This window comes from Streptomyces sp. NBC_01241, assembly GCF_041435435.1.
Taxonomy (GTDB): domain Bacteria; phylum Actinomycetota; class Actinomycetes; order Streptomycetales; family Streptomycetaceae; genus Streptomyces.
In genome coordinates, this window is sequence record NZ_CP108494.1 from 917,192 (window position 1) to 1,147,191 (window position 230,000).

Annotated in this window: 187 protein-coding genes and 22 pseudogenes (1 of these 209 cut by a window edge); 101 read left to right on the top strand and 108 right to left on the bottom strand. The window is 69.7% G+C overall.

What is annotated here, in order from left to right; all coding sequences use genetic code 11:
• Positions 1-4 precede the first annotated feature (4 nt).
• Entirely contained in the window at positions 5-538 is a 534-nt protein-coding gene (locus tag OG306_RS03600) for a CBS domain-containing protein (RefSeq protein WP_266744597.1), read from the bottom strand.
• A gap of 37 nt (positions 539-575) precedes the next feature.
• On the bottom strand, positions 576-2,531 hold the full coding sequence (gene ftsH, locus OG306_RS03605) for an ATP-dependent zinc metalloprotease FtsH (protein ID WP_371665118.1): 1,956 nt from the start codon (positions 2,529-2,531) through the stop codon (positions 576-578).
• A gap of 925 nt (positions 2,532-3,456) precedes the next feature.
• Here ftsH and OG306_RS03610 point away from each other — a divergent pair.
• The 3 genes and pseudogenes from OG306_RS03610 to OG306_RS03620 form a co-directional block, all read left to right on the top strand.
• Positions 3,457-3,831: pseudogene (locus tag OG306_RS03610) on the top strand (YncE family protein); the annotation flags it as partial.
• A gap of 391 nt (positions 3,832-4,222) precedes the next feature.
• A complete protein-coding gene (locus OG306_RS03615; RefSeq protein ID WP_266744599.1) occupies positions 4,223-5,281 on the top strand; it encodes a lysylphosphatidylglycerol synthase transmembrane domain-containing protein in 1,059 nt (352 codons plus the stop codon).
• A 186-nt stretch (positions 5,282-5,467) separates the two neighbouring features.
• Positions 5,468-5,599: pseudogene (locus OG306_RS03620) on the top strand (CBS domain-containing protein); the annotation flags it as partial.
• Between the two features lie 241 nt (positions 5,600-5,840).
• On the opposite strand, the gene OG306_RS03625 reads toward OG306_RS03620, so the two are convergent.
• The 3 genes and pseudogenes from OG306_RS03625 to OG306_RS03635 form a co-directional block, all read right to left on the bottom strand.
• Positions 5,841-8,540, bottom strand: a complete 2,700-nt coding sequence (locus tag OG306_RS03625) for a GNAT family N-acetyltransferase (RefSeq protein WP_371665119.1) — start codon at positions 8,538-8,540, stop codon at positions 5,841-5,843.
• 280 nt (positions 8,541-8,820) lie between these two features.
• Positions 8,821-9,051, bottom strand: coding sequence for a hypothetical protein (locus OG306_RS03630; protein WP_371665120.1), 231 nt, complete (start codon positions 9,049-9,051; stop codon positions 8,821-8,823).
• Positions 9,048-9,647, bottom strand: a pseudogene (locus OG306_RS03635) (IS5 family transposase). The gene OG306_RS03630 and the pseudogene OG306_RS03635 overlap by 4 nt, the downstream one beginning before the upstream one ends.
• A 122-nt stretch (positions 9,648-9,769) precedes the next feature.
• Between OG306_RS03635 and OG306_RS03640 the strand changes: the two are divergent.
• The 5 genes from OG306_RS03640 to OG306_RS03660 all read left to right on the top strand — a co-directional run bounded on the left by OG306_RS03640 (position 9,770) and on the right by OG306_RS03660 (position 17,591).
• The gene (locus OG306_RS03640) at positions 9,770-10,840 is read left to right on the top strand and encodes a tyrosine-type recombinase/integrase (RefSeq protein WP_266744604.1); all 1,071 of its coding nucleotides are present in this window, start codon (positions 9,770-9,772) and stop codon (positions 10,838-10,840) included.
• Complete coding sequence (locus OG306_RS03645) at positions 10,837-11,964, top strand: hypothetical protein (protein WP_266744605.1); 1,128 nt, start codon at positions 10,837-10,839, stop codon at positions 11,962-11,964. Before OG306_RS03640 ends, OG306_RS03645 begins: the two co-directional genes overlap by 4 nt.
• A gap of 63 nt (positions 11,965-12,027) precedes the next feature.
• A complete protein-coding gene (locus tag OG306_RS03650) occupies positions 12,028-13,638 on the top strand; it encodes a transposase (protein WP_371665121.1) in 1,611 nt (536 codons plus the stop codon).
• A gap of 591 nt (positions 13,639-14,229) precedes the next feature.
• Positions 14,230-16,050 (top strand): group II intron reverse transcriptase/maturase, encoded by a 1,821-nt coding sequence (gene ltrA / locus OG306_RS03655; RefSeq protein WP_371665122.1) that lies wholly within the window; start codon positions 14,230-14,232, stop codon positions 16,048-16,050.
• A 284-nt stretch (positions 16,051-16,334) separates the two neighbouring features.
• Positions 16,335-17,591 (top strand): tyrosine-type recombinase/integrase, encoded by a 1,257-nt coding sequence (locus OG306_RS03660; protein ID WP_266744607.1) that lies wholly within the window; start codon positions 16,335-16,337, stop codon positions 17,589-17,591.
• Here the strand turns inward: OG306_RS03660 and OG306_RS03665 are convergent.
• Both OG306_RS03665 and OG306_RS03670 read right to left on the bottom strand, forming a co-directional pair.
• Complete coding sequence (locus tag OG306_RS03665) at positions 17,567-17,728, bottom strand: transposase (protein ID WP_371665123.1); 162 nt, start codon at positions 17,726-17,728, stop codon at positions 17,567-17,569. The two genes, OG306_RS03660 and OG306_RS03665, sit on opposite strands and share 25 nt — an antisense overlap.
• 31 nt (positions 17,729-17,759) lie before the next feature.
• Positions 17,760-18,125 (bottom strand): IS3 family transposase, encoded by a 366-nt coding sequence (locus OG306_RS03670; protein ID WP_327259695.1) that lies wholly within the window; start codon positions 18,123-18,125, stop codon positions 17,760-17,762.
• 11 nt (positions 18,126-18,136) lie between these two features.
• Here OG306_RS03670 and OG306_RS03675 point away from each other — a divergent pair.
• Positions 18,137-18,904: pseudogene (locus OG306_RS03675) on the top strand (transposase); the annotation flags it as partial.
• Here OG306_RS03675 and OG306_RS03680 read toward each other — a convergent pair.
• Positions 18,841-19,998, bottom strand: coding sequence for an IS30 family transposase (locus tag OG306_RS03680; protein ID WP_432762221.1), 1,158 nt, complete (start codon positions 19,996-19,998; stop codon positions 18,841-18,843). The pseudogene OG306_RS03675 and the gene OG306_RS03680 overlap by 64 nt on opposite strands.
• Between OG306_RS03680 and OG306_RS03685 the strand changes: the two are divergent.
• Positions 19,997-20,698: pseudogene (locus OG306_RS03685) on the top strand (reverse transcriptase N-terminal domain-containing protein); the annotation flags it as partial. The gene OG306_RS03680 and the pseudogene OG306_RS03685 sit on opposite strands and share 2 nt — an antisense overlap.
• A gap of 528 nt (positions 20,699-21,226) precedes the next feature.
• Here the strand turns inward: OG306_RS03685 and OG306_RS03690 are convergent.
• Positions 21,227-22,348: pseudogene (locus OG306_RS03690) on the bottom strand (recombinase family protein); the annotation flags it as partial.
• A 132-nt stretch (positions 22,349-22,480) separates the two neighbouring features.
• Positions 22,481-22,828, bottom strand: coding sequence for a hypothetical protein (locus OG306_RS03695; RefSeq protein ID WP_266744339.1), 348 nt, complete (start codon positions 22,826-22,828; stop codon positions 22,481-22,483).
• A gap of 114 nt (positions 22,829-22,942) precedes the next feature.
• On the opposite strand from OG306_RS03695, the gene OG306_RS03700 reads away from it, so the two are divergent.
• Positions 22,943-23,986 (top strand): group II intron maturase-specific domain-containing protein, encoded by a 1,044-nt coding sequence (locus tag OG306_RS03700; protein WP_266744610.1) that lies wholly within the window; start codon positions 22,943-22,945, stop codon positions 23,984-23,986.
• A gap of 73 nt (positions 23,987-24,059) precedes the next feature.
• Positions 24,060-24,575, top strand: a pseudogene (locus tag OG306_RS03705) (IS30 family transposase); the annotation flags it as partial.
• 46 nt (positions 24,576-24,621) lie between these two features.
• On the opposite strand, the pseudogene OG306_RS03710 reads toward OG306_RS03705, so the two are convergent.
• Positions 24,622-25,745 (bottom strand): annotated as a pseudogene (locus OG306_RS03710) (IS630 family transposase).
• 100 nt (positions 25,746-25,845) lie between these two features.
• Between OG306_RS03710 and OG306_RS03715 the strand changes: the two are divergent.
• Both OG306_RS03715 and OG306_RS03720 read left to right on the top strand, forming a co-directional pair.
• Positions 25,846-27,108 (top strand): IS701 family transposase, encoded by a 1,263-nt coding sequence (locus OG306_RS03715; protein WP_371665068.1) that lies wholly within the window; start codon positions 25,846-25,848, stop codon positions 27,106-27,108.
• Positions 27,109-27,237: 129 nt separating this feature from the next.
• Entirely contained in the window at positions 27,238-27,498 is a 261-nt protein-coding gene (locus OG306_RS03720; protein WP_371666210.1) for an integrase core domain-containing protein, read from the top strand.
• 194 nt (positions 27,499-27,692) lie between these two features.
• Here OG306_RS03720 and OG306_RS03725 read toward each other — a convergent pair.
• A pseudogene (locus OG306_RS03725) lies at positions 27,693-28,203 on the bottom strand (DUF6233 domain-containing protein).
• Positions 28,204-28,420: 217 nt separating this feature from the next.
• On the opposite strand from OG306_RS03725, the pseudogene tpg reads away from it, so the two are divergent.
• Positions 28,421-28,771 (top strand): annotated as a pseudogene (tpg, locus tag OG306_RS40875) (telomere-protecting terminal protein Tpg); the annotation flags it as partial.
• A 216-nt stretch (positions 28,772-28,987) separates the two neighbouring features.
• Here the strand turns inward: tpg and OG306_RS03730 are convergent.
• Positions 28,988-29,971, bottom strand: a complete 984-nt coding sequence (locus tag OG306_RS03730; RefSeq protein ID WP_371666211.1) for an endonuclease/exonuclease/phosphatase family protein — start codon at positions 29,969-29,971, stop codon at positions 28,988-28,990.
• 477 nt (positions 29,972-30,448) lie between these two features.
• Positions 30,449-30,625: a hypothetical protein gene (locus tag OG306_RS03735; protein WP_266744613.1), complete on the bottom strand. Its 177-nt coding sequence runs from the start codon at positions 30,623-30,625 to the stop codon at positions 30,449-30,451.
• A 9-nt stretch (positions 30,626-30,634) separates the two neighbouring features.
• Between OG306_RS03735 and OG306_RS03740 the strand changes: the two genes are divergently transcribed.
• Together OG306_RS03740 and OG306_RS03745 are read left to right on the top strand one after the other, a co-directional pair.
• On the top strand, positions 30,635-30,802 hold the full coding sequence (locus OG306_RS03740; protein ID WP_266744614.1) for a hypothetical protein: 168 nt from the start codon (positions 30,635-30,637) through the stop codon (positions 30,800-30,802).
• A gap of 142 nt (positions 30,803-30,944) precedes the next feature.
• Positions 30,945-31,613 (top strand): TetR/AcrR family transcriptional regulator, encoded by a 669-nt coding sequence (locus OG306_RS03745; protein ID WP_371666212.1) that lies wholly within the window; start codon positions 30,945-30,947, stop codon positions 31,611-31,613.
• Here OG306_RS03745 and OG306_RS03750 read toward each other — a convergent pair.
• From OG306_RS03750 to OG306_RS03760, 3 genes are all read right to left on the bottom strand, one after another.
• Entirely contained in the window at positions 31,552-32,415 is an 864-nt protein-coding gene (locus OG306_RS03750) for a DUF3592 domain-containing protein (RefSeq protein ID WP_266744615.1), read from the bottom strand. The genes OG306_RS03745 and OG306_RS03750 overlap by 62 nt on opposite strands.
• A gap of 24 nt (positions 32,416-32,439) precedes the next feature.
• Positions 32,440-33,522, bottom strand: a complete 1,083-nt coding sequence (locus OG306_RS03755; RefSeq protein ID WP_266907372.1) for a hypothetical protein — start codon at positions 33,520-33,522, stop codon at positions 32,440-32,442.
• A gap of 414 nt (positions 33,523-33,936) precedes the next feature.
• Positions 33,937-34,899 carry a helix-turn-helix domain-containing protein gene (locus OG306_RS03760; protein ID WP_266744617.1) on the bottom strand — a complete coding sequence of 321 codons (963 nt, stop codon included), beginning with the start codon at positions 34,897-34,899 and terminating at the stop codon, positions 33,937-33,939.
• Between the two features lie 97 nt (positions 34,900-34,996).
• Between OG306_RS03760 and OG306_RS03765 the strand changes: the two genes are divergently transcribed.
• Positions 34,997-39,220 carry a S8 family serine peptidase gene (locus OG306_RS03765; RefSeq protein ID WP_371665124.1) on the top strand — a complete coding sequence of 1,408 codons (4,224 nt, stop codon included), beginning with the start codon at positions 34,997-34,999 and terminating at the stop codon, positions 39,218-39,220.
• Between the two features lie 121 nt (positions 39,221-39,341).
• Here OG306_RS03765 and OG306_RS40880 read toward each other — a convergent pair.
• Positions 39,342-39,449, bottom strand: a pseudogene (locus OG306_RS40880) (IS982 family transposase); the annotation flags it as partial.
• A 1,142-nt stretch (positions 39,450-40,591) separates the two neighbouring features.
• Here OG306_RS40880 and OG306_RS03775 point away from each other — a divergent pair.
• Positions 40,592-41,635, top strand: a complete 1,044-nt coding sequence (locus OG306_RS03775) for an alpha/beta fold hydrolase (protein ID WP_266752066.1) — start codon at positions 40,592-40,594, stop codon at positions 41,633-41,635.
• Between the two features lie 391 nt (positions 41,636-42,026).
• On the opposite strand, the gene OG306_RS03780 is transcribed toward OG306_RS03775, so the two are convergent.
• Complete coding sequence (locus tag OG306_RS03780) at positions 42,027-43,052, bottom strand: phosphotransferase (RefSeq protein WP_266744619.1); 1,026 nt, start codon at positions 43,050-43,052, stop codon at positions 42,027-42,029.
• A 482-nt stretch (positions 43,053-43,534) separates the two neighbouring features.
• Between OG306_RS03780 and OG306_RS03785 the strand changes: the two genes are divergently transcribed.
• Positions 43,535-44,920, top strand: coding sequence for an MFS transporter (locus tag OG306_RS03785; protein WP_266744620.1), 1,386 nt, complete (start codon positions 43,535-43,537; stop codon positions 44,918-44,920).
• A 65-nt stretch (positions 44,921-44,985) separates the two neighbouring features.
• Here the strand turns inward: OG306_RS03785 and OG306_RS03790 are convergent, their stop codons facing one another.
• From OG306_RS03790 to OG306_RS03805, 4 genes are all read right to left on the bottom strand, one after another.
• Positions 44,986-45,465, bottom strand: coding sequence for an NUDIX hydrolase (locus OG306_RS03790; protein WP_266744621.1), 480 nt, complete (start codon positions 45,463-45,465; stop codon positions 44,986-44,988).
• Positions 45,466-45,495: 30 nt separating this feature from the next.
• A complete protein-coding gene (gene lnt / locus OG306_RS03795; protein ID WP_266744622.1) occupies positions 45,496-47,097 on the bottom strand; it encodes an apolipoprotein N-acyltransferase in 1,602 nt (533 codons plus the stop codon).
• Between the two features lie 529 nt (positions 47,098-47,626).
• A complete protein-coding gene (locus tag OG306_RS03800; RefSeq protein WP_266744623.1) occupies positions 47,627-48,190 on the bottom strand; it encodes a hypothetical protein in 564 nt (187 codons plus the stop codon).
• Positions 48,191-48,250: 60 nt separating this feature from the next.
• Positions 48,251-49,036 carry a glutamate racemase gene (locus OG306_RS03805; protein ID WP_266744624.1) on the bottom strand — a complete coding sequence of 262 codons (786 nt, stop codon included), beginning with the start codon at positions 49,034-49,036 and terminating at the stop codon, positions 48,251-48,253.
• A 58-nt stretch (positions 49,037-49,094) separates the two neighbouring features.
• On the opposite strand from OG306_RS03805, the gene OG306_RS03810 reads away from it, so the two are divergent.
• The gene (locus OG306_RS03810; RefSeq protein ID WP_266744625.1) at positions 49,095-50,267 is read left to right on the top strand and encodes a glycosyltransferase; all 1,173 of its coding nucleotides are present in this window, start codon (positions 49,095-49,097) and stop codon (positions 50,265-50,267) included.
• 51 nt (positions 50,268-50,318) lie between these two features.
• Here the strand turns inward: OG306_RS03810 and OG306_RS03815 are convergent, their stop codons facing one another.
• Positions 50,319-51,644 carry a TerD family protein gene (locus OG306_RS03815; protein WP_266907370.1) on the bottom strand — a complete coding sequence of 442 codons (1,326 nt, stop codon included), beginning with the start codon at positions 51,642-51,644 and terminating at the stop codon, positions 50,319-50,321.
• A 194-nt stretch (positions 51,645-51,838) separates the two neighbouring features.
• Positions 51,839-52,681: an ABC transporter permease gene (locus tag OG306_RS03820; protein WP_371665125.1), complete on the bottom strand. Its 843-nt coding sequence runs from the start codon at positions 52,679-52,681 to the stop codon at positions 51,839-51,841.
• A gap of 485 nt (positions 52,682-53,166) precedes the next feature.
• Here OG306_RS03820 and OG306_RS03825 point away from each other — a divergent pair, with 485 nt between their 5' ends.
• From OG306_RS03825 to OG306_RS03845, 5 genes are all read left to right on the top strand, one after another.
• Positions 53,167-53,622, top strand: a complete 456-nt coding sequence (locus OG306_RS03825) for a pyridoxamine 5'-phosphate oxidase family protein (RefSeq protein ID WP_266744629.1) — start codon at positions 53,167-53,169, stop codon at positions 53,620-53,622.
• 48 nt (positions 53,623-53,670) lie between these two features.
• On the top strand, positions 53,671-56,730 hold the full coding sequence (locus OG306_RS03830) for an amino acid adenylation domain-containing protein (RefSeq protein ID WP_266744630.1): 3,060 nt from the start codon (positions 53,671-53,673) through the stop codon (positions 56,728-56,730).
• 28 nt (positions 56,731-56,758) lie between these two features.
• Complete coding sequence (locus OG306_RS03835; protein ID WP_266744631.1) at positions 56,759-57,976, top strand: cytochrome P450; 1,218 nt, start codon at positions 56,759-56,761, stop codon at positions 57,974-57,976.
• 38 nt (positions 57,977-58,014) lie between these two features.
• A complete protein-coding gene (locus tag OG306_RS03840) occupies positions 58,015-59,229 on the top strand; it encodes a cytochrome P450 (protein ID WP_327259489.1) in 1,215 nt (404 codons plus the stop codon).
• A 531-nt stretch (positions 59,230-59,760) separates the two neighbouring features.
• The gene (locus OG306_RS03845; protein ID WP_266744633.1) at positions 59,761-60,792 is read left to right on the top strand and encodes a 7-epi-alpha-eudesmol synthase; all 1,032 of its coding nucleotides are present in this window, start codon (positions 59,761-59,763) and stop codon (positions 60,790-60,792) included.
• A gap of 31 nt (positions 60,793-60,823) precedes the next feature.
• Here the strand turns inward: OG306_RS03845 and OG306_RS03850 are convergent, their stop codons facing one another.
• From OG306_RS03850 to OG306_RS03870, 5 genes are read right to left on the bottom strand one after another with little or no spacing between them, the layout of a single operon-like run.
• Positions 60,824-62,068: a cytochrome P450 gene (locus OG306_RS03850; protein WP_266744634.1), complete on the bottom strand. Its 1,245-nt coding sequence runs from the start codon at positions 62,066-62,068 to the stop codon at positions 60,824-60,826.
• Entirely contained in the window at positions 62,065-62,670 is a 606-nt protein-coding gene (locus OG306_RS03855; protein ID WP_266744635.1) for a GTP-binding protein, read from the bottom strand. The genes OG306_RS03850 and OG306_RS03855 overlap by 4 nt, the downstream gene beginning before the upstream one ends.
• Positions 62,651-63,022: a DUF742 domain-containing protein gene (locus OG306_RS03860; protein WP_266744636.1), complete on the bottom strand. Its 372-nt coding sequence runs from the start codon at positions 63,020-63,022 to the stop codon at positions 62,651-62,653. Before OG306_RS03860 ends, OG306_RS03855 begins: the two co-directional genes overlap by 20 nt.
• Positions 63,019-63,429, bottom strand: a complete 411-nt coding sequence (locus OG306_RS03865) for a roadblock/LC7 domain-containing protein (RefSeq protein ID WP_266744637.1) — start codon at positions 63,427-63,429, stop codon at positions 63,019-63,021. Before OG306_RS03865 ends, OG306_RS03860 begins: the two co-directional genes overlap by 4 nt.
• A gap of 5 nt (positions 63,430-63,434) precedes the next feature.
• Positions 63,435-65,138, bottom strand: coding sequence for an ATP-binding protein (locus tag OG306_RS03870; protein ID WP_266744638.1), 1,704 nt, complete (start codon positions 65,136-65,138; stop codon positions 63,435-63,437).
• Positions 65,139-65,905: 767 nt separating this feature from the next.
• Between OG306_RS03870 and OG306_RS03875 the strand changes: the two genes are divergently transcribed.
• Positions 65,906-66,370 carry a PaaI family thioesterase gene (locus OG306_RS03875; protein ID WP_371665128.1) on the top strand — a complete coding sequence of 155 codons (465 nt, stop codon included), beginning with the start codon at positions 65,906-65,908 and terminating at the stop codon, positions 66,368-66,370.
• A gap of 373 nt (positions 66,371-66,743) precedes the next feature.
• A complete protein-coding gene (locus tag OG306_RS03880) occupies positions 66,744-67,595 on the top strand; it encodes an NmrA/HSCARG family protein (protein WP_266744640.1) in 852 nt (283 codons plus the stop codon).
• Between the two features lie 362 nt (positions 67,596-67,957).
• On the opposite strand, the gene OG306_RS03885 is transcribed toward OG306_RS03880, so the two are convergent.
• Positions 67,958-68,941 (bottom strand): LuxR family transcriptional regulator, encoded by a 984-nt coding sequence (locus OG306_RS03885; protein ID WP_266744641.1) that lies wholly within the window; start codon positions 68,939-68,941, stop codon positions 67,958-67,960.
• A gap of 218 nt (positions 68,942-69,159) precedes the next feature.
• Here OG306_RS03885 and OG306_RS03890 point away from each other — a divergent pair, with 218 nt between their 5' ends.
• Positions 69,160-70,572 carry an aminopeptidase P family protein gene (locus tag OG306_RS03890; RefSeq protein WP_266907364.1) on the top strand — a complete coding sequence of 471 codons (1,413 nt, stop codon included), beginning with the start codon at positions 69,160-69,162 and terminating at the stop codon, positions 70,570-70,572.
• An 856-nt stretch (positions 70,573-71,428) separates the two neighbouring features.
• On the opposite strand, the gene OG306_RS03895 is transcribed toward OG306_RS03890, so the two are convergent.
• Genes OG306_RS03895 through OG306_RS03905 form a run of 3 tightly spaced genes read right to left on the bottom strand, consistent with a single transcriptional unit; the run spans position 71,429 to position 74,371 of the window.
• The gene (locus OG306_RS03895) at positions 71,429-72,763 is read right to left on the bottom strand and encodes a Dyp-type peroxidase (RefSeq protein ID WP_266907362.1); all 1,335 of its coding nucleotides are present in this window, start codon (positions 72,761-72,763) and stop codon (positions 71,429-71,431) included.
• Positions 72,764-72,782: 19 nt separating this feature from the next.
• A complete protein-coding gene (locus tag OG306_RS03900) occupies positions 72,783-73,796 on the bottom strand; it encodes a hypothetical protein (RefSeq protein ID WP_266907360.1) in 1,014 nt (337 codons plus the stop codon).
• Between the two features lie 44 nt (positions 73,797-73,840).
• Positions 73,841-74,371, bottom strand: coding sequence for a hypothetical protein (locus OG306_RS03905; protein ID WP_266744645.1), 531 nt, complete (start codon positions 74,369-74,371; stop codon positions 73,841-73,843).
• A gap of 317 nt (positions 74,372-74,688) precedes the next feature.
• Between OG306_RS03905 and OG306_RS03910 the strand changes: the two genes are divergently transcribed.
• The 6 genes from OG306_RS03910 (at position 74,689) to OG306_RS03935 (ending at position 81,788) form a co-directional block, all read left to right on the top strand.
• Positions 74,689-75,090, top strand: coding sequence for a DUF4440 domain-containing protein (locus OG306_RS03910; RefSeq protein ID WP_323184037.1), 402 nt, complete (start codon positions 74,689-74,691; stop codon positions 75,088-75,090).
• 448 nt (positions 75,091-75,538) lie between these two features.
• Positions 75,539-76,102 (top strand): SMI1/KNR4 family protein, encoded by a 564-nt coding sequence (locus OG306_RS03915; RefSeq protein WP_266907358.1) that lies wholly within the window; start codon positions 75,539-75,541, stop codon positions 76,100-76,102.
• Between the two features lie 525 nt (positions 76,103-76,627).
• A complete protein-coding gene (locus OG306_RS03920; RefSeq protein ID WP_371666213.1) occupies positions 76,628-78,907 on the top strand; it encodes a xanthine dehydrogenase family protein molybdopterin-binding subunit in 2,280 nt (759 codons plus the stop codon).
• A complete protein-coding gene (locus tag OG306_RS03925) occupies positions 78,904-79,836 on the top strand; it encodes an FAD binding domain-containing protein (RefSeq protein ID WP_266744649.1) in 933 nt (310 codons plus the stop codon). Before OG306_RS03920 ends, OG306_RS03925 begins: the two co-directional genes overlap by 4 nt.
• Entirely contained in the window at positions 79,833-80,315 is a 483-nt protein-coding gene (locus OG306_RS03930) for a (2Fe-2S)-binding protein (protein WP_266907356.1), read from the top strand. Before OG306_RS03925 ends, OG306_RS03930 begins: the two co-directional genes overlap by 4 nt.
• 306 nt (positions 80,316-80,621) lie before the next feature.
• The gene (locus tag OG306_RS03935; RefSeq protein ID WP_266907354.1) at positions 80,622-81,788 is read left to right on the top strand and encodes an FAD-dependent monooxygenase; all 1,167 of its coding nucleotides are present in this window, start codon (positions 80,622-80,624) and stop codon (positions 81,786-81,788) included.
• Positions 81,789-81,873: 85 nt separating this feature from the next.
• On the opposite strand, the pseudogene OG306_RS03940 reads toward OG306_RS03935, so the two are convergent.
• From OG306_RS03940 to OG306_RS03950, 3 genes and pseudogenes are all read right to left on the bottom strand, one after another.
• Positions 81,874-82,293: pseudogene (locus OG306_RS03940) on the bottom strand (transposase); the annotation flags it as partial.
• A 122-nt stretch (positions 82,294-82,415) separates the two neighbouring features.
• Complete coding sequence (locus OG306_RS03945; RefSeq protein WP_371665129.1) at positions 82,416-85,805, bottom strand: S8 family serine peptidase; 3,390 nt, start codon at positions 85,803-85,805, stop codon at positions 82,416-82,418.
• 280 nt (positions 85,806-86,085) lie between these two features.
• Positions 86,086-87,114 carry a helix-turn-helix domain-containing protein gene (locus tag OG306_RS03950; RefSeq protein ID WP_266907350.1) on the bottom strand — a complete coding sequence of 343 codons (1,029 nt, stop codon included), beginning with the start codon at positions 87,112-87,114 and terminating at the stop codon, positions 86,086-86,088.
• A gap of 262 nt (positions 87,115-87,376) precedes the next feature.
• Between OG306_RS03950 and OG306_RS03955 the strand changes: the two are divergent.
• The 6 genes and pseudogenes from OG306_RS03955 to OG306_RS03980 all read left to right on the top strand — a co-directional run.
• Positions 87,377-87,859: pseudogene (locus OG306_RS03955) on the top strand (SDR family oxidoreductase); the annotation flags it as partial.
• A gap of 278 nt (positions 87,860-88,137) precedes the next feature.
• Positions 88,138-89,766, top strand: coding sequence for a transposase (locus OG306_RS03960; protein ID WP_266744654.1), 1,629 nt, complete (start codon positions 88,138-88,140; stop codon positions 89,764-89,766).
• 34 nt (positions 89,767-89,800) lie between these two features.
• Positions 89,801-90,922 (top strand): IS630 family transposase, encoded by a 1,122-nt coding sequence (locus OG306_RS03965; RefSeq protein WP_266752985.1) that lies wholly within the window; start codon positions 89,801-89,803, stop codon positions 90,920-90,922.
• Between the two features lie 179 nt (positions 90,923-91,101).
• Positions 91,102-91,464 (top strand): AMP-binding enzyme, encoded by a 363-nt coding sequence (locus OG306_RS03970; RefSeq protein ID WP_371665130.1) that lies wholly within the window; start codon positions 91,102-91,104, stop codon positions 91,462-91,464.
• A 45-nt stretch (positions 91,465-91,509) separates the two neighbouring features.
• Positions 91,510-91,965 (top strand): MaoC family dehydratase, encoded by a 456-nt coding sequence (locus OG306_RS03975; protein ID WP_266744655.1) that lies wholly within the window; start codon positions 91,510-91,512, stop codon positions 91,963-91,965.
• 410 nt (positions 91,966-92,375) lie between these two features.
• Positions 92,376-94,010 (top strand): amidohydrolase, encoded by a 1,635-nt coding sequence (locus tag OG306_RS03980; RefSeq protein WP_266744656.1) that lies wholly within the window; start codon positions 92,376-92,378, stop codon positions 94,008-94,010.
• Here OG306_RS03980 and OG306_RS03985 read toward each other — a convergent pair.
• Entirely contained in the window at positions 93,977-95,077 is a 1,101-nt protein-coding gene (locus OG306_RS03985) for a LacI family DNA-binding transcriptional regulator (RefSeq protein ID WP_266744657.1), read from the bottom strand. The two genes, OG306_RS03980 and OG306_RS03985, sit on opposite strands and share 34 nt — an antisense overlap.
• A gap of 136 nt (positions 95,078-95,213) precedes the next feature.
• Here OG306_RS03985 and OG306_RS03990 point away from each other — a divergent pair, with 136 nt between their 5' ends.
• From OG306_RS03990 to OG306_RS04010, 5 genes are read left to right on the top strand one after another with little or no spacing between them, the layout of a single operon-like run.
• Positions 95,214-96,842: an ABC transporter substrate-binding protein gene (locus tag OG306_RS03990; protein WP_266744658.1), complete on the top strand. Its 1,629-nt coding sequence runs from the start codon at positions 95,214-95,216 to the stop codon at positions 96,840-96,842.
• Positions 96,842-97,795, top strand: coding sequence for an ABC transporter permease (locus OG306_RS03995; RefSeq protein ID WP_266744659.1), 954 nt, complete (start codon positions 96,842-96,844; stop codon positions 97,793-97,795). The genes OG306_RS03990 and OG306_RS03995 overlap by 1 nt, the downstream gene beginning before the upstream one ends.
• On the top strand, positions 97,792-98,679 hold the full coding sequence (locus OG306_RS04000; protein WP_266744660.1) for an ABC transporter permease: 888 nt from the start codon (positions 97,792-97,794) through the stop codon (positions 98,677-98,679). Before OG306_RS03995 ends, OG306_RS04000 begins: the two co-directional genes overlap by 4 nt.
• 5 nt (positions 98,680-98,684) lie before the next feature.
• Positions 98,685-99,665, top strand: coding sequence for an ABC transporter ATP-binding protein (locus OG306_RS04005; protein WP_266744661.1), 981 nt, complete (start codon positions 98,685-98,687; stop codon positions 99,663-99,665).
• Positions 99,662-100,474 carry an ABC transporter ATP-binding protein gene (locus tag OG306_RS04010; protein WP_266744662.1) on the top strand — a complete coding sequence of 271 codons (813 nt, stop codon included), beginning with the start codon at positions 99,662-99,664 and terminating at the stop codon, positions 100,472-100,474. The genes OG306_RS04005 and OG306_RS04010 overlap by 4 nt, the downstream gene beginning before the upstream one ends.
• Before the next feature lie 623 nt (positions 100,475-101,097).
• On the opposite strand, the gene OG306_RS04015 is transcribed toward OG306_RS04010, so the two are convergent.
• Together OG306_RS04015 and OG306_RS04020 are read right to left on the bottom strand one after the other, a co-directional pair.
• Positions 101,098-102,492, bottom strand: coding sequence for an NAD(P)/FAD-dependent oxidoreductase (locus tag OG306_RS04015; RefSeq protein ID WP_266744663.1), 1,395 nt, complete (start codon positions 102,490-102,492; stop codon positions 101,098-101,100).
• A 201-nt stretch (positions 102,493-102,693) separates the two neighbouring features.
• Positions 102,694-103,401: a TetR/AcrR family transcriptional regulator gene (locus tag OG306_RS04020; RefSeq protein WP_266744664.1), complete on the bottom strand. Its 708-nt coding sequence runs from the start codon at positions 103,399-103,401 to the stop codon at positions 102,694-102,696.
• Between the two features lie 173 nt (positions 103,402-103,574).
• Between OG306_RS04020 and OG306_RS04025 the strand changes: the two genes are divergently transcribed.
• Positions 103,575-105,023 (top strand): APC family permease, encoded by a 1,449-nt coding sequence (locus OG306_RS04025; protein WP_266744665.1) that lies wholly within the window; start codon positions 103,575-103,577, stop codon positions 105,021-105,023.
• A gap of 282 nt (positions 105,024-105,305) precedes the next feature.
• Positions 105,306-106,733 (top strand): amidase, encoded by a 1,428-nt coding sequence (locus tag OG306_RS04030; protein ID WP_266744666.1) that lies wholly within the window; start codon positions 105,306-105,308, stop codon positions 106,731-106,733.
• A 406-nt stretch (positions 106,734-107,139) separates the two neighbouring features.
• Here OG306_RS04030 and OG306_RS04035 read toward each other — a convergent pair whose 3' ends face one another.
• Positions 107,140-107,463 (bottom strand): helix-turn-helix domain-containing protein, encoded by a 324-nt coding sequence (locus OG306_RS04035; protein ID WP_266752067.1) that lies wholly within the window; start codon positions 107,461-107,463, stop codon positions 107,140-107,142.
• Positions 107,464-107,607: 144 nt separating this feature from the next.
• Here OG306_RS04035 and OG306_RS04040 point away from each other — a divergent pair, with 144 nt between their 5' ends.
• From OG306_RS04040 to OG306_RS04050, 3 genes are all read left to right on the top strand, one after another.
• Positions 107,608-108,084 carry a DUF6643 family protein gene (locus OG306_RS04040; RefSeq protein ID WP_266744667.1) on the top strand — a complete coding sequence of 159 codons (477 nt, stop codon included), beginning with the start codon at positions 107,608-107,610 and terminating at the stop codon, positions 108,082-108,084.
• A 326-nt stretch (positions 108,085-108,410) separates the two neighbouring features.
• On the top strand, positions 108,411-109,019 hold the full coding sequence (locus OG306_RS04045) for an Rv1733c family protein (RefSeq protein ID WP_266744668.1): 609 nt from the start codon (positions 108,411-108,413) through the stop codon (positions 109,017-109,019).
• 152 nt (positions 109,020-109,171) lie between these two features.
• Complete coding sequence (locus tag OG306_RS04050; protein WP_371665131.1) at positions 109,172-111,607, top strand: right-handed parallel beta-helix repeat-containing protein; 2,436 nt, start codon at positions 109,172-109,174, stop codon at positions 111,605-111,607.
• On the opposite strand, the gene OG306_RS04055 is transcribed toward OG306_RS04050, so the two are convergent.
• Positions 111,577-113,886, bottom strand: a complete 2,310-nt coding sequence (locus OG306_RS04055) for a hypothetical protein (protein ID WP_371666214.1) — start codon at positions 113,884-113,886, stop codon at positions 111,577-111,579. The genes OG306_RS04050 and OG306_RS04055 overlap by 31 nt on opposite strands.
• Before the next feature lie 275 nt (positions 113,887-114,161).
• Here OG306_RS04055 and OG306_RS04060 point away from each other — a divergent pair, with 275 nt between their 5' ends.
• From OG306_RS04060 to OG306_RS04070, 3 genes are all read left to right on the top strand, one after another.
• Positions 114,162-114,998 (top strand): DeoR/GlpR family DNA-binding transcription regulator, encoded by an 837-nt coding sequence (locus OG306_RS04060; RefSeq protein WP_266744670.1) that lies wholly within the window; start codon positions 114,162-114,164, stop codon positions 114,996-114,998.
• 98 nt (positions 114,999-115,096) lie between these two features.
• On the top strand, positions 115,097-115,549 hold the full coding sequence (locus tag OG306_RS04065; RefSeq protein WP_266744671.1) for an SRPBCC family protein: 453 nt from the start codon (positions 115,097-115,099) through the stop codon (positions 115,547-115,549).
• Between the two features lie 128 nt (positions 115,550-115,677).
• Positions 115,678-116,157, top strand: coding sequence for an SRPBCC family protein (locus OG306_RS04070; RefSeq protein WP_266744672.1), 480 nt, complete (start codon positions 115,678-115,680; stop codon positions 116,155-116,157).
• A gap of 37 nt (positions 116,158-116,194) precedes the next feature.
• Here the strand turns inward: OG306_RS04070 and OG306_RS04075 are convergent, their stop codons facing one another.
• The gene (locus OG306_RS04075) at positions 116,195-117,328 is read right to left on the bottom strand and encodes a PLP-dependent cysteine synthase family protein (RefSeq protein WP_266744673.1); all 1,134 of its coding nucleotides are present in this window, start codon (positions 117,326-117,328) and stop codon (positions 116,195-116,197) included.
• A gap of 206 nt (positions 117,329-117,534) precedes the next feature.
• Here OG306_RS04075 and OG306_RS04080 point away from each other — a divergent pair, with 206 nt between their 5' ends.
• Positions 117,535-117,852: a hypothetical protein gene (locus tag OG306_RS04080; RefSeq protein WP_266744674.1), complete on the top strand. Its 318-nt coding sequence runs from the start codon at positions 117,535-117,537 to the stop codon at positions 117,850-117,852.
• Between the two features lie 189 nt (positions 117,853-118,041).
• Entirely contained in the window at positions 118,042-118,566 is a 525-nt protein-coding gene (locus OG306_RS04085; RefSeq protein ID WP_266744675.1) for an ATP-binding protein, read from the top strand.
• A 76-nt stretch (positions 118,567-118,642) separates the two neighbouring features.
• Here OG306_RS04085 and OG306_RS04090 read toward each other — a convergent pair whose 3' ends face one another.
• From OG306_RS04090 to OG306_RS04100, 3 genes are read right to left on the bottom strand one after another with little or no spacing between them, the layout of a single operon-like run.
• The gene (locus tag OG306_RS04090; RefSeq protein WP_266744676.1) at positions 118,643-121,207 is read right to left on the bottom strand and encodes an ABC transporter permease; all 2,565 of its coding nucleotides are present in this window, start codon (positions 121,205-121,207) and stop codon (positions 118,643-118,645) included.
• Between the two features lie 4 nt (positions 121,208-121,211).
• Complete coding sequence (locus OG306_RS04095; protein ID WP_266744677.1) at positions 121,212-122,006, bottom strand: ABC transporter ATP-binding protein; 795 nt, start codon at positions 122,004-122,006, stop codon at positions 121,212-121,214.
• Complete coding sequence (locus OG306_RS04100; RefSeq protein WP_266744678.1) at positions 122,003-122,293, bottom strand: SHOCT domain-containing protein; 291 nt, start codon at positions 122,291-122,293, stop codon at positions 122,003-122,005. The genes OG306_RS04095 and OG306_RS04100 overlap by 4 nt, the downstream gene beginning before the upstream one ends.
• A gap of 550 nt (positions 122,294-122,843) precedes the next feature.
• On the opposite strand from OG306_RS04100, the gene OG306_RS04105 reads away from it, so the two are divergent.
• The 3 genes from OG306_RS04105 (at position 122,844) to OG306_RS04115 (ending at position 124,591) form a co-directional block, all read left to right on the top strand.
• Positions 122,844-123,350, top strand: a complete 507-nt coding sequence (locus OG306_RS04105) for a hypothetical protein (RefSeq protein ID WP_266744679.1) — start codon at positions 122,844-122,846, stop codon at positions 123,348-123,350.
• A gap of 2 nt (positions 123,351-123,352) precedes the next feature.
• Positions 123,353-123,727, top strand: coding sequence for a tail fiber domain-containing protein (locus OG306_RS04110; protein WP_266744680.1), 375 nt, complete (start codon positions 123,353-123,355; stop codon positions 123,725-123,727).
• A 165-nt stretch (positions 123,728-123,892) separates the two neighbouring features.
• Positions 123,893-124,591: a 2OG-Fe(II) oxygenase gene (locus tag OG306_RS04115; protein ID WP_266744681.1), complete on the top strand. Its 699-nt coding sequence runs from the start codon at positions 123,893-123,895 to the stop codon at positions 124,589-124,591.
• A 27-nt stretch (positions 124,592-124,618) separates the two neighbouring features.
• Here OG306_RS04115 and OG306_RS04120 read toward each other — a convergent pair whose 3' ends face one another.
• A complete protein-coding gene (locus tag OG306_RS04120) occupies positions 124,619-125,833 on the bottom strand; it encodes an ROK family protein (RefSeq protein WP_266744682.1) in 1,215 nt (404 codons plus the stop codon).
• Between the two features lie 121 nt (positions 125,834-125,954).
• Between OG306_RS04120 and OG306_RS04125 the strand changes: the two genes are divergently transcribed.
• Positions 125,955-127,166, top strand: a complete 1,212-nt coding sequence (locus OG306_RS04125) for an MFS transporter (protein WP_266744683.1) — start codon at positions 125,955-125,957, stop codon at positions 127,164-127,166.
• 155 nt (positions 127,167-127,321) lie between these two features.
• On the opposite strand, the pseudogene OG306_RS04130 reads toward OG306_RS04125, so the two are convergent.
• The 4 genes and pseudogenes from OG306_RS04130 to OG306_RS04145 form a co-directional block, all read right to left on the bottom strand.
• Positions 127,322-127,549 (bottom strand): annotated as a pseudogene (locus tag OG306_RS04130) (MarR family transcriptional regulator); the annotation flags it as partial.
• 227 nt (positions 127,550-127,776) lie between these two features.
• Positions 127,777-128,442, bottom strand: a complete 666-nt coding sequence (locus OG306_RS04135) for a response regulator (RefSeq protein WP_266744684.1) — start codon at positions 128,440-128,442, stop codon at positions 127,777-127,779.
• A complete protein-coding gene (locus OG306_RS04140; protein WP_266744685.1) occupies positions 128,439-129,680 on the bottom strand; it encodes a sensor histidine kinase in 1,242 nt (413 codons plus the stop codon). The genes OG306_RS04135 and OG306_RS04140 overlap by 4 nt, the downstream gene beginning before the upstream one ends.
• Positions 129,681-129,908: 228 nt before the next feature.
• Positions 129,909-130,616, bottom strand: a complete 708-nt coding sequence (locus tag OG306_RS04145; RefSeq protein ID WP_371665132.1) for a TetR/AcrR family transcriptional regulator — start codon at positions 130,614-130,616, stop codon at positions 129,909-129,911.
• Positions 130,617-130,744: 128 nt separating this feature from the next.
• Between OG306_RS04145 and OG306_RS04150 the strand changes: the two genes are divergently transcribed.
• On the top strand, positions 130,745-131,197 hold the full coding sequence (locus OG306_RS04150) for a nitroreductase family deazaflavin-dependent oxidoreductase (protein ID WP_266907345.1): 453 nt from the start codon (positions 130,745-130,747) through the stop codon (positions 131,195-131,197).
• Positions 131,198-131,351: 154 nt separating this feature from the next.
• Here the strand turns inward: OG306_RS04150 and OG306_RS04155 are convergent, their stop codons facing one another.
• Entirely contained in the window at positions 131,352-132,566 is a 1,215-nt protein-coding gene (locus OG306_RS04155) for a geranylgeranyl reductase family protein (RefSeq protein ID WP_323183788.1), read from the bottom strand.
• A gap of 183 nt (positions 132,567-132,749) precedes the next feature.
• Between OG306_RS04155 and OG306_RS04160 the strand changes: the two genes are divergently transcribed.
• Both OG306_RS04160 and OG306_RS04165 read left to right on the top strand, forming a co-directional pair.
• Positions 132,750-134,114: a dipeptidase gene (locus OG306_RS04160; protein ID WP_266744688.1), complete on the top strand. Its 1,365-nt coding sequence runs from the start codon at positions 132,750-132,752 to the stop codon at positions 134,112-134,114.
• Positions 134,115-134,354: 240 nt separating this feature from the next.
• The gene (locus OG306_RS04165) at positions 134,355-135,065 is read left to right on the top strand and encodes an MBL fold metallo-hydrolase (protein ID WP_266744689.1); all 711 of its coding nucleotides are present in this window, start codon (positions 134,355-134,357) and stop codon (positions 135,063-135,065) included.
• On the opposite strand, the gene OG306_RS04170 is transcribed toward OG306_RS04165, so the two are convergent.
• The 5 genes from OG306_RS04170 to OG306_RS04190 all read right to left on the bottom strand — a co-directional run bounded on the left by OG306_RS04170 (position 135,024) and on the right by OG306_RS04190 (position 140,558).
• A complete protein-coding gene (locus OG306_RS04170; RefSeq protein ID WP_266744690.1) occupies positions 135,024-136,061 on the bottom strand; it encodes an NUDIX hydrolase in 1,038 nt (345 codons plus the stop codon). The genes OG306_RS04165 and OG306_RS04170 overlap by 42 nt on opposite strands.
• A gap of 512 nt (positions 136,062-136,573) precedes the next feature.
• On the bottom strand, positions 136,574-137,167 hold the full coding sequence (locus tag OG306_RS04175) for a fasciclin domain-containing protein (RefSeq protein ID WP_266744691.1): 594 nt from the start codon (positions 137,165-137,167) through the stop codon (positions 136,574-136,576).
• A gap of 216 nt (positions 137,168-137,383) precedes the next feature.
• A complete protein-coding gene (locus OG306_RS04180; RefSeq protein WP_371665133.1) occupies positions 137,384-138,313 on the bottom strand; it encodes a carbohydrate ABC transporter permease in 930 nt (309 codons plus the stop codon).
• Complete coding sequence (locus tag OG306_RS04185) at positions 138,310-139,224, bottom strand: carbohydrate ABC transporter permease (RefSeq protein ID WP_266744692.1); 915 nt, start codon at positions 139,222-139,224, stop codon at positions 138,310-138,312. Before OG306_RS04185 ends, OG306_RS04180 begins: the two co-directional genes overlap by 4 nt.
• Before the next feature lie 44 nt (positions 139,225-139,268).
• Positions 139,269-140,558, bottom strand: coding sequence for an ABC transporter substrate-binding protein (locus OG306_RS04190; protein ID WP_266752071.1), 1,290 nt, complete (start codon positions 140,556-140,558; stop codon positions 139,269-139,271).
• A gap of 267 nt (positions 140,559-140,825) precedes the next feature.
• Here OG306_RS04190 and OG306_RS04195 point away from each other — a divergent pair, with 267 nt between their 5' ends.
• Entirely contained in the window at positions 140,826-142,862 is a 2,037-nt protein-coding gene (locus tag OG306_RS04195; protein WP_266744693.1) for an NPCBM/NEW2 domain-containing protein, read from the top strand.
• A gap of 120 nt (positions 142,863-142,982) precedes the next feature.
• Here OG306_RS04195 and OG306_RS04200 read toward each other — a convergent pair whose 3' ends face one another.
• Positions 142,983-143,939: an ROK family protein gene (locus OG306_RS04200; RefSeq protein ID WP_266744694.1), complete on the bottom strand. Its 957-nt coding sequence runs from the start codon at positions 143,937-143,939 to the stop codon at positions 142,983-142,985.
• Positions 143,940-144,120: 181 nt separating this feature from the next.
• Between OG306_RS04200 and OG306_RS04205 the strand changes: the two genes are divergently transcribed.
• Positions 144,121-145,149 (top strand): LacI family DNA-binding transcriptional regulator, encoded by a 1,029-nt coding sequence (locus tag OG306_RS04205; protein WP_266752072.1) that lies wholly within the window; start codon positions 144,121-144,123, stop codon positions 145,147-145,149.
• 13 nt (positions 145,150-145,162) lie between these two features.
• On the opposite strand, the pseudogene OG306_RS04210 reads toward OG306_RS04205, so the two are convergent.
• Positions 145,163-145,502 (bottom strand): annotated as a pseudogene (locus OG306_RS04210) (M20/M25/M40 family metallo-hydrolase); the annotation flags it as partial.
• Between the two features lie 42 nt (positions 145,503-145,544).
• Between OG306_RS04210 and OG306_RS04215 the strand changes: the two are divergent.
• A complete protein-coding gene (locus OG306_RS04215) occupies positions 145,545-146,387 on the top strand; it encodes an alpha/beta fold hydrolase (RefSeq protein WP_266744695.1) in 843 nt (280 codons plus the stop codon).
• Positions 146,388-146,451: 64 nt separating this feature from the next.
• Here the strand turns inward: OG306_RS04215 and OG306_RS04220 are convergent, their stop codons facing one another.
• From OG306_RS04220 to OG306_RS04245, 6 genes are all read right to left on the bottom strand, one after another.
• Positions 146,452-147,750, bottom strand: coding sequence for a DUF6986 family protein (locus OG306_RS04220; protein WP_266907337.1), 1,299 nt, complete (start codon positions 147,748-147,750; stop codon positions 146,452-146,454).
• Positions 147,751-147,925: 175 nt separating this feature from the next.
• On the bottom strand, positions 147,926-148,888 hold the full coding sequence (locus OG306_RS04225; RefSeq protein WP_266744697.1) for an electron transfer flavoprotein subunit alpha/FixB family protein: 963 nt from the start codon (positions 148,886-148,888) through the stop codon (positions 147,926-147,928).
• Positions 148,889-149,039: 151 nt separating this feature from the next.
• Positions 149,040-149,825 (bottom strand): electron transfer flavoprotein subunit beta/FixA family protein, encoded by a 786-nt coding sequence (locus OG306_RS04230; protein WP_266744698.1) that lies wholly within the window; start codon positions 149,823-149,825, stop codon positions 149,040-149,042.
• A 202-nt stretch (positions 149,826-150,027) separates the two neighbouring features.
• Positions 150,028-150,534: a flavin reductase family protein gene (locus OG306_RS04235; protein ID WP_266744699.1), complete on the bottom strand. Its 507-nt coding sequence runs from the start codon at positions 150,532-150,534 to the stop codon at positions 150,028-150,030.
• A 44-nt stretch (positions 150,535-150,578) separates the two neighbouring features.
• Positions 150,579-150,659, bottom strand: a complete 81-nt coding sequence (locus OG306_RS04240) for a putative leader peptide (protein ID WP_351449023.1) — start codon at positions 150,657-150,659, stop codon at positions 150,579-150,581.
• 73 nt (positions 150,660-150,732) lie between these two features.
• Positions 150,733-151,059 (bottom strand): TlpA family protein disulfide reductase, encoded by a 327-nt coding sequence (locus OG306_RS04245; RefSeq protein WP_266744700.1) that lies wholly within the window; start codon positions 151,057-151,059, stop codon positions 150,733-150,735.
• A gap of 218 nt (positions 151,060-151,277) precedes the next feature.
• On the opposite strand from OG306_RS04245, the gene OG306_RS04250 reads away from it, so the two are divergent.
• Positions 151,278-152,000 carry a lysophospholipid acyltransferase family protein gene (locus tag OG306_RS04250; protein WP_266744701.1) on the top strand — a complete coding sequence of 241 codons (723 nt, stop codon included), beginning with the start codon at positions 151,278-151,280 and terminating at the stop codon, positions 151,998-152,000.
• Positions 152,001-152,064: 64 nt separating this feature from the next.
• On the opposite strand, the gene OG306_RS04255 is transcribed toward OG306_RS04250, so the two are convergent.
• The 5 genes and pseudogenes from OG306_RS04255 to OG306_RS04275 form a co-directional block, all read right to left on the bottom strand.
• Positions 152,065-152,757, bottom strand: a complete 693-nt coding sequence (locus tag OG306_RS04255; protein WP_266752073.1) for a B3/B4 domain-containing protein — start codon at positions 152,755-152,757, stop codon at positions 152,065-152,067.
• A gap of 29 nt (positions 152,758-152,786) precedes the next feature.
• Positions 152,787-152,888 (bottom strand): annotated as a pseudogene (locus OG306_RS04260) (transglutaminase); the annotation flags it as partial.
• Between the two features lie 81 nt (positions 152,889-152,969).
• On the bottom strand, positions 152,970-154,049 hold the full coding sequence (locus tag OG306_RS04265) for a threonine aldolase family protein (RefSeq protein ID WP_266744702.1): 1,080 nt from the start codon (positions 154,047-154,049) through the stop codon (positions 152,970-152,972).
• Positions 154,028-154,795: an SDR family NAD(P)-dependent oxidoreductase gene (locus OG306_RS04270; protein ID WP_266752074.1), complete on the bottom strand. Its 768-nt coding sequence runs from the start codon at positions 154,793-154,795 to the stop codon at positions 154,028-154,030. The genes OG306_RS04265 and OG306_RS04270 overlap by 22 nt, the downstream gene beginning before the upstream one ends.
• A gap of 26 nt (positions 154,796-154,821) precedes the next feature.
• Complete coding sequence (locus OG306_RS04275; protein WP_266744703.1) at positions 154,822-156,219, bottom strand: DUF6421 family protein; 1,398 nt, start codon at positions 156,217-156,219, stop codon at positions 154,822-154,824.
• A gap of 269 nt (positions 156,220-156,488) precedes the next feature.
• Between OG306_RS04275 and OG306_RS04280 the strand changes: the two genes are divergently transcribed.
• Complete coding sequence (locus OG306_RS04280) at positions 156,489-157,172, top strand: glycerophosphodiester phosphodiesterase (RefSeq protein ID WP_266744704.1); 684 nt, start codon at positions 156,489-156,491, stop codon at positions 157,170-157,172.
• Between the two features lie 42 nt (positions 157,173-157,214).
• On the opposite strand, the gene OG306_RS04285 is transcribed toward OG306_RS04280, so the two are convergent.
• Positions 157,215-157,799, bottom strand: a complete 585-nt coding sequence (locus OG306_RS04285; protein ID WP_266744705.1) for a GNAT family N-acetyltransferase — start codon at positions 157,797-157,799, stop codon at positions 157,215-157,217.
• Between the two features lie 78 nt (positions 157,800-157,877).
• Here OG306_RS04285 and OG306_RS04290 point away from each other — a divergent pair, with 78 nt between their 5' ends.
• The 6 genes from OG306_RS04290 (at position 157,878) to OG306_RS04315 (ending at position 162,005) form a co-directional block, all read left to right on the top strand.
• Entirely contained in the window at positions 157,878-158,264 is a 387-nt protein-coding gene (locus OG306_RS04290; RefSeq protein ID WP_266744706.1) for a VOC family protein, read from the top strand.
• Positions 158,265-158,658: 394 nt separating this feature from the next.
• Positions 158,659-159,261, top strand: coding sequence for a DUF5134 domain-containing protein (locus OG306_RS04295; protein ID WP_266744707.1), 603 nt, complete (start codon positions 158,659-158,661; stop codon positions 159,259-159,261).
• Positions 159,262-159,367: 106 nt separating this feature from the next.
• Positions 159,368-160,303 (top strand): M56 family metallopeptidase, encoded by a 936-nt coding sequence (locus tag OG306_RS04300; RefSeq protein ID WP_266744708.1) that lies wholly within the window; start codon positions 159,368-159,370, stop codon positions 160,301-160,303.
• 33 nt (positions 160,304-160,336) lie between these two features.
• The gene (locus OG306_RS04305) at positions 160,337-161,035 is read left to right on the top strand and encodes a phosphatase PAP2 family protein (protein ID WP_266744709.1); all 699 of its coding nucleotides are present in this window, start codon (positions 160,337-160,339) and stop codon (positions 161,033-161,035) included.
• Between the two features lie 19 nt (positions 161,036-161,054).
• Positions 161,055-161,780: an HAD family hydrolase gene (locus OG306_RS04310; protein WP_266744710.1), complete on the top strand. Its 726-nt coding sequence runs from the start codon at positions 161,055-161,057 to the stop codon at positions 161,778-161,780.
• Between the two features lie 45 nt (positions 161,781-161,825).
• Complete coding sequence (locus OG306_RS04315) at positions 161,826-162,005, top strand: hypothetical protein (protein WP_266744711.1); 180 nt, start codon at positions 161,826-161,828, stop codon at positions 162,003-162,005.
• Positions 162,006-162,146: 141 nt separating this feature from the next.
• Here OG306_RS04315 and OG306_RS04320 read toward each other — a convergent pair whose 3' ends face one another.
• Positions 162,147-163,628 (bottom strand): LVIVD repeat-containing protein, encoded by a 1,482-nt coding sequence (locus OG306_RS04320; protein WP_266744712.1) that lies wholly within the window; start codon positions 163,626-163,628, stop codon positions 162,147-162,149.
• Positions 163,629-163,786: 158 nt separating this feature from the next.
• On the opposite strand from OG306_RS04320, the gene OG306_RS04325 reads away from it, so the two are divergent.
• Both OG306_RS04325 and OG306_RS04330 read left to right on the top strand, forming a co-directional pair.
• Positions 163,787-164,473: a DUF305 domain-containing protein gene (locus tag OG306_RS04325; RefSeq protein WP_266744713.1), complete on the top strand. Its 687-nt coding sequence runs from the start codon at positions 163,787-163,789 to the stop codon at positions 164,471-164,473.
• Between the two features lie 77 nt (positions 164,474-164,550).
• Positions 164,551-165,975, top strand: a complete 1,425-nt coding sequence (locus OG306_RS04330; protein WP_266744714.1) for an FAD-dependent oxidoreductase — start codon at positions 164,551-164,553, stop codon at positions 165,973-165,975.
• Between the two features lie 2 nt (positions 165,976-165,977).
• Here the strand turns inward: OG306_RS04330 and OG306_RS04335 are convergent.
• The 3 genes and pseudogenes from OG306_RS04335 to OG306_RS04345 all read right to left on the bottom strand — a co-directional run.
• Positions 165,978-166,200 (bottom strand): annotated as a pseudogene (locus OG306_RS04335) (transcriptional regulator); the annotation flags it as partial.
• A 29-nt stretch (positions 166,201-166,229) separates the two neighbouring features.
• Positions 166,230-166,646, bottom strand: a complete 417-nt coding sequence (locus OG306_RS04340; protein ID WP_266744715.1) for an acyl-CoA thioesterase — start codon at positions 166,644-166,646, stop codon at positions 166,230-166,232.
• A 163-nt stretch (positions 166,647-166,809) separates the two neighbouring features.
• Positions 166,810-166,926 (bottom strand): annotated as a pseudogene (locus OG306_RS04345) (NADH:flavin oxidoreductase/NADH oxidase); the annotation flags it as partial.
• A 179-nt stretch (positions 166,927-167,105) separates the two neighbouring features.
• Here OG306_RS04345 and OG306_RS04350 point away from each other — a divergent pair.
• The 5 genes and pseudogenes from OG306_RS04350 (at position 167,106) to OG306_RS04370 (ending at position 174,130) form a co-directional block, all read left to right on the top strand.
• The gene (locus OG306_RS04350) at positions 167,106-168,512 is read left to right on the top strand and encodes an IS1380 family transposase (protein ID WP_266744716.1); all 1,407 of its coding nucleotides are present in this window, start codon (positions 167,106-167,108) and stop codon (positions 168,510-168,512) included.
• 200 nt (positions 168,513-168,712) lie between these two features.
• Positions 168,713-169,906 (top strand): annotated as a pseudogene (locus tag OG306_RS04355) (IS4 family transposase); the annotation flags it as partial.
• Positions 169,907-170,193: 287 nt separating this feature from the next.
• Positions 170,194-171,448 (top strand): annotated as a pseudogene (locus OG306_RS04360) (IS4 family transposase).
• A 52-nt stretch (positions 171,449-171,500) separates the two neighbouring features.
• Positions 171,501-173,225, top strand: coding sequence for an IS1182 family transposase (locus OG306_RS04365; protein WP_266744717.1), 1,725 nt, complete (start codon positions 171,501-171,503; stop codon positions 173,223-173,225).
• Between the two features lie 428 nt (positions 173,226-173,653).
• On the top strand, positions 173,654-174,130 hold the full coding sequence (locus tag OG306_RS04370; RefSeq protein WP_266744718.1) for an NUDIX domain-containing protein: 477 nt from the start codon (positions 173,654-173,656) through the stop codon (positions 174,128-174,130).
• A gap of 425 nt (positions 174,131-174,555) precedes the next feature.
• Here the strand turns inward: OG306_RS04370 and OG306_RS04375 are convergent, their stop codons facing one another.
• The 10 genes and pseudogenes from OG306_RS04375 to OG306_RS04420 form a co-directional block, all read right to left on the bottom strand.
• Positions 174,556-175,062, bottom strand: a complete 507-nt coding sequence (locus OG306_RS04375) for an RICIN domain-containing protein (RefSeq protein WP_266744719.1) — start codon at positions 175,060-175,062, stop codon at positions 174,556-174,558.
• A 306-nt stretch (positions 175,063-175,368) separates the two neighbouring features.
• Positions 175,369-175,608 (bottom strand): annotated as a pseudogene (locus tag OG306_RS04380) (NADH:flavin oxidoreductase/NADH oxidase); the annotation flags it as partial.
• 67 nt (positions 175,609-175,675) lie between these two features.
• Entirely contained in the window at positions 175,676-176,056 is a 381-nt protein-coding gene (locus OG306_RS04385) for a hypothetical protein (RefSeq protein WP_266744720.1), read from the bottom strand.
• 20 nt (positions 176,057-176,076) lie between these two features.
• Positions 176,077-177,498, bottom strand: a complete 1,422-nt coding sequence (locus tag OG306_RS04390; RefSeq protein WP_266744721.1) for a transposase — start codon at positions 177,496-177,498, stop codon at positions 176,077-176,079.
• Positions 177,495-178,094 carry an IS607 family transposase gene (locus OG306_RS04395; RefSeq protein WP_371666215.1) on the bottom strand — a complete coding sequence of 200 codons (600 nt, stop codon included), beginning with the start codon at positions 178,092-178,094 and terminating at the stop codon, positions 177,495-177,497. Before OG306_RS04395 ends, OG306_RS04390 begins: the two co-directional genes overlap by 4 nt.
• Before the next feature lie 55 nt (positions 178,095-178,149).
• Positions 178,150-178,335: pseudogene (locus tag OG306_RS04400) on the bottom strand (hypothetical protein); the annotation flags it as partial.
• A 155-nt stretch (positions 178,336-178,490) separates the two neighbouring features.
• A complete protein-coding gene (locus tag OG306_RS04405; protein WP_266907323.1) occupies positions 178,491-180,905 on the bottom strand; it encodes a glycoside hydrolase family 3 N-terminal domain-containing protein in 2,415 nt (804 codons plus the stop codon).
• Between the two features lie 52 nt (positions 180,906-180,957).
• Positions 180,958-181,863 carry a carbohydrate ABC transporter permease gene (locus OG306_RS04410; RefSeq protein ID WP_266744724.1) on the bottom strand — a complete coding sequence of 302 codons (906 nt, stop codon included), beginning with the start codon at positions 181,861-181,863 and terminating at the stop codon, positions 180,958-180,960.
• A 4-nt stretch (positions 181,864-181,867) separates the two neighbouring features.
• Positions 181,868-182,800: a carbohydrate ABC transporter permease gene (locus OG306_RS04415; RefSeq protein ID WP_266907321.1), complete on the bottom strand. Its 933-nt coding sequence runs from the start codon at positions 182,798-182,800 to the stop codon at positions 181,868-181,870.
• A gap of 2 nt (positions 182,801-182,802) precedes the next feature.
• Positions 182,803-184,050: an extracellular solute-binding protein gene (locus OG306_RS04420; RefSeq protein WP_266744726.1), complete on the bottom strand. Its 1,248-nt coding sequence runs from the start codon at positions 184,048-184,050 to the stop codon at positions 182,803-182,805.
• A 336-nt stretch (positions 184,051-184,386) separates the two neighbouring features.
• Here OG306_RS04420 and OG306_RS04425 point away from each other — a divergent pair, with 336 nt between their 5' ends.
• Positions 184,387-185,322, top strand: coding sequence for a substrate-binding domain-containing protein (locus OG306_RS04425; protein ID WP_371666216.1), 936 nt, complete (start codon positions 184,387-184,389; stop codon positions 185,320-185,322).
• A gap of 73 nt (positions 185,323-185,395) precedes the next feature.
• Positions 185,396-185,941, top strand: a complete 546-nt coding sequence (locus OG306_RS04430) for a GNAT family N-acetyltransferase (RefSeq protein WP_266744728.1) — start codon at positions 185,396-185,398, stop codon at positions 185,939-185,941.
• On the opposite strand, the gene OG306_RS04435 is transcribed toward OG306_RS04430, so the two are convergent.
• Complete coding sequence (locus OG306_RS04435) at positions 185,929-186,645, bottom strand: cupin domain-containing protein (RefSeq protein ID WP_266744729.1); 717 nt, start codon at positions 186,643-186,645, stop codon at positions 185,929-185,931. The genes OG306_RS04430 and OG306_RS04435 overlap by 13 nt on opposite strands.
• A gap of 183 nt (positions 186,646-186,828) precedes the next feature.
• Here OG306_RS04435 and OG306_RS04440 point away from each other — a divergent pair, with 183 nt between their 5' ends.
• The gene (locus OG306_RS04440; RefSeq protein ID WP_266744730.1) at positions 186,829-187,917 is read left to right on the top strand and encodes a WD40/YVTN/BNR-like repeat-containing protein; all 1,089 of its coding nucleotides are present in this window, start codon (positions 186,829-186,831) and stop codon (positions 187,915-187,917) included.
• A 90-nt stretch (positions 187,918-188,007) separates the two neighbouring features.
• Here OG306_RS04440 and OG306_RS04445 read toward each other — a convergent pair whose 3' ends face one another.
• Positions 188,008-188,685 (bottom strand): uracil-DNA glycosylase, encoded by a 678-nt coding sequence (locus OG306_RS04445; RefSeq protein ID WP_266744731.1) that lies wholly within the window; start codon positions 188,683-188,685, stop codon positions 188,008-188,010.
• Positions 188,686-188,797: 112 nt separating this feature from the next.
• Here OG306_RS04445 and OG306_RS04450 point away from each other — a divergent pair, with 112 nt between their 5' ends.
• Together OG306_RS04450 and OG306_RS04455 are read left to right on the top strand one after the other, a co-directional pair.
• Positions 188,798-189,898 (top strand): N-acetylglucosamine kinase, encoded by a 1,101-nt coding sequence (locus OG306_RS04450; protein ID WP_266744732.1) that lies wholly within the window; start codon positions 188,798-188,800, stop codon positions 189,896-189,898.
• 119 nt (positions 189,899-190,017) lie between these two features.
• Positions 190,018-190,941, top strand: coding sequence for a sirohydrochlorin chelatase (locus OG306_RS04455; protein WP_266744733.1), 924 nt, complete (start codon positions 190,018-190,020; stop codon positions 190,939-190,941).
• Positions 190,942-191,089: 148 nt separating this feature from the next.
• Here the strand turns inward: OG306_RS04455 and OG306_RS04460 are convergent, their stop codons facing one another.
• The 4 genes from OG306_RS04460 to OG306_RS04475 form a co-directional block, all read right to left on the bottom strand.
• A complete protein-coding gene (locus OG306_RS04460) occupies positions 191,090-192,175 on the bottom strand; it encodes a lactonase family protein (RefSeq protein ID WP_327350005.1) in 1,086 nt (361 codons plus the stop codon).
• Between the two features lie 130 nt (positions 192,176-192,305).
• A complete protein-coding gene (locus tag OG306_RS04465) occupies positions 192,306-193,814 on the bottom strand; it encodes an FUSC family protein (protein ID WP_266752076.1) in 1,509 nt (502 codons plus the stop codon).
• A gap of 286 nt (positions 193,815-194,100) precedes the next feature.
• Positions 194,101-195,420: a sensor histidine kinase gene (locus OG306_RS04470; RefSeq protein WP_266744735.1), complete on the bottom strand. Its 1,320-nt coding sequence runs from the start codon at positions 195,418-195,420 to the stop codon at positions 194,101-194,103.
• A 39-nt stretch (positions 195,421-195,459) separates the two neighbouring features.
• A complete protein-coding gene (locus OG306_RS04475; RefSeq protein ID WP_266744736.1) occupies positions 195,460-196,623 on the bottom strand; it encodes an acyltransferase family protein in 1,164 nt (387 codons plus the stop codon).
• 295 nt (positions 196,624-196,918) lie between these two features.
• Between OG306_RS04475 and OG306_RS04480 the strand changes: the two genes are divergently transcribed.
• From OG306_RS04480 to OG306_RS04490, 3 genes are all read left to right on the top strand, one after another.
• The gene (locus tag OG306_RS04480) at positions 196,919-197,404 is read left to right on the top strand and encodes an Lrp/AsnC family transcriptional regulator (protein ID WP_266744737.1); all 486 of its coding nucleotides are present in this window, start codon (positions 196,919-196,921) and stop codon (positions 197,402-197,404) included.
• A gap of 345 nt (positions 197,405-197,749) precedes the next feature.
• Positions 197,750-198,970, top strand: a complete 1,221-nt coding sequence (locus OG306_RS04485) for a serine/threonine-protein kinase (RefSeq protein WP_266752077.1) — start codon at positions 197,750-197,752, stop codon at positions 198,968-198,970.
• Positions 198,971-199,610: 640 nt separating this feature from the next.
• Positions 199,611-200,948 carry a geranylgeranyl reductase family protein gene (locus OG306_RS04490; RefSeq protein WP_266744738.1) on the top strand — a complete coding sequence of 446 codons (1,338 nt, stop codon included), beginning with the start codon at positions 199,611-199,613 and terminating at the stop codon, positions 200,946-200,948.
• Positions 200,949-200,973: 25 nt separating this feature from the next.
• Here OG306_RS04490 and OG306_RS04495 read toward each other — a convergent pair whose 3' ends face one another.
• A complete protein-coding gene (locus OG306_RS04495; protein ID WP_266744739.1) occupies positions 200,974-201,786 on the bottom strand; it encodes a LysR family substrate-binding domain-containing protein in 813 nt (270 codons plus the stop codon).
• A gap of 58 nt (positions 201,787-201,844) precedes the next feature.
• Between OG306_RS04495 and OG306_RS04500 the strand changes: the two genes are divergently transcribed.
• Positions 201,845-202,234: a DUF5997 family protein gene (locus OG306_RS04500; protein ID WP_266744740.1), complete on the top strand. Its 390-nt coding sequence runs from the start codon at positions 201,845-201,847 to the stop codon at positions 202,232-202,234.
• A gap of 326 nt (positions 202,235-202,560) precedes the next feature.
• On the opposite strand, the gene OG306_RS04505 is transcribed toward OG306_RS04500, so the two are convergent.
• The 6 genes from OG306_RS04505 to OG306_RS04530 all read right to left on the bottom strand — a co-directional run bounded on the left by OG306_RS04505 (position 202,561) and on the right by OG306_RS04530 (position 209,567).
• Entirely contained in the window at positions 202,561-203,715 is a 1,155-nt protein-coding gene (locus OG306_RS04505) for a glycosyltransferase family 4 protein (protein WP_266744741.1), read from the bottom strand.
• Positions 203,716-203,731: 16 nt separating this feature from the next.
• Positions 203,732-203,965, bottom strand: coding sequence for a hypothetical protein (locus OG306_RS04510; protein WP_266744742.1), 234 nt, complete (start codon positions 203,963-203,965; stop codon positions 203,732-203,734).
• A 668-nt stretch (positions 203,966-204,633) separates the two neighbouring features.
• Positions 204,634-205,305: a response regulator gene (locus OG306_RS04515; RefSeq protein WP_266744743.1), complete on the bottom strand. Its 672-nt coding sequence runs from the start codon at positions 205,303-205,305 to the stop codon at positions 204,634-204,636.
• A 178-nt stretch (positions 205,306-205,483) separates the two neighbouring features.
• Positions 205,484-206,446 (bottom strand): alpha/beta hydrolase, encoded by a 963-nt coding sequence (locus OG306_RS04520; RefSeq protein WP_266744744.1) that lies wholly within the window; start codon positions 206,444-206,446, stop codon positions 205,484-205,486.
• Positions 206,447-206,653: 207 nt separating this feature from the next.
• A complete protein-coding gene (locus OG306_RS04525; protein WP_266744745.1) occupies positions 206,654-208,540 on the bottom strand; it encodes a transketolase in 1,887 nt (628 codons plus the stop codon).
• A gap of 256 nt (positions 208,541-208,796) precedes the next feature.
• Positions 208,797-209,567 (bottom strand): dienelactone hydrolase family protein, encoded by a 771-nt coding sequence (locus OG306_RS04530; protein ID WP_266744746.1) that lies wholly within the window; start codon positions 209,565-209,567, stop codon positions 208,797-208,799.
• Positions 209,568-209,842: 275 nt separating this feature from the next.
• Between OG306_RS04530 and OG306_RS04535 the strand changes: the two genes are divergently transcribed.
• Together OG306_RS04535 and OG306_RS04540 are read left to right on the top strand one after the other, a co-directional pair.
• Positions 209,843-210,241 (top strand): DUF6221 family protein, encoded by a 399-nt coding sequence (locus OG306_RS04535; protein WP_266744747.1) that lies wholly within the window; start codon positions 209,843-209,845, stop codon positions 210,239-210,241.
• 432 nt (positions 210,242-210,673) lie between these two features.
• The gene (locus tag OG306_RS04540; RefSeq protein ID WP_371665134.1) at positions 210,674-211,177 is read left to right on the top strand and encodes an inorganic diphosphatase; all 504 of its coding nucleotides are present in this window, start codon (positions 210,674-210,676) and stop codon (positions 211,175-211,177) included.
• Between the two features lie 153 nt (positions 211,178-211,330).
• On the opposite strand, the gene OG306_RS04545 is transcribed toward OG306_RS04540, so the two are convergent.
• A complete protein-coding gene (locus OG306_RS04545) occupies positions 211,331-212,245 on the bottom strand; it encodes an IS982 family transposase (RefSeq protein WP_266744749.1) in 915 nt (304 codons plus the stop codon).
• A gap of 70 nt (positions 212,246-212,315) precedes the next feature.
• Here OG306_RS04545 and OG306_RS04550 point away from each other — a divergent pair, with 70 nt between their 5' ends.
• Positions 212,316-212,705, top strand: a complete 390-nt coding sequence (locus tag OG306_RS04550; RefSeq protein ID WP_099506786.1) for a hypothetical protein — start codon at positions 212,316-212,318, stop codon at positions 212,703-212,705.
• 115 nt (positions 212,706-212,820) lie between these two features.
• On the opposite strand, the gene OG306_RS04555 is transcribed toward OG306_RS04550, so the two are convergent.
• Positions 212,821-213,363: a SixA phosphatase family protein gene (locus OG306_RS04555; protein WP_266744750.1), complete on the bottom strand. Its 543-nt coding sequence runs from the start codon at positions 213,361-213,363 to the stop codon at positions 212,821-212,823.
• Positions 213,364-213,780: 417 nt separating this feature from the next.
• On the opposite strand from OG306_RS04555, the gene crcB (OG306_RS04560) reads away from it, so the two are divergent.
• Genes crcB (OG306_RS04560) through crcB (OG306_RS04570) form a run of 3 tightly spaced genes read left to right on the top strand, consistent with a single transcriptional unit; the run spans position 213,781 to position 214,969 of the window.
• Positions 213,781-214,245 carry a fluoride efflux transporter CrcB gene (crcB, locus tag OG306_RS04560; protein WP_266744751.1) on the top strand — a complete coding sequence of 155 codons (465 nt, stop codon included), beginning with the start codon at positions 213,781-213,783 and terminating at the stop codon, positions 214,243-214,245.
• Entirely contained in the window at positions 214,242-214,598 is a 357-nt protein-coding gene (locus tag OG306_RS04565; protein ID WP_266744752.1) for a DUF190 domain-containing protein, read from the top strand. The genes crcB (OG306_RS04560) and OG306_RS04565 overlap by 4 nt, the downstream gene beginning before the upstream one ends.
• The gene (gene crcB / locus OG306_RS04570; protein WP_266744753.1) at positions 214,595-214,969 is read left to right on the top strand and encodes a fluoride efflux transporter CrcB; all 375 of its coding nucleotides are present in this window, start codon (positions 214,595-214,597) and stop codon (positions 214,967-214,969) included. The genes OG306_RS04565 and crcB (OG306_RS04570) overlap by 4 nt, the downstream gene beginning before the upstream one ends.
• A 385-nt stretch (positions 214,970-215,354) precedes the next feature.
• Here crcB (OG306_RS04570) and OG306_RS04575 read toward each other — a convergent pair whose 3' ends face one another.
• The 4 genes from OG306_RS04575 to OG306_RS04590 all read right to left on the bottom strand — a co-directional run bounded on the left by OG306_RS04575 (position 215,355) and on the right by OG306_RS04590 (position 219,296).
• Entirely contained in the window at positions 215,355-215,732 is a 378-nt protein-coding gene (locus tag OG306_RS04575; protein WP_266744754.1) for a zf-HC2 domain-containing protein, read from the bottom strand.
• A 147-nt stretch (positions 215,733-215,879) separates the two neighbouring features.
• Positions 215,880-216,575 carry a response regulator transcription factor gene (locus OG306_RS04580; protein WP_266744755.1) on the bottom strand — a complete coding sequence of 232 codons (696 nt, stop codon included), beginning with the start codon at positions 216,573-216,575 and terminating at the stop codon, positions 215,880-215,882.
• Positions 216,547-217,785, bottom strand: coding sequence for a sensor histidine kinase (locus tag OG306_RS04585; RefSeq protein WP_266744756.1), 1,239 nt, complete (start codon positions 217,783-217,785; stop codon positions 216,547-216,549). The genes OG306_RS04580 and OG306_RS04585 overlap by 29 nt, the downstream gene beginning before the upstream one ends.
• Before the next feature lie 401 nt (positions 217,786-218,186).
• Positions 218,187-219,296 carry an alpha/beta hydrolase gene (locus OG306_RS04590; RefSeq protein WP_266744757.1) on the bottom strand — a complete coding sequence of 370 codons (1,110 nt, stop codon included), beginning with the start codon at positions 219,294-219,296 and terminating at the stop codon, positions 218,187-218,189.
• Between the two features lie 304 nt (positions 219,297-219,600).
• Here OG306_RS04590 and OG306_RS04595 point away from each other — a divergent pair, with 304 nt between their 5' ends.
• Positions 219,601-220,581, top strand: coding sequence for an aldo/keto reductase (locus OG306_RS04595; protein WP_371665135.1), 981 nt, complete (start codon positions 219,601-219,603; stop codon positions 220,579-220,581).
• A gap of 224 nt (positions 220,582-220,805) precedes the next feature.
• On the opposite strand, the gene OG306_RS04600 is transcribed toward OG306_RS04595, so the two are convergent.
• Positions 220,806-222,263 (bottom strand): dihydrolipoyl dehydrogenase family protein, encoded by a 1,458-nt coding sequence (locus tag OG306_RS04600; protein ID WP_266744759.1) that lies wholly within the window; start codon positions 222,261-222,263, stop codon positions 220,806-220,808.
• Positions 222,264-222,624: 361 nt separating this feature from the next.
• On the opposite strand from OG306_RS04600, the gene OG306_RS04605 reads away from it, so the two are divergent.
• The 4 genes from OG306_RS04605 to OG306_RS04620 all read left to right on the top strand — a co-directional run bounded on the left by OG306_RS04605 (position 222,625) and on the right by OG306_RS04620 (position 226,465).
• Entirely contained in the window at positions 222,625-223,377 is a 753-nt protein-coding gene (locus OG306_RS04605; protein ID WP_266744760.1) for an SDR family NAD(P)-dependent oxidoreductase, read from the top strand.
• A 254-nt stretch (positions 223,378-223,631) separates the two neighbouring features.
• Positions 223,632-225,038 (top strand): PP2C family protein-serine/threonine phosphatase, encoded by a 1,407-nt coding sequence (locus OG306_RS04610; RefSeq protein ID WP_371665136.1) that lies wholly within the window; start codon positions 223,632-223,634, stop codon positions 225,036-225,038.
• A gap of 149 nt (positions 225,039-225,187) precedes the next feature.
• The gene (locus OG306_RS04615; RefSeq protein ID WP_266752079.1) at positions 225,188-225,514 is read left to right on the top strand and encodes a cupin domain-containing protein; all 327 of its coding nucleotides are present in this window, start codon (positions 225,188-225,190) and stop codon (positions 225,512-225,514) included.
• Positions 225,515-225,727: 213 nt separating this feature from the next.
• Positions 225,728-226,465 carry a class I SAM-dependent DNA methyltransferase gene (locus OG306_RS04620; protein ID WP_266744761.1) on the top strand — a complete coding sequence of 246 codons (738 nt, stop codon included), beginning with the start codon at positions 225,728-225,730 and terminating at the stop codon, positions 226,463-226,465.
• Between the two features lie 58 nt (positions 226,466-226,523).
• Here the strand turns inward: OG306_RS04620 and OG306_RS04625 are convergent, their stop codons facing one another.
• The 3 genes from OG306_RS04625 to OG306_RS04635 all read right to left on the bottom strand — a co-directional run.
• The gene (locus OG306_RS04625) at positions 226,524-228,128 is read right to left on the bottom strand and encodes a glycoside hydrolase family 13 protein (protein WP_266744762.1); all 1,605 of its coding nucleotides are present in this window, start codon (positions 228,126-228,128) and stop codon (positions 226,524-226,526) included.
• Between the two features lie 151 nt (positions 228,129-228,279).
• On the bottom strand, positions 228,280-229,155 hold the full coding sequence (locus OG306_RS04630; RefSeq protein ID WP_266744763.1) for a carbohydrate ABC transporter permease: 876 nt from the start codon (positions 229,153-229,155) through the stop codon (positions 228,280-228,282).
• Positions 229,156-229,173: 18 nt separating this feature from the next.
• Positions 229,174-230,000, bottom strand: partial view of a carbohydrate ABC transporter permease gene (locus tag OG306_RS04635; protein WP_266907307.1) — the 3' portion only. It continues 136 nt past the right edge of the window; only the last 827 of its 963 coding nucleotides appear in the window; its start codon lies off the right edge, out of view — the gene reads right to left on this strand; the stop codon is at positions 229,174-229,176.

A 230,000-nucleotide genomic window follows, 5' to 3' on the forward strand; every position in this document is an offset into this window, starting at 1 on the left:
GCGCTCAGGGAACCGCCGTTCCACGGTAGCCCCGCCGAGGCGGGAGCCCAGGCAACACCGTGCACGGGGCCCGCGGTTGTGTGTCGGCGGGTTCCTTCTGCACCGGACGACCGGCGAGGGCCGCGACGATGTCGGCTGCGGTGAGCACCCCGGCGAGACGCCCGTCTTCCTCCAGCACCGGCAGGGCGTCGGCTTCGGTACAGCTCATGAGGTCGGCTGCGTGGCGTACGGTCTGCTCGGCATGTACGAGCGCCGACCTATGGGCGGGCAGGAGGTCGCCCACACGCAGGCCGGACAGTGAGGCGGCCGGCGCCGCACAGGCGACCGCCACGTCGGCTCTGTCCAGCAGGCCGGCACAGCGGCCGTCCGGACGCACGACCGGAAGGTGCCGGGAGCCGGATCGCTCCAGCAACTCCCAGGCCACGAGGACGGTTTCGTCGACATCGATCGTGACCACAGCGGTGCGCATCACGACGGCGACCGTCCGCGCCAAGACCTCCTGCTCACCGTGGACCGCCCCCGGCTGCAGCTCCTCCATGGTCGCCTCCTTCTTGTTTGCGAGCGTCGCCGCGGCGTCACGGGGAGGGCGTCGGCTTCCCTTCCGCCGTGGGGTGGCGACCGTCCGGCGGCTGTTGCTGTTGGAGTACGTAGAGGACCACGGATCCGTCGACGGTCTCGCGGGTGGTGAGCAGACCGGCAAGGGTGTCCAGCGCCTCCCGGTGGTCGCGCAGCAGAACCACTGCGCGTTCCTCGGCCTGCCGCAGCAGGCGGGCGGTCTCCTCGTCGACGATGCGTTGGGTCTGCTCGGAATAGGGCCGGTGCAGTGTCTCTTCGGTGCTCTCGCCGCCGAGGTAGCGGGGAGCTCCGGAGCCGTATCCGATGGGGCCGAGGGCCGGGGACAGGCCGAACTCGCGGACCATCCGGGCGGCGAGCTGGGTGGCGCCGGCCAGGTCGTCGGCGGCGCCGGTCGAGCCCTCGCCGAAGACGACCAGTTCGGCCGCGCGGCCGCCGAGCCGGACGGTCAGCAGGTCGGTCAGATAGCTCTCGCTGTACAGGTGCCGTTCGGCCTCCGGGAGCTGCTCAGTGGCACCCAGCGAAGGCCCGGAGGGCAGGATGGTGACCTTGGCGACCGGGTCGGCGTGCTCGCACAGGGCCGCCATGAGCGCGTGTCCGGATTCGTGGACGGCCACGGAGTGCCGTTCCTCGGGCAGCAGGGCGTTGGTGGACTCCCGCCGCCCCAGCAGCAGCCGGTCGCGGGCGTCGCCGAGACCCTGGGCGTCGATGACGGCGCCCCCTGCCCGGACGGCGTTGATGGCGGCCTCGTTGACCAGATTGGCGAGGTCAGCGCCAGAGAAACCGGGCGTGGCCCGGGCGACGGTGTCCCAGTCGACGTCCGGTGCCAGGGTCTTGCCGCGGGCGTGGACGGCCAGGATGGCCGCCCGTTCGGCCTGGTTGGGCAGCGGCACGGTCACGTGCCGGTCGAAGCGGCCGGGGCGCAGCAGCGCCGGGTCGAGGGCCTCGGGCCGGTTGGTCGCGGCCAGGACGACGATGCCGCTGGTCTGGTCGAAGCCGTCCATCTCGGCGAGGAGTTGGTTGAGGGTCTGCTCGCGTTCGTCGTTGCCGCCCAGCCGGCCAGCCCCGCCGCGACGGCTGCCGACGGCGTCGATCTCGTCGATGAAGATGATCGAGGGGGCCCGTTTGCGCGCCTCAGCGAACAGGTCGCGCACCCGGGAGGCCCCGACACCGACGAACATCTCCACGAACGCCGAGCCGGTCACCGACAGGAACGGGACCTCCGCCTCACCGGCCACCGCGCGGGCGATGAGGGTCTTGCCGGTGCCCGGCGGGCCCACCATGATCACACCACGTGGTCCCTTGGCTCCCGCGACCGCGTAGCGCTCGGGGCTGCGCAGGAAGTCGACGATCTCGCTGATCTCCTGCTTGACGCCCCCGTAGCCCGCGACGTCCTCGAAGCGGGTGGTCGGCCGCTCGGTCTCGATGATCTTGGCGCGGGCCCGCCCGATGACACTGAGCCCCCCGCCCATGGTCCTTGCTGCCTGGCGGCCGGCCCACACGAACAGAGCGACGATGAACAGAAGCGGCAGGAACAGCACCAGCAGTGTCCCGAGGGGGCTGCCGCTGCTGCTCCGGGACGCGGTGATCTCCACGTTCTTGGACTGCAACTGCTGCTCCAGGCGGCTGTTGTCCAAAGCGGTGGGTATCCGCGTGGTGAATTTCTTACCGTCCTTGAGGGTTCCCTTGATGGCGCCCTTGTCGTCGATGTCGACCGTCTTCACCTGACCGACGCTCACCTTGCCGACGAACTCGCTGTACGACAGCGACGCACCCCCCTGGGGGGAGGGAGTCCGCATCAGCACCACGAGCAGCAAGACCAACGCGGCGACGGGCAGTAGCCAACGAGACCAGGAAGGCCCCGGCGAAGGCGCCGGCGGCTTGGGCGCCTCGCGTGGGGGCCCCGGTTTGGCCGAGCGCGACAGATACCGGCCTGACAGACGGACTGATGTGATCACCGGACGGCTCCCTTGGCGGAAGGACGAACCTCGGGCGAGACCGTTCCCGCAATTCGAAGAGGCGTGGATCGCAGGTGTGCGTCCCACTTCCAGGATCAACGCCTTCTCCGCCATCGGCAGGAGCGAACGCACCGAGTCAGGGCCTGGTCACGCGCGGTCCCGACCGGAGAAACCAGCAGACCAGGACCAGGAGTCCTCGCCTGTCCCACACAGCCCATGGGTGACAAGTCCAGAAAGTATTTTCAGGAGGTTGCCATGAAACGATCCGCCTCCAGCGGGCACCCGAGGTCCAGGTGGAGGTTTTCGGGCAGCTGCGGAGGCGACCGCGACCGGGTACGCGCGGGACAAGGTACGGGCCGTCCTCTGCCAGACGCGTACCGGTTCTGTTCACCCGGGTGAAACTGAGCTCGATCGTGGTGGTGAAGGTTCGGCGATGGCAGGTCGACCCGAGCGGGTGAGCATCGGGTCGACCCGAGCGGGGTGAGCATCGGGCCCAGGGTGCCGGCCTTGTCCTGGGCCATCACGCCATACGGGCCGACACCCCACTTCCCGCCCGTCCTCGTCGAGCCGGTGAGGGTGAAGTTCACGGCCTCGTTGGCGAGTTCGAGGTCACCGATGATGCCGTTGCTCCACCCACGGCAGAAGGAAGTACTGCCAGCACCCTTCGCCGGCGTCCTCCTCCGGGCAGACGTCCTCTCCCAGGACGTCGGCCCACAGTTCCAAAGCGAAACCGGAACGGCACGGGATCGAGCAGGAGTCGAAACCGATCGGCTTCCCGGCGTAGTCGTAGAACAGCGGGCTTCCGGTCGTGATCTCGATCAGCTCAGGTGACGCCTGGAAGAAGAGGAGTTCGATGTCATACCCGTTGAGGGTCGGGCAGCCCTTCTTGTAGCCGCACTGGCGGCCGTTCGCCGTCTACGTCGCCGACTTCGGTTCAGGGGATGTGTCGGTCATCAGCACCCGCACCAACACCGTCACCGCCACCATCGCCGTCGGCGACCATCCGATCGGCCTCTCGGTGACACCGGACAACCGCCGGGTGTACGTTTCCGACTTCTCCACCGGCACCGTGTCGGTGATCAGCACCCGCACCAACACCGTGACCGCCGGCGTCGCCGCCGGCCTCTTCCCGGTCGGTGTGGCAGCGTCCTGGGACAAACGCCACGTCTACGTCGCCAACGCCGGTGACGGCACGGTCTCCGTGATCGACGCCCGAACCGACCGGGTCACCGCCACCATCACCGTCGGCAGCAGCCCACACGGCGTGGGGATCCAGCAATCCCAGGGCTCCGTGGGATAGACCCCCGGTCCCGTCCGCGCGATCGTGGAGCACTGTCCTGGAAGCAACGCCGCCCGAGGGCGGCGCGAGCTTGGCGCCCCGGGCCGGCTCGGTCTCCTCGGCCGGGAAAAGCGGGCCGCTGGTTCCCCCGATCAGGCAACAGCGGACACGGCCGGGCAGGTGCGTCCTTTTCAAGGATTGAACGGCCCCGCCGACGGTCAATGATCAACAGTGGAGCTGCGGCCGGACACGACACGGCACCTTCCGACTGCACGTTCCGTCGGGTGAGTGGTCCGTCCCGGCGCTTCCTGCGGACAACTGCGCGCACGACGGGGCCGCCGTCGGGCCCGGTACAGGACGGTTCGCTCACGGCTCACCTCGTCGGGCGGTGTGGCGCCGTACGGTGGCCGACATGAACGGCGCGGACGAGAACGTCGAGCGCGGCGAAGGCTTCGTTGCCGCACCCTTCAGGGCGCCACGTCGGCTATGGTGGCTCGGCTCCGTCGCCCTGGTGGTAATCGCGGCGGTCGTCGCGGTGTACCGGCGGCACGACCTGGCTGCGGCCTCGCACCTGATCGCCGCAGTCCGGCTGCCCCGGCTGGTCTTCGTCGCCGGGTTCGAGGCAGCGTCTCTCGGTGCTCTGATCGCACTGCAGCAGTGGCTGCTGCGGATGGGCGGGGCACGCTTGCGCCTCAAGGTCGTCGGAACCATCGTGCTGGCGGCCAACGCTGTCGCCGGTGCACTGCCCGGCGGGGCGGCGTTCGCGGCCGCATGGATGTTCACGCAGTTGCGGCGCAGGGGTGTCGGGCAGGTACTCGCGGGAGCGGTGCTTGCCGTCTCGGGAGTGCTGTCGGTGGCCGCGCTCTTTGCGCTGCTGGCGACCGGTGCGCTGGCGATTGGCTCCGCGGGGCTCGGCGCGCTGCGGCCTGTGGTGCTCGGGCTCGTGGCGATCCTCAGCGTGATCGTGGGCGCTGTGGCTGGTCTCTCCCGTTTCCGGCCGGTACGTCGCCGGTTCTGGCGGTTCTGGCGGCGGCTCGGGGTACGTTCCCGGCAGCTGCGGAACATCGAGGACGACCTGCTTGCCCTCGTCCGGCACGTCCATGCCGTTCGACCGGGGCTGCGCCCATGGTTGCAGCCCTTCGCCCTCGCGCTGCTCAACTGGGTGTGCGACGCGGCCTGCCTCCTCGCCTGCGCGTGGGGGCTGGGCATCGGCATTCCTTGGCGCGGGATCCTCGTGGCATACACGCTCGCCCAGATGACGGGCAGCCTGCGGCTGACGCCGGGCGGTCTCGGTGTGGTGGAGGCCAGCCTGACAGCGCTGCTCGTGCTGTGCGGGCTGCGCACCGACCAGGCAATCGCGCTCACGCTGCTCTACCGGACGGCGAGCTACTGGGCGCTGCAACCCATCGGCTGGGCATGCTGGCTGGGTCTGACCTTCAGCTCGCGACGCGGACCACCGCGCCGGACCTGACCGGCACACCGGATGAGAGCGCCACTGGATCGATGGGGCGCCGTGAGAACCTCGTCCGCCCTGGTTCCCATGCGCCCGACCGGCCCTGCCGTCGCCTGGCGCGTGGTTCACCGGGGCACGGACCCGGGGAGCCACCGGCGAAGCGGTGCTCATCACACGGTCTCGGTCACTCCGTTCGGGCAGGAGCAGGTATTGCACGCCATGGAGGAGCACCGGATCCGGCGGCTGCCAGTCATCGACGAGCACCGGCTGGTCGGCATGATCACCGAAGCCGACCTCGCTCGGCATCTCCCGGAAGGCAGTTGGGGCACTTCGTAGGGTCCATTCTGCGCGACTCCTTGACCTTGACCATGCCGGATGTGCGCCGAGCGGCGTGATCGGAACACGCTGCTCGCCCCACCATTCCGCGTGCGCACTGCGTCGTCCTTCGCGATGCCCCGTGAAGACCGCGGTCCTGTCGCATTACCGTCCCAGCGGTCGGCACCGCCGACCACGCCGGTACCTGTACCAGGGCGTGGTCGGCGGTGCCGACATCGTCTCCTCTTCCGGGCAGCGCGGCTCACGGCAGCCTGCGCAGATAGGGATCCCAGGCCCGGCGCGGCAGCAGACGTATCCGTGCGTCGACGACGGTGATGCCGTCGGGCCGGGCGACGACCGGGTTGCATTCCGCCTCGGCGAGTTCGGGAAGATCGTCCGCCATGAGCGACAGGCGCGCCAACAGGTCTTCAAGACCGGCGAGATCGACAGGCCCGCCACCTCGGTATCCGGACAGGAGCGGAGCACAGCGCGGTGCGGTGATCAGTTCGTGGACATCGGTGTCGGTGAGCGGGGCGAGTCGCGCCGCGTGGTCGGCGAGCAACTCGCTCGTGGTGCCCCCGAGCCCGAAAAGAACGAGCGCGCCGAAGACCTCGTCTTGGACGACCCCGGCCAGCAGTTCGGTGCCCCGAGGGGCCATCGGCTGGACAAGGACGCCGGTCATGACTTCGCCGAGGCGGGCGCTCAGATCGCGGTGGGCTGCCCGTACCCGCTCCCCACCGTAAAGGTCGAGAAGCACGGCGCCCTGCTCGCTTTTGTGGACGAGTCCGGGCCACTGCGCCTTGAGCGCCACACCGCCGTCGGGGCCTGCGAGGCGTACGGCGGCGTCGACTGCCTCCTGCTCGGTGGCGGCACAGGCTTGCGGCAGCTGGGGAATTGCGTAGTGACCGAGCAGTTCCCCGGTCTGGCGCGCGTCCAGCCAGCCACCCTCCGGCGTCCTCGCGAGGCAGGCGTCGACAAGTGCGCGTGCTCCGCAGGTGTCGACACCCGTCGGCCGCGGCATGTTGCCGTGCGGCTTGGCGAGCCAATGCGCCCGTTCCACCGCGTAGGACAGGGCGCGGGCAGCCGACTGCGGTTCGCCGTAGGCGGGGACCGCATGCCCGTCCGTCGTGGGCAGCAACCGGACCCGCTCGGCCTGGTCGAGCAGGACCGCGACCACGGGACAGTTGGGACGGTGGTGCGGCACCGGGTCCGTCAGGGCACTGCTCAGTTCGTCGCCGACCGCTGTGGCCAATGCGGTGGGCACCAGGACCACCAGGACAGCGTCGACCGCACCGGAACGTGCGAGCCGCTCCACGCATTCGCTCAGTACCGGTGCGCTCACAGCGGGCGTGGTGTCCACTGGGTTGGCGGTACCCGCACCGTCCGGGAGCATGGCGAGCAGCGCACCGGCCAGGTCCACGGGGAGTTCGGGCACGGTCAGCCCGGCATCCACGCAGGCATCCGCGGTCAGCACACCGGTCCCGCCCGCGTTGGAGAGCACCGCGATGCGGCCGTCCGCAGGCAGCGGCTGGGTGTTCAGCAGGGCCGCGGTGTCCAGGAGTTCGCCAAGGGTCCGGGTGGCCGTCACACCGGCCTGGGTGAACAGCGCCCGCCGGGTGATGGTCGGGGTCGCCGCCGCCGCGGTGTGCGAGGCGGCCGCCCGGCGGCCGGCTGCGGAGCGCCCGGCGTCGACCGTCAGCAACGGCATCCGGCGGGCAACGCGGCGAGCGGTGCGGGAGAACACCCGGGGGTTGCCGAACGACTCCAAGTGCAGCAGGGCCAGGTCGGTCCTGCCGTCGCACTCCCACCACCGCAGCAGGTCGTTGCTGCTCACGTCGCGTTTGTCGCCGAGCGAGACGAAGCTGGAGATGCCGATGCCCAGGCGCGACAGTCCATCGAGGAGCGCGATGCCAACGCCGCCGGACTGCACGGCTATCCCCGCGGTGCCCGGTGTCGGCCTGCGAACGGCGAACGTCGCGTCCAGGTGGACGGACTCTTCCGTATTGGCAATGCCCAGGCAGTTGGGGCCGACCAGCCGCATTCCCCAGTGGCGGCAAGCCGTGGTCAGCTCCGCCGTCCGCCTCGCGCCGAGGCCCGATGTCACGACCACCAAGGCCCCTACCCCGGCCCTGCCGCACTGGGCGGCGGTCTCCGGTACGGCGGCGGCCGGAACGGCGAGAACCGCGAGGTCGGGTGGATGAGGGAGAGCACCGATGGAGGCGAAGGCAGGAATGCGCAGTACGGCGTGCGCGTGCGGGTTGACCGCGTACAACAGGCCCGGGAATCGGGCGTCGCGCAGGTTGCGCAGGATGGCCCGGCCGACCGATCCCGGCCGCGTTCCGGCGCCGATCACCGCCACGGAGCGGGGGCGCAGCAGCGGTCGCAGGCTTGCGGTGTCGGCGCTGCGGTCGCGGCTGTCGACAGCCGACAAGTACCGCTCGTCCGGGGCCAGGCCTATGACGCAGTGCACCGTGCCGCCGTCGAAGTGACGGGTGACGCACAGGCCGAGATCGGCGAAGACCTTGAGGACGAGGCGGTTGTCGGTGAGAGCGTCGGCGGTGAACGCGGTGACACCGTCCGCGCGGGCGGCGTGCACGAGATGCTCCAGCAGGAGGGTGCCCACGCCACGGTGATGGAAGTCGTCGGCGACCGCCATGGCGAACTCCGCCGAGGCGGGGTTGTCGGCGGTCTCGTACTCGGCCACGCCGACCAGCCGGTCGGCGAAGACTGCTACGAGGGTGCGGTGCCCAGCTGTGGGCGCTACGCAGAGCCGGTCGGCGGCCTGCGCACCGGAGAGCCTGCTCACTCCAAAGAACCGACTGCGCAGGTTGGCGACGGACATGTTGTCGTAGAGCCGCAGCACCCGCGCATGGTCGTCCGGCCGTGCCGGGCGTAGCCGCACCGTGCTCCCGTCGGCTAGCAGCGCGGAGACCTCGGGGGTGGCCGGGACGCCGGATGTCATAGCAGCACCTCTCACGGATCCGGAGGACAGCAATCCCACGATGAGACGCAGAGCGGCCTGGTCACAGGGGTCTTCCGGGGCTACACGGGGACCGACCGGCCCCCGTGTAGCTCATGTCGGTGCTCCGTGAGACTGCCGACGCTCGTCGTCGCGCGCTTCCCGGATCAGGCGGCAGCGTCACCCGCGCCTATCGGTCCTCGGCCGTTCGGGCCGCCCACGGTCCGCGCACCCATGACCGGGAGCCGTGATTGAGGTTCCCCCGACCTGCGGGAGGTGCTGATCAAGTGGTCAGGAGGGGTTGACGGGGTTTCAGGTTCGTTCGTTCGGTCGTTGCCTGGTTGGCGTAGTGCTTCTCCTCGAACTCGACGGGGTTGAGGTAGCCGAGTCGTTTCTGGATTCGGCGGGAGTTGTAGAAGCCGTCGATGTGCAGGTGGCGGATGCCGTCGTTGCGGGCAATGAAGCGGCTGGTGGAGCGGGGCTGGCTGGCCGAGGACAGGCCGGGCCGGTTCACGTTGCCCGCCCCGGTGCCCGCCGCTGCCGCGTAGCCGCCTCGCGCCGGGCGAGGCGCCGACTCATCACCATGATCATCGACCACAGGATCACGGCCTCGCTGCTGACAGGCTCTGTTTCGTAGTCGCGGGCCAGGCGCCGGCTCCGCATCAGCCAGGCGAACGACCTCTCGACGACCCAGCGGCGGGGCAGCACGCAAAAACCGCTGGTGTCGTCACTGCGTTTGACCACCTCAAGACGCAGGCCGAGTTCCTGGGAGGCTCAGTCGACGAGATGGCCGGTGTAGCCGCCGTCGGCCCAGACCAGCCGCAGTTCCCGGAAGCGTTTTGGCAGGTTGGGCAGCATCGTGCGGCCAGCGTCCCGGTCTGTCGTGGACGCGGGCGTGACCAGTACGTCCAGGAGCAGGCCGAGGCAGTCCGTGATGAGGTGCCGCTTGCGGCCGTTGATCTTCTTCCCGCCGTCGTAGCCCCGTGAGGCGTTCTTGACGGTGGCATCGGCCTTCACCGACTGCGAGTCCACGATGGTTGCTATCGGCTCCGTTTCCCTGTCCTCCGCCCGGCGGACACGCTCACGGAGCCGGTCATGCAGTTCCCGCACCAGGCCGCGGTCGCGCGAGCGGCGGAAGAACGCGTAGACACGGGCCCTATTAGTTACGTGGAATCACACGCCGCGGGATGCAACTCGTATCCTGCGGCGTCCCCACGTACTGAGGAGATCCGTTGGGCAGCGCGGTCGTGTTCGAGGAGAAGTGGCCGGTCCTTAGCCGGCACGAGAGGGCAGCCGAGTGGCTGCGAATATGGACGGATCTGGGGCGGGCACCCCGGACGATCGACGCGTACGCGCGGGGACTGGCTGAGTACCTGCTGGTCTGCGAGCGAGAGGGAATCGACCCGCTCGTCGCGAAGCGTCTGCACGTGGCGGCGTTCGTGAAGGAGCTGGCAACGCGGCCGAGCCGTCGGGGAGGCAATGTCGTCGTGCTGGACTCCGGGGCCGGCTTGGCGAACGCGACACTGCAGCAACGTTTGGTGCCGGTGCGGCTGTTCTACGACTACCTCATCGAGGAGGGTCTGCGAGAGTCCAACCCGGTCGGCCGCGGCCGCTACACCCCGGTCCGGAAGTTCGGCGGACACCAGCGAGGGCTGGTACCCCGGCTGACGAAACTGCCGTGGATCCCGAGCGAACAGCAGTGGCTAGACCTGCTGGACGTCGCGCGCGAGGAACCCGTACGCAACCGCGTCATGCTCGCTCTCGCCTACGACGCGGCCCTGCGGCGCGAGGAACTGTGCTCACTACGGACCGATGACCTCGACCCCGCCCACCGGACCCTGCGGATTCGGGCCGAGACGACGAAGACCCGGCGCGAGCGCGTCGTCCCCTACTCGGCGGCGACCGGGGTTCTGCTGTCCGGCTATCTCACGCATCGGGCCACGATCAGCCGGGCCCGCGGGCCGCTGTTCTTGTCCGAGTCGCGCCGCAACTACGGCCAGCCGCTGACCCTGTGGACCTGGTCGAAGGTGATTCGTCGCGTTGGTCTCGCCGCCGACCTGCCTCGGTTCTCGACTCACACCACGCGGCATCTGTGCTTGACCGACTTGGCCCGGATGGGCTGGGAACTGCACGCCATCGCCTCTTTTGCCGGGCATCGCAGCACCGAGTCGACGCTGACCTACATCCACCTCTCGGGCCGCGACCTGGCGGAGAAGCTGAACCGGGGCATGCAGCAGATCCATTCCTGGCGCGTCGACATGCTCACCCGTGCCGCCCGCGCCTCTGAGGCGGTCGCCGAGTGACCGCACAGTCGAGTACGACGGCGACACAGCCGACAAGCACTCCGACCTGGGCATCGTCCGTCGATCTTGCCCGCTACGACCGTCGCGGTCTGCTCACCGAGGCTGAGGCGGAAGCGCTGAGGACACTCAAAATCGATCAGATCCGGCGAGACGGCCTCAGCCTCGACGCTGTGGTGCTTCGGCCGGTGGCCCGGCTGGCGAGGCCGTTGGCGGACGCTCTCGCTGGTCTGCACTGGCCGCCGGACGACCGTCACCAGCGGCGGTTCGCGCGGGACGCAGCCGGACTGGTGCTGATCCGCTGCGGCGAGCTTCGCCGAGCCTTCTGGGGCTGGTCAGCGGACGACTGGGTGGACCTGATCAACGCCAGCGGCGCCGACTTCCGGCGCTCATGGGGTGGCCAGATCGGCCCCAACGCCCGGCCGTTCGTGATCGTCTATGCCTATCTGCTCGGCGAGTTCACCGCCTTCGACCGACTCGGTCGCTTCATGCGGCCGACCCTGGCCCGTCGGGTCTTCGGGGCCCATCTCGTCGACAATGCCGTCCAGCGGATCTGCAAGGTCCTGGCCGACTGGGGCTATCGCCGTGACGCCGACAAGCTGGCCGCGGTGATCTGCCAGATGCTGCTGCTGAACCGCAGCCCGCTACTGAAGGACCTGTCCACCGAAGCCCTGGCCGCACTGCGTGTTCACCCGGCGATGAGTGGGCAGTGGGGCAAGGACCTCTACGGCCTCCACCGGGCGGTCGCGGCACTCGGCCACGCGGACCCGCCACCGTCAGGGCATGAGGCAGGACCGGCCGCGATGGAGGGAGTCCCCGCCGCATGGGCGGCGTCGGTCGAGCATTGGTATGCGACATCGACGCTGACTCCGAGGATCTGCAGAGGCTACCGCAGCGTGCTCGCGAAGATCGGCCGCTGGCTGGCCTCCGAGCACCCCGAGATCACCGAGCCCAGCCAGTGGACCCGCCAGACGTGCGCGTCCTGGGTCGCGGCCGTGGACCGGATGGCTGTCGGCGACTTCTCGCAGTGGACCCACGGCATGCGCTCGCAGAACCGCCTGGGAAAACCGCTCACGCCGCAGACGAAGTCCGGCGACTCTGGTGCGCAATTCTCTGCGGCTGCTTGACCGGTAGGTGATGATCGTTCCTGCGGTCGTTACGTGTCGTCCGGCCGTGGAGGGTGGGTTGTGATGTCGTTGCGGCCGATGGGGCTGCCGCCGGTGCCGGAGCAGACGGTGCGGGTCGCGCGGGCGGCGTTCCCGCAGGGGAGTTTGGCGATCCGGGTGCGGGACCGGCTCGGGGAGGTCTTCACCGATGAGCCGTTCGCCGAGGCGTTCGGGGTGCGTGGGGCGCCGGGTCTGTCGCCGGGGATGCTGTCGCTGGTCACGGTGTTGCAGTTCGCGGAGAATTTGACTGATCGGCAGGCCGCGGCGATGGCGATACGGGCCATCGACTGGAAGTACGCCCTCGGCCTGGAGCTGACGGACACCGGCTTCGACCACAGTGTGCTGCCCCGGTTCCGGGCCCGCCTGGTCGGCAACGGCATGGAGCGTGTCGTCTTCGACCGGCTCCTTGAGTACTGCGTGGACGCCGGGCTGGTGGCCGCGGGAGGAAAGCAGCGCACCGATTCCACCCATGTGGTCAGCGCGGTACGGGACTTGAACCGGTTGGAGCTGGCCGGGGAGAGCGTGCGGGCTGCGCTGGAGGCGCTGTCGGTCGCGGCACCGGACTGGCTGGCCCGGGCCGTGGACGTGCCGGAGTTCGCCCACCGCTACGGACCTCGGGTCGACAGCTGGAAACTGCCCGGCTCCAAGGTCAAGCGCGACCAGTTGTCCCAGGTCTACGGACAGGACGCGTTGCGGCTGTGCCGGGCCGTCTGGTCGCCCGACGCGCCGGCCTGGCTGCGGGAGATCGGGGCCGTGGACATCATGCGCCAAGTCCTCGTGCAGACCTACACCGTCCGCACCAGCAGCCGGGGCAAGGAGGTGGTCAGCAAGCGGGAAGCCGACGAGGACGGTGTCCCGCCCGGCCATCTCCGCCTCGCCTCGCCCTACGACACCGACGCCCGCTGGTCCGCCAAGGGCGACGACCTGTTCTGGCTCGGCTACAAGGTCCATCTCACCGAGAGCTGCGACAACACTCCCCCCGAAGCCGAAGCCGAAGCCGAAGCCGAAGCCGAAGCCGAAGTCCGGGGACGGCCGAACCTGATCACGGATGTGACCACCACCCTGTCGACGGTGCCGGACGTGAAGGCCACCGCGCCGATCCAGCAACAACTCGCCGACCGCGGCCTGCCGCCCGCCGAGCACTACCTGGACTCCGGTTACCCCTCCGCCGAACTGATCGAGACCGCCCGCAGCCGCGGAACCGTCATGGTCACTCCCGTCCTCCTCGACCGATCCGCCCAGGCCAAGAGCCACGCCCGCTACGACAAGAGCGCCTTCCGGATCGACTGGAAAGCCCGACGGGTCCGCTGCCCCCAGGGCAACACCAGCACCGGATGGCACCCGGTGCGACAACGCGAACGAGACGCCATCGTCGTCGAGTTCGCTAAGACGGACTGCCAAGCATGCCCCGTCCGACCCGAGTGCACCTCGGCCCGGCGCGGCAACCGCATGCTCACCCTCTACCCCGAGCACCTGCACACCGTCCTCGCCGCCGCCCGCGCCGAACAGAAGACCAAGACCTGGAAGGACAAGTACGCCCTGCGGGCCGGAGTGGAAGGAACCATCAACCGTGCGACACGAGGGCGCACGATACGAGTGAACACACCGAGTGGAGGTTCGATGTTGAAGGTGTAGTTCCGGGCCAGTGTCCAGGGTCTGTCCCCACCCTGACGTGCGTTGCGGGTAACCGCGGGGTGCGGAGCTCAGGGGGTCAAGCCCAAGGGTGCCCGTGCCATCCGGGGACCACAGGCGAAGGGGAAGACTGGACGGGCGAACGACGAGTGAACCCCTGGTTGATGTCTCGTCAGGTATCAGCTCCGGATGATGGATCGCTCTGCCGGAGTCCAGGAACCGGCCGTTGAGAGGCGGCAAGCGGCGACTGTAAGAGGTGAGTTGCAGTCGTAGGACACCGCTGTTCCCGGGGCATAGGGGGCGCCCACCCCAGTCGGATCTCGTACGTGTGCAACGCGGAAACCCCGTCGGGGTCCGGGGCCGGTTATCCGGTGCCCGGTTGGCCGACCGCGAGGAGAGCTCAACTCCCCGGCGGGAACAGGAGGACCCAAGAAGCGAACGCCGGCGGCCGAAAGGCAGCGGGAAAGCGGGACACGATGACCGGCCCCTCCGCCGGTCGTCTCGTATAACCGGCCGGATACGGGCAGCTGCCCGGACCCGAAAGGGTGCTGACGTGGGTCTGGTGGGCCTGTGAAGTGACGATGACCGAAGGCGATGGAACCGAGGGACAAGTTGGACACCAAGGCGGTGAAGGAGGCCGGGATGGCAGATGCCGCTCCGGCTGTGATCGCGGTGGTGAACGGACCCGAGGACGATGTCACCGACTGGCTGTCGATCGACTGGCAGCGGGTGGATGACGACGTACGGCGGCTGCGGCAGAGGATCTTCACGGCGTCACAGGCAGGGGACCTGAAGAGGGTCCGCAATTTGCAGAAGCTGATGCTCCGTTCCCGCGCCAACGCACTGCATGCGGTGCGGCGGGTGACGGAGGTCAACGCTGGCCGCGAGACGGCGGGCGTCGACGGCAAGGTGGTGCTGACCGCGCCCGGCAAGGCCGAGGTGGCCGACTGGGTGCAGCACCGCTCCGAGTCGTGGACGGCCCGGCCCGTCAGACGGGTGTATGTGCCGAAGCCCGACGGGCGTCGGCGTCCGCTCGGCATTCCCGTGATCTTGGACCGCTGTCTTCAGGCTGTGGTCCTTGGTGCTCTGGAGCCCGAGTGGGAGGCACGGTTCGAGCCGAGGTCCTACGGATTCAGGCCCGGCCGTGGCTGTCATGACGCGATCGAGTCCATCTTTCTGACCTGCCGGGGCCCCAACCCTGGTCGGCCATGGGTACTTGACGCGGACCTGGCGGCGGCATTCGACCGGATCGACCATGATCACTTGCTCCGGCGGCTCGGCACGTTTCCCGCGCGGGAACTGGTCGCGCAGTGGCTGCGGGCCGGTGTGGTCGAGGACGGTCGGCTCACCGAGACCGGGGAGGGAACTCCCCAGGGCGGTGTGATCAGCCCCGCGCTGATGAACGTGGCTCTGCACGGAATGGAGGAGGCCGCCGGGGTGCGGTATCACGCGAGCGGCATCCACGCCGGGAGCGTGATGCGCAAGAGCCCCGTGCTGGTGAGGTACGCAGACGATCTGGTGGCGATGTGCCACAGCCGTGAGCAGGCCGAGGAGGTCAAGCAGCGGCTCGCCGCCTGGCTGGAACCCAGAGGGCTCGCCTTCAACGAGGACAAGACGCGCATCGTGCGCCTCACCGAGGGCTTCTGCTTCCTGGGCTTCCACGTCCGGCTGTATCGCAACCGGAAACTGCTGATCAAACCCAGCAAGGCGTCCGTGAAACGGATCCGGAAACGGCTCGCCGCCGAGATGTGGGACCTGCGCGGGTCCAATGCCGAGGCGGTGATCAGGACCCTCAACCCGATCATCCGGGGCTGGTCCGCCTACTTCCGGATCGGGGTGTCCAGCAGGGTCTTCAGCTCGCTGGACTTCTACGTGTGGCAGCTCGCCTACAAGTGGGCCAAGCACGAACACGCGAACAAGCCAAAGGACTGGATCGTGCACCGCTACTTCGGAGAGTTCAACCCCCGCCGGGGTGACCGGTGGGTCTTCGGAGACCGCGGCAGCGGACGGTTCCTCACCAAGTTCGCGTGGACGAAGATCGTCCGGCACCAGCTCGTCAAGTTCGGGGCGTCTCCGGATGACCCGGCACTGACCGAGTACTGGGCCCGGCGGCGGCGCAAGGACGTGATCCCGCTGATCGACAAGGCCGACTGGCACCTGCTCAACCGCCAGAACGGCCGCTGTCCGCTCTGCGGGGCTCTTCTGCTGCACGCTGACCATCCGCCGTCCAGCCCCATCGCGTGGGAGCAGTGGCTGCGGGCGACCCGCAAAGCGATCAGCCGCAAGGCGATCGTCATCACCGGGCCGGGCACACCGGACGCCCCACCCGCCCAACTCCTGCACGCCCACTGCCGACAACGGCTTGTCACCGCCACCGGCAAGGGGCCCAGCCTTCTGCCCGCCCGTGAGCCATAGGGCCTGCTTGAGCCGTGTGCGGGGCCAACCCGCCCGCACGGTTCTCAGGGGGCGGCGGCGCGGCAACGCGCCGCCGCTACCCGACAGGCACTCGACATCACCGGCATCCGCCGGGCCCGCTACCGCGGGCTGCCGAAAGTCCGCCTCCAGCACGCCTTCTCCGCCACCGCGATCAACGTCGTCCGCCTAGACGCCCACTGGACCGAGCATCCACTGGACCGCAGCCGCACCAGCAACCTCACCCGCCTCAGCTACCGACTCACAGCCTGACCACCCACCCGGAATTGCGCACCAGAGTCTCCGGCTACCTCAAAGTGCCCCGCGCGTTCTTCCGCGACCTGCACGAATGGGAGTTGATCCCGCGCAGGTTCGACCCGGCCCATGCCCTGAGAACCCCGCGAAGCGTTCGCGCCCTGATGGGGCCGGACCCGCGGGTGATCGCCGATGACATCTGGGCCAAGTTGCTCTGGGCGGGCCTGAACGTCGAGCTCGGCGATCTGCCGACTGCGGACGGCCGCACCTATCCGGTCGAACTGATCCGGGCCATCACCCTGACCTGGCTGTTCGCCGGTCAACGCAGTGACGAGATCGCACGGTTCCGGGTCGGCTGCATCCGCTGGCAACACGACGGCCTGCCCATTCCCGGCGACTCCGGCGAGATCCTTGCCCGCGACACCGTCTGCCTGCTGGACGTGCCCACTCACAAGACCGGCACCGCGTTCACCAAGCCCGTCGACCCGCTCCTTGGCCAGGCCATCGAGGCATGGCAGGCCGTCAGGCCGACCCAGCCGCAGATGCTCGACCGCAAGACCAATCAGTACGCCGACTTCCTGTTCGCCCACCGGGCCCGCCAGGTTGCCAAGCACTACATCAACACGGCGATCATCCCGATGCTCTGCCGCAAGGCCGGCGTCCCCGCCGCTGACGTCCGCGGCAACATCACCAGTCACCGGGCCCGGTCCACCATCGCCAGTCAGCTCTACAACGCCAAGGAGCCCATGACGCTCTTCGAGCTGCAGGAATGGCTCGGTCACCGGACTCCCGAGGCGACCGCGCACTACGCGAAGATCACCCCGAACACGCTGGCCAGGGCCTACAACGACGCCGGCTACTTCGCCAGGAACGTGCGCACCATCGAAGTCCTCGTCGACCGGGACGCGGTTGCCTCCGGCGCCGCCGCCAGCGGCGAGCCCTGGCAGTACTTCGACCTCGGCCACGGCTGGTGCACCTACACCTTCTTCGAGCAGTGCCAGCACCGCATGGCCTGCGCACGCTGCGACTTCTACACGCCGAAAGACTCGAGTAAGGGTCAGCTGCTGGAGGCGAAGGAGAATCTGCAGAAGATGCTGGCCAGCATTCCTCTGACGGACGACGAACGCGCCGCGGTCGACGACGGCCAGGCCGCCCTGGAACAGCTCCTGGAACGACTCTCCGACGTCCCCACTCCCTCCGGGCCGACACCTCGTCAGATCGGTGTTCCCGCTACTGCAACATTGCTGCCGATCATCGACGTCCGTCAGGGCAAGACGGGATCTTCTTGACAAACCTGATTCCACAGAAAGGGCGGGAAGTCCGCGGGCAGGTAACGCCACTTGATCCCGTTGTCGACCAGGTAGCGGACCGCGTCGAGTATCTGTCGGTGGCAGTAGCCCTCGGGTCGGCCGCCCCAGCTCTCCATTGAGGTTCCCCCGCTGGGCGGGAGTGGCTGACTAGCTGGTCAGGGCGGGTTGACGTGGTTTCAGGTTCACTTGTTCGGTCGCTGCCTGGTCGGCGTAGTGCTTTTCCTCGAACTCGATCGGGCTGAGGTAGCCGAGCCGTTTCTGGATGCGGCGGGGGTTGTAGAAGCCGTCGATGTACTCGAAGAGCGCGAGGTTCGCCTCGGCTCTGGTGGCGAAGACGCGGCCGCGGATGCACTCGGTCTTGACCAGCATCCACAGGTTCTCCGCCAGGGCGTTGTCGTACGAGTCCCCGACCGACCCTATGGATGCTTGGATTCCTGCTCTGACCAGGCGTGTTGTGAGTTTGATGGACGTATATTGCGCGGATTCAGCCGGTCGTCGCAACACCTTGATCATAGAGGTGTCCGATGGGACGACCGGTTGGGTGGACCACTGCGGTAACAGGGCGACCGGCGATGCGATCGCCGGGCACACCGCCGATCCGTCGGGATGTGGAGCGTGCTTTCTGGAAGAAGATCGCCGAGGGGCTGACCAGCGAGGACGCGGCGATCGCGTGCGGCGTGTCGGGCCCCGTGGGAAGTCGGTGGTTCCGGGAACGTGGCGGGATGCCGTCGATCCAGATTGGCCCGGTGTCGGGCAGATACCTCTCCTTCGAAGAGCGTGAAGAGATCGCTCTGCTGAAGGCTCAGGACGCTGGGGTCCGGGAGATCGCCCGCAGGCTGAGCCGGAACCCTTCGACGATCTCGCGAGAACTGCGGCGCAATGCCGCCACACGTGGTGGACAGCTCGCCTACCGGGCCTCAACCGCGCAGTGGAAGGCCGAACTGGCCGCACAGCGACCGAAATTGTCCAAGCTCGCCGACAACGAGCGGCTGCACGAGTACGTCCAGGACCGCCTCGCCGGAGAGATCCGCTACCAGGACGGCGCGCCGGCGCCGGGGCCCGCAGCACCGCGGTGGAATGGGCGGAATAAGCCGAGGCGTCACGACCGTCGTTGGGCCACATCATGGAGCCCGGAGCAGATCTCCAACCGACTGAGGGTCGACTTCGCCGATGATGAGTCCATGCGTATCTCGCACGAGGCGGGGCGGTTTCTAGCGGTGATTGCGAATCACGGAAACTGTGATGCTATGCCCCAGTCTTGCATGACCTCGGACGGAGTACGGTCTCCCAGGACCATTCGGGGGCGCTCGTTGAGCTGACGGGCCACGGCCGTCAGGTTGCGCAGGGAGTGGACCGTAAGGTCGGTGCCCTTGGGGAAGTACTGCCGCAGCAGCCCGTTGATGTTCTCGTTGGTGCCGCGCTGCCAGGGAGAATGAGGATCGCAGAAATAGATCCGGAAGCCGGAGAGGGCCTCTATCTCTTCATGGAGGACGAGCTCGCGCCCCTGGTCCCAGGTCAGGGTCCGCCGCAACGCTCGTGGCAGATCGGCGGTCTGCGAGACCAGGGCGTCGCGCATCGGCTGGGCCTTCCAGCCGTGCGGCAGGTGGATCAGGCGAACGAAGCGGGTCGTGCGGTCGACGAGGGTGCCTATAGCGGACCGCTGAGCGCGTCCGATGATGAGGTCTCCCTCCCAATCGCCGGGCGTTTCACGATCGTTGACCGTGGCGGGTCGGTCATGGACGAGCGTCATGTTCTTGATCTTGTTGGGTGAGACGACGCCACGGCGTTGCCGCTTGCGGCGGGTGCGTCCGGTGCGCAGTCGGCCCTCACGCTTGCCCAGAAGGCCAGCGAACAGGCCACGGTAGATCGTCTCCGGACAGGCCCGCATGCGAGGGTTGTTCGGGTGCTCGCGTGCGAGGTGTCGAGCAATCTGCTGCGGGGACCACTTCTCGTCGAGCTTCTCGCGCACTGCCGCGCGCAGGGGTCCGTGGTCGCGGAGTTTCTCTTCTTTGGGGCGTTGGCGACGCAGGAGCGCCTGGTTGTGTGCCCACCAGGGTTCGTACTCCCCGTTCTCCTTCCGGCCGCGTCCAATCTCCCGGTAGACCGTCGAAACGCTCTTGCCGATCTCGGCGGCGATGACGACCGGGCTCCGCCCGGCGCGCAGACCGTCGGCGATGGCGATCCGGTCGTCCTGGGTCAGGAAGCGTGGCGAGATGGGAGGGTCAGGAATGATCATGCTTCCAGCATCGATGAACCAGTTGGACCCGCAGCTCACCGATACGCCCACTTGGCGGGCGGCCGCTGCCCCCTTCAGGCCCTTGCGCCGCAGCTCGAAGTACCGCCGTCTGGCCGACGACGGCATGCGATTGGCTCCTCCACGAGGCATGCGAACCATCTCCCCTTGGATGTTCGCAACCACCGATCGAATTCAAGTACGGCGTCTGCGGCAGAGAATCTTCACGGCATCGCAGGCAGGGGATCTGAAGAAGGTCCGCAATTTGCAGAAGCTGATGCTCCGGTCCCGTGCGAACACGCTCCTGAGCGTGCGACGGGTCACGGAGATCAACGCTGGACGTGCGACGGCGGGAGTCGACGGAAAAGTCGTGTTGCTTTCCCAGTCCAAGGCCGAATTGGCCAAATGGGTCCAGCATCGCGCCCGACCGTGGATTCCCAAGCCCGTCAAGCGGGTGTTCATCCCCAAACCGGGGACCACGAAGAAGCGCGGACTCGGGATTCCCGTGATTGTTGACCGGTGCCTGCAAGCTGTGGCATTGGGAGCATTGGAGCCCGAGTGGGAAGCACGGTTCGAGCCGAAGTCGTACGGCTTCCGGCCCGGACGAGGCTGTCACGACGCGATCGGGGCCATCTACTCCACGCTCAACGGGAAGAACCCGCAGCGTGTGTGGGTGCTCGACGCAGACCTGACGGCGGCGTTCGACCGCATCGACCACGCCCGGCTCATGGCCGCTCTCGGTACCTTCCCCGCCCGGGGACTGGTCCGTCAGTGGCTGAAGGCCGGGGTCGTGGATCGCGGCCGGTTCGCCCCGACCGAGGAGGGAACTCCGCAAGGAGGGGTGATCACGCCCCCAACGCAATGGGTAACTCGGGCATGAGTCACCCTCCGTAGCGTCTTGATCTTGATGCTGGTCGTCGGCGGTGCGCTCACGCACGGGTATGCGGTGCCGGATGGTGATCTTCTCGGGGCCGACGAGGACGTCCTTGACGAGGAGCCTCAGGACGCGCTGGCGCTCGGGGACCTCGGCTGTCCCAGCGTTCTCGCGGAGCTGGGCGAGGAAGCCTTCGAGGTCGTCAGCGAGCTTGAGGTAGGCGTCGCGGTCGGCGAGCTGGGCTTCCAGCGCGTCGAGTTGGCCACGCAGGTTACTCTCCCGGGCCCGCAGGCCGGGCATCCGGGCCCGCAGTTCATCGATGGTGACGAGCTGTTCCTGGAACGCCTCGATCATGCGCGTGATCGCTGCGGTGGCCTTGGCCAGGGCCAGTTCGAGACGGCTGCGCTGGCGGGTGGCGGGGTCGGAGGTGCGGGCACGGTCCAGCCGCTTGTCGATCTCGGACCGGATCAGGTGCGGGTCGGCGATCATGCCGATGATGTGGTCCCAGACGACGGTGTCGAGGTAGTCGGCGCGGACGGGCTTGTTGGTGCAGACCCGGCCGCCCGCGTAGCGGTAGTCGTCGGAGCCCAGGCACCGGTAGTAGTAGATCTTCTTGCCGGAGGAAGTAGTGGTCGAGGTGCGGTAGTAGCCGTATCCGCAGCTCACACACGCCGACAGCCCCTGAAGCAGGGAGGGGACCTTGCTGTTGCGCGAAGCGAAGCGCTTGTTGTCGGCGAGCCGCTGGGCGGCGCGTTCGAAGGTGGCCGGGGTGACGAGCGCGGGAACGGGGATGGTGATCCACTCCTCGCGGGGGCGGTCGGCGGTCTTGACGGCGCGCGGAGTACTGCGGCCCTCCAGGCGGGCCCGGCGGTTCAGGCCCGGGGACTCGTGGAGGATCTGGGTCTTGCCGAAGGCTGCCTGCCCTTGGTAGGCGGGGTTTTTGAGCATGCCCCAGACCACGCTGCGGTCCCAGCGGGTCTTGCCGGTGCGGGTGGGAGTGCCGCTGTCGGTGAGCCAGCGGGTCAGGTCCGCGATGGAGACCCCGTCGTCGGTATAGCGGCGGAACAGCTCGACCACCAGCGCCGCCTCGGACTCGACGATCTCGTAGGTGGCCCCGCACTCGGGGGTCTTGCGCAGGTAGCGGTAGCCGAACGGGGCTCCGCCCAGCACGTTCACCGCCCCCGAGCGGGCCCGGTAGGTCTTCCCGCGCCGGTAGCGTTCCATCAGCTGGGCCTTCTCGTACTCGGCGAACATGCCCTGGAACTGGACCATCAGCTGGTCCTCGGGGCTGTCGCCGCGTGGGCCGCGGACGAACTCCACCCGGGTGCCTGCCCGGGCGAACTCCTCGACCAGCAGGGCCTGGTAAGCGAACTTGCGGGCGAGGCGGTCGGGCGCATAGCACAGCACCACATCCACGCCGACCTGGGCGACCAGGTCGCGCAACCGCTCCAGCGCGGGCCGCACCAGGGTCGCCCCGGAGTGCCCCTCGTCCTCGAACACCCACTCCTCGGGCAGCTCAAGACGCTGTTCTGCGACGTGCGCGCGCAGGGCCGCGGTCTGCGAGCTGATCGTCTGGTCCTTCTTCTGCCGGGCCGAGGACACCCGGGCGTAGATCGCCACGCTGGTCATCGCTCACTCCTGCCTGCTCCAGGCGATCCCGTATCCGGGCCCGCCGCTGCGGAACCAACGCCGCATAGGCCGCGGACAAGTCCGCCGCCGCATGACGGTCGAAGACCGCCTCCACCTCCACCGGCCGGCCGCTCACCTGCCCGGCCGCCCCTCCGGGGCACCCCGCTCAAGGAATTCGGCCAGGGCCTGGGCCACCACCGCGGAGATCGCCCGGTCGCTCTCGTGGGCACGGGCGCGGATCTGTCCTGCCAGCGATTCCGGCAGCTTGACAGTGAACACCACGCTCGACTCGGGGACTTCGAGATGTCCAGCGGCCATGGCCTGCTCCAGATACCGGCGTGCCTGACGCACCGACACCCCGTACCTACTCGCCAACGTGCGGGCGGCTGCGGCCACGGGCGCACCCGCCCCGACCAGATCCGCGGCGGCGTTGACCCGCCGGGCGTACTCGACGCTATCGACACGATCACCACGCACCATGTCACAAACCTACTACCCATTGTGACGCTCCTTACCCTCCGCGCGAGGAAGGAGTTCCAAGCGCCGGTAGCCGAGCGTCACCTCGAAGCAGAAGTTGCCCATTGCGTTGGGGGCGTGATTAGCCCGTTGCTCTTCAACGTGGCCCTGCACGGAATGGAGGAAGCCGCAGGGGTCCGCTATTACACCACCGGCAGAGATGCCGGGAGTGCGCAGAGCGGCAGCCCCGTGCTGGTGCGGTACGCAGATGATTTTGTCGCGATGTGCACCAGCCGTGAACAGGCCGAGCAGGTCAAGGAACGGCTGGCTACATGGCTGACGCCCAGGGGACTCGCCTTCCACGAGGACAAGACACGCATCGTCCATGCGGAGTGCGGATTCGACTTCCTGGGGTTCAACGTCCGCCGCTATCACGGCAAACTGCTGATCAAACCGAGCACAGCGGCTCAGAGACGGATACGGGAACGGCTCAGTACCGAAATGGTGGCCCTGCGAGGAGCTAACGCCGGTGCGGTACTCAAGAAGATCAACCCGATCGTGCGGGGTTGGTCGGCCTACTACCGGACGGTGGTGTCCAGCGAGATCTTCACGGCGCTGGACAATCACATGTGGAAGCTCGCTTACAAGTGGGCCAAGCACAGTCACCCGAACAAGTCGAAGCACTGGATATCCGACAAGTACTTCGGCCGGTTCAACAAGTCCAGGAACGACCGGTGGGTGTTCGGTGACCGCGACAGCGGCGCCTACCTGCTCAAGTTCTCCTGGACGAAGATAGTCCGGCACCAGTTGGTCAAGGGGAAGGCGCCCCCGGACGACCCAGCCCTGGAGTCATATTGGGCTCAGCGGCGACGCAAGGGAATTCTCCTGCCAGTCGACGCCATGACCGTGCGTCTCCTACAGGCACAGCACGGCCGTTGTTCGATCTGCGGAGGGCTCCTACTGCACGCTGACCACCCGCCACAAAGCCCAGGAGAATGGGAAGCGTGGCGGGTTGTCATCCGGAAGGCGATCTCCAAGCAATACATTGCCTTTCCGGACGGGAGCACGCCGGACGGTCAACGACTCCGTCTCCTCCACACCCATTGTCAGCGGCGGAATGGAGCCGCTGCGACAACGAGTCCAGTACTTTTGCCTGCCCGCGAGCCTCTGGGGCTTGCTTGAGCCGTGTGCGGTGAATAGCTGCTTGCACGGTTCTGAGGGGGCGGGGACCCAGTAATGCGTCCCCGCTACCCGACTCATCATCGGCCTGAACAGTTCCGCGATCGGCACCCTGGTGGAGCGCACCAGCAGATTCACGATGCTGCTGCACCTGCCGCCGACGCCCGGCCACGGCGGCCCGCGGACCAAGAACGGCCCGGCACTGGCCGGCCACGGAGCCGGGGCCGTACGTGAAGCCCTCGCGGAAGCGATCACGAACCTCCCCGCCCAGCTCCGCAAATCCCTTACCTGGGACCAGGGTTCAGAGCTGGCACAGCATGCCCAGCTCCGCATCGACACAGGTCTGGAGATCTACTTCGCCGACCCACATAGCCCTTGGCAGCGCGGAACGAACGAGAACACCAACGGCCTGCTACGGCAGTACTTCCCGAAGGGCACCGACCTCGGCAGACACACCCGCGAGGACCTCGCTGCCGTCGCCACCGCGCTCAACAGCAGACCCCGCAAGACCCTCCACTGGAGGACGCCATCCGAGACTCTCAACAATCACCTACTATCAACACATAACGGAAGTGTTGCGACGACTCCTTGAACCCAACCAGTACACCAGCGAGGCGTACAACAACCTGTGCGACAGGCTAGTGTCCTGCGCCGGAGATCCGTCGGCAGAAGCGGGCGAGGGAGTCGAGGATCTCCTCGGCCGTCTTGGTCCAGATGAACGGTGTTGGGTTTTCGTTCCACTCCTTGACCCACGCACGGATGTCGGCTTCCAGGGAACGCACGCTTTTGTGGGAGCCGCGGCGGATCTTCTGGTCCGGCGAGGAAGCCGAACCACCTCTCCACCTGATTGATCCAGGACGAACCGGTAGGGGTGAAGTGCAGTTGGAACCGGGGGTGTTTGGCCAGCCACGCCTTGATGGCGGGCGTCTTGTGGGTGCCGTAGTTATCGCAGATCAGGTGGACCTGGAGATGCCCGGGAACCTCCTTTTCGATCTTGATGAGAAACTTCTTGAACTCCGCTGCCCGGTGCCGACGGTGCAGCGAGGTGATGACTTCGCCGGTCGCGACGTCGAAGGCCGCGAAGAGGGTAGTCAGACCGTTACGGACGTAGTCGTGGGTGCGACGCTCGGGCATGCCCGGCATCATCGGCAGCACCGGCTGAGACCGGTCCAGCGCCTGGATCTGCGACTTCTCGTCCACCGACAGCACTACCGCCCCTTCGGGCGGATTGAAGTACAGCCCGACCACGTCGTAGACCTTCTCCACGAACAAGGGGTCCGTCGACAGTTTGAAGGTGTCCGTCAGATGAGGCTTGAGATGGAACTTCCGCCAGATTCGGCCCACGGTCGACTTCGACAGCCCACTGCGGTCGGCCATCGACTTGCGCGACCAGTGAGTGGCGTTCTTCGGCATCTCCTCCAACGTGCTGACCACGACGGCCTCCACCTGGTCGACGCTGATGGTGGGCGGCCGGCCCGGCCGGGGCTCGTCCACCAACCCGTCCAGCCGGGCGTGCCAGGAACCGCCGGCGCCACTTGCGGACCGTATCCGCCGCTACCCGAAGATCCCGCGCCACCACAACAATCGGCGGAACGTCAGGACCTGCACACGCCAGCACGATCCGCGCCCGTAACGCCACCGCCTGCGCAGACGTCGCCCGCCGGGCCCAACGCTCCAACACCGCACGCTCGTCAACAGACAACAACAACGGTTCCAGCTTCGGACCACGACGCGGTGCGGGCACACCCGCAGAAACACTCATACAGGAACTAACGATGGATCTCCGGCGCAGGACACTAGTAGGGCTTTGTTAGGTACCCCGAATGTTCGGCCAGGGGTAGGGTTGTGATCTTCTTTCAGGTGTGACACCTGAGGAGATGGAGACGGTCCGCCCGCGCTTGGAGGCGTTCGCGGCGGAGATGCTCGGTTCACTGGCGCGGCGGGACCAGCGGGCCAAGGGTGAGTTGTACCTGCGCGGGCTGATGCTGGACGGTAAGCGCAAGTCGATGCAGCCGATGGCCGAGCGTCTGGGTGTGGACCATCAGCAGCTCCAGCAGTTCGTCTCCTCTTCCACCTGGAACTGGGGCAAGGTCCGTGAGCGGCTGGCCCGTTGGGCTGCGGCTCACATCTCGCCCGAGGCGTACGCGATCGATGACGTGGGCTTCCCCAAGGACGGCTACGACTCGCCGGGGGTGGCGCGGATGTACTGCGGCGCGCTGGGCAAGCGCGGAAACTGCCAGGTCGGGGTCAGTGTCAACCTGGTGTCCGACCGTGCCTCCTCGGCGGTCGACTGGCGTCTGTTCCTGCCCGAGAGCTGGGACGACGCCAAGAACGCGGACGATGCGCTGCTGGCCGAGGCGATCCGCCGCCGCCGGACGAAGGCCGGCATCCCCGACAGCGAGCGGCACCGGGAGAAGTGGCGCCTGGCCCTGGACATGCTGGACGAGGTTCGCGGGGACTGGGAGCTGCCCGACCTGCCGGTGGTCGCCGACGCCGGCTACGGGGACGCGACAGGCTTTCGCGAGGGCCTGAGCGAACGTGGGCTGGCCTACGCGGTCGCGGTCAAGGGCAGCACCACCGCCTACCCGGGTGACGCCGTCCCCCGGCGCCCGCCCTACAGCGGCCAGGGCCGCCCGCCCGGCCCGGCGTACCCCGACCCCCACACCACCTTGCGCCAACTCGCCCTGGACGAAGGACGATCCACGCTACGGACGGTGACCTGGCGCCAGGGCAGCAAGACCACCAGGAACAACCCCCGCGCCGAGATGCGCTCACGATTCCTCGCACTGCGCGTCCGCCCGGCCAACCGCACGATCCGCCGCGCCGTGGACGGTTCCCTGCCCGAGTGCTGGCTGCTGGCCGAGTGGCCGCCCGGCGCCGCCGAGCCCACCGACTACTGGCTGTCCACCCTGCCCGCCGACACCCCACTGCGCGAGCTGGTCCGCATCTGCAAGATCCGCTGGCGCATCGAGCACGACTACCGCGAACTCAAGGACGGCCTGGGCCTGGACCACTTCGAGGGCCGCAACTTCCCCGGCTGGCACCGCCACACCACCCTCGCCTCCCTCGCCCAAGCCTTCTGCACCCTGCTCAGACTCGACCCAAAAGCCCCTGCGCCGGCCTGACCCTCTACGCGGTCCTCCGCGAACTCCAAGCCCTCCTGGCCACCTGGACCGGCGCCTGCTCCATATGCGGCCAACCCGCCCCGGCACCCGAACCACACCACCGCACCTAACAAAGCCCTACTAGGCGTGGTGCAGTCCATGGGGCGCGTGGGATCAGCCCTGGACAACGCCGCCGCCGAGTCGTTCAACTCGCTGATCAAGGTCGAGTACATCCACCGCAACCAGTTCGCCACCCGCGCCGAGGCCCGGCTGAAGATCGCCACCTGGATCACGGACTTCTACAACCCGCGCCGCCGCCACAGCGGGGCCGCCGGCCTACCGCCAATCGAGTTCGAACGCACCATCAGCGAAGCACGCGCCGAACACCATCAGAAGGACCAAGCCGCGTAAGGAAGGCCTGTACGTTTCCAGGGGATTGACACCGGGTGCGACAGCAGCCGCGGCGACGCCGGGCACGACTGACAGGCCCGCATGCGCACCATCACCGAGATGCAACCCAATATCACCGAGTGGTTCGACCGCGACGTGTGGACCGCCGCTGTCAACGACAGCGGCTTCACCGTCACCCGCCGCTGAACCGCAGCTCAACTCTCACCGAAGCCCTCGCCGTCGAAGCCCCGGTCGAAGCCCTTCAGAACCGGGTCCAGTTCAGCCGCCGCGGCGCACAGGGAGCACAGCCGGGTACCGGGGCGCTGCGCCGCATCCAGCGCGCGCTCCAGGGCCAGCACCGGCGCCTCGTCCGGGACCTCTTTGCAGTCGACGGCGTGCACGACGCCCCGGCCGGGCCCGTGGCCGCCAGCCTTCGCCAGCACCCAGCCGGACGGGCGGCGCGGCCCCAGTGTCTGTTCCACGACCGTGGGCGGCTCCAGGTACTCGGTGGGCACGTCGTCGTACGAGACGCCGTCCACGGGCCGTACGTGCTGCGACGCGCGCACCCAGACCCGGTACTCGGCAGGCTCCAGGCTGTCCCCGGGGCCTCCGGTACGTCGGGAGGCCGACCTCGTACAGCCATCCGTCGCGCAGCTGGCGCCGCGACCACAGGTGCGCGACGACTTCCCCGGCACCCGGATGGGCACCGGCTCGCGGTCGGAGCACGTCGTCATGACTCCCACCGTACGGACAGACGCCGACAGCACCCGTCGCCACCTGCGCGGGCTCCGGAATCTGTCCACAGGTGATCCGTGGTCTCTGGAGGCATGAGCGATCACGAGCAGCAGCAGCCGGCCCCGCGCCGCGGCAAAGTCCTGGAGGTCCTCGCGGGGCGAAGCGCAAGGTCTTCACCCGGCCCGCGCCGAAATCCGCGAAGGCTCGGGTGAAATTCCTCCTCACGCGGGCAAAGGGGTCCACCAAGGCCCTGGCGGAGCGCCTGGACGTCTCGACCCGCACCGTGCAGCACTACCGCGCCGGACAGCTGACGACGCCGCAGAAACGCCTCCAGGCAGCCCTGGTGGAGGAGACCGAATCCGAGTGGCAACCGCAGATCAGGGCACAGGCACGGGAGCAGGCGTCTACCTCCGGCGGCATGATGGTGCACGTCGTCGCCTACTTCGGGTTCACCGCCTCCGGGTCCTCGGACGACGGCCGCGAGCGGCACATCACCACCCCGATCTCACCCACCTACGCCGCTCAGATACTCCAGCTCCAGGAGGCCGGTGCGACGGAGGAGGACTTGCATCCGATCGTTGCCAAGGCCATCACCGAGTCCTATTTCACGGACTGGGGTCCAGCGCGATGGGCTGGTCGCGCATTTTACGGACGTCCAGTCGATAGATTTCGAGTTCTGACGCAGCCAAATTCAGGGCCGGCTATAAAACGTATTTGTGTGCCGAAGCACGCTAGTTGTCACATACGCAGGCTTGTTGTCACCGAGACCGTTCCTTCAGCCCCATGTGATCCGGGCGGCGACCGGCAGGTGGTCGCTGCCGGTGGCGGGCAAGGTGCGGATGTGGCCGACGGTCGCCGAGCGGGCCATGACCTGGTCGATCCGGGCCAGCGGGAAGGCGGCGGGGAAGCTGAAGGCGAAGCCCCGTTCTGCCACGTTCATCCGTGAGGTCAACGGGGCCAGCCCACGGTCATCGACCGTGCTGTTGAGGTCGCCCAGCAGGATCACCGTTTTCAGCTTCTCGGCGGCGATGGCCTTGCCCAGCAGGCCGGCGCTTTCGTCGCGCCAGGAGGATGCGAGGCCGCTCGCCCGGACGCGGACCGAGGGCAGGTGTGCGACGTACGCCGCGATCTCGCCATGCGGCGTGTGGACCACGGTCCCCAGCCCGCGACTCCAGGCCTCCGCGATCCCCTGGGGTTTAATGTCCAGCAGCCGGGCATCGGTGAGCGGATGCTTCGACCAGAGCCCGACGGTGCCCTGGACTGCGTGGTACGGGTAGTCCGCGGCGAGGGTCTTCTCGTAGACCGGCAGCGCCAGGGGCACCAGCTCCTCCAGCGCGATGAGATCGGGCTCGGCGTCAGCCAGGACGCGGGCCGTGCCCGCCGGGTCGGTGTTCTCGTCGCTGACGTTGTGCTGCACCACGACCAGATCGTGCGCGCCAGGCTCCGCCCCGGGCAGGAGCAGCCCGCCGAAGAGGTACGTCCAGGCCGCCACCGGCAGGAGCAAAGCCAACAGCGCGGTGGCCGAACGACGCAGCAGCGCCAGGCCAAGCAGCACCACGACCACCAGGCCGAGCCAAGGCAGGAACGCTTCCAGCAAACTGCCCAGGTGGCCCACGGAGTTGGGAACGGCCCGGTGGAACGCCAGCAGCCCTGCCGTCAGCACCGCAATCGCGGCAAGAACCCACTCTCGCGTCCAGGCCGGCCGGCCCCTCGCGTTCCCCTCCCACCGCCCCGCCCACCGGAGCGCTGCTGCCTTCATCGTCGACGTCGCACCGCTGTCCGCCCGCTCCACCATGGCTTCCCATCCGCTTGGCCTCGCCCCCCAAGACGAGCCATCAGGTGAATCAGTTTCTGTTTTCCGCAAGCGCGTGCCGCGTCCTCCGCCCACCCGGAGAAGACGAGCGCACCCCTCCCGCCGCACCGGCGTCACTTCGGCGACAGCAGCCGATGCTGACGGGACGGGTGGCCAAAGCCTCCGGCCCGCCGCTGACTGGCGCAGTGATCGCCGACCAGCCGGCTCACGGTCAGTGACATCAGCCGACTGGAAATGGGGCACGGATTTTCGTGCAGCTCAGCCGATCGGAACGGCGCCACAGCCGGTGACAACTCCCGTGCTGCCCGAGCCGATGGTGACAAGTATCCGGCTGATCCGGTGTCAACCACCATGCCTCGCGGTCGCAGAACGGCAGTTCGGCCGCTCTCGTTGGTGACAACCAGCATGCTTCGGCACACATATTCACGGGCCGCCGTACAGCGCCCTGGCGACGGCCCACTCCCGAATCCGCACCACGAATACGAGGCCGAAGATGACCGCGATCGTGCTGCACGACCTCGGTAGCCGCCGCGAGGCCCGCGCCTGGTTCGCCACACCGCCGCCCACGCCGCCGGTGAATCCGGCGACCGGCAGCTGCACGCATGGGTGATGGCCCGCGAGGCGATGGTGGGGCTGAACTACGGCTCCCCCAAGGCCGCGGCAGGCCTGGCCGAACAGGCCCGCCGCGTCGCCGGGACCTCGCCGACCGCCGCCGCGACCCTGGCGGCCGCCGTCGCACGGTGGCCGGAAAGCGGACGGGGTCCAGCAGGTTGGTGATCAGCCGCCACTGCTCGGTGCGGACGGTGCCATCGGCCAAGGTGACGATGAGGGTCGCCTCGATCACGCGCACCGGCAGTAGTACCCGCAGGACGCCGTAGCCGATGCGGGCAACGAACGCCGCGAGACGATCGCCCGAGCACTGTGGCGCGTAGTGGAACAACGCGGCATCGCGCACGCAAGCGTCCGCGAAGTAGCCCAGGAAGCGGGCATCTCCCACGGCGCGGTGCAGCACTACTTCGCCACCCGAGAAGAGATGTTGGTCTTCGCCATGGACTTCGCGTCCGAACAGACATCACTACGCGTCGCCGAAGGCGTCGGAGAACTCGGCAACCCACCACACCCCCGTGACATGCTCCGAGTGATGCTTACGGAGATGCTCCCTCTGCATCCCGACGCACGCGCGACGAGCCGGATGAGCGCCGCCTACGTCCTGGAGGCACTGCACAACGCGAACATCCATACACACGCACGCGACGGGTTGACTCACGGCCGCGACCTCATCGAGCAGATCGTCCGCCAGGCAATCACCGATGGTTACATCAGCCCCGACCGCGACCCGGCGACAGAGACCAACCTGCTCCTGACACTCACCGGCTTGACCCCGCTCATCGAACTGAGCGTGATCGAGCCTCAAGAGGCGGCGGGAGGTGCTCACCTGCATCATCGCTGTCAGTCGTCTTCGTCTTCGTCGGCGTCGGCGTCGGCGTCGGCGTCGGCGTCGGCGTCGGGGCCACGGAGTTCGGGCCTCAGAGCATCGAAACTCCCACCACGGCCGTCGCCACGAGCACGACGATCACCAGGACGTTGAACGCCACGTCCCGCTCCTCCGAGCGGTGTTCGGCCGCGCGGTCCAGCGTGTACTCGGCCGGGTCGGCGGACGTGTAGTGGACCGTGACGTCACGGCCGTACGCACCGGCGGGGTCCGGGAGGTTCGACGTACAGTGGGCCGTGACGGCCGTGCCCTCGCGGGTGGTGAACGACACGACCGGGGTGATGGTGGTCGAGGTGTGGCCGTCGTCCTGGTCGACGCTGACGTCCTTCAGGACCGCGACGACCCGTCCCTGCACGGTGTCCATCGCGGCCAGTCTCTCGACGCGGCGGTTCTTGGCGCGTACTGCCCCGGGCAGATGAACGGCGGCGAAGACCGCCCACGGCCCGCCGAAGCCGATCAGCGCCCACGGCCACCCCCAGCCGACCGCGGCGAGGACCACCAGCCCGACGTAGACCAGGAAGACCGCGAAACTTGGCCAGCCCAGCCCACGACTGGGCTCCTCCGGAGTGTTGGAGAACCGATAGGCGTGTGGTCTGCCTCGCGGGTGGCTGACCCCGATCTCCCGGCCCTCCCACGCGGAGTTGATCATCTCACCCCGCTCACCGTCGTTCGTCACGGTGACCTCCTGACCCGAGGCCGGGTCGCGGTAGGAGACGACCACCGATATCCCGCCCGTCCGGGACCCGCCGTGCCGGGGCTCCCGCACCCGATCGATCCGCCCTGTGAGCCGGACCGTCCGCTGCGCCTTGGTCACTCCGGCCAGCGACATGCCGTACCCGACCAGCGCCACCACACCCCACACAGCACACCACAGCACCAGAAACCCGTCCCACCCCATGCGCCCCTCCTCCTGCCGATCCGGTCAACTGCCGCTGCGCCGCAGCACTTTGCCCTGGTCGTCCGCCTCCAGCGTTCCCGTGCTCCCGCCGCCGGTGACCACGGCCCTGAGCGTGAGCGAGCCGGTGACGCCGTCGGCGGTGAGCTGCCAGCTCTGCGGGGACTCGACGCCGAGGGTGGTCCTGGCCTCCTCGACCAGGCCGGGGACGCGATCGTAGGGCAGGGACCTCGGGTCGAACCCGGCGGTCTTCACGCCGGTGGGGGAGAAAACGACCGCCAACAGGCGGTCCTGCACGACGACGGTGAGCGCCTGACGCTTGTCCGCGCCCTGCGTCAACGACTCGACGGCCTTGCGCAGTTCGCCCTCGTCGAGCATCGATTGGCCAGGACCGAGGGTGACCGTGCCCGTCGCCGACGTCACGGTGGTCGTGGACGACGAGGAGGAGACGGACGGCTCGGGGGCGCCGCTCTCGCCCTCGTGGGAGTCGAACAGGTCGGCACGGAACAGCAGGAGCACGGCGGCCGCGCCGAGCAGCAGCCCGAGGAGAGTGAGGAGCGCGCTGAAACAGCCCCCCGGGGTCTCCCTCTTCATGGCCGGACCAGGCACCGAGTCCACCTGGGCAACGGCCGCCCGCTCCTCCCACTCCGGCGTCGGCCGTTTCACGATCCGCGTCTTCCACGGTCGGTCCGGCGGATACTCCACCACCACGACCCCGCGCGGCCGGTATTCGGGCAGCTCGACGAGGTTGACGTCCTGCCGTATCTCGACACGGAACGCGGGCGCGTCGTCCGGCGCGACGGACAGCTCGAACCGCACCGGCACGTCGCTGGTCTCACCCCCGACGGCCTCCAGACTCTCGATCACCGCGAGCGCCGCGCGCGGCACGACGGCCGCCTCCCGGGCACGGCGCGGCAGCGTGGCGAGGAAGAAGAGAAGCCCGTAGACCGCGGGCAGGACCAGCCCCGTGACGATCAGCGGCGCCCTCTCGACGACACAGCCACCGATGAAGGCGGTCAGCGACGCCCCGATCACCCCGCCCGTCAGGAACCCCAGAGCGAGGTCGGCAGGCGTGTTGTGCGTGGGCGGCGCGCCCGCGGTGATCGTCATGTGGCCGATTGTGCACCTCATGGGTAACGGCCGACAGACCTGTGGGTGAGGGGTCCCACCGGTAACGCCGCTGAATCGAACGCTGAGGAACGATCACGGCTCGGCATCGCTTGACGGGCGCCAGCCGATGCAGCCGCCCACACTGCGCAGGCACCACGGAGAACACCCCAGCAGAAGGCCAGCGACCTCTTCGCCAGCGGATCAAGATCCGGGCCATTCCCGGACCATCTCCGCCTCACATGGCTCAGAAGCCGCCGTTTTGGCTGGCCGGCAGGCAATGCCCCGTATACCACCAGCAGACGAAGAATCTCCTGGTGTCGTACTCGCCGTAGAAGCTGGGGTTCTTCTGGACACCGAACGCGCGTCGAGACCACATCCACTCATGGTCGTCGCACCTGCTGCCGTCGTGCTGTCTCACAACCAGCCGCGGCGGGCCGCGATCACTCCGGCCTGGAAGCGGTTGGCGGCGCCGAGGAGGTCGTGCAGGCGGCTGATACGGCGGCGCATGGTGCGGACGGACCAGCCGAGCTGACGGGCTATCGCCTCGTCCTTGAGGCCACTGACCAGGAGGGTGAGGACGAGTCGGTCCTCCTCGCCGAGGGGGTCCTCGGCGGGGGCGTTGAGGGGCAGGGCCTGCTTCCAGCACATTTCCCAGTAGCCGGTGAGGGCATCGAGCAGGGTGGACGGGCGGATCACCGCGGCGCGAACGTCGTCGAGGTCGAGGGAGAGCGGCATCAGAGCGAGCTTGCGGTCGGCGATGGCGAGTTTGATGCCCAGGCCGGGCAGGACGCGGGCCTGTTCGCCGTGCCGGACCAGCTCGCGGATGTCGTCGAGGACGCCCGGCCATTCCAGGGCCTCGGGGGCGTAGACCGCGCGGTACCGTACACCGCGGCCGAGCGCCGTCGCCTCCACCGGGTTGGAGGTCGTCAGGGCGTACGGCGGCCGGTCCAGAGTCATCACGTCCTCGTGGGCCTCCTGTTGAAGGCGGACGAACCAGCGGCCGAGCGCCTCGCTGCCGGTGGTGATCTCCACCTCGTCCTCACAGGTCGCGCCGGTTCGCGCGGCGGCGAACAGCCGGGACAGCTCGTCGGCCACCGAACGGACCCGCTCCAGCTCATTACTTCTGGCCCGTACCAGCGCCTCGACGGCGGCGCCCGGCTCGATCGCGGCGTACCGGCGGCGGGTGCCGGCGAGCCGGCCGACCAGCCCGTGGTCGCGAAGCCGGTCCAGCGCCCTGGCAACGCGCTCGGACGAACAGTCGAGATCCGCGGTGAGTTCGGCAGGCGCCGCCGTCCGCCGGGTCAGAACGGCGCGGTAGACGCTCTCGTCGAACGGATCGATTCCTGCCGCCGTGAGTTGCGGTGTCTCGGGAGTCATGGACGGATGATGGCCCAGTTGTGCCAGCGGCAGCAATGGGCCACGGAGATCAGTTGTGCGACAAGTGCCTTCACCACTAGGACCTTTACGCATGGCAATGAAGTCACGAAGATCGCGTCATGCCGCCCTCGCCGCCGTTGTTCTCGCCGGCACGTTGGCGGCGACACCGGGTGCCGCCAACGCGTCCACGCCCGACCCGTCGCAACGAGTGCTCGTCGAACTGTCCGGGAACCCAGCGGTCACCGCCGCGCCCGGTGGATCGCTGCTGTCCGCCGAGGCCGCCCGCGGCGTCGGCGCCGCCCGCCGCGCCCTGGACGCGCGGCAGGAGACGTTCCTCGGCTCGGCGAGGAGCGCCGGGCTGCACCCTTCGGCGACCCGAAAACTGGGTCTGCTCATCGATGCCGTGGCAATGACGGTGCCCGCGTCCGAGGTGGGGCGACTGTACTCGCTGCCGGGCGTCACCGCCGTCCGCCCCGACACCCGGGTGCTGACGAAAACTGACGCGAGCGTCCCGCTGATCGGCGCACCCGGCGTCTGGCAGCGCAAGGACCCCACTGGAAGGCGCGTCACGGGCAGGGGGACCACTGTCGCGATCCTGGACAGCGGGGTGGACTACACCCACCCCGACCTGGGTGGCGGACTCGGCAAGGGCCACAAGGTCGTCGGCGGGCACGACTTCGTCAACCGCGACGAGGACCCGATGGACGACAACGGCCACGGCACCCACGTCGCCGGCATCATCGCAGGCAAGGCGGCTGAGAAGGGCGGCGTCACCGGCGTGGCGCCCGGCGCGAATCTGCTGGCCTACAAGGTGATGGACGCCGACGGCTCCGGGTACACGTCGGACATCATCGCCGGAATCGAGGCAGCCTCCGATCCGGCCAACCCGCACCGCGCCGATGTCATCAACATGAGCCTCGGCGGCCCCGGCGACGGCACCGACCCGCTGGGCCGCGCCGCGACCGCGGCCGTACGGGCCGGTGTGGTCGTGGTGGCCGCGGCGGGCAACGACGGACCGGGCGCAGGTACGGTCAACAGTCCCGGCACGGCCGACGGTGTGGTCTCGGTCGGCGCATCGACGAGCAATCTGCGGCTGCCCAGCGCCTATCTGGTCGGCGAGAAACCCGAGTTGATCCAGAGTTACCGCGGCATCCTGTCCGCGAACCCGCCGGAGGACCCGGTCACGGCGCCGCTCGTCGATGTCGGAGAGGGCACCGCCGAGGACTGGAAGCGGGTCGGCGACGTACGCGGAAAGATCGTACGCGCGCAGATGCTCGTCGCCGCCGACGCGCGGTACCTGACGGCGAGCGCCGTGGAGTGGGCGCAGGAGGCGGAGAAGCGCGGTGCGATCGCCGTGCTGGCCGGCCTGCCCTCCAACGACGGCCCGGTGTTCGTCGCCGGAGCACCGGGAGAGCTCACGCCGTCGGAGGTGAACCCTGAGCCGGGAGTGGCCCAGGTGCCGTCATCGCCCGCGCGGATCGACGCCTCCGGCGACTCGCTGCGCATGGACCGCCTGGTGGTCATGGGCATCGACTCGACCCAGTACCAGGAGCTGAGCACCCGGCTCGCCGCCGGGAAGGTCTCGGTGACGCTGCGGGGCACCGACACCACCGACCGGATCGCCTCGTTCTCCTCACGCGGTCCCTCCCAGGACTTCGGTCTGAAGCCCGATCTGGTCGCACCGGGCGTGGAGATCCGCTCCACCGTGCCCAAGTCGCTTTACGGGCCCGGCCAGTACCGCATGTCGGGCACGTCGATGGCGGCCCCGCACGTCGCCGGTGCCGCGGCCCTGCTCCGCCAGCTGCACCCCGACCGGACGCCCGCCGAGATCAAGGCCGAACTGATCGGCACCGCGAAGCCGCTGAGCGGCACCGGGCCCACGACGCAGGGCTCGGGCAGACTCGATGTGGCCGCGGCCGCCTCCGCCACGGTCAGCGCCTCACCGGCCTCGGTGTCGTTCGGGCTCGCCGATCTGTCCCGGCGTCACGTCGGCGGCACCGCGAAGGTGACGTTGCGGAACTCCGGCAAGCTGCCGGTTGCGACCTCGCTGCGGGCCGAGGGTCCGGCCACGGTCTCGGCGAAGCGGGTCACCGTACCGGCCGGGGGGACCGCGACCGTCACGGTCTCGCTGCGCGTCGCCCTGCCGGCCACCGACACCGAGATCAGCGGCCGTCTCACGGCGACCCCCGACCGGGGGCCGGCGATCAACGTGCCCTATCTGCTCGCCGTTCGGCATCTGGCCGTCCAGGCCGCACCCGACCCGAGCGACGGTCACTCGACCGTGCACATCGCCCCGCCGACCCGGCTGGTCGCACCGCCGGTCGTCACCGTCACCCCGCCTCGCGGCAAGGCCGTCGACGTCGCTTCCACACTCGATCCCGCCAGCGGCTACTACCGGGCCGAGGTGACCGGCAGCGTGGCCGGCACCTACCGGGTCTCGGTACACGGCACCGCCGGCACCGGGCAGCTGCTCACCGGCGCCGGCGCCTTCGAGGTCACCCCGGTCGACAGCCGCGGGGACCGCTGGGAGCCGGTCGGCCCCAACAGCGAGGCCGGTTCGGTCGTCCTCTCGCCGAGTCGGCCGAAGCAGGCCGTCCTCACCCAGTACCAGAAGGCGGCTCCCTGGCTGACCACCGACAACGGGGCCTCCTGGCGCCAGTTGGGCCGACTGCCCGTCGCGGACGGCACGGGTCCGCTCGTGGTGGACGCGAAGAATCCCGACCGCTGGTGGTACGCCGTGAACAGCGTTCACGACGGCAGCCGCCGGGGCGCCATCCTGCGCACCGATGACAACGGGCGGAACTGGCGCACGCTCGACGTCCCGGACACCCGCATCGTGGCGCTCGCCGCCGATGAACGGACCCGCACCCTGGTCGCGGTCACCTCGGACGCACTGCTGGTCAGCACGGACGCGGGCGACCACTGGACGACATACCCGACCGGTGTCACCGGCGCCGTCACCGCCGCCGCCGTCACCGGTGACACCCTCTATATGACGACGTATCACGGCGTCTGGGCCCGTTCCGGCATCGGCTCGGGCAACCCCGGCGAGGCACGCCTGCTCTTCGCCCCGTCCGGCGGGGGCGTCGGCGGGCTGGCCGCCGACTCCTCGGTCGTGGCGGTGTATGTCCCGGGCCGGGGAGTTGTCGGTTCCCGTGACAGCGGGGAGGCCTGGACCACCCTGCTGTCCATGACGGACGGAGGACTCCGCCTGACCATCTCGGGTGACGACCTGTACCTGAGCACGTTGTCCGGCAGCGGCCGTCTCAGCCGCGACCACGGTCGGACGTGGACCACGGTCGCCGCGCCGTCGCGCGCGGCGCTACCGGTGGACTACGACCGTTGGGCCGACGGTTCCGTCACCGTCTCCAGCGAGCAGGACGGTCTCTACCGGGGAGCCGCGGACGGCACCGGATATCGGCGGATCGGTGTCCAGGGACTGACGATCAACGATCTCGCTGTCAGTGACGGCCACCTGCTCGCCGCCACCGACAGCTCGGTCTACCGCACCGCCCTTCCCGTCGCGAGCCCGGAATGGGGCCAGTCGGGCGGCGAGGGCATGAGGGGCGTGACTGTCCCGCAACTTGCCGTGTCGGCCAAGGATCCGAAGGTGATCTGGAAGGTGCGGCGCACCGCGTTCGGCTCATTCACCGTCGAGCGCAGCGGCGACGGCGGCACCACCTGGGAGAAGAGGGGCAGTTCGGCGGAGGTGCCGACGGCGCTCCTGGTCCACCCCGCCGACCCGAACCGGGTCATGGTCAGCTTCCGAAGCCTTTTGGGCCAGGGGCTGTTCGCCACCAGTGACGGCGGCGCGACGTGGAAGAACCTCTACCACGAGCGCTCCTTCGACACCATCGCGGGCGACCCCGCAAATCCGCTGCGCCTGTGGCTCGGCAACGCCGCCGGTCTCTACCGGTCCGACGACGGTGGGGTGACCGTCACCAAAGTCACCGACGGCCCGGTGACCGCGATCGACCTCGACGGGCGGCGCCTGGTGATCGGCGGCGAGAGCGTCCGCGTCAGCACCGACGCCGGCCAGACCTTCCGCACCGCGGACACTGGCGCTCTGGCGATCCATGTCTCCGACCTGCTCCGGGTCAAGGACACGCTCTACGCGGCCACCACCAGGTCCGGAGCCAGCGGCCTCCTGCAAGGCGGCCGCGGCGTACTTCGCAGTACCGACCACGGTCTGAGCTGGCACAACATCTCAACCGGCCTGCAGAACACCGACACCACCAAACTGGCCGCGAGCCCCGATGCCCGCACGCTCTACGTCGGCACCGTCGACGGGGGCGTGCACCGTCTCAACCTGCGTCACTGATCGCTACGGACCGGGTGCCCGGACGGAACCTCCGTCCGGGCACCCGATCCACGCGTTGACGCGGCCGGTGGATCAGCGCAACGACCACGATGGCCGGGCCGCTCAGCGCGGGCGTGTCGGGCCATGTGACCTCGGAGGTGAAGCCGAGGGTGGCCTGCATCATCGCCAATGTGGCCAGTTCCTCGGCAAACTGCGGGGCGATCCCTGCGGCAGGCCTCCGCAGTGCGAGAGGTGCCGCGATCTGGTTCGTCCTGACCGCCTGCGGCGCCTTCCTGCTCAGGGCCCACATGCCGCTCGGCGTCGCCTGCACAGTCGCCTTCATGACCGTCATCCGGCTCTTCAGCGCCCAGGCCTTGGCGTATTCGGCCAGCTCCACCGTGTACGTGCCCCCGTTGTGTTTCCGCGGTCCTGCAAAAGGGCCGCTGGCCTCCGGGCCCGGCATGGCTGTGTCCCCCTGTCGAGCTCCCCCGGCAGGCCGCCGGCTCGGGCCGGGTCACCGGCATCGGCCGCACCGGCGCGGTCGGAGGCCCCTGGCTCGGCGGCGCCGTCATCGAGGGCGGCAACGCCGGACTCGGATTCACCGCCTTCGCCGTCACCACCGGGGTCGGGATCTGCCTGGTACCGATGGCGCGTCGCACCCAGCGCGGGCCCGCCACGCAGCAGGCCTCGGCACTGTCCGGTGCCATCGACTGACGCCCCGCCCCGCCCCACCTCGCGAGCGACGCGATCGGATGCGCCCTCGGAACCCCTGCCGACGCCGGGCGTTCCGCGGGCGCGTCCGTTCGACGCGGCGGGAACGCCTGGAAACCACGACGTCCGGGGCCGTTGACGAACCGGGTGCCATGGGATCGTTTCGGCTCTCGATACCCGGCTCGCACGGCCGTGCCACTTCCCTCCGAACCATCCGGAGCACTGGATCCTGCCTACCACCGATAACCGCGGCAGATTCCTCTGCTCCTTCACCGGGTTCGGCAACACTGCCGCCCTCAGCGCACCATTACCCGCTCCGAACCCGTGCCCACTCCGAAGGAATGCTGCCCCTGTCCGAAGAATTCATCTCCTTGGTGTTCGTGTGCCACCGATGGAACGTGAAACACGCAGGGAGTCCAATTTTGGCGGTCTGCACACGCCAAGACAGTGAGAATCGTGTCGGGTGCTCGAATCACTCCGACAGAGCAATGCATGATGCGCCGTCACTACGAGCGGGTGTTGGATGGCCGAGGAGAAGCACCAACGCCAGAGTGCGCCGATGAAGATCCCCCGGTGTACCTATCGGGCGAATGCGAATGCCGACTCACTCGCTGCCAGGCCATCCGCAGCCTGCCGGCGCTGCCTCAGCAAGGAGATTCGCCAGTGAAAATGCCCGGGCCCATGCACAGTCGTCGTCACTTCCTTGGTGCCTCTGTCGCGGCTGCGGCGGCCCAGTTCGGCATGCCCAGTGGCGCGCAAGCACAGTCCGAATCGGAAGGCCCTGAGGCTTATTCCGCCGTCGATCCTGTGACGCGTCCGCCCTTTGGTCCGGTGAAGCAGATCCATGCCGGAGATCTGAACGTGGGGTACGTCGAGGCCGGACCTGTGAGCGGGCAGGCGGTCATACTTCTGCACGGCTGGCCCTACGACATTCATAGCTACGTCGCGGTCACACCTTTGCTCGCAGCTAAGGGATACAGGGTGGTCGTCCCTTATCTGAGAGGCCATGGAACAACGCGATTTCTTTCAAGCAAAACGCCCAGGAACGCCCAACAGTCGGCGTTCGCTGTCGACATCATCGCCCTGATGGACGCTCTCGGGATCGATAGGACCATTCTCGCCGGTTACGACTGGGGCTCACGGACGGGCGATATCATAGCGGCTCTCTGGCCAGAGCGTTGCAAGGCGCTGATTTCCGCGACCGGTTATCTGATCACGAATGTCGAAGCCAACAAGAAACCATCGCTACCGAAGGATGAATGGGCATGGTGGTATCAGTACTACTTCGCTACCGAAAGGGGCGTTCTCGGCCTCGAGAAGTACCGAAACGATTTGGCCAAACTGGTGTGGCGGTTCAATTCCCCGACATGGAATTTCGACGAAGCGACCTTCGATCGCACGGCAGCGGCTTTCCGAAACCCGGATTACGTCAGTATCGTGATCGACAATTACCGCTGGCGGCTTGGTCTCGCAAAGGGTGAACGCCGGTACGACGCCATAGAAAAGCGCCTTGCCACGGCCCCGGTAATCGAGGTGCCGACAATCACCATGGACGGAGCGCACGATCCATTTACGCCTCCAGGGAACGGATCGACTTATCGCAAGAAGTTCACAGGAAAATACGCGCACCGGACCCTTAACACCGGACACAACCTTCCGCAGGAGGCCCCGCAGGCCTTCGCGGAGGCTGTCGTAGAAGTCGATGGATTCTCATCGCGTCGCTGAGCCCAACGCGTGAGTTCAGGTCTGGCAGGCACGTCTGCGGCTGGTCGCGGTCACGTGGAGTCGCAACCTCCCGGGGTCCCCCTTTCCTCGGACAGCGGCTCGTCAGGCCACGCTGTCTGCCGGATCGGCGAGCAGGACGCGGCCACCCTTGAGGGCTGCCGGCCAACAGGTGAGCGATGCGGGGGCCGTCGTATCCGGCATCCAGCACCACCAGAACCTCGTGATCGCCCTGCTGCCACTGACCTGCGGCGATCAGCCGGTCGACGCGCCCGGAGGAGGCCGCCAAGAATGCGAACTGGTTGATCCGCCACAGGACCGCCGAGCTGGAGGAATGCGCCAACCCAGAGTCGAACCGCGTCCGCAAGGGGCGCGTGCCCGAGTACCTACCGGGCTACGCGAAGCGTTCGTGGTCGGCCAACACCGCGTCGATCACACCGAGATGCATGGCGACTCGCCCGTCCCTGGGATCGGAGCACTGGGTCAACGTCAGCAGGGACTTCCACAGCGCCCAGCCCCTGGCCCTGGCCCAGGTGGCGTCATCCTGGCCGACTGTGTGCCGGAATACCTCGCGGCTCTCCTCGCGGAGCATCGTCCAGGCGATCACGAGATCGCAGGCAGGGTCTCCGATGCCCGAGGTGCCGAAGTCGATGACGGCCGACAGCTTGCCGTCGGTGACAAGCAGGTTGTTGCCGCCGATGTCGCCGTGGAACCACACCGGCGTTCCACACCATTGGGCCTCGAGTGCCGCTTGCCAGGTCTCGGTGGCCCTCACGGTGTCGATCCGGTCGCTCAGGGCGGTGATGCAGCGACGCGTCTCGTCGTCGTAGTGGGCGGGTGACGCGCCGCGATACCCGCTGTGCGCCCCGGCGAGAGGACCGGCCTTGGGGTCACAGCGCTGAAGGGCGAGGATGAACCCGGCGACATTGGTGGCGAACTGGGTCATGTCGTCGATGCGTTCGGGAGACGCCGTCTCGCCGGGCAGCCAGCCGCGCACGGACCAGGGGAAGGGGTACCCCGCGCCGGGGGCTCCCTTGGCCAGGACGGTGGGGACGGCCGCCGGCAGCGCGGGGGCCAGGCGAGGCAGCCAGTCGCATTCCTTGTCGACCGCAGGGGCGTAGCCGGCTGCGGTGGGCAGGCGGACCGTCATGTCGTCACCGAGGCGGTAGGTGCGGTTGTCCCAGCCGTCCACCGCCACCGGGACCACGGGCAGACGGCTCCACTGAGGGAACTGGGCGGCGATCAACCACTTCACCAGGGCAGCGTTGATTCCCGCGCGCCCGTCCGAACTCACGCCGTCCCCCCACAGGTCCCAACCCGGCGTTGTCTCCTGGATCTGCGCCGCGGTCAGGCCCTCATACCCTCCGTAGTCCCACTCCATCAGGTCGGGATCGGGCTGGACGCCGGTCAGGCCGGCCAACTGGGTTCATCCGGCCGCCTGTGTATGGGTCTCACGGTGCGGGGGGCCTGCCGGTGCGAGACCACGTGCCACCAACCATGGCCGGCTCCGCGGAAACCCGCCAGGCCTGACCGCGGTCGCGCGGAAGGGGAGAACACTACCCGTCCGATCCGCCCCGAATGCCGAAGTTCAACGCTGCGTAGTCAGCACCAAGTCAGCACGGGACAGGCGATCAGGGGTGCTGACATGCGGTTTCAGGTCAGCACCAAACCAGCACGGGAGTCAGCAGCAGGGCAATAAACCATGCCTAATGGCGCAATCCTGACAGGCGCCTGCCGGCCTTCAATACGGTCCTCGAAGCAGTCTCGACGTGCCTGTCGTAGTGGCCCCGCGCACACCCGGCCCGAGAACTATGGTGTCCCGCCACATGTGCCTCTGACCTGCCCATTCCTACGGTGTGGCGACACGAAACCGTCCCCGCCAACTGTCCGGAAGTGGTGTTCATGGCTGCCTCGGCATCCGCCCCGCCGACCACCCGCTCGCTCAAACGCATCGTCGCCGCAAGTCTCATCGGCACCACCATCGAGTGGTACGACTTCTTCCTGTACGGGTCAGCTGCCGCGCTGGTCTTCAACAAGCTGTTCTTCCCCGATTCCGAACCGCTCGTCGGCACTCTGCTCTCGTTCCTCACCTACGCAGTCGGTTTCGCCGCCCGGCCGCTCGGTGCTCTGGTGTTCGGCCACTACGGCGACCGGCTCGGCCGCAAGAAGCTGCTGGTGCTCAGTCTGCTGATGATGGGCGGAGCGACGTTCGCCATCGGGCTGTTGCCGACGCATGCCACGGTCGGGGCCGCCGCTCCCGTGCTGCTCACCGTCCTGCGCCTGGTGCAGGGCTTCGCCCTCGGTGGTGAGTGGGGTGGGGCCGTGCTGCTGGTGTCGGAGCACGGGGACGCCAAGCGGCGCGGGTTCTGGGCCTCCTGGCCGCAGACGGGGGCGCCGGCCGGGCAGTTGCTCGCCACCGGGGTGCTGTCCGCGCTCACCGCGCTGATGTCGGACTCGGCCTTCGGAGCGTGGGGCTGGCGCATACCGTTCCTGCTCTCCGGAGTCCTGGTGATCATCGGCTTGTGGATTCGTCTCTCTGTCGATGAATCACCGGTGTTCAAGGCCGCTCTGGCGCAGGCCGAGGAGCGCAAGGCGGCCGCCGCGGTCGCCGAGAAGATGCCGCTCGTCGCCGTGCTTCGGCACCACTGGCGCGATGTGCTGATCGCCATGGGCGCCCGGATGGCGGAGAACATCAGCTACTACGTCATCACGGCGTTCATCCTCGTGTACGCGACCACGGCAGCGGATCTGGACAAACAGACGGCCCTCAACGCGGTGCTCATCGCCTCGGCCATCCACTTCGCGGTCATTCCGGTGTGGGGCGCGCTGTCGGACCGGGTCGGGCGCCGGCCGGTCTACCTGGTCGGTGCGATCGGCGTGGGGCTGTGGATGTTCCCGTTCTTCGCGCTGATCGACACCCGGAGCTTCGGAAGTCTGCTGCTCGCCGTCACCGTCGGGCTCATCTTCCACGGTGCGATGTACGCGCCCCAGGCGGCCTTCTTCTCGGAGATGTTCGCGACCCGGATGCGGTACTCGGGCGCGTCGATCGGGGCGCAGTTCTCGTCCGTCGCGGCCGGTGCTCCGGCGCCGCTGATCGCCACCGCGCTGCTCGCGGACTTCGACAGCTCCGTGCCCATCTCGCTGTACGTCATCGCGGCGGCGCTCATCACCGTGGTGGCGGTGCTCTGCGCCAGGGAGACCAGGGACCGGGATCTCGCGGACATCGAGGGGACCGGCGCGAAGCCGGCCGCACCCGCGGTGGCGGCGGCCGACGCCCGTAGCGTCTGAGTCGTGAGCGCCGGGTGCGCGGACGGGGCCGGGGGTACCGGGCCCCGTCCGCGCACCGTGGTGTGTCAGTGCTGGACGGTGGGTTCGAACCAGGTGGGTTCGTCGGTCAGGGACTGCTTGATCCTGAAGAGGGAGAACTGGTTCAACGGCGGCAGCGCGTCCACCGGGAACCAGTCCACCTCCAGCGACTCGTCGTCGTTGACGCGGGCCTCGCCGCCGGTCGCCCGGCAGCGGAAGGTGACGTCCAGGTACTGGCACCGGTCACCGTTGGCGTACTGCACCGGTGCCAGGGCCTGGGTGAGGACCACCCGCTCCGCCACACAGCGCACGGCGGTCTCTTCGTACACCTCGCGCTCCGCCGTCATCGCCGGCTGCTCACCCGGCTCGCAGATGCCGCCGATGACCGACCACTTGCCGGTGTCGGAACGCCGTCCGAGAAGCACGCGACCCTCGTCGTCGAAGACCACGGCGGTAACCCCCGGCAGCAGGAGCAGCTGTTGGCCCGCGGTGGCGCGGATCTCGCGGATGAAATCAGGAGTACTCATGGGCCCGACCCTACGTGGCGCGCGAGTCGATCAGCGGTTGCGCCGGACCCGTACCGAACGGGCGGTGACCCAGCCCAGCCCCACCACGGCGAGCAGGGCGAGGACTCCCTCGGGGAGCGTGCCCATCCGGGTCGCGGGCGTGAGCGAGGACCTCAGCGGCACCTTGTCCACGAGCGCGTCCGGGGTGAACAGCTTCGTCTTCTGGACGACGGTCCCGTCCGGACGGATGACGGCGCTGACCCCGCTGGTGACGGGCACGACGACGGACCTGCTGTGCTCGACCGCCCGCACCCTGGACATGGCCAGCTGCTGGTAGGTCATCTCGCTGCGCCCGAAAGCGGCGTTGTTGCTGGGTACGGCGATCATCTGGCCGCCGTGCATGACCGTGTCCCGTACCGCGTCGTCGAACGCGGCCTCGTAACAGGTCACGAGCCCCACGTTCGTACCCGCCAGGCCGAAGACGCCGACCTTTTTTCCGGGTCCGAAGTCGCGCCGTACACGGTCCACGTCCGAGCTGAAGAGACGTGCGAAGGACCGCATCGGAATGTACTCGCCGAACGGCTGGACGTGGCGCTTGTCGTACGTCTCGCCGGGCCCCTTCTTCGGATCCCACTGGATGAGGGTGTTACGCAGCTTGCCGGTGTCGGGCTCGACCACCGCCCCGATCACGGTGGGTACGCCGATGGCCTTCACCGCGTCGTCGATGACGATGCGGGCGTCGGCGTTCCGGTACGGGTCCAGGTCGGAGGAGTTCTCCGGCCACAGGACGAAGTCGGGCTGCGGCACCTTGCCCGCCTTCACGTCCTGGGCGAGTTGCTCCGTGCGGCGCACGTGGTTGTCGAGGACGGCGCGGCGCTGGGAGTTGAAGTCGAGTCCGAGTCGCGGCACGTTGCCCTGGATCGCGGCGACGGTCGCGGTGCCGTCCTCGGGCGAGTCGTCCACGAGCGGCAGGGCGGCGAAGGCGGCGGCGACGGGGACCAGGACGGTCGCGGCCGCCGCGGCGACGGCGGCCCGGGGTACCTCGCCCGTGGTGCGGTAGGTACGGAACCGGCGTACCGCTTCACAGAGCCCGAAGCCGCACAGGACCACCGCGAAGGAGAGCAGCGGTGTGCCGCCCACGGCCGCGAGCGGCAGGAACACGCTGTCCGCCTGGCCGAAGGCGATCTTCCCCCAGGGAAAGCCGCCGAACGGCACCCTGGCCCGGATTCCCTCGTCGAGGGCCCAGACCGCGGCGGCCCACACCGGCCACCAGGCGAGCCGGGAGACGGCGGCGATCCCGATGCAGCCGACCGCGATGAACAGCGCTTCGGCCGTGGCGAGCGCCAGCCACGGGACCGGACCGACCTCCTCGCCCGTCCAGTACAGCAGCGGCAGCATGAAACCGAGCCCGGCGAGGAGGCCGAGGCCGAATCCGGCGCGCAGTCTGCGTTCGTGCAGCACCCAGCCGAGCAGGGCGAAACCGGGCAGAACCAGCCACCACAGGGGTCGCGGCGGGAAGCTCAGGTACAGCAGCACTCCCGCGATCACGGCGGCGGCGGGCCGTACGAGCCGCCGCACCGGCCGTCTCCCCCCTGACGCGGGGGCGGCTGCGGGCTGTTGCGGGTCGTCGACTGACGTGATGGTGGCGCTCACCCGGCGGAGTCTACGGTGGTCGGCTGTGTGCCGGGCAGCCCCTCGGGGGTGACGGGACCCTTCTTGCCGGATCGTTTCGCCGCTTTCCCGCACAGATACGGACCCCTGTCGTTACCGTGTCTGCCAGTCCCCGACGATGGACCGGATCCGGCCATGACGAACGGGACGGTCACAGGTCGGGGGCGCACGTGACGAGTGCACCAGCGGGACAGGACCGGGCGCGGGCACGCGGGAACGCTTCCGACGGGGCCGGGGCCGTGATCCTCGCCGCCTGCGCGATCTGGCGGCGCCGCGCTCACCTCGCTCGCGATGCTGGCCGGCGTCGGCAATGCCCTGAGCTTCACTCCGGTGACCGCAGGGGCGGGTCTCCTCGCAGGGCTCGCGTCGGCCCGGCGGCCCATCGGCTACGGCTCGGCGGGGCCGGACGATGAGGACGGGACGGACGGGACGCGCCGACCGGGCGATGGCCGTCAGGCACCTGGTCCCAACGGTGTTCCCGGGCCCCGGAGGCCACGGACCGAGTCGCGGATCAGGCTCCGGCCGGCGCACCGCTCGTCGACAGGTGCAGGCGTTCGCGGATGAACCGTACGCCCGTCTCCGCGTCGTCGACCGTGATGGTGAACGTCCGGCCGTCACCGAGCCGGAGCACCAGGCCCTCGCCCCTGCGGACCACCACGGCCGTGCCTTGCTCGGGGCGCCAGCGGTAGCCCCAGCCGCCCCACTGGCGCGGGTTGACCTGGGGTACGAACTCCGCGCCCACGACCTGGGTCAGCAGAATGCGGCGGCGCGGGAGGCCCATGTGTCCGCAGCGCACTTCGAGGGCGTCCCCGTCGACCCTGACGGCCACGTTCACGAAGGCGAGGGTGCCGAACAGCATGAGCAGTCCGGCGGCGACGCAGCCGATCACGGCCATCAGCAGCGGGGCGACTCCGGACGTCCAGTTGGAGGTGACGGCCAGCTGGACGCCGAGCGCCAGGCAGGCGGCGCCCACGGCGGCGAGCACCCACTGGGCCCGGTTGGTGGCCCTGCCGATCCATACGGCGGAGTGCGGGTCGGCTCCGGGGCGCCTCGGTTTTCGGGGGTGGTCCCTCATGTCAAGCAGCGTACTCAAGAACCCGCCCGCCGGGCATGGGTCCGGTGGCCCCGCGCCGGGTCAGCGGGCGGTGCTGACGGCCCCCAGCAGCCGCCCCTCGGCGTAGCCCAGAGCGGCTTCCGGCAGCTCGGCGGTGCGGCCGCCGAGGAGCACGGTGAGACTTCCGGCCGGTTCCGCCGACGGAGCGGGTGCCACGCCGATTCGGCGCAGCGCCTGGGCGGCGACGGCGCCGGCGGAACCGTGCAGCACGACGGGCGGCAGACCGGGCTGCCGCACGGCGGCGCGGATCCGTTCGGCGACCAGCTCGTAATGGGTGCAGCCCAGGACCACGGCCCGCACCTCGCGCGGGGTGCGCGCGGCGGCCGCGGCGATGGCCCGGTCGATCGCCGGCTCGTCCGCGTGCTCCACGGCGTCGGCGAGACCCGGGCACGGGACCTCGGTGACGGCGACGGAGCGGGCGAAGTCCCGGATGAGTCCGCGCTGGTACGGGCTGCCGGTGGTGGCGGGCGTGGCCCAGATCGCTACGGGGCCGCCACCCGCGACGGACGGCTTGATGGCGGGAACGGTGCCGATGACCGGCAGCGCGGGTTCCAGCTCGGCACGGAGCGTCGGCAGGGCGTGGACGGAGGCCGTGTTGCAGGCGACGATCAGTGCGTCGGGCCGGTGGTCGGCGGCCGCCCGGGCCACGTCCAGCGCGCGGGCGGTCACGTCCTCGGGGGTACGCGGCCCCCAGGGCATGCTGCCGGGGTCACAGGAGAGCACCAGATCGGCGTCGGGCCTCAGCCCGCGTACCGCGGCGGCGGCCGCGAGCAGGCCGATTCCGGAGTCCATGAGCGCGATCTTCACCCGGTCACCATAGTCGACCGCCCTTGCGGTTCCGTCACGGTGGGGCAGACTGCGGCGGATGAGTGCCATTGCCTGGATCGCCGTGGGTTCGCTGGCCGCATGGGTGTGGCTGCTGCTGGGACAAGGGTTCTTCTGGCGGACCGACCAGCGGCTGCCGCCCCGGGAGGCCCCGGAGCACTGGCCTTCCGTGGCGATCGTCGTGCCCGCACGTGACGAGGCCGACATGCTGCCGGTGAGTCTGCCGTCGCTGATGGCGCAGGACTATCCGGGGGTCGCGGAGATCTTCCTCGTGGACGACGGCAGCGCGGACGGCACCGGGGACGTCGCCCGTGCGCTGTCCGTACGGTACGGGGGCCTGCCGGTGACGGTGGCGTCGCCCGGTGAGCCGGAGCCGGGCTGGACGGGCAAGCTCTGGGCCGTACGGTACGGGATCTCGCTGGCCCGGGCCCGGGAGCCGGAGTATCTGCTGCTGACGGACGCCGATATCGCGCATGAGCCGGACAGTCTGCGGGAGCTGGTCGCCGCTGCCGTGCCGGGCGGGTTCGACCTGGTCTCGCAGATGGCCCGGCTGCGGGTGTCGAGCGTCTGGGAGCGGCTGGTCGTGCCGGCCTTCGTCTACTTCTTCTCGCAGCTCTATCCGTTCCGGTGGGTGAACCGGGCGGGGGCGCGGACGGCCGCGGCGGCGGGCGGATGTGTGCTGCTGCGGACCGCGGCGGCGGAGCGGGCGCGGGTGCCGGAGTCGATCCGGCAGGCGGTGATCGACGACGTCTCGCTGGCGCGGGCGGTGCAGCGCAGCGGCGGGCGGATCTGGCTGGGGCTCGCGGAGCGGGTGGACAGTGTGCGGCCGTATCCGTGCCTGGCGGATCTGTGGCGGATGGTGTCGCGAAGCGCGTACGCCCAGTTGCGGCACAGTGCGCTGCTGCTCCTGGGGACGGTGCTGGGGCTCGCACTGGTCTATCTCGCGCCGCCGCTCACGCTCGTCGCGGGGCTGCTGGGCGGTGCTCCGGTGGCGGCGTGGGCGGGCGGGCTGGCGTGGGCGGTGATGGCCGGAACGTACATACCGATGCTGGGCTACTACCGGCAGTCGCTGTGGCTGGCGCCGCTGCTGCCGTTCACCGCTGTGCTGTATCTGCTGATGACGGTCGATTCGGCTGTGCAGCACCACCGGGGGCGGGGCGCGGCCTGGAAGGGACGTACGTACGCCCGTCCCGAGGCCGCGCCGGACCGGTGAGCGGAGCCGGCGGGGGCCGATGGCAGCGGTGACGGCCGGACCCCCGGGGGGTCATTTACGGCCGGGTGTCCAGTTCATGCCCCACCCGTAGGCGTAGTCGATGGTGCGCTGCGGGCTCACTCCTCGCTCGGGTACGAGGTAGCGGGCCTCGCGCTGCACCGTGAGGTCTCCCCCGTTGTTGGTGAGCAGCGCGAGCGCGCAGACGGTGGACGGGACGGTGCATTCGTCGAGCGAGAAGTCGATCGGGGCGCCGTGCTGGGGCTGGAGGGTGACGGTGGCATGGAGATCGGCGAAACTCCGGGCGCCTTCGTAGATGGTGACGAAGATCAGGACGCGGCGGAGCTTGTCCTTCTGGTCGAGGTTGACGGTGAGGTTCTCGCCGGTGGCCACCGCGCCGGTACGGTCGTCGCCGTCGAGATGGATATAAGGGGGCTGCCGGAGCGCGCCGAACGCGTTCCCAAGTGCCTGTACGACTCCCTTGCGGCCGTCGGTGAGTTCGTAGAGGGCGCAGAGATCAAGGTCGAGGTCCGCGTGGTTGGCGACCGCTCTGCCGAGTTTGCTTCCCCAGCCCTTGAACTGTTTGCGCACTTCCCAGTTGAGGTTGACCCGGAGGGCTCCCGAAGTGCCGCCCTGTTTGGCGAGGGAGACCGATGGCGCCTCCTTGGTGAGAGTCACCTTGGAGAGCCGGACGGGCGGGGCGGCGGGAGGCACGGGAGGGGCCGGAGGTGATGCCGGAGGTGCGGGCGGAAACAGCGGTGCGGGCGGTGACGGATGGTCAACCCGCGTTACCTGGTGGGGCTGTTGAGGTGACGTCGGTTGGTGATACGGCTGGGGCCGCTGTGGTTCATCGACGGAAATACCGAAATCCGTCGCGAGACCTTCGAGGCCGGTGTCGTACCCCTGGCCGACGGCGCGGAATTTCCACGCGCCCTGGCGCCGGTAGAGCTCGCCGAGAATGAACGCGGTCTCGACCGTCGCGTCCGCGCTGTCGAAGCGGGCGATCTCCGAGCCGTCCGCCGCGTCCGCGATCCGTACGTACAGTCCCGCCACCTGCCCGAAGGTGCCCCCGTCCGCGGAGGCGGCGAGGACCACGCGGTCGATGGCCGGCTCGACGCGCGCCAGATCGACGGCGAGGCTGTCCGTCACCGTGTCACCGGCGGTTCGCTTGCCCTCGTGGCGTACCGCGCCGGACGCGTGGGAGGGCTGGTTGTAAAAAACGAAGTCGGTGTCGCCGCGCACCTTTCCCGACACGAGAAGGAGCGCCGAGCCATCCACGTCCGGCGAGCCCGGGGAGGTGCGCCACCCCATTTCGACCCGCACGGCGCGAGCCGTCACCGGAACATTGGCACCTTTTAGCATGGTCATGCTCGCCCCCATCGCGAGTCCGGCTGCCCGAAGGTTTTCTCCGCCAACCTAATCCCCCGCCCGCCACGGAGCACACAGCGGTGCGGTCACCATCCGGCGATCCGCCGGCAGCCCCCCCGGGAACTCGCCCTCCACACGATCCTGACGCCTCCCGGCGCCCTTTCGACCGGGCCCAAAAACCGCTTCCGTTCGCCTCCCTCAGCCGCTCAACCGGCCGCGACGCGGTACTTGCGCACCGACAGCCAGGAGAACAGCGCCAAAATCAGCAGCGACCAGAGTGTGGACGCCTCGACCGGATGCCGCATCGGCCAGGAGTGCCCGCCGTCGGCCCCGGGGTTGCCGAACAGTTTCCGGCAGGCCTGGACGGTCGCGCTGAACGGGTTCCAGTACGCGATCGCCTGCAGCCAGCCTGGCATGGTGTTCACCGGGACGAAGGCGTTGGAGAGGAAGGTGAGCGGGAAGAGCCAGATCAGGCCCGCCGAGGTGGCCGCCTCCGGGCTGCGCACCGACAGGCCGATCAGCGCCCCGATCCAGGAGAAGGCGTAGCCCAGCAGGAGCAGCAGCACGAAGGCGCCCAGCGCCTGGAGCACCCCGTGGTGCACCCGCCAGCCCACCAGCAGCGCCACCATCGCCAGCACCAGCAGGATGAAGGCGGTCTGCACCGCGTCGGCCAAGGTCCGCCCGGCGAGCACCGCTGAGCGCGCCATGGGCAACGAGCGGAAGCGGTCCACCAGGCCCTTGGTCACGTCCTCCGCGATGCCGGCCGAGGCTCCGGCCACTGCGAAGGTGACCGTCTGGGCGAAGATCCCAGCCATCAGGAACTCCCGGTAGCCGCCGCCCGGTACCCTGATCGCGCCGCCCATCACGTACGAGAAGAGCAGCACGAACATCACCGGCTGCATCAGCCCGAAGACCACGATCTCGGGAATCCGGGCCATACGGCGCAGGTTCCGCCGGGCGATCACCCAGGAATCGCGCGCCATCCGGACGACTCCGCCACGCGGGTGCGGAATTGCGTGTTCTGCTGCTCCGGTGGTGTCGGCTGCCATGGTCCTGCGTCCTTTCCGGGGTCGGCCTCCCCGGGTGGGCCGCCGCCCACCCACACCAGGATGGAGCGCACCTTCCGGCACCGCTCGGCAACGGCGAACTCGACCGCGGTGGGCATTTCGGTCCACAACTGCGGTGGGCCTTGCGGCGCCCGGGCCCGATGCGGTCCGAGGTGTCCCCTCCTGCCGAGGACGCGGGAGGCAGGAGGCGGGAATGCCCCGTGTTCGTTCGCCCGGGATGCGGACCGCCCGGGTCTGATGAAACTCTGGGAAAGGGCCCGACCGGCTTCCTGTTTCGGCTCAGCCGCCGGAATCCGCAGGCCGTCTGCAACGCCCGAGGATCACAAGAGCCCCCGGCCGCCCTCCGTCCGGCCGCCCTCCGGCCGGACGGACGTCACCCGATCGGCCCGCACTCCGGCACGCACGCTCACACTCCCGCACAGGACCAGCACCGTTCGCGCATTCTCTGCTTGATCGAGGTGGTACCCGTGGATCTCAGGATGTCGGTCGAAGACCGGGAAGAGTTCCTTGCCGGCCTCCACGTGGGAATCCTGGGGGTGGACGATCCACGCCACGGCGGTGGGCCGTTGCTGGTTCCGCTCTGGTACTCCTACCGGCCCGGTGAGCTGGTAGCGATCCAGACCGGGCGGAAGACGCTGAAAGCGCGCCTCATCCGCGACGCCGGGCGATTCAGCCTCTGCGTGCAGGACGAGTCGGCCCCGTACCGCTATGTGAGCGTGGAGGGGCCGGTGGTGGGCGTCGAGGATCCGCTGCCCCCGGCCGAGCACGAGGCGCTGGCCCACCGGTACCTGGACACGGACACCGCGTCGGCGTACCTGGCGGCCAATCACGAGCAGCTGGCCGACAACATCCTCATCCGCATGCGACCCCAGACATGGAGGACAGCCGACTTCTCCGCCTTTGCCGCGGAGTTCGAGACGTAGTCCTTCGGGCAGCAGGTGGTTCACGTGCACCAGAGACGGGATATCCCGATGGTCACTGACCCGATGACGCTTCCGGCGGCGGCAGGGAACACGGGGACGGTGGTGTATCCGCGCGATCACTGTCTGCATGAGCTGTTCGACGCCCAGGCGGGGCTCCGCCCGCGGGCGACCGCCTCCGTACAGCACGACCGCAGCATCAGCTACGGCGAGCTCAAGGCCCGCTCCGACGCGCTGGCCGCCCGGCTGCTCGATTCCGGGGTGCGCAACGGCGACGGGGTCGGTGTATGCGGGGGCCGGTCTCTGGAAGCGCTGGTCGCCTTTCTGGGCATCCTCAAGACCGGTGCGGCGTACGTCCCGCTCGACGACGCCTCACCGCCCGGGCGGCTGCAGGCGATGGCCGAGGACGCCGGGGTGCACACCGTGGTGACGCTGCCCGGCAGTGTCTGCCGCATCCGGCGGGTGCGTACCCGCATCAACCTGGGTGGGTCGGCGCCGACTGCGCCGGTCGCGGTCCCGCAGGCCGGGGTACACCCCGGGGACTGCGCCTATGTGATGTTCACCTCCGGCTCGACAGGCCGTCCCAAACCTGTGGCGATTCCGCACTGCGGCGTGATCCGGTTGGCCGCCTCCGACCTGGTGTGGCAGCGGCCGCGGCCCGGTGAGCGGGTGCTGCACGCGTACGGCCTCTCCTCGGACGCCTCCACGATCGAGATCTGGCCCTCGCTGCTCGCCGGTGCCTGCGTGGTGATCGCTGATCAGGAGGAGCTGCTGTCACCGGCCGCTCTGGAGTCCCGGCTGCTGTCCGAGCGGGTCAGTATCGCCTATCTGACCACGGGGGTGTTCCACCACATCGGGCGCACCAGACCGTCGGCACTGCGGTCCCTGCGGTTCGCCTCGGCCGGCGGCGAGGCGATGGATCCGGAGCTGGCCCGCGCGATACTGGTGGCCTGCCCGGACACCACCGTGGTCAACTTCTACGGTCCGACCGAGAACAGCGTGGTCTCCACCGCACACCTGGTGCACGATCTGCCTCCCGGGGCGACGGCGGTGCCGATCGGCCACCCACTGGAGAACTCCACCTGTTACGTGGTGCGCGCGGACGGCACGCTCGCGGACGTCGGTGAGGAAGGTGAACTCCTCGTCGGCGGAGACGGGCTCGCACTGGGGTACCTCGGCGACCCCGAGCTGACCGCCGAGCGCTTCGTCGACAACCTCTTCGAGCCCGGTACGCGGCTCTACCGCACCGGTGACCGGGTGGTCCGGCGCACGGACGGCGTACTGGAGTACCGGGCGCGGGTGGACCGGCAGATCAAGCTGCGCGGGCACCGCATCGAGCCGGACGAGATAGAGGCCCGGCTGCGGGCGAATGACGCAGTCGGCGAGGCCGTCGTCGAACTGGTGGGCGACAGCATGATCGGGTACGTGACACCGGCCCACCCCGGTCAGGCGCTGCCGGTGGACCGCATCCGCGGCGGTCTCGCGGCGTGGCTGCCCGCAGCCGCGGTGCCCGCGCGGCTGGTGGAGGTCGGACAGTTCCCGGTGACCGCGGGAGGCAAGGTCGACCGTCGCCGGCTGCGCAGGCTGGCGGCCACGAAGGCGGCCACCACCGCGGCACCGGAGGGGCGCCCGGGGCTCGGTCCGCAGGACTCACTGGCACAGGTGTGGCAGGTGGTGCTGGGTGTGCACCCGGCACCCGGTGACAGCTTCTTCGACATCGGCGGCGACTCCCTGCTGGCAGCCGAGGTCGTCACCCGCACGCTGGCCTCCTTCGACCTCGACGCCCGGCACGGCCGCACTCTGATCCACAGTCTGCTGCGCTCCCCCACCCTGGAGGACTTCACCGCCGCCGTCATCACCCTCACCGCTGTCAAGGACCAGCAGGCCGAAGGTGCTGCCGACGCCGGCACTGTGGATTTCCGTGCCGAGGCGCGGTTGGGCTTCGTCCTGCCGCAGCGGCGCGGACCGGAGCCGGACTGGCAGCACCCCCGGGAGGTGCTGCTGACCGGCGCTTCCGGCTTCGTCGGCGCCTTCCTGCTGGATCGGCTGCTGCGTCGTACGGGCGCCCGCGTGCACTGCCCGGTGCGCAGCCGCGACTGTGCGCACGCCCGGCAGAAGGTGATGCGGAACCTGGCCCGCTTCGGCCTCGCCACCGCGGAAGCTGCCGACCGCATCGTGTGCTTCCCCGCAGAACTCGGCGAGCCCGGCCTCGGCCTGGAACCAGGCCGCGCCGAGGAGCTCGCCGACGCCCTCGACCTGGTGATCCACTCGGCCGCGCAGGTCAACTTCCTCTACCCGTACGAGGCGATGCGCCGCGCCAACGTGGAGGGCACCAGGCAACTCATCCGGCTGGCAGCCGGGCGGGCCGTGCCCGTGCACTTCCTTTCCACCATCGCGGTGCTGGCCGGCTTCGGCATCGCCGGCGTACGGCACGTGGACGAGGACCTGCCGCTCGATCACGCCGACCAGCTCACGATGGGCTACGCCGAGAGCAAGTGGGTGGCCGAAGAGGTGCTGCGCGACGCCGCGGACCAGGGTCTGCCGGTGGCGGTCTACCGGCCGTACGAGATCACCGGTGACCGGCACACCGGCGCATGCAACACCGACACCGCGATCTGCTCGCTGTTCAAGACGATTACCGAGACCGGGCTGGCCCCCGACATCCCGCTGCCGCTGGACTTCGTCCCGGTGGACTTCCTCACCGACGCGGTGATGCACATCGCCACCGCGCACCGCACCACCCGCCGGACCTACCACATGACCAACCCCCGCCCGGCGAGCTTGCGCGACATGCTCGACCGGATGGACGCGGGCGGCCATCGGATCGACCGGCTCCCCTACGAGGAGTGGGTGGGCGAACTCGTCCGCCATGTGGCGCAGCACCCCACGAGCCCCACCGCCCCGTTCGTCTCCCTCTGCGTGGACCGCTGCAAGCAGGCGGACATGTCCGTCAAGGAGATGTACTTCGAGGGCACGTTCCCGACCGTGGGGCGTGCCAATGTCGAGCGTGACCTGGCCGCCACGGGCCTGCGCTGCCCGCCTGTCGACACGGAACTCCTGGACCGCTACCTGGAGTACTTCTACGCCACCGGCTACATCGAGCGCCCGTAGTCGGCGCAACCTCGGAAGAGGAGCGAGCATGACCCCACAGCCACCCAGCGCCCCCGGTCCCGAGGCGGATGTCCTGGACTTCCCGCTCCCACCGCCGGGCACCATGGGGCCCCCTGAGAAGTGCGCGCAGCTGCGCGCAAGCTGCCCCATGGCCAGGGTCAGGCTGCCGATGGACGCGACCGCCTGGTACGCCACCCGGCACGAGGACGTCCGGGAGCTGCTCGCGGACCCCCGGCTGATCAGGCCGACCATCAATGACTGGCCTTCCCGCCCCGGGCAGACCGCCGACGACGGGCCGCGCCTGGTCACGATCGCGGAAGTGGACGGCCCCCGGCACGCGGCCCTGCGCCGGGCCCTGGCCGAGCCGTTCAGCTCCCGGGCCGTGCGGGGCCACCTGCCGCGCATCCGGCAGTCGGCCGACCGGCTGCTGGAAGCGTTCCAGAAAGGCGGCAGACCCGGCGATCTGGTCGCCGGGTTCACCGCCCCCTTCCCCCTGCTCGTGCTGTGCGACCTGGTGGGCATCCCCTACGAGGACCGGGACTGGTTCCTTCCGGTGCTGGATGCGGCCCTCAGCGGGATGGTGACCGTGCAGGAGGGGCGCCGGGTCACCGACCTGCTGGACGAGTACGTGGCCGGACTGATCGCCCAGAAGCGAAACCGGCCCGGCGACGACGTCCTGACCCAACTGGTCCGCGACTGCGACGACGGAGCGCTGACCCATGACGAGGTGATGGCCTTCGGGCTGTCCATGCTGACCGTCGGCTTCGGCATCAGCAGCTTCTTCCTGGCCAACTCGGTGCACACCCTGCTGGACCGGCCGGAGCAGTGGGTCCGCCTGCGCGACAACCGGGAGTTGATGCCCGGCGCGGTGGAGGAGTTCCTGCGCTTCATGCCGGTGATGAACGGCACCCTGATCCTCCTGGCCACCGAGGACATCGGACTGCACGGGCAGACGATCCGCAAGGGCGACGCCGTCATCCCCGTGCCGGCCTCCGCCAACCGCGACGAGCGGGTCTTCGCCGACGCCGACCGGCTCGACCTGCGCCGGACCGGAAACAGCCATCTCGCCTTCGGCCGGGGGACCCACAACTGCCTCGGCACCCACCTGGCACGCGCCGAACTGACCGTGGGACTGCAGGCGTTGCTCGACCGCTTCCCCCGGCTGCACCCGGCCGAAGGACAGGAACCCCGTTGGGACGACGAATCCGTGACCAAGTCACCGCTGTCCCTCCCGGTCAACTGGTGAACCCGGCCACCCCGCACCCGACCAGGGGAGCACCGATCGTGAGCAGCACACCGCCAGAACCCGTCATCGACACGTCCACCATCGACATGCCCCTCCCGCCACCGGGCACCATGGGGCCGCCCACGCAGTACGGGTGGCTGCGCCGGGAGTGCCCGCTGGCCGAGGTCCGGCTGCCGATCGGCGCCACCGCCTGGTACGCCACCCGGTACGAGGACGTCCGGGACCTGGTCGCGGACCCCCGGCTGATCAGGCCGACCATCAACGACTGGCCGCCCCGGCCCGACCGGGCCGTCGACGACAAACCGGGCCTGATCACGATGATGGAACTGGAGGGGCCCCGGCACGCCGCCCTGCGCCGGGCCCTGGCCGAGCCGTTCAGCGTCCGCTCCATCCGGCGCCGGCTGCCGCACCTGAGGCAGTCGGCCGACCGGCTGCTGGAGGAGTTCGTCGGCGGTGGGCAACCCGGCGACCTGGTCGCCGGGTTCCTGGAGCCCTTTCCACTCCTGGCCATGTGCGATCTGGTGGGCATCCCCTACGAGGACCGCGCGTACTTCCTGCCCAGGGCGGATGCCGCCCTCGGGGCCATGGTCACCCTGGACGAGGGCCGCGAGGTCACCGCCCAACTGCGCGGCTACATCTCCTCGCTGCTCGACCACAAGCGACGAAAGCCCGCCGACGACATCCTCACCGGGCTGGTCCACGAGTGCGGGCACGAGGCCCTGGACGGGGAGAGCGTGGTGGACTTCGGGCTCTCCATGCTGGTCGCCGGCTACCGGACGAGCACCATGTTCCTGGCCGACGCCGTGGTGGCCCTGCTGACCGTGCCAGGTCAGTACGCCCGGCTGCGCGACGACCGCGGCCTCATGCCCGGCGCGGTGGATGAACTTCTGCGCTACATACCGGTCATGAACGGTGTCGTGGTCCTCCAGGCCGTCGAGGACTTGGAGTTGCACGACCAGAGGATCCACGCGGGCGACGCCGTGCTGCCCGTCCTCGCCGCGGCCAACCGCGACGAGCGGGTGTTCACTGACGCCGAACGGCTCGACCTGTGCCGCACGGACAACCCTCACCTCACCTTCGGCCGAGGAGCGCACAACTGCATCGGCGCACACCTGGCGCGGGCCCAGATGACCGTGTGCCTGGAGGCACTCCTCGACCGCTTCCCGGCCCTGCACGTGCCGCATGGACAGCCCCCCACCTGGGACGACGAATCCCCCAGCAAGTCACCCCTCACCCTCCCCGTCGGCTGGTGAGCAGCTCCTCGCCGAAGTCGTCCCCTGCCCGTCCGACGGATCGCGGTGGCGGTAATCTCCCTGGTCGAACGCTGCCCCTGTCACCGCCCTGCCGAGGCCATCGGCTTCACGGGCAGCGGCCTCATCCTTCCCGACGTCGGCTCTGCCCGGCCGCAGGACCTCCAGTACCTGTCCTTCGTACTGCCGTGCGTGATCGTTGTCTTGGAGGAGGCGGGTGGTGCTGTCGGTGTCAGGAGCGGCGGACCTCTTCGTATGAAACCGCGGCCTGCTCACTGGGCCGGTGGAGGCGATCGCGTCGGCGCGGGTGGCACTGACGTCTGTGGGCCGCAGAGCGTGCGCGGCGAAATGAGACGCGAGCGTCATCGAAGATCACGACTGGGCGCCGTGTAGATCATTTAGGGTGAGGCATCGTCGTAGCGTCCCCGGTTCAACTTTCACATGATAAAGCCCAGTTCGAGTGTGCGGGCGGTCCGCGTGGCCGTTCGTTCGCAGGGCGGGGGACTCTGCGCTCCGTCTCCCGAAAGGAAGCACATGCCTCAGCACGTCCGGTTCGACCTCCCCTTCAACACTCCCGTCAGCCCGCATCTGGAGTACGCCCGCGACCGCCATCTGCTCTGGGTGCGGGAGAGGGGGCTGGTGCGCAGCCAGGCCGGCTTCGAGGAGTACCAGTCCTGGGACCTCTCAGAGGCCGCGGCCCGCACCTACCCGCACGCCTCGGCGGACGACCTGGTTGTTCTGATGAATTGGTTCTCCCTGGCCTTTCTTTTCGACGACCAGTTCGATGCCGGCCGGGCGGACCGGGCGGACCGGATAGCGGAGGTGGCGCGGGAGCTGATCGCCACGCCACTGCGCCCGGCGGGCACCGCGCCACGGGTGGTCTGCCCCATCACCCTGGCCTGGGTGGAGGTCTGGGAATATCTGTCGAATGGGATGTCCCTGACATGGCAGGCACGGTTCGCCGCCTCCTGGGGGCGGTTCCTGGTGGCGCACTGTGAGGAGGTGGACCTCGCAGCCCGTGGGATGGCCGCGACGCTCGGACTGGACGCGTATGCCGACTTCCGGCGCCGCACCGTCGGCATCCATCACAGCATCGACGCGGGCGAGCGCAGCCGCGGCTTCGAAGTGCCGGCTGCGGCGATGGCTCATCCGCTGATGGAACGGATGCGGGATCTGGCCGCGGACACCATTGGGTTCATGAACGACATCCACTCCTTCGAGCGCGAGCGGCGTCGCGGGGACGGCCACAACCTCATCGCCGTCCTGCGCCGGGAGCGGGACTGCTCGTGGCAGGAGGCCGCTGACGAGGCGTACCGCATGACGACCGGCTGCCTCGACGAGTACCTCGGCCTTGAGGCCCGCGTCCCGCAGATGTGCGACGAACTGGGCCTCGACGCGGATGAGCGGGCCCGGGTGGGGATGGGCGTGGAAGGCGTCCGCCACTGGATCAACGGCAACTACGAATGGGCACTGACCACCGGCCGGTACGCCGCGGACAAGGACGGCCCGGTGGCCACCGCCGAGCTGGCCGGGCGGGGATCGGTGGACGACCTTCTGACCATGTGAGGCGAGCGCACCGCCCTGCCGGGCGGTGCGGTCAGACGGCGAATTCGACCGGCAGGCTGTCCAGCCGCGACTCCCAGGTGGAGGCCGTGGAGGTGAGTTCCGACGGCGACACCGCCAGGCGCAGCCCCGGCAGCCGGTGCAGCAGGACGTCGACCGCCGTCTCGATGATGGCCTGGCCCAGGTTCTGTCCGGGGCATTCGTGCGGGCCGGCGCTGAAGGCAAGGTGCGAGGCGTTGCCCTGGACCGAGATACCGGTGTCGGGGCGGATCTCGGGGTCGTGGTTGCCGGCCGCGAGGCCCAGCACGAGCAGATCGCCCTCTTTGACCGGGCAGCCGCCGAGTTCCAGGTCGGCGGTGGCGAACCGCCCCGGCAGCACCGCGAGCGGCGGGGAGTTCCACATCACCTCCTCCACGACCGCGGACAGGTTCAGCTGCCCGCTCACCAGACCGGACAGCCAGGAGGCGTCGGTGAGGACGAGCTGGAGCGCCCGGGCCAGCAGGTTACTGGTCGTGGTGTGGGCTGTAATCAGCACCAGGCGCAGGTGGTTGACGATCTCCTCCTCGTCGAGACCGGAGTGGTGCTCGATGAGGCCGGAAGCGAAGTCGGATCCGGGTTCCGTGCGTTTGCGCGCGGCGAGTTCGCCGAGGATGCCCATGATGCGCTCGTTGTGCGTGAGGGCGTCCGCGCCGCCCTTGATCACCTGCTTGCTTGACTCGGCGAGGCTGCGCCCTTCTCTCTCGGCGAGTCCGAAGACGCGGGTGAGGACGAGCATCGGCAGGTATTCGGCGAAGTCGGCCACCAGGTCGGCCCGGCCGGTGTCGGCGAACGCGTCGATCTGCTTGTTCGCGAAGTGCGTGATATGACGTCGGATACCCCGGCCGGCTACGGCGTACAGGTTGTCGGTCACCGCCCCGCGCAGCCGGCGGTGCGGTTCGCCGTCCTGCGAGACGCAGTCCGGGCGCCAGCCCACCATCTGCATCAGCGGGGACGTCGCGTCGATCCGGCCCTCCCTGAAGTCCCGCCAGATCCGCGAGTCACGGCTGAACTGCAGGGGGTTGTCCAGCACCCGCCGGTTCTCCCGGTAACCGAGCACCAGCCAGGCGGGGACGTCTCCCTCCAGCAGCACGGGCGCGACGGAGCCGTACTCCCCCCGCAGCCGTTTGTAGATGATGTGGGGATCGGTCGCCACCGCGGGGCCGTAGAGCCGGATGGCGTCCTCACCGTGGGCGACGGGGCATCCGCCGTCAACGGGTCCGGGCAGGGTCTGGTCGTTCATCGGAGCTCCAGGGCGGCGACCGAGCGGTCCTTCAGATGCCGAATCAGGGTGACGAGCACATCACGGCTGGCGGCCCGGTCGCGGGCGTCGAAGGAGACGACCGGCGTATGCGGGGGGATGTCCAGGGCGTCGCGGATCTCATCGACCGGGTAGTCACAGGAGTCAGGGAAGACATTGAGCGCGATGACGAAGGGAACCTTCTGCCGCTCCATCTCCTCGATCGCCCGGAAGCTGGAGGCCAGCCTCCGGGTGTCCACCAGGACGACCGCACCGAGCGCACCCTTGAACAGACCGTTCCACAGGAACCAGAACCGCTCCTGGCCGGGCGTACCGAACAGGTACAGCATCAGCGAGTCGTTGAGGCCGATCTTGCCGAAGTCCAGGCTGACGGTGGTCTGTGTCTTCTCGGCGACGCCGACGAGGTGGTCGACGTCGGCGCTGGCCTCGGTGAGAGTCTCCTCGGTGGTCAGCGGCTTGATATCGCTGACCGAGCGGACCATGGTGGTCTTGCCCGTGCCGAAGCCTCCGGCGATCATCACCTTCACCGAGCGGGTGCCCCCGGCACCCGACCGCCCGGGTTGGTCAAAGCCTTTGAAGTCCACTGAGTACCTCCTCAAGGAGCGCCAGGTCGGGCCCGCGCCCGGCGTCGTGTGCCGGGATGGGGTCACGGGCTTCGATACGGCCCGCCTGGAGCAGGTCGGACAGCAGCACCGCGAGAATGTTGAAGGGCAGATGGAGGTGGGCACCGAGTTCCGCCACCGCCAGCGGATCGCGGCATCGCCGAAGGATCTCCTCGTGCTCGTGCTGCATACCCGGTAGGGGGACAGCCCGTGAGACCACGAGGGTCGCCACGTCGAGAGTCGACGCCGAACCGCCCGGTCCGCTGCGCCCTCCGGTGAGGACGTAGTAGCGCTCAAGACCGGACGGGTCGGCCGGCCCGCGGAGAGCACTCATCCAGAGCGCTCCTCCAGGCGCGGCGTGGTGCCGAGGAGTTCACCCATTCTGCGGGCGAGGTCCCTCATCTGGTGACCGAGCAGGCCCTGGTCGAGGCCCTCGCGGGCCAGGACACCGAGATACGCCTCCATGCCCGCGCGGACCACGAAGAGGTGCCCGCCGTCCACTTCGATCATCGCCAGTCGCAGCTGCCCCGCGTGCTGCGGGAACTGCTCGGCAACCGGTTGGGCCAGGGCCTGCAGCCCGGCCACCACGGCGGCGAAGCGGTCCACGTCGTCGGGGTCTTCGGCGCCGTGGGCGGTGATGGCCTTGCCGTCGCTGGAGGCCACGAGGGCGAAGCGGATCTCCTGGATGCTCTCCACAAGGTCGCGCAGCGCCCAGCTCACGTCTGTTCCCTGGTGCGTCATGGGGACTAGTCGCTCTCTTCAGTACGGTGCTCGGTGGACGCTCCACCGGCGGTCGTGTCACGGTCGCCCGCGGCCTCGGGGGTCGGGGACGCGCAGGCCGACGGGCCGGGGTCGCGTCCAGCTGCGGCAAAGGCAGCGAGGCCGGCGAAGGAGGCGTCCGGCGGAACGGCGGAGACGGCAGCCCGGTCGGCGCGCTCGGACGGCGTCGATCCGGTAGCCGGCTCACCGCGTCGGCTCCGGCGCCGGGGCAGACCGCCCGGCGTGGTGTCCACGGCCTCATCGGCGGGGGCAGAGACGGCGACCGGTCCGTGCTCCGGGGCCGCCTGTGCGACGGCGGGCGGGGCGTCCCCGGCCGACGCGGTCTCCGGAGCGGTGACGGCGGGCGCGGGGGGCGAGGCGAGAGCCGGCAGCGGGCTGAAGTACTTGTGCGGTACGACGACCACGACGGAGGTGCCCAGCCACGGCGAGTCGGCGAAGGTGACGCGGATGCCGTAGCGGCGGGCGAGGATACCGACGACGCGCAGACCGATGTTCGCGTCCTCCGAAATACCGCCGAGGCCCGCGCCGGGCGCGGAGCCCGCGAGGGCGTGTTCGGCCTCGCTCTTCTTCTCCTCGCTCAGGCCCTTGCCGGAGTCCTGGATCTCGATACCGACGCCGTTGGGGACCTCCTTGCCGGAGACAACCACCGGCTCGGCGGGCGGCGAGTACCGCGCGGCATTGTCCAGCAGGTGGGCGAAGATCAGCGTCAGATGGTCCACCAGGCCGCCGTCGACACCCAGTTCGGGCAGATGGCGCACCTGGACGCGTTGAAAGTCCTTGATCCGGCCGATGCCGCCGCGCACCACACTCAGCAGACGCTGCGGATCCTGCCACTGCCGGCCCGGGCGGTCGGAGCCGCCGAGCACGCCGATGCTGGCGGCGAGGCAGTCGGCGGGGCCGATGGCCTGGTCGAGTTCCATCAGGCCCCCGGCGACGGCCGGCAGCCGGCCATGCTCGCCCTGCATGTCGTGCAGCCGGCCACGGAGCTTGCTGGTCAGGACGTGGATGCGGTTACCGACACCGATGACCGCCTGTTCGGCGGAGGTCGAGCGGTCGATCTCGGCCTCGATACCGATCAGCGCGGTCCTGATGACCTTGCCCAGTTCGGCCTGCAGGTCGGCACCGGCCTTCACGCGCTGCTCGACGGCCGGCAGAATGTCGTCGATGGCGTCGCCGGCGCGCAGCCGCCGCATCGCGTCGGGCAGTTGCTCCTCGCCGAGCCGGGACACCGCGGCCAGATAGTGGTCCACGCGCTCCTGCAAGGACTCGGCCTGCTCAGCGAACCGGGTCTCGAACGCCGTGGCCTGCTCCGCCAGCTGCGCCTCGTACGTCCGCGCCTGCTCGGCGAGCTGTCCCTCCTGGGCGGCGAGCTGGGTGACGAAATTCCGCTCCATGCCGGCCACATGCTGCTGCCACTGCTGAGAGTGCTCGGCCTGTGCGTTGCGGTGAGCCTCCTCGGCTCGGCTCAACTGCGCGCGGGTGCGCAGGAGAAGGCGTACGCACACGGTGCCGGCCGCCGTCACCGCAAATCCGGCGACGGCCGCGGTTATCCGCTCCGAGCTCATGAACGTGGCGGCTATCGTCCCGCCTCCCAGGCCCAGTGGCATCAGCCACCAGCTGTGCCAGGCGACAGGGGCCCGCGCAGCCGGAGGCGGAGTGGCGAGTTCCATCTGCATCCTTCGAAGCAAAACGATTGAACAGGGGAGTGCGCAAGGACCGCACTGATGACTACGCACCACGAGCCGATCGCTTACGATCGGTCAACTCGTGGGCACCACCGGGAGCTTATCGGTTACGAACCCTAAAAGATCAATTCCGCGAAGTTGCGGGACCGAGGATCCCGCTGCGCTCCGCCCTGGGCCTGGCGAGCAGCATCAGATGATCGCTCTCCAGCCACGACTCATAGCCCACATGCCCGCCGCCGGTCGCCGACCAGTACCAGCCGCACCAGTCGCCCTGATTCCGAAAGCGAACCGGCGTTCAGGCCGTACGCCTCGGAGCGCACCGGCCACAGCCCCACAAGGGCTGTGGCCGGGCTGTGGCGTTCTGCAACAGCCCGGCCACACCGGCTGCCGCTGGTGAGAGCGCGGACACCTCCCGCGTGCAGGTCATGCTCAAGGGGGCCGGGACCAGCGGCCCGAACCCGAAGGCGCTGTTGCAGTACTTCTGTTTCCGCAGTTCATTGATACCGCCCACGGCCGGCCGGTCGCCGCGCAGACCGGGCTGCTCAGCATGCCGCACCTGACCGCATGCTCCGTTGTCTGCCTTGCCGTCGGTGTCCTGGTCCGCGCAGTCCCGAAGACCCGGCCTCGGCCGCCCTGGCCGTCACCCGCATCAGCGGTGCCATGATGATCGTCATCGGCGCCTTCCGCTCGTGGAACGCCTGGCCGGCTGAGGAACTTGTCCCACTCCACCCGACACGGACTCGAAGGAGAGCATGTACGTGGAAGACCAGACGCAGCAGGAACAGGCAAGCCCCGCCGTGCAGAAGCGTGTCCAGGACAGCTTCGACCGCCAGGGCCTCATGGCCCACCTCGGCGCGCGCCTCGCACACATCGGCCCAGGCCGCGTGCACATCGTTCTTTTGGCCCGTCCAGAGGTGTCCCAGCAGCACGGCTACGTCCACGCGGGAGCGACCAGTGCCATCGCGGACAGCGCCGGCGGTTACGCGGCGCTCACGCTGTTCTCCGAGGACTCCGACGTCCTCACCGTCGAGTACAAGATCAACCTCCTCGCACCCGCCGTCGGCGACCATCTGGAGGCGGTCGGCACCGTCCTGAAACCCGGACGCACCCTGACTGTCTGCCAGTTGGAGGTGTACGGCGTCCGGGAAGGTGGCGAGCGCAAGCTCGTCGCCAACGGACAGCAAACGCTGATCCGCATCAGCAGGCCCGCCCAGTGAGCCCCCCGTCGTCTCTTGCGATCTTGTGCGGCCTCTTGGCGTAATCGCTGCCGTTCGAGAGCCTCGTTCTTCCTCCGCTGAGTCCGAGCAGTCGCAAACGCCGTCAGACCGCTGCCCAGCAGAGTGCACGGGCGTCACGTCCCCGACCGTGAAGATGCCGAACTGCATGGGTCTCTCATCTTTCCGGCAATCGTGTGCGGTGGGGAACGCTGGGCGCCGGCCGCACGGGCGTCATGACTGTGCGCGCACGGGATCGAGTCCTCCAGCGCCCGTCTCGGGCGAGTCTGCGTCATGCGCTGCTGTGTGTGACGGATGGTTACCGTCGGGGCCGGCTTCGGATCCGATGCCCCGCTGCAGAGAAGGGAGTTCATCCATGGCGCATGAGCAGATCCTGGTGCTTGCCGCGACGGGCGGGCAGGGCGGTGCCGTGACCGACGCGCTGCTCGCCCGCGGGGCCCGGATCAGGGCGCTGGTCCGCGACCCCGGCCGGAGTGCCGCGCGGCAACTGGCCGACCGGGGTGTGGAGGTGGTTGCGGGTTCCCTGAACGATCCCGGGTCGCTCGCCGCGGCCATGAAGGGGGTGGCCGGTGTCTTCGCGTTCACCACCCCCTTCGAGGCCGGTGTCGAGGCGGAGGTGGACCAGGGGCGGGCGATCCTCGCCGCAGCAGCGCAGGAGCACGTTCCACATCTCGTGTTCAGCTCGGTCGCCGGGGCCGACCAGGACAGCGGGGTACCGCATTTCGAGAGCAAGGCGCGCATCGAGGCGGAACTGGCCGCGGGCGATGTGCCGTACACAATCCTGGGGCCGACGTACTTCTTCGACAACGCGCTCGGCGGAGCGCGGCGCATCCTCGACGGCGTGCTCGATCTCCCGCTGCCGCCCGATCGGCCATTGCAGCAGCTCGCCCGGCCCGACCTCGGCGCGTTCGCCGCGGACGTGCTGCTCGACCCCGCTCCGTACATCGGACAGCGCATCGAGCTGGCCGGCGACGCACCCACTCCCACACAGATGGCGACCGCGCTCGGCGCGGCGCTGGGACGGGAGGTCCGCCACGAGTACGTCCCGCTGACGGCCATCGGCAATCCGGACATGCACGCGATGTGGACGTTTCTGAACGGCCCCGGCTACCGCGTCGACATCCCCGCCCTCCATGCCGCCCACCCGCAGATCCACTGGACCGGCTTCGCCGACTGGGCGCGCCGCACCTGGGCCACCGGGGGCTGAACCGGGCCGTCCGCAGACCGGCCGGCTCGCCGGGCCGCGCGCACGAGCATGCCCGGCGAGCCCCGCCGCCCCCGGGTCTCACGCATTCACGCGATGTGGCGAACATGCCCCACTGGCACGGTGTGTCCGGAAAGCGCACTGATCGAAGGGCGGAGATCATGTCGCCGCATTCATCCCTGCCGGAACCCGGGCCTTCGCGCACCCCTGCACCACGCGCGCGGTGCCCACCCCCCGACGCGTTCCGGCGAGAGCGCTGTGGCTGGAGGCGGTTCCCTCCTCATCTCGGATTCGACCGAGGCCTCGACAGCATCCGCCCGGAACGAGCGAGCCGCTCGTGTCCGATTCGCTCGGCAGCGTGCCGGTCACAGCCATCCGCAGCGCTGAGCCTGCAAAGCCAGCTGGAAACGGTTCTCGGCGCCCAGCTGAGCCATCAGGATCTGCAGGCGGCGAAACAGCGTGCGGCGACTGATTCCCATCTCACGGGCGATGACGTCGTCGCTCGCTCCACCCGCGAGGAGCCAGAGCACGCGGCGGTCGGCGGGCGGCACACCGCCTGGGCGGGTGGTGCGGCCGTGGAACGGCAGGGCGCTCTGCCAGGACTGCTCGAACAGCGCCACGAGCGCGGAGAGCAGGCCGCACGGCTGCACGACCAGCATGGAGTTGTGTACGTCGGCCTCTTTGATCGACAACGACACGAGCGCGTACGCCTCGTCGATGATCACGAGTTTGACCGGCACCGACGGCACCACTCTGGCCTGCTCGCCGGCCTTGATGCACGGTTCGATGGCCTCCTTCAGATGGCCCGGATGCTCCAGAGACTCCCGTGAGTACACGACCCGCTGCGTCACCCCGCGGGCGAGCGTGGCCAGCGCGTCGTCCGTGGCCCCGGACAACGGGAAATACGGTGGTGACTCGAACTGACGAATCTGATCGCGGGCGCTCGCCCAAGCATGACGAATCCTGGGGCCAATGGCGTCGCCGGTGACGACCTCGACGAGATTGTCGTTGTACGCGGCGAGCCGCTGTCGCCGGAACGACTCGAACGCGCCCCCGACGGTGATACGCGACTCCTCGAGTTCGGCTGCCCTATGCCGGGCGAGGATCTCCAGGCCCGCGGCGGGCGGAACCGGGGCCACCACGTCCCCGCCCCGCCCGGCGGCACTGGCCAGACCAGCGTCCACCAGCACGCCGTACGCCGTGTCGAGCTCCGCACCGTCCAGACCGGCCGTGGTTCCGATCGCACTCAACGGAGCGGGGGCCAGCTCCAGCAGCGCCAGATAGACCTGGCCCGCCGCCTGGTCGATGCCCAGAAGCCGAAGGGCCTCGCCGAGTTTCACGTTCGTCATACGCCAAATTATCGACGACTCCTCGCGTCGCTGTGGCCGATCTGTGCCAGTGGCGGTCCTCGGCACCAAAGGCGTGCGGTGCGGGTTACGGTCCGAGAGCCGCCGGCAACCGGCGGCAGCGAGGGCGTCCGGGTCGCACCGGGAGGGAGCCCGGCCCGTCCGCAGGGCTCCCCCTGCCCCTCGCCGGCGAGGAACCGACCCAGAAGAAGGTGTATGACGTGGCGAAAGCGCGAAAGAACGGTCTCTACACAGGGATCTCCGAGGAACTGTCCGCTCTGATGCGGACGGGATGGGCGGACACCGAACGGCAGGACCTGCTGCTCGGCGAGCAGGCTCCGTACGCGGCCCGCCGCCGCGCCGCGCTCTCCGCGCGCTTCCCCGGCGAACGCCTGGTGATCCCCTCGGGGAATCTCAAGGTCCGTTCCAACGACGACACCTACCCGTTCCGCCCGTACTCGGGCTACGTGCACATGACGGGAGACCAGGTCCGGGACGGCGCGCTCGTCCTCGAACCCCGTGCGGACGGCGGCCATGACGCCTACTGCTACCAGCTGCCGCGGGACAGCAGGGACAACGACGAGTTCTGGGTCGGCTACACGGCGGAGCTGTGGATGGGCCGGCGCCGCTCCCTCGCCGAGTCGGAGCTCGTACTCGGTCTGCCCTGCAGGGACGTCCGCACGGCGGCCGGTGACCTGGCCGCCGCCTCCGGTGCGCCGACCCGGATCGTCCGGGATCTCGACCCGTCCCTGGAGGCCGCCGTCACCACAGATGAGGAGCGCGACGCCGAACTGGAAGAGGCGCTCAGTGATCTCCGTCTCGTCAAGGACGACTGGGAGATCACCGAGCTCCGCAAGGCCGTGGACTCCACCGTGCGCGGATTCACCGATGTGATCGGTGAGCTCTCCCGGGCGGTCGCGTCGTCCGAGCGGTGGATCGAGGGCACGTTCTTCCGCCGCGCACGCCTCGAGGGCAACTCCGTCGGCTACGGCTCGATCTGCGCCGCGGGCGAGCACGCCACGATCATGCACTGGACGGACAACGACGGTCCGGTGCGTCCGGGGGACCTGCTCCTGCTCGACGCCGGTGTGGAGACGCACACCCTCTACACCGCCGACGTCACACGCACGCTTCCGATCAGCGGCACTTTTACGCCCCTGCAGCGCAAGGTGTACGACGCGGTGTACGAGGCCCAGGAGGCCGGCATGGCCGCCGTCAAGCCGGGTGCCGCGTACCATGACTTCCACGAGGCGTCCCAGCGCCACCTGGCGGCCCGGCTGGTCGAGTGGGGCTTCATCGAAGGCCCGGCCGATCGCGCGTACGAACTCGGCCTCCAGCGTCGCTTCACCATGGCGGGCACCGGTCACATGCTCGGTCTGGACGTCCATGACTGCGCGCAGGCCCGGCACGAGGAATACGTCGACGGCGTACTGGAGCCGGGCATGGTGCTCACCGTCGAGCCCGGTCTGTACTTCCAGCCGGATGACCTCACCGTGCCCGCCGAATGGCGCGGCATCGGCGTCCGGATCGAGGATGACCTGGTCGTGACCCAGGACGGCCACGAGAACCTGTCGGCGGGCCTGCCGCGGTCGGCGGACGAAGTCGAGGCGTGGATGGCCCGGTTCGCGGGCTGACAGCGTCGCGGCAGAAGCCGGACGGCCTGACCACGGGCGTGGTCAGGCCGTATCGTGGCCAAGTTCGTCGACCTTCCCATCGCCCAGGCCCAGGCCCAGGTCCAGGTCCAGGTCCAACAGGACGCATCCCTCAAGATCACCGTCCGTAATCATCCGTCTACGACGTCCAAGCCGACTACGGGATCGTTGGGCAGGTCGACCGGACATTCCGCGACGCCGCGAACAAGGTGATCGCCGCCGCTCAGGCCGACGGCAGCCTCTCAACGGCCCTGGCCGAATCGACGGACTCTGTTCCATGAAGAAAGGCGGGTGATCGCCATGGAATCCACGTTCCTCGGCTCTGGTACACCCTGGAGATCACCGCCGTCACCTTCGTGCTCAACATGATCCTCGCGGTACCGGTGGCCCGGGCCACATGTCGGAGGTCCGGCGGTGACCGCGGCCGCGCCGACGACAGAGGCAACTGGCTCACTAGCGCCGTAATGGCCTACAACCACGGAACAGCCGGCCGGCGACCGGGCACGCTCTTCGGAGGCATCACCTATACGCCGCGATCCCGCTCGTGTCCTGGAGCGGGGCAAACTCAGCATGCGCTACAACCGCTGTCAGCTCGAATCCGCACAGCGCTTTCCTGACGTTCCTCACTTGGAGCCGACGACGTGGAGCTGTTCGACCTCGTCGACGCACTGGCAGGGTCACCGGAGCTCCGGCTCGAGGTCGACTTCGAGGTCGGCGACCTGCTGTCTGTTCGACACCCCGGTGTGGGTCACCGAACCAATGCCCCACGTCGCCGACCGGGCGGACGACGACACTGCCGTCACCTCGGGGTGATGCCACGGCGCGCGCGACCACATTGTCAGTTCTGGGGTTCCCCGAGCCGGCGCAGGGCGCTCAGGCTCGGCAGGAAGCAGTACTCGCCGCCGCGGGTCACGACGAACCGCGGCAGTGGCGTGAGGCGCCGTCGCAACGGCCGCCGGGGAATCGTGAAGCCGGTGACTCCGTCGTGGGATCCGGTAACGGGGTCTTTGGTGTTGCCCGCGCCGAAGAAGACGCCGTCGTTCATCCATTCCGACTGGACGAACTCGAACTGCCGCCCGAGGTGCGCACCGATGAACGCGAACATCAGGCCGCGGTCGGCCCCGTCGTCCTCCAGAACTCCCTCGGGCAGCGGCGGACCGTAGGCGGCGCCGCGTCTGATCATGCGGTGCAGTCGCACTTCTCCCGCCACCGAGGCGTCGCGGGGGTTGGCCCGGCGGATGTGGCAGCCGCCGGGCGTGATGAATCCCGCCGGATCGTCGCGCTCGTACAGGAAGGTGTTGCGGCGGTGCGGGTCGGCACCGAGAGCGGGGTCGTCGTGTTGCGGGCTGAGCGCAAGGGGGGCTCCGCTGCGCCAGCGTCCCATGATCTTGGCCGCGAGCAGTTCCTCGTCTTCGGGAGAAGTGGCGTTGTCCCGCAGATAGCGCCGGAACGCGGCGACGTCCTGGTAGAGCTTTCGGAAGACCGCGTAGCTGCCGTTGCGCCCCAGGACCTCCGGCTGCGGGGTCTGGAGACCGCCGATCTCGTCCCGGTAGCCGAGCACGAACTCCCCGGCCTTCAGCGGCGACTCCAGCCGGTTCGACCCGGCGATGCCGCTTCCTTCGACGGCTGGATGGCTGACGCCGTCGCGGTAGCCGAAATGCTCGGTCTCGGTGGGCAGCGCGTAGCAGTCCTGCCGCCAGATCGCGGTCACACCGGAAAGGTGGTCGTACGCGGGCCGGGCCCGATCGAGGGCCTCCTCCAACTGCGGGGGGTCAGGCGCGACCGCCGTGAGCACCACATGGATGTCCGGCGTGCCCAGCGGCGCTTCCCAGTTCTCGGGGCTGCTGTCGCCGACATCGCCCAGCGTTTTGGCCCGGGCGGCCATCCCCTGCCGGAACTCCCAGGCGAACGTGTCCAGTGATGCGCGCGGCACACCCAGGGCCTCCAGACCGTGGCAGGAGACCGCGACACTGACCCAGGTGTCCCCCCGGGGGCTGACCGAGTCGGCGGCGGAGGTCACCACCGCGCTCGCGCGCCGCATCAGCTCCCGCCCGGCCGCCCGGTCATCGACGCGGAACACAAGGTAGGTCGCCGCGTAGGGAGTCGGCCGAGGGCTGAGGACCCCGCGCTGAATATCGTCGAGTTCCAACGCAACTTGCTCAGACCCGCTCACGGTTCGCCTCCCTGCGGTACTACTTCGAGACGAGGTTCCGCCAGAAGTTCCGCAGACTTTCGTCGCCGCCGAACAGCGAACTGAAGATCGTGGAGTCCGCCAGCAGCACATCGCCGGCCCGCTCACCGCTCGGAGGCATCCACAGGAACATGTTGAACTCGGTGTTGCCGGCCTCGATGAACGGGTGCGGCCTGGAGGTGTCTATCGGCTGCCGGGCCAGCACGCGTATGACATCCGGCTCTTCGGTCGTCACGGCGTAATGCGGAAGGTGCTGGTGGAAATTGAAGTTGGTCACCCCGTCCAGCCACCCTTTCGCGTCCAGGTCCCTCACCGTGGAGAGCGGGGCGATCTTATTCTTCTCCCGCACCGCGGGGCGCAGTCCGTAGCAGTTCTCGACCGGCACCGCGAGGCCCTGCATCAAGCCACGGACGTAGGCGGCGAATCGTTGCTGGCGGGGGACCAAGGGATCGCCGTGATGGTGGTACTCCACGTCCCGCACGGTCAAATCGTCCGATGCCCCGACGTCATGGTGAGGCCCCAGTACCAGACGGGCGTCCTCCCGGCCGAGGAAGGCCCGCAGTGCCTCAACCTCCTCGGGCCGGGCCTCCTGACCGGTGACCATGTGGTCCAGCCCGAACACGAAAAGAGTGTCGGTGTCGGCCAGTACGCGCTCGTCGAGCGGGGTCCGGAAACCGGCCTGGTCGATGCGCTGATACACCGGGACGGGGTGCCCGGTGACCTCCTCGACGAACTGTTGAAACGGCACCCAGGCCCAGAAGAACAATTCCAGTGAGCCGGCGATGCCCTGCTGGAACTGCAACGGGTCGGACCACTTCGGGTCCTCGTAGGCAGGCCACGCCGCCCGTCTGACCTCCGTCATCGTGGAGAACCGGTTGTCCAGTTCAGCCGGATTCCTGCCCGCCTCGGCCGGATAGCTCCACGAGACGTAGATGCTCACCCGTCGCCGACCAGGGGTGTATTCGCGCGGGTTGTGGTTCTGATTGTAGGTGCGCGCGGTCCTGACCTGGCTCATCTCGTCTCCGATCCGCAATGGGACAAGCACACGACAGCCCGCTCTCACTGCAGCTGGTCGAGCATCTCCGACAGTGCGTCCTTGATCCGCAGGGCCTTCTTGATCTCATCAGCGGACACGTACGGGTACTCCCCGTACTCGATGAAGCTCGGACAGTGGTGTTCGCGCACAAACCCGACGAACGCCTCAGGGTTGGTCCGCCAGTCCTCGGGAAACCCTTCGAGGTTCTCGAAGGCCGTGTTCACCCCCGCCTTGCCGAAAAGTGCGATGGCGTCCTCGGTGTACTTGTCGAAGTCGGTATCGAAGATCCCCTGATACATGAAGCGCGTATCGTCATCGAAAAGCACCCAGCGCAGATAGTGCAACTTCAGCGGCGCGAGGAGATAGGGGTCTTCCTCCAAAGCCTCGGCCAGAGTGTTGCCGTAGGCACGCATCGCGTCGGCCCTGCCCGGCTTGACCTTCGCAACGATGGTGAACCCGTAACACGCCGGAGTCTTCGGAAACACGGGACCGTATTTCCCCTGCTCGAGTTGGTCGATCTCAGGGATGACGGCCGCCTGTGGCTTGATCTCCATGTCCGCTCCTCCCGCCACGTGTCAGCCGGGAACAATCTCCCTAATTATCCCTCGCAGCAGGCCCATCCGCCTCGTGAGCAGCACTGTCGTGATCCCGGTCGCGCGCGGGCGGCACCGTCGACAGCCTGGCCGGGTCCGGGCAGGCTGTCGTTCGTCGCGGCATCGCTCACCGAGCGCATAGGGCTGCCCTGCCCCTGGGGCAGGACCAAGTACGTCGAGCTTGCCGACAGGCCGGCAATGGGCGACGATCAGGCGCGAGGCACTTCACCTGCGGAAGGGGATCCGTGTCCGACGTCAAGGCCGAGCTCGACCAGCTGATGCACTCTTTCCTCGGTGCGTTCACCAACACCGGCGGTAGCCGGCCGAACGTGGACGCTGTCCGTGAGGTGTTCATTCCACAAGGAATGATTATCAATAACGTCGGGGACGAGCCGGTGATCTACAACCTCGACGCGTTCGTCGAGCCCCGGGAGAAGATCCTCACCGATGGGACGCTGACGGAGTTCTCCGAATGGGAAGTTGCCGAGCGGACCGAGATTTTCGGGTCGATCGCACACCGATTCAGCGAGTACCGCAAGTCCGGTTTCCTCGATGGCGAGTGGTTCGAGGGATCCGGCCGCAAGACCACGCAGTTCGTCCGGACACCTGTCGGCTGGAGGATGAGCTCAATGGCCTGGGATGACCACGTCACCCTCGTCTCCGCCGCCCACGCCTCCTGAACACTCCAGCGACTGGCCCGGACCCCATAGGAATCGGCGTCGGCCTGACCCTCTACCAGGCCGTCCGCGAGATGCAGTTACTCCTCGCCGTCTGGCAGGCGCCTGCCCCACTCACCGCGACTTACCCACGGCATTATCAACCTGACCAAGCCCTACTGGCCACAGTCACCTGCGAGGAATGGCTCATTGAGCACGGGGAGGGCGCCGCCTCGGGATTCGCGGCGGCGCAACAGGGCGCGGACCCTTGTCGGTGGCGGTGCATACAGTCACACACATGACGCAGGAACCACAGCCCCCGAACCTCGCGCTCGACCTCGATGCGCTCAACGCGGCCTTCGGCGAGCAGCCCGACAGGCAGGCGGCATGACGTTTCATCCGTGCCTTCGCCCGCGACTGGAGCCACCGGCCCCTCACCGAGACCGACGGCTGCACCCCCGCCGATCTCGACGTGGCCCAAGCCCGGCTCGGCCTGCCCCTGCCCGCGGCGCTGCGCGAGGCCTACCAATTGCTCGGGCGACGCACGGACCTGACGGACAACCAGGACACGCTGCTTGCCCCGCAGGATCTCTCCCTCGATGAGGACCGCGGCGTGCTGGTCTTCCGTGTCGAGAACCAGTCCTGCGCCTACTGGGGGATACGCGTCACGGACCTCGACCAGGACGACCCGCCTGTTGTGGCCCGTCCCGCCCTCACCCGGCCCGCCACCGATGACTGGACCGCGTGGCTGGGCCGGGTCAGCGTCGAGTTCATCGAGATCGTCCTCTCGGAGGCCCTGTGCGCCGATGAAGACCTGATGGAATGGGAGGTCCTCGGCGACACCGGCCTGCCCGAGGACGTCGTCGGCGCCTTCCAACACCTGCCGTTCCCGGAATACCCGATCAGCCGGCAGACGGGCTCACGCTGGTACGCGCACGACGAAATCATCCTCCGTGACGATCGCCAGACCCTGTTGATCCGCGCCCGCACCGCGGCGGCCCTTGACCGCTTCGACGGGGAGGATGAGGAGGACTGACTGGGCCACCTGGGCCGAGCCCCAGCGCCTGCGCTGGGGGCTCAGTACCGTCGGGGGCTTTCGCTGATGACTGATGCTCCGCTTCCGGTGCCCGCCGCCCCACGTGGATAGGCCGCCGGTGAGCCAAACGGCGTGAAGAACAATGACGCGAAACAACTCAGTCCACGTATTCAGTGAAGACCGGGATGAACCGCTGCCCGCACGCCCGGCAGCGGTTCAGATTCACGATGAAGTGCGAATCGTCCTCCACATAGCTGTCGATCTCGTATCTCCAGCTCGATGTCGGGCTGCGCCCCGAGCAGCGGATGACTCGCCCGGCCGACCACTCAGCAGCCGTATTTCATGGGCAGTGCTTATGATCCCGAACGTGTGCAGACGCTGTTCTCGGGGTGCCACCCTTTCGAGTCAATGACACGCTGTTCCGTGGACGTGACCAGCCGGGAATGGGCGGAACCCGACTGTCGCTCAAAACACAAGCGCGGAGGTGCGGTCGTGGCATGGACGCGACGCGAGGATGAACGGCTGGTGACAGGGAAGGGCCGCTACGTCGCCGATATCGAAGTGCCGGGTTGTCTCGACGCTGTGTTCGTGAGAAGCAGAATTGGGCACGGTACTTTGCGGTCCGTGGATTGCGGTCCGGCCCGTGCGGTACCTGGCGTGGTGGGAGCCTGGGCCGCCACGGATCTCGCGGAAATGCCGCCGTGCGTGCACTCGGCCGCCGCCCTGCAGGACCTGCCTCCCGTGCCGCACACGGTGCTTGCCAAACTCTCCTCCGACGAGGCGGTGGCGGGTCGTGAGTGGCCGGCGCTGGTGAAGGAGCGGGTGCGATACGCGGGCGAGGCCCTTGCAGTAGTTCTGGGAGAAGACCGCTACCGGGCCGAGGACGGAGCAGCCGAGGTCACCTTCGAGATTGATCCGCTGCCCGCGATGGTGACCCCGTCCGCCGCGGCAGACGACTCGCTTCTTCTCTTCGACGGATTGAGTAACGTCGCCCTGCAGGGCGAGGCCGGAAAGCCCATCGAGGACGCGGTGTGGCGTGAGGCGGCAGCAGTGGTGGAGGGCCGGTACCGCCAGAGTCTCCTCATGCCCTCCCCCATGGAATGCCGGACGATTCTTGCTGTCCCCGAAGGTGACGACACGTTGACGGTGTGGTCCGGGCATCAGATGCCGCACCGGCTGCGCCGCGAACTGGCGGCGCTGTTGGGCTGGTCGCTCGACCGGGTGCGCGTGGTGGTCCCGGACACCGGGGGTGCGTTCGGCTCCAAGAGCGCGTCCTTCCCGGAGTTCGTCGTGGTTGCCTTCCTGGCTTCGAAGCTCAAGCGACCCGTCCGGTGGATCGAGGACCGCAAGGAATCCATGACGGCCGCGGCCCGGGGCCGAGGCCAGGACCAGCACGCCCGGCTGGCCTCGGACGCCGATGGACGACTGCTGGCCTACCAGTTGAACATCGACGCCGACGTCGGTGCGTATCCCCACCTCGGGGTCGGACTGCCGATGCAGACAGCCTGGATGGCAACTGGCCCGTACGCCACACCCGAGGTACATGCAACCGTGCGCTCGGTATTGACCAACACCATGGTGACCTACCCCTACCGTGGCGCCGGCCGTCCGGAGGCGGTGATCGCTCTGGAGCGGTCCATGGACACGCTGGCTCGAAAGCTGGGCATGGATCCGGCGGAACTACGACGCCGCAATTTCATTGCCCCCGAGAGCTTCCCGTACGACACGCCCAGCGGTCGGACATACGACAGCGGGAACTACGCCGCGGCGCTCGACCTGGCCCTGAAGACTGTCGACTACGACAGGTGGCGAGCCGAGCAGGCCAGGCGCAGGACCGACGCGACTGCCAAGCCACTGGGCATCGGCCTGTCGTGCTACGTGGAACGCTCCGGTGGCGAACCGGGCGGACTGCACGAGTTCGGCAGCATTGAGGCCAACCCGGACGGCACCATCACCGCCCGGTGCGGCGCTGCATCCAGCGGCCAGGGCCACGAAACGGTCTTCCCCGCCCTGGTGGCCAAGACCCTGGGCGTGGACGAAGAACGCGTCAGGCTGATCGAAGGAGACACCGGCGAGCAGCCCGAGGGCTTGGGATCGTTCGCCAGTCGAACGGCGCAGGTGGCCGGCGCACTGCTTCAGCATGTCTCCCATCTGCTCATCGGCGAGGCCCGGAAGAGGGCCGCGGGACTGTGGAAGGTACCGCTCGAGCAGGTGGAGTGGTCCGACGGTACCGTGCACGACACCCAGAACGGCTCCGCGGTCATGGACCTGTCCGAACTGGTCAAGGCCACCGGGACACTCAAGGTGAACGATCGGTTCGAGACGAAGACGGCGTTCCCGTTCGGCGCCCACGTGGCGGTGGCTGAGGTCGATCCGGAGCTGGGCACCGTGCAGCTGCTGCAGGTGGTGACAGTCGACGATTGCGGAGTGCAACTCAACCCCACGCTGGTGCGGGGGCAGGCCTTCGGGTCCTGCCTGCAGGGCATCGGCCAGGCCCTCTACGAGGCGATTCCCTACGACGACGACGGCGCTCCCATGCTGGGCAACGGTCTGTTGGACTACCTGCTGCCGACGTTCACCGAGGTGCCGCCCATCGAGGTCAGGGATACCTGCACCCCGAGCCCCGGCTCGCCGCTGGGCGCCAAGGGCGCCGGGGAGTCGGGCTGCATCGGAACTCCGGCCGCCGTCGTCAACGCCGTGATCGACGCGCTCCAGGTTGCTGAACCGGACCTGCTGCAAATGCCACTCACTCCTGACGTGGTGTGGCGGGCTGCGCGAGCCCCGAAACTGGAGGGGGCCCGATGAAGCCTGCAGCCTTCGACTATGCCGTGCCGCGCACGGTGCCCGAGGCCGTCGACGCACTCGGCAACAGCAGCGGAAAAGCACAGGTGCTCGCCGGCGGCCAGAGCCTGCTCCTGGAGATGCATCTGGAACGCATCACTCCCGACCTGGTCGTCGACATCAACCGGATCGCGGTGCTCGACGAGATGCGGGTGCACGACAAAAGAGTGCAGGTCGGTGCCCTGGTCCGGCACCGCGAATTCGAGTCCCCCGAAGCCGTGGCAGGCCCCCTCGGCACGTTGTTCTCGCTCGCGGTCGTCAACATCGCCCATCCCCCCATCCGCACGCGCGGAACCATGGTGGGCAGCTTCGCCTGGGCGCACCCCGCCTCGGAATGGTGCGCCATCGCCATGGCTATGGACGCCGACATCCAGATGGCGGGTCCGGGCGGTGCACGCGAAGTCGCCGCCCGCGACTACTTCCAGGGGCCGTACAAAACGGCCCGGCAACCGGGGGAACTGATCACCTCCGTGAGTTTCCCGCTGCTCAGCGAGGAAACCGGAGTCGGCTTCATCGAGCACCGGCGCACTCACTTCTGCTTCGCGCAGGTGGCCGTGTCGGCGACCCTTACCGTACGCGACGGCGTGATCGAAAAAGCCAGGATCGGACTGGCCAACTGCGCCGACCGGCCCCTGCGGGCACACGCCGCGGAACAAGCGTTGCATGGCGCCGAAATCGGCCCGCCCATGGACGGATACCGGGTGCCCACAGAGCACCCCTTCGCGCGCGCGGGCAAGATCGCGGCGGAGCAGGACGCCGCACCAGTGGCGGAGCCGTACGCCGACCTCGAGTACCGGAGGCATGCCATCTCGGTCGTGGTTGCCAGAACACTGTGCCAAGCAGCGAACGACCAGCGGTCGCGCGTCCGTCAACTCGAAGGAGACAGCCGATGAAGATCACCCTCCATGTCAACGGCGAGGATTTTCCCCTGGATGTGGAGCCGCGACGCATCCTCGCCGACGTGCTCCGAGAGGACTGTCGACTGACCGGCACGCATCTGGGCTGCGAGCACGGTGTCTGCGGGGCCTGCACCGTGCTGGTGGACGGCGAGGCGGTCCGCGCCTGTCTGATGTTCGCCGTGCAGTGCGACGGCAGATCTGTGCGTACCGTCGAAGGACTTGCAGGGCCGGACGGTGAGCCCAGTGCGCTGCAGCGGGCATTCTCCGCCGAGCACGCGCTGCAGTGCGGTTTCTGCACACCTGGGTTCCTCATGGCGGCTGCTGGGGCGCTGGAGGCGAACCCCGGCATCGGCAGCGATCCGGAAGCCGTAGACGACATTGTCAGGTCCAACGTGTGCCGGTGCACCGGCTACGAACCCATCCGACGCGCGATCATGCGCGCCGCGCAGGAACAGCAGCAGCCCGTGACCTGACAGGCGCGTACGCGCGTATACCTGCCTCGTGGGCGACGATTGAGGAGTTACTCGTGCATCCGATGCAGTCGCCCCGGCCCGAGTGGAAGAGTCACTACCTGGTCAACCTCATCAGCAACCCGGTGGAGATCACGACCACGGTGGCATCTCCCCGCCCGAGCGTCGCAGGATCGCATTCTGCGCGGGGGCGATTGCCCATTCGACATGGCGTAGCCCGACCCTGCGCGGTTCCTGCTCGACAGCGGCATCGAGCCGTCGAACGGCGATTTCCGAGCGATTGTGTGAGTGAAGCAGCGGAGGTACGCAATGGGCAAGAGCGACGCTTTCAAAGCGCTGATCATCGGTGGATCCGTCGGAGGTCTGGCGGCAGCGCATGAGCTGCGATCCATCGGTGCCGAGGTCGCTGTGTACGAGCGGTCCGTGGGCAGGACGCAGGCTCGCGGCGCCGGCATCGTGATGCAGCCGGAAGTAGAGGCGTTGCTGGCGAACCTGGGCCTGTCCGCGCGATCGGTGAGCGTCGAACTGCGCGAACGTCAGCAACTCCACATCCGCGGCAAGGCCGAACGCTACAGGGCCCCACAGCTGATGACGGCGTGGGACGCCCTCTACCGCGCGCTGCGGGAACCGCTCGACGATGTGTGCTACCGACTGGACAGTTCGCTCAGGCATGTACGAGTAGAAGGCCACGACGTAACGGCCGAGTTTCCCGACGGGCACGTGGCGCAGGGCAACTTTCTGGTCGGTGCCGATGGGATCGGGTCTGCTACGCGCAGACTTCTCGACGCCACATCCCGTCCCGCGTACGCGGGTTACGTGGCCTGGCGTGGTCTGGAACCCGAATCCGCTGTGCCGGAGGACCTGCTGGACCTTCTCTCCGGTCGATTCACGTTCTTCGAGTCGAGCGGTATGCAAATGTTGTGCTACTTGGTCCCGGGGGCCAACGGCGAGCTGGAAGAAGGATCACGGCGCGTCAACTGGGTATGGTATGTGAACCTCGCGGAGCACGACCTTCCGAGGCTCCTCGCAGGTCGCTCAGGCAGACAGTTCGAGCATTTTCTGCCGCCGGGTGAGCTGAGGCCGGAGGTCGTCGAAGAGGTCACCGAGCAGGCAGACGCCTCGCTTGCCCCGCAGTTCGCCGAACTCGTGCGTCTGTCGGACGTCTTCATGCAACCGGTATTCGATCTCCCTCCCGGCCGCATACTGGCCAACCACGCTGCCTTGGTCGGGGATGCTGCGGGCACGGTTCGGCCGCACACCGCCTCGGGGACGTCCAAGGCATTCGGCGATGCCGCCGGCCTCGCCGCCGCCATGGAAGGTTGGACGCCCCGGCACGGACTGCCGCTGCGGCGTCTGGAGGAGTGGGAGGCCCAACGGCTCTCACATTTGGTCAGGGTGTCGGAGATCGGGATCGAGTTGGCTACGAGGTCCTCCCTGGGGGTTCCCCAGGGCGACAAGTTCTTCGCCTCGGACTGACGGAGCTCTTGAGACGCTGGGGCCGGACGAGAGCAACATTTCGGTGGTGACTGACTGCAAAAAGGGCGCCGACAGCGGAGTCATCTCAGAGGAAGGCTTCGTGGATGTGGTCGCGTATCTCCCAACCGATCCGCAGGCGGCAAAACCAGTGCGGGTGGGCGAACACGCGCTCGACGATCCAGTGTTGGGTGCCGAGTCCGGAGCCGTGCTCGGTGCCCCGGCGGGCGATCAGCGGCTTCACGCCGAGATCCCGGACCAGACGGCGGTACTTGTCGTGGTCATAGCCGCGGTCGCCCAGCACCTCGTTCGGGCGGCGCCGCGGCCGGCCTCGCTTGCCCCGCAGCGGCGGCACTGCCTGAAGTAGTGGGATCAGATGGGTGACGTCGTTGCGGTTGCCGGCGGTCAGGGTGGCGGCGAGCGGGATGCCGGTAGCGTCAGTGATCAGGTGGTGCTTGCTGCCCGTCCTGCCCCGGTCAACGGGACTTCGTCCCGTCTTGGGGCCTCTTTATCGCCTCGTCACCTGGAGCACGGTCGCAGTAGGTACGCCCTGGTGATCACGGGTGAGGCAGCAGGTGGGTGGCCGAGCAGTCCCCCTGTTGCGGGAGACCGCCCGGCCGGACTGTGTGGCTACCGGACGTCGTAGGCGCGGGTGATGGTCTGGGTGACCGCGTTGCCGTTGGAGTCGGTGAGGGTGGCCTTCAGCATGACCTGCTTGCCGGCGGCGCCGGTGTGGTCGAGGACGGCCGTCCACTTGCCGTGCTGCTGCTCGGTCGGCGCCTGGGTCCAGGTGGCGCCGCCGTCGTAGGAGTAGGACAGCGAGACCGCTGTGAACGTGCCCGGCGTGTACCCGGCGTGGCCCTCGGCCGACAGGCCGACCTTGATTCCGCTCTGCGCGGGCAGCGTGTTCATGCCGTCCACCGGCAGGTCATACGCCGGGAAGAGGATCGGCAGGCCGCGGGAGTAGACGTCCGGCTCCAGGTGGGAGCGGAAGTTCCAGGTGGTTTTGACAGCGGTGGAGCGCAGCCAGTTCCGGTCCGAGGTGTCGATCTTCTCCAGGTTCTGGGTGAGCTCGTACGCGGAGTCCTCAGCCGGAACCTTGAACGCGGCGTACGGATAGGTGCTTCTGGCGATCTCCTCGCCGTTGCGCTTCAGCAACAGGTTTCCGAGGTCGCCGAACGATCCGCCGTAGGACCAGTGGTCGCCGGAGCCGTCGAGCCAGAGCGCGTTCTGGAATCCGATCAGGTCGCCCTGCCGCTCGGCGGTCAGCATCAGCTTGCCGTCGGCGTCGCGCGGCGCGGCCGGCCGCAGGGGACCGCCGTACCACTCCTCGGCACGCCGCTCTCCGGCCCGGTAGGTGCGCTCTTGGTCGTTCATGAACGCGGCAAACGGGAAGCTGGTCATCGCGCCGTGGTACCAGGCGTCGTCGCCGGTCGTGTAGTAGGCGGTGCGGGTACCGGGCACGTGGACGGAGCCGAACGGGCTCACGGGGACGTAGTTGCCGCTGCTACCGGTGGGGCGGATGAACATCGCGTCGATGTAGTCGGCCTCCTTGCCCATGGCGTTCCAGGTTTCGGTGACCTGGGCCAGCTTGGAGTCCTCGGGCTTGTAGACCTGGTCGGACTGCAGTGGACCCCGGGTCGGGAACGACAGGTTGTAGACGTAGGGCGAGCCGTCCTCGGAGCCGGTCGCGCGCCAGGTGGGCCGGAACTCGAAGGTGCCGTTCTCGGCACGTCCGTCGACGTCTGCGTAGAACTTCTGGATGGTGTTGCCGGCCATGAGCGATCCGGATATCTGCCAGGTGTCGTCCCACGTGCGGGCGTAGCTGAACGTGGTGTTGTTCACCGTCGAGGGCCGGTCGGTGTGCAGGCTCAGCTGGTGTGCCTTGCGAGCGTCGAGGACGACGGTGGTGTCATGGGTGATCCGCAGCTGCGGGCGCGCGAGGTAGCCGATGGATTCGGCTGCGTTGTTCGCGTCGTAGGTGGCCACGAAGCCGGCGAGGGCGTAGTCGCCCGGGCGCACGCTGTACGTCTGCTCGGTCGCGCCCTGGTTGCTGCGGCGCTCGCCCTTGTCGGTGTCGAGGCTGACCAGGTCCAGGGAGGAGGGGCCGGTCGCGGGCTTGCCGTTGCGGTCGATGACCTTGACCCGGAGGGTGACCGTTTCCGGCTGGACGTAGAGCGTGACCGGCACGGAGACGTGCGCATTGCTGCCGGTGGCCATGATGCGGCCGGTGACGGCACCGTACTGGGCGGCCTTGAGATGGGCGGTGGGGTCGATCCGCACCGGCACCTTGACGGTGGCCCCCGCGGGAACGGTCACCTTGCCCTGCTCCAGCTTGATGACGCCGGAGTTGACGTCGCTGCCGTCGTTGCCATGCACTTCGCTCACCTTGAGACTCAGGGCGAGGTCAGCGGCGCTGGTGTTGGTGAAGGGCACCTGCACGGTGGTGCGGTCCGAGGTGTCCTGCGGCCAGTTGTAACTGCCGCCCTGGACGGCGGGCGCGGAGAGCACCTTCTGGTGCACCGCCGCGGACACGTCGAGGACGCCGGCCCCGGTCTGGTCGGCGCCGGCGACCTTGCCGCCGGTGCGGGCGGAGGAGACCAGGGCGGCCTTGATCTGCTGCGCGGTCCAGTCCGGGTGGGCCTGGCGGACGATGGCCGCTGCGCCCGCGACGTGCGGGGTCGCCATGGAGGTGCCCGACATCGTCTGGTAGGCGTAGACGCCGCGTCCGCCCGCGTTGGCCGCCGAGATGTCGACGCCGGGGGCGGCGATCTCGGGCTTCAGGGTGTGGGTGACGGCCACCGGACCGCGGCTGGAGAACCACGCGGTGGTGTCGTCGCGGTCGACAGCGCCGACGGTCAGCACGCCGGGCGCGCAGCCGGGCGAGGAGACGGTCTCGATGCCCGAGCCGGCGTTGCCGGCAGCGACGACGAACAGCGTGTGCGTGTTCTGCGAGAGCTGCTTCGCGGCCTCGGCCAGCGGGTCGGTGCAGTCGCCGATCGCGGGGTTGCCCAGGCTCATGGAGACGACATCGGCCTGCTGGCCGACGGCCCACTGCATACCCGCGATGATCCAGGAGCTTTGACCGTAGCCGCTGTCGTTGAGGACCTTGCCGATGAGCAGGGAGGTCCCGGGGGCCACGCCCTTCTTGCGGCCGTCGCTGACCGCTCCGGAACCGCCGACCGTGGAGGCGGTGTGGGTGCCGTGACCTACCCGGTCGTCGGTGCTGCGGGAGTCCGTGAAGTTCTTGGCCGCGGCGACCCGGCTCACCAGGTCCGGGTGCTCGGCGTCCACGCCCGTGTCCAGCACGGCGACCTTGGTGCCCTGGCCGTCGTAGCCCTCGGCCCAGGCCTCCGGCGCGTGCACCTGCTTGGTGGACCGGTCCAGCGTGGCCTTGACCTTGCTGTCCAGCCACAGCTTCTTCAACGTGGAGGCAGAACGTGAGCGGGTGTTGGTGACGTCCTGCCAGAAGGTAGCGGCAGTGTCCTTGCCGGCCTTGAGCGCGACGCCGTCCACAGCCGGGAGACTCAGGCCCCGCTCGGCCCCACGAGGGGCCGCCGGCGCGCTGTCGGCAACGTTCACATGGTTCTGGTAAGTGGCGATGAGCGGCAGCGTGTCGGTGTGTGTGTCGTCGTATCCCTGGCGGATGAGCCCAGTGACGTTGAACAGCTGCTCGTCGACCTTGCCCTCGGCGATCGCCCGGGAGGCGTCCTCCGGGTAGACGTAGAGGTCCTTGCCCATCTGAAAGGTCTGCACAATCGGCTGTGTGCCGTCCTCGCGGGGCAGCACGGCCGCCGAGCTGCGGCCCGACGTGTCCGTGGTCACCAGCACCTTGTCGCCGGTGATGAGCGTGACCGCGACCTGCTTGCCGCCCGTTGCTGCGGCACCGCTGCCGATGATGGGCCTCTTTCCCGAGGCACCGTCAGGCGGCGTATCCGCCGCCCCGGAAGGCGCGACCGCAGTGACGGCCAGGACGGCGGCGGTCGCCGCGCCCAAGGTTATACGCGCTATGGGATGCATGAGTCTCCCTACTTGAACCGTGAACATGCCATGCTGCGGCTGCATCCTGGCAGACATACGGATCACGTAGGGTTGCTGCGCGTGACGGGTTTCCCACGTGGCGGAATTCCGTCACGCGGTCACATCAATGGGTTCGTCAGCTCGGTGGCTCTTCGGGTCGATAGGGACTCGGTCGGTACCCGCCGGCGGTGAAGCTGGACCCCGCCGGGAGTTGGCGGCCCTCCTCGCAGGGGGACCACCAACAGATGGAAGGTCCTCGGCTCTCAGGCCGAAGAGGAGGTCAAAGCCAGCCCGCACGTGCAGCGTGCCATCCGAGTTGCAGGCGCGACTCCACTCCGGCAAGGTCCATCAGGCGGCGTATCCGGCGCTCCACGGTGCGTATGGAAAGTCCGAGTTGCGATGCCGTCCGCCGGTCGGAGATCCCTGCCAGCAGCAGGGCGAGGACCTCCAGTTCCTCCTCGGTCGGCTGCTCATCGGCTGCCGACTTCTCGTGCACGCCCGTGGTGCTGGTATACATCGGCCGGGCCTGGGCCCATTCCTTCTCGAAGAGATGGACCAGGGCCGTCAGCAGGCCGCTGTGGTGCACCACGATTGCGCTCGGCTCACCGCCGGAGTCCGCCATGTCCAGTGGCACCATGGCGCGCTCCCGGTCCGACACAACCATCTTCAGCGGCAGCGAATCGACCAGGCGAAGCTCGATGCCTGCCGTGACGGCCGCCCGCACGTCCCGCACGACGTCGTGACTGTCGAGGTAGTTCTTGGCAGCCACGACCCGGAAGTCGACCCCGCGGTCCAGCGCGGAACTCTCCGACGTGTCGGTATCCTCGCGCGGCACCGCGATGGGCTCGCCGACGAGGAAGACGAGCAACTCCCGCTGGGCGCCGCGCTGCAGTTGGTGGAACCGGTGTGCGACCTGCTCCACGCCGACGACCACCTCCACGACACCGCCCGCGGTGTGTGCGGCGGTAGTGCGGTACTGCTCGGTCAGCATCGAGAACGCGGTCTCGGCCTGGTGCAGTGCGTTGCGCTGCTCGACGAGGAGCGGGGCCAGGGCCACCGAGGGCGGTGTGAGCCGGTAGTGGGCAGGCTGGAGGCCGGCCTCGCGATCGGCCGAGTCGGGTGCCTCACTCCCGGCCTCGGTGGCGACGGCCACCAGGCCGCGCGCCGCCAGGTCAAGGAGGATCCGCACGCTCTCGGCCTTCTCGAGTCCGGTCTGCCGGGCGAGGTCCTGCGCGGAGGCTGTCGGGCGGGCCAGAAGTGCTGTGTAGATGGCCTCTTCGGCCGGACCCAATCCCAGCGCCTGCAGCATCCGGCTCCTCCTCGGACAGCCACCGTGTCCGGCCCTGGCGCAGCTCGCGTGCACCGAGTGGATTCTTCTCAGCCGAACCCTATCCCTCTGTCAGGTTGCCGCCATTGGCTGTTTACCTGGTCGGCACCCGGCCAGGATTCCGGTCTCCCGGGCCGGTCTGCTCGAAAGTCGACGTGCGCGAGGTCTTGATGCCGCTCCTCGCCCGCGAACCCCACTGGCACCGACCGCCCCGGACCCCTACTGATCACCGACAAGGCGGGCCGGCTCCCCCGCGGGTCAGCGCGGCAACTTCGGGCAGACCAACTATGCGGCTGCCAAAGCCGGAATCGCTGCCATGGTGCGCACCTGGGCGCTGGAGCTGGCGCGCGCCGGTATCACCGCCAACGCGGTCATACCGGTCGCCGCCACCGCGATGACGAAGACCATTCCGGCCTTCGCCCCGCACATCGAGGCGCTGGAGGTGGAGGGCACCGCGTTCCCCGACACCCTGCGCAAGGGCGAGGGATTCGGCACCCCCGAGGACGTGGCCGGCCTCATCGCCTTTCTCGCTTCGGACGCCTCGGCAGGCATCACCGGTCAGTGCATCGGCGTCGGCGGCGACAAGCTCGCTCTCTGGTCGCACCCGCAGGAGGTCACCGGGGCCTACACGGACGGTGGCTGGAGCGCGGACGCTGTCGCGGCGGCTTGGCCGAGCGTTTTCGCCCGGTCCGAGCAGACCTACGGCATCCCGGCGCCGCGGCTGTGACCGGCACCGCGGCCGCGAACGGCACCAGTGGGCCGGACCCGGCCGAACTCACCGCTATCGACATGCACGTCCACGCCGAGGTGTCCACGCGGGGCACGACCTCACTCTCTACCGAACTCGACAGCGCCGCCGGCGCGTACTTCAAGGCGGAGCACCGCGTCCTGTCGGCGGGTTCACCGAGTGGGAACGGAAGTTCTGGGGTCGAATGGGTGACCTTGGCGTCTGCTGCTCGTTGGGCTGGGTAGTGGTTGTCCGGTCTCGTGGGAGGGGGTGTTGTGGTGGGTGGTGTGCGGGAGTTGGCGGCATCCTTCGTGGTGCCCGGGCCGTGCGGGGTGGCGGTCCGGGACCGTCTCAAGCACCTCACGCCCCAGGACGAGATAGTCCTACGCGCGGTCGGTGAGCATCAGGGCCGTCTGGCTTCCCGTGATCTCAGGACCCGCTGTGCGGATGGTCTGGAGCACAGCGCGGACACCTGGGCGTCGCGTAAGCGGGACCTGACCGCGCAGTCGTCGTCGCGGATCGCGGGTGCGATCACCAAGGCCACGCACGATCAGTGGGCACTGGCCCGCCGTTGCCAGGCAGCGCACATCCAGACGCTGGAAGCCGGGATCAGGACGCTGCGGCACCGCCTGTCCCTCCCCATCGGCGCGAGGGGCACCAAGCGGGCAGCCGGCGGCTACCGCTCCCGGAGTGAGTGGTTTGGCAAGTCCCGACGCCTCGCCGCACTGGAGGCACGGCATGCGGCCGTTGTCGCCGACCGGCAGGCCGGACGTGTCCGCGTGGTACGGGGCGGCAGACGTCTCCTCAACACCCGCCACCACCTCGCCCAGGCCCAGCTGACCGAAGGCCAGTGGCGGGAACGCTGGGATGCGGAACGCTGGTTCATCGCCGCCGACGGCGAGTCGGGCAAGCGGCTCGGGAACGAGACCATCCGCGTCACCCCGGACGGTGAAGTGTCCATCAAGCTGCCCGCCCCGCTCGCGCACCTGGCCAACGCCAAGCACGGCCGGTACACCCTCAACTCGACCGCGGGGTTTGCGCACCGGGGCCAGGAGTGGGCCGATCGCATTGTCGCGAACCGGGCCGTGGCCTACCGCATCCACCTCGACGTGGACCGTGGCCGCTGGTACCTGACCGCGTCCTGGCAACGCCCCATCGTCCAGACCATCCCGCTGGAAACCGCCCGCGCCCGGGGCGTGATCGGCGTCGACACCAACGCCGACCACTTCGCCGCCTACCACCTCGACCCACACGGCAACCCCATCGGCGAGCCCCGGCGGTTCTTCTACGACCTGTCCGGCACCACCACGCACCGCGACGCCCAGATCGGCCACGCCCTGACCCGCCTGATCAACTGGGCCAAGCACGTCGGGGTCGCCGCAATCGGCATCGAAGACCTCGACTTCACCGCCGAGAAAACGCGGGAGAAACATGGCCGCAAGAAGCGGTTCCGGCAGCTGATCTCCGGCATCCCGACCGGCAGAGTCAAGGCCCGGCTCGTTTCCATGGCCGCCGAACAGGGCCTGAGTATTGTCGCGGTCGACCCCGCCTACACCTCGATGTGGGGTGCCCAGCACTGGCAGAAGCCACTGGCCACCCCCAAGCGAAAGATGTCCCGTCATGATGCTGCCGGCATCGCGATCGGACGACGCGCCCTCGGATACCCGGTCCGGCGTCGGACGGCACCGCCCCCACACGACCGGAGAGATCGTGCGGGGCATCGGACCGCCCAGGCCCCACCAGGCACCCGAGGACGTGACGGAACCCGCCCACCCGCAACGGACCACGCCCCCAGAGGCGTGCCGCCGAACGGGACGAGAAAGCGGGGACCGAGTGCATCCAACACCGTTCGGGATGCGCCCAGTACACATCGGTGGGTCCAGGACTCACTCATGCACACTGGCTAGTGTCCTGCGCCGGAGATCCATCGTTAGTTCCTGTATGAGTGTTTCTGCGGGTGTGCCCGCACCGCGTCGTGGTCCGAAGCTGGAACCGTTGTTGTTGTCCGTTGACGAGCGTGCGGTGTTGGAGCGTTGGGCCCGGCGGGCGACGTCTGCGCAGGCGGTGGCGTTACGGGCGCGGATCGTGCTGGCGTGTGCAGGTCCTGACGTTCCGCCGATTGTTGTGGTGGCGCGGGATCTTCGGGTAGCGGCGGATACGGTCCGCAAGTGGCGCCGGCGGTTCCTGGCCGCCCGGCTGGACGGGTTGGTGGACGAGCCCCGGCCGGGCCGGCCGCCCACCATCAGCGTCGACCAGGTGGAGGCCGTCGTGGTCAGCACGTTGGAGGAGATGCCGAAGAACGCCACTCACTGGTCGCGCAAGTCGATGGCCGACCGCAGTGGGCTGTCGAAGTCGACCGTGGGCCGAATCTGGCGGAAGTTCCATCTCAAGCCTCATCTGACGGACACCTTCAAACTGTCGACGGACCCCTTGTTCGTGGAGAAGGTCTACGACGTGGTCGGGCTGTACTTCAATCCGCCCGAAGGGGCGGTAGTGCTGTCGGTGGACGAGAAGTCGCAGATCCAGGCGCTGGACCGGTCTCAGCCGGTGCTGCCGATGATGCCGGGCATGCCCGAGCGTCGCACCCACGACTACGTCCGTAACGGTCTGACTACCCTCTTCGCGGCCTTCGACGTCGCGACCGGCGAAGTCATCACCTCGCTGCACCGTCGGCACCGGGCAGCGGAGTTCAAGAAGTTTCTCATCAAGATCGAAAAGGAGGTTCCCGGGCATCTCCAGGTCCACCTGATCTGCGATAACTACGGCACCCACAAGACGCCCGCCATCAAGGCGTGGCTGGCCAAACACCCCCGGTTCCAACTGCACTTCACCCCTACCGGTTCGTCCTGGATCAATCAGGTGGAGAGGTGGTTCGGCTTCCTCGCCGACCAGAAGATCCGCCGCGGCTCCCACAAAAGCGTGCGTTCCCTGGAAGCCGACATCCGTGCGTGGGTCAAGGAGTGGAACGAAAACCCAACACCGTTCATCTGGACCAAGACGGCCGAGGAGATCCTCGACTCCCTCGCCCGCTTCTGCCGACGGATCTCCGGCGCAGGACACTAGGAACGGTTCCGCACTTCTTTACAGATGTCCGCGTCCGGAACGCGGCGGGCGAGGACACGGCACCGGACGAGAAGGGCGAGGTCGTCGTATCGGGCCCGAACGTCACGCCCGGCTACTGGAATCTTCCGGAGGAGAGCCGCGCGGCCTTCACCGAGGACGGCTGGTTCCGGTCCGGCGACGTGGCGCTCGTCGACGAATGCGGCTATGTGCATCTGGTCGACCGCCTCAAGGACGTGATCATCTCGGGTGGGGAGAACATCTACCCCGCCGAGGCCGAGGAGGCGCTCCTCGAACATCCGGACGTCATCGAATGCGCGGTCTTCGGCGTGCCCGACCCCAAATGGGGCGAGGTCGGCCGGGCCGTGGTCGTCCTGTCTCCCGGCTCCACCGCGGCCGAGACCGAACTCCTCGCCCATCTGAACGGCCGACTGGCCCGCTACAAGATTCCCCGGACCTTTCGCCTCCTGCCCGGCACGCCGCTGCCACGCAACGCCACCGGAAAGCTGCTCAAGGGCGTCATCCGGTCCGAATTCGGCGACTGACCGCCCCTCATCGACAGAATTCCTCTCAGCACCCTGGAGTACCCCATGCCCCTCACCGTCAACGGAATCGACGAGATCAAGGCCCAGGCCGGAGCCGATCTCGGCCACAGCGGCTGGCTGGAGATCCTCCAGCCGCGCGTGAACACCTTCGCCGACGCCACCGGCGACCACCAGTGGATCCACACCGATGTCGAGCGCGCCAAGGACGGCCCTTTCGGCGGGACCATCGCCCACGGCTACCTCACGCTCTCCCTCCTGATCCCCCTGTGGAGCGAGCTGCTGCAGGTCGAGGGCGTCTCGATGGCCGTCAACTACGGTCTGAACAAGGTCCGTTTCCCCTCGCCCGTGCGGGTCGGCGCGAAGGTCCGCGCCCACGGCCGGATCGTGTCCGTGGAAGAGGTCAAGGGCGGGGTCGAGGTCGTCGTCGACCTGACCGTGGAGATCGATGGCTCGGAGAAGCCCGCCTGCGTCGCCCAGGCGGTATACAGGTTCTACGCCTGAGTCGTACGACGAGCCCGAGGGGTGCCCACCAAAGCCGCCCCTCGGGCTCGCCCCCCTCATCGTCGCTCCCCTGCAGGCATGCCGCCGCGTACAGCACGAACTCAGGGGCGAAGATGCAGCCACTGTCCCGTCATGCCGGCACCGAAGAGCGGCAGCGTCGCGGCGGCATCTGGCACGTCGGTCGACAAAGCCGTCCGTACGGGGCGAGCCGGACGTCCGTCGACATCGCACACACAGAGCCGTCCCCGACGATCAACCGCAGCGACAGCACGGCGCCCCCGGCCGTCTGCACCCCACCACTCTTCGGCCCCTCACTGGACGCGCCTTACGACAACAGCATTGACATGTGAGTGGGCACCTCGGTTGCATGACCGTTCGACACATCCCTCCCTCCCGCCTCGGAGCACTTCATGGCCAAGCCCGATCTGATCTTCACCCGTGGTCCCATCCACACCGGCGATCCCGCGCGCACCCGGGCAAGCAGCCTGGCGGTCACGGGCGAGCGCATCACCGCCGTCGGCCATGACGAGGTGCGCGAACTGATCGGCCCGGACACCGAAGTCATCGATCTCCAGGGCAAGTTGCTGCTTCCCGGATTCCAGGACTCGCACATCCACGCCGTGTCCGGCGGAATGGAATTGGCCGAGTGCGACCTGACCGGCACCGTGGGCGTCGAGGAATACCTCACCCGCATACGCTCCTACGCCGACGCGCACCCGGACCGCCCGTGGATCACGGGCGGCGGCTGGTCCATGGAGAGCTTCGACGGCGGACTGCCCACCCGGCAGCTCCTCGACTCCGTGATTCCGGACCGCCCCGTTCTCCTGAGCAACCGCGACCACCACGGCGCCTGGGCCAACACCCGGGCGCTCGAACTGGCCGGTCTCACACGGGAGTCCGCCGATCCGGCGGACGGTCGGATCGAGCGGGAGCCGGACGGCACCCCGAGCGGGATGCTGCAGGAGGGCGCCACCGCCCTGGTCTCCCGGATCGTGCCGCCGAGCACGCCGGAGGACCGCCTCGCCGGTCTGCTGCGGTCCCAGAAAATGCTGCATTCCCTCGGGATCACCGGCTGGCAGGACGCCCTGCTGGGCTCGTTCGGTGGCAACCCCGACCCGTCCGACGCCTATCTGACGGCCGCCCGCGAGGGCACACTCACCGCCCGGGTGTCCGGGGCCCTGTGGTGGGACCGCGACCGGGGAGCCGAGCAGATCCCCGAACTGCTGTCCCGACGGGAGCAGTTGAGCCACGGCCGGTTCCGGGCACGTGCGGTGAAGATCATGCAGGACGGCATCGCCGAGAACTTCACAGCGGCCATGAACACCCCCTACCTCGACGGCTGCGGCTGCGCCACCGCCAACTCGGGTCTGAGTTTCGTCGATCCCGTCGCCCTGCGCTCGTACGTCACCGAACTCGACGCCCACGACTTCCAGGTCCACTTCCACGCACTCGGCGACCGGGCGGTGCGCGAGGCCCTGGACGCGGTCCAGGCGGCCGTCGAGGCCCATGGACGGCGTGGCAACCGCCACCATCTCGCCCACCTCCAGGTGGTGCACCCCGACGACCTGGATCGCTTCGCACGGCTCGGCGCCATCGCCAACATCCAGCCGCTCTGGGCCGCGCACGAACCCCAGATGGATGAGCTGACGATCCCCTTCCTCGGACCCGAACGGGCCTCCTGGCAGTACCCGTTCGGCTCCCTCCTGCGCGCCGGAGCCACCCTGGCCGCAGGCAGCGACTGGCCCGTCAGCAGCCCCGATCCGATCGCCGGAATCCATGTCGCGGTCAACCGGATGGAGCCCGAGGCCACCGACGGCCGGGTCTTCCTGCCGGAGCAGCGCCTCGACCTCGCCACCGCGGTCGCCGCCTACACAGCCGGCTCGGCGCACGTGAACGGGCTCGACGACACCGGCAGCCTGCTCCCCGGCCACCTGGCCGACCTGGTGGTGCTGGACCGCGACATCTTCACCCGGCCCCAGGAGGAGATCGCCGAGGCCCAGGTCCTGCGCACCTACGTCGGCGGCACGCTGGTGCACTCCGCCTGAGGAGAAGCGGCGGCGGCCCCCCGGGACGGCCGCCGCGAGGACTCCCGGACCAGCAGGCGGGTCGCCACGAGCCGGCCTGAAGGCTCCTCTTCGCCGTTCTCCAGGGCGGCGACGAGGAGCTCGATCCCGGCCTCGGCGATTTCCCGGGGCTGAAGGCTCAGCGTCGAGATCGGAGGTTCCGTGTGCTCGGCAGTGTCGTCCTCGCTCACACACACCACGAGAAGGTCGCCGGGTACGTCGTAGCCGTGGCGGCGCGCCGCGTCCAGGACGAGCGGCGGACTCATTTCCTCCACCACGAAGAGGGCGTCGGGCCGCTCGGCGGCCGTCAGCGCACTCTCCACCGCCCGGACGGCCGGGCCGTTTCCGGCTTCGTCGGTGACGGTCACCCGGGGAGTGCAGCCACGTGCGGCACACCAGTCCCGGTAGGCGGTCAGCACCTCCCGGTGGAAGCGGGTGGTACTGCCGGACATCACGAGCGCTGTCCGCCGTGCTCCCTGCGCTGCCAGATGCTCCAGGGTGCCGTGGGCCGCCTCCTCGGCGTCGACGTCCACCCAGTGGGCTCCCGGTCTGCCGTCCACCGAGCCGTCGCTGACGACGGGGATACGGGCGGCAAGCAGATCGTCCACCACCCGGTGGTCGACCGGATCGGCAACCACCACCGCTTCGAGAGGCAGGTCGGCCCACTCGCTGTGCAGCGATCCCGCGGGCAGCATCACCAGGGCGTATCCGTTTCTGAGCGCGGAAGCCGCCGTGGCGCTGGTCAGTTGGGCGAAGTACGGCGACTCCAGATACGTCCACGGATTCCCCGCGAACTCCCCGACGACGTAACCGATCAGCCGGGCCCGCCCCGTACGCAGTTGCCGGGCGGTGGCGTTGGGACGGTACCCCATCCTGCGCGCGGTCTCCCTGGCCTTCTCCCGCACGGCCGGCGAGAGCCGTCCCGTGCCGTTGAGGGCCGCGGAGACGGTGGTTTTGGAGAGGCCCGCCTCGCGGGCGACATCGACGAGACGGATGCGGGGCGGGGCGGTTCGCGCAGTGCGCCCGCCGCGTTGGGGAGCTGAGGTCATGCGCTGATGCTGTCACCCTCGCGACCTCGGCAAAACCGTTCCCGCAAAGTCTTGCGCGGGAACGTTCCCGCATCAATACTCACCCCATCTCCCAGCGCCCGTCACTACACCCGTAAAGGGGTGGGTCTCCTTGCGCATGTCCAGAACCACCGCGCTGCTTGTCTGCTCCACCGTCGTCACGGCCACCGCCGCCGGCTGTTCCGGCGCGACCAAGTCCCAGGCCGGCGGCGGCGCCCCCGCCTACGCCGTCACCCCGGACTCCCCGGCGGCGAAGGGGTCTCTCGACTCCTTCACCTGGTCGCTGTACGCCGAGCCGTACACGCTCGACTACGCCCTCGCCTACGACTACCCGCCGAACACCGTGCTCGCCAACGTGTGCGAGCAACTGCTGCGGGTCACCCCCGACATGAAGATCGAACCCGGGCTGGCCGTGAAGTACGCGAACCCGGACCCGAAGACCTGGGTGTACACCCTTCGCCCCGGTGTGAAGTTCCACGACGGATCGACCATGACGGCGAAGGACGTGGTCGCCTCCCTCAAGCGCCACATGGATCCGGCCACCGGCTCCCCGTGGGGCTCGTCCTTCAAGAACGTCGCCTCCATCAAGAAGAGCGGCCCGCTGGAGGTGACGATCCGGCTCAACAAGCCCGACGTGCTCCTCAACGAACTCATGGCCGCCTCCCCCGGCACCATCGAGAGCGCCGCCTACCTGGCCAAGGCCGGGAAGGAATACGGCGGCCCCAAGGGAGGGGTCGACTGCACCGGCCCCTACAAGCTCGACCGCTGGGCCCAGGGCGACAGCATCACCCTGAAGAAGAACAACGCCTACTGGGACCGGTCGCTGACTCCCAAGACCGGCACCGTGAAGTTCACCTTCACCGAGGACCCGTCCGCCCGCACCAACGCCTTCCTGTCCGGCACGGCCGACGGCGGCTACCTGGTGCCCTCCTCCGCCTTCAATCAGCTGCGCACCAGCTCGAAGGGCAAGTTGTACTTCGGCCCCAACACGGGGGCCTCCGATCTCGCCGTGCTCAACCTCAAGGGCACGCTCGGCAACCTCAAGGTCCGCCAGGCGCTCTCCATGGCCATCGACCGCAAGAACATCATCAAAGCTGCCGCCGGTGGCATCGGCGTTCCCTCGAAGGCCCCCGCCGCGCGCGGCGCCTGGGCGCTGACGCCCGAGAAGGCCGACGAGTACTTCAAGCAACTGCCCGAGCCCGTGTACGACGTGGCCGCCGCGAAGAAGCTGATCACCGAGGCCGGTGCCACGGGGCGCAAGGTCACCGTCGTCACCAGCTCGATGACCCCGGAGATCAGCGTCGTGGCCAACGCCGTCCAGGCGGCTGGCAAGCAGATCGGCCTCGACGTCCGGCTGAAGGCCGTTGCCCCGGAGGCGTACACGAGCATCTTCGTCGACGCCGGCGCCCGTAAGGGACTGGACCTCGTCATCACCAACGGATACGACAACACACCCGACCCGCTGGAGTTCTACCAGTACCTGCGCACCGGCGACTTCGGCAACTACGGCAACTGGTCCAACGCCGAGTTCGACGCCATCTTCGACAAGGCCAACGCCGAGCCCGATCCGGCACGCCGCGCGGAGCTGACCGCCGAACTCCAGCGCATCACCGTACGCGAGCTGCCGATCATCCCGCTGTACGATGCCCCCTACTCGGTCTTCCTCGGCAGCAGGGTGACGGGTGCCCCGACCGGCATCGCCCAGCTGTACTACCCGTGGGCCGCGACGATCGGGGCCGCGCAGTAATGACGCGTTATCTGACGAGCCGGCTGCTCGGCCTGCTGGCGGTGCTGCTCGTCACCTCGCTCATCGTCTTCGGCACGGTGCATCTCGCGCCGGGCGATCCGGTGACCTTCCTGCTCCACGGCCGCCCCGCGACCCCGGACGCGGTCGCGGCGCTGCGCACGCAGTACCACTTGGACGACCCGCTGCCGGTCCAGTACGCGAAGTGGCTCGGCGGCGTCCTGCAGGGCGACTTCGGCCGCTCGACCCAGTTCCACCAGGACGTCGGCTCCCTCATCGTCTCCCGCCTGCCGGGTACCGCACTGCTCGTCGGCTACGCGGCACTGCTGGTCGCAGTCCTCGGCGTGGCGGCCGGCATCATGGCCGCCCTGCGCCCCGGGGCCGTGGACCGCGCGGTGCTCCTCGGCACCGGTGTCGCCACGGCCACCCCCTCGTTCGTCAGCGCCATCGCGCTCGTCTCGCTCTTCTCCGTCCAACTGGGCTGGTTTCCCGGGCCCGGTGGCACTCCCGAGGGCCTCGGCGATCGCCTTTACCATCTGACGCTGCCCGCCTTCGCCCTGGCGGTCACGTTCGCCGGACTGCTGGCCCGGGTCACCCGGTCGGCCATGCTCGACGAACTCGGGCGCGAACACGTCGAGGTGGCGCGAGCCCGCGGTGTCGCGGGAGGCGCCGTGGTCCGTCGGCATGTGCTGCGCAACGCACTGGGCCCCATCGTCACCGTCGGCGGCACCATGCTCGCCGGCCTGCTGATCAGCACCTCGATCGTCGAAACCGCCTTCAACGTGTCCGGTATCGGCTCCCTGCTGGTGCAGGCGGTGACAGCCAAGGACTTCGCCGTCGTTCAGGCAATCACCCTGCTCAGCGTGGCGGCGTTCGTCCTTGTCAACCTGATCGTCGACCTGCTCGTGCCGGTCATCGATCCCCGGCTGTCCCTCTACGGGGAGGCTTCCCGATGACCACCGCCGTCTCCCCCGCGTCCCCCTCCCCCGACGCGCTGCGCCGCCGCCGGGGTCTGCGCGGACTGCGGGTGCTCAGCCAGGGCCCACTGTTCACCGCGGGTGTCGTCGTGCTCGCGGTGCTCGTCCTGGTCGCCGTCCTCGCCCCCGTGCTCGCACCGTACGACCCCGAGGTGCTCGACCTGTCGGCGAGCCTGACGGGCACCAGCGGTGACCATCTCCTCGGCACCGACCAGTCGGGCCGGGACATCCTGTCGAGGCTCATCCACGGCGCGCGGACCGGTCTGCTCGGACCACTCCTCGTGGTCGGCGTCTCGACCGTCCTGGGCATGCTCATCGGTCTGGTCGCCGCCTGGCGCGGGGGCTGGGCCGACGCCCTGCTGTCCCGGTCGATGGACCTGGCCTTCGCGATCCCCGGACTGCTGCTGGCCATCCTCCTGGTAGCGGTCCTCGGCTCGGGCATGACCGCGCCCGTGATCGCCATGGCCGTGGCCTACACCCCGTACGTCGGACGCCTGGTCCGGGGCATCGCCCGCCAGGAGAAGGCCCGTGCCTACATCGAGTCGTACCGCGTGCAGGGCTGGTCGGGCTGGACGATCTGTCTGCGTCATCTGCTGCCGAACATCGCGCCGACCGTGCTCGCGCAGTCCGCGATGAACTTCGGCTACGTACTGATGGACCTTGCCGCGCTGTCCTTCCTCGGGTTCGGGGTGCAGCCGCCCAAGTCCGACTGGGGAGCCATGATCAACGAAGGCCAGTCGGCGATCCTGCAGGGGGCGATGCTGCCCGCGCTCGCGCCGTCCGCGTGCATCGTGCTCGCCGTGGTCGCCTTCGGCATCGTCGGCGAAGGTATCGCCGACCGAATCGCGAAGCGGGAACGGTGAGCGCCATGACCGAGTACGAAACCCCCGCGCTGGAGATCGACGGGCTCGGCATCCGCCTGCCCGGCGAGCAGGCGGCCCGTCCCATCCTCGACGGCGTCTCGCTGCGGGTCGGCGCAGGCGAGACGGTCGGCCTGGTCGGCGAGTCCGGTTCGGGCAAGTCGGTCGCGTGCCGCAGCGTGCTCGGGCTGCTGCCGGCCGGGGCGCGCACGAGTGGTGAGGTGCGGGTGGCGGGCCGCGACGTCCTGACCATGAAGCGCGCCGAACTGGCCGGGCTGCGTGCCAGACAGGTCGCGATGATCTTCCAGGACCCGCGCGCGTCCGTGAACCCGCTGCGCCGCGTGGGCGACTTCCTCACCGAGGGACTGCGCGGTGCGGGCACGCCCGCCGCCGCGGCCGAGAACCGGGCCGAGGAACTCCTCGACGCGGTGGGCATCCGCGATCCGCGGGGCGCGCTGCGCCGCTACCCGCACCAGTTCTCCGGCGGGATGCTCCAGCGCGTGGTCATCGCGGCCGCCCTCGCGGGCGAGCCGGCGCTGCTGGTCGCCGACGAGCCGACCACAGCTCTCGACGTCACCACCCAGGCGGAGATCATCGCCATCCTCACCCGCCTCCAGGCCGCACGCGGCACCGGAATGCTCTTCGTCACCCACGACCTCGAACTGGCCTCGGCGATCTGCGACCGCGTGTACGTCATGTACGCGGGCCGGATCGTCGAAACCAGCAGCACCGACGCGCTGTTCGACCGTCCACGCCACCCGTACACGGCGGGGCTCCTCGCCTGCACACCTCGCATCGAGGCCGGAGCCGGCGCCCCACGCCCCATCCCGGGCAGGCCCGTCTCCCTCGCCGAGGCCCCACCGGGGTGTGCCTTCGCGGCGCGCTGCGCCCACGCGCAGCCGCGCTGTTCCGAGGAGACACCCGAACTTGCGCACCACGGCGACGGACTCGCCGCGTGCCACCGCGCCGACGAAGGGATCAGACTGTGACCGGGGCGACCGAGGAACTCGTCGTTGAGAAGCTGCGCAAACGGTACGGGGACCACACAGCGGTGGACGACGTGTCCTTCACCCTGTCGCCGGGGTCCTCGCTCGGCATCGTCGGTGAATCCGGCAGCGGCAAGACCACGACGGTACGGATGCTCGTCGGCCTGGAGCGCCCCGACGGCGGCACCGTCCGCATCGGCGGACGTGACCGCTCCGCACCCGCCCGGGGCAGAGCCGAGCGACTCGCCCGCGCACGCGAGATCCAGATGGTCTTCCAGGATCCGTACCTTTCCCTCGATCCGCGGGTGACCGTGGGCCGGTGCGTCGAGGAGGTCCTGCGCCTCCACTTCCCGATGGAGGCGACGGCCCGGCACGAACGCGTCGCCGAGCTCCTCGACCAGGTCGGGCTCGGGGAACGGGAGGCGGCCGCCCTGCCCGGCAAGCTGTCCGGCGGCCAGCGACAGCGCGTAGCGATCGCCCGCGCGCTGGCCGCCGAACCGCGCGTCCTCGTCCTCGACGAGGCCGTGGCGGCCTTGGACGTGTCCATTCAGGCGCAGGTCCTCGAACTCCTGGGCACCATCCGGCGCGAGGTCGGCATCGGCTTCCTCTTCGTCACTCATGACCTCGCCGTCGTCCGTCACATCACCGACGAGGTGATGGTCCTCAGGGAGGGACAGGTGGTGGAGACGGGCCCTACGGCCGAGATCCTGGACGCGCCTCATCACCCCTACACACGCTTGCTGCTCAGCTCCGTCCCACGACGCGGCTGGGACCCCGCCGACGCCGCAGCCGCCCGTCGCGCCCTCGGCTGACCCCCGTCCGAGCCCCGTGCCCGGACCGACCGGCGGGCGTCCGCGCGCGCCGGCTGCCCGACCTCCGACAAAGCGGGCTCGCTGCGTCGTAACCACTGATACCTGTGGCCGTGTCGGATCCGGCATGGCATTCCCGGGCGTCGCGACCAGCAGGAACGCCGCAACCGGGGCCGCTCAGGCAGCAGACCCGTCGGCCTCGACCGGGAGTTGCGCGCTCGTAGGAACGAAGTCGAGCGATGGCCCAAGGCGTGGGAGCAGTCCCGGCAGGCCATCGAGATGATGACCGCCGAGGACAAGGGAGCAGTGGCAGGGTGAGGTGACGGCGCAGATGTTCCGTATTGCGGAGTTCATGGTGGCCGGCGCACCGGATGTCGATCCTGCGGTACGGGGCCGAGGTGGGCGCACGCCAACAGGGCGTCTGCCGCTTCTGGGCCCCGCACGCGGCAACGTAGAAGAGACTGGGCCGGACCTGCGCCGATGTCCCGCGGATCCGGCCGGGAACTACGACAGGATCGCCGACGCGCCAGCCGTCCACCAGCGCAACGGCGGTCTTCCACGCGGAAGCCCGGCTGAACCGACCGACGGTTCACGAGCACGAGGAGCCCTGCCCCGATGACTGGGCGTCAGCTCCCGAACCCGAGGCCGATCCGGTCGAGGGTCTTGAGCCAGAGGTTTCGGCGCCCGAAGTTCTCGTCCGCGCGGGCGAGGGACCACGTGGTGGCCTGGATTCCCGCCCATCGGAGCGGTTCCGGCGGAAAGGGAAGGGGCTTGCGCCGCACCATCTCCAGTCGGGTCCGCTCCGTGCGCTCGCCGGCCAAGAGGTCGAGCATCACCTCGGCGCCGAAGCGGGTCGCACCCACACCGAGGCCGGTGAATCCGGCCGCGAAGGCGACTCTGTCCCGGTGGGTGGTGTCGAAGAACGCGGAGAAACGGCTGCAGGTGTCGATTGCGCCGCCCCAGGCATGGGTGAAGCGCAGTCCTTCCAGTTGGGGAAAGGTCCGGAAGAAGTGCCGGGCCAGGGTGGCGAAGGTCTCCGGCCGCTGGTCGTGCTCAGCACGCACCCGACCCCGGTAGTGGTACACGGCGTCGTAACCACCCCACAGAATGCGGTTGTCGGCGGAGAGCCGCACGTAGTGGAACTGGTTGGCGACGTCGGAGAATCCCTGCCGGTTGTGCCAGCCGACAGAGGCGAGCTGTTCGTCCGTCAGTGGCTCCGTCATCAGCGCGTAGTCGTACACGGGGACGGTGTAGAGGCGGTGCCGCTTGACCAGGGAGGGGAAGGCGTTGGTCGCGAGAGCGACCCGGTTCGCCAGGATGCGTCCGTACGGGGTCCGCACCGTGATCCCCGGGTCGGCCTCCGCGATGGCCGTTGCCCGGGTGCGCTCGTGGATGCGTACGCCGATGTCCAGACACGCCTGCTTGAGGCCCCATGCAAGACGTGCGGGGTTGAGCATCGCCGTACCCTCCTCGTCCCAGAGCGCGCCCAGGAAGGTCGGTGAGTTGATCTCGGCACGGACCTGGTCGGCGTCGAGCACTGTCTGCTCGGAGCCGTAGCGGGCGGCAAGCGCGGCCAACTCGTGCAAGTCGTCGACCTGGTACGGCTCGGTCGCCACGTTGAGGGAGCCGGTGCGCTCCCAGTCGCAGTCGATGCCGTAACGCTTGATCGTGTCCTCGATCGCCTGGAGGTTCTGGATACCGAGCCGTTCCAGCTCGGAGAGCTCGTCGGGCCAGCGATCAAGGCCGTTGCCCAGACCGTGAGTGAGGCTGGATTCGCAGAAACCGCCGTTGCGCCCGGACGCGGCCCAGCCGATTTCCTCGCCTTCGATCAGGACGACGTCACGGGAGGGGTCGCGCTCCTTGGCGATCAGAGCGGTCCACAGGCCGGAGTAGCCACCGCCCACCACGAGCAGATCGCAGCTGGTGTCGGCGACCAGGGCCGATGTGGCCTGCGGGCGGCCGGGGTCATCCAGCCAGAACGGGGTGGGGCTGGCATCCCGGAGCGCGTGGACGGGATCCATGAAGGACTCCTCGGGTGGTGCGTGGTGCGGCTGGGCCAATGGGTCCTGCCATCAGACTCCAGCCCGAGATTGATGTCAACGGCGTTGACATAAGCCTCACTGCGTCGCACCCGGACCCGGGCCGCGACGCGGCCAGGGCATGCTGCGATCGGCCTGATCCGCGCCCCGGCGGGGCGTGGTGCGAAAGCGCCCGGTCCGGACTCAGCCGGCCGCCCCGGGCAACTTCGCTTCAACGGCGTCGAGCAGCAACTCCAGCGCGAACGGATAGCCGCTGAGCATCATGTCGGCGGCCAACAGGCTTACGGTGGCGGCGATGTGGGGGTAGTCGTTCGCATCCAGGCGGCCGTAGCGGTCCTGCCACACCTGGAGATCGGCCGCCTGCGCGGTAGCCGGAAGGGCGAGTGCCGCCGCGTCCAGGGCCGCGAAGGCGAGCGCCTGGTCCACGAAGGCGTGATAGATCCGCACCGCGTCCCGGTCCTGGAAACCCGCCGACCGCAGCACCCCGAGGATCGTCTCCACGGCCCGCGTCTCGTTGTTCCGCCCGGTCGTCCGGTGCGCCGCCAACAGAGCAGCCTGGGGGTGCGCCTGGTAGGAGGCATGGACGCGCAGACCCAGCTCGCACAGGTCGGTACGCCATTCTCCGACGGGCTGCCAGCCCCGCCGGGCACGACCGATGAGCTCGTCGGCGATCGCCAGCAGCAGGTCGTCGGTGTTGCGGAAGTACCGGTAGAGCGCACTGGGGTCGGCCCCCAGCGCGGCCCCCAGCCGCCGGACCGTCAGAGCGTCCGCTCCGTGCTGGCCGACCAACCGCAGGGCCGTCTCCACGATGACCTGCTCGGACAGCACCGTGCCCTGCTTCGTCGGCCTTCTGCGCCGCCGCTGCGGCTCCGGAACCACACGCTCATTCATGGTGCGGAGCTTATGACAACGCCATTGACGTGTGAAGGGGGCAACGGTTTCATGGCCTGCCATCCGGCCCCTTGGGCCACCTTCCCCCCGAAGCAAGGCGACGACCGTTGGCGGTACCAGTGAAGAACGCAAGCACCGCGCCGAGAAGAAGCGCCCAGGACCCGCCGACAGCAATGCGGAAATCCATAGGCGTCGTCGACGGCATCGTCCTCGCCGCGTCGAGCACAGCGGCCACCAGCAGTATCGGCATCGGACTCGGCCTGATGGCGAGCATCGTCGGCCTGCACCTGCCGGCGATCATGCTTCTGGCCTTCCTGCCCGTGCTCGGCATAGCCGGCGGATACGGGCGCCTCAACCGCGTCGCACCCAACGCGGGCAGCAGTTACAAGTGGGTCGGGCGCGTCTTCAGTCCCTGGCTGGGCTTCCTGGTCGGATGGGTCAATGTCGTCGGCACCATCGTGTTCATGGCCTACACCACCACGGTGACGGGCTCGGCGATCATCCAGCTCCTGGGCCAGGCCGACCTCCACAGCGTCGGCGGCCTCTCCCTCGATCCGGACTCCACCCTCCAGTCCACTCTTCTCGGCATGGCCGTCCTGGTCGCTGCCGCGCTGGTCGCCGTTCGCGGGCTCGATCTGGCCGCGCGTCTCCAGAAGTACCTGCTGATCTTCGAGTACGGCGTGCTGCTCGCGTTCTGCGGCTATGGCCTGTTCGCCGGGGACCAGCCCTTCTCGCTCCAGTGGTACAACCCCTTCGACATCCCCTCGGCCGCGGCCCTCGCCCAGGGCATGGTGCTCGCGGTCTTCTGCTATTGGGGCTTCGAGTCGGTCTTCAGCGTCGGTGAAGAGGTCAGTGACCCGCGGGACGCCTCCCGCGGCGGGTTCATCGCCCTGACCGTCATGCTTCTCCTCTTCCTGCTCGCCGGCACCGCCTTCCAACGGGTCCTGCCGCTGGACGAGTTGGCGGGCAACGGCGCGCAAGGGCTCGCCTACTTCGGTACGAAGCTCGCCGACCAACCGTTGGCCGCACTGCCGCTCATCGCCCTCATGTTCTCCGCGGTGGCGTCGCTCCAGGCTTCGGTCATCCCCACCGCCCGAGGGATGTACGCGATGGGCCGCGACGGTGTCCTCGGCCCCGTCTGGACACGCCTGCACCCCAAGCACGGGACCCCCGCCGTCGGCACCATGCTGATCACCGCGATCGCCCTGGTCCTCGCCGCGATGGCACTGGTCATCCCCACCGTCAACGACTTGATCTTCGCCGCCGTGAACGCGATCGGAATCGTCGTCGCCCTCTACTACGCCCTCACCGCCGCGGCCGCCGCGGTGTGCTTCCGCCACTTGCTCCGCACATCACCACTGGAGGGCCTGCGCGCGGTCGTCGGACCGGTGCTGGGCGCGCTCGCGCTGCTCGTCACCGGCGGCTACCTCACCTGGACGTTCTATCGCTCCACCGATCACTTCGAAGTCTCCGCCGACAACGGCTGGTTCGCACTGCTCGTCCCGGTCCTGATGATCGGCTCCGGCCTGCTGGCCGCCGCGTGGGCCCGCTGGCACCACCGGTCGTCCTATTTCACCGATACCCGTGACGCCGCCGGCAGCGAACCGGCAGGCGCCCTCTGACCGGCACCCTGCCGACGCGCGGCACGGACCGCGGCACCTCGTTCCCTCCAGCATCCCGCTCGCGGACCGCCGACCCATCAGGAACACCTCCCAAGGCGAAGGCCGATACGGCCTTCATCGCCGAACCCCCCGTCCCACCATGCCCGCCGTGACCAGTCCCCGACATCCCCATACCCGCCACCGGACTCCGGGGCCGCAGCCCCGGACGGGATCCGGCCCCACGTCCGCGCATGCTCCCGCGTACTCACGCGACTCCTCCGATTCAACGCAAAGGATCACCCCATGACCGACCTCACCGACATTGCCTATCTGCCGGCGACCGAGGCCCTGCGCCGATTCCGCGACCGTTCCCTGTCACCGGTCGAGCTGATGAGCGCGGTCATCGCGCGTGCCGAAGCCGTCGAGCCGAAGATCAACGCCCTTGCCGAGCAGACCTTCGAGGAGGCGCTCGCCGCCGCCCGCGTGGCCGAAGCGCGGTACGGCGGCAAGGGCGAGGCACCTCGCGCCCTGGAGGGCCTCGCGGTCGCGACGAAGGAGGAGCAGCCCATCGCGGGCCGCCGAAGCACAGACGGCTCCTTGGCGTTCCAGGACGAGATCGCCGAGCAGACGCACCCGGTGATCGAGCGGGTCCAGGCTGCCGGTGGCATCGTGCATGCACGGACCACAACCCCGGAGTTCAGCTGCGCGGGGTACACACAGTCCCGGCTGTGGGGCGTCACCCGCAACCCGTGGAACCTCGAGTTCAGTCCGGGCGGCTCCTCCGGCGGCGCAGGCGCCGCGCTCGCGGCGGGTGAAACGACGCTCGCAACCGGCTCCGACATCGGCGGCTCGATCCGCATCCCCGCTTCGTACACGGGCACGGTCGGCTACAAGCCGCCGTACGGGCGCGTGCCGGCGATGACGCCGTTCAACCTCGACACGTACTGCCACGACGGCCCGATGGCGCGCACCGTCGGCGACTGCGCCCTGCTGGAGAACGTCATCGCGGGGCCCCACCCGTTGGACGCGGTCTCGCTGCGGCCTGGACTCGTCCTGCCCGAGCGGTTCGAGGGCGTCGAAGGCCTGCGGGTGGCGCTTTCGGTCACCCTCGGGGACTGGCCGGTCGATCTCGAGGTCGAGGCCAACACCCGCGCGGTCGCGGAGGCACTGCGCACCGCCGGGGCCGTCGTCGAGGAGGTAGAGGTCCCCATCATGCGGGCGGACGTGATGCGGGCAGCAATGATCCACTTCGGTTCGATCTTCGGCCCGTACATTGCATCGGTTGCTGCCGAGCACAGCGACCGACTCACCACGTACGCGCTTGACTTCGCTCAGCGGGCTGCCGAGGCCGTCCGCGAGCCCGGCAGCTTCCTGCAGGGCCTTGAGACCGAGGCCGCGGTGCAGACGACGCTCGGCGCCCTGCTGGACCGCTACGACGTCCTGCTGTGCCCGACGACCGCAATCCCCGCGCTCAGGGCGGACGACGACTACCTGTCGACCAAGGTTGTGATCAACGGTGTCGAACTGGACTTCTATCTGGAATCGGCGATGACCACAGCGTTCAACATAGCCAGCCGCTGCCCGGTGCTGAGCGTGCCGTCCGGTTTCGCCTCGACCGGAGTGCCGACGGGGGTACAGGTCGTCGGACGCACCTACGACGACGCCACGGTCTTCCGTGCCGCGGCAGCGATCGAATCCGTCCGCCCCTGGAACAGCTTCCCGGTCCTCTGACGCAGCGTCATTCCGCCGGAACCACGGGCCAGGGGTTCTGCCGCGGGAGGTCGGGCGCAGACCGACGCAGGCAACCGCACGTCGCCGAGCGGACGGTGTACTCCCGGACGAGCCCGTCCGCCACCGCCGCAACGATCTCTTGCCGGGAACCGACCTCGCTGATGTCGAGGCGGACCGCGGGGTGTTTGTGGGTGAATCCCCCGCCCAGGAGGCCACCGCCTCAGCTGACGTGTCCGGTGTGCACATCACGGTGAGGACGCCGCCCCCGACCTCATGGTCGCCGCGCATCGCGTCGTGGGCGGCGACCACGTCGTCGAGCACCCGCCGCGCCGGCGGGACCAGCTCCCAGCCCGCCGAGGCGGGCACGAGGCGGCGGGTGGTGCGATGGAACAGGGAGATCTTCACCTCACGTAACAGGGCACGGATCGAGCCGGAGAGGGTGGGTGTGCGACAGGTGGAGCCGCTCCGCCGCGCGCCCCGGACCTCCGTGGTCCACCACAGCCAGAAAGTGTTCCGGCTGTCTCGGCTCGCCGCCGGGCAACTGGACGCAACGGTCCGCCACCCGGCCCGCCATCTCGGAACAGAACGGCTTGGCCGCTGCGATGCGATGCCGTGGGATGCTGCCGGAGTCGAAGGCCCGGGCCGCATCCACGGTCAGGGCCCGGCCGGCCTCCAGGTCCGCGAAGCAGCCGCCGAGATCCGCCTGCGCGGCACCGAGGTCCTCAGCCAGGGCGCCCTCCGACGGAAAAGCCCCTGCTGTAAACGGAAGCCTTAACGGTGTTTTGGCAGGTCAGGCGGACAGAACCGGCGTAAAACGGATGACCCCAAGATTAGGACTCCCCAACCAGCACATCGTGGGCTTAACTTAGGTGTCATGACCTCCCCCCGCTCCACCTACGGCGGCGGCTACTACGCCGCACCGTCGTTCCCCGACACCCCGATCTACGACTCCCTGGTCGCGGAGCGGGGCACCCCTCAGATCGCCCCGATCCGAGTGCCTGCCGCCTATGACACCGGCAACAGCTACCTGCCGGCTCTCCCGGCGGCCCTGCCGGCTCTTCCCGCGGCACCTTCCCAGCCCGGCCCGTCGTACGGCTACCAGCAGCCGGCCCAGCAGGGTTACGCGCCGGTGCAGCCCCCGCAGTTGCAGCAGGCCCCGGCGCCGTACATCCCGCAGCAGCCGACCGCGACCCGCGGCGGATACCAGGCGGCGCCCTACACGCCGCAGCAGCAACGGCCCGCGCCGGGCACCGGGTACGAGGCGATGCGTCCGGCGTCGCCGCGCCCCGCACCCGCGCCCTCGCCGTACGAGGACCCGTACAACCGCCCGCACCAGGGCCGGGGGTACTGAACCGGGGAGTCGCACACGGTCGTACCGAGGTCGTCGTCGAGCCGTGGGGACTCGTCGGCGGCCTCGACGTTCCCGCACCGGGCCGGGTACCGCCCGTCGTGACTCCGTGCCGCCCTCGCGCGACGTGCCGCCCTCCTCGGCCGGCCCGTACAACCCTTCAGGTCGCTCGGGCGCCCCGGACGGGCCGTCAGTCTCTTTCGGTGGGCGGGGAACTCACGGGACCGGTCCGCGCGTTGCCCCGGGGTGACGTTCCTCTCTCTTCGCCACACCAGCGCGCGAAGCGCGCCGTATCGGGTTAAGACGGATACGGAAGGGGGTGCGGGACTGTGCGAGCGCTTACGGGCGTGTGGCGCTGGCGGCACAATCCCCTGCGCCGCGCTACTGACCGGCGCGAGGCGTGGGTGGCATTGGTCGCGCTGATTCTCATGGTGCTGGCGGCGCCGGCGCTGGGCTGGCGGTGCGGATCGTTCACCGATGACGCCCTGCAGAAGTCGGTGCGGGCCCAGCGGGCCCAACGCCATGCCACGACCGCGGTCGTGCTGCGCCAGGCGCCGCAAGCGCCGCATTTCGTCACCGATCCCGAGGTGTCCTCGGAGCGCACCCCGCAGACCCGGGTGGTGGCGCGCTGGAAGGCTCCGGACGGCACCGACCGTCGCGGTACGGTGACCACCCTCTCCCGGCAGCCCGGGCCGGGCACCGAGGTGAAGATCTGGACGGACCTCGACGGCCACCCCGCGCCGCGCCCCATGGACGCGTCGACTGCCCATACCCACGCGGCTCTGGCCGGGTTCGGGGTGATGCTGCTCGCCGTCGCGCTGATCGAGGGCTGCCGCCGCCTGATCGTCTGGCGCATGATGCGGGGGCGGTACATCAGGATCGACCGGGACTGGGCCGAGGCCGGTCCTGACTGGGGCAGGACCGGGACCGGCAGCTGATCAGCCGGGATCGGGTCAACTCCCGCCCGCCGCGCGCGCTACGGTGGACCGGCCCGCCCGCTTCCTCGGCGGGCGGACCCGGGTTTCGCCGTGGCCGGAAGGCCGGTGGACCCGGGCATCACACACGCACGAGGTGGGGGCACAACAGCGCCATGGCACAGGGCACGGTCCAGGTGACGCACACCGGCACATCGCGGTGGCGGCGCCGCACAGGCGAATACGCCTCCCTCACCGCAGCCCTGGAGGCCGCGGCGGACGGGGATGTCCTCACCATCGCGCCCGGCACCTACCGGGAGAATCTGGTTCTGCACCGGGCGGTGACATTGCGCGGCCCCGAGGGCTCGGCCGGCTCCGTACGGATCGCGCCCATCGACGGCGTGCCGCTGACGGTCCGCGCCTCCGCCGTCGTCTCGGACCTGCATGTGGAGGGCCAGGACTCGACGGCCCCGGCGCTGCTCGTCGAGGACGGCGCACCGGAGCTCGCGGACCTGCGGATAGTGACCCGCTCCGCCGCGGGGATCGAGGTGCGCGGTACGGCCCGGCCCACCGTGCGCCGTTGCACGGTCGACAACCCGGCCGGCGTCGGCATCGCCGTACTCGACGGTGCGGGCGGCGTGTTCGAGCAGTGCGAGGTCGTCTCGGCCGGCCAGTCCGGCGTTTCGGTGCGCGACGGTGCGCATCCGCGGCTGGAACGCTGCCGGATCCACCACGCGTCGGGCGCGGGACTCAGCGTCACCGGCGAGGGCAGCGGTCTGGAGGCCGTCGGCTGCGAGGTGTACGAGATCAAGGGCAGCGGGGTCCAGGTCACCGCTCGTGCGTCCGCCCACCTCACCGAGTGCACGGTGCACCGCACTTCGGCGGACGGCGTCACGCTCGACACCGACGCCGTCCTGACGCTGGCCGACTGCGACATCCACGACATCCCGGAGAACGCGGTGGATCTGCGTTCTCGTTCGGTCCTCACCCTGACCCGCTCCACGGTGCGCCGGTTCGGCCGCAACGGTCTTTCGGTCTGGGATCCCGGCACCCGGGTCGATGCCAACCAGTGCGAGATACATGACAGTACGGGCGACTACCCGGCTGTCTGGGTGAGCGACGGGGCGACGGTGATATTGGACTCCTGCCGGGTCCACGACGTGCCGGACGCCATCTTCGTGCTCGACCGGGGCTCGCGCGCCGACGTGGTCGACAGCGATCTCTCCCAGGTCCGCAATACCGCGGTGTCGGTGAGCGACGGGGCGACCGCCCAGCTCGACGACTGCCGCATCCGCGAGGCGTCCACCGGCGCCTGGTTCCGCGACCACGGCAGCGGCGGCACGCTGAACAACTGCACCATCGATACCGCGCAGACCGGAGTGATCGTCACCAAGGGCGCCGACCCGACGATCGGGCGCTGCACGGTCACCTCGCCCACCGAGGCCGGTTTCTATGTCTCCGCCGAAGGCCGCGGCACCTTCCACAGCTGCCGGGTCACCGGCAGCGACGGTTACGGTTTCCACGTGATGGACGGCTGCCGTACGACGCTGACCCGTTGCCGTACCGAGCGGTGTGCCCGCGGCGGCTACGAGTTCGCCGAGGGCGGCGCCCACGGCGACGGGCAGGGAGCGGGGCCCGTCGTGGAGGACTGCACGAGCGACGAGAGCGCGCTGCGCTCCCCCGCTCCCCCGGCCCCGGCCGTGCTGACGGCGACCCAGTCGGCCCCCGGGCTGCTCGGCGGGATCCCGGGGCAGCGGGCCGCGGAGCCCGCCCCGGCCGAGGCTCCGGCCCCCGAGCCGGTGCGCGCGTCGGACGCCGTTCTCGGGGAACTGGACGCGCTGGTGGGCCTGGACAGCGTGAAGCGGGAGGTGCGCGCCCTCACCGACATGATCGAGGTCGGCCGTCGGCGCCGGGAGGCCGGGCTCAAGGCCGCGTCGGTCCGGCGGCATCTCGTGTTCACCGGCTCGCCCGGCACCGGTAAGACCACTGTGGCCCGGCTGTACGGCGAGATCCTCGCCTCGCTCGGGGTGCTGGAGCGGGGCCATCTGGTCGAGGTGTCCCGCGTCGACCTGGTCGGCGAGCACATCGGCTCGACGGCCATCCGCACCCAGGAGGCGTTCGACCGGGCGCGCGGCGGGGTGCTGTTCGTCGACGAGGCGTACGCGCTGTCGCCCGAGGACTCCGGCCGGGACTTCGGCCGGGAGGCGATCGACACGCTCGTGAAGCTGATGGAGGACCACCGGGACGCGGTGGTCGTCATCGTCGCCGGCTACACCCACGAGATGGAGCGATTCCTCACCATCAACCCCGGTGTGGCATCACGTTTCTCACGGACCATCACCTTCAGCGACTACGAGCCCGCCGAGCTGCTGCGGATCATCGAGCAGCAGGCCGAGGAGCACGAGTACAGCCTGGCCTCGGGGACCGGGGAAGCGCTGCTGAAGTACTTCACGGAGCTTCCCAAGGGCCCGGCGTTCGGCAACGGCCGTACCGCGCGCCAGACGTTCGAGTCGATGGTGGAGCGGCATGCGGGCCGGGTCGCCCAGCTCGCCGATCCGAGCACGGACGAACTCAGCCTGCTCTACCCGGAGGATCTGCCCGAACTCCCGTGATCCCGCAGGGCTTTCGGGGGTTCCTCCCCGTCCGCCTGGCGGGGCAGGACCGGGTCGAGCCGCTCCAGCAGTGCGGCCCGTTCCTCGGCGAAAACCGGGTCGGCCTGGTAGTCCGAGTGCCCCAGAACCGGTTCGGGCAGCGGATGTTCGGGGGTCCGCCCGTAGGCCAGGGGGTCCTTCAGCGGCCCCCGGTCCACCCCGGGCCCCGGTCCCTCGTCGAGCCGGACCCGGCCGCCGATCGGGTCGGTGGCCCGCCAGAGGTTGCGCCAGCAGTGCACGGACCGGTGCAGCCCGTGCAGCGGTCCGGGGCCGAAGTAGGCCGGGAACCAGCGCGCGTACAGCCGCTCGATCGGCGAACCGTAGGTGAGCAGGGCGACCCGGCTCCGGGTCTCCGGCGGCAGCTGCCAGACCGCGGACGCCGCGAGGACGCTGCCCTGGGAGTGGCCCGAGATGACGAGCCTGCCGCGGGTGAGCCCGGTCCAGCCGGACATCCGTGACGCCAGGTCGGGGACGGCGCGCTCGGCGTAGCAGGGCGGTGCGAAGGGATGGGCGGCGCGCGGCCAGAACGTACCGACGTCCCAGAGGATGCCGATGGTGCGCCGGGCGGAGGCGTCGCGGTAGGCGCGCCGTCCCCAGGTGACGAAGAGTACGAAGCCGAGCCCGATCATCCAGGAGCCGGTCGACTGGGCCGCTTCGGCGACGGACTCGATGAACGGGCCGCTGCCCTTCATCGCCAGGCCGGGCACCTCACCGCTCGCCCAGGCCCCGCCGACCGCCGCCGCACCGAGCAGCAGCGTGGCGCCGGAGACCGGGCCGAGGATCCAGGGCGCGGAGTCGGTGAGGGCCGCCGTGGCCCGGATCCGGGCGATCTGCCGGGTCCGGGCGGGGTCCGGCCGCTCCTGCCCGTACTCCCGGTCGATCTCGGGCTCCAGGGCGCGCGCGATGAGCCAGGTGCGTACGAGCAGCACGGTGCCGGGGACCGCCAACAGCACCAGGAGCACGGGGATGACCGAGGCCTGCCAGCTGAGCAGCACCGGGGGCCCTTCGATGAGGGCGCCGCGGCCCATGCCCGGGGTGCCGGAGCCGTCGAGCCAGTCGGCGACGCGCTGGGCGACCCCGCCGGTCATGACGCCGCCGAGAGCGCAGGCGAGCATGGCGACCACCGGTCCGCCGAGTCCGTGCATGACGGTGCGGGGTTCCGGGATCTTTCGGTACAGGCCGAGTGACACCACGGCGAGGACGACGACGAGCACTCCCTGGCCGAGCGTGACGATGCTGAAAGTGACGTCACCGGGCAGGGCCCCCGCCGAGACCCAGGCGGGACGCGACCAGGCCGCGTACACCGCGGCGAGGACGAGCAGGACCAGGGCGCTGCCGGGCAGCCAGGTGATGAGGGCACGGTCGAGCCCGTTGTCGAGACTCCGCTCGCTGCGTCCGCGGCGGCAGACGACCCACAGCACGACGAGCGCGCCCAGGACCAGCGCCGCCTCGATCAGCGATCCGAGGACGCCGGGCACGGGGCCGGTGGCGGCGCGGTCGTGGCGGGCCGCGGCGCCCGCGACCGACGCGGCGACGGTGAGGAATCCGGCGGCGGTATGGGCGGCGCGCAGCCGGGCGACCAGCCGGCGGCCGTACCAGAACCCGGGCCGGGCGAGGGCCGGGCGGCTCCCGGCCGGGGTGGCGGAGGTGTTCGGATCGGGTGCGGTCTCCGGGTCGGCGTCGTCCGGTCCGGAGCCGGTGAGCGGGCGTTGCGATTCGTACGCGCTCCAGGTCCGGTTGGACAGGAACCAGAGCAGCCCGACCAGCGCGGTGGGCACGAGCGCGGCGAGGGCGAGGCGTCGGCCCGGCTGGGACCACCAGCCGCCCTGTGCCGTCGACAGGAAGCCGAGCCAGGACCGCTGGTGCGAGCAGTCCGGCACGCCCGCGCACTGCCAGGCCGTCAGGTCGAGCGCGACCTCGCAGGCCGCCGCGGTCAGCAGGACCGTGAGGCTCAGGGCGACGAGCCGGACGAGGACCCCGTACAGGCGCACCGAGCGGGTGCGGCTCCGGGCGGTGGGGCGCATCCAGTGGGCGAGGTTGACCACCATGAACGGGAGCAGCAGCAGCCACAGGGCGCGGGAGCCGTTGCCGGAGGTGAGGTTGGACCAGCAGTAGGCCTCGGCGATGGGCCGGTCGCGGTACCGCTCGGGGTGCTGTTCGGCGTCCATGTCCCCGGCCCGCCGGTACATGGCGGCGGTCGCGTCGCCGGTGACCCGGACCGGCCGCGGATCGTCGAGCATCTCCTGCGGGGTGGCTCCGCCCACGCCGTGGACCAGCAGTTCCAGCGCGGGCCTCGGACTCTGCGGGGCCTGGGTGACAGGTGCCACTGGAGTGACTCGCTCTCTCGGTCGTGGGGGAAGGTGCTGATACGCGGTCACCAGGATCACGGATGACGGCCGGTGTACGCACCGCTCTCACGGAATCTCCCCGGTGCGGCGGCCGGCGACACCGCGTGGCAGGATGACCCCGTTCCGAAGAGAATGTTGCGCTGTCTGAAGGAAGGACCGGACCGGCGTTGAGCGAGAATCAGAACCTGCTCGCGGAGCAGCGGCGCGCCCTGATCCTCGACGAGGTGCGCAGGCGTGGTGGGGTCCGGGTCAATGAGCTGACCCGCAGGCTGAACGTCTCGGACATGACCGTCCGCCGGGATCTGGACGCGCTGGCCCGCCAGGGTGTGATCGAGAAGGTGCACGGCGGGGCCGTACCGGTGGTCGAGGCCAGTACGCACGAGCCCGGTTTCGAGGCCAAGTCGGCACTGGAGCTGACCGCCAAGGAGGACATCGCGCGGGCGGCCGCCGCGATGGCGGTGCCCGGTACCGCCATCGCGCTCTCCGGTGGTACGACGACGTACGCGCTCGCCCAGCATCTGCTGGACGTACCGGATCTGACGGTGGTGACCAATTCGGTGCGGGTCGCCGATGTGTTCCACTGCGCGCAGCACTCGGGATCCGCGGGCGGGGCGCGTGCCGGGGCCGCCACGGTGGTGCTCACCGGTGGGGTACGGACGCCGTCGGACTCCCTGGTCGGCCCGGTCGCGGATCAGGCGATCGCCTCGCTCCACTTCGATGTGCTGTTCCTCGGGGTGCACGGCATCTCGGTGGAGGCCGGTCTGTCGACGCCGAATCTGGCGGAGGCCGAGACGAACCGCCGTTTCGTCCAGTCGGCACGGCGCGTCGTGGTGGTCGCCGACCACACCAAGTGGGGCACGGTGGGACTGAGTTCGTTCGCGACCCTGGCGCAGGTGGACACGTTCGTGACGGACGCGGGTCTGTCGGCCGTCGCCCGTGAGGAGATCGAGGAGCATCTGCCGAGCCTGCTGGTGGCGGGCCGGATCGCGGACGACGTTTCCTAGCGCCCCTCCCAGGCTTTGCCCGTCGCGGCACCGGCGGCCGGGCGGTGTGTCGGTTCCGCTCAGCTCGGACCGGGCGGTGCACGGCCTAGGATCGGGCTGTGGCCGTCTTCCGGATCGAGCGTTTCACGCATCTGCCCACGGCCGAGTCCTGGCGCCGGGTGACGGACTGGGAACGGCACGCGGCGAGGGTGCCGCTGACCACGATCACCGTCCCCACGGGGCTGCCGACCGGGATGGGGACCGTCTTCGTGGCGCGTACGGGCGTGGGTCCGCTGGGTTTCGACGATCCGATGGAAGTGGTGCGCTGGACCCCGCCCGCCGTCGGGCGCGCGGGGCTGTGCCGGCTGGAGAAGCGCGGTTCGCTGGTGCGGGGCCGGGCGTCGATCGATGTGTATCCCACGGATTCCGGATCCCATGTGGTGTGGGTGGAGGAGCTGAGTGTCCGGCTGCTGCCGCGGTGGGCCGATCCGTTGATCGCCGTGGCGGGCCGCCGGGTCTTCGGCCGGGTGCTCGACGGCCTGCTCGACCCTCCGGCGGGTCCGGGTCCATAGCTCGGCGTGCGAGCGCCCGACCACATAACGTCCTTACGAACAGGGACATCTGACGGTGCGACAGCTATGGTGTGCGCGACCTGTACGACCCCGTACGCCGCTGACCTACCGCACGGGAGGTGCGATCCGTGCCACGCCGACTCCGTTCCGTGGGCCTCGATTTCGTCGAGTCCGCCGCCCTGCGACTGGTCTTCGACGCCGAGGTGTCCGCGCCTCCCGAGGCGGTCTACCGTGCGCTCGCCGACGACGTGGCGGGCTGGCCGAGCTGGTTCACCTCGGTGACTACGGCCCGGCCCATCGAGGAGGGCGCGGGCCGCGAGGTCCGGCTCAGGGGCGGCGCGGTGCTGCGCGAGTCGATCCTCGCGGCCGAGCCCGGCGAGCGGTACGCCTACCGGGTCGACGAGTCCAACGCCCCTGGTCCGAAAGCCCTGGTGGAGGAGTGGCGGCTCACTCCGGCCGGGACCGGGACGCGGGTGCGGTGGACGTTCGCCGCCGACGGTTCCGCGCCCTTCCGCTTCACCCTGCGGCTGGCCCGGCCGGGAATGGGCCGGGCGTTTCGGAACGCCGTGCGCAATCTCGACAGGCGGCTGGCCGCGCCCGCGGCCTGAGTGCGGCGCGGACCGGGCGTACCGCGCTCCGTCCGTGCTATCCGGGCCAGTTGCCGCTGCTCAGGAAGGATTCGATGGTCCGCGTGTACGGGGCGATGTCCAGGCCCTGTTCGGCGAGCCAGCTGTCGGAGTAGTACTTGTCGAGGTAGCGGTCGCCCGGGTCGCAGAACAGGGTGACGATGCTGCCGGTACCGCCCTGTTCGACCATCTCCGCGACCAGTTTGAACGCGCTCCACAGCCCGGTGCCGGTGGAGCCGCCCGCCTTCCGGCCGATGGCCCCCTCCAGGGCGCGCACGGCCGCGACACTGGCCGCGTCCGGCACCTTCATCATCCGGTCGATGGCCCCGGGCACGAAGCTCGGCTCCATCCGGGGCCTGCCGATGCCCTCGATCCGGGAGCCGCAGTCGCTGGTGGCCAGGAGGTCGTGGTGGGTCCAGCCGTCGAAGAAACAGGAGTTCTCCGGGTCGGGCACACAGATCCGGGTGTCGAACTGCATGTAGTGCACATAGCGGGCGATGGTCGCCGAGGTACCGCCGGTTCCGGCGGTGGCGACGATCCACGTCGGCTCCGGGTAGCGCTCCAGCCTCAGCTGCTGGTAGATCGACTCGGCGATGTTGTTGTTGCCGCGCCAGTCGGTGGCCCGTTCGGCGTAGGTGAACTGGTCCATGTAATGACCGCCGGTGTCGGCGGCCAGCATGGCGGACTCCTCGTACAGCTTCCGTGAATCGTCGACGAAGTGGCAACGGCCGCCGTGGAATTCGATCAGCCGGCACTTCTCGGAGCTGGTGGTACGGGGCATCACGGCGATGAACGGCACACCGATCAGCTTGGCGAAGTACGCCTCCGACACGGCCGTCGAACCGCTGGACGCCTCGATCACCGGCCTGCCCGGCCGGATCCAGCCGTTGCAGAGCCCGTAGAGGAAGAGCGAGCGGGCCAGACGGTGCTTGAGGCTGCCGGTGGGGTGCGTCGATTCGTCCTTGAGGTAGAGGTCGATGCCCCAGGTCTCGGGCAGCGGGAAGCGCAGCAGGTGGGTGTCGGCGGAACGGTTGGCGTCGGCCTGGACCTTGCGGACGGCCTCCTTGAGCCAGGCCCGGTACTCGGGGTCGGAGCGGTCGATGTCGATGGTCGCCGCGACCCGGCCGTCGTCTGTGTGCTTTGCGGTGCCCATCAACGCGTTCCTCCTCGTATCACCGGACTCTCGCCGTCAACGATATTCCCCCTACCTGCAGAAACGTTCACTTTGATGCTCCATAGCCCTGCCTTGGCCCGGCCGGACAGAACGGCTGCCGCATTACTCCGGGACGCGGCCTGGCGCGCAGGTCCCGGATGCGTGCAGACTTCCGACAGAGGCGTTACGAAGGGGGCGAAGCAGTCATGCCGGAAACGGAGTTCAGCGCGACGGGGGTACGGATCGAGCGGTGGGCCCGCTCGCTCACGAGGGCCGGGCAGGTCGTCGTCAAGGACGGCAGGCTGGCCCTGCTGACCAGTTACGGACGGGAGATCGACAGCGCCCCGGTGGTGGCGGTGAGCGCGGGCAGGCCGTGGTTCGCCGGAGCAGGGGCGGCCGTGGCGCGTCTCAACGGGACGCGGTACCGGCTGACGATGGGGCAGCGCAACCACGGTCCGGACACGGCCGGACCGGCCCACCGCTTCCTCGAGACGCTGCGGAGCGCGGGCGGCCGGATGATCTGACGGAGCAACCCCGCCGGGACAGCGCGAGTTGCACAGCCGTGGCCCCTGAGCGACATTGGTCACATGTCACTCATGGTTCATCAGCGGTGACACTGAGATCCGTCACCGCCGGTCCGGATTCAGCGGTTCGTCGTCTGCTGGATCCGTCCCTCTCGTCTTCTTCCGGACCTATTTCGGGGAGTCGCAGCCGTGATCAGCGAGCCAAGCAGGCACTGCACGGTGGAGCTCCAGGCCCTGCCGTCGCGGATCGGTCAGGTCCGCAGAATCGTTTCAGCGCAGTTGCGCTACTGGCATCTCGATCCGTTGATCGACCATGCGGCGCTCGGCGTCACCGAACTGCTGACCAATGTCCACCGGCATGCCCAGCCGGACAAGTCGTGCACCGTCGAGATCGAGTTGCTGCTCGAACGGCTGACGGTGTCCGTCCACGACCACGACCCGCGGCTGCCGACCGTGTGCGACCCCAGTGCGTCCAGTACGTCGGGGCGCGGGCTCGCGCTGATCGCCGCGGTCAGCGAGAGCTGGGGCGTCCGCCCGAGCGGCGGGGCCGGGAAGGTCGTCTGGTTCACCCTTCCGGCACCTCCTCCCCTGTTCACCGGGCGGCCACCGCACTCGGTGTACGGGGCGACCACGGACGGGCCGTTCGAGCCGGACGCCGTCACGTATCTGGAGAGCCGTACACCCTCCGTCGCCCGGTCGGCGGTGGTCGGGTAGCGGAAATGGAGGAGCGGGGCGCCGTCCGGCGCCCCGCTCCTCCATTTCCGTGCGCTGTTCGGCGCCTTTCCGTGCGCTATTCGGCGGCGATCGCGCGGAGCACGTCCAGCCGTGCCGCCCGGCGGGCCGGCCGGCGGCCTGCCAGCGCCCCGGCGGTGATCCCCACGAGGGCGATCACCAGGAGCCGCAGCGGCGGCAGCGCGAAGGAGAAGGCGGTGCCGCCCGCGGATGCCTCGACCAGCACCCAGCCGAGGAAGCCGCCGAGCAGCAGACCGCCCGCCGTGCCGAACGCGGCGACCAGGACGGACTCCCAGCGGACCATGGACCGCAGCTGGCTCCTGGTCTGCCCGACGGCCCGCAACAGGCCCAGTTCCCTGGTGCGTTCGTGGACGGCCAGCGTGAGCGTGTTGGCGATGCCCAGCAGCGCGATCAGTACGGCGAGTGCCAGCAGGGCGTAGACCAGGGTGAGCATCATGTCGATGCCGCCGGCCGAGGACTGTGCGTACTCGCTGCGGGTCTGTACGTCCGGATTGCCGTACGCCTCCGCGGTCTTCGCGACCGCCGCCTTGCCGTCGGCGATGGACACGCCGGGCTTGAAGGAAACGGCGATCAGCGAGTCGGAGTCCTGGGCGCGGTGCGGGTCCCAGGCCTGGCGGGTGATGACGTAGTCGCCCGCCAGTTCCGGCCGGTCGTAGACGGCGCGGACCGTGAAGTTCTGCCGGGTGCCGTCGGTGAAGGTGAGCCGTGCGGTGGAGCCGGTGCGCAGTCCGCGCTTGCCGGCCTCGGCGGCGGACACCGCGATCCCGCTCGTGCCCAGCCCGTTCAGCGATCCGTCGACCCGGCCGAGGTCGAAGACCCTGCCGAGCGCGGCCGGGTCGGTGACGGTCAGGGCGCGTCCGGCGCCGTCGACCTCGGCGACCCCTTTACCGAGGCCGACCGCCGTAGCGACCTCCGGCAGCCGGTCGACGGCCGGGGCGAGCCGGGGGCTGAGGCCGCTGCCGCCCGCCCCGAAGGCGGGGGCACTGATGGCGACGTCGCCCGCGAAGGCACGGTCCACCGTCTGGTTCATGGTGGCCTTCAGCGAGGCACCGAAGACGGTGAACAGGGAGACCACGGCGACGCCGATCATCAGCGCGGTCGCGGTGGACGCGGTCCGTCGGGGGCTGCGCAGGGCGTTGCGGCGAGCCAGCCGGCCCGTGACGCCGCGCAGCCGGTCGAGCGGAGCGCCGAGGAACCGTACGGCGTACGTGGAGGCGACCGGTCCGAGCGACACGAACGCGGCGAGTGCGAGTACCGCACCGGCGGCCGACAGCGGGCCGGACGGGCCGGCCGACACGCCGGCCAGGATGGTGCCGACGGAGGCGGCCAGCAGTACGAGCCCGGTCAGGGTGCGGGTGCGGGATGCCGCGGAGTGGTCCACGGCGCTCTCGCGCAGGGCGGCGAGCGGAGCGGTGCGGCCGGCCCGGACGGCGGGCAGGAGGGCGGAGCCGAGGCAGACGAGGACGCCGACGGCGAGCGGCAGCAGCAGCGACCCGGCGCCGATCACCAACGGGCCCGCGGGGAACGGGAATCCGACGGCGGAGAAGAGCGCCCGCAGTCCGGCGGCGATCCCGATGCCGCCGGCCAGACCCGCGGCGGAGGCGATCACGCCGACCGCGCCCGCCTCGACGAGGCTCGCTCCGACGACCTGGCCGCGGGAGGCACCGAGCGCGCGCAGCAGGGCGTTCTCGCGGGTCCGCTGAGCAACGACGATCGCGAAGGTGTTGTGGATGGAGAAGGCGGTGACGAGCAGCACGATCCCGGAGAACACCAGCAGCAGCGTGGTGAACAGGCTGAGGAAGGCGCCGGAGATCATGTCCCGGTCCTCGGCGGCCGAGGCCTGTCCGGTGATGGCCTCGACGCCCTTGGGCAGCACGGGGTGCAGTGCGTCGACGAGTTCCTGCTGACTGGTGCCCGGGCCCGCGCGCACCTGGATGGTCGATGCCTCGCCGGGCTTCGGCGTGAGGTACTTCTCGGCGTCGTCCTGCGTCATCGCGGTGTAGGTGACCTGTCCCATGCCGTCCTGGCCGCCGAAGGTGGCCAGTCCGACGATCGTGACGCGTACGGGGTCGGGGGTGCGCAGCACGGTGGTGTCGCCGATCCTGAGCCCGCCCCGGTCGGCGGCGCCGCGGTTGATGACGACCTCACCGGGTGCGGCGGGGGCGCGTCCGGCGGCGAGCCGGTACGGGTTGAGCTTCGGGTCGTCGATCCAGTTGCCGGCGAGGGTGGGCGGCCCCTGGCCGCCGACGGGTTTGCCGTCGGAACCGATGAGCTGGCCGGCGCCCTGGATGTCGGGGGCCGCCGCGGCGACCCCGGGGGTCTGCTCGATCGTCTTCACGAGTGCGGTGCTCACCGGCTGCCGGGTGCCCCGGGATTCACCGGCGACGGTGATCACGTCGGTCCCGCGCACAACGGCGTCGGTACCGGCGGTGGCGTTGCCGAACATGGTGTCGAAGCTCGCGCGCAGGGTGTCGCTCATGACGAGCGTCCCGGTGAGGAACGCGACGCCGAGCAGGACGGCGACGAAGGTGCCGGAGAAGCGGCGCTTGTGGGCGCGGAGCGAGGAGACGCTCAGGCGTACGGATGCCCGGGGGCTGGTCATGGCGTCACCGCCTTCGTGAGGGGTGGGGGGCGAAGGACTTGAACCGGTCGATTACGCGCTCCGCCGTGGGGTCGGTCATCCGGTCGACGAGCCGGCCGTCGGCGAGGAAGACGACCTCGTCGGCGTGGGCGGCGGCGACCGGGTCGTGGGTGACCATGACGACCGTACGGGCGGTCTGCCGGACGGTGCCGCCGAGCAGCCGGAGCACCTCCTGGCTGGAGCGGGAGTCGAGGTTACCGGTCGGTTCGTCGGCGAAGACGACATCGGGGCTGCCTGCGAAGGCCCGGGCCACGGCCACCCGTTGCTGCTGTCCGCCGGACAGTTCGCCGGGGCGGTGGTGCAGCCGGTCCCGCAGTCCGACGGTGTCGATCAGTGCGTCGAGCCACTCCGGGTCGGGGCGCTCGCCCGCCAGATCCAGGGGCAGGGTGATGTTCTCCGCGACGGTGAGTGTCGGCAGGAGGTTGAAGGACTGGAAGACGAAGCCGATGCGCTGCCGGCGCAGCAGGGTGAGCCTGCGGTCGTCGAGGGCGCTGAGGTCGGTGTCGCCGATGAAGGCGGAGCCGGAGGTGAGGGTGTCGAGTCCGGCCGCGCAGTGCAGGAGGGTGGATTTGCCGGAGCCGGAGGGCCCCATGATCGCGGTGAAGCGGCCGGCCGGGAAGTCGACGCTCACCCGGTCCAGGGCCCTGACCCGGGTGTCTCCCGTGCCGTAGAGCTTCACGGCGTCGACGACCCGGGCCGCGGCGGCGGTGGCGGACGTGGGGGTGGGGGTGGGCCCGGAGGTGGGAACGGTGGTCGTCATGCCACTCCCCCCTTGCCGCCTCGGCCGAACTGCTCGTCGAGGACGGAGATCCGGCGCCAGTACTCGTCCTCCTCGATCTCCCCGGCCGCGAAGCGGCGGCCGAGCAGCGTGATCGGTGACGGTTCGGCGGGGCTCTCCTGGGTGGCACGGGCCTGCCAGGGGCCGCGTCGGCCGCGCAGGACCGTGCGGCGCAGGAGAGTGACGCCGCCGATGACGACGGCCGCCCAGAAGAGCGGGAAGAGGAGGATCCAGGGCCCGGGCCCACCGCTGTACGCCAGGGTGTTCATCTCGGTCAGCTCCCTCGGTTCAGGATTCGCGGTCAGGTTTTCCCGACGACTGCGAGCCTGGCCCCGGAAGGGGGCCCGAGTCGTCGTACGGCCAGCGGCCGTGCGCGTACACCCTCGGGAGTACGCGGCGGATCCGCGGCTGCTCCCCTTGTCGGCCCGAGATCGCCGGGGTGGACGTGCCGGAGAGGCCGATTGCCGATACGGCGGTGTGGGGGTTCCTCTCCTCCTGGAGGACGGGCGCTCCCGCACGGCTTTGCGGTGGTGAGTCTGTTGCGGCGTGTTCTTCGGCGGTCGTTCATCGGTTTGAATGCGTCGATCGTGTTCGTCACCCTGCTGCTGCCGGTTCATCAGATGGCGCGAACTCGCTTTTATCAGCTGGTCGGGCCGGATGGGCGTGGATACGGTCGTTCGCGTCGTCCAGAAAGGGCGGCACCCGTCGCGTGCTGCGCGCGCCCGGGCCGCCCCGGCCGTCATGCGCTGGTACGGAGCACGCTCGGGCGGTTCCATGGGAGTGGACATGAGTTCTGTAGGTCGTAGGACCGTTGCGGTGATGGCCACGGCTTTGGCGTCGCTGGGTGTGGGGAGCGGTGTCACCGCATCCGCGGCCACCCCGGCCGCCACGTCGTGCAGCGGGGCGGAATGCCCCAGCCTGAAGCCGGCCAGGCTCACGACGAGCCAGGCCACCCTGAATGTCACCCAGATGCAACTGGAGAACATCCAGGCGATGGCGTCCGACGCGGTGACCGGGGAGCCCATCCGCGGTGCGAAGATCGTGTTCGCCACCATCGGCGGCCGGACGCTGGGGGCGGCCTACACCGACTACGACGGCGTGGCCTCGATCACCGCCCCGGAGAACCTGGGTCCCGGAACCCTCCAGGAGCTGCTGGGCGGCTACGAAGCGGCGATGGTCGGCGACGGCATCCACGCCCCGGTCGGGGCCCACGGAGCGATCACCGTCGGCACCGACCAGGCCCCTGGTGTCCCGAACTCCCCGTGCGCCATCTGCAGTGACCGCGGGCTCAAGCAGGACGTGGTCCCGGTCGACTGGAGCCGGTAAGGATGCGGATCTTCCACCGGCGGTCCCGGGCGGCCGACCACAGTGCCCCGGCCCGTCGTCCGGCCGGTGCGCGGGAGAGTGGCGCTGTGGCCCCGGTCGGTGCGGTCAATGGTCACGCGGTCCTGGCGACCGTGGCCGCGCTGCCCATCAGTACCTGGCGCTACCTCTGGGAGCCCGAAGACGTGCGTCACCTCGGGCCGATGGCCCAGGACTGGCACACCGCCTTCGGCTTCAACCAGGACGACACCACCATCCCCGTCGTCGACGGCCTCGGCGTCGCCCTGGTGTGCGTCCAGGCACTGCACCGCCGCGTGGAAGAACTCACGGCCGAAATGGATCGTCTGCGAGAAGCCGCGAACGCGCCCGACGCCGCGTGACGACGTGAGACGGCCTGCCCTGATGCTCCAGCGGTCGGAGGGGCGGACGGACAGTGGCCACGGACACTCCCGCGGTCGCCGCCCGCTCTCCGAGAGGGCTTGGGGAGTCGGCCCCTGCGGAACACTCATCACGATCCACAGGACACCATGACAGGACCGGACACCTTGGCACGACACGACACGGTGACGGAGCCGTCCGAGGCGATGGATCAGCCGTCACCGGTGTGTACGGACGCGATCTGGCGGCTTCCGGTGACGGTCTGTCGCATCACCCAGTTCCTGGGTGAGCAGACGGCCGGCGCCTTGCTGGAGCGCGCCATCGCCTCCACCGGCGACACGTTGAAGCCCTCCATGATCGGAGACCGGGAAGTGGTCCCCGGTCTTCGCCGGTCCCGGTCGTGCCAGGACTTCGCCGCGCCCGAGTTGACGGCGGCCATCGATGAGGTGCTGGAGGCGGTCGAACACACTCTGGGCGTCTCCTGCCAGTACACCGAACCCAGCTACGGCCTCAACGTGCACAACGACGGCGACTTCTACCGGCCGCACCAGGACACCAGCGCCGAGTACGCGCCCCGACGTCTACTCACGTTCGTGTACTACCTGCATCGCACACCCCGGCCTTTCGACGGGGGCGAGCTGCGTGTGTTCGACGTCGCCCTGCCACTGCACACCGAGACAGCCGGAAAGTGGGAGGAGCGCACCTGGCGGGACTGGGAGCCCGAGCACGACAGCATCGTGTTCTTCCGACCCACCGCCTGGCATGAGGTACGGCCGGTCAGCTGCCCGAGCAAGCAGCACGCGGACAGCCGCTTCGCCATCAACGGCTGGCTGTGCAGCCCCGACCCCGCGAACCGCGGCGGCTGAGCACCCGACGGCCGTCCCGGGAGCCCGTCACGTAAGCGCGGCCAGCGGATCGTCCAGCACCGGCTGCCAGGCGAGTTCCGCCGCGCCCACCAGGCTGTTGTAGTCGAGCGTGCACGGCAGGATCGGCACACTGCCGCTGCGCCCCCACAGGCTGCGGTCCGCCACCACCGCGCGCAGCCGCTCCGGATCCGCGTCGAGCAGGGCGCGGTGCAGTCCGCCGAGGATGATGCGGTCGGGGTTGAGGATGTTGACGAGTCCGGCGAGCCCGAGGCCGAGCCGGTCGATCAGCGCCTCGGCCGCGCCCCGCACCGCTGGGTCCTCGTACTCCGTACGCAGCAGATCGCCGGCCTGCTTGAGCAGCGACTCCTGCGGACCGGGTTCGCGACGGGCGGTGATCAGGAAGGCCAGCGGGTCGGTCTCGACGTCCAGGCAGCCGCGACCGCCGCAGTAGCACGGCCGGCCCTCGGGGTTCACCGTGAGATGCCCGACCTCCAGCGCGAGTCCCGAACTCCCGGTGTGCAGGCGGCCGTCGAGGACCAGTGCCCCGCCCACGCCGCGGTGACCGGTGGCCACACAGAGCAGATGCTGGGCGCCGCGCCCCGCACCGTGCCGGTGCTCGGCGAGTGCGGCGAGGTTGACGTCGTTCCCGGTGAACGCCGGCCCGGGGATGCCCGCTTCCCGTACCCGGTCGGCGAAGATCTCGCGGACCGGGGCGCCCGCGGGCCAGGCGATGTGCAGTGGGTTCAGTGCGGTGCCCTCCGGTTCGGCGACCGCGGACGGCACCGCGAGGCCCGCGCCGACGCAGCGCAGTCCGCTCTCCCGCAGCAGCCGGGCGCAGTCGTCGACGACGTCGCCGATGACCTGGGCCGGGTCCGCGGTGACGGTGGCACAGCTCGGGGTGGTGGCGACGAGCCGTCCGCCGAGCCCGACGAGCGCGGCCCGGAACCCGTCGGCGTGCACCTGGGCGGCGATGGCGACGGGGCCGGACTCCCGGATGGCCAGTCGGTGCGAGGGGCGGCCCTGCGAGCCGGCGGCGGAGCCCGGCCTGGAGTCGACCCGGATCAGTCCGAGCGCCTCCAGTTCCGCGGCGACCGCACCGGCCGTCGCCCGGGTGACGCCGAGTTCGGAGGTGAGGACGGCGCGGGTGGGCGCGCGTCCGGTGTGGACCAGTTCCAGCGCGGGTCCGAGCGCGCTGCGGCCCCTCTCCAACTTTGTCCGGGTGGTGGTCACCTTGCCGTTCATGGGGGCGAGTCTCCCATGATCCGCGGGTGTTGCCGACGCCCCGGTCGCGCACATCTGCCTCGTGCGCCCGTGGCAGGCAGCCGTCTTGCGCGCGTTGTCCGGACGCCCCTATGCTGAGTTTGTGCCGCAACTAAACAAATTGCGGACGGCCCTGCCGGGGGGACCGGGCGGAATCACCGCCCCAGCTTCGTCGGCCCGCCTCCGTACCGCGCTGACCGTGTTCTTCGCCCTCGACGGCTTCCTCTTCGCCGGCTGGGTGGTCCGCATCCCGGCCATCAAGCACCAGACCGGCGCCTCGGCCGCCACTCTGGGGCTCGCCCTGCTCGGCGTATCCGCCGGGGCCGTGGTGACCATGACGCTCACCGGCCGGCTGTGCCGGCGCTTCGGCAGCCATCCGCTGACCGTGGTCTGCGGCGTTCTCCTTTCCCTGAGCATCGCCCTGCCCGCACGGACGCATTCGGCGCTCGCGCTCGGCCTGGTACTGCTGGCCTTCGGCGCCGCGTACGGCGGGATGAACGTGGCGATGAACAGCGCGGCCGTCGACCTGGTCGCCGCCCTGCGGCGCCCCGTGATGCCCGGCTTCCACGCCGCGTTCAGCCTCGGCGGCATGGTCGGCGCCGGGCTCGGCGGCCTGGTCGCGGGCGGCCTCTCCCCCGCCACACATCTCTTCGTCCTCACCGGGGTCGGACTCCTGGTCACCGCGGCGGCCGGCCCGGTGCTGCTGCGTGCTCCGGCGCCGGGGCCCGCGCCCACGGCCGGCACCGCCGAGGTGCCGCGACCGGCCGGGCGGGCCCGCCGCACGGTGCTCCTGTTCGGTGTGATCGCGCTGTGCACGGCGTACGGCGAGGGCGCGCTGGCCGACTGGGGCGCCCTCCATCTCGAACAGGACCTGCATGCCCACCCGGGCATCGCCGCCGCCGGATACTCCCTGTTCGCACTGTCCATGACGGCCGGTCGGCTCAGCGGTACGGCGCTGCTCGAGCGGCTCGGCCAGACCCGGACCCTCGTCGCCGGCGGGACGACGGCCGCCGCCGGGATGCTCCTCGGCTCGCTCGCCCCGACCACCTGGTCGGCGCTCCTCGGTTTCGCCGTCACCGGTCTCGGTCTGGCCAATATCTTCCCCGTCGCGGTGGGCCGGGCGGGCGAGCTGGCCGGGCCCGGAGGAGTGGCCACCGCGTCGACGCTCGGGTACGGCGGGATGCTGCTCGGGCCGCCCGCGATCGGATTCCTGGCCGACTGGCTCTCCCTGCCGCTGGCCCTCACCACGGTGGCGCTGCTGGCCATCGCGGCCGCCGCGCTGGGATACGGAGCACGCAACGCGGCGCACGCCTGAGAGGCCGGCCCTGCTGCGCAAACGCCCCGCCGGGCAGCCCGGCCCGCTGACACGATCACCACCATGGAGATCACGGATCACATCAACACCCTCGCCGCCGAGGGACACTTGCTGGCGGCCGCCGCACAGGAAGCGGGAACCGGGGCGCCCGTGCCGAGCGCGCTCTGGCTGAGATGGACCCGGGCAGCCAGCTCCTGTACGCGGTAGGCGCAGCCGCCGTCCTCCGCCGCGCCTTCCGCGAGGATGTCGAGAACCTCGAAATCGCTGGCACCCAGGCCGTGCCGGTGCAGCTCGCGGTCGAGCTCACAGAGCGTCCTGGCGTGCAGCGCGAGGATGTCCCGCCACTCGTCGACGAGCACCCGCTCGGACTTGTTCGCCGCCATGACCGCACGTCAGCAGAGATGACACCTCTTGTTGCACGTGCATCAAATGCATATGCATCACATGCACATGCATTTGATGCACGTGCATGTACTGTGCTGCTCGTGACCTCTCCGCTCAACGGTGGCCGAGGGAAAGGTCCCGCCCTCGGCCACCGCACGCACGAGCTTCGAGACCCGGGCTCCCGAGACCGTGGCCTGGCCGGCCGCGCCTGCCGGGGTGCGCCGGGTCAGCCGAGCCAGCCGGGGCGCACGAGCCCCGACTCGTAGGCGAGTACGACGAGTTGGGCTCGATCCCGGGCGCCGAGCTTCACCATGGTGCGGCTGACATGGGTCTTGGCGGTGAGCGGGCTGACGACCAGCCGTCGGGCGATCTCCTCGTTGGAGAGCCCTATGCCGACGAGCGCCATCACCTCCCTTTCCCGTTCGGTGAGTTCACTCAGGCCGGTGACCGCCGGGGGTTCCTTGGACCGGGCCGCGAACTCGGCGATCAGCCGGCGGGTGACCCCCGGCGAGAGCAGGGCGTCGCCGGCCACCACCGCGCGTACCGCCCGCAGCAGTTCCTCCGGTTCGGTGTCCTTGACGAGAAAGCCCGAGGCGCCGGAGCGGATCGCCTCGAAGACGTACTCGTCGAGCTCGAAGGTGGTGAGCATGACCACCTTCACGTCACGCAGCCCGGGGTCCTCGGTGATCGCGCGGGTGGCGGCGAGGCCGTCGAGACATGGCATCCGGATGTCCATCAGCACGGTGTCCGGCCGTAGTTCGCGCACCATGCGTACGGCCTCCTCACCGTCGGCGGCCTCGCCCGCCACCTCGATGTCGGGCTGGGCGTCCAGCAGGGCCCGGAAACCGGCCCGGACCAGTAGCTGGTCGTCGGCGAGCAGTACGCGGATCACGGTGTCTCCTCCTTGGGCGCCGCCGCGCCGGGCGAGTCGGACAGCAGCGGGAGCTCGGCCCGCACGCGGAAGCCGCCATCGGCCCGGGACCCCGCCTCGATCGTGCCACCCAGGGCGGCGGCGCGCTCCCGCATGCCCGCCAGTCCGTTGCCGCTGCCGCCCGCCTCGTTACCGGTGGCCGGTCCTTCGTCGTCGATACGGAGCCGGATGCGGCCGGGCTCGTAGCCGATCCGGACCTGCGCGGTGCGCGATCCGGAGTGCCGGACCACGTTCGTGAGCGCCTCCTGGACGATCCGGAAGGCGGCGAGATCCGCGCCGGGCGGTACGGAGCCCCGCACCCCGTCGGTCTCGACGGTGACGGTCAGTCCGGTGCTCGCCGCCTGTTCGACGAGTTCGGGGAGCCGGTCGAGTCCGGGAGCCGGGGCCCTGGGGGCGTCTCCGGGGGTGCGCAGCGTGTCAAGGACCTGACGGACCTCGCCCAGCGCCTCCTTGCTGGCGGCCTTGATGGTGGTGAGGGCGGTACGGGCCTGCTCGGGGTCGGAGTCCAGCAACGCGAGCCCGACGCTCGACTGCACGTTGATGACGGAGATGCTGTGGGCCAGGACGTCATGGAGCTCACGCGCCATCCGCAGTCTCTCCTCGTCGGCCCGGCGCTGCTGGGCGGCCTCCCGTTCGGCGCGCTGGTCCGCCCACTGCTCACGGCGTACGCGGACGAATTCGGCGGCGGCGACGATGGCCACCACCCAGGCGGCGATGCCCAGTTCCTGCCCCCACGGTGCGGCGTGGCCACCGGCGGGCGGGAGCCAGCGGTAGAGCCAGTGGGCCACCAGGACGTGCCCCAGCCACACCATGCCGACGGCCGACCAGGCGGCCCGCCGGTGCCCGGCGACGACGGCGCTGAAGCAGCCCACGGCGACGGCCAGGAAGACCGGCCCGTACGGATATCCGGCGGCCAGATAGACCATCGCGGCGGCCGACGCCCCGAAGACGGCCACCACGGGGTGGCGGTGGCGCAGCAGGAGCACGGCGACGGCCAGGAAGAGCAGCAGCCGCGCGAAGAGGTCCAACGGCGCCCTCTCGCCCATCTGCCCCCGGGCCGCGATGGTCGAACCGATCATGACGACGGCACCGAGCAGGATCGTCGACGGCCAGGGCAGCCGGGAGGCGGAGTATCCCGGTTCCCCCGTCAGCCACCGCGGCGGCCCGCCGTGGCCCCAGTGTGAGCGTTGCTCTTCCATGGCGGCCACGCTAGACGGCGGACCACCGCGCGGGCGTCAGCCGGGCGTGGTGATCACCCGTACTCCCTGTGGAGTACGACGTACGGACCGATCGAGGGCGACGCCCGGTCCCGGGCCTGCCGTTCGGCGATCAGACCTGATTCGCGCGCCCCCGGCACCGCCGCGATCAGTCCCGGTCCGGACGAAAGACCCTAGTGCCCCTCCCGGCAGACATCGCCGGTCGCGGCACTAGCTGCCACGGGGGCCGAGCAGCCCGACCGTGCGGGCCAGTTCGGTGACGGCCTCCCGGAAGAAGACCTCCCGGGCCTCCACCACCCGGTTGAACTGGCCGAAGATCTCGAAGGAGATCAGCCCGAACATCTGTGACCAGGCGGCGATCAGCGGCGCTGCGACACCCGGAGGGAGGCCGGGCGCGAATTCGGCGACCATCCGCCCGGCCTCGGCGCGCAGCTCGGCGGCGAGTGGCGGCACGGCGAGACCGTCCGTGCGGTAGGCGTCGCCGACGATGGTGATCAGGACGAGGCCGACGCGGGAGGCGGGTCCGATCGTGGCCTGCGGCGCGGTGTAGCCGGGCACGGGCGAGCCGTAGATCAGGGCGTACTCGTGGGGGTGGGCCAGGGCCCAGTCGCGTACGGCGCGGGCGACCGCGGTCCAGCGTGCGAGGTGCGGGGCGGCCTCGTCGACGGCGGCCCGGTGAGCGGCCTCGGCGGTCTCGCCCACGGCGTCGTACGCGTCGACGATGAGGACCGTGAGCAGCTCGTCCCGGCTGGGGAAGTAGCGGTAGAGCGCGGAGGACGCCATGCCGAGCTCCCGTGCGACGGCGCGCAGTGAGAGTTTCGCGGCGCCCTCGGCCGCCAGTTGCTTCTTCGCCTCGCCCTTGATGGCGGCGGTGACCTCGATACGGGCCCGTTCCCTGGCTCCCCGGACAGTACTCATGGGCTTCAGTCTGCCACGGACAGAGAGCACCGACCAATAACGAGAGCGGTGCTCTTGTTATTGAGCACCGACTCCGTGCACACTGCTCTCAAGCGAGAGCACTGCTCTCACAATGAGAGGGAGTCATCATGTCTCAGCCGTACTACCTTCAGGGCGACGCCTTCAGTGTCCGGATGAACGGCGTCATCGGCTGGCTGGCCCGGCACGGCGTCAGCCTTCAGGGCTCGGCCGAACTGTCGGTACGCGGCCGCAAGAGCGGGCAGCCGCAGCGCATCCCCGTGAACCCCCACACCCACAAGGGCGCGCAGTACCTGATCTCCGCGCGCGGTCACTCCCAGTGGGTGCGCAACATGCGGGCGGCCGGCGGCGGCGAACTGCGGGTGGGCCGGAAGGTCCGTACCTTCACGGCCGTGGAGATCGCGGACGACGAGCAGAAGGCACTCGTCGTCCGCACCTACCTGGAGCGGTGGGGATGGCAAGTCAACCAGTACTTCCAGGGCGTCACCGCGAAGTCCACGGACGCCGAACTCCTGGCAGCCTGCCCGGACCACCCGGTCTTCCGGGTCGCCGTGGAGAACTGACCCGTAGCGGCCAGCCCCTCCCGGGCGTCCCGGTACCCGGCACCCGGCACCCGGCACCCGGCACCCGGCACCCGGCACCCGGCACCCGGCACCCGGCACCCGGCACGACCCTCCCAGTCTTCCGAGCGCCGCGAAGCGCCCCGGGTGTCAGGCCCTAACGGTCCATCGCCGACAGTGCCCGCTGCGCCAGCGGATGCGTACGGACCAGCTCGGCCAGCGAGGTCGTGCCCCGGGTGATCCCCGCGAACGCGTTCCACGCCGGGCGGAAACCCGTCAGCACCGCGTGCAGCACCCCGGGGCGGCGCTCGAAGAGCTTCAGCATGCGCCGTCCGACGCCCATCTCGACACCCAGGCCGGCCTTGATGGCGAAGGCGTAGTTCAGTGCCTGGCGCCGGGCGTCCACCGCGTCGTGCGACTCCGCGATGCGCACCGCCCACTCACCCGCGAGCCGCCCCGACCGGAGCGCGAAGGAGATGCCCTCGCGGGTCCACGGCTCCAGCAGTCCCGCCGCGTCGCCGCACACCAGCACCCGCCCGCGTGACAGCGGCGAGTCGTCGCTGCGGCAGCGCGTCAGATGCCCGGAGGAGATCTTCGGTTCGAAGCCGGCGAGACCGAGCCGGGCGATGAAGTCCTCCAGGTACCGCTTCGTGCCCGCGCCGTCGCCCCGCGCCGAGATCACGCCGACGGTGAGGACATCCCCCTTGGGGAACACCCAGCCGTAACTGCCGGGCATGGGACCCCAGTCGATGAGCACCCGCCCCGCCCAGTCCTCAGCGACCGTCTCCGGAACCGGGATCTCCGCCTCCAGGCCGAGGTCCACCTGGTCGAGCTTCACCCCGACATGAGCGCCTATCCGCCCCGCACTGCCGTCCGCGCCGACGACCGCGCGGGCAAGCACCGTCTCGCCGCCGGACAGCACCAGGGCGACCGTGCGCCGGTCCGGCACCGCGGCGCCGTGCTGCTCGACCCTTGTCACCGTCGCTCCGGTACGGAGTTCGGCGCCCGCCTTCTGCGCCTCCTCGACCAGTCCCGCGTCGAACTCGGGGCGGTTGATGAGCCCGAAGAGCATCTTCTTCGAGCGACGGGTGCGCGCCAGCCTGCCGTTGAGCGAGAACGTGACCGCGTGGATCCGGTCCCGCAGCGGCAGTTCGAATCCGGGCGGCAGCGAATCACGCGAATACCCGATGATGCCGCCGCCACACGTCTTATAGCGGGGCAGTTCCGCCTTTTCGAGGAGCAGTACCCGTCGGCCGGCGACCGCCGCCGCGTATGCCGCGGAGGCTCCGGCCGGTCCGCCACCGACTACAACGACGTCCCACACGGACGACTCTTCGTGCTCATGCCCGGCGTCTGCGTTCTCGCTGCTCACGATGTGCTTCTGCTCCCGATCCCACCAGTGGCCCATGCTGCTCACGGCATCCTACGGCGCGCCCGGCCCGCCCCCCGCTGTGGGAGGATCGACCGTACCTTCGTCCTTCATGCAACGCCGCACACTCGGTGTGCATGTAACCGGATTCGTACCCATAACGTCGCACCCACGAGGAGCGTTCCCATGACCGCCCGTCCGATCTCCGAGACCATTGCCTCGCTGATGCCCCGCGCCAAGACGGAGCTGGCCGAGCTGGTGGCCTTCCAGTCGGTGGCGGATCCCGCGCAGTTCCCGAAGAGCGAGTGCGAGGCGGCCGCCAACTGGGTCGCCGACGCGCTGCGCGCTGAGGACTTCCAGGACGTCGCCCTGCTCGACACCCCCGACGGCACCCAGTCGGTGTACGGCTTCCTGCCCGGCCCGGCAGGCGCCCCGACCGTACTGCTCTACGCGCACTACGACGTGCAGCCGCCGCTCGACGAGTCCGCCTGGCTCTCCCCGCCGTTCGAGCTGACGGAGCGGGACGGCCGCTGGTTCGGCCGCGGCTCGGCGGACTGCAAGGGCGGCTTCATCATGCACCTCCTCGCCCTGCGCGCCCTCAAGGCGAACGGCGGCGTCCCGGTCTCCGTCAAGGTGATCGCCGAGGGGTCCGAGGAGCAGGGCACGGGCGGCCTCGAGCGTTACGCGGAGGCGCACCCCGAGCTGCTGACCGCCGACACGATCGTCATCGGCGACACCGGCAACTTCCGGGTCGGTCTGCCGACGGTCACGGCGACGCTCCGCGGCATGACGATGCTGCGCGTCACGCTCGACACCCTCCAAGGGAACCTGCACTCCGGACAGTTCGGCGGCGCCGCCCCGGACGCGCTGGCCGCGATGATCCAGCTGCTGGCGTCGTTGCGCGCCGAGGACGGCACCACGACCGTCGACGGTCTCGCCACGGACACCGAATGGGACGGACTGCAGTACCCGGAGGCCGAGTTCCGCAAGGACGCGAAGGTCCTCGACGGCGTCGGACTGATCGGCACGGGCACGGTCGCCGACCGGATCTGGGCCCGGCCCGCCGTCACCGTCATCGGCATCGACTGCCCGCCGGTGGTCGGCGCGACCCCCTCGCTCCAGGCGAGCGCACGGGCGCAGATCAGCCTGCGTGTACCGCCGGGCCAGGACGCCGCCGCGGCGACCGGGCTCCTGACCGCCCACCTGGAGGCGCACGCCCCCTGGGGGGCCAGGGTGTCGGTGGAACAGGTCGGCCAGGGCCAGCCGTTCCGCGCGGACACCTCCAGCCCGGCGTACACGTCGATGGCGCAGGCGATGGAGGCCGCGTACCCCGGCGAGAAGATGCAGACGTCCGGCATGGGCGGCTCGATCCCGCTCTGCAACACGCTCGCCGCGCTCTACCCGGAGGCCGAGATCCTCCTGATCGGCCTGAGCGAGCCGGAGGCGCAGATCCACGCGGTGAACGAAAGCGTGTCGCCGGAGGAACTGGAACGTCTGTCGCTCGCCGAGGCGCTGTTCCTGCGGAACTACGCGGAGTCCAAGCAGGTCTGAGTTCGCGTCACTGTTCCCGCCGTGTTCCGGCGGGTCTCCTGTTCGCAGGGTTCGACCGGTGCGCCGCTCCGTCCGCGGCGGACCGGGTCCGGACCAAGGAACATCCCTTGGCGCCGACTCCGGTTCACGCCCGGCCCCGCGGGTTCCGGGCCGTCCGCGCCGCCGCACTACGCGGTGAGCGAAGCTCGCCCAGAGCGTAGATCCGGGCGGCGAGGGGGTCCGTCCGCGTACGTTCGCCGTATGGATCTCGTCGAGGTGCTTCCCCAGCTGTACATGTTCCGCTTCCGTATCGGCCAGGCATACCTGTGGCGCGACGGCGCGGACCTGACCCTGATCGACGCGGGCGACATCGACGCGGCGCCCGCGATCGAGGACGCCGTGCGCGGGCTCGGCCTGGACCCGGGCCGCATCGGCCGGATCGTGGTCACCCACGGGCACCGTGACCACTACGGCGCCGCCCAGGAGCTCGCCGACCGGCACGGCGCCGAGATCCTGGCCCACCGGCTGGACGCCCCGGTGATCCGGGGCGAGGAGGAGATCGCCGACCCTGTCCTACTGGACTGGGAACGGCCGTTGTACGAGCACGGGCTGACCGTTCCCCCGGCGCCGCCGACCCGTGTCGACCGCGAGCTGGCCGACGGCGACGAGATCGGGTTCGGCTCGGGGGCCCGGGTGATCCACTCCCCCGGCCACACCCCCGGCTCCATCGGTGTCCATCTGCCGCGCCACGGTGTGCTGTTCACCGGCGACTGCGTGGCCGCGGTCGACCGGGTGATGCTGGGCGTCTTCAACATCGACCGGGCGCAGGCCCTGGCCTCGTTCCGGCGGCTGGCCGCGCTGGAACCGGCCACGGCCTGCTTCGGGCACGGCGATCCGCTCACCGTCGACGCCGCCGCGGTGCTGCGCGCCTCAGCCGACCGGGACTCCGGCCTCCAGGTTGAGCACGGTTGACCGCTCCCGGGCCCGCAGCGCCCAGCGCAGCCGTTCGTACCGGGTGGGGGGCAGCATGGTGGCCGCCTCCTCCTCGGTGACGAACCGCCAGCCGCGCAGTTCGGAGCCGGGCAGCAGCAGCCGTTCGGCGTCCGCACCGGGCAGCAGGCCGCCGTCGAAGAGCATCCGCAGCCCTCCGTAGCCGGGTGGTTCGGGCGCCTCCCAGTCGACCACGAGGAGTTTCGGCACCCGGTCGAGGTGGATGCCTATCTCTTCGGCCACTTCACGGATCCCGGCCTGTGCCGGTGCCTCGCCGGCCTCGACCACCCCACCGGGGAATTCCCAGCCGGGTTTGTACGTCGGGTCGACGAGCAGCACCCGGTCGTGTTCGTCGAAGAGCAGGACGCCGGCCGCGACGGTCTCCGCCGTCGGCTCGGGCGTCTGCACGATCTCGCAGGCGGCGGCCGCTCCGGTGCGGACCGCCTCGGCTATTCGCTCGGCCGTCTCGTACGGGGAGAGCGCGCTGGTGTCGATGGGGTGGGCGTCCCGGGTGAGCCAGCCGAGCGCCGCCCGGTAGGGCTCGATGTGCTCGTAGGCCCACTGCCGGATCCGTTCGCTGTGCTCCGGGTCGTCGGCGAACTCCACCCGGTCGGCGATCCGCTTGCGCAGGATCGTTTCCTCGGGTGAGAGCAGAACATGGCGCACCGGAATGCGCCGGGAGGCGAGCCCTCCGAAGATCTCGTCGCGATACTCCTGTCGTAGCAGCGTCATCGGCACCACCAGTACCCCGGACACCTCGGCGAGCACGGCCGCCGCGGTATCCACCACCAGACGCCGCCAGATCGGCAGGTCCTGGAAGTCCGTCACCTCGGCAAGTCGCTTCTGGGGCAGCAGATACCGCAGCCCCGCGCCGATCAGTTCGGGGTCGTAGAAGGTGCTGTTCGGGATCAGATCGACAAGCTCGCGCGCGGCGCTCGTCTTGCCCGCGCTGAACGCACCGTTGATCCAGACGATCACGGTTCCCCCTCTTCCGTAGCCCCCTGTGGCTTGCCCGCAACACCCTGCCGCGAAAACCCGCCTGTGGCGATGCTGCTACCCGAAAGGACCCGTCGGATGCCCGCGTGCGACGTCCCCTTGTGTTCGTTGTGCCCCGCCGAGCGGCGTGACGCTGTAGTGGACGGCCGCGCTACGGACCCGTCGTCGACTGTCCCCGGCCGGACGGCTGGCGCGCCGGGTCCGTACGGACAGGCAGCGCACGGCTGTTGCCGAAGCGGCGGTGGCACAGGGGAACTAACGATGCGGAAGAATCGAGCCGGAGCACAGGAATCGGGCCGACCGCCGGCGTATGACACGTCGATCGCCCAGCAGTCGATCGCCCAGCAGAAGTGCGAGAACGAACTGCGCACAAAGGGCCGCGCGCCAGGAACCGCCATGGCCCCTGCGGGCCGCCGACACCCTCGGCTCGCAGGGGCACAGGACCGGACGAAGTCCTGCCGACCGGGCAGGAATCGTCGTCCCGGTGCGGGATCCTAGGACGGCGGCATGAGGACCTTGTCGACGAGGTAGACGGTGGCGTTGGCCGTCTTGATGTCCCCACAGACGATCTTCGCGGTGTCGTTGACCTTGAACGACGTGCCCGACCCGGTGGTCTTGAGCATCGAGCCCTCCCGCGTCTTGAAGCTGCCGTTGGGAAGCTCGCTGGGGGTGATGGTCTTGTCCACGACGTGGTAGGTCAGGACCTTCTTCAGCTGCGCCTTGTCCTTGAGCAGGCCGGCCAGCTTCATCTTGGAAATCTTGTCGAAGGCCGCGTTCGTGGGGGCGAAGAGGGTGACGTGCTTCGCGTCATTGAGCTTGGTGGTGAGTCCGGCGTCCTTCAACGCGAGTGCCAGCTTGGTCAGTTTCGGGTTGTTGGCCGCTGCGGTGGCCACGCGTTCCTTGGCCATGCCCTTGGCACTGCCCTTGCCCTCGTGCGGCAGCGAGGAACATCCCGGGCCGAACGGGCTCGGTGTGCTGGACGCCGTGTTGTCGGCGAACGCCTGCGGGGCGAACGCGCCGAGCGAGAGCGGGAAGGCCACCACAGCGGTGATCGCTGCGGCACTCGTACGGATGCGATGTGAACTCATGCGATTCCTCTTCCCTCTGGAAGGAGGTCCGTGAGGCGTCGATGGCGACCCTCGCAGGACGAAGAGCGTGTCCGGCCGCCGGGGGCCTGTGCACCGCTCCGACATGCCTCATGGACCACTGGATCAAGCCTAGACATCACCTGGCGAAATGCGCACCCCGAGGGCATTTGGCTGGTTGCACCACTGGCCCACACCCGGTTTCTCGCCGGCCGTCCGCTACCCCTTGCTGGAGCCCAGGGTGAGGCCCGCGATGAAGTGGCGCTGGAGCAGCAGGAAGACCACGAGCGTCGGCAGCGCGACGATCACGGAGCCCGCTGCGAGCAGGTTGTAGTCCGTGAAGAACTGCCCCCTGAGATTGTTCAGCGCCGAGGTGATGGGGAGCTTGTCGCCATCGGAGATGAAGACCAGTGCCCAGAGGAAGTCGTTGTACATCCAGGTGAACTGGAGCGTGCCGAGTGCGGCCAGGGCGGGACGGCAGAGCGGCAGGGTGATCCGCCGGTACTGGGTCCAGACACCCGCGCCGTCGACGATGGCGGCCTCCAGGATCTCCTGCGGCAGGGTGCGCATGAAATTGGCCAGGACGAAGACGCAGAAACCGAGCTGGAAGCCGATCTGGACGACGATGACGGCCCAGTACGAGTCGAACATCGTCATCGAGTCGGACATCCAGTAGGGCAGCGGGATGCGGTTGAACACGACGTACAGGGGCGTGACGATCACCTGCTGCGGCAGCAGGTTCCCGGCGGTGAAGAGCATCAGCAGGACGAGCCCGCCACGCATCTTCAGCCGGGCCAGTGCGAAGGCCACGAACGAGGCGAGGAAGAGGGTGATGATCACCCCCGGGACGGCGATGATCATGGTGTTGACGAAGTACTTCGTCATGCCGGAATCGGAGAACGCCTGGCGGTAGTAGTCCAGGGAGAGGTGGCGCGGCAGCGAGAAGTAGCCGTGTGCGGAGGTCTCGTCGTACGGCCGCAGCGAGGCGTACACCGCGAGCAGCAGCGGGGCGAGGAAGGCGAGGGAGACCGCCATCAGGAAGGCGTGGACACCGATCCTGCCGGGGCGCACCCGGCGCCGGGCGGCCGGGGCCGGATGCGCCTGTGGCGCGGTGGGGCGGGCGGAGACGGGGGCGGCGTGGACGGTCAACGGTTCTTCTCCCCTCGGAGCTCCTGGACGAGGTACGTCACGACGAATCCCAGGGAGACGGCCAGCAGGACGACGGCGATGGCGGAGCCGAAGCCGATGCGGCTGGCCTCGCCGATGATGTTGTCGGTGACGAGCACCGAGAGCAGTTCGAGTCCGTTGCGGCCATGATTGACGGCGTACACGATGTCGAAGGCGCGCAGGGATTCGATGACGGTGATGACGCCGACGATGACGTTGACCGGCCGCAGCGTGGGGAAGACGATGCGGAAGAAGGTCTGCGCCTCGCCCGCCCCGTCGATCGCCGCGGCCTCCTTGAGCGAGGGGTCGACGGCCTTGAGCCCGGCGAGGTAGAGGATCATCACGTAGCCGGTGTGCCGCCAGGCCGCGGCCAGCAGGACCATCCAGATGTTGAGGTCCGGATCACCGAGCCAGTCGGTCGGCGAACTCGTGTCCCCGATGACCGCGTTGAGGGCTCCCTGGTCGCGGGAGAAGATTAGTTGGGCGATGAAGCCGACCACCGCGAGCGACAGCACGACGGGCATGTAGAGCGTCGACTGGTAGAAGCGGCTGAAACGCACGCCCCTGTCGATGAGTACGGCGAGGAGCAGCCCGAACGGTGCGGCGACGAGGCCGAGGAAGGCGAGCCAGAGCAGGTTGTGCCGGGCGGCGGGCCAGAACTGCGGGTAGTTGGTGAAGAGGTTCGCGTAGTTCTGCGTACCGACCCACTTGATGTCGCCGATGCCGTCCCAGCTGGTGAAGGAGAGCATGACGGAGGCAAGGGTGGGTCCCCATACGATGGCGATGTCGAGCAGGACGGGTATGCCGAGCAGCACACCCAGTACGGCGAGGTCCCGGCGGGTGAACCGCCGCGAGACCCGCCGCCCGGTGCGCCGCGCCGAGATGAACGACACGGTCGGTACTCCAGGTTCCGTCGGATTGCGTCGGGGCGTCCGGGTCAGTCGGCGGCGAAGATGGTCTTCTTCTGCCGTTCGATGTCGTTGACCAGTCCGTCCACGTCGTTCGGGTTGCTGATGAACTTCTGGATCGCCGGGATCATGACCGTGGAGGAGAAGTCCGGCCGGGTGTCGCGGTCCAGGAACTGGGAGATCTGCTTCGCCCCGGAGACCAGATCCACGGCCTTCTTCTGGAGGGGTGAGTAGGCGGAGATGTCCGCCTGGTCGCTGACCGCGATGTTGTTCGGGTCGCTCTTCAAGTAGATGTCCTCGGCCTTCCCGGTGGCCAGCCACTTCAACAGGTCCTTGGCGCTCTCCAGGGTCTTCTTGTTCTTGAGGTTCTTCGACTTCTTCGCCAGCAGGAATCCGTCGATGGGTGCCTCGACCGCGTCCTGTCCGTGCTCCGGGTTGATGACGGGGAAGGGGAAGAAGTCGATGTCGCTCTGTTCGTCCTTCGGGAACTGGGCTCCGGGGTGCGGCAGACCGAACACGGCCATGCCGGCTTCCCTCTTCTGGAGGCTGTTGGCGGCCTCCTGCCAGGTACGGCCGTTGGCGCCCTGCTGGCAGTACGGGAGCAGCCGGCGCCAGGTGTCGAAGACCTCCCTGACCCGCTTGTCGGTCCAGGCGACTTCCCCCGCCATCAGGCTCTTGTGGAACTCGTAGCCGTTGGTCCGCATGTCGATGTAGTCGAAGGTGCCCATGGCGGGCCAGCCGTCCTTGTCGCAGAAGGCGATGGGGTCGAGCTTGTCCTTCTGCATCTGCTTGGCGAGAGCCACGTACTCGTCGAGAGTTTTCGGAGCCTGATAGCCACGGTCGGCGAACAGGCTCTTCCGGTGGAATACGGCCCATGGATAGTAGTAGTACGGCGTGAGGTACTGCTTGCCGTCCGCTCCGGTGGACTGGGCTTTCAGTGCGGCCGAGAAGCCCTTGTAGTCCTGCCAGTTGTCGCTGATTTCGTGCAGCAGGCCCTTCTTGGCGAAGAACTGCATGCGGTTGCCCGCGAACCACATGAAGACGTCGTCCGGCTTGCCCTGCAGATACCGGTTGATGTTCTCCTGAAAGGTGTTGTGGTCGACCGTGTTGACCTTCACCTTCCGCCCGTCCGACTGCGCCTCGTACGCCGCGAAAGCTTCCGCGAATGCCTTCTTCGGAATGGGGTCGGACGAATTCGAGCCCATGGTGATCGTTTTCCCGTCGCCACCGGGGCCGCTGCCGCAGGCGGTGAGCAACGCCGGCAGGGTCACGGCTCCCGCACCAACTGCCGCACCGCGCAACAGACTTCGCCGGGACATCCGATGTCCTGCGACGCTGCCCGGTACACCTGACCTGCCGTAATCAGACTGCGTCATGCCCGACTCCTCCGGAGATGCAACCCAACACAACCGAACGTGCGATTGGATCTCACCCCCAAGTTGGGGCGCCGTCAAGGGTTTTGACGAGATATCGGAGAAGCCGCAGCCCACCTCTTCCAACAGACTTCAACACGGCCTAACGTAATCGCACGCCTTGGCGTGCACATGCCGTCATCCGATCACGGACGAGTATGGAGGAACGTAACGATGCGTCATCTTCCAACCCGTACAACCCGAACCGACCGACGCGGACTCATCGGAGCGCTGCTGGCCGGACTGCTCTGCGCCGCGGGCGCCACCGGGCCCGCCGTCGCGGACTCACCCGCTCCGGCCCCCGCTCCGGCGCCACGGGCCGGTAACAGTCTTGCGCTCACCCCTCCGATGGGGTTCAACAATTGGAACTCGACCCACTGCCGCGCCGAGTTCAACGAGTCGATGGTCAAGGGAATCGCCGACATCTTCGTCGAGAAGGGCCTCAAGGACGCCGGCTACGAGTACGTCAATCTCGACGACTGCTGGGCGAAGCCGCAGCGCAATGCGGACGGAAAGCTGGAGGCCGATCCGCAGCGCTTCCCGAACGGCATCAAGGCCGTCGCCGACTACGTCCACTCCAAGGGCCTGAAAATCGGCATCTACACCAGCGCCGGCACCAAGACCTGCGACAGCGTGGGCCTTCCGGGGGCGCTCGGCCATGAGTACAGCGATGCGCGGCAGTTCGCGGACTGGGGAGTCGACTACCTCAAGTACGACAACTGCAACAACCAGGGCGTCGACGCGAAACAGCGCTACACGACGATGCGGGACGCGCTCGCGGCGACCGGCCGCCCCATCGTCTACAGCATCTGCGAATGGGGCCAGAACAAGCCCTGGGAATGGGCCGGCGAGCTCGGCAACCTCTGGCGCACGACGGGCGACATCAACGACAGCTGGGGCAGCATGCTGTCGATCATGAAGCAGAACCTTCCCCTCGCGGCCGCCGCGGGCCCCGGGCACTGGAACGACCCGGACATGCTGGAGGTCGGCAACGGCGGCATGACGGACACCGAGTACCGTACCCACTTCTCCATGTGGTCCGTGATGGCGGCGCCGCTGCTCATCGGTTCCGATCTGCGCACGGCGAGCCCGGAAACCTTCGAGATCCTCTCCAACCACGAGGTCATCGCGGTCGATCAGGATCCGCTGGGCAAGCAGGGCGTCGTGGTCTCCTCCAATGGCGGGCGCTGGGTCGTCGCCAAGGAGATGAAGGACGGCAGCCGGGTCGTGGCGCTCTTCAACGAGACCGGGTACGCGCAGCGCATCTCGACGACCGCGAAGGAGGCGGGTCTGCCGGAGGCCGACGCGTACACGATGCGCGACCTGTGGCAGCACACGACGTACAACACGGCGGGCGGCATCTCCGCGACCGTGCCGGCGCACGGCACGGTACTGCTGCGCACAGCCGCCGACAGCAAGTGGGCCGCCAACCCGCCGGCCGTGGAACTCGGTCTGAACGGCAGCCCGTTCGTGGAGGCCGGCCGCGACGCGTCGCTGACGACGTCGGTCACCGATCTGGGCCGTACGCCTGCCAAGAACGTCTCCACGGCGCTCACCGGCCCGTCGGGCTGGCAGATCAAGGCCCTGTCGCCGACCGGCACCGGCGTCGTGCCCACCGGCCGTGCGCTGACCACACGCTGGCAGGTGACGCCTCCCGCGGGCACAGCCACCGGTACGTACGATCTGAAGCTCAGCGCCGAGTACCGGTCTCCGACCGGGACGCGCGTGCAGACCTCGGTGCCGTTCCAGGCGCGTGTGGTGGTGGCGCCCCCGGCGGGCAGCAGCTACCTGAGCGATCTGCCGCAGCTCTCCGCGTCCAACGGCTGGGGCCTGGTCGAACAGGACACCAGCAACGGTGAGAGCCAGGCGGGGGACGGCAATCCGATCACCATCGGCGGCACGGTCTTCGCCAAGGGGCTCGGTGTGCATGCCGACAGCGCCGTCGAGTACTACACCGGCGGGGCGTGCGGCGCCGTGACGGCCCAGGTCGGGGTCGACGACGAGACGGGGACCAAGGGCACGGTCGTCTTCGAGGTCTGGGCCGACGGTACGAAGGTGGCGTCCACCGGCGTACTGACCAATGCGATGTCCGCGCAGCCGCTCTCGGCGGATGTGAGCGGCGCGCAGATGGTCCGTCTGGTGGTCACCGACGGCGGGGACGGCATCGATTTCGACCACGCGGACTGGGCGGACCTGCGGATCTCCTGCTGACGGAAGCGTCTGGCCGGACGACCGACGCGGCGTCGCGGTCGCGGCCCCATCGCGTCTTCGGACGTCGGACGGCCCCCGGGACCGAGTCCCGGGGGCCGTCCGGCGCTTCTCGCCGCGCGGTCAGGCGCGAACAGCCGCGGCCCCGCCCGGCCCCACCCGCGCCGCCGCGGCCGCCGCGCCCACCAGCCCCGCGTCGGTGCCCATCACCGCCGGGGCCACCGTGAGGTGCTGGACGAAGGAGAGCGTGGCGTACCGGCGCAGGGCACGGCGCAGTGGAGCGAACAGGATGTCGCCCGCGCCGGCGACTCCCCCGCCGATCACCGCGATGTCGATCTCGACGAGCGTGGCCGTGGCGGCGATCCCGGCAGCCAGCGCCTGCGCGGCACGCTCGAACGAGGCGATGGCGATACGGTCCCCGGCCCGCGCGGCGGCGGCCACGGCAGCGGCCGAGGCGTCGCCGTCCGGTCCGGGCCGCCAGCCGGTCTCCAGCGCCCGGCGGGCGATGTTCGGTCCGCTGGCGATGCGTTCGACGCAGCCGCGCGAACCGCACGGGCACGGGTCGCCGTCCAGATCCACGCTGATGTGGCCGATGTGCCCGGCGTTGCCCGTGGGGCCGGGGTGCAGCTTTCCGCCGAGGACGAGTCCGCCGCCCACACCGGTCGAAACGACCATGCACAGCGCGTTGTCGTAGCCGCGGGCCGCGCCCAGCCAGTGCTCGGCCGCCGTCATCGCGACGCCGTCGCCGACGAGTTCGACGGGCAGTCCGCCGACCGCCTTGCCGACGCGCTCCACCAGCGGGAAGTCGCGCCAGGCGGGGACGTTGACGGGGCTGACCGTGCCGGACGCGGCGTCCACCGGGCCCGCGCTGCCGATGCCGACAGCCGTCGCCCGTCCCCACAGCGGTGAGCCGGACAGCTCGGCCAGGACCTCCGTCACGGCCCCCATCACCGTCTCGGCGCTCTCCCGGGCGGGCGTCGGCCGCTGCGCCCGTACGAGAAGCGCGCCGCCGCCGTCCACCAGCGCGGCGGCGATCTTGGTTCCGCCGATGTCCAGCGCGGCGACGAGGTCGGTATGCATCGGTGTGGCTCCGTGATGAGTCGGGTACGGGACCTGCGGCTTCAGTAGGCAGTCTGCCCAGTCTCCATTCAGCTGACAACGTTGTCCAGGGCCTATGCTCGACGCCACAGCCTCCGGCCTCTCCGCAGCACCGTTCGCGGGCCCGCCGGACCACCCGCAGCCGACGACAGGACAGCGCACCGTGGCCGAGACCGCCCGTCACTCCGAGACCCGTTACGGCAACCGGCCGACCATGAAGGATGTGGCCGCTCGCGCCGGAGTGGGCCTCAAGACGGTCTCCCGTGTGGTCAACAGCGAGCCGGGGGTCACGCCGGACACCGAACGCCGGGTCCAGGAGGCCATCGAGGCGCTCGGCTTCCGCCGCAACGACAGCGCGCGCGTGCTGCGCAAGGGCCGCACCGCCTCCATCGGGCTCGTCCTGGAGGATCTCGCCGACCCGTTCTACGGGCCCCTGAGCCGCGCGGTGGAGGAGGTCGCCCGGGCGCACGGCGCCCTGCTCATCAACGGGTCGAGTGCCGAGGACCCGGAGCGTGAGCAGGAGCTGGTCCTGGCCCTGTGCGCGCGCCGGGTGGACGGTCTCATCGTGATCCCGGCCGGCGACGACCACCGCTATCTGGAGCCGGAGATAAGGGCGGGCGTCGCCACCGTCTTCGTGGACCGCCCGGCGGGCCGGATCGACGCCGACATGGTTCTCTCCGACAGCTTCGGCGGCGCCCGCGAGGGCGTCGCGCATCTGATCGCGCACGGCCACCGCCGGATCGGCTTCATCGGCGACCAGCCGCGCATCCACACCGCCACCGAGCGGCTGCGCGGCTACCACGCGGCCATGGCGGACGCCGGGACGGCGGTGAAGGACTCCTGGGTCTCCCTCGGCTCGACGGCCCCGGACCGGGTCCGGGCCGCGGCCGAGGAGATGCTGTCCGGCCCCGAGCCCGTCACCGCACTGTTCGCGGGCAACAACCGGGTGACGGTGACGGCGGTACGCGTCCTCGCGGAGCAGGAACGACGGATCGCCCTGGTCGGCTTCGACGACATCGAGCTGGCCGACCTGCTCGGCATCACCGTCATCTCCCAGGACGCCGCGGCCGTGGGCCGGACGGCGGCCGAGCACCTCTTCCGCCGGCTGGACGGCGCGGACGACGCGCCGGCGCGGGTGGAACTGCCGACGTCACTCATCGCCCGCGGCTCCGGCGAACTGCCGCCGGCCTGAGCCGGGGGGTCGACGGACTGGACCCGTGCCCGGCGCGCCCGCACGGTCACGTCCAGGGCATCGGCGGCGGTCAGGATCGGTCCGGGGCGGGTGCCGACGAAACCGTGCGGCAGCAGGGCGGACGCGATATGAAGGGCGTATGCGGCCTCCGGCCTGGTGCCCGCAGCATCGAGCACACCTTCGTCGACCATGGCCCGGGCCCCGGTGTCGCCTTCCTCGCCGGGCTGAAACATGAACACCACGGTTCCGGCCAGTGTGTCGCGCCGCTCGCAGAGCAGCCGTACGGCGCCGACCAGTCCGGCGGTGTGCAGGTCATGGCCGCAGGCGTGCATCATGCCGGGGAGCTCTGCATAAACCGCTTGCCGTCTCTGTCGTACGGTCATAAGGATTACGTCGTGTCTGCTTTCACCGCTCCCGACGGAACCGAACTCGCCTATCACCTCGTGGGTGAAGGCGAGCCGCTGCTCGTTCTGCCCGGTGGCCCCATGCGTGCCTCCGCCTACCTCGGCGATCTGGGTGGGCTGTCGAGCCGACGCCAACTGGTCATGCTCGACCTGCGGGGCACCGGCGACTCAGGCGTCCCCGCCGACCCGGCCACCTACCGCGTCGACCGACAGGTGGCCGATGTGGAGGCCTTCCGCGAACACCTCGGTCTGGACCGCGTGGACGTGCTGGCGCACTCCGCGGGCGGCGATCTCGCGATCCTCCACGCGGCCCGGCATCCCGGGCGCATCCGGACCCTTACGCTGATCACCACCCGTGCGCGTGCCCTCGGTGTCGACTTCACCGAGGAGCATCGTCGCGAAGCCGCCGCCCTGCGCACGGCCGAGCCGTGGTTCAAGACCGCGCGGGACGCGTACGAGGCGGTCCGGGCAGGCTCCGCCACCGACGCCGACCGGGATGCCGTCGCCCCGTTCTTCTACGGGCGTTGGGACACGGCCGCCCAGGCCCATGCAGCAGCCGACGTCGAGCAGAGCAACTACGAGGCCGCGGACATCTACGCGCCCGACGGCGCCTTCGCCCCTGCCGCGGCCCGCGACGCCATCGCCGCGCTGGACGCCCGGGTGCTGGTCCTTGCGGGCGAGCTGGACAGCGGTCCGCTTCCTCGCGTCGCGGCCACCGTCGCGGGATTGTTCCCCGAGGCCGAACTCGCCGTCCAGCCGGGCGCCGGCCACTTCCCATGGCTCGACGATCCCTTCCGCTTCAGCGGGACCGTCGAGACCTTCCTGCGGGGCTGACGGTACGGGCCGGAACCCATGCCTTCCTGATGGCGGGTTACGGCACGGGCCGGAACCACGCACGCTACGGCCCCGTCACCGTCAGCCCCCCGCGTCGCGGCGATGCGAAGACGTCCAGGTCCGCGCGCGTCAGCCCGGTCAGCCGGGCGACCTCCGCGGTGTCCAGGGCGCCGCAGTCGATGCCGCGCAGGAGATATCCGCTGAGCGCCTTGGCGGTGGCGGGTTCGTCCATGACGTCGCCGCCCGCCTTCGCGACGTACGCGGCGAGCCGCCCGGCGGCCTGCTCCAGGCCCTCGCGGTAGAAGGTGTACACCGCCGCGTAACGGGTCGGCAGGTGGCCCGGGTGCATGTCCCAGCCCTGGTAGTAGGCGCGGGCCAGCGCGCGGCGCGTGAGGCCGTAGTGGAGCCGCCAGGCGTCGTGGACCTGGTGGGTGGGGCCGACCGGAAGGACGTTGGTGGAGCCGTCGCAGACCCGTACGCCGGTGCCCGCGGCGGCGACCTGCATGACGGCCTTGGCGTGGTCGGCGGCCGGGTGGTCGCTGGCCTGGTAGGCGGGACTGACGCCGACGCAGGCGCTGTAGTCGAAGGTGCCGTAGTGCAGACCGGTGGCGCGGCCCTGCGCGGCGTCGATCATGCGGGCGACGGCCGCGGTGCCGTCGGCGGCGAGGATGGACTGGCTGGTCTCGATCTGGATCTCGAAGCCGAGCCGGCCGGCCGGCAGGCCGTGCGCCTGCTCGAACGCTTCGAGGAGCCGGACGAAGGCGGTGACCTGCTCGGGGTACGTCACCTTGGGGAGGGTGAGGACCAGTCCGTCGGGGAGGCCGCCCGCCTGCATCAGGCCGGTGAGGAAGACGTCCGTGGTGCGGATGCCGCGGTCGCGTACGGCGGCCTCCATGCACTTCATCCGGATGCCCATGTACGGGGCGGCCGTGCCGTTCTCGTACGCCTGTGAGACGAGCCGGGCGGCGCGGGCCGCGGCCTCGTCCTCCTCGGCGTCGGGGCGGGGCCCGTAGCCGTCCTCGAAGTCGATGCGCAGGTCTTCGACGGGCTCGCGCTCCAGCTTGGCGCGTACTCGCTCATGGACGGGGGCGGCGAGCTCGTCCGGGATGCCGAGTGCGGTGGCGAACGAGGCCGCGTCGGGGGCGTGTTCGTCGAGGGCCTTCAGTGCCTGGTCGCCCCAGGACCGGATGGTGCCGGAGGTGAACGCGTCGCCGGGGACGTAGACCGTGTGGACCGGCTGGCGCGTGCCCGGGTCTCCCGGGTAGCGGCGGGCGAGCTCGGCGTCGACCGCGGTGAGGGAAGCGCTGATCTCCTCGCTGACCGCACCGGCGAGACTCGTTGCCACCTTCTCCTGCTGTCCCATTTCCACACCCTCCACAGTCACGTTGTTTCCGCTTCCCGGAATCAACAGTCCGTATAGTGAAGTTATAAGGCCGTCGGACCTGCGTCAATGCTGATCCAAAACGGTCCGGGGCCGTGCGGTGGGTGGACACCACGCGGCCCCGGACCGTTTGGGACGCTGTTTCGAGGGGGGTGGGTCAGCCCTTGCGGGTCTTGACCTCTTCGGTGAGCTGGGGCACGACCTGGAAGAGGTCGCCGACGACTCCGTAGTCGACGAGGTCGAAGATCGGGGCCTCGGCGTCCTTGTTGATCGCGACGATCGTCTTGGACGTCTGCATGCCCGCCCGGTGCTGGATCGCCCCGGAGATACCGGACGCGATGTACAGCTGCGGCGAGACGGACTTGCCGGTCTGGCCGACCTGGTTGGAGTGCGGGTACCAGCCCGCGTCCACCGCCGCCCGCGACGCACCGACCGCCGCACCGAGCGAGTCCGCCAGCGCCTCGATGACCGCGAAGTTCTCGGCGCCGTTGACACCCCGCCCACCCGAGACGACGATCGCGGCCTCGGTCAGCTCCGGACGCCCCGTCGACTCACGCGCAGCACGGGAAACGACCCGGGTGCCGGTGGCCTGCCCGGAGAACGACACCACCAGCTCCTGGACCGCGCCCGCGGCCGGAGCGGCCTCCACGGCGGCGGAGTTCGGCTTGACCGTGATCACCGGAACACCCTTCGACACCCGGGACCTGGTCGTGAACGACGCGGCGAACGCGGACTGCGTGGCGACCGGACCCTGCTCACCGGCCTCCAGATCCACCGCGTCCGTGATGATCCCCGAACCGATCCGGACCGCGAGACGCGCCGCGATCTCCTTGCCCTCCGCGGACGAGGGAACCAGCACCGCGACCGGCGAGACCGCCTCGACCGCCGCCTGCAGCGCATCGACCTTCGGCACCACCAGATACTCACCGAACTCCGGCGCGTCAGCCGTCAGGACCCGCACCGCACCATGCTCGGCCAGCACCCCGGCCGTGCCCGCGGCACCCGCACCCAACGCGAGCGCGACCGGCTCACCGACACGACGCGCCAGCGTCAGCAGCTCCAGCGTGGGCTTGCGGACAGCACCATCCACGTGATCGACAAAAACGAGAACTTCAGCCATGAGACTTCAATCTCCTGCGAGTTGCGAAGAAAAACGAGAACAGGAACACAGGGACGACACCAGCACCAGCACCGGCACCGGGACGGGGGCCGCCGCAGTCAGGACCGGGCCGCAGCCGAGACCGCAGTCAGGACCGGGGCCTGGTCCGGGGTCAGATGAACTTCTGGCCCGCCAGGAACTCGGCCAGCTGCTTGCCGCCCTCGCCCTCGTCCTTGACGATCGTGCCCGCCGTACGGGCCGGACGCGCCGCCGCCGCATCGACCACGGTCCACGCACCCGCCAGACCGACCTCGTCCGCCTCGATCCCCAGATCCTCCAGATCCCAGGACTCCACCGGCTTCTTCTTCGCCGCCATGATCCCCTTGAACGAGGGATACCGCGCCTCACCCGACTGGTCCGTCACCGACACCACCGCCGGAAGCGAAGCCTCCAACCGCTCCGACGCCGTGTCACCGTCACGCCGGCCCCGCACGACCCCGTCCGCCACCGACACCTCCGACAGCAACGTCACCTGCGGAACGCCCAGACGCTCCGCCAGCAGCGCCGGAACCACACCCATCGTCCCGTCCGTCGACGCCATACCAGCGATCACCAGGTCGAAACCGGCCTTCTCGACCGCCTTCGCCAGCACCAGCGACGTACCCATGACATCCGTGCCGTGCAGACCGTCGTCCTCGACATGAACAGCCTTGTCCGCACCCATCGACAACGCCTTGCGCAACGCGTCCTTCGCATCCTCCGGACCCACCGTCAACACAGTGATCTCCGCGCCGTCCGCCGCATCCGCGATCTGCAGCGCCTGCTCCACCGCGTACTCGTCGAGCTCCGACAGCAGACCGTCGACATCCTCACGATCCAGCGTCAGGTCATCGGCGAAATGCCGGTCCCCCGTGGCGTCGGGCACGTACTTCACACAGACAACGATCCTCAAGCTCACGCCGGCTCTCCTACTGCATCGTCATTTCTGGGCTGCCTTGTTGCTCGCAGCATAGGCGCCTGATGGGGCGGTTTCCGGTCGGGGCGACCGACGCTCCGACCGGAAATATTACTAGCCAGTACACCCAGTGCTTTACCCATGAGCAAGCGCTTGGAACTGTGATCTGGCCTACGTGCGTCGCCCAGGTGCCCCTTGGGAGTTCTCAGTCCCGCAGGCCGGTGAAGCGGCCCTGGTGATAGAGCAGCGGCCGACCGCCTCCGGACGGGTCGCCGACCACGGCCTGCGCGATCACGATCCGGTGGTCGCCTGCCGGAACCCGGGCCACCACGCGGCAGACCAGCCACGCCAGCACTCCGTCGAGGACCGGCACGCCTTCGGGCCCACTGCGCCAATAGGTGGACGGGCCGAACCGGTCGGCGCCGCTGCGGGCAAAAGTGGCGGCCAGATCCCGCTGGTGCTCACCGAGTACGTGGACGCCTATGTGCTCGGCCTCGGCCACGACCGGCCAGCTGGAGGACGAGGTCCCCACACCGAACGAGATCAGTGGCGGCTCGGCGGCCACCGAGTTGAGCGAGGTGGCGGTGAAGCCGACCGGCCGGTCACCTGCGGCGGTGATCACTGCCACACCGGCGGCGTGCTGCCGGAAGACCGAGCGGAGAAGTTCGGGGGACGCCGTGCGGGAGGTACCGAGCTCGGGCGATGCCGTCATGGAGAGGACCTTCTACGGAAGATGGCGTACAGGGCCGTGGTTGTTCAGACACCCGGACAGCGCGCACTCGCGTAGCGGGCGAGATCCACGTGGACCCGGCCGTGGAGAAGGAGTTCTGGCGGCATAAGCGTCAGACTGACGATGCGTGGCCGGTGCAGTCAAGGGTGTTCCGCAATGTGGGAGATACGTCACGGTCCGTCACATCGCCTGTCCCAGCGCGGCGACCACGTCGACGGTGCGCGGCTGCCCGACGGCCCGGCGGACGATCCGGCCGGTGGCGTCGAGGACGAGTACGGTCGGCGTTCGGCTGATCTCCAGCTCGCGCACGAGAGTGAGATGCGCCTCGGCGTCGATCTCCACGTGCGCGACGCCGTCCACCATGCGCGCCACCTCGACGAGGGTGCGCCGGGTAGCCCGGCAGGGCTGGCAGAACGCGCTGGAGAACTGCACCAGGGTTGCCCGCTCCCCCAATTCCGCGCCGAGTTGGGCCGCGCCCAGCGTTCCCCGGCGTGTCCGTCCGTCCACCTTCGGCCTCCCGTCAGAGCTCTTCGTAAGGGGTCAGCACCACCGGGCGGCGAGACATTCCCGGCGGTTCCACGTGACGAGAATCTCGCGCCCCGCGCCCTCCGAGACTGGCCACCGCGTCGCGCATGGGGCACGATCGGCCCAATGCCGCAAACCTACGGCTGCGTAACTTCCGCCGGGAGAATCCTCCCCAGGCGCAGAAGAAGGGTCTTCCCGAGATGGCAGAACTCGTCTATCGACCGGTCGTCGGCGCCGCTCGTACGTTTTTCAAGGCGCTGGACCTGAAGATCGACACTCAGGGTTCCGAGCACATCCCGAAGACCGGTGGCGCGGTCCTGGTGAGCAACCACATCAGTTATCTGGACTTCATCTTCACCGGGCTCGCGGCGCTGCCGCAGAAGCGGCTCGTCCGGTTCATGGCGAAGGAATCGGTCTTCCGGCACAAGGTGTCCGGGCCGCTGATGCGTGGCATGAAGCACATTCCCGTCGACCGCAAGCAGGGCGAGGACGCGTACGCGCACGCGCTCGACTCGTTGCGCTCCGGCGAGATCGTGGGCGTCTTCCCCGAGGCCACCATCTCGGAGTCGTTCACGCTGAAGAGCTTCAAGTCGGGCGCCGCCCGGCTCGCCCAGGAGGCCGGAGTGCCGCTGATCCCCATGGCGCTGTGGGGGACCCAGCGGCTGTGGACCAAGGGGCGGCCGCGTAACTTCAAGCGCAACCACATTCCGGTGACGATCCGGGTGGGCGAGCCGGTGGAGGCGCCCACCGACCAGTACGCGGGCGCGATCACCCGGCGGCTGCGGGAGCGGGTCCAGGAGCTCCTGGAAGCGGCCCAGCGCGCCTACCCCGTGCGCCCGAAGGACGCGAGCGACACCTGGTGGGTGCCCGCGCACCTCGGCGGTACGGCTCCGACGCCGGCCGAGGTGCGCGAGAGGAGCTGACGCGGCAGGTTCACCGCCCCGGCCGAAACGCGTCACTCCGGCGAGACCCCGCTCGGGCGAAACGTCACTCCGGGGTACCGACGGTGATCCGCGCTCCGGGGCTGAGCTTCGCCGGCCGCTCGGCGAGTTCGGCGCCCGCGGCTTCGAGTTCGCCGATCGTCATGGGCGCGAGGCGCTCCAGCAGGAATACGGCGTTCACGGGCTCCTCGGTGAGCCGGGGGCGCACCCCCTGTCGCCCATTCCAGCGCCTGCAGGTGACGCCCTCGTCGTCGCACCGGACGACTTCGCCGGGCTCGGGGTGCTCCACGGCCTCCTCGCCGCCCCCGACGGTGGAGAAGGGCTCCTGGCCGGTGGCACGTACAAGCCGCATGGCTCCCTTGATCCGGTCGATGTCTTCGCCACCGACCGGTATCAGGTGGGCGACGCTGATGGCGTTGGAGAGGTCGGCCAGGAGATTGATGCGCGGCAGCCCGGCGTCGGTGAGCGCGCGCCGGGCCAGGGCTTCGGCGGAGTTGCGGGTGCGGGAGGGCTTGGCGCCGAAGGCGGTGCAGGCATCACGCCAGGCCGCGAGGTGGGAGTCCTCGTGCGGGGCCCGGCCGTCGAGCCGCTCGGACAGCAGGCGGGTCGCTTCGTCCAGGAGAGCCGAACTCTCGTCGTTGCTGGGCCCGTTGACCAGCCCACGCGCTTCGACGGCGAGGTGGGTGAAGCCGGGGACGAGGGTGCGTACGTCGTCGGCGACGGTGAACGTCAGGGTCAGCGGCTGCCTTGCCTCGGGGTGTCGCTGCGGAGACCGGCGACCGTCTCCCGTACCAGCGGATGCTCGTGGTCGATGGCCTCGTCCGCGGCAAGATAGGCGGAAAGTTGTGGGCTCTGCTGAATCAGCTCCATGGCCGCCGAGCGTAGATATGCGGCCGACCGGATGTCAATGACTTTCCAGCCGACCGCATATCTATGCAATTCTGTTCAGGTCTACTTCGCCATTTCTTCCTTCAGTGCCAGGACGAATGCGTCGACATCGTGCTCCATCGTGTCGAAGGAGCACATCCAGCGCACATCACCGGCGGCCTCGTCCCAGAAGTAGAAGCGGAAGCGTTTCTGCAGCCGCTCGCTCACGTCGTGCGGCAGCCGGGCGAAGACGGCGTTGGCCTGGACCGGGTGGAGGATCTCCACACCGTCCACCGCGCGCACACCCTCCGCGAGCCGCTGGGCCATGGCGTTGGCGTGCCGGGCGTTGCGCAGCCAGAGGTCTCCGGCGAGCAGCGCCTCCAACTGCACGGAGACGAAACGCATCTTGGAGGCGAGCTGCATCGACAGTTTGCGCAGGTGCTTCATGGCCCGGACGGCGTCCGGGTTCAGGACGACCACTGCCTCGCCGAAGATCGCCCCGTTCTTCGTGCCGCCGAAGGAGAGGACGTCGACGCCGACGGTGTTGGTGAACGTACGCATCGGTACGTCCAACGACGCCGCGGCGTTGGCTATCCGGGCCCCGTCCAGGTGGACCTTCATGCCGTGCCCGTGGGCGTGGTCACAGATGGCGCGGATCTCGTCGGGTGTGTAGACCGTGCCCAGTTCGGTGTTCTGGGTGATCGAGACGACCTGCGGCATGGCCCGGTGCTCGTCGTCCCAGCCGTACGCCTGCCGGTCGATGAGCTCGGGAGTGAGCTTGCCGTCCGGGGTCGGCACGGTGAGCAGCTTGAGGCCGCCCACCCGCTCCGGGGCGCCGCCCTCGTCGACGTTGATGTGGGCGGACTCGGCGCAGATCACCGCACCCCAGCGGTCGGTCATCGCCTGGAGGGAGACGACGTTGGCACCGGTTCCGTTGAAGACCGGAAAGGCTTCGGCGGTGGGGCCGAAATGACTGTGCATGACCCGCTGGAGGTGCTCGGTGTAGTCGTCCTCGCCGTAGGCGATCTGGTGACCGCCGTTGGCCAGGGCGATGGCAGCGAGAATCTCCGGGTGCGTGCCCGCGTAGTTGTCACTGGCGAAGCCGCGTACCTGCGGGTCGTGGTGGCGTCGCGCGTCGGTCCTTACGGTTGTGGGGTCAGCCACAGGCGCTTTCCGTTCACTTCCGGGGCGGGCCGGTCCCAGACGCCGGCGATGGCCTCGGCCAGATCCTTGACGTCGGTGAAGCCCGCGAATTTCGCATTCGGGCGCTCGGCGCGCATCGCGTCGTGCACCAGTGCCTTGACGACCAGGATCGCAGCCGCGGCCCTCGGCCCTCCTTCGCCCCCCGCCTTGCGGAAGGCGTCCGCGAGGGCGAGGGTCCAGGCCTCGGCGGCGGCCTTCGCCGCGGAGTAGGCCGCGTTTCCCGCGGTGGGCTTGCTCGCACCGGCCGCGCTGATCAGCACATAGCGACCCCGGTCGCTGCGCTGCAGCCCTTCCTGGAAGGCCAGCGAGGTGTGCTGGACCGTACGGATCAGCAGCTTCTCCAGCAGGTTCCAGTCGGCGAGGTCGGTCTCTGCGAAGCCGGCACCGCCGCGCCAGCCGCCGACGAGGTGGACCAAGCCGTCGATCCGGCCGAATTCCTTCTCGGTCTTGTCCGCCCATTCGCGGGTGGCGGCGAGGTCCAGCAGATCGACGGTGTCTCCGGTGACGGTCGCTCCGCCGTGGGCGTAACGCGCCGCGTCGACCGCCTCGGCCAGGCGGGTGGCGTCCGCGTCGGAGGCGACGACGGTCGCACCGGCCTCGGCGAGCCTCAGCAGCGTGGCCTGCCCGGCCGGTCCCGCGGCCCCGGCGACCGCGATCACGGCACCTTCGAGAGCACCGCTCCCGTTGCCCTTGCCGTTTCCGTTCATGGCCACCGCCTCCTCAAGCTCGGCGCTCACGCGGCTGCCTGCTCGGCATCCGCGGCGGTGATCCCCTTGGTCGAGGCGATCACGTTCTTCAGCTTCTTGGAGAGCGCCTCATAGAACATGCTCAGGGGAAACTCGTCCGGAAGCACATCGTCGACGAGCTTACGCGGCGGCTGGGACAGGTCCAGCGCGTCCGGGCCCTTGGCCCAGCGGGAGCCCGGGTGCGGTGCGAGATAGGTGGCGACCAGGTCGTACGCGGCGAACCAGTGGACGAGCTTGGGGCGGTCGATGCCGTCCCGGTAGAGCTTCTCGATCTCGGCGCACAGCTGATTGGTGATCTGCGGGGCACGGTCCCAGTCGATCCTCAGCGTGTTGTCCGTCCAGCGGATCACGTCGTGCTTGTGCAGGTACGCGAAGAGGAGCTGACCGCCGAGGCCGTCGTAGTTGCGAACGCGCTCGCCGGTGACGGGGAAGCGGAACATCCGGTCGAACAGCACGGCGTACTGCACGTCGCGGCCCTGCGGGAAGCCGTCGGCCTCCAGTTTCACGGCCTCCTTGAAGGCGGTGAGGTCGCAGCGCAGCTCCTCCAGCCCGTACATCCAGAACGGCTGGCGCTGCTTGATCATGAAGGGGTCGAACGGCAGGTCGCCGTGGCTGTGCGTCCGGTCGTGGACCATGTCCCAGAGCACGAAGGCCTGCTCGCAGCGCTGCTGGTCGCCGACCATTTCGCGGATGTCGTCGGGCAGCTCGACGCCGAGCAGCTCGACGGCCGCCTCGGTGACCCGGCGGAACCGGGCGGCCTCGCGATCACAGAAGATTCCACCCCAGCTGAAGCGCTCGGGGGCCTCGCGCATGGCGACGGTCTCCGGGAAGAGCACCGCGGAGTTGGTGTCGTAGCCCGAGGTGAAGTCCTCGAAGGTGATGCCGCAGAACAGCGGGTTGTCGTAGCGGGTGGCTTCGAGCTCGGCCAGCCAGTCCGGCCAGACCATCCGCAGCACGACCGCTTCGAGGTTGCGGTCCGGGTTGCCGTTCTGGGTGTACATCGCGAAGACGACCAGGTGCTGCCGCCCGTCGGTGCGGCCCTTGGCCGGCTGGAAGTCGAGCAGCGAGTCGAGGAAGTCCGGCACACCGAAACCGTCCGCGGCCCAGCGACGCAGGTCCACGACCAGAGCACGGTGGTAGGCCGCGTCGTGCGGGAGCAGCGGGGAGATCTCCTCGATCGCGGCGATCACACGGTCCAGCGTGGCCCCAGCGGCCTCTGCGGACGGCGCGCCCTCGGCGTCGAAGTCGATGGAGCCGTCCTTCGACTGCCAGGGCCGGATCTCCTCCACGGCATTCTTGAGCGCGGGCCAGGCCGGGTGCTCGGTCACCCTCCGGTCCGTATCTATGTCGCCTGCGGCGACGTCGTGCACAAGAATTTCCGTCATAACTCTTCCTCCACGGGAGAACCTCGCGTCAAGCAACCGTATCCATGTGCGGTTCCTTCGGACAAGTGGGCCTCCGGAAATTATCCTGCTGCCCCCTTTGGTCACCGCGATTCTTCCTGCGCTGCATCTTTTCTGCGACCACTTCCGTCGACGGGGCGTGGTTCGGTGGCTGTCGGCGGGAGGTGGGCCACTAGGCTGCCGTAGTGCCGTGCCGCCTGGTGGGTAGGAGCCGCACGCGGGCAGGACACCGTCGACGGAAGCGAGTTGCCTTGTCTTTTCTCACCATCGGTCATCGCGGAGTGATGGGTGTCGAGCCGGAGAACACCCTGCGGTCCTTCCTCCATGCGGAACGGGCCGGGATGGACGCCATCGAGCTGGACCTTCATCTGAGCAAGGACGGCGCGCTGGCCGTCATGCACGACGCCGATGTCGACCGTACGACGGACGGCAGTGGTCCGATCGCCGAGAAGACCCTGTCCGAGCTGCGCGAACTCGACGCCGGGCAGGGTGAGCGGGTGCCGGTTTTCGAGGAGGTGCTCGACGCCGTACGGTCCCCCGTGCAGGCGGAGATCAAGGATGTGGCCGCGGCCCGCGCCCTGGCCGAAGTGATCCAGCGGCGCGGTCTCGTCGACCGGGTGGAGGTGTCGTCGTTCCACGACGAGGCGGTCGCCGAGATCGCCCAACTGGTACCGGGGGTACGGACCGTACTCATCGCGAGCCGCTGGCGGAGCGATGTGGTGGAGCGGGCGAAGACGGTGGGTGCGGCGACGCTGGCGCTGAACATCCGCCGCCTCACCCTGGAGGTGGTCGAGCAGGCGCACGCCGAAGGGCTGAAGGTCATCGGCTGGGTGGTGAACACCCAGGACCATCTGCGCCTGGTACGGGCCCTGCGGCTGGACGGCGCGACCACCGACTACCCGGACATCCGCCGCGCCGGCCGCTTCACCGCTTGATCACCGGCCCGGGCGGACCGGTCTCCGGCGCTGCCGGATCGATCACCGCCCCGGTCCGGTCGGCGATCCGACCGGTCGGACCAGGTCCTTGATCAGCAGCTCGAATGCGAGATCGTCGCGCTGCGGGATACCGATGCGCGGGTCGCCGTACGGGAACGGGCTGAGCTTTCCCGTACGGCGGTAGCCGCGCCGCTCGTACCAGGCGATCAGCTCCTCGCGCACCGTTATCACGGTCATGTGCATCTCGCTCACGCCCCAGCTCTCCCGGACGGTACGCTCGGCCTCCGCGATGATCACCTTGCCGAGACCGGCTCCCTGCAGTTCGGGACGGACCGCGAACATCCCGAAGTAGGCGGCGTCACCGCGGTGTTCGAGCTGGCAGCAGGCGACGAGCGCGCCGTCGCGCTCCACCACGAGCAGTCGGCTGCCGGGCGCTTCGACGACCTCGCGGACACCGTCCGGGTCGGTCCGCTGCCCCTGCAGGATGTCCGCCTCGGTGGTCCATCCGGTCCGGCTGGAGTCCCCCCGGTACGCCGACTCGATCAGCGTCACGAGTGCGGGCACATCGGCGTCGGCCGCGTCGCGGAAGGTCAGCTGTCCCGGGTCCTGGGCAGGGGCGGTGTCCATGGCGGTGGCTCTCCGTTTCTCTGTTGTGGCCGTGCCGGAGCAGCGTATCCCGCATGCTCAGGGCCTATGGTCGGGCGCATGGTTCATGTGCTGAGCAGCCGGATCCTGCTGCGTCCGGCCGATCCCGAGCGGTCACGGATCTTCTACGGGGAATCGCTCGGGCTGCCCGTCTACCGGGAGTTCGGCACCGGACCCGAGCGGGGCACGGTCTACTTCCTCGGCGGCGGCTTCCTGGAGGTCTCCGGGCGCGCCACCACCCCGCCGGTGCCCGGGCTCGAACTGTGGATGCAGGTCACGGACGTCCGGACGGCGCACGAGGAGGTGTCGGCCCGCGGCGTCGAGGTGCTGAGGCCGCCGGTGCGTGAGCCGTGGGGGCTCGTCGAGATGTGGATCCGCGATCCGGACGGGCACCGGATCGTCATGGTGGAAGTACCGGCGGACCATCCGCTGCGCTACCGCCCCTAGGGCTTCACGCCGTCAGCGCGGAGCACGGCTTCTCCCAGCGCGCGGCGCGGCTTCTTTCCACGCAGTCCACAAGCACGGGCAAAGCCTTTTCCAGGCCGCCGTCGTGGTCCGCGAACGGGAGGCGCTGGTGGTTCCGGAAGCCGTCCACGGCAAAGAAGGACGGGGCCGGGCATGTTCAGTACGCCCGCGCGGCGGGCCGGCTGGGCGGGTCGCCTCGGCGTCGGCGCCGGGGATCTCCACCCGGACTCGGCCGACCGGGCCGTGCGGGCACAGCGCGCGGCGGGGAACACCCCCTCCGCGCGCTCCCTTGTACCTCAGTGCGCCGCGTATGACGGTCCCGGCCCGGGCATCGACCAAGAGGGACCCAAGTCGTACGTCCAGGGGGAGGTGCGCTGTGCACGGACCGGCGGTGTCCGGCTGGCTGCTCATGGCGTTGTGCGGGGTGACGGGTGCGTACTGCCTGCTGCGCACGCGCGGCGAGACCGGGGAGGAACGCAGGGCGGCGCGAGCCGAGGCGCTGATGGGCTTCGGCATGGCCGCCATGGCGGTGCCGGCTGCTGTCGTGACGCCACCGGTGTGGGGGTGGGCGGTGTACGCCGTGCTGTTCGGCCTTTCCTCGTTGCGCGCGCTGTGGTTCGCCCGGCACAGCGCGCACCATCTGCACCACCTGGTCGGGTCGTCGGCGATGGTGTACATGGCGGTGGCGATGGCACCGGGCGGTGGAGGGGCCCATGGTGAGCACGGCGGGCACGCGGGCCACGGCGTCGCGGCGACGGCCGGGGGCATACCCCTGCTGACCGGACTCCTGCTGGCCTACTACGCGGCGTATGTACTGAGGTCGGGGACCCGGTTGATACCAGTGGCCACCATGGCGGGCGGTAGCGGGCCGGTCGCGGGTGGGCCGCTCGGTGGTGGCTGGGCCGCTCGTCCCGAGCTGGCTCTCGCCTGTCGGCTGACCATGGGCATAGCCATGTTCGCGATGCTGCTCACTCTCTGAGAGATCTGCCGGATCCGCGAGACAGCGGGTGGGCCAAACCGTGGCGTACATCACTTGCCGTGCAGAGCCATACCCGTGGGTACCACGCCGCTCATAGGCTGGCGTCATGTTGGTCTCCCTAGCGCTGCTGCTGCTCGGTGCACTGGCCGCCGTCGTGACCCCGCGTCTGATGGCGCGGGCGCAGTGGCCGGAGCGTGAGCCCGTTGTCGCGCTGTGGGTGTGGCAGTGCGTGGTGGCCGGGGTGCTGCTCTGTTTCGCGCTCTCCATGACGTTCAGCGCGGCCGCGGCCTGGCAAGCGGTGCGCGGGCATGTGTTCGCGCCGGCGCCGCGTGCCGTGGTGGAAGCGTATGCGCTGGGCGGACACGGGCGGTGGTCCGCCACCATGGCCGTGCTGCTGGCGCTCGGCGGGGTATGGACGGCGGCGATGCTGACCCGGGAGATCCGTCGCGCCCGAGTGCGTCGCAGGCGGCGCCGGACCGAATTGCTGGTGCGTTCCCCGCTGATGCCTGGGGAGGAGCCCGGCAGCGGCCGGCTCGTCGTGCTGGAGGGAGAGCGCCCGGATGCCTGGTGGCTGCCGGGTGCGGCGCCTCAACTGGTCATCACCACCGCGGCGCTGGGCCGCCTGAAGGGGCGTCAGCTGGATGCGGTACTCGCTCACGAGCAGGGTCACGCGAAGGCCCGGCACGACTGGCTGCTGCACTGTTCCGGCGCGCTCGCGAGCGGGTTTCCCCAGGTGCCGGTGTTCGCGGCCTTCCGCGACGAGATGCACCGGCTGGTCGAACTGGCCGCGGACGATGTGGCGTCGAGGCGTTTCGGGCGGCTGACGATCGCCCTGGCCCTGGTGGAACTCAACGAGGACCGCGGCGTGTTCGGCCCCTGCCCGACGCCGGACGCCGAGCTCCCGCTGCGGGTGAACCGGCTGCTGACCCCGGTGGAGCGGCTCACGGCCGGCCGTCGGCTCCGGCTGACCGCGGCGGCCGCCCTGGTGCCGGTGGTTCCTCTTCTGGTGGCCTTCCTTCCGGGACTCACAGCACTGGGATAGCCGGGGACGCGGAGCTTCCGCGAAGATCGCCCCATGTCATCCCCGTTGCCGGTACCACCGGCCCGCACCCGTTCCCACGTGAGCCCCTTCGGCACGGCCGTGGTCTGCACCGCTCTCGCCCTGGTCCTGCTGATCCTGGTCGCCGGGCGCTGGTCGCCGTTGATGACGCTGGACCGTACGGTCGCGGATGTCCTGCACCGAAGGGCGGTCACCGAACCCGGCCTCGTCCACGCCAACCGGGTCCTGACCGACTGGGTATGGGATCCGTGGACGATGCGCGCCCTGATCACGGTGGCCGTGGTGGTGCTGTGGTGGCGCGGGGCGCGGGCGCTCGCGGTGTGGATCGCCCTGACGAGCGTGCTGTCGGCTCTCCTGCAGCAGGGGCTGAAGTCCGCGGTCGGCCGGGAGCGGCCGCGGTGGCCGGACCCGGTGGATTCCGCTCACTACGCCGCGTTCCCGTCGGGTCACGCCATGACGGCGATGGTGAGCTGCGGTCTGCTGCTCTGGCTGCTGCGCAGGCACGGCGCGGGGCCCCGGGTGTGGCGGGCGGCGCTGGTGGTGGCCTGGGTCTCGGTGATCGGGGTGGGCGTCACCCGGCTCTACCTGGGGGTGCACTGGCCGAGCGACGTACTGGGCGGCTGGCTGCTGGGGGCGGCTCTGGCCGGGTTCTCCATCGCCGGTTTCGCCCGGTACGAAGAGCGCGGCGGGCCGGCCTTGCCGCGGCGCTCCTGAACCGGGGAGGATCGCGTCCATGCAGATCAAGGGTGTGCTCTTCGACTTCTCCGGGACTCTCTTCCGTATCGAATCGGTCCAATCCTGGTTGCGCGCGGCCCTCGCCGAGCGGGAGGTGGAGGTGAGCGAGGCCGACTTCGAGCGGTACGCGCGAGGGCTGGAGGCTGCCGGTGCGTTGCCGGGCGGTCCGCTTCCCCGGCACGTTCCCGAGCGGCTCGCCGAAGTGTGGGCCACCCGTGACGAGAGCATGGACCTCCACCGGGAGGCGTACACGGGGCTGGCGCGGCAGGTGTCCCTCCCGGATCCCGGGCTGTACGACGCGCTGTACGAGCGGCACAGGTCACCCGCCGCCTGGCTGCCGTACCCGGACGCGGCGGAGGTGCTCGGCGCACTGCGCGACCGCGGCATCCGCATCGGTGTCGTCAGCAACATCGGCTGGGACCTGCGGCCGGTCTTCCGGGCGCACGGTCTGGACACCCTGATTGACGCCTACGTCTTGTCGTACCAGCACGGCGTCCAGAAGCCGGACACACGCCTCTTCCACACAGCCTGCACACTTCTCGGGCAGGATCCGGCGGATGTGGTGATGGTCGGCGACGACCGGCACGCGGACGGCGGGGCGGCCGCGCTGGGCTGCGACGTGCGCTTTGTCCACCATCTGCCGGTGGAGCAGCGGCCCGACGGGCTGCGGACGCTCGGACTGGTGCCGGGCGTTGCCCGAGAGACATGTGAGAGATGTCCCTGACGCGCAATGGGTCGGATTATCACAACGTGGCCTTAGCCTGTATGCATGCCCCGTCGACCCGGCTCCTCCGATTCCGCGCGTACCGCCGCCGTGGTGAACAAAGAGATCCGTGACCTGTGGGAGCGCTCAGGCGGCTGCCTGTCCCCGGAGGACGAGGAGCAGTACCAGCGGTTGCTCGTGGAGTGGGCGGCAGTGACCGGCGGGAACGCCAGGTCCGCCGCCTGACCCGGGTGCCGGGTGCCGTACTCCTGTCCCGGGCGTCGTCCGCTGCGGCGCGTCCCGCCGGGCCGTGGTACCGGCCCGGCGGGACGCACGCGGCGCGCGACGGAGCAGGATGGTGCGGGTCGAGCGGTTGACCGGGCGGGCTCAGTGGTCGAAGTAGTCCGGCTGCGTCTGGACATTGAGCTCGTTCAGCCGCACCCGCTTCGCCGGGTCGGTCCGCCGGTCGTCGAGCTTCAGGACGTCGAAGCCCTTGGCGATGTCGTTGGAGTAGATGTAGCCGTTGTAGTAGTACGCCGACCAGGAGCCGGCCGTGGTGACCGCGTCCGTGCTGACGGGGCCGCGCTCGAAGTAGCCGATCTCCTTCGGCTTCGAGGAGTCGGTGAAGTCCCACACCGAGACTCCGCCCTGGTACCAGGCCTGGACCATCACGTCGCGGCCCTTGACCGGGATGATCGAACCGTTGTGCGCGACGCAGACCTCGGTGTCGGCCTGCGGGCGGTCGATCTTGAAGTAGCTGCGGAAGACCAGCTTGCGGTGGTCCCCCTTGCCGACGATGTCGTAGATGCCGTCGGCGCCGCGCTTCGGGCCTATCTCCTCGTTGCAGGTGGCCGCGCCGCCGCCGCCGAGCTCATCGGTGAAGACAACCTTGTCCGCCTTCTGGTTGAACGTCGCGGAGTGCCAGAACGCGAAGTTCACGTTGTCCTGCACCCGGTCGATGATCTTCGGGTTCTCCGGGTCCTTGATGGAGAACAGCAGACCATCACCCATGCAGGCACCGGCCGCCAGGTCCTTCGAGGGCAGCACGGTGATGTCGTGGCAGCCGGTGGTCTTGGAGACACCCGGATTGGTCGGAGCTCCCGGATTGCCGCCGTCCGGGAAGAGCACCGGGAAGTTCACGACCGCGGCCTTCTCGGGTGCGTTGCGCGGCACCTTGATGATGGAGATCCCGTCGTGCGGCGGCTGGCAGTCGGGGAAGGCTTCGCTCGGCGAGTACGAGGAGACGTACACGTAGACGTTCTTGCCGTCCGGGACCAGCGTGTGCGTGTGCGATCCGCAGGCGGTCTCGACCGCGGCAACGTACTTCGGGTTGCGCTTGTCGCTGATGTCGAAGATCTTCATGCCCTCCCAGGAGGACTTCTCCGTGGCGGGCTGGGTGGTGCTGGTGCAGGAGTTGTCGCTGCGCGAGGAGTCGGTGGACAGGAAGAGCAGGTTCCCCGAGACCGAGATGTCGTTCTGCGAGCCGGGGCAGAGAACCTGCGCGACCGTCTTCGGGGCCTTCGGGTCTCTGATGTCGAAGATCCGGAAGCCGTCGTAGTTTCCGGCGTAGGCGTACGTCCCCTGGAAAGCCAGGTCCGTGTTCAGCCCCTTGAGCGCGTCCTTCGGGACGTTGGCCAGATGGGTGATGTTGCCACTGTGGACGATCTCGTCCACGCCGGGTAATTCGCCGCTCGTGATGGCGGCCGCGGCTGCGGCTTCCTGGGCGGCGGAGATATCGGTACGGGCGGCGCCCGGGTCGGGCGTCGCGGCTGCGGGACCGGCCATCAGCAGAGCGGCCAGCAGGCCGGCGGCCGCTGCCGCCACGCCCAGGCGTCTGCGCCGCACCGGGCTCGTGTGCAACGAAATCACTGCGTCCTCCCATGTATCCGAACGTAGTTGAACGGTTCACGGACCCCGGCAGTATCGTCCTTCCCATGGCTGCCCCAACAGATGGCAACAGAGACGTAATGAAAGTTTCTGACCGCTGTCGCGCGGAAGCGTGTTAGGACGATTGACATCCGCCCCATATGGCAATGGAGGTCCACTTGTTGATCCACCGTCAGTCCATGTGTGTACGCAGATCCGTGCTCGTCGTGGCCGTCGCATCCGCCACTCTCGCACTGGGCGCGTGCGATGCGGGAAGCGGTGACAGCCGTACGAACACGCAGGCGGGTGGGGCTCCTTCGGTGGTGGCGCCGGGCAAACCGGGCGAGCCCGCGCGGACCCTGACCGCGGAGGAAGCGGTGAAGGCCGCCGGGAGCAATACCCCCAATTCGGCCGACTTCCGGTATGTGCAGATGATGATCCAACACCACGCCCAGGCAATGGAGTTGACCGGCCTCGTCGCCGCCCGCTCCGGCTCCGCCGCGGTCAAGCGCCTCGCCGAACGCATCACCGCGGGCCAGAAGCCGGAAATCGGCGCGATGGAGGGATGGCTCACGCACAACGACGGGGTGAAGCGCGGCACCGGCCACGATCACTCGGCGATGCCGGGCATGGCGACCCCGGCGCAGCTGGAGCAGTTGCGGACGGCGGACGGCGCAGCCTTCGACAAACTCTTCCTGAAGTTGATGATCACCCACCACCAGGGGGCGATCACGATGGCGACCGACGTGCTCTCGCAGGGCAACGACGTGCTGGTCGAGGAGATGGCCGGGGATGTCGTCGCCCAGCAGACGGTGGAGATCGACCGAATGCGCGCGATGTCGTCCTGATCGCGCCCCGGGCGCGCCTCTCCCCCGCACCGGCCGCCGGTGCCATGCTGGACAGAGCCTGTGGGAAGAGGTGCGCCGTGCTCCGTGTCGCCGTCGTCGGTTCCGGTCCCAGTGGGGTCTACACCGCCCAGGCCCTGGTCGGGCAGGACCGGGTGCCTGGTGTCCGGGTCCATGTCCTGGACCGGCTCCCCTGCCCGTACGGCCTGGTGCGCTACGGCGTCGCCCCCGACCACGAGAAGATCAAGTCGCTGCAGAACGGCCTGCGGGCCGTCCTGGAGCACGAGCGGATCACCTTTCTCGGCAATGTCGAGGTGGGCGGCGACGGGATCCCGCCCGAACGGCTCGGCGAGCTCTACCAGGCGGTGGTCTACTGCGTCGGGGCCGCGGCCGACCGCGGCCTCGCGATCCCCGGCGAGGACCTGCCCGGCAGCTACTCCGCGACCGAGTTCGTCTCCTGGTACAGCGCGCACCCCGACGCCGCCGCCGACAGCTTTGCGCTGCGGGCCCGTTCCGCCGTGGTGATCGGGGCCGGCAACGTGGCAGTGGACGTGACACGGATCCTGGCCCGGAGCGCGCGCGAGCTGCACCCCACCGACGTACCGCACGCCGCGCTCGGCGCGCTGGCCGGGAGCCGGGTGCGCGAGGTCCACATGGCGGGCCGACGCGGCCCCTCGCAGGCCAGGTTCACCACCAAGGAGCTGCGGGAGCTGGGCGCGCTGCCGCGGGCGCGGGTGGTCGTGGACGAGGCGGAGCTGGCGCTCGACCCTGCGTACGTCGATCCGTCTCCCCCCTCGGCCCGTTCCGCACCGCCGAACGCGCCGCCCTTGACCGCGGCGGCGCGGCGCAACGTCGAGGTCCTGCGCGGTTGGGCCGCGGCGGGCGCCGCGGGTGTGGGCGCGGAGGAAGGCGCGGAGGAAAGCCCCGCGCGCACGATCCGGCTGCGGTTCTTCCTGCGTCCCGTCGAGCTGCTGGAGCGGGACGGCCGGGTGGCCGGGGTGCGGTTCGCCCGTACGGTGCCGGACGGCAGCGGGGGCGTTCGCGACTCCGGTGCGTACGAGGACATCGGCGCCCAGCTCGTGCTGCGGGCCGTCGGCTACCGCGGGCTGCCGCTGCCCGGCCTGCCGTTCGACGCGGTGCGCGGGACGGTGCCGCAGCTGGCGGGGCGGATACTGCGGGACGGGGTGCCGTCGCCCGGGGAGTACGTCGCCGGGTGGATCAAGCGAGGGCCCACCGGGGTGATCGGCTCGAACCGGTCGTGCGCGAAGGAGACGGTGGGGTCATTGCTCGACGACGCCCCCCTGCTCGCCGCGCGCCCGTCGGCGCCCGACCCCGTGGCCGCGCTGCGGTCGTGGGGGCTGCGCCCCGTGGAATGGGACGGCTGGCTGTCCATCGAGCGGGCAGAGGCGGCGCTGGGCAGGTCGCTGGGCCGGGGACCGGTGAAGATCCCGGACTGGGCGGGGCTGCTGCGCGCCGCGCAGGGTGGCGACCCGGGCGGATCGTGAGGCTACCGGCCTTCGCCGTCGCGCCGCGCCTGCCGGTTCGCGGCGTCGAGGACGCTGTCGAGCAGGCCGGGGAACAGCGCTTCCAGATCGTCGCGGCGCAGCCCGTTCATCTTGGCCGTACCTCGGTAGATCTGCTCGACAATGCCGCTCTCGCGGAGCACCCGGAAACGGTGTGGACATCGACTTGGACACCGGCAGGTCGAAGCAGGAGCAGCTGAGTTCGGGATCCGCCGTACACCGGATTCGGCAGCAGGTCAGCCGCCCAGCAGGTCCGGGTTCTCGGCGAGTGAGGCGAGGTGTCCCGCCGGGTCGGCGATCAGTCTGCGGGCCGTCAGGTCGAGCATTCCCGCCACGCCGGTGACCTGCGCCGCGACCGTGCCGTCCTCCTTGAGGATCTGCTGCGCGACCTCGAACGTCTTGCCCGCGCCGTATACGAACCGACAGGTCACCCGGACCCGGTCCCCGCCGCGCAGCTCCCGCAGAAACTTCACCGTCGTCTCCAGGGCCACCGGCCCGACGCCACTGGCCAGCAGCTTCTCCTGCGACAGGCCGGCCGCGCGCAGCAGTTCCCAGCGCGCGTGCTCGGCGTACTGCAGATAGACGGCCTGGTTCAGGTGCCCCTGTGTGTCGAGCTCGTAGCCCCGGACGGTCACGTCCACAGAAAAGGTCATGGCCGTACCAACATCACCGCGCATTTCGGCATTCCCGTCCGGGGGTCGCGACATCCGGGCCCGGACCGGCTTCGGCGCGAGGTGGGGGAACCTGAACTCGAAGCGGCTGCGGGCGACTTCGCCGGGACGCGACTCGGTGCGGGAGGCCCGGAACGGCGCGGTCCGCGCGGACGTACTGCTCCGGCGCACGGACCTCGCCGCCCGGTTCGCGGGCCGCGTACTGGGCCCACGGCGGGCTCCGCAGCAGTTCACGGCCGAGGAGGACGGCGTCCGCCCGGCCCTCGGTGCCACGCATGCCACGGGCTCAGGACAGCAACGGAAATCGGGGCACCGAGCTAGCCTCGCCGTTTCACTTGGGTACGGCTGACTTTGGGGCGGAAACGCGAAAGTGCCTTCCTGACCTGGGACGATGAACCTTGCTGAGGGGTTCTGTCGGTCCAGGCGGAGGGCACTTTCTACGTGCAGGCTATCGGGTTGCGTCCCAAGGTCCATGTCAGTGCCGATGGTTCGGGGGTGGTCGGGCATGCCGGGGCACGGTTGCTGGCGGATCTCGCTGATGCCACCGGGCTGACCGCCGCGTACTCCGCCGCTCTCAGGTCGCTTCGGCCGCGCGGGACCGGGCATGATCCGGGCCGGGTCGCCACCGACCTGGCGGTAATGCTCGCCGACGGTGGCGAGGCGATCGCGGATCTGGCCGTGCTGCGGGACCAGGCAGAGGTGTTCGGCCCGGTCGCCTCCACGCCCACCGCTTGGCGGTTGCTCGCCGACACCGACGAGGCTGCACTCGCTTCGCTGCGAGCGGCCCGCGGTTCAGCCCGGGAAGTCGCCTGGCTGCAGGCCGCCGAGACCGGTGAGGGCATACCTGCTGCTCGGGCCGGCGGACGAGAACTTCCCGGCCTGGTTCTGGACCTCGACGCCACGCTGGTGACCTGCCACTCCGAGAAAGAGCAGGCCGCACCCACCTACAAGGGCGGCTTCGGCTTCCACCCGCTGCTGTGTTACCTCGCGAACACCGGCGAGGCCGTGTCAGGGCGGCTGCGGCCCGGGAACTCCGGAGCCAACACTGCCGCCGATCACATCACGGTGCTCGACCAGGCACTCGCGCAGATCCCCGACGCTCACCGGCACGGCACCGACATCCTGGTCCGCGCCGACAGTGCCGGATCCGCGAAAGCCTTCCTCGCCCACGTCCGCGACAACCGGAAACGAGGAATTCGTACCTTCTTCTCGGTCGGATACGCAATCACCGAGCCGGTCCGCCGAGCTGTCCGGGCCATGCCCGACCGCCTCTGGCATCCCGCCCTGGACCAGGACGGGACGCTGCGTGACGGTGCTGAGGTCGCCGAGCTGACTGGCATGGTCGATCTGGACGGCTATCCGACCGGCACCCGCATCATCGTGCGCCGGGAGCGGCCGCACCCCGGAGCCCAGCTGTCCCTGTTCGATCAGGACGAGGGCCTGCGGCATCAGGTGTTCCTCACCGACACCCCGTACTCCGGGGGCGGATCCGCCCAGTTCCTGGAGGTCCGTCACCGCGGGCATGCCACTGTTGAGGACCACATCCGGTGCGGCAAGACCACCGGCTTCGGCCGCTTCCCCTCCCGCGACTTCGCCGTCAACGCCGTCTGGCTCGAACTCAGCCTCGCGGCGATCGATCTGCTGGCCTGGACGCGCGTCCTGCTGCTGGACGGGGAACTGGCCACTGCCGAGCCGAAGAAGCTCCGCTACCGGCTGCTGCACGTCGCCGCCCGCCTCACCCGCGGCGGCCGATGCCTGCGCTTGCGGATATCGGGGACCTGGCCCTGGAGAAACGAACTGGCCACGGCCTTCTATCGCCTCGCCGCACTGCCCCGTCCCGCCGGCTGACCGGCAAAGCCCTGACCGCCCACGACACGAAGGACCCTGGAGAACCCGACCACCGCGCCGGGTCTCCACCATGTCCGAACACCGAAATCGCGTCGGCCACCCGACAGTTACCCCTCAACGACGCCTCATCGCCCCAACTGAAACGGCGAGGCTAGCCTCAATACCGGTAACTTACGGAGATTCTGCTCGTTGTTGTTGGTATGCCAAGAGCGGGCCAACTGAAGTCATCTGGTGAGCGGTTGTCGGACCGAGTTGCGGTCGGAGTGCTGACGCAGGCGTTTCCTCGGTCGCTGGTGGACGAGGTACTGGTGGAGACGGGCCGGATGCAACTGCGGAACCGGTTGCTGCCGGCCCGGTTGGTGGTCTATTTCGTGCTGGCGATGTGTTTGTTCTCCGGGCAGAGCTATGAGGAAGTCGCCCGGCTGCTGACAGCTGGTCTGCAGGACGAGCGGCGTTGGCGTGGGACGTGGGTGGTGCCGAGTACGGCTGCGATCTGGAAAGCCAGGTCCCGGCTGGGTGTGGCGCCTCTGCGGCGGCTGTTCGCGCGCGTGTGCTGTCCGGTCGCCACACCCGACACGCAGGGCGCCTTCTACGGCGTCTGGCGGCTGACCGCGATCGACGGCACCACGTTTGACCTGCCGGACACGAAAGCGAACACGGAAGCGTTCGGCCGCCCGCCCCGCTCCGGGCGGGGCGAACTTGAGGTCGGCCGCCCGCAGTTGCGCATGGTCGGCCTGGTGGAATGCGGCACCCACGTCGTTTTCGACGCTGCGGTCGGAGGTCTGCGCGCCGGAGAGCAGACACTGGCCCGGGCGGTGCTGGGGTCCCTGCGGCCGGGGATGCTGCTCCTGGCCGACCGCGGTTTCTACGGCGTGGACCTGTGGTGCAAAGCGGCAGCCACCGGGGCGGACCTGTTGTGGCGCGTGCGCAAGGACCTGGTGCTGCCGGTGGTGGAGCAACTGCCGGACGGCTCCTACCTCACCGAAATTTTCGATCGGAGCGACATCCACCACACTCGTCGTGGGGTGCGGGTGCGCGCGGTGGAGTACACCATCGCCGGCCACGAGGGTGTCTACCGGCTCCTCACCACCATCCTCGACCCGTCCATGGCCCCAGCCGCGGAACTGGCAGCCCTTTACGCCCAGCGATGGGAGTTCGAGTCCACCCTCGACGAGATCAAGACCCACCTCGGCGGGTCGCACCTGGTGCTGCGTTCACAACACCCTCACGGAGCCGAGCAGGAACTTTACGGCTTCCTGCTCGTCCACCACGCTATCCGGCACCTGATGCACCAGGCCGCGAACCAAGCCGGTCAGGATCCCGACCGCATCTCCTTCATCCGTTCAGTGCGCGTCGTGCGCCGCCAGGTCACCGACCAGGCGGCATTTTCCCCCGGCAGACTCACCCGCGCGGTCAAAGCGACCCACGCTGAACTCATCGAGCGTCTCCTGCCACCGCGACGCCGCAGATCCAACCCCCGCGTCATCAAACGCAAAGTCCTCGCCTGGCCCCTCAAACGCGCCGCCCACCGTGTTACGGACCGTCCAGCTATCCCGACTCTCACCATCGTCAACGCCACCAAACCCAAACGGGTCAAGCGGACCAAAGCGCCCTAAGTTACCGGTATTGAGGCTAGCCTCAATACCGGTAACTTACGGAGATTCTGCTCGTTGTTGTTGGTATGCCAAGAGCGGGCCAACTGAAGTCATCTGGTGAGCGGTTGTCGGACCGAGTTGCGGTCGGAGTGCTGACGCAGGCGTTTCCTCGGTCGCTGGTGGACGAGGTACTGGTGGAGACGGGCCGGATGCAACTGCGGAACCGGTTGCTGCCGGCCCGGTTGGTGGTCTATTTCGTGCTGGCGATGTGTTTGTTCTCCGGGCAGAGCTATGAGGAAGTCGCCCGGCTGCTGACAGCTGGTCTGCAGGACGAGCGGCGTTGGCGTGGGACGTGGGTGGTGCCGAGTACGGCTGCGATCTGGAAAGCCAGGTCCCGGCTGGGTGTGGCGCCTCTGCGGCGGCTGTTCGCGCGCGTGTGCTGTCCGGTCGCCACACCCGACACGCAGGGCGCCTTCTACGGCGTCTGGCGGCTGACCGCGATCGACGGCACCACGTTTGACCTGCCGGACACGAAAGCGAACATGGAAGCGTTCGGCCGCCCGCCCCGCTCCGGGCGGGGCGAACTTGAGGTCGGCCGCCCGCAGTTGCGCATGGTCGGCCTGGTGGAATGCGGCACCCACGTCGTTTTCGACGCTGCGGTCGGAGGTCTGCGCGCCGGAGAGCAGACACTGGCCCGGGCGGTGCTGGGGTCCCTGCGGCCGGGGATGCTGCTCCTGGCCGACCGCGGTTTCTACGGCGTGGACCTGTGGTGCAAAGCGGCAGCCACCGGGGCGGACCTGTTGTGGCGCGTGCGCAAGGACCTGGTGCTGCCGGTGGTGGAGCAACTGCCGGACGGCTCCTACCTCACCGAAAATTTTCGATCGGAGCGACATCCACCACACTCGTCGTGGGGTGCGGGTGCGCGCGGTGGAGTACACCATCGCCGGCCACGAGGGTGTCTACCGGCTCCTCACCACCATCCTCGACCCGTCCATGGCCCCAGCCGCGGAACTGGCAGCCCTTTACGCCCAGCGATGGGAGTTCGAGTCCACCCTCGACGAGATCAAGACCCACCTCGGCGGGTCGCACCTGGTGCTGCGTTCACAACACCCTCACGGAGCCGAGCAGGAACTTTACGGCTTCCTGCTCGTCCACCACGCTATCCGGCACCTGATGCACCAGGCCGCGAACCAAGCCGGTCAGGATCCCGACCGCATCTCCTTCATCCGTTCAGTGCGCGTCGTGCGCCGCCAGGTCACCGACCAGGCGGCATTTTCCCCCCGGCAGACTCACCCGCGACTCTGGTGCGCAATTCTCTGCGGCTGCTTGACCGGTAGGTGATGATCGTTCCTGCGGTCGTTACGTGTCGTCCGGCCGTGGAGGGTGGGTTGTGATGTCGTTGCGGCCGATGGGGCTGCCGCCGGTGCCGGAGCAGACGGTGCGGGTCGCGCGGGCGGCGTTCCCGCAGGGGAGTTTGGCGATCCGGGTGCGGGACCGGCTCGGGGAGGTCTTCACCGATGAGCCGTTCGCCGAGGCGTTCGGGGTGCGTGGGGCGCCGGGTCTGTCGCCGGGGATGCTGTCGCTGGTCACGGTGTTGCAGTTCGCGGAGAATTTGACTGATCGGCAGGCCGCGGCGATGGCGATACGGGCCATCGACTGGAAGTACGCCCTCGGCCTGGAGCTGACGGACACCGGCTTCGACCACAGTGTGCTGCCCCGGTTCCGGGCCCGCCTGGTCGGCAACGGCATGGAGCGTGTCGTCTTCGACCGGCTCCTTGAGTACTGCGTGGACGCCGGGCTGGTGGCCGCGGGAGGAAAGCAGCGCACCGATTCCACCCATGTGGTCAGCGCGGTACGGGACTTGAACCGGTTGGAGCTGGCCGGGGAGAGCGTGCGGGCTGCGCTGGAGGCGCTGTCGGTCGCGGCACCGGACTGGCTGGCCCGGGCCGTGGACGTGCCGGAGTTCGCCCACCGCTACGGACCTCGGGTCGACAGCTGGAAACTGCCCGGCTCCAAGGTCAAGCGCGACCAGTTGTCCCAGGTCTACGGACAGGACGCGTTGCGGCTGTGCCGGGCCGTCTGGTCGCCCGACGCGCCGGCCTGGCTGCGGGAGATCGGGGCCGTGGACATCATGCGCCAAGTCCTCGTGCAGACCTACACCGTCCGCACCAGCAGCCGGGGCAAGGAGGTGGTCAGCAAGCGGGAAGCCGACGAGGACGGTGTCCCGCCCGGCCATCTCCGCCTCGCCTCGCCCTACGACACCGACGCCCGCTGGTCCGCCAAGGGCGACGACCTGTTCTGGCTCGGCTACAAGGTCCATCTCACCGAGAGCTGCGACAACACTCCCCCCGAAGCCGAAGCCGAAGCCGAAGCCGAAGCCGAAGTCCGGGGACGGCCGAACCTGATCACGGATGTGACCACCACCCTGTCGACGGTGCCGGACGTGAAGGCCACCGCGCCGATCCAGCAACAACTCGCCGACCGCGGCCTGCCGCCCGCCGAGCACTACCTGGACTCCGGTTACCCCTCCGCCGAACTGATCGAGACCGCCCGCAGCCGCGGAACCGTCATGGTCACTCCCGTCCTCCTCGACCGATCCGCCCAGGCCAAGAGCCACGCCGGCTACGACAAGAGCGCCTTCCGGATCGACTGGAAAGCCCGACGGGTCCGCTGCCCCCAGGGCAACACCAGCACCGGATGGCACCCGGTGCGACAACGCGAACGAGACGCCATCGTCGTCGAGTTCGCTAAGACGGACTGCCAAGCATGCCCCGTCCGACCCGAGTGCACCTCGGCCCGGCGCGGCAACCGCATGCTCACCCTCTACCCCGAGCACCTGCACACCGTCCTCGCCGCCGCCCGCGCCGAACAGAAGACCAAGACCTGGAAGGACAAGTACGCCCTGCGGGCCGGAGTGGAAGGAACCATCAACCAGGCACTCGACATCACCGGCATCCGCCGGGCCCGCTACCGCGGGCTGCCGAAAGTCCGCCTCCAGCACGCCTTCTCCGCCACCGCGATCAACGTCGTCCGCCTAGACGCCCACTGGACCGAGCATCCACTGGACCGCAGCCGCACCAGCAACCTCACCCGCCTCAGCTACCGACTCACAGCCTGACCACCCACCCGGAATTGCGCACCAGAGTCGTCATCAAACGCAAAGTCCTCGCCTGGCCCCTCAAACGCGCCGCCCACCGTGTTACGGACCGTCCAGCTATCCCGACTCTCACCATCGTCAACGCCACCAAACCCAAACGGGTCAAGCGGACCAAAGCGCCCTAAGTTACCGGTATTGAGGCTAGCGGGATGTGAGCCACGCGGCTAAACCGCTTCCTGTGGCCGTGGCGAGAGCTGCCACTCGCCATCCAGGGAGGCGCTGAATTGTTACGTGGAGCCCGCCGCATCGCAGTTCAAAGGCCGGGACGGGATCCCTGCCTTCCTTGGTCTATGAACCCATCGAACGGGCCGAACCAAATAAGCCGTGTTTGAGATGTCGATCAACACAGGCCTTGATCGACATTTCGATTACCGCATAGCGTCAGGACGGTGGAAACAACGCACCGGCCCGCCGCCCGGGTCATCTGCCTGGACGCCGCCCGCCGTCTGCTTCTTCTGCGCTGGCGGGATCCGTTCGATGGGACATGGCTCTGGGAGCCGCCCGGTGGCGGCATCGAGCCTGGCGAGACGCCGCTGGTCGCGGCACGACGTGAACTGGTCGAGGAAACCGGACTCGACCCGGCTGCCGTCCTTGACCGGTCGGTGCTCGTCGACCGTGATGTGCAGTGGAACGGCAAGCGGTACATCGGGACGGAGCATTTCTTCGTCGCTCAGTTTGCCGACGAGCAGCCAGCCCTGGTGCGGACCGGTCTGCTCCCCGACGAGCAGGCCAACCTGGACACGCATGCCTGGATCGCATGGTCGGATCTGGACTCACTGCCGGACCCGGTTGAGCCGCCGCAGTTGCTGACCGCGCTCGGCGCCCTGGTGCCGGACGGCCCGTGGTGTGATCGGGATTGTGTATGAGGTGCGGTCACAGCGATTGTCGTATGAGGGTGAGTTGGACGCCTCGTGGCGGACGGCGAGCTTATCGTTGCGGGTCTCGACGCCGCGGGCCTGTTTCAGCAAACCGATCCGGTTCTCGACTTTGTGCCTGGCCTTGCACTTCTCGCGGCCGAAGCCGGGCGGGCGCCCGCCCGCCGAGCCCCGGCGGCGCCGGTGTCCTGCCTGGTCCCGCTTCTCCGGAATGGTGTGCGGGATCTACCGCCGGCGCTGGTACTCGCGGAACTCGCGGAGGAGTACGCCCGATCGGCCAGCACGTGAACGGGCCGTGTCCGTGGACGCCCGCCGCCGGACCGGGGCACGTGGATGCGGTTCACAGACGCGGGAGCCTGTACCGGAACGGAAGAAACGGGACGCCGAGCTGGTCCCTTGCTTTGGAGCCTGTGGGCTCAGTCGAGACGGAAGTGTTGGTTGGCGTACTCCACGCAGTCCCACTGGACGAGCGCGGCGCCGTTTGCGGTGCTCTGGCCGATGACCGAGAGGCACTTGCCGCTATGTCGGGCTTCGATGGAGAAGTAGCCGCTGTCCTTCTGGACCAGCCTCCATTCCTGGTTCGAGGCGTTCACACAGTCCCACTGGACCGCCGTGGCGCCGTTTTGGACGCTGGCGCCGCTGATCGACAAACACTTGCCACTGTTCACGGCGCTCACCGTGTAGTAGCCAGCACTGGTGGCCACGAGCTTCCACTGCTGGTTCGGGGCATCCAGACAGTCCCACTGGACTGCGGCGGCGCCGTTCTGGGTGCTCGCGCCCTCGACCGACACGCACTTCTGGCTGTTGCGGGCCACCAGCTCCGCGGTGAACGTTGCGGCGGAGGCGGTGGGGGCCTGCGCGGTCGTGAGCAGGCCAGCGGCCACTACAGGGGCGAGGGCTACGGCCCAACGGGAGATCTTCATGACGCTCCAGATGTGGGGTGGACTTGTCGCCCAAGTGATAGCGGTGCCACCCATGCCCAAGCATGCATATGCCCGACAAGGCACCCAAATAGCGGAACATGCTTCACAGGAGAGCGCTGCCGTGTTCACGAGTTGAGTGCTGCCCATCCTCCAGTCCCTCAACTGCGGAGGTAACCCACGTGCCGCGCAGACCCCGCCCCCCTTGTTCAGCCCCCGACTACCCGGAGCCCGCGTAGCCGTCAGGCGTCAGTTCGGCCCGCGCCAGCGGGCCGACGGCCGACCCTCCGTAGGGCTCTACCCGTCACCGGCATCGGAATTCGCGTGGGCGAGTTGGATTACGGAAACCGATCCCCACGCCTTGAGGAAGTCCGTAATCCGCCGGAAAGCGGCGGCCTGGGTGTCGTTCCAGATGCCGAGGTCCGCCGGGCTGATCCGGCCCTCGGGGCTGACGGCGATCGCCTCGGTGAGGACGAGTCCGGTTCCACCGATGGCGCGTGCCGCGAGGTGGGCGAAGTGCCAGTCGGCCGGGACGCCCGTGTTCGGCCCGACCGGTTCGGCGCCGACGCCCGTCAGATTACGACCTTCCTCGTACAAGGGCGCCGCCGTACCCGGTCTACCCGCGCCGCCCGAGCGTGATCGCGGCGTCCGCGTCGTACTCCTGGGTCCAGCTGCGTCCGGCGCCCGACTTCCAGGTGACCCGGGCGGTGGCGCCGTCGATCCGGACGTTCTCCACCGTCATGGCCCGGTCGCCGTCCCGTACGTCCCCGCGGCGCAGCTCGCCCGCCTTCACGGTGACGGGCTGCGCCGACTGCGCGCTCTCGGCCTCGTCCGCCGCGCGGGCGAGAGCCGCCGCCAGCTCCCGGGCGCGGGCCGGGGTGCAGATCACAGCGATCTCACCCGACGGCGCCACGCCCCGGATCCGGACCCCCGCCCCGACGGAGGTCACCTCCAGGGACGCGGCGTGTCCGTCGTGGTCCTCGATCCCATGCGTCATCGTTCTGTTCTGCTTCCTACTTATTGCTCGTTGTTGAGCATTCGGATATTTCGCTCTCCGCACGAGCACAGTTGTGCTGACGTGCTGGAGTCCTGGTCCATCGGCAGTCGGGACCGTTGGCGGTCGGTACGTTCCTGCAAGAGCTGTTTCACCCGCGTGTGCGGGGTGAACAGGGTGATGTCGGGATCACCGTCCCTGTGCAGGATGTTGACCGCTCCGGCGTGGTCGGCTTGCCACACAGCCCCGCACTCGGTGCAGTGAAGCCGGTCCCCTTTGCGGACACCAAGGATGTTCGTAAAGGGGACGACTTGTGATGTGTAGGCAGCGTTGACCAGCCGCACCGCAGAACCTCTGCGGTCCGACACGGCATTGAGCGCTTCCGCGGTGACACCCTTGGTCCACGCGGCGAGGCGTCGATTCGTGTCCTTTCCGAGCTTCTTGACGCCGGCGAAAGTCCTGGTGAGGTCTTCGGCCACGATCACGGCCGCCTTGTCGGCAACCGCGTGCACGGCCTTGAAGGTGAGGTCGCGGACTCGGCACTGCCACGCGGCCGAGCGCCGGTCACGCTTGAGGGTGCCGAGGTTGTTGTCACGGATACGCCGGGCTTTAGCCAGGTCGCCACGCTGTTCGGCCTTCTCCGCGATGCTGCGAATTTTGGCCCGCCGGGCGTTCTTGACCTTCCGGTGATCGGACTCGGAGGTCAGCATGTCGCCGAGCCGGGTTCCGTGGTGCCGACCGTCGGAATCGGTGAGGACCTCGGTGTATCCTTTGTCCACGCCGATCGTGCGGGTGCCGACAGGACGTTTGGAGGACTTCATGTCCTTCGCGTCGATGGCGTAGTGCACCTCGACCCGGTTGCTGCGCAGGACAAGCCGCAGCGTGCCGGTCGGGGCAACCGTGGTGTCCAGCGGGATACGTACGAGCTGGCGGCGCTCCAGGCCGGGCACGGCGAGCCAGACGTTTCCGCCCTCGGTGAGGGTGAAAGTCTTGTACTGGTCGGCGCGGACCACGATCTGGTTGTGGGTGCGGTTGCGTCCGCGTTTCCAGTGCCGGCGCATCTGCCGGGCAAGGAATGGGTCATCGGACCAGGTGTCCCGCTTCAGCAGCTTGAACAGTCGCTTCCGCTCGGCCTCTTCCCTGGTGCGCTGGTTGATCGCACGGCGGACCTTGACCTTGGCCGCTTCCCGGTTGGCGGTGATGTCGGCGACCGCGTCCCGCACGGTCTCCTTCCACGCGTTCGCCAGGACGCCGAAGGTCTGCGCGGTGCCGTCGACGATCCACACATCACGGATCTGCCGGTCCGACCACGCGAGGCCGCCCACCGAGCCGAACTGCCGCCACACCAGCGAACGAACCACACCAAGGCGGCGAGCCTGCTCTTCTAACCGGCTGTACTTCCCGCCGTTGAGGCTCTTCGAGTAGGCGACGCGAGTGACTTTCACCGGCCACCGCCGGCCAACTCGTCCTTCAGCGTCTTCTCGTAGCGTCGCAGACCGTACACGCGACCAGAGAAGGTGTGCACGATTGCCAACAGGTCCTGCACCATCTCTTCCTGCGGCGACAGTGACTCCTGATTCGCCACCACGATGGTGCAGCCGTTCTTCGTTGCGACGTGCTCCAAGTAGTCGAACCCGAACCGGGCCAGCCGGTCCTTGTGCGCTATCACCAGCGTGCCGACCTCGCCCCGCTCGATCGCATCCATCAGGGCGAGGAACTTCTTCCGCTGGAGGTTCATCCCTCCACCGACCTCGCGAATCCACTGATCGACAGCGAGACCGCGGCCCCGGCAGAACTCCTCCATCGCCCGCACCTGCAAGGCCAGATCGTCCTTCTGGCCAGGCGAGGACACCCGGCAGTACACGACGGTCCGACGCGCTGACTCGTCGAAACCAGGCTGGAGCACCTGCCGCACGTCCGCATCGGTGAAATACCGCTGACCGGACACGCGTTGCGGCGCGATACGCCCCTCGCGCTCCCACCTGCGAACAGTAGAAGCGGAGCGACCAACACGCTGCGCGAACTCGCTGATCCGATACATGCTGATCACCGTACACAACTCTGCACATGAGTAGGCAAGAATCAGACACTAGATGTCAGCTCCCCTTGCCCGTACGCCCTTCGGCTCGGTTCGGCCGGAGGCTCCCCGGCGGGCCCAGGTAGCTGGGCTTGAGACCGCCGGTGTCGACCACCGGGTTCCGCAGCACCACCGTCGGGTCGACCATCCAGCATTTGAGCACATGGACGCCGGGACGGCCGATCCGGTGCACCGCACTGGTGACGCCGGTGCCTGGCCGGCCCTTGCCGGGGTCGATGTGCGGGAACAGGAAGGTGCGACGGGGAGATTTCGAAAGTTTCGAGGAGCTCCCCGCACAGCCGGTGGGAAGGCCGGACTTCCGTGTGGGGAGGCTCCCGGAGCGAGGACGAGGGCGGTGGGTCAGTTTCCGGCCGCGGCCGGGAACTGCGCCGCCTCCTCGATGGTGGTTTCACAGACCAGCCGGCGCCGGTGGTCGACCGTGCGTTCGGGGCCGGTGAGCCGCAGCCGCATCGTCTGCCGGATGTCGCGGACGGCACTCGATGTGGCGAGCCGCAGTTCCAGGTCGCCGGGTTCGACGATCCGCCGACCGCCGATGCCGGTGAAGGAGACCAGATCGGCATGGAACCGGAAGGTGACCTTCCGGGCTTGTCCGGCCGCGAGTTCCACCCGGGCATAGCCGATCAGCCGGGCCTGCGGGCGGGTGGTCTGGGCGACCGGGTCGTGGACGTAGAGCTGCACGACCTCGACCCCTTCGCGGTCTCCGGTGTTGCGTACGGTGACCTCGATGTCGGCGGATCCGTCGGTGCGGATCTCGGCCGGTGCGCTCCCGCCGGACTCCCAGTCGAAAGTGGTGTACGAGAGCCCGTGCCCGAAGGGGTGCAGCGGTGTCGGGTCCAGGTTGCTGACCTCGTTCGCCAGGCCCAGCGGCGGCTGGAGGTACGTCCACGGCTGACCGCCCGGGCCGTGCGGGATGCCGACGGGCAGCCGCCCGCAGGGGTTGACCCGGCCGGACAGCACACCGGCCAGCGCCGGACCGCCCTCCTCGCCGGGGAAGAACGCCTGGACGGTCGCAGCCGTCCGGCCTGCCCAGCGGCCCAGCGCGTACGGACGCCCCGTCAGCAGGACCAGGACCACCGGGGTTCCGGTGGCCAGCAGCGCGTCCAGCAGTTCGCCCTGGACGCCGGGCAGGGACAGGTCGGCGGCGTCGCACCCCTCGCCGGAGGTGCCGCGGCCGAAAAGTCCGGCCCGGTCGCCGAGCACGGCGACGCAGACGTCCGCGTCCCGGGCGAGCTCCGCGGCGGTGGCGATGTTGGAGGTGTCCGTACCGTCCACGTCGCAGCCCCGTGCCGAGGACAGCTTCGCCGCGGGGAACTCCGCGCGCAGCGACTCGAGCACGGTCGGGATGCCGATGCCCATCGGCACCTCGGGGTGCGAGACGCCGACGTGGCTGGGGAAGGAGTAGCAGCCGAGCATGGCCAGCGCGTCGTCGGCGCGCGGGCCGACGACCGCGATCCGGCCGTCGCCGCGCAGCGGCAGCGCACCGGCGGGATTGGCGAGCAGCACGCACGCCTCTTCCGCCAGCTTCCGGGCCAGGGCCCGGTTCTCCGGCGGGTCGAGGTCCACCGTCGCGCGGGCCTGTTCGGGGTCGGTGCCGTGGAGCACGGTGGGCAGCGGGGTCCAGTCCGGGTCGAGCAGTCCGAGCTCGCACTTCTGGAGCAGCACCCGGTGCAGGGCCCGGTCGACCAGTTCCTCGGCCACGGCGCCGTCCCGTACGGCGGTCACGAGCACCTCGCCGTAGCTGTGGACGGTGGGCAGTTCCACGTCGACCCCGGCGCCCAGTGCGAGGCGGGCCGCGTCGGCGCGGTCGGCGGCGACCTTGTGCAGGGTCTCCAGGAAGCCGATGCCGAAGTAGTCGGCGACGACGGTGCCGGTGAAGCCCCAGGTGTCCCGGAGGAGTCCGGTGAGCAGGGCCGGGTCGGCGGCCGCGGGCAGTCCGTCGATCTCCGCGTAGGAGTGCATCACCGAGCGGGCGCCGCCTTCGCGCAGTGCCATCTCGAAGGGCGGGAGGACGATGTCGGCCATCTCGCGCGCCCCGGCCCGGACCGGCGCGTGGTTGCGGGCGCCCGCCGAGGCGGCGTATCCGGCGAAGTGTTTGAGGGTGGCGACGATGCCGGCGGACTCCAGGCCGCGGACATAGGCGGTGCCGATGGTGGCGACGAGGTACGGGTCCTCGCCGATGGTCTCCTCGACGCGTCCCCAGCGCAGATCGCGCACCACGTCGAGGACGGGGGCGAGGCCCTGGTGGATTCCGACGGACCGCATGTCGCGGCCGATCCGGCCGGCCATCTCGGTCACCAGCTCCGGGTCCCAGGATGCGCCCCACGACAGTGGCACGGGATAGGCGGTGGCGCCCCACGCGGTGAAGCCCGCCAGGCACTCCTCGTGGGCGAGGGCGGGGATGGCGAACCGGCCGGACTCGGTGATCCGGTGCTGGGCGCGGGCCAGTGCAACCGCGCCGACGCCCGGGTCGACCGGTGCGGTGCCGAACGGCCGGGTCAGCTGGCCGAGTCCGTGGGCGGTGACGTCCTCCCAGTCGACCGGGTCCATGTCGTTCTGGTGCGGCGCGACTCCGTCGCCGTCGGCGTCGGCGCCCACCCAGACTCCGTACAGCTGGGTGGCCTTCTCCTCCAGGGTCATCCGGGGCACGAGGTCGGCCACTCGCTCCTCGGGGGTGAGCGAAGGGTCGCGCCAGGGGCCGTCGACCGCGGGATCGGGGTCGGCCCTGCGGGCGTGCGGGACGGGTTGGGTTGCCATGGCGGCAGCGGTTCCTCTCGTGAATGCGGTGGTACGGGGCGGCGTGGGAGAGCTACTTGCCGCCCACCCCCATCAGGCCGTTGATCAGCGCCCGCCGTGCCACGAGGTAGACGGCGAAGATGGGCACCACGGAGAGGACGATCGCTGCCAAGGTGGCGGGGATGTTCACTCCGAACTGGGTCATGAAGTTGAACAGGCCGAGGGTCAGGACCCGGTTCTCCTCCGACTGGGTCAGGATCAGCGGGAAGAGGAATCCGTTCCATGCCTGGATCGCCGTGTAGATCGCCACCGTGCTGATGCCCGCCCGGGACATCGGGACGGCCAGTTGCAGCAGCATCCGCACGGGTGTGGCGCCGTCGAGCGCCATCGCCTCGTACATCTCCTCGGACACATCGCGCATGGTCCCGCTGAGCACCAGCACCGCGACGGGCATCGAGAAGGCCGCGGTCGGCAGGATGATCGCGGGCAGGGTGTCGTAGAGCCCCATTCTGCCGATCAGCAGATAGAGCGGCACGATCACCGCCTGCGCCGGGATCGCCACGCCGAGCAGGAACGTCCGGAACGCGAGCGACGAGAGCCGGCCACGGGTGCGTACCGCCACGTAGGCCACCGGTACGGAAAGCACCAGCACGATGGCCACGGTGGCCACCGCGACGATCGCGGTGTTGGCCAGCATCGAGAGGAAGCCGCTGTGCAGCACGGTGTTGTAGTTGTCGAGCGTCGGGTGCGTCGGGAAGGCCAGCGGATCGCCGTTGAGTGCCTCGTCCTGGTGCATCAGCGACGAGGAGATCAGCGTGTAGACCGGCACGATCACGATGACCAGCCAGACCAGCGAGCCCAGTCCGGCCAGCGGGTTGCCGCGCGGTCTCCAGCGGCGGGTGGCGCCTGCGGGGCGATGTGGGGTGCGGCCTACGGGGCGCCTCGGCGGCGGCGCCGCGGCTCGGGTGTCGTATGACATGGCGTCACATACCTTCCCGGGTGGAGCGCATGGTCCCGAAGCCGCTGAAGCGGACGAGAATCAGCGACAGGCCGGTGGCCACGACGACCAGGGCGGTGGCGATGGCCGCGGCGTAGCCCAGGTCGTAGGTCTGGAAACCGGTCCGGTACATCAGATACGGCAGGACCGTGGTGTCCGTGCCGGGACCGCCCTTGGTCATGATCAGTACGGTGTCGAAGTAGGTCAGCGAGCCGACGATCATCAGGACCGACGAGGTCGTCACGGTGTTGCGCAGCTGCGGCAGCGTGATGTGGAAGAACTGCCGCACCATGCCCGCGCCGTCGATGGCCGCCGCCTGGTAGAGGACCTCCGGGATCTGGCGCGTTCCGCCCTGGTAGATCAGGGTGTGGAAGGGCATGAACTGCCAGCCGCCGACGAACGCCACGGTGAGCAGCGCCCCGGTGGACGAGCCCATGATGTTCGGGTCGATCCCGAACCAGGGCCCGATCTCCTTGATCACCCCGAAGTTGGGGTCCAGCAGCGCGTGGAAGAGCATCGCGATCGCGGTGGTGGAGAGCAGCAGCGGGATGAAGAAGACCGCGGAAAGGACGGTCCGGCTGCGCTGCCGGCCCGCCGCCCAGACGCCGAGCAGCAGGGCCACGGGGGTCTGGAAGGCCCAGCTGATCGTGGTGAGCAGCAGGCTCAGCCAGGCGGCCTGGCGGAACTCGGGGTCCTTGAACAGCCGCGTCCAGTTCCCCACGCCGGTCAGGCTCGGGGAGTTGAGCCCGTCCCACTGGCAGAAGGAGAGGTATACGGCGATCGCCAGCGGGACGATCGCGAAGACGGCGAAGAACAGGATGCCCGGGGCGGCCCAGCCGACCGGCGGAGGGCCGGCGTTGCCGGCGACCGCCCCCTTCCCCCGTCCGCGCGTCTTCGGGTGCGGAGTGTGGTGCGACATTTCTACTTGACGGCCTTCATCGCCGCGACGAACTGCTCGGGCGTGGACTGGCCGGCGAACAGCTTGCTGATCTCGGTGAGGAGGGGGGTGGCGTACCGGGACTCCAGCGCCTGGTCCCAGGAGAGCGTGAAGCTGGGGGCCTTCTGAACCATCTGGTACTGGTCGGCGGCGAACCGCGGGTTGGGCGAGGAGCTCAGCATCGACGAGGCGTTGGAGGTGGTGGGGATGTCACCGTTGTCCACCAGGGACTTGGCGTACTTCTCGGACGCCATCGTCTTCAGGAACGCGATGGCGGCGTCCTTGTGCTTCGTACGGGCGTTGACGGACCAGTAGTTGGTGGGGTTGCCCACCACGTTCGCCGGGTCACCGGCACCTGCGGCAACCGTCGGGAAGGCGGTCCAGCCGAGGTCCTTCTTGGCGAACTCGGGCGCCTTGCCCAGCTGCGTCGAGTACTCCCACGAGCCCATCAGGTGCATGGCGGCCTTGCCCTTGTTGAGGAGGGTGGGGGCGCCGCCGTTGCCGTAGTCGACCGAGTTGAAGTTCTTGCCGAACGCTCCCTGGTCCACGAGTTCCTTGACGGTCTGTGCCGCCTTGAGCACCGCCGGGTCGCCCCAGCCGGAGGTGTCACCGTTCTGGATCTTCCGGAAGACGTCGGGGCCGCCGATCCGGTCCAGCAGGTACTCCATCCACATCAGCTCGGGCCACTTGTCGGAGCCGCCGAGCGCGAAGGGGGTGATGCCCTTGCTCTTGAAGGTGGTGATGACCTTCTGCAGGTCCTCCCAGGTCTTGGGGGCGGCCACACCGTTCTCGGCGAAGAGGGTCTTGTTGTAGAAGAGCATCACGGGCTGCATGCCGCGCATCGGCACCCCGTAGATCTTCCCGTCGAGGCCGCCCGCCGTCATGATCGATGGCAGGAACCCGTCCTTCAGCGTGGCGTCGTTCTCGACCGTCTCGCTGAGGTCGACCAGCTGCTTGGCGTCGACGTAGGGCTTGATGGATCCGCCGCCCCAGTTGAAGAAGACGTCCGGGGCGCTGGGCGAGCCCATCGAACTGCGCAGTTTGTTCACGTAGTCGGTACCGGGGACCGACACCAGCTTGACCTTGACCTCGGAGCTCTTGTTGAACTCGTTCACGGCGGCCTGTTGGATCTTGACCGAGTCGTCGCCGTACACATAGGCGGTGATCGTTCCGCCGCCGCTGCCGGTGTTACCGCCGGAACCGCAGCCGGTCAGCAGCCCGGCCATGACCATGGCCGCACCTGCGGCGGTCCATCTCGCTGCTCGCGTCCCGTGAGTGAATATGCCCGACCGCATGACCGCACCTCTGTCGAATGTTTCGAAGAATGCCTCGAATGTTGCCGGAACCGTACGGTCGCGTTTCGGGGGCGTCAAGGGGTGTGGCGAGGTATTCGCGCAGGAGGAGTGGCCCGCCCGGTCGCGGCGGCGGGAGGCTACGATTCCCGCATGAGCCCCGCACATGTCCATCCCCAACAGGAGAAGACGCCGATCGGCGAGCCGTCGGAAGGCAACGCCACGCTGGCGGAAATCGCCCGGGCCGCCGGAGTGTCGGCTCCGACAGTTTCGAAGGTGCTGAACGGACGCGCCGACGTCGCCCCGGGTACCCGCACCAAGGTGGAGGAGTTGCTGCTGCGCCACGGCTACCGGCGCAGGCGTGGCTCCACGGCCCGGTCCCAGCTCATCGACCTCGTCTTCCACGAGCTGGACAGCTCCTGGGCCATGGAGGTCGTCCGAGGCGTCGAGAACGTCGCCCGGGAGGAGGGGCTGAGCCTGGTGCTCTCCGAGAGCGCCGGCCGTCCGACCCCCGGGCAGACCTGGGTGGACGGCGTGCTGGCCCGCCGGCCGGTCGGGGTGATCCTGGTGCTCTCGGACCTGACGGCCGCCCAGCGCGCCCAGCTGAGCAGCCGCAACATCCCGTACGCCGTGGTCGACCCGGCGGGCGACCCGGGTGACGACGTACCGTCGGTCGGGACCACCAACTGGCAGGGTGGTCTGGCCGCCACCCGCCACCTGACCGGGCTCGGACACCGCCGGATCGGCGTCATCAGCGGCCCGTCCCGCATGATGTGCAGCCGCGCCCGCGTCGACGGCTACCGGGCGGCGCTGGAGACGGCGGGACTGCCCATCGATCCGGAACTGATCCGGGAAGGCGAGTTCCGCCACGAGACAGGCTACGCGGCGGGCCTCGAACTGCTGCGGCTGCCCGATCCGCCCACCGCCCTGTTCGCGGGCGACGATCTCCAGGCCCTCGGCGTCTACGAGGCCGCCCGCGAACTGGGGCTGCGCATCCCGGAGGACCTGAGCGTCGTCGGCTTCGACGATCTGCCCCTCACCCGGTGGATCGGGCCGCCGCTCACCACGGTGCGCCAGCCGCTCATCGAGATGGCCGAGACCGCCACCCGTCTGGTCCTCGGCCTCGCCCGGGGCGAGCGGCCCGCGACCACCCGGGTCGACCTGGCCACCACGCTGGTGGTCCGCAGCAGCACCGCCGCCCCCGCCCGCTGACCCCGCCCACCCGGCCCGGCCTGCAGGTATTTCCGTTGTGGGCCGGGCCGCGGCCCGCGTACCGTCCCCGGTCATGACGACCACTCCCAGCCTGCACACCGGGCGGCTGCTCCTGGAGCCGTACACACCCGCGGACGAGGAAGGCTTCGTGGCGCTCTTCCAGGACACCCGGGTGTCCCGGTGGATCGGTGACGGGCCGCAGACCGAGGCCGAGGACCGTGCCCTGTTCAGGCGGATCTTCAGCAAGGTGTACGCCCAGGAACTCTTCGACGTATGGGCCGTGCGCCACGGCGGCCGTCTGGTCGGCCACGCGGAGATCAAGCCCTCCCCGTCCCCGGATGTGGACGGTCACGAGATCGTCTACGCCCTGGCGCCGGCCGCCTGGGGGCAGGGGTTCGGCACCGAGGTCGCGAAGGCGCTGACCTCGTACGGGTTCGGCGCCCTCGGGCTCACCGGAGTGCACGCGACGGTAGCCGCCGAGAACGCCGCCTCGCTGGCGCTGCTGGGCCGGATCGGCTTCCGGCACGTCCGGGACGCGGTGGAGGACGACGGCAGCACGACCCGGATCCTGAGCCGCTCCGCCGGTGGTGACGGCGCCGGAGCCGGTCAGCCGCGGTAGACGTCCAGGCGCCCGCACATGCCGAACCTCCCGTGTGCGGAGGGCTGTTCGGCATGTACGCGGGCATCGGCGAGGTATCCGCCGTCACCACGGGCCAGGGCGTCGAGCTGACCACCGGTCACCTCGGACGCGGCAGCGGCCCCGTTCCGCCAGCGCTCCCGCCAGTCCCCGGCCCTCGGGCGTACGAGTGCGGCGGCGGCCCGGTGGAAGGCGGCGAGCGGTCCGGGGTCGCCCGCCTCGGTGGCTCGGCGCAGCGCGAGGAAACCTTCGACGGCGAGGTCCCGGCGGGCGCGGGCGGCCCGTTCCTGTTCCGCTTCGCAACCGTCGGCGGGAAGGGCGACCGCCGCCCGGTAGGTCACGGGGTCCGCCAGGTGGCGGGGCGGCAGAGTGAGGACGGCGTCACCGGCCTCGGGCAGTCCGCTGTTCTCCATGAGGACGACGATGCGCAGCCCGTCCTCGTTGACGAGACGGTGGATCGTGCCCGGCGTGAACCAGACCAGCGCCCCGGGGGTCAGTGGCGTCTGCCGGAACCCGGACGTGGTGAGGGTCTGCACCGAGCCCGAACCCCCGACCACCACATACCCCTCGGAGCAGGTGAGGTGGAGATGGGGTGTCCCGCCGCGCAGGCCGTCCTCTGCGGGCCAGTCGTAGACCCGCAGGTGGGACACGGCGACGGCGCCGGGCAGCCCTTCGAAGGTCGGCACAGCTGCTCCCGGGTCGCTCCGCGAAAGCGCTCGGCAAGCGCTTTCCACATGTGCTGCACCGTACCGTCGCCGACCGTGGAAGCAACAGGGTCCGGGTGTCCGGGGCCGCCCTGCGGGCCTCTGTCAGTGGTGGGGTGCAGACTGGCGCGTATCCGGCACACAGGCGTTTCGGGAGGTTCGGCCATGACCGACGTACTGCTCACCGTGGGCACCCGCAAGGGACTCTTCATCGGCCGCAGGCGCGGCGGCACGTGGGAGTTCGACGACCCGCATTTCAATGCCCAGGCGATCTATTCGATCGCCATCGACACCCGCAGGGAGGTTCCCCGCCTGCTGGTCGGCGGGGACAGCGCCCACTGGGGCCCGTCGGTCTTCCACTCCGACGACCTGGGCGCCACGTGGGTCGAACCGAGGCAACCGGCCGTGAAGTTCCCGGAGTTCACCGGGGCGTCGCTGGAGCGGGTCTGGCAGCTGCACCCGGCGGGCCCCGAGGCGCCCGATGTCGTGTACGCGGGGACGGAGCCGGCGGCGCTGTTCCGTTCCGAGGACGGCGGGGAGTCCTTCGAGCTGGTCCGCCCGTTGTGGGAGCATCCGACGCGTTCGAAGTGGGTGCCGGGCGGCGGCGGAGAGGGACTGCACACCATCCTCACGGACCCGAGGGATGCCCGGGAGGTGACGGTCGCGGTCTCCACGGCCGGGGTGTTCCGCACCAAGGACGGCGGTGCCAGCTGGGCCCCGGCGAACAAGGGCGTGTCGGCGGTGTTCCTCCCCGACCCGAACCCGGAGTTCGGCCAGTGCGTCCACAAGGTGGCCAGGGACGCGGTCGATCTCGACCGGCTCTATCTCCAGAACCACTGGGGAGTCTTCCGGAGCGACGACTCCGGGGACAACTGGACGGACATCGGCCGGGACCTCCCCTCCGATTTCGGTTTCGCCGTAGCAGCGCATCCGCACCGCGCGGACACGGCGTACATCTTCCCGATCAACGCCGACGCCGACCGCGTCCCGGCCGGACACCGCTGCCGGGTGTTCCGCACCGAGGACGCGGGCCGTACCTGGGTGCCGCTCTCGGCAGGCCTGCCCGAAAAAACGCATTACGGCACGGTGCTGCGCGACGCGCTCCGTACGGACGACGCCGACCCGGCGGGCATCTACTTCGGCAATCGCAACGGCGAGGTGTACGCGAGCGCGGACGACGGCGACAGCTGGCAGCAGCTCGCCGCGCATCTGCCGGACGTCCTCTGTGTCCGCGCGGCGGTCATCGGTTCGTGACCACCGGCGGTTGATCCACGTGGCAGGCCCGGCCGGGCAGTCGGCGGCGGGCCGGCCGCCGCCGCCGTTGCAGCAGCACGGGTGTGGCTGCTACGGCAACTGCCAGTCCACCGGCTGGGCGCCCTGGCGGAGCAGGAGTTCATTGGTACGGCTGAAGGGGCGCGAACCGAAGAAACCGCGGTCCGCCGACATGGGCGAGGGGTGCGCGGACTCGATCGCCGGGAAGTCGTCGAGGAAGGGACGCAGATTACGGGCGTCGCGCCCCCACAGCACGGACACCAGGGGCTTGCCGCGCGCGGCCAGCGCCCGGATGGCCTGCTCGGTCACTTCCTCCCAGCCCTTGCCGCGGTGCGCGCCCGGTTTGCGGGGTGCCGTCGTGAGCGCCTTGTTCAGCAGCAGCACACCCTGGCGCGTCCACGGTGTCAGATCGCCGTTGGACGGCCGCGAAAGCCCCAGGTCCGTGTGCAGTTCGCGGAAGATGTTCTCCAGGCTGCCGGGCAGCTGACGCACATCGGGGGCCACCGAGAAGCTCAGGCCCACCGCCATCCCGGGTGTCGGGTACGGGTCCTGACCGACGATCAGGACGCGTACGTCGTCGAAGGGTTGCTGGAACGCGCGCAGGACGTTCGCCCCGGCGGGAAGGTAGGTGCGGCCGGCCGCGACCTCCGCACGCAGGAAATCGCCCATCGCGGCGATGCGTCCGGCCACCGGGGCAAGCGCCTCGGCCCAGCCGGACTCGACTACTTCGTTCAACGGTCGTGGTGCCACAAAACCTCACTCTACCGGCGTACACGCCCCGCCTCCGACGGGCGGTCCCGCAGGTCATCCATACCCTCGGTTAGGCTGCCGCCGTCATTCCTCTTCTCCCTGGAGCCGGTTCATGAGCTCACGCAGGCATTCGCCGGAATGCAGCGATGCCGGTGTGCGTCCGGGTGCGGAGGCGGGTGCGTCGGGGCCGTTCGTGCTCGCCGTGGACTCGGGCGGTTCCGGTCTGCGGGTGGCGCTGGGCGCCCTCGACAGGTCCGCTGCGGTGGGTACGACCGTCTGCGCCGAGCCGGTACGCACCGGACCCGCGGGCATCGACGCGGGCCATCTGCTGGAACAACTGCTGCCCGCCGCCCGCCTGCTGCTGCATCGGCACGGCAGCAATAGTGGCAGCGGTGAAGGCTCCACGATCACCGCCGTGGCGATCGGCGCCGCCGGTATGGCGACGCTCGGCGGGCAGTTGCGCGCCGAGCTGCCCTCGGCCCTGGAGCAGGCGCTCGGCGTGCGCCGGCTGGCTCTCGCCGCCGATGCCGTGACCGCGTACGCGGGTGCGGTCGGGCAGCTTCCGGGGGCGGTCGTCGCGGGCGGCACGGGCATGATCGCGCTGGGTACGGATCTGACGAGCTGGCGCCGGGCCGATGGCTGGGGGCATCTGCTGGGTGACAGCGGTGGCGGCGCCTGGATCGGGCGGGCCGGTCTCGATGCGGCCATGCGCGCCCATGACGGGCGGCGCGGTGGGTCCGCCCCGCTGCTGGCCCGGCTGGAGGCCGTGTTCGGGCCGGCGCCGGAGCTGCCGGGGCTGCTCTATCCGCGTACCGACCGGGCTGCCGTACTGGCCTCGTTCGCGCCCGAAGTGGCCGCGTGTGCCGGACACGATCCGGTCGCCGCAGGCATTCTGCGCGAAGCCGCCGGACATATCGCAGCGGCGGCCGCGGCGGTGTGCCCCAAGACCGGGGCCGACGACGAACCATGCGAAGTGGCCCTGACGGGCGGCCTGTTCCGGATGGGCGATCCGCTGCTCGTACCGCTGCGCGAGGAACTGTCCCGGCAGGTCCCGCGGGCACGGCCGGTCCCCGGTTCGGGTGATCCCCTGGCCGGGGCGCTGTCCATCGCCCAGGCGTTGGCCACCGGCGATCTGCGGCTGCCCCGCCACCCGACGCTGCTTCACGTACCCGGTGAAGGGCCCGGGAAGGAGCCGGGACAGGCGCCCGGATAGGTACCGACAGAGCAGGAAAGTCGACCGGTAAGCCCCTCATCGGATAAAAGCGGACAGATGACGCCCGACCGCCCCCTCCCCGAACGGAGGGGTACCCAAAACCAGTAGCATGCGGCGCCATGAGCACCCCCACTGGGCCCGCTTCCGGCCTGCCTGTACGAATGCCGCGACCTCGCCAGTCCGGACGGCACCGCCGCCCGGAGCCCGTGGTCGCACCCGAGGGCGCTGCCGCGCTCGTTCTCGCCGTTCCCGGTACCCCCTCTTCGGCCACGCGGAGTCTGGCCGAAGAGGTGATCAGCATCGCCCGTTCCGAGCTGCCCGGCCTCAATGCCCGGGTCGGCTACCTCGACGGCGACGATGCCGAGTACCCGACGCTGTCGTCCGTACTCACCCACAGCGCCGCCGAGCGCGTCGCGCGCTACGAGCAGGCGCTGGCCGTCGGCCGCGAGGTCACCGAGCCCGAGGGGCCGTCCGCCGTCGTGGTGCCGCTGCTCGCGGGGCCGGACAGCGCTCTGATCCGGCGCATACGGCAGGCCGTGATGGACAGCGGTACGCAGGTCGAGCTGACCGATGTGCTCGGCCCGCACCCGCTGCTCGCCGAGGCACTGCACGTACGGCTCTCCGAGGCCGGTCTCGCCCGCGCCGACCGTGCCAGGCTCTTCACCGTGGCGACGGCCGCGGATGGCATCGTGCTGGCCACCGTGGGTGGCGAGGAGGCCGTGCAGGCCGCCGGGATCACCGGCATGCTGCTCGCCGCCCGGCTCGCCGTACCGGTGATGGCCGCCGCACTCGACGTGGAGGGTTCCGTCGCGTCGATCGCCGAGCAGTTGACGGGTTCCGGCTCGGCGCAGCTCGCGCTCGCTCCGTACCTCGTCGGCCCCGAGGTGCCCGAGGGCCTGCTGGACGCCGCCTCGAAGGAGGTGGGTTGCGCGACGGCCGAGCCGCTCGGCGCGTATCCGGCGATCGGCAAGCTCGTGCTGTCGATGTACACGACGGCGCTCGGCATCGCGCCGGCCACGCCGCAGGGTGCGCAGGCGCACTGACCCGGTGCCGGTGTGCCCGGGGCCCTTCGTCCCGATCGTGCCGGGCTTGCGGGCCCTGGTGGCGCGTGTGCCCTCGATCGCCGGACGGGCTTGAATCTCCTGACCCGTCCGGCGATCGCGCAGTGCGTGGCGCGGTGGTCTCGTGATCTCAGGCGAAGATCACGCAGGACGCGGCCGGGGCCTCCAGCGCGCCCGCGTGGTGCGGAACGCCGGTCGCCGGGTCGACGGCGAACCAGCTGACGTTCCCGGACCGCTCGTTGGCCGCGTACAGCCATCGGCCGGTGGGGTCGAGCGCGAGGTCGCGCGGCCAGTGCCCGCCGCAGCCCACGGTCGTGACCAGGGTCGCTTGCTCGCCCGTCGCGTCGAGCGCGAGGACGGAGATGCTGTCGTGCCCCCGGTTGGCGGTCCAGAGGAACCGTCCGTCGTGCGAGACGACCACCTCCGACGGGTACGTCACCGGGGCCGTACCGCCGGTCGGCTCCTCGGGCAGCACGGAGGTCTCACCGACCGGTTCGAGGACTCCCGTGGTGGCGTCCCACCTGCACGCGGTGACGGTCGGTTCGAGTTCGCTCAGGACGTAGGCATGGCCGCCCGCGGGGTGGAACGCCAGATGGCGTGGGCCGGTGCCCGGCCGCAGGGCCGTCTCGCCGTGCGTCCGCAGCACCCCATTGGCCGGGTCGAGTGCGCAGATCCGTACGGAGTCGGTGCCGAGGTCCACGCTGAGCACCCAGTTCCCGGAGGGGTCCGGCAGCACCTGGTGGGCGTGCGGGGCCTGCTGGCGGCCGGGGTTCGGACCACTGCCCTCGTGCCGGAGCACGCTGGTGGCATCGCCCAGGGAGCCGTCGGCCCGCACGGACAGGACGCTGACGCTGCCGGAGCCGTAGTTGGCGGTGAGCAGATGCCCGCCCGCGAGCGCGAGGTGGGTCGGACCGCTGCCTTCGACCGGTCGGATCTCGCCGATCGGCTGCGGCACATCGCCGGTGATGTCGAGTGCGGCGGCCGCGCCGTGTTCGGTCTCACTGACCGTGTAGAGCACCCTGCCGCCCGGCCCCGGTCCGTGCCCCAGGACGAGATACGAGGGATCGGGGACGGTGTCCGTCGCGCCGAGGACCGTCAGCGCCCCGGTCTCCCGGTCCACCGCGGCGACGGTGATTCCCCGCCCGCCCGCCGACGTGAACGACCCGATGAATGCCCGCCCCGCGCCGTTTGCGCTGCCCACCGCACTGCTTGTCATCGCACTGCCCCTCTTCGCCGAGTGACCACGGCCGTTCTCGCCGTCGTGATCTTCCGGGGGCGACGGTAGCAGTCGGCCCTTCAAGGTCTAGACCATGGTCTCGACCGCCGACGGGGTCCTCGGGGCGGCCTCACGCACTGATCAGCGGGGCGCGCGGATCGCTGCGCAGCGGGGTGGCGAGTTCGGCGAGGGCCCGCTCCAGGCCGTGCAGATGGGCGAGCGCGGGTTCCGCGACGGCCCGGTGTTCCGGGACGCCCGGCGAGCTCGCCCGGTGCGGCAGGTCCGGGGCCGTCAGTGCCTCCACGGCGGCCTCGACGCGCCAGCAGGCGGCGGCGAGGCGGGCGTCGTGGGATGCTTCCGGGTCCGCGGCGACGGAGGCCAGTCCGCGCACCTCCCGGGCGCAGGTGTCCAGCAGGGCGAGTACCTGCCGGGCGCGGGCCTTGCGGGCGCGCAGCGGACTCAGCGGGTGCACCAGCGGGGCCAGGGACAGCCGTACCCGTCCGAGGAGCGCCTCCAACTCGGCGATCCGGGGCGCGGGATCGGCGGTCGGCGAGCCCGAGAGCCGCGCCGCGGCCTCGGCTGTACAGGTGTGTACGCAGCGCAGGGCCCGCTGGATCCACGCGTCGGTCGTGGCGTGCGTGGTGACCGGCAGCACGAGGAGCACCGCGAGCATCGCGCCGAGCGCTCCGGCCGCGGTCTCGGTGAGCCGCAGCACGAGCAGGGCCGGGTCCAGCACGCCGAGGAGTCCGTAGAGCGCCCCTGCCATCACCGTCACCGAGAACACCATCCAGGTGTAGGAGACCGAGGCGGTGTAGAAGATCCCGAAGACGCCGACCGCGACGAGGACCGCACTGGGCACAGCCGCACCGTGCAGCGGAACGACGACGGCCAGGCCGATGGGGATGCCGATCAGTGTTCCCAGGATCCTGCGGAAGCCGCGTACCAGCGTCTCGCCGCGCGAGGCGGTGTTCACGAAGACCCACCAGGTGGCACCCACGGCCCAGTACCAGCGCTGCTCGGACAGGAGCAGTCCCGCCACGAGTGCCAGGGCTCCCCCGGTGGTCGCCTGAATCGCCTGGCGTGTGGTCGCGCGCGCCAGCCCCTTACCGGTCACCGGGGCGGGTACGGGGGCGGCGGCGGGCAGCCGTCGCTCGTAGCACCACAGCCCGAAACGGACCGTCGACGAGGCGAGCAGGGAGAGGGCGACCGCGGAGTACAGCTCGGGCAACTGGCCGGGCAGCGTGTGGAGGAACTGCGTGGTGAAGAAGGCCATGAACGCGAAGACGCCCAGCGAGTGGCCGCGCGGCCCCCATCGCCTGGCGTACACGCCCAGGCCCATGACCGCGAGGAACGCCGTGTCCCGCGCCAAGGGGTGGTCGTGCAGCGCGGCGGCGAGAGCGAGCACGGGGAAACCGGCGGCCGGCAGCAGGGCGGTGGTGATCGCCTGGGCGCGCACCGTGGTGTCCAGCACCGTGAACAGGGCCAGCAGCGCGGCGAGACCGCCGGTGATCGCCGCGACGAGCGAGTGACCGGCCAGGCCGCACAGCGCGACGGCCGAGCCGATGCCGAGGACGGCCCGGACACCGCTGCGCAGCCGCAGCCGGCCCGGGTCCGGGGAAACGAACATCCTCTTCAGCACCGCATGCTCCCGCTTCTGCACACCGGTCCTGCGCACCGGCATGAAAAAGGCGCCGCGGGGATCCGCAGCGCCATCGACGGGTCCATCACAACATCTCTGCGACCTGTGGCTCAACCCGACAGGAGATCAATGGGCCATTGGCACAGATTTCAGGCGATTGCCTGCGCCACGGATAGGCCAACGGACCGGAACGGGACCGAACCCCGCCCGTAACACCCCGGCATGTACGCATGTGGCCGTCGCGTGGCCGCGCGACTCGATGCCTCCTCGGCCGGGCGGGTGGCCATCAGTACGGGGCAGGGGGCTGCGCGGGCAGTATCGCGGTCACTTCGTAGCCACCGTCGGGGGTGGCTCCCGCGGCGAGTTCGCCGCCCAGCATCGCGGTGCGCTCGCGCATGCCGAGCAGGCCGTGGCCCGCGCCCGCCGAGGGCGGGGCGGCCCGGTCCGGCGAGGTGTTGGTGACCCGGACCGTGACGCCCGACGCGTGGTGGTCGATCCCCACCCGCGCGTGCGCGCCCGGGGCATGACGCAGGGCGTTGCTGAGGGCCTCCTGCACGATGCGGAACGCCGAAAGCTCGACGCCCGGTGACAGGGGGCGAGGCTCTCCGGTGGTCTCGGTGGTGACGGTGAGCCCGGCGCCGCGCGCATTGGCGATCAGTTCGTCCAGCCGGTCGAGGGTGGGCTGGGGTGCGTGCCGGGCGGCCTGCGGCGTGGGGTCCTCGGAACGCAGCACTCCGAGGACCCGGCGCAGTTCGGTGAGCGCGTCGACCGCGTTCCTGCGAATGCCCTCGACGTTCTCCTTCAGCTCGTCGGACGGGTTCTCGACCAGGTGTGGGACGACCTGGGCCTGGATGGAGATGACCGACATGTGGTGGGCGACCACATCATGCAGTTCGCGGGCGATCCGGCTGCGTTCCTCCAGAAGGGTGCGCCGCGCGCGCTCCTCCGCGGTGAGTTCCTCCTGCACGACCAACTGCGTACGGGCCACTCCGAGACCGCGGAGCGCGGCCCCGACCACCACCGAGGTGATGAGGACCCCGACGGCGAGACGGACGTCGCCGTGGTCGGGCCAGCGTCTGCTCGCTCCGCAGGCGAGTCCGACCAGCAGGGTGATCGTCAGGGTCTCGACCGCGATCCGGGGCCGGACCCGTAGGGCGAGCAGGAACAGCACCGCGGTCTGCAGCGCGATCCCGGCCGCGTCCCACGGGTACGTCACACCGCCGGGCACGGGGACTGTGGCGAACGGACCGGGGGCGGAGGCCGCGGCGAACGGGGTCACCACGATCATGACGAGCAAGAAGGCCCACCACGCCTGGACCGGGCGGAACAGCGCGGCGACGACCGCCGCCGACTGGATCCCGGCGAACAGGACGCCGAGCTGTATGCCCGTCCCGTAGCGGAAGGCGAACTGGTTGGTTTGGGCGATGAGCATGCCCACCGCGACCATCCCCAGCGGCACCGCGATCGCCGGCCGCCAGTCCAGCCAACGCGGCTGCCCCGGCTGCCCGTTCGGGTCGGCCGACCACGTCAGGAGATCCGTGCGCAGGGTACGGGGCACCGCCCGCAGCACCTGCGCCGACCGCTTGACCACGTCTCCCCGTTTCATGAGCCGCACCTTAGACCGGCCCTCGGTTGCCTGTCGGCCTCAGACATGCCGCGCCGCCTTTGCCCGTGCGGGACGGCGCTCGCGGACGACCAGGCTGTTCCTCCGCGGCCGGCCCCGCTCGTGACCGCGGAACGCCGCGCAGCAGATCAACAGCGCCCCGGCGAACGCGGGCAGCCAGGCAAGCCGGGCGAGTACCCAGCCGGGATCGTCGGGGACGGTGTGCAGACCTTGCAGGGGCCCGCCCATCAGGAGGCCGGTGGCGGTGACCGCGATCATCGCGGTCTGGTGCCACAGGAAGACCGTCATCGCGGAGAGGTTCACCGTCGCCACCGCCGCCCAGAGGGCCGGGCGCCGCAGCGCCCGGCGCAGCGGGCCGAGCAGCAGCAGCGCCGCTCCGCACTGGGCGAGGCCGAAGGTGACCACGGCGAGCGTCGGCGGGTCGAGGTTGGAGATCTTCACGCCGGGGACTCCGACCATCGCCGCGGGGTAGCCGGCCAGGAGGACGAGTCCGGCGGTGGCGGCGGTTCCGCCGATCAGCAGCACCCAGCCGGTCCTGCGGCCGCACAGGTCGCCCCGGGCCCAGGCCGCGCCCAGGCAGTACGGAACCAGCCAGCCGGCCAGCACGTTGACGGAGGTGAACCCGCCGGGGGCGTCCAGGCCGAACCGGTAGAGGTCGGTGATCAGCACGACGGCGAACGGCCACAGCGGATGCAGTCTCGCCACGAGCGGGGTCGCCGCGGTCAGCACCGCGAAGACCGCCAGGAACCAGAGCGGGGACCACACGAGCTTGCACAGCGCGCGCACGGTGTCCTGGTCCGCTCCCGAGGCGAGCATCATGCCCGCCGCCGCGGTCCATACGAGCAGCACGACGACCACCGGCCGCAGCAGCCGGGCCATCCGCGTGCGGAGCCACCGGCCGTAGCTCTCGCCCCGGGCGCGGGCGCAGGCGTAGCTCTTCGCACCGACCTGTCCACCGACCAGGAAGAAGACGGCGAGGGTCTGGAACGCCCAGGAAACCGGGGTGAATCGGGGCATGTAGTGCAACGGGCTCGAACCGCGCATGGTGCCGCTGTCGACGACCAGCGCGGTCACCATCCAGTGGCCGAGAACGACGCCGAGGATGGCGAGGGCACGCAGCGCGTCGACGGCACGGTCGCGGTCGGCGGGAGTGGCGGATTCGATCCGCCGGACGAAGTCACGCATGACGCTCTCCCAAGGGCTCTGCGGGCACGGCCGTTGCGGCCACGATCCGGACCATGGCGAGGGCTCCTTCCGTACCGGACGGCTTGCGGTGATTCGGCTACCGAAGCTATGGACGGGGCCCCGTAGTCCGCGTCACGCCGGAGTGTGAACCTTTTTCGTAGGTCTGGAGGACTACGGGTATGAGACGGGTATGGGACGGGAGCCGGGCTGCGCCGGATCGGTGCGAACGGGCGGCCGACGGGCCGTTGGTACAGTCGCAGCCCGGATCGGCCTAACAGGAAGTGACCAACGGACCATGGCGGTGGACGCCCTCGACACCCGCATCCTGCGGTTGCTCATCGAGCAACCGCGTACCAGCGTCCGTGAGTACGCGCGCATCCTCTCCGTCGCCCGGGGCACCCTCCAGGCCCGGATCGACCGGCTGGAGCGGGACGGTGTGATCACCGGCACGGGACCGGTCCTGTCCCCCGCCGCGCTGGGTCACCCGGTGCTGGCCTTCGTTCATCTGGCGGTCACCCAGGGGCATCTGGACGAGGTCGGTGAGGCGCTCGCCGCGGTGCCGGAGATCGTCGAGGCCTTCTCGACCACGGGCGGCGGCGATCTGCTGGCCCGGGTGGTGGCCCGCGACAACGGACATCTGGAGGATGTGATCCAGCGGCTGATCCGGCTGCCCGGCGTGGTCAGGACGCGTACCGAGGTGGCGCTGCGCGAGCGGGTGCCGCACCGGCTGCTGCCGCTGGTCGAATCGGTGGGCCGCTCGGCCCCCGGGGGCCCGAAGTGATCACCGCGCCGGTTTGCCGGATACCCTGAACTCACCATACATTCCGCACTCTTCGTCTCTTTTCAACCGCAACGGCACGCTGGTTCCCAGCGAAAGTCCCTCGCTGCCAAGGATCTTGTACGGGGCGGAAGGGCCCTGTGGAGCACCTGAGAGCAGCGGGATGGCCACGCGGCGTGCCATCGAGGTCCGGCGGCCCGATATCCTGATCACGCCGCGCGTCCCCTACCCGCCCCGACCCCCGTCGGGGCGCAGCCGTGGCAGTCGAACGGCCCACAATTCGAGATTGGTGCACAGGTGCTGGTAGCTGGTCGGTACCGCTTGACGTCCCCCATCGGCCGCGGCGGCATGGGTGAGGTGTGGCGAGCCTCCGACGAAGTGCTCGGCCGGGCGGTGGCCGTGAAGCTGCTGCTGGGCGACCACGCGGACGAGTCGTCGACGGCCCGGTTCCGCCTGGAGGCGCAGACGGCGGCCCGCCTGAGCCACCCTCACCTGGTGGCCGTGTTCGACTTCGGTTCCTGGGAGAACCGTTTCTTCCTCGTGATGGAGCTCGTCGAAGGCAGAAGCCTGGGCGATCTGCTCGCAGCCGAGGAGCGGCTCGGCGCCGAGCAGGTCGCCCGGATCGCCGGTCAGGCCGCCGCGGGGCTCGCCGCCGCCCATCGGCAGGGCGTCGTGCACCGCGACATCAAGCCCGGGAACCTGATGCTGGACGCCGAAGGTTCCGTCAAGATCGGCGACTTCGGCATCGCCCAGTTCGTCGACGACCCCTCCGCCGCGCTGACCACCACGGGACAGATCGTCGGCACCAGTCTCTATCTCGCCCCGGAACGCGCCCTGGGCCGCACGGCCGGTGCGGCGTCCGACATGTACTCCCTCGGCTGTGTCATCTATCAACTCCTGCTGGGCGAGCCGCCGTTCCGCTCCGATACGGCCACAGCCACGCTCTATCAGCATGTCGATACCGCGCCCGTGCCGCTCGGGCAGCGCGGCGTCGACCTGTCCCCGGCCTTCGACTCCTACCTGCTGGGGCTGCTGGCGAAGCAGCCCGAGGACCGGCCCACCGCCCAGCAGGTCGCCGACTGGTTCCAGAGCGACGCGTGGCGGGGGCAGCCGGAACCCCTGCCGATGTACGCCCCCGCCCCTCCTCCGATGGCGCCCGGTGTTCCCCGTCCCCCGGCGTCCGCCGCCGCGTTCGGCGCGGCCCCGACGCCCGCCGCCGCGCAGCAGGCCGAGGGCTCGACGACGTACCGCATGCCGCAGGCCGGTGGGCACAGACGGCGTGCGGCGGAGCGGGCCGCGCCCACGCCCCGGCGCACCAGTGCCCGCGAGGCCATCAGACGTCGGCCCAGAGTGGCGAGCGCCATCGCCGGTACGGTCGCCTTCCTCGCGGCCGTGTACCTGGGGATGAGCCTGTTCTCGCCGGATTCCAGCTCGGCCGACACGCCGGACAGCGGCTCCACCGCGACCACCGGCCCCGAGGCACCGGCGCCCGGCCAGCCGGCGCAGGACAACGGGAACGACGAGGGCAACGGGGGCAGTCGGGACGACGGGGGCGACGAACAGGACTGAGTTCCGCTCCGCCGCCGCCAGGCCCGGGCGGCCTCCGACCTGAAGCGGCCCCTCCGCGATCCGGGATCGTTGTGCGATCCCACCACCGCGGCTTGACCAGATTTGCCAAGTCCCCTGGCAGCCTGCGCAGTCCGTTGACAAGGCCATGACGGCATGTGATGTTCGGTCGCTCGATCACGCTCCCGCACCCTGCCGTGGTTCGCCACATGCTGCGGGCCGGTTCATGCAACGACCTTGGCCGGTCGGCCGGTTGGACGCGCCGAAACCGCATGAAGGGGCGGCCCACCGGGCATATGACGGATAACCGTCAGGGGGTGGTGGCAATGGGCCGCATCAGGATCGTCCGACGCCCGCAGCGGCCGTCGCAGCCGCCGCCCCTCGATCTGCGGACCCCGTCCGGCCGCCCGCTGCCGTACTGAGCACGCCCCGCGACCCAGCGGCACCGTGCTCTCCCCACCTGCGGCCCGGGAAGTTACCGCACGCCTGGTTGATGTTGCATCAGTGCGGTGCCGAGACGTCCGGACCCGATGCCGGACATCCGGGCCGGGTTCCGCACCAGCCCTCCTTGATCGATGATGATGCACAGGGCTGCCGTCCTCGGAACGGCACCGCCCGTCCCAGGAACAGGAAGGGGTTCCCCATGCGGGAAACGACGCCGGACCGGTCTCCGTCGGACGATCCGACCGCCCCCGGCTCGGACGAGGATGCCCAGGTGATCGTGGTGGGGGCGGGGCCGGCGGGTTCGACCGCGGCCTTCCACCTCGCCAGGGCGGGCATCGACGTCCTGCTCCTGGAGAAGTCCCGCTTTCCCCGCGAGAAGGTGTGCGGGGACGGCCTGACTCCACGGGCCGTGCATCAGCTCATCCGGATGGGCGTCGACATCAAGGCTCCGGGATGGACACGTTCGCGCGGGATGCGCTGGGTGGCCGGGAACCATCAGGTGCACATCGACTGGCCCGCGCTCGGGCGATACCCGGACTTCGGCCTCTCACGCAGCCGGCACGACTTCGACGACATCCTGGCCCGGCACGCCGTCGCCGCCGGAGCCCGGCTGCGCAGCGGCGTGAAGGTGACCCATCCGCTGACCGACCGCGCCGGTCGCATCACCGGCGTCGACGCCACGACCGAAGCGAAGGAGCCGCTCACCTTCCGCGCACCGATCGTCATCGCCGCCGACGGCGCCTCCGCCCGCCTCGCCCTCGCCATGGGCCTGCAGCGGGACCGCAAGAGGCAGATCGCGACGGCCGCCCGCCGCTACTACCGCAGCCCGGAACGCTCCCGGGAGGAGTACCTGGAGCTGTGGGCCGACCTCCGCTTCCCGGGCAGCGATCACTTCCTGCCCGGATACGGGTGGATCTTCCCCATGGGCGACGGCCGCGTCAACGTCGGTCTCGGTGCGCTGCCGCACCGACGGCACGGAAAGGCGGACCTGCGCGCCACGTTGGACGAGTGGCTGGCCCGTACCCCGCACGCATGGGGACTGCGCGAGGAGAACGCCGAGGGCCCCGTCCGGAGTGCGGCCCTTCCGCTGGGCTTCAACCGTCACCCCCTCTACACCCGGGGGCTCCTCCTCGTCGGCGACTCCGGAGGCATGATCAGCCCCTGGAACGGCGAGGGCATCGGCCAGGCCATGGAGGCCGGTGAAGTCGCGGCCGAGACCGCCACACTCGCCCTCGCGCTCCCCCGCGGCCCCGGGCGGGAGCGGGCGCTGCACGGCTACCCCGTCGAGATGAACCGCCGCTGGGGGCGGTACTACCGGCTGGGGAACACGGCCGCGGACCTCGTCTTCAGCCGGTCCGGCTTCCAGCCGGTCCTCAACCGTTACGTCATGGGATCGCCGTTCCTGCTCGACACCCTGGCCCGGCTGCTCACCAACCTCACGGACAAGCCCTCGCACGACCTGATCGACCATCTGCTCAACGGGGTCGTGCGCCTCGTCCCGGAACCGAACGTGCGACGCAGGCGCCGGCGGGCCTGACGGGCCCACGCGGGTTGCCGGGTGGCTACGACCGGCGGCGGGGCTTCCCACGCTTGCCGCCACCCTTGGCGGCACCGCCGGAACCGCTCCGCGGGCTCTTCCCGGACGCTTTGCCGACTGCCTTCCCCGCTGTCTTCCCGACGGCCTTCCCGGTGCCGGGCTTGCGCTGTGCGGTGCCCGTACCGGAACGTGCGGCCTTCGATTCCTTCGGTTGTGCCGGGGACTTGGGGCGACCCCGTGAACTGTTGACGGTCCGGCCCCGGACGATCCCGATGAAGTCCTCGACCAGGTCGGTGGTCTCGTCCTCCAGCCACGACAGCGCGACGCGCGACTCGGGGGCGTCCGACACCGGCCGGTACGTGAGGTCCTTGCGGTGGTGCAGGCGGGCGAGCGACTGCGGGACGACGAGAAGGCCCACCCCCGCCCCCACCAGCTCGATGGCGTCCGCCGTCGTGGCGGGCCGCTCGATCGCGGGCCGTCCCGGCCGGTGCTCCCAGTCGAGGGTGTCGTCGAGCGGGTGCAGCACGATGTCATCGGCGAGATCCTCGGCACGGACCTCGTCGACCGCCGCGACGGCATGGTCCTTCGGGACCACCACGACCGTCGTCTCGGTGTAGAGGGGGATCGCGCTGAGTCCCGTTCGGTCGATCGGCAGCCGTACGAGACCCGCGTCGGCGCCACCGCCCCGCAGCACGTCGGACGCCTCGGCGGCCGACACCCCGATGAGGGTCAGGGGGACGCCGGGCAGCCGCTCGTTCCAGATCCGCACCCACTTGGTGGGTGTCACCCCCGGGACATAGGCGAGCCGGAACGAAGGGGTTTCATCCGAGCTTGTCACTCCGCCAGGTTACCGGCCCTGGTCAGAGGTAGCGCACATGCTCGATACCCTTGGCACCATGACGTCGCACAAGACCGCCCAGACAATGAAGCCCGCGACCGCGGCAAAGAAGCTGGGTGTGTACCTAGAGGCCACCCCCGCCGAGTTCCAGGAGGGTGTCGTCTCGCGCACCGAGCTGGACGCACTGCAGTCCGATCCGCCCGAGTGGCTGCGGGAACTGCGACACAACGGACCGCACCCCCGGCCGGTGGTCGCGGCGAAGCTGGGCGTCTCCATCTCGGGTCTCGCCCGTGGCGGAATCACGGAGGCCCTCACCACGGAGCAGATCGAAGCGCTGAAGACGGACAACCCCGACTGGCTGCAGCAGGAGCGCACTACCCAGGCCGAGGTCCGGAAGGAAGCGGTGCGGATCAAGGAAAAGAAGGAGAAGGAGAAGGAGGAGAAGTAAGGGGGAGGACGCAGCCCGCGGCGATCAAGCCCGCGGATCGCGCTCCTGACTTCCGGCTTCCTGCCCCCGGCACCTCCGTCCCCGGCGCGCACGGGCCCGCGCTCGGGCGCCGGCGGGCCCCATCTCCCGGGAACGGCACGATCCCGGCGCCGGACCCCGCAGGCCGAGGACCGTACTGCTCACTCGGCAGCGGCTCGACGCCCCGCTGCCGGCCCGACCCCTGCCCCGGCATCCGGCCGTCCGGCTCGCGGGCGCCGTCGTCGAGACGCAGCCCGGGCTCCCTCGAAGAGCGTTGCAGTACGCGGGGCCGGCGCCGTTCGCCGGGCCTACTCCTGCCCCGGCGTGACCGCCGGGATGCTCTCGGGGTTCAGCAGTTGCGTCAGATGACGGGCCGAGGCGTCCCAGGACCAGGATTCCCGCGCCCAGTCGCGGCCCGCAGCTCCCATCTCGGCGGCCAGGCCGGCGTCGAGGAGTATCCGGGTCAGCGCACCGGCGACCGCTGTGGTGTCGGTGCCGTCGACGACGCGGCCGGTCCGGCCGTCGAGCACCGTGTCCGGAGCACCGCCCGAGTCGCCGACGACCACCGGCAGACCGCTCGCCGCCGCCTCCAGGAACACGATCCCCAGCCCCTCCGCCTCCAGTCCCGCCTTCCGGGTGCGGCACGGCATCGCGAAGACGTCCGCCGCCGCGTAGTACGCCGGCGTCTCGGTGTGCGACTTCCCGCCCACGAAGCGGACCGCCCCCTCGCCGTGGCGCAGCGCCAGCTTGCGCAGCCGTGCCTCGTCCGGGCCGCGTCCGACCACGACGAGCACCGCGTCGGGCACCTCCCGGCGGATCAGCGGCAGAGCCCGGATCAGCATGTCCTGGCCCTTGCGCGGGACCAGCCGGGCCACACACAGGATGACCCGCTTGCCCTGCAGGCCGAGCTCGGCCCGCAGCGCGGACCCGGCGTCCGCGTCGGGCCGGTACACCTCCGCGTCGACCCCCGGCACCAGGCGGCTCATCCGCGCACGCGGACCGAGGGACGACTCGATCCGGGCCCGCGTGTACTGGCCGAGATACGTGACGACATCCACGCCCTCACCGATGCGGCGCATCAAACGGCGTGCACCGGGTGTCCTGGCCCACCAGATCTCATGGCCGTGGGTGGTCGCCACCATGCGCCGTATGCCGCTGCGGCGCAGCGTCGGCGCCATCAGGGCGAGCGGCGCGGCGGCCCCGAACCAGACCCGGTCGCAGTCATGGGCTCTGGCTATCTCGATCGCCCTGCGCGTGACCCGCCCGGTCGGCAGCAGCATGCCGCTGGTGTCACGTACGACAGGAAACGGGAGCGCCGCGTCGTAGGCGGCGTCACCCGGCTCGCGCGACGTGTAGACCACCACGTCGTCGTCCGGTATCCGCGTCGCCATCGCGTGCACGAAGGTCTCGATGCCTCCCTGACGCGGCGGGAAATCGTTGGTGATGACAAGGGTGGAGCCCATGAATGTGTTGGATCCTTCAGCTGGATGGGGTCGAGCGAGCCGTGAAGAGGTAGTTGCGGCAGTCGTCGGTCACGTCGGCCACACGTACCCAACTCCGGTTTTGCCAGCGGTACATAACGTAGTCGAGCGCGGCGAGCCGGCCGACGAGGTGGGCCGCCTTCATGTCGTACTTCTCGAGGTGCCGGTCCTCGATCTCCAGCAGGAGGGCGGGCCGGTGGCGCAGCAGCGTGCGCCGGGCACCGGACAGCACGGCTGCCTCCGCCCCTTCGACATCGGCCTTGATCGCGCTCGCCGAGCGCCATGCGGTGCACGGTGACGTTGTCGCAGCCGAGGGTGGCGGCCACGGTCCTGAGCCATTGCGCCGGGCCGTGCAGCGGTTCGACGCTGTGCACCTTCCCCGACGGTCCGGCCAGCGCGGACAGGTTCCAGGTGTAGAGGCCGTACTCGGCCCCGATGTCGAGGCAGACAGCGCCCGGCCCTACCAGCGGCCGCAGTCCCGCCACTTCGTCTTCCACGAAGTCCCAGCGCCCAGATGCCCAGCGCAACGCGTGCGCGACCGACAGCACGCGCAGTCCCGGCTGTGGGCGACCGCCGGACCGGGGACCCGAGGGATCCGGCCGACGGGTCAACCTGCCGCTCATCAAACGCCTTTCAGCCTCCACGGGCGCACGGGCTCTGTTGCCGGAACGACGCCACACGCGGTCGGCCTTCCATCGCATCATCGGGTGCGGGGTGATCCCATCCTTCTTCAGAAGCAGATTGGCCCGGGCATCAGACCTGAGATGTACATCTCAGGTCTGGATCCGCAGGTCCGAAACCGTCGTGAAGGAACACAGACCAGGGCTTCACGCCCCGGCCTGGCGAGCAGGCACCTCCTTCGGCTTCGGCGGGCCCAACGGCCGTTGTCCCGGAGCGGCCTCAGCTTCCGCCGGGACGCACCAGGCCCGTCTCGTACGCGTGGATGGCTGCCTGAGTGCGGTCGCGCAGGCTCAACTTCACCAGGATCCGGCTCACATGGGTCTTGACGGTCTGTTCCGCCACCACGAGTTGCTCGGCGATCTCCGCGTTCGACAGGCCCTGCGCGATCAGCGACAGCACCTCGGTCTCGCGCTCCGTGAGATTGCCGCTGCGGCCCTTGACCGGGCCGCGGGGGACGTCGGCCATCCGGGAGAACTCGGCGATGAGACGCTTCGTGATGTTCGGGGCGAGCAAAGCCTCACCGGCCGCCACCACCCTTACGGCATGGGCGAGTTCGGCGGCGGACGCGTCCTTCAGCAGAAACCCGGACGCCCCGGCGCGCAGCGCCTCGTAGACGTACTCGTCGAGGTCGAACGTGGTCAGGACGAGGACCTTGGTGGTGTCGTCGGGTGACGCCATGATGCGGCGCGTCGCCTCGATGCCACCGACCCCGGGCATCCTGATGTCCATCAGTACGACATCGGGGGCCAGTTCGGCGACCTTGGCGACGGCGTCGATGCCGTCCACGGCCTGACCGACGACCTCGATGCCGGGTTCGGCGTCGAGCAGCACCGTGAAGCCCTGGCGGACCATCATCTGGTCGTCGGCGATCAACACGCGGGTGGTCGTCACTGGTTGTCCCCGGCAAGGTCGGCGGGTTCGGCGGGCAGCTGCGCGGACAGCGTCGCGATCACTTCGTATCCTCCATCGGGGGTGGCGCCGCAAGCCGGCGTGCCGCGCACCTGGGCGCCACCGTACGTGACCCCGGCGTCGGCAGTCCCCTCCAGAAGGTCCTCACGCAGCCACCGGATCAGGCACGAGGGGCATCGGGGATCTGTCCGTCCACGATCCGGGCGATGTTCTTCAGGGGTACGGAACCGGGCGCGAGATAGTCGCTGTGACCACCGGAGCCCGCGTCGAAGATCCGGGCGCCGAAGCCTTCGGACACCGGGTCCGTACCGAAACCGACGTCCGCGTACGGGAGTTGCAGGCGTACGTGTGGCACGTCGGCGATCCAGTCGTCGCCGCCCCGGCCCGCCCAGACGACGGCCGGGGTGCGCAGGCCGGCCACGTCGTCGACTCCGACGCCGGGGCTGCCGTACAGGACGAGATCCGCGATCCGCAGTCCGGCCGCGGCCCGTGCGCAGACGACGGACCCGTAGGAGTGGCAGAGCAGGGAGGTCCGGGCAGCGGGTTTGACCTTCATCAACTCCCCTAGGAATTTCCTTAGTTCCAGGGCGGCGTCCTGGGCGCGGCGTGAGGTCGCGGCGACCAGGCTCACCGTGGCCGGCGTCTCGTAGCCGAGCCAGGCGACGACGGCGGACCGGTCGCCCAGCTGCGTCCGCAGCGCCTGGGCGCCGCTCTTCAAGCGCCAGTAGTTGTCGACGCTCATGCCCGCGCCCGGGACCAGCACGGCGATCCGGTCGGCCCGGGACAGATCGCCGACCACCTCGACGGAGCGGCCTCCGTGGCGTCCGTCGAAGGTGAGGAGGTGGCGCGCGGGACCGGCCAGCACGCGCAGCGCCTCGGCGCGCTTGTCGTCGCCGTGGTCGTGGGCCGTCCGCGCGGCCGCTGCGATGTCCGCGCGGGTCGCGGCGTACCGCACGGCGAGGGCGCTCGGGGTGGCGGCGGGCAACGGGCCCCGGACGGTGGGTGCGGGCGATGGTACGTCGGCGGGCCTGACCGCACCCGATACCGGTACGGCCACCGACGCGACGACCAGGGCGGTGAGCAGGGCGCGGCACAGGCGTCTTCTGCGTGGGCGGGACGCCACAGGTGGTTCCTTCCGTACCGGATGTCGTTCTCGATTCCGGTACGAAGCTATGGATCACGCCTCGTAGTCGGCGTCCCGCCGGGGAGTGAACCTTGCGCGTAGTTCTGAAGTACGGGGGTAGGAGGCGGATGCGGTCGGTCGCCGACTCACGCGCATCCGCCTCCTGGCCCCGCTCGCGGGGACGCGCGGGCCCCGGATCAGCAGGGCTCAGCGGCCGACGAGGTCATGGGCGGTTCGGATGATGTGGGTGCGTGAGATGCCCGCGGCATCGAGGAGTTCCGAGGTGGTCCCGGAGCCCGGCAGATTGCGTACGGCAAGGTGGGCGAGTCCGGGAGCGAGTCGCTGTGCGGCGAGTGCGGACAGCACGGCCTCACCGATGCCGCCTTCGGGGTGGTGGTCCTCGACGACGACCAGTGCGCCCGTTTCCCGGGCGGCGTGGGCGAGCATGTCGAGGTCCAGCGGCTTGACGGAGTACAGGTCGACCACCCGGGCGGGGATGCCGTCGGCGGCCAACTGGTCGGCGGCTGCGAGGCATTCGTGGACGGTGACGCCGGCGCCGATGAGAGTGACCCGGTCGCGGTCGCTCGCGCGCAATGTCTTGGACCCGCCGACGGGGAACGTCTCGTCGGAGCCGTAGAGGACGGGGTAGGCACCCCGGGTCGTGCGGAGGTAGGAAATGCCGTCCAGGTAGGCCATGGCGGCGGTCAGGGCGGCGGCGGATGTGGCGTCGCTGGGGTAGAGCACGGTGGAACCGTGGACGGCCCGCATCATGGCAAGGTCCTCCAGGCCCATCTGGGACGGCCCGTCCGCACCGATCTCGACACCGCAATGGGTCCCGCACAGGCTCATGGAGATCTGGGAGACCGCCGCCATGCGGATGAAGTCATGGGCCCGGGTGAGGAAGGCCGCGAAGGTGGTGGCGTACGGGCGGTAGCCGCGTACGGCCATACCGACGGCACTGGCGATCATCTGCTGCTCGGCGATGTAGGTCTGGAAGTACCGCTCGGGGTGCGCCTTGCCGAAGTCCTCCGCGTGGGTGGAATTTCCCACCTCCGCGTCCAGGGCCACGATGTCGGGCCTGGCGCCGATCGCGGCGAGCGCCTTGCCGAAGGCGACGCGGGTGGCGACGGATTCACCGATCCGGAATTGCGGCAGCGTCACCTGCACGGGGGCGGCCGGGGCGGCGGAGGGGGCGGAGGGGGCGGCGGCCGGCCGGTGGCCGCGGACGGTGAGGTGGCGTACGCCGCCCAGTTCGGTGACGGCACGCGCGGCGAGGTCCTCTGGCAGCGCCTTGCCGTGCCAGCCCTCGGCGTCCGCGACCTCGGGGACGCCCTGGCCCTTGACGGTCCTGGCGACGACGACCGTGGGGGCCTGCCCGTCTCCCGCGACGGCCAGGGCCTGCTCGACGTCCGCGAGATCGTGGCCGTCGACGACGAGGGCGCGACAGCCGAAGGCTTCGGCCCGGCGGGCGTAGGCGCCGGTGTCCCAGCCCAGCTCCGTGGGTCCTCGCTGGCCGAGACGGTTCACGTCGATGATCGCGACGAAGTTGGCCAAGCGGTGTCGGCCCGCCTTGTCCAGGGCCTCCCACACCGACCCTTCGGTCATTTCGCTGTCGCCGCACAGCACCCACACCCGGTACGGCAGGTGTTCCAGGTCGCGTCCGGCGAGCGCGATGCCGACGCCGTACGCGATGCCCTGGCCCAGCGAACCGGTGGCCGCGTCCACCCAGGGCAGGACCGGAGTCGGGTGACCCTGCAGACGAGCGCCGTTGCGGCGGTAGGTGGTCATCAGTTCCTCTTCGCCGATCGCACCGGCGGCGAGGAACATCGCGTACAGCAAGGGAGAGGCATGGCCCTTGGAGAAGATCAGGTGATCGTTGGCCGGATTCTTCGGGTTCTGCCAGTCGTAGCGCAGTTGGCGCGTCATGAGGACGGCCATCAGATCCGCGGCGGACAGGCTGGAGGTGGGGTGGCCCGAACCGGCGGCGGTGCTGGCGCGGACGGAGTCCACTCTCAGCTGCTGTGCCAGCTGGAAGACCTGGTCGAGGCCGCTGTCCGGCCCGAGGGCGACAGTATGGGTGTTCTGGGCCGTCATCGCGGCTTCCTCTCTCGTCCTGCCTTCTGATCCGGGCGTTCTGACTACGGGCGTTCTGATCCGGGTGCTGCGATCCGGATGTTCGACGGCCGCCGGCTCGCGGGGCGGGCACAGAACCACGTGCGGCGTCCGCGGCCCCCTGCCGACGGTATGTCCATGGCACGGGGGCCGCGATTCAGCGCGGGCCGGGATTCAGCGGCAGCGCGGGAGTCGGCGGGGGCCGGGAGTCAGGCCGGGAGCCGACCGGGGCCGCGGTTCACACGCGTGCCGGCCCGATGGTGCGGTCCAGGAGTGCGGTCAGCGCCGTCCAGTGGCGGTCGTCCGCTGTGCTGTCGTACCTGACGGTGTCCGCCTGGGTGAAACCGTGGTGCGCCCCGGTGTAGACCTCACTGTGGTGGCGCACGCCCGATGCGGTGAGCGCCTCGTCGAGGCGGTCGATCTGCTCGGGGGGCATCGAAGGATCCTGGTCCGCATGGCCGAAGTACAGCTCCGCGGTGATCCGGTCGGCAAGCAGGTGCGGGCTGTCGGCGGAGTCGGTGGCCAGGTTCGCGCCGTGGAAGCCGGCCGCGGCCGCGATCCGCTCCGGGTACGTGCCTGCGGTGCGCAGAGCAAGGCCGGCGCCCATGCAGTAGCCCGTCACGGCGACTGGCCCGTCGGCGGCCAGGGGGCAGTCCGCGAGCCAGTCCAGATAGGCGTCGGCATCGCGCATCGCCAGATCGGGTGTCAGTGACCGCAGGATCGGGCCTAGACGCTCGAAGATGTCCGGCCGTCGGGCCGGATCGATGAATTCGGGCAGCTCGACCACCGGCGCTCGCCCATGGCGGTAGAAGACGTTGGGGACCAGGACGGTGTATCCGTCTCCGGCAAGGCGGTCGGCCATCTTCTTCAGCTGGGGACGGAGTCCGAAGGCGTCCATGTAGAGCAGGACCGCGGGGTGCGGACTGCTGTCATCGGGATGGGTCAGGTAGGCGTCGGCAGCGCCGTCCTGTGTGGGAATGTCCACGGATGTTCCGCGCACGGAGGACATGGGCGGTTCTCTTCTCTCGTCGGACGCTCCTCCGTGCCCGGTGGCAGGAGGTGTGCGGTTGCGGTCAGCGATCGTAGACGGTCGGTGATCGTTCGGCCGGTCGTCCGGCCGCGGCCGGGGCACGTCGTCAGGGACGTTGTGCCGGTCTTCCGACTCGGTATCGTCGTCCGGCAGCCCCGGAAAACGAGGCGTACGAGACGAACGAACAGCACTCGCGCGGACAGTAGGTGCAGTTCCCGGCAGGGAGCCAAGACGGTGAAGGACTCGCGATCCCGATGACAGAAAACTCCGACATGATCGACTTTGTTCGGGCGCGCCTCGCCGAGGAGGAACAGATCGCGCGAGCGGCGGGCGGAGAGAACTGGCGGTGTCCGGCCGACGTGCCCGGCGAGGTCCACGACCGGTCCGGCGCCATCGCGTTCATCGTGCGCAATCGCGGGTTCGACCAGCACATCGCTCACCAGGACCCTGCCCGTACCTGTCGCCGCATCGAGACGAGCAGGGTTCTGCTAAATGAATACGCGGAGGTCGCCGACAGGGACACCGACCGCCCCGAGCACAACTTCTCGTCCGGCCGTGCCGTCGGACTCGGCTTCGCCGTCCGGCAGATGGCCGCAGAGCATGCCGGCCACCCCGACTACCGGGCCAAGTGGCTGCCGCGGTTCATCCAGTAGCGTCCGACGCCTGCCGCCGGCGTCGGACGTCTGCCGCCGCGTCCGGGAAGGAGCCGCGGCAGCGACTGCCGCGGCGTTCCGGGGTGCCGTCGCCCGGCGGACGGAGCCCTGACCGGCGGGGCCCCGTACGACCACTCCGTCCCCGCTCGGCCGCACCGCGGCCCTTCCGCGCTGCCGGATGCACGGGGCAGGCGCACACTGGAACCGCGCGCCGGGCGTGCCGGGCGTGCCGGGCGTGCCGGTGATCATGTCCGCATGCGCTGCGCCCCGCGCCGCACCCACGGCTCATGTGCCCGCGAGCCATCTGCCTGCACCACACCCTCGGCTCTGCTGCGCAAGCAGGGCCGGCGCACCCGTCACGAGGCCGAGGGTGCCGGCAGCAGCGCGAACCGGCACGCACCACCTCCAACACCCCATCGCCAGGAGGCAGCTATGGAGTTCGACGTGACGGTGGAGATCCCTCGGGGGTCCCGCAACAAATACGAGATGGACCACACACTGCACCGCATCCGCCTGGACCGGCTGCTGTTCACGTCCACCAAGTACCCGGCGGACTACGGCTACATCGAGGGAACGCTGGGCCGCGACGGCGATCCGCTGGACGCTCTCGTACTGGTCGGAGAACCGACGTTCTCCGGCTGCACCATCGAGTGCCGGGCTGTCGGCATGTTCGTCATGAAGGACGAGAAGGGGCCCGACGAGAAGGTCCTCTGCGTGCCCGCCCATGATCCGCGCTACGCCGCCATGCAGGACATCGGCGATATTCCCGCCTTCGACACATTGGAGATCACCCATTTCTTCGAGGTCTACAAGGACCTCAAACCCGGCAAGTCCGTCGAGGGATCCCACTGGGAAGGACGGGACTCCGCCTACGCGGAGATCGAGGCATCCCGCGAACGCGCCGCCGTCGGCGGGAGCACCAAAGAGCCCTCGTGACCACCTTGCGCCCTGCGGGCGCGCTGACCCTGACGTCGCACGGCGAGCAGCAGGCGGCCCGCCGCCATTGAATTGAGCTGATCCGCGCGGCAGTCAGCCTCCCTCGGCGTCGTTCCTGGGCGTCGTTCGAACTAGATGATCTATTCCAAGGGGTCAGTGATCGTAGGCGATCAGTGAGCGTAGGACGGTTCGTCCGGTCGCGTCGTTGTGCCAGATCGCGGCGGTCAGCGCGAGGATGCGTTGCATGACGCGGGCTATGACACCTCCGAGTGTGCGCCCTCGGTGCCGTTCGAGGTCAAGCTGTCCCTTGAAGGTCTCGTTGATCGATTCGATGACCTGCCGCAGCGGCTTGAACAGGGCGGCACCAGGCCGTTCCCATTCACCTTTACGGGCAGGCCGCAGCAACTGGACTCCATGCTCGGACAGTTCGCGTTCGAAACCACGGCCGAAGTAGTTCTTGTCGCCGATGAGAGTCTGTCGGGGGCGCTCTCGCAGAAGCTCGCATTCGGCGGCCAGGAGGTCGAGGAGGGTCTCGCGTTCGTCGGCCTTGGCCCCGGTCAGGACGAAGGCGATGGGCAGGCCCTGAAGGGTGCACATCATGTGCAGGCGCAGGCCCCAGAAAAAGCGGCTGTGGCCGGCGCAGTAGCCGTATTCGGCCCAGCCTGCCAGGTCGGAGCGTTTGACGGTCTCGCGGGAGCGGCCGCATTCCACCGGGGTGGAGTCCACGACCCATGCGTCGTCGCTCCACACCGAGGTGGTGGCGGCCAGGATCCGGTTGACGCTTCGCATCAGACCGGCGGCCTTGCGCAGCCGCTTGTTGTAGCCGGGCTGCTGGGGCAGGTAGGGGAAGAGGTGGCGCAGGTGGGCACGAGCATGGCGGAGCCATTTGGCCTCGGAGGTGAAGCCGAGTATGGCCTGCATCGTGGCGAGGGTGACCAGTTCGGCATGGCTCAGGCGGGGCGTAATGCCGACCGGCGGGCGCCACGGCGCCAGCCCAGGAGGCTCCTTCAGGATGTCGTCGGTCGTCGCATAGAGTGCTGTCGCGAGGGTGTCCACGTCGTTCGTCACAAAACGATCTTGGACACCCTCGTTCTCGTCTCCGCAGGCGCCCCTTGGACCACACCACCAGGAGGAACCAGTGTCATACCCGCAACTGCTCACCCCCGAGGAGAGGCTCGCCGACGCGAAGAAGCAGCTGAGCCTCCCGCGTATCGTCGTGATCTGCGGCTCCACCCGCTTCATGACCGAGATGACCGAGGCCGATCTGCGGGAGACCAAAGCCGGAAAGATTGTCGTCAAACCGGGCTGTGACATGAAGTCGCCGCACGAACTTTGGTCCGATCCTGTCGAGGCCGAGGCGCTGAAGGTTCGACTCGACGATCTACACCGAGCGAAGATCCGGCTCGCTGATGAGGTGCTCGTAGTCGGCGACTACATCGGAGACAGCACCCGAGCCGAAATCGCCTACGCCCGGTCGCTGGGCAAGCCCGTGCGGTTCACGCACCCCGAAGTCGACCCTGACGCCTGACCGCCCGCTGCCACCTCGACAACCAGGGCCGGCAGCCTGCCGCCTGACCGTCTCGCGGTGGCGTCGGCCGCCGCCCACCCCACACCCTCCGCAGGCATCTCTTGGAATTGATCATCTAGGCGTCGTTCGAACGCCTGACGTGGACGCCGCGCGGTACGGCGAAATCGGTGAGCGTCGCCGTCCCCGGAGCGAGCCGGGCCCACGTGCCGGGCAGCATCAGCACCGCGACCGCGGCGGTCGGATACTTCACGCGGGCCCGCGTGAGTGCCTCGTCGTCGCCGTCCCCCGCCAGGGACAGGACCATGTCCTGCACTCCCGGCTGGTGGCCGATCAACAGCACCGTCCGCCGCCGCTCCGGGACGTCGCGCACGACGGAGACCAAGGCGGACGCGCTCGCCTCGTACACCCGCGGCTCGAACACCACCTCCGGCGCGGCGCCCAGTTCAGCCGCGACCAGATCCCAGGTCTGCCGGGTGCGCCGGGCGGTCGAGCAGATGACCAGGTCGGGCACGCACTGCGCCTCGTACAGCCACCGTCCGGCCGCCGGGGCATCCCGCCGGCCCCGGCCCGCGAGCGGGCGCTCGTGATCGGGTACACCCTCCGGCCAGGCCGACTTGGCGTGCCGCAGCACGATCAGCCTCGCCGACGCCTGCGTCACAGGCCGGGATGCGGTCCGGACAGCCAAAGCCGTACGCACCCCCTGCCTGCGGGCCGGCCTCCGGGTCGAGGCGGCATGTCGGATACGGCTGGATCACACAAAGCCGTAATGGGCGCCATGAGGCGCGGTCACGGCGAGCCTCATCGCCGAATGTCCAGTGTCCCGCGCGGGGGCGGGCGCCACAACCGCCGTATCTCTCCCCCACCCCTCCCGCCCGGACAGGAGAACGTCCCCGGCACCCGCTAGGCTTGCCCGAGGCGGTGTTCTCGTACGCACCGCACGGCGGTGGGGCCCGCCGTACCCGAACCGCGGCAACGACGCCGCCAACGGTCCCTACTTGCGACGCGCAGTTCACGCATGCCTGCGCCCGACGAGTAGGAGATGTACGTGGAAGAGTCCCGGAGCCCGATTCCCCCGATGGTGAATGAACCCGTCGACCCCGACGTCGATCTCCACAGTCCCGCGCAGCACAGAGAACTCCGGCTGCGCCAGGGCCCCGTGATGGCCGCTGTCGCGCTCGGCGGCGGGGTGGGGGCGGCCGCACGGTACGGGGCCTCGCTCCTGTGGCCCACCGCGGCCGATGCCTTCCCGTTGACGACCTTGGCCGTCAATACCATCGGCTGCGCCATCATCGGCGTCTTCATGGTCGTGATCACCGACGTCTGGGCGGCCCACCGGCTCGTACGCCCCTTCTTCGGCACCGGTGTCCTCGGCGGCTTCACCACCTTCTCCACCTACGCCGCCGACATCCAACGCCTGGTGGACGGGCGCGAAGCACGCACCGGCCTGGCGTACCTGGCCCTCACGCTGCTCGCCGCCATGGCCTCCGTATGGATCGCGGTCACCGTGACGCGACGTGTCATCGAATGGAGGCAGCCATGAGGCTCACCGGTTCCGCGCTGCGCGTCACCATCTTCATCGGCGAGAACGACATGTGGCACCACAAGCCCGTGTTCACCGAGATCGTCCACCGGGCCCGCAAGGCCGGTCTGGCCGGCGCCTCCGTCTTTCGCGGTATCGAAGGCTTCGGCGCCTCCTCCCTGATCCACACAACGCGGTTGCTGTCCCTGAGCGAGGACCTGCCGGTCGCCATCGTGATCGTCGACACCGATGACCGGATCCGGGCCTTCCTGCCGCAACTGGACGAACTCGTCACCGAGGGGCTCGTCGTCCTCGACGACTGCGAAGTCATCCGCTACACGGGACGGCACGCCCGCGCCGAGGAGGGGCAGTGAACTGGCTGCTCGTCATCGCGGGCGCCATGGTCGGAGCCCCCCTGCGCTACCTGACCGACCGCACGGTCCAGTCCAGGCACGACAGCCTCTTCCCGTGGGGAACTTTCACGGTCAACATCGTCGGCTGCCTGGTCCTCGGGCTGCTCACCGGCATGGTCACGGCCAAAGCCGTCTCCTCCGAAGTACAACTGCTTGTCGGCCCCGGCCTGTGCGGGGCGCTCTCGACGTACTCCACCTTCTCCTACGAAACGCTGCGCCTGGCGGAGGACGGAGCCCGGTTCTACGCCGCGGCGAACATCGCGGCGAGTGTGGTGGCCGGGCTCGGAGCCGCGTTCACCGGTACGGCGCTCGCCCAGGCCGTCTGGGGATAGCCGCTCCTCTGGCAGGACCCTGCTGCGGGACAGAAGCGCCCGCCACCGGAGAAGACCGGAGAGGTACGTGAACGCGAACGCTCCGGTGGCGTGGGGCCCGTCGACATCGGCGCGCGCGACTGGCGCGTCCTCACCGCCGGCTGATCCGGACGCGGCCCGCCCGTGGACGGCATGGGCGGGGTGCGCAAACCCGCGCGCACCCAGTTGGCCAAGGTCTGCCAGGCGCTGCCCGGCGAGGTTGCCGGCCCGGTTCCTGGCGTGATCTCGTGGCCCGCGAGGGCGGGAACGGCGGTCGGTGCGGCCGGCCCGTCCGAGCCCGCGAAGGGACCCGTCAGGGCCGGTGCCGTTGTGCCCCAGGGCACGTCGCCGCTTCCACCAGGTCGGTTCACCTGAGTTGCGACGTGGTCTTGCTGACCCACTGGGCCAGTGTGATCTGCGTCGTCGGGGCGGCCCCGTCCGACCCGGGGTAACGGGAGGACCCGTGGCCGCGTTCGGCCCGGGTGGCCGCGCACGCCCGCCTGTTCCGGCCCTGGCCGCAAGCCAGGGCGTCGCGCAGCAGGGTCAGGTGTGCGGGCACCGCCGCACGGCGGTCGCGCTCGTCCCGGCACGTGTCGCAGGTCGCCAGGTGAGCCGCCACGGCGCTCGCCTCATCGGGTGCAAGGAACTCGAGTGCGTTTTTGGCCAGTAGTCCACGGATCCTGCGGCATTCCTCGACGACAGGCTTCTCGCCGGACATCTTGGTCGAGCAGTGGGCTTCGATCATGGCGAAACCTCCGTTTCTTGGTCTCACCTTCGCCCATCGGCGGCCCCTGGCGCGTCGTCCCCACACGGTGATTCCCGACTACCACGGCTGCGGTATCCGGTACGCCGGACTACTGCTGGGACCCCACGCGGAACAGCGTGTGGACGATCACGCGGGCACCTCCGGGGGATTCGGCTCGGCGGCCGGACTGACCAGCCCGCACTGATAGGCGACGACCACGAGCTGGGCGCGGTCACGAGCCGCCAGCTTGGTCATCGCCCGGTTGACGTGGGTCTTGGCGGTCAGCGGGCTGACGAACAGACGATCGGCGATCTCGTCGTTCGACAGGCCCAGCGCGACGAGGATCATGACGTCGCGCTCCCGCGGCGTCAGGCACTCCAGCCGCTCGTGCACGGCCACTGGACACGGATCCGGCTGGGCCAGAAACCGAGTGATCAACGCCCGTGTCGCCGTCGGGGACAGCAACGCCTCGCCGCCTGCGACGGTGCGGACGGCTTCGAGAAGCTCCTCCGGTCGCGCCCCCTTGCCGAGAAAGCCGCTCGCACCCGCGCGCAGCGCCTCGGCGACGTGCACGTCATTCTCGAAGGTGGTCAGGATGAGTACCTTCACGCCTGCGAGGTCTTCGGACTCACTGATGAGCTGTGTCGCCTCCAGGCCGTCCATCTCCGGCATGCGGATGTCCATCAGGACCACGTCCGGGCGCTGTGCGCCGGCCAGCTCGACCGCCTCGCGTCCGTTGGACGCCTCCGCCACGGTCTCCATGTCGTCCGTGGCGTCGAACAGCATTCTGAAGGTGCCCCGTAGCAGGGCCTGATCATCGGCAAGCAGTACGCGAATCGTCATGCCCATCTCTCCGATCCCATGCCGGACCGGGGCGGCTGGGGCGCAGCGGTAGTTCGGCCGTCACGGTGAATCCGCCCTCGGGACGTGGTCCCGCGTGCAGCCTGCCCCCGATCGTGGCAGCCCGCTCACGCATGCCGATCAGCCCGTGACCGACCCCTGGCTGAGGAGGGTGCGCTCCGGCGGACCCGTCGTCCTCGACGGTGATCGTAAGCCGTTCACGGTGGTAGTGCAGGAACAGCCGCGCATGGTCGGCTCCGGCGTGCTTGCGCACATTGGTCAGGGACTCCTGCACGATGCGGTACGCGGCCAGGTCGACCGCCGGCTCCAGCGGTTCGGTGTCGCCGCACCGGGTGTGGCTCACGGCGAGCCCGGCGCGTTCGAACGACGCCAGCAGGGCCGGTATCTGCGCAAGGCCCGGCATCGGATCGCGCAGCGCCACCGGGTCGTCGGACTGCCGGAGCAGGCCCACGGTCACCCGTAGTTCGTCCAGGGCGGAGCGGCTGGTGTCCCTGATGTCCTCCAGAGCCTTGAGGATCTGTTCCGGTCGCTGGTCCACCAGATGGACGGCGACGCCCGCCTGCGCGTTGATCAAGGCGATGTGATGCGCGACGATGTCGTGCAGTTCGCGTGCGATCCGGACACGTTCGGCCGCCACTCGCTGCCGTGCCTCCTGCTCGCGGGTGCGCTCCGCGTGCTCCGCCCGTTCCTCCACGGCCGCCACATAGGCGCGGCGTGAGCGCACCCCGTCCCCGACGGCGGCCGGCAGTGCCGTCCAGGCCAGCATCGCGACCGTGTCCGGCTCCAGCCACGACTTCGCGGTGAACACCGTGGCGGCGCTGATCAAGATGGCAGCCGAGACGGATGCCGCGGTCCAGGCGGTACGCCGGTCGGTCCGCACGGCCACGTTGTAGACGGACACCAGAACCGGACTTGCGACCAGCGGGCTGTCCCGAATCCCGAGTACCTGAAAGGCCACCCCGCAGCCAATGGTGACGACCAGTACGCCGAACGGGTGACGGTGCCGCCACACCAGCGCGGAGCAGCCGACGGCTGCCACCAGCACTGCGGGCCAGCGCAACAAGAATTGATGCTGGTGCGGTACGACCGAGGCAGCCACGACCGACAGCACGAACAGCACCGCCGCGCCCACCGCGTCCACCACGCGGATCCGGGCTTGCGCTCCCGGCCTCCAACCGTTGATCACCGCCATGTCCCCACCGTAGGGTCGACCGCCGAATCAGGCATCGTCGCGCTCCGGCAGGGGTTCGATGCTGCGCTGGAGGTGGAGCTGCGGTTTACCCGGCCCTCACCCGGCCCCCGTCCGTCATCGCCGACCAGCGACGGGCTCCGAGGTACAACCGGTTGAAACGTTCACATTGACCCAAGAAGACGACCGGACGCGGCTCCGCGTCGTCGAGAGCGGGTTCACGGCGCTGGCCGGGTCCGAGGAACTGTGCAGTCAGAGTGGGACCCGTCGAGCCCTGAGGCGTGCGTCCGGCCCGGATGACGCGGCAGGATCCGGGAACTACATGGTCAGGGTTTCGGGGAACAGCAGCCGTCCGGACCGAAGGCTGCCCCGCTGCTCCCCGGAACCGTGTTCAGGGTGCAGCGTCATGTCGCCGGCCCCCCGGACCCCGTCGAGCCGGCGGAGGGATTCTCCCGCGGCATGCGCGGTGTCGAACACCTCGGGACTCTCGCGCCGGACTGCGCCAGGAGGCGCTGGAGCCAGCGGGTACGGGCGTTGCGTGCGTCCTGGCTGAGGGCCGCCCGCGGTGCCAAACCGTCGAAGCCGTGGTAGGCACCGGGCCAAACATGCAGTTCAGCCTCGCCGCCGGCCTGCCAGATCGCGTTCGCGTAGGCCACGTCCTCGTCCCGGAACATCTCGGCCGACCCGACGTCGATATAGGTCGGGGGGAGTCCGGAAAGATCCGTGGCGCGAGCGGGAGCCGCGTAGGGCGGCAGGTCCGCGGCACCGTAGCGGTCACCCAGCAGTGCCTTCCACGCGGTCGTGTTGGAGGTGAGGTCCCACACGCCGAGGCCCGTCATCTGATGGCTGGAGAAGGTGCTGCCGCGGTCGTCGAGCATCGGGCACAGCAGCAGTTGCCCCAGTGCCCCGGGACCGCCGCGGTCACGGGCCAGCAGGGCGAGGGCCGCGGCGAGCCCGCCGCCGGCGCTCTTCCCTCCGATGACGACGCGGTCCACGTCGATGTCCAGTTCGGCCGCGTGCCCGGCCGCCCAGACGAGTCCGGCGTAGCAGTCCTCCAGCGGTCCCGGGTACTGCGCCCGCGGCGCCAGCCGGTACTCGACCGAGATGACGGCCAGTCCCAGCGGGAGCGCCCACTCGCGCAGAATCCGCGGAAGCACGGACCACGCGTTGCCCATGACCATCGCACCTCCGTGCATGTAGTACAGGAGAGGCAACGGCCCGACGAGCCCGGCCGGCCGTGCGCTCACGAGCGTGACGTCCGGCCCGCCCGGCGGTCCCGGCACGCAGAACTCCGCCACGTCGAAACGGCCGTCGGCGCGAAGGCCCTCGGCCGTCGGCCTGGGCCGGCTCGCGGCATCCCGCTCTTGGCGGGCCTCAAGATTGCCCGGGGTGAGCGGCTCCCTCGACTCCTTACCCAACGCAGCCAGCGCAACGCTCAGTTCGGGGTCGAAGGGAGGCACTGCCTTCGGTGTCGGGACACGGCCGGCCTCCGACGGCGTACGGCGGACACTCATCGCCTGCCCTCCCCCGGTCGAACGCCGGGATGCCGCCGGGCAGTCCCGCGGAAACACTTCGGCTGCGCACACACGCACCCCGGGAACACTCGCCTGAGACCCATACGGCGTAGCCAATCACGCCGTCGGGCGACACCGCTGCCCTGACCACGGGCCGAGGCCGTGGCCGTGGCCCCATCAAGCCGGGCATCAAGCTGTCGACGTCGCGGGCCACGGATCTTGTTCAGGACGGGCGGCCCACGGATCTCCGGGGCACTCGTCGGCCTTGCCGTCGTGTGCACTCCAACTCCTAGTGTGCTCAGGCATGGAGAACAGGACGCTGGGAAACAGCGGGATCGAGGTCAGTGCGCTGGGATTCGGGTGCTGGGCCATCGGCGGTGAGTGGCAGGACGCCGACGGAAACCCTCTCGGATGGGGCACGGTCGATGACGAGGAGTCCGTCGCGGCGATCCGGCGGGCGACGGAGCTCGGGGTTACTTTCTTCGACACTGCGGACGTGTACGGCACCGGCCACAGCGAGCGGGTGCTGGGGCGGGCGCTCGCGGGCCGGCGGGACGAGGTGGTCATCGCCACCAAGTGGGGCAATGTCTTCAACGAGGAAACGCGCACGCTGATCGGTGAGGACACGACGGCCGCCTACGCGCGCCGGGCACTGACCGCGTCATTGCGGCGGCTGGGCACCGATTGGATTGACGTGTACCAGCTGCACCTGAGCGACGCACCATTGGTCGCGGCGGCTGAACTACGCGACGTATGTGAGGAGTTCGTACGAGAGGGGCTCATCCGCGCGTACGCCTGGAGTACCGATGATCCCGGGCGAGCGGCGCTCTTCGCTCAGGGGGAACACTGCGCGGGCGTCCAACACGCGTGCAATGTGCTGGTGGATGCGCCCGAAATGCTGGCGTTGTGCGAGCAGCGTGGCCTCGCGTCCATCATTCGCAGCCCGCTCGCCATGGGCCTGCTCACCGGAAAGCAGGGATCTCCCGGCCGCGGTTCAGCGGGCGACATCCGATCGCTGCCGCCCGCGTGGCTGCGCTGGTTCGACGAAGGTGGCGTTCCCGCACCCCAATGGAGGGCGCGCGTCGATGCGGTACGGGACGTCCTCACCGCCGACGGCCGCACGCTTGCACAGGGTGCCCTCGCGTGGCTGTGGGCACGCAGCCCGCGGACGGTGCCGATCCCCGGATTCCGTAGCGTCGCCCAGGCCGAGGAGAATGCCATGGCCCTCCAGCGCGGCCCCCTTTCCGGCGCCCAGCTCTCCGAGGTCGCCGAGCTGCTGCGGTGAGAGGTCCGGCCGAGCTCCGTGCCGCTCGCGTCGCCCGGCCAAGTGACCGAAATTCTGGCCGACTTGTGGCCCTGACCCGTGGTGCCGGAACGGTCGGATCGGGGCACCGTCAGGGCCGTCGCCGCGTGCGCACACGCCCACGGGCCGAGGTCGTCCGAGTGCCAGGGTTCGGCGGCGACCTCGTCCACAGTCCGGCCGGCGGCAGGGCCTGCTCCCCGCCCGTCTCAGGTGTGGTCGCGCTGGTAGGCGGCGAGGAGGAAGAGCCAGATCTCGCTGACGGTCGGGAAGCAGGCGATCGCGTGCCTGAGCCGCTTGAGCGGGATCTCGCCGACAACAGCGACGGTCGCCGAGTGCAGCAGCTCGCCGACTCCGGGACCGACGAAGGTCACCCCGAGCAGGATTTCCCGGTCGAGGTCGATCACCATCCGTGCGTGGCCGCGGTAGTTGTCGGCGTAGAGGTTGGCGCCCTGAACAGTGTCGAAGTCGAGGTCGACGGTCTTGATGCGGTGGCCGGCCCGGGCCGCCTGTTCGGCGGTCAGGCCCACGGCGGCCGCCTCGGGGTCGGTGAAGAAGACCTGTGGTACGGCGTGCTGGTCGGCGGTGGTGGCGTGGTCACCCCACGGGCCGTCGTCCACGGGGAGGCCTGCGGCGCGGGCGGCGATGGCATCGCCGGCGGTCCGCGCCTGGTACTTGCCCTGGTGGGTGAGCAGGGCCCGGTGGTTGACGTCGCCGACGGCGTACAGCCACGTGCCGTCGACCCTGCGGACCAGACAGGTGGTGTCCACGTCCAGCCATGCGCCGGAGGTGAGGCCGACCGTGTCCAGGCCGATGTCGTCGGTCGCGGGGGTCCGGCCGGTGGCGAACATGACCTCGTCGGCCTGCAGGTCGCTGCCGTCGTCGAGGGTGAGAGTGACGGGTCCCGTGGGGTCCGGGCGACGCGCTGCGGTGGCCTGGGTACCGATCCGTACGTCCACGCCCGCCTCGGTGAGGCTGCGTGCGACGAGCTCGCCCGCGAAGGGTTCCATGCGCGGGATCAGGCGGCGGCGGGTGAGCAGGGTGACCTGGGAGCCGAGACCCTGCCAGAGGGTTGCCATCTCGACGCCGACTCCGCCGCCACCGACGATGGCGAGGCGGCCGGGCACGGTACTGGAGTCGGTGCCGTGCCGGTTCGTCCAGGGCCGGGCCTCAAGGATGCCGGGGATATCGGGCAGGAGCGGTCGGCTGCCGGTGGCGACGGCCACCGCGTGACGGGCGATGAGACCGTGGCGTGCGCCGTCGTCCCTGGTGACCGTAATGCGGCGGGGGCCGTCGATGCGGCCGTGGCCGCGGTACAGGTCGGCGCCGGTGGACTTCACCCACTCGGCCTGTCCGGTGTCGTCCCAGTCGGTGACGTAGTGGTCTCGGCGGGCGAAGACCCGATCGTCGTCGAGCCGGCCGGTGACGGCCTGCCGGGCGCCGTCCACCCGGCGGGCGTCGGCGACCGCGATGACCGGCCGCAGCAGGGCCTTACTGGGGACGCAGGCCCAGTAGGAACATTCGCCGCCGACCAGTTCACGTTCCACGACGGCGACGGTGAGGCCGGCGGCGCGGGCGCGGTCGGCGACGTTCTGGCCGACCGGTCCGGCGCCCAGCACGACCACGTCGTAGGTGCCGTTCGCCTGGTTCTCGCGTGCTTCGCTCATTGCTCCCTCGCATCTCATCGGGGCTGACGGGGCCGCATCACCGGCTCATGTAACCGCGTGGTGCGCGTCGGCCGTCATACCCTGGCCGTACGGGTCACCGAGAGCGGTCGTTCGTGCCACTTATGGCCGCATGCAGACCGTGACCGGCCTCGGGTGGTCCGGTGCCTCCCGCGAGGGCGGCCGCCGTCCGGAACACCCCCGAACTCATGGCGGCGCCAGGAATCGCCGATGGCAGGAACGAAATCCCGCGGCGCCGGGGGTGCTTGCCTCGTATGTCAGCTCGCGAACGAGTCGACGGGGCGTCGGACACAGCACCGCCGCACGCCCGGGTCCTCTTCTTTCCGATACGGAGGACAACCTCATGGGTTCTCTTGATCTGACCGGACGCGTGGCCCTCGTGACCGGGGCGACCAGCGGGATCGGCGCCGCGACCGCGGTACTGCTGGCCGCGCGGGGAGCGCACGTACTCGTCGCCGGCCGGGACAGCTCCCGCGGCGAGTCCGTCGTCACCGCGATTCGCGCCCGCGCCGGCAAGGCCGACTTCGTCGCCGCCGATCTGCGGAAGGCGCAGTCGGTGCGGCAGCTCGCGCGGCGGGCCGTGGACCTGGGCGGTGGCCGGGTCGACATCCTGGTGAACAACGCCGGCGTCTACCCGTTCGGGCCCACCGAGAAGGCGGCGGAGGGCGAGGTCGACACCGTCTACGCGCTGAATGTGAAGGCGCCGTTCCACCTGGTGGCAGAACTCGCGCCGGCGATGGCCGAGCGGGGTGGCGGTGCGATCGTCAACGTGAGCACCGTCGTCGCCGCGTACGGGGCCGCGGGCATGGCCCTGTACGGATCGAGCAAGGCCGCCGTGGAGCTGCTGACCAAGGCGTGGGCCGCGGAGTACGGCCCGCGCGGGGTGCGGGTCAACGCCGTGCGCTCCGGCCCGGCACGCACGGAGGGCACGCAGGGCATGGGCGAGGACCTCGACGCCCTGGCCGCCCAGGCCCCGGCCGGCCGACCGGCCGAGCCGGCGGAGATCGCCGAGGCGATCGCCTACCTGGCCAGCGACGCGGCGAGCTTCGTCCACGGCGCCGTGCTGCCCGTGGACGGCGGCCGTACAGCGGTCTGACCCGTCCGCGGCGTGCCGGGCCTTCCCTGCCGTACAACACCGGACGGGGCGCCCGGCAGGACACCTGCATTACCGTCGATGCGCCGTGGCTTCCAGGCTGGGAAGCCAGGAGCGCCCAACCCGGCGGGAAGGGCATCTACGCCGAATGGGTGTCTGCGGACACTGTGCGGCCAGTCGGTGGGCGGTGGGGCTGGACCGCGGTTCAGATGAGGAACGGGGATACCCGGAGTGGACGCGGAAGCAAGGCGGTGGCGATGGCGGAGGACCGGCAGGAACCGGGCGGCCGGGATGACGACACCCCGCAGGACCAGGACGCCGCACGGGGGGAGACACCGGCCGGGGAGTCCTACATGTCGCTGCTGAACCTGCCGCTCAGCTCGGACCTCGACCGCATCGGCGAACAACTGCACGCCCTGGCTCGCGCTCAGGGCACCCTCCAGGGGTTGCTTCAGGCGGTGCTGAGCATCACCGGCGAACTGGAACTGGCCGCGGTCCTGCGCCGCATCGTCAGCACCGCGATGGAACTGGCGGGTGCCCGCTACGGAGCCATGGGAGTGCTCGACGAGGAGGGCAGGTTCCTGGCCGAGTTCATCCCGCTGGGACTCACCGCGAAGGAGCTGGCACACCTGGAAGGAGTCGAGCTCCCCCGCGGACGGGGCCTGCTGGGCCACCTGATCCACCACCCTGAGCCGCTGCGGGTGAAGAACATCGCCACGCACCCGGAATCGGCCGGTTTCCCGCCCGGCCACCCTCCCATGCACTCCCTGCTCGGCGTCGCCATCAGCGTCCGCGGACGGATCTACGGCAACCTCTACCTCTCCGAACGCAAGGACGGACGGCCCTTCGACCGGCACGACGAGGGCGTGATCCTGGCACTCGCCGGCACAGCCGGGGTGGCCATCGAGAACGCCCGTCTCTACCAGCAGGTCCGCCACAGCGCCGAGCAGTTCCAGCGGCTGCTGCTGCCCCGTCTGCCGGACCTGCACCCCTTCACGGCGGGAGCGGTCTACCGCCCCGCCAGTGCCCCCGCCGCACTGGGCGGGGACTGGTACGACGCCATGCTGCTGCCCGACGGCGCCTGCGTGGCGCTGATCGGGGATGTGGTCGGGCACGACATGCAGGCCGCGGCCAGCATGTCGCAGATCCGCAGCATGCTGCGGGCCCTGTGCCACGACGGGCGCACCGCGCCCAGCACCGTCCTCACCCGGCTGGACCGCATTCTGGCCTCCCTGGGCGAGGTCCCCTTCACCACCGTCCTGGTAGCCCGCCTGGAGCCAGTCGACGGCGGCTGGCAGCTGCACTGGAGCAGCGCCGGGCACCCGCCGCCGCTGTTGCTGCTGCCCGACGGCCGCGTGCGCTACCTGGAGACCGATCCCGGGGTTCCCCTCGGGGTCGCGCCCGAGCTGCCTCGTCCCGACCACTGCCAGGTGCTGCCCGTCGACAGCACCGTCGTCCTCTACACCGACGGCCTGGTGGAATTCCCCGGCCGGCCGCTGGACCAGGGCCTGGACGCGCTGGCGGTCACCGCCTCCCAGCACGCGGGCCGACCCCCGGAGGAGCTGTGCCGGGCACTGGCCGACCACCACCCCAGCGACGGCCACGACGATCTGGCGGTCATCGCCCTGCGCACCCCGCCCCTCACCGGCTACGCCCGCTCCTGACACCGCAAGACCGGACTTCGGTCCCGCGTCGCGACCGGGCCGGTCGCCGCTCCCCGTCGGGAGGACGTGGTGTCCGGTTCCCGCCAGCTCCCAACAGCGCGTCCGGACATGCTCGATGCCACGAACCGACTTGGTGACTCCACCCACGACTGAAGCCGCGGGCTTCCTGTCGGGCGCGCGCGAACGCGGTCCACTTCGCCCCGGGCGCCCGCACCGCCTGGCACTCCCACGGCCTGGGCCAGACCCGCTACGTCGTCGAGGGCATCGCGCTGGTCCAGTCCCGCGGTGGCGAGGTCCTCGAAGCCCACCCCGGGGACGTGATCTGGACACCGGCCGGTGAGGAGCACTGGCACGGGGCCGCCCCCGACCACTTCGTGACCCACATCGCCCGGTGGGAGACCGACGAGGCCGACTGGCGCGAGCACGTCACGGACGCCGAGTACGACGACACCCGCCGCAGCACCCGCAACACCTGATGCCCCAGCACCACTTGAAGGAAGTCGTCATCCTGCGCGGAGCCGTCGTTCACGCTTCCGGGGATGCGCGCTTCGAGGAGCGCGCAGACTCGGAGATCGTCAACCCCACCGACGCCGTCATCCGCACCGCGGCAACGGCCTTACTCACCTTGCCCGGCAGTGGAAGGTAAATGCGTCGACAGTGCCGTGCCGCGCCCGGCAGAGTGACCGCCCATGACGAGCAGCGAGCTGTGGACCCGTGCGACCGCCGACCGCTACGACGCCGAGGAGAGCGACAAGTCCTCGGCGACCTTCCTCGGACCGGCTCTCGACTTCCTCGCGGGACTCGCCGGAGACGGCCGGGCACTGGAATTCGCCATCGGAACCGGACGCGTGGGTATCCCGCTCCGGGAACGCGGCGTGCCGGTGGCGGGCATCGAACTGTCCGAACACATGGCAGCGGTCCTGCGGCGCAAGATCGACGAGGACACACTCCCGGTCGCCATCGGGGACATGGCGAGGACCGCCGTCCCCGGCAAGTTCGCCCTGGTGTATCTCGTCTACAACACCATCACGAATCTGCTCACGCAGGACGAGCAGGTCGAGTGCTTCCGCAACGCCGCGCGTCACCTGGCGCCCGGCGGCCGATTCGTCATCGAACTGGGTGTGCCGCCGCTGCGGTTCCTGCCGCCCGGGCAGGTCGCGGTGCCGTTCGACGTCTCCGAGCGGCATCTCGGCTTCGACACTTTCGATTTGGTCGAGCAGATCCTCGTCTCGCACCACTTCGCCCGCGACGGCGACGGCCACTACCTCCGCACCCACTCCCGGCACCGGTACGCCTGGCCGGCGGAGCTCGACCTCATGGCACGGATCGCGGGGCTGGAGCTCGAACTGCGCGTCGCGGACTGGGACAGGGCGCCCTTCACCCAGGACTCCGCGAAGCACATCTCCGTGTGGCGCAAGCCGGCCTGACGCGGCCCCGCCCATGGGCGCGGCCGGGAACATCTGTCCGGCGGTTCGGCGGCGGGGGTCAGGTCAGCAACCACACCGCCGTGTCCTGCGGGAGGCGGCCCCCTTCGTCCAGGGAACCGCTGGCGAGCAGGACGCCTGTGTGGGCAGGGAGCTCTGCGGGCTCCACGGCGAGGTTGACGACACAGGTCAGGCCAGGGCCCCGGCCGAAGGCGATGACCCCCGTCGCCGACGGCAGCCAGGTCAGCGACTCGTCCCCGAAGCCGGGGACGGTCCGTCGCAGCCGCAGCGCCTCGCGGTACAGCGTCAGCATCGAGGCGGGGTCGGTGCTCTGCCGGTCGGCGGCGTAGGCCGGCCAGTCCTCCGGCTGCGGCAGCCAGGGTTCGCCCCGCGAGCCGAAACCGCTGTTCGGCGCGTCGGCGACCCACGGGAGCGGCACTCTGCAGCCGTCTCGTCCCGGGTCGGTGCCGCCGGAGCGGAAGTGCATGGGGTCCTGGATGCGGTCGAGAGGCACGTCGGCCTCGGGCAGGCCCAGTTCCTCGCCCTGGTACACGTAGACGGCGCCGGGAAGCGCGAGGGTCAGCAGGGCGGCGGCCCGGGCGCGCCGGGTGCCGAGGTGCGGGTCCGTGGGCGTCCCGAAGGTCTTCTCGGCGAAGTCGAATCCGGTGTCCTCGCGGCCGTACCGTGTCACGGTCCGGGTCACGTCGTGGTTGCACAGGACCCAGGTCGCGGGGGCGCCGACCGGGGCGTGCTCGGCCAGGGTGTCGTCGATGGTGCGCCGCAGGCGGTCCGGCTGCCACGGGCACGCGAGGAAGTTGAAGTTGAAGGCGGTGTGCAGTTCGTCGGGGCGGAGGTAGCGGGCGAAGCGCTCGGAGTCGGGCAGCCAGACCTCGCCGACGTAGATCCCCTGGTACTCGTCGGCTATGGCGCGCCAGGACCGGTAGATGTCGTGGAGTTCGTCCTGGTCGATGTAGGGGTGGGGGTCGACGCCCTCGACGAAGTCGGCGAGTTGCGGGTCCTTGGCGAGCAGTGCCGCGGAGTCGATCCGTACGCCCGCGACGCCCCGTTCGAACCAGAAGCGCAGTATCTCTTCGTGTTCCTGACGGACCGTCGGGTGTGCCCAGTTGAGGTCGGGCTGCTCGGGGGTGAAGAGGTGGAGGTACCACTCACCGTCGGGCACGCGGGTCCAGGTGCGTCCGGAGAACTGGGAGGGCCAGTCGTTGGGTGGGAGTCCACCCCTCTTACCCCGGCCCGGCCGGAAGTGGAACAGCTCGCGCTCGGGGCTGCCGGGCCCGGCGTCCAGGGCCGCCCGGAACCAGACGTGCTGATCGGACACGTGGTTGGGGACGATGTCGACGATGACCCGGAGGCCGGACTCGCGGGCTTCCGCGATGAGTTTCTCGGCCTCGGCAAGTGTTCCGAAGGCGGGGTCGATGGTGCGGTAGTCGGCGACGTCGTAGCCGCCGTCGACGAGTGGCGAGACGTACCAGGGCGTGAACCAGAGGGCGTCGACACCGAGTTCGACGAGGTAGGGCAGTTTCGCCCGGACGCCCGCGAGGTCCCCGGTGCCGTCGCCGTCGCCGTCGGCGAAGCTGCGTGGGTACACCTGGTAGATGACGGCGCTGCGCCACCAGTCGTCGGTGCGTTCCGAGTGAGGGGCTGCCACGTGACGGTCCTTTCGGGCAGGGTGATTCTCCACCGTCGGCCCGGAACAGCAGGGCGCCGGAAAACAGGGCCGGCGGCAGAGGATTCTTGGAGGTGCGAGAGGGTGGGGCGTGTGCGGGGCGGGGATGCTCGGTCCGGGTGCACGCGGGCTGTCAGCCCTTGAGGCCACCCGCGGTGAGGCCGCTCATGATGTTGCGCTGGAAGATCAGGAAGATGAGCAGCGTCGGCAGGGACGCGATCGTGAGCGCGGCGATCAGCACGTTCTCGGGAACGCCGTTGGAGAGCGAGTAGATGCCGACGTTGAGTGTCTGCACGGCCGGGTCGGGCAGGGTGAGCATCGGCCAGAGGAAGTCCTTCCAGACCCCGACCACGGCGAAGATGGAGACGACACCCAGAATCGGCCGTGAGATGGGCAGCACGATCGACCACAGCGTGCGCATCGGTGAGGCTCCGTCCATGGAGGCGGCGTCCAGCAGTTCCTTCGGGATGGAGTCGAAGAATCTCTTCAGCAGGAAAATGTTGAAGGCGTTCGTCACCGAGGGCAGCCAGATCACCCAGGGCGAGTTCAGCAGATTGCGCTGCACGAACGGCACGTCCAGGACCGTGAGGTACTGCGGAACGACGAGCACGGTCGCCGGGATCATCAGGGTGGCGAGCATCATGCCGAGGATCGCCTTGCCGAAGAGCGGCCGCAGCTTGGAGAACGAATAGGCCGCCGCCACATCGAAGATCAGCTGGAAGGCCAGGGCGCCGAAGGCGTAGTACAGCGTGTTGAAGAGGAGCCGGGAGAGGTCCATCACTTCCCAGGCGCGGGTGTAGTTCCCGGGGTTCAGCGACTCGGGGGCGAACGTCGGCGGTATTTGGACGGCTTCCTGCGTGGACTTGAGGCCACCGGACGCCATCCAGTAGAGGGGTCCGAGAAAGACCAGGGTGAACAGGCCGACGACGAGGACGAAGGTCACCCAGTAGACGATCCTGCCCCGGGGCCTGGCCAGTTGGGCCGGTGAGACGAGTGTGCGTGTGGACATCTGTCGTATCCCCCGGTCCTACTCGTCCTCGGCGCGGCTGAGCTTCACGTACGCCGCCGAGACCCCGGCGAGCAGTACGAGGAGGACCAGACCGAGCGCCGCCGCGGCGCCGTAGTTGTTGAAGTTGAAGGCGTACTGGTAGATGAGGTAGACGACGGTGGTGGTCGATCCCTCGGGGCCCGCGCCGCCGGTGAGCAGGAACGGTTCGACGAACACCTGCATGGTCGCGATGACCTGCATGAGCAGCAGGAGCGAGAGGATGAGCCGGGTCTGCGGGATGGTGACGTGCCAGATCTTGCGGAACAGACCGGCCCCGTCCAGTTCCGCGGCCTCGTACAGTTCGCCGGGGATTCCCTGCAGCGCGGCGAGGTAGATCAGGGTCGCGCCGCCCATGTTCATCCACGTCGCCGCGATGACCACGGAGAGCATGGAGGTGTCCGGGTCCTGGAGCCATTGCTGCGCGGGGAGACCGAAGAAGCCGAGGATCTCGTTGAGCAGGCCGTACCCGGGGTCGTAGAGATACTTGAAGAGCAGTACGGAGGCGACCGGTGGCAGCATGACCGGCAGGTAGACCAGCAGACGCAGATACCCCCGCGCGTGCCGGAACTCATTGAGGACCACCGCGACGACGAACGGTACGGCGAAGCCGAGGACCAGCGCGAGTACGGTGAACAGCAGGGTGTTGCGCCAGGCCTGCCAGAAGGCCGGGTCGTTGTAGACGGTGTTCAGATTGGACAGCCCGGCCCACGTCGTCCGTCCGCCTTCGGTCTTCTGGAAGGCGAGAAGGAACTCCCTGACCATCGGGTACCAGGAGAACAGCGCGAAACAGATCACGGCACCGATCA

What these genes read in the sequence shown, in the direction of transcription:
- OG306_RS03845 (WP_266744633.1), top strand. Translation starts at nt 59,761, where the DNA reads ATGCCTCAGCACGTCCGGTTCGACCTCCCCTTCAACACTCCCGTCAGC.
- OG306_RS04030 (WP_266744666.1), top strand. Translation starts at nt 105,306, where the DNA reads ATGACCGACCTCACCGACATTGCCTATCTGCCGGCGACCGAGGCCCTG.
- OG306_RS03650 (WP_371665121.1), top strand. Translation starts at nt 12,028, where the DNA reads ATGTCGTTGCGGCCGATGGGGCTGCCGCCGGTGCCGGAGCAGACGGTG.
- OG306_RS03965 (WP_266752985.1), top strand. Translation starts at nt 89,801, where the DNA reads ATGAGTGTTTCTGCGGGTGTGCCCGCACCGCGTCGTGGTCCGAAGCTG.
- OG306_RS04275 (WP_266744703.1), bottom strand. Translation starts at nt 156,219, where the DNA reads ATGACGGAAATTCTTGTGCACGACGTCGCCGCAGGCGACATAGATACG.
- OG306_RS04565 (WP_266744752.1), top strand. Translation starts at nt 214,242, where the DNA reads ATGAGGCTCACCGGTTCCGCGCTGCGCGTCACCATCTTCATCGGCGAG.
- OG306_RS04610 (WP_371665136.1), top strand. Translation starts at nt 223,632, where the DNA reads ATGGCGGAGGACCGGCAGGAACCGGGCGGCCGGGATGACGACACCCCG.
- OG306_RS04225 (WP_266744697.1), bottom strand. Translation starts at nt 148,888, where the DNA reads ATGGCTGAAGTTCTCGTTTTTGTCGATCACGTGGATGGTGCTGTCCGC.
- OG306_RS03815 (WP_266907370.1), bottom strand. Translation starts at nt 51,644, where the DNA reads ATGGGGGCGAGCATGACCATGCTAAAAGGTGCCAATGTTCCGGTGACG.
- OG306_RS04145 (WP_371665132.1), bottom strand. Translation starts at nt 130,616, where the DNA reads ATGAGTACTGTCCGGGGAGCCAGGGAACGGGCCCGTATCGAGGTCACC.
- OG306_RS03835 (WP_266744631.1), top strand. Translation starts at nt 56,759, where the DNA reads ATGACCCCACAGCCACCCAGCGCCCCCGGTCCCGAGGCGGATGTCCTG.
- OG306_RS04415 (WP_266907321.1), bottom strand. Translation starts at nt 182,800, where the DNA reads ATGTCGCACCACACTCCGCACCCGAAGACGCGCGGACGGGGGAAGGGG.
- OG306_RS04340 (WP_266744715.1), bottom strand. Translation starts at nt 166,646, where the DNA reads ATGACCTTTTCTGTGGACGTGACCGTCCGGGGCTACGAGCTCGACACA.
- OG306_RS04395 (WP_371666215.1), bottom strand. Translation starts at nt 178,094, where the DNA reads ATGTATCGGATCAGCGAGTTCGCGCAGCGTGTTGGTCGCTCCGCTTCT.
- OG306_RS03810 (WP_266744625.1), top strand. Translation starts at nt 49,095, where the DNA reads ATGAGTGCCATTGCCTGGATCGCCGTGGGTTCGCTGGCCGCATGGGTG.
- OG306_RS04005 (WP_266744661.1), top strand. Translation starts at nt 98,685, where the DNA reads ATGACCGAGTACGAAACCCCCGCGCTGGAGATCGACGGGCTCGGCATC.
- OG306_RS04175 (WP_266744691.1), bottom strand. Translation starts at nt 137,167, where the DNA reads ATGAGTTCACATCGCATCCGTACGAGTGCCGCAGCGATCACCGCTGTG.
- OG306_RS04240 (WP_351449023.1), bottom strand. Translation starts at nt 150,659, where the DNA reads ATGCCGCCAGAACTCCTTCTCCACGGCCGGGTCCACGTGGATCTCGCC.
- OG306_RS03665 (WP_371665123.1), bottom strand. Translation starts at nt 17,728, where the DNA reads ATGGAGAGCTGGGGCGGCCGACCCGAGGGCTACTGCCACCGACAGATA.
- OG306_RS04150 (WP_266907345.1), top strand. Translation starts at nt 130,745, where the DNA reads ATGTCTCAGCCGTACTACCTTCAGGGCGACGCCTTCAGTGTCCGGATG.
- OG306_RS03885 (WP_266744641.1), bottom strand. Translation starts at nt 68,941, where the DNA reads ATGACGAACGTGAAACTCGGCGAGGCCCTTCGGCTTCTGGGCATCGAC.
- OG306_RS04455 (WP_266744733.1), top strand. Translation starts at nt 190,018, where the DNA reads ATGAGCACCCCCACTGGGCCCGCTTCCGGCCTGCCTGTACGAATGCCG.
- OG306_RS04490 (WP_266744738.1), top strand. Translation starts at nt 199,611, where the DNA reads ATGCGGGAAACGACGCCGGACCGGTCTCCGTCGGACGATCCGACCGCC.
- OG306_RS03985 (WP_266744657.1), bottom strand. Translation starts at nt 95,077, where the DNA reads ATGACCTCAGCTCCCCAACGCGGCGGGCGCACTGCGCGAACCGCCCCG.
- crcB (WP_266744751.1), top strand. Translation starts at nt 213,781, where the DNA reads ATGGTGAATGAACCCGTCGACCCCGACGTCGATCTCCACAGTCCCGCG.
- OG306_RS04470 (WP_266744735.1), bottom strand. Translation starts at nt 195,420, where the DNA reads ATGAAACGGGGAGACGTGGTCAAGCGGTCGGCGCAGGTGCTGCGGGCG.
- OG306_RS04270 (WP_266752074.1), bottom strand. Translation starts at nt 154,795, where the DNA reads ATGAACGGAAACGGCAAGGGCAACGGGAGCGGTGCTCTCGAAGGTGCC.
- OG306_RS03870 (WP_266744638.1), bottom strand. Translation starts at nt 65,138, where the DNA reads ATGGAACTCGCCACTCCGCCTCCGGCTGCGCGGGCCCCTGTCGCCTGG.
- OG306_RS04055 (WP_371666214.1), bottom strand. Translation starts at nt 113,886, where the DNA reads ATGCTCGACGATCCGCGGCCGGTCCGGGTCACCGGCGACGCGACCGCC.
- OG306_RS03670 (WP_327259695.1), bottom strand. Translation starts at nt 18,125, where the DNA reads ATGATCAAGGTGTTGCGACGACCGGCTGAATCCGCGCAATATACGTCC.
- OG306_RS03760 (WP_266744617.1), bottom strand. Translation starts at nt 34,899, where the DNA reads ATGACTCCCGAGACACCGCAACTCACGGCGGCAGGAATCGATCCGTTC.
- OG306_RS04630 (WP_266744763.1), bottom strand. Translation starts at nt 229,155, where the DNA reads ATGTCCACACGCACACTCGTCTCACCGGCCCAACTGGCCAGGCCCCGG.
- OG306_RS04100 (WP_266744678.1), bottom strand. Translation starts at nt 122,293, where the DNA reads ATGAACACCCTGGCGTACAGCGGTGGGCCCGGGCCCTGGATCCTCCTC.
- OG306_RS03775 (WP_266752066.1), top strand. Translation starts at nt 40,592, where the DNA reads ATGCACAGTCGTCGTCACTTCCTTGGTGCCTCTGTCGCGGCTGCGGCG.
- OG306_RS03980 (WP_266744656.1), top strand. Translation starts at nt 92,376, where the DNA reads ATGGCCAAGCCCGATCTGATCTTCACCCGTGGTCCCATCCACACCGGC.
- OG306_RS04595 (WP_371665135.1), top strand. Translation starts at nt 219,601, where the DNA reads ATGGAGAACAGGACGCTGGGAAACAGCGGGATCGAGGTCAGTGCGCTG.
- OG306_RS03730 (WP_371666211.1), bottom strand. Translation starts at nt 29,971, where the DNA reads ATGAAGGCAGCAGCGCTCCGGTGGGCGGGGCGGTGGGAGGGGAACGCG.
- OG306_RS04080 (WP_266744674.1), top strand. Translation starts at nt 117,535, where the DNA reads ATGCCGGAAACGGAGTTCAGCGCGACGGGGGTACGGATCGAGCGGTGG.
- OG306_RS04485 (WP_266752077.1), top strand. Translation starts at nt 197,750, where the DNA reads ATGGGTGAGGTGTGGCGAGCCTCCGACGAAGTGCTCGGCCGGGCGGTG.
- OG306_RS03945 (WP_371665129.1), bottom strand. Translation starts at nt 85,805, where the DNA reads ATGCATCCCATAGCGCGTATAACCTTGGGCGCGGCGACCGCCGCCGTC.
- OG306_RS04405 (WP_266907323.1), bottom strand. Translation starts at nt 180,905, where the DNA reads ATGGCAACCCAACCCGTCCCGCACGCCCGCAGGGCCGACCCCGATCCC.
- OG306_RS03830 (WP_266744630.1), top strand. Translation starts at nt 53,671, where the DNA reads ATGGTCACTGACCCGATGACGCTTCCGGCGGCGGCAGGGAACACGGGG.
- OG306_RS03625 (WP_371665119.1), bottom strand. Translation starts at nt 8,540, where the DNA reads ATGACATCCGGCGTCCCGGCCACCCCCGAGGTCTCCGCGCTGCTAGCC.
- OG306_RS03750 (WP_266744615.1), bottom strand. Translation starts at nt 32,415, where the DNA reads ATGGGGTGGGACGGGTTTCTGGTGCTGTGGTGTGCTGTGTGGGGTGTG.
- OG306_RS04025 (WP_266744665.1), top strand. Translation starts at nt 103,575, where the DNA reads ATGCGGAAATCCATAGGCGTCGTCGACGGCATCGTCCTCGCCGCGTCG.
- OG306_RS04475 (WP_266744736.1), bottom strand. Translation starts at nt 196,623, where the DNA reads ATGCGTGACTTCGTCCGGCGGATCGAATCCGCCACTCCCGCCGACCGC.
- OG306_RS03930 (WP_266907356.1), top strand. Translation starts at nt 79,833, where the DNA reads ATGAAGATCACCCTCCATGTCAACGGCGAGGATTTTCCCCTGGATGTG.
- OG306_RS04300 (WP_266744708.1), top strand. Translation starts at nt 159,368, where the DNA reads ATGTTGGTCTCCCTAGCGCTGCTGCTGCTCGGTGCACTGGCCGCCGTC.
- OG306_RS04020 (WP_266744664.1), bottom strand. Translation starts at nt 103,401, where the DNA reads ATGAATGAGCGTGTGGTTCCGGAGCCGCAGCGGCGGCGCAGAAGGCCG.
- OG306_RS03800 (WP_266744623.1), bottom strand. Translation starts at nt 48,190, where the DNA reads ATGAGGGACCACCCCCGAAAACCGAGGCGCCCCGGAGCCGACCCGCAC.
- OG306_RS04250 (WP_266744701.1), top strand. Translation starts at nt 151,278, where the DNA reads ATGGCAGAACTCGTCTATCGACCGGTCGTCGGCGCCGCTCGTACGTTT.
- OG306_RS03820 (WP_371665125.1), bottom strand. Translation starts at nt 52,681, where the DNA reads ATGGCAGCCGACACCACCGGAGCAGCAGAACACGCAATTCCGCACCCG.
- OG306_RS04290 (WP_266744706.1), top strand. Translation starts at nt 157,878, where the DNA reads ATGGTTCATGTGCTGAGCAGCCGGATCCTGCTGCGTCCGGCCGATCCC.
- OG306_RS04540 (WP_371665134.1), top strand. Translation starts at nt 210,674, where the DNA reads ATGGAGTTCGACGTGACGGTGGAGATCCCTCGGGGGTCCCGCAACAAA.
- OG306_RS04480 (WP_266744737.1), top strand. Translation starts at nt 196,919, where the DNA reads ATGGCGGTGGACGCCCTCGACACCCGCATCCTGCGGTTGCTCATCGAG.
- OG306_RS04165 (WP_266744689.1), top strand. Translation starts at nt 134,355, where the DNA reads ATGGATCTCGTCGAGGTGCTTCCCCAGCTGTACATGTTCCGCTTCCGT.
- OG306_RS03860 (WP_266744636.1), bottom strand. Translation starts at nt 63,022, where the DNA reads ATGAGTGCTCTCCGCGGGCCGGCCGACCCGTCCGGTCTTGAGCGCTAC.
- OG306_RS03900 (WP_266907360.1), bottom strand. Translation starts at nt 73,796, where the DNA reads ATGAGCCAGGTCAGGACCGCGCGCACCTACAATCAGAACCACAACCCG.
- OG306_RS04365 (WP_266744717.1), top strand. Translation starts at nt 171,501, where the DNA reads ATGTCGTTGCGGCCGATGGGGCTGCCGCCGGTGCCGGAGCAGACGGTG.
- OG306_RS04105 (WP_266744679.1), top strand. Translation starts at nt 122,844, where the DNA reads ATGGCCACGGCTTTGGCGTCGCTGGGTGTGGGGAGCGGTGTCACCGCA.
- OG306_RS04460 (WP_327350005.1), bottom strand. Translation starts at nt 192,175, where the DNA reads ATGACAAGCAGTGCGGTGGGCAGCGCAAACGGCGCGGGGCGGGCATTC.
- OG306_RS03975 (WP_266744655.1), top strand. Translation starts at nt 91,510, where the DNA reads ATGCCCCTCACCGTCAACGGAATCGACGAGATCAAGGCCCAGGCCGGA.
- OG306_RS03935 (WP_266907354.1), top strand. Translation starts at nt 80,622, where the DNA reads ATGGGCAAGAGCGACGCTTTCAAAGCGCTGATCATCGGTGGATCCGTC.
- OG306_RS04590 (WP_266744757.1), bottom strand. Translation starts at nt 219,296, where the DNA reads ATGAGTGTCCGCCGTACGCCGTCGGAGGCCGGCCGTGTCCCGACACCG.
- OG306_RS03765 (WP_371665124.1), top strand. Translation starts at nt 34,997, where the DNA reads ATGAAGTCACGAAGATCGCGTCATGCCGCCCTCGCCGCCGTTGTTCTC.
- OG306_RS03910 (WP_323184037.1), top strand. Translation starts at nt 74,689, where the DNA reads ATGCACTCTTTCCTCGGTGCGTTCACCAACACCGGCGGTAGCCGGCCG.
- OG306_RS04285 (WP_266744705.1), bottom strand. Translation starts at nt 157,799, where the DNA reads ATGGACACCGCCCCTGCCCAGGACCCGGGACAGCTGACCTTCCGCGAC.
- OG306_RS04525 (WP_266744745.1), bottom strand. Translation starts at nt 208,540, where the DNA reads ATGACGGCCCAGAACACCCATACTGTCGCCCTCGGGCCGGACAGCGGC.
- OG306_RS03875 (WP_371665128.1), top strand. Translation starts at nt 65,906, where the DNA reads ATGTACGTGGAAGACCAGACGCAGCAGGAACAGGCAAGCCCCGCCGTG.
- OG306_RS04110 (WP_266744680.1), top strand. Translation starts at nt 123,353, where the DNA reads ATGCGGATCTTCCACCGGCGGTCCCGGGCGGCCGACCACAGTGCCCCG.
- OG306_RS04420 (WP_266744726.1), bottom strand. Translation starts at nt 184,050, where the DNA reads ATGGTCATGGCCGGGCTGCTGACCGGCTGCGGTTCCGGCGGTAACACC.
- OG306_RS04605 (WP_266744760.1), top strand. Translation starts at nt 222,625, where the DNA reads ATGGGTTCTCTTGATCTGACCGGACGCGTGGCCCTCGTGACCGGGGCG.
- OG306_RS03865 (WP_266744637.1), bottom strand. Translation starts at nt 63,429, where the DNA reads ATGACGCACCAGGGAACAGACGTGAGCTGGGCGCTGCGCGACCTTGTG.
- OG306_RS04040 (WP_266744667.1), top strand. Translation starts at nt 107,608, where the DNA reads ATGACCTCCCCCCGCTCCACCTACGGCGGCGGCTACTACGCCGCACCG.
- OG306_RS03755 (WP_266907372.1), bottom strand. Translation starts at nt 33,522, where the DNA reads ATGACGATCACCGCGGGCGCGCCGCCCACGCACAACACGCCTGCCGAC.
- OG306_RS04305 (WP_266744709.1), top strand. Translation starts at nt 160,337, where the DNA reads ATGTCATCCCCGTTGCCGGTACCACCGGCCCGCACCCGTTCCCACGTG.
- OG306_RS04140 (WP_266744685.1), bottom strand. Translation starts at nt 129,680, where the DNA reads ATGGAAGAGCAACGCTCACACTGGGGCCACGGCGGGCCGCCGCGGTGG.
- OG306_RS04505 (WP_266744741.1), bottom strand. Translation starts at nt 203,715, where the DNA reads ATGGGCTCCACCCTTGTCATCACCAACGATTTCCCGCCGCGTCAGGGA.
- OG306_RS04120 (WP_266744682.1), bottom strand. Translation starts at nt 125,833, where the DNA reads ATGAACGGCAAGGTGACCACCACCCGGACAAAGTTGGAGAGGGGCCGC.
- OG306_RS03880 (WP_266744640.1), top strand. Translation starts at nt 66,744, where the DNA reads ATGGCGCATGAGCAGATCCTGGTGCTTGCCGCGACGGGCGGGCAGGGC.
- OG306_RS04600 (WP_266744759.1), bottom strand. Translation starts at nt 222,263, where the DNA reads ATGAGCGAAGCACGCGAGAACCAGGCGAACGGCACCTACGACGTGGTC.
- OG306_RS04580 (WP_266744755.1), bottom strand. Translation starts at nt 216,575, where the DNA reads ATGACGATTCGCGTACTGCTTGCCGATGATCAGGCCCTGCTACGGGGC.
- OG306_RS04015 (WP_266744663.1), bottom strand. Translation starts at nt 102,492, where the DNA reads ATGGATCCCGTCCACGCGCTCCGGGATGCCAGCCCCACCCCGTTCTGG.
- OG306_RS04375 (WP_266744719.1), bottom strand. Translation starts at nt 175,062, where the DNA reads ATGAAGATCTCCCGTTGGGCCGTAGCCCTCGCCCCTGTAGTGGCCGCT.
- OG306_RS04220 (WP_266907337.1), bottom strand. Translation starts at nt 147,750, where the DNA reads ATGGGACAGCAGGAGAAGGTGGCAACGAGTCTCGCCGGTGCGGTCAGC.
- OG306_RS04585 (WP_266744756.1), bottom strand. Translation starts at nt 217,785, where the DNA reads ATGGCGGTGATCAACGGTTGGAGGCCGGGAGCGCAAGCCCGGATCCGC.
- ltrA (WP_371665122.1), top strand. Translation starts at nt 14,230, where the DNA reads ATGGAACCGAGGGACAAGTTGGACACCAAGGCGGTGAAGGAGGCCGGG.
- OG306_RS03600 (WP_266744597.1), bottom strand. Translation starts at nt 538, where the DNA reads ATGGAGGAGCTGCAGCCGGGGGCGGTCCACGGTGAGCAGGAGGTCTTG.
- OG306_RS04000 (WP_266744660.1), top strand. Translation starts at nt 97,792, where the DNA reads ATGACCACCGCCGTCTCCCCCGCGTCCCCCTCCCCCGACGCGCTGCGC.
- OG306_RS04440 (WP_266744730.1), top strand. Translation starts at nt 186,829, where the DNA reads ATGACCGACGTACTGCTCACCGTGGGCACCCGCAAGGGACTCTTCATC.
- OG306_RS04315 (WP_266744711.1), top strand. Translation starts at nt 161,826, where the DNA reads ATGCCCCGTCGACCCGGCTCCTCCGATTCCGCGCGTACCGCCGCCGTG.
- OG306_RS04075 (WP_266744673.1), bottom strand. Translation starts at nt 117,328, where the DNA reads ATGGGCACCGCAAAGCACACAGACGACGGCCGGGTCGCGGCGACCATC.
- OG306_RS03790 (WP_266744621.1), bottom strand. Translation starts at nt 45,465, where the DNA reads ATGAGTACTCCTGATTTCATCCGCGAGATCCGCGCCACCGCGGGCCAA.
- OG306_RS03990 (WP_266744658.1), top strand. Translation starts at nt 95,214, where the DNA reads ATGTCCAGAACCACCGCGCTGCTTGTCTGCTCCACCGTCGTCACGGCC.
- OG306_RS04620 (WP_266744761.1), top strand. Translation starts at nt 225,728, where the DNA reads ATGACGAGCAGCGAGCTGTGGACCCGTGCGACCGCCGACCGCTACGAC.
- OG306_RS04095 (WP_266744677.1), bottom strand. Translation starts at nt 122,006, where the DNA reads ATGACGACCACCGTTCCCACCTCCGGGCCCACCCCCACCCCCACGTCC.
- OG306_RS04050 (WP_371665131.1), top strand. Translation starts at nt 109,172, where the DNA reads ATGGCACAGGGCACGGTCCAGGTGACGCACACCGGCACATCGCGGTGG.
- OG306_RS04535 (WP_266744747.1), top strand. Translation starts at nt 209,843, where the DNA reads ATGACAGAAAACTCCGACATGATCGACTTTGTTCGGGCGCGCCTCGCC.
- OG306_RS04450 (WP_266744732.1), top strand. Translation starts at nt 188,798, where the DNA reads ATGAGCTCACGCAGGCATTCGCCGGAATGCAGCGATGCCGGTGTGCGT.
- OG306_RS04500 (WP_266744740.1), top strand. Translation starts at nt 201,845, where the DNA reads ATGACGTCGCACAAGACCGCCCAGACAATGAAGCCCGCGACCGCGGCA.
- OG306_RS04575 (WP_266744754.1), bottom strand. Translation starts at nt 215,732, where the DNA reads ATGATCGAAGCCCACTGCTCGACCAAGATGTCCGGCGAGAAGCCTGTC.
- OG306_RS03950 (WP_266907350.1), bottom strand. Translation starts at nt 87,114, where the DNA reads ATGCTGCAGGCGCTGGGATTGGGTCCGGCCGAAGAGGCCATCTACACA.
- OG306_RS04430 (WP_266744728.1), top strand. Translation starts at nt 185,396, where the DNA reads ATGACGACCACTCCCAGCCTGCACACCGGGCGGCTGCTCCTGGAGCCG.
- OG306_RS04235 (WP_266744699.1), bottom strand. Translation starts at nt 150,534, where the DNA reads ATGACGGCATCGCCCGAGCTCGGTACCTCCCGCACGGCGTCCCCCGAA.
- OG306_RS04160 (WP_266744688.1), top strand. Translation starts at nt 132,750, where the DNA reads ATGACCGCCCGTCCGATCTCCGAGACCATTGCCTCGCTGATGCCCCGC.
- OG306_RS03995 (WP_266744659.1), top strand. Translation starts at nt 96,842, where the DNA reads ATGACGCGTTATCTGACGAGCCGGCTGCTCGGCCTGCTGGCGGTGCTG.
- OG306_RS04410 (WP_266744724.1), bottom strand. Translation starts at nt 181,863, where the DNA reads ATGTCATACGACACCCGAGCCGCGGCGCCGCCGCCGAGGCGCCCCGTA.
- OG306_RS04325 (WP_266744713.1), top strand. Translation starts at nt 163,787, where the DNA reads ATGGCAATGGAGGTCCACTTGTTGATCCACCGTCAGTCCATGTGTGTA.
- OG306_RS03680 (WP_432762221.1), bottom strand. Translation starts at nt 19,998, where the DNA reads ATGCCTCGTGGAGGAGCCAATCGCATGCCGTCGTCGGCCAGACGGCGG.
- OG306_RS03695 (WP_266744339.1), bottom strand. Translation starts at nt 22,828, where the DNA reads ATGGTGCGTGGTGATCGTGTCGATAGCGTCGAGTACGCCCGGCGGGTC.
- OG306_RS03850 (WP_266744634.1), bottom strand. Translation starts at nt 62,068, where the DNA reads ATGAACGACCAGACCCTGCCCGGACCCGTTGACGGCGGATGCCCCGTC.
- OG306_RS04200 (WP_266744694.1), bottom strand. Translation starts at nt 143,939, where the DNA reads ATGCATACCGACCTCGTCGCCGCGCTGGACATCGGCGGAACCAAGATC.
- OG306_RS03905 (WP_266744645.1), bottom strand. Translation starts at nt 74,371, where the DNA reads ATGGAGATCAAGCCACAGGCGGCCGTCATCCCTGAGATCGACCAACTC.
- OG306_RS03615 (WP_266744599.1), top strand. Translation starts at nt 4,223, where the DNA reads ATGAACGGCGCGGACGAGAACGTCGAGCGCGGCGAAGGCTTCGTTGCC.
- OG306_RS04310 (WP_266744710.1), top strand. Translation starts at nt 161,055, where the DNA reads ATGCAGATCAAGGGTGTGCTCTTCGACTTCTCCGGGACTCTCTTCCGT.
- OG306_RS03785 (WP_266744620.1), top strand. Translation starts at nt 43,535, where the DNA reads ATGGCTGCCTCGGCATCCGCCCCGCCGACCACCCGCTCGCTCAAACGC.
- OG306_RS04090 (WP_266744676.1), bottom strand. Translation starts at nt 121,207, where the DNA reads ATGACCAGCCCCCGGGCATCCGTACGCCTGAGCGTCTCCTCGCTCCGC.
- OG306_RS04385 (WP_266744720.1), bottom strand. Translation starts at nt 176,056, where the DNA reads ATGACGCATGGGATCGAGGACCACGACGGACACGCCGCGTCCCTGGAG.
- OG306_RS04195 (WP_266744693.1), top strand. Translation starts at nt 140,826, where the DNA reads ATGCGTCATCTTCCAACCCGTACAACCCGAACCGACCGACGCGGACTC.
- OG306_RS04190 (WP_266752071.1), bottom strand. Translation starts at nt 140,558, where the DNA reads ATGTCCCGGCGAAGTCTGTTGCGCGGTGCGGCAGTTGGTGCGGGAGCC.
- OG306_RS04530 (WP_266744746.1), bottom strand. Translation starts at nt 209,567, where the DNA reads ATGTCCTCCGTGCGCGGAACATCCGTGGACATTCCCACACAGGACGGC.
- OG306_RS03925 (WP_266744649.1), top strand. Translation starts at nt 78,904, where the DNA reads ATGAAGCCTGCAGCCTTCGACTATGCCGTGCCGCGCACGGTGCCCGAG.
- OG306_RS03740 (WP_266744614.1), top strand. Translation starts at nt 30,635, where the DNA reads ATGGCCCGCGAGGCGATGGTGGGGCTGAACTACGGCTCCCCCAAGGCC.